The sequence below is a fragment of the Cellvibrio chitinivorans genome (assembly GCF_035117775.1).
GTDB classification, from domain to species: domain Bacteria; phylum Pseudomonadota; class Gammaproteobacteria; order Pseudomonadales; family Cellvibrionaceae; genus Cellvibrio; species Cellvibrio chitinivorans.
The window spans coordinates 692,058-922,743 of record NZ_JAYKKN010000001.1 but is presented as its reverse complement, the minus strand read 5'-3'; the positions used below and the strand labels follow the sequence as shown (position 1 = coordinate 922,743).

The window sequence follows — 230,686 nt, the reverse complement described above, 5'->3', positions numbered from 1 at the left end:
AACAAAGCCCCATGAAATCCCTGCAAGTGATCGAACTTTTTGCCGGTCTCGGCGCCGATGGCAAGCCAATTGTCGAGCAACTCCATGTGCGCGAACTGGAGGACGGCAACTTCCAACTGGTGCAATCGCCCGCCTTTGCCAAGGGCTTGGCGAGCGGCGATATCGTCAAGATGCTGCCGCAAACCCGTGAGTTTGAACTGGTGCAACGCAGCGGCAACCTTAGCCTGCGTGTGTACAGCCGCGGCGATATTCAATCCCTGTCCGATACGCTTACCGCCGAACTGGAAAAACTGGGCGGTGAGCTGGATCGCGAAACCCCGCGCATGCTGGTCTACTCGATTCACGTCAGCTGCGGCTTCACCGCAATTGAAAACATCCTCAACGAGTTTGTCGGCCGCGATGGCCAAAGCGCCTGGATGTACGGCAATGTCTACGATCCAGCCGACGGCGAAACCCCGCTCAACTGGTGGCAAGACCTGCTCAAGCCCGAATAACACCCGCTTCTTTTATTGGTATCGTTTTACTTATGCTACATCTGATTTCGCCCGCCAAAACATTGGATTTTGAAACGCCATCCATCACCCCGGAATTTACCCAGCCGCGCTTTCTGGAGCACTCGCAAGAGTTGATTGACGACCTGCGCCAGCTCACGCCGCCGCAGGTATCCAAGTTGATGAGTATCAGCGAAAAGCTGGGCGAGCTGAATGCGCAGCGCTTCCTCGAATGGCAATTGCCCTTTGCTCCGGAAAACGCCAAGCAAGCGGTATTTGCATTCAAGGGCGATGTTTACACGGGCATGGAAGCGGAGCGTTTCTCCAAGGCGGATATCAAGTTTGCGCAGAATCATCTGCGTATTCTGTCCGGCCTTTATGGATTGCTGCGCCCACTCGATTTGATCCAACCCTACCGCTTGGAAATGGGCACCGGCTTTGCCAATGCGCGCGGCAAAAATCTCTATCACTTCTGGGGCGATATCATCACCGATCAGCTCAATCAGGAGCTGGATGCGCAACAGGAGCGAGTCGTCGTCAACCTCGCCTCTAACGAGTACTGGAGTGCGGTCAACACCAAAAAGCTGCACGCGGAAGTGATTACGCCGGTATTTAAAGACAGCAAAAACGGCCAGTACAAAATCATCAGCTTCTTCGCCAAAAAAGCGCGCGGCATGATGAGCGCCTACATCATCCAAAATCAGCTGAACAATGTTGAAGACATCAAAGGCTTTGACACTGCTGGTTATCGCTACGACGAGCGCAGCTCATCGCCCAAAGAATGGGTGTTTTTAAGAGAAGAGCAGGCATAGAGGCGCCTTGAATAGGTAGTTTTACCTGCCTAACCCATGCGGCAACTTATCCAGACTGGGCTAAGCTGAATGGATAATTGTTAGAGGTAGAGCCGATGGGCATTCGTATTCTGGTGGTAGACGACGCCACCTTTATTCGCGACATGATCAAAAAACAGCTGCGCGACAAAATTCCCGGCGTGGAAATTTTCGATGCGCCCGACGGCGCACGCGCGCTGGCGCAACTCAAAGGTCAGGCGATTGATTTGATCCTCTCCGACTGGGAAATGCCCAATCTCAGCGGCGCAGAATTATTAACTGCGGTGCGCGCCATGCCCGATTGCAGCAAGGTGCCCTTCATCATGATTTCCAGCCGGGGCGACCGCAATCACATCATCAAAGCCATTGAGCTGGGCGTATCCGACTACCTAACCAAACCCTTCTCTGCCGATGAGCTGCTGAAAAAAGTCTTCAAGCAATTAAAAGTAATCGGCAAAACCCCCAGCCAACGCGCCAGCGGCGCAGCTACCCAAGGCATCGCCTTTGCCTCGGTGGATGTGTTGACCGGCGGCGCGGCGGCGGCCGGCACAGCCAAACCGACGACCCCGGCCAATCCTTTTGCAAACGCCAGTGCCAGTGCATTGGGCGCCAAACCCGCGATCAAAGCGGTAGAAACACCCAAGGCTGCCAAGGGCAAGGCGCAGCTGCGTTTTGCCAACAATCGCGTATTTGGCTGTGTGATCCGCGAGATGTCGCTTCAATTGATGAGCTGCTTAATGCAGCGCTCCGATGATCTGCCCGGTTTGTTTGAGCAGGCGGTAGTCGATATAGAAACCGGCGATGGCAGCAGTCTGGCGCGCGTCAATGGCTATGTTCACAGCCTGCAAGCAGGCGAAAGCCGCCCCGATACCAATGTAGTGAAAATTGTGATTCGCTTTGTCGATAACGACGCCGACAAGTTTGAAACCCTCTCCAAATACATCGCCCAGATGTAATCCCCAGCAGCCTTCTCCGCCCACAGAGCCATACGCTCTGAAGGGCACTATTTATCATAAAAATGTAAACGATTACATTTTTTATAAGAGGAAAAATGAAACGTTTACACATGGTTTTCACGATAATTTAGGATTTAATTTCTACAAAAAACCATTTTTAAGCAAAATAATCCCAATCGACTATTGCTCGATTTCATTTCGCTGTGTAGCATTTTCTCTATCAAGGTTATTCCCACTGACGTTAGGGTCGCCCGCACTTAGCGCGACTTTTTTATCTGTTTATTTTTTGAGTCAGCATCATGAAACAACGCAAGCCTATAGTGATCGCCAACTGGAAGCTCAATGGCGGACTGGATTTAATCTGCACCTCGGTGGCCTCGTTTATCGGCAAACACTTTGCCGCGCAAATCGCCATCTGCCCGCCCTATTTGTATATGCGCGACATGATGACGTTTCTGCAGTATTCCGAATTGCAGATTGGCAGCCAGAACGTGAGCCGCTATGAGTCGGGCGCTTACACGGGTGAAACCTCAGCGCAGATGCTCAAGCAAGCTGGCTGTTCGCTGTGTTTGATTGGTCACTCCGAGCGCCGCGCCATGTTTGCGGAAAACAACGAAGGCTGCCAGATCAAAGTGCGCACCACCTTGAATCACGGTTTATTACCGGTGCTCTGCGTCGGTGAGAACCAGCAGCAACGCGAGGCCAATATCACCGAGCAAGTTTTGCGCGAGCAATTACGTGGCGGCCTTACCGATATTGACCTGTCGGGTAAAGACCTGTGTGTGGCCTACGAACCCGTGTGGGCCATTGGCACCGGCCTTGCAGCAACTCCAGCAATTGCCCAACAAGTGCATCAATTTATTCGCGCTGAATTAACCGAAATTTTTGATGCAGAAACCGCCAACCGCGTACGCATTCTTTACGGTGGCAGTGTGACCAAAACCAATGCACGCGATTTGTTACAACAAGCCGATATCGATGGTTTGTTAGTCGGCGGCGCAAGTCTTGACCCGGGTCACTTTGTCGCCATTTGCGAGCAAGCCGCAGAACTTGCCGCACAAAACGATTAAGCATTGCTAAAAAATCCAATACAGAAAAATTACAAAAAAATTTAATCGGCGAATAACACGGTCATCACAACCAATCAACTACAGCTCAGGATTTGATGATGAACAGTCTCGCTAACCTTGTTGCCCCCGGCGTTGCCACCGGCGATGCCGTAAAAACCTTATTCAATGCCGCTAAAGCCGGCGGTTTCGCTTACCCGGCGGTTAATGCGGCTAACACCAACACGATTAACGCTACGCTTGAAGCTGCGCGTAAAGTGAATTCGCCAGTAATTGTGCAGTTGTCACAAGGCGGTTCAGCATTTTTTCTGGGCAAGAGCATCAAGCTGGATGGCCAAGGCAGTTCTGTTTTAGGTTCAATTGCCGCCGCACACTACGTGCACACAGTCGCTGAAGCCTATGGTGTTCCTGTCATTCTGCACACCGACCACGCTGCGAAAAAATTATTGCCCTGGATTGATGGTCTGCTCGATGCCAGCGAAAAACATTTCGCTAAAACCGGCGCGCCTTTGTTCAGTTCGCACATGATCGATTTGTCCGAAGAATCACTGCAGGAAAACATCGAAATTTCTGCCGCCTACTTAACCCGTATGCGCAAACTTGGTATTACGCTGGAGATCGAGCTGGGCTGCACGGGCGGTGAAGAAGATGGCGTAGACAACAGCCATTTGGATAACTCTGCGCTCTACACCCAACCAGAAGACGTTGCCTACGCCTACGAAAAATTGCGCCCGATCAGCGATAAGTTTTCTATCGCCGCGTCTTTCGGCAACGTGCATGGCGTGTACAAACCAGGCAACGTAAAACTCACTCCGGAAATTTTGCGCAACTCACAAACTTATGTGAGCGAAAAATTTGGTGTGCCTTATAACACGCTGGATTTTGTATTCCACGGTGGCTCAGGTTCCGAGCCAGCCGAGATCGCCCAAGCCCTGCAATACGGTGTAGTGAAAATGAACATTGATACCGACACCCAATGGGCATTTTGGGAAGGCACTATGGATTACTACAAAGCTAACGCTGACTACTTGCAGGGTCAGATTGGCAATCCGGAAGGCGACGAAAAACCCAACAAAAAGTTTTACGACCCACGCGTGTGGCTGCGTAAAAGCGAAGAGTATATGGTGAAGCGTCTTGAGCAATCTTTTGCTGATCTAAATTGCCTTAATCGCTACATCTAAACTCAAAAACCAAGCGACCTTGTTAGCCGGGCGATTGTTAATCGTCAACCATGCGTAAACACATAAAATGTGCAAAACACATAAAGAGTTACGGATACTTGCATGAAAAATTTATTCGATGTACTGCGTGATGATGAAGTAGCAACTGATTTAATTCAGGTCATTAGCACTATCATTAATGCCAGCAAAGAAATCGCCTTCCGCGTGCGTCAGGGTGCGCTCGCGGGAGTGCTTGGCTCTACGCAGGATGAAAATATTCAGGGCGAAACGCAAAAACAATTGGATGTAATTTCCAATCAATTGTTAAAAGATTTGCTGCTCGCCTGCGCACCAGTTGCCGCGCTCGCCTCGGAAGAGGAAGACACAGTTGTTGGTGCCAATCCCGATGGTAAATACGTGGTTGCTTTTGACCCACTCGATGGCTCATCCAACATCGATATCAATGGGCAAATCGGCACTATCTTCAGTATTTATCATGTACTGGATTCAGTTCCGCACAACAGTGAATTGCAATTTAACCAGCAGGGTGCGCAACAAGTGTGTGCCGGTTATGTGCTTTACGGCCCATCTACCTTGCTTGCAATCACTATGGGCTCAGCAGTCAGCAATAAAACTATCACGCGCTGTTTTACGCTGGATGCAACCCAAGGCACTTTTTTGCTGACCTCCGACAACATCCAAATCGCAAAAGATACGCAAGAGTTCTCCATCAATATGAGTAACTCGCGCTTCTGGAGCGAAGCCATGCGCAACTACATCGGCGAATTGATTCTCGGTGAAAGTGGCCCGCGCGGTAAGCGCTATAACATGCGCTGGAATGCGGCTATGGTGGGAGATGTGCATCGCGTGATTACCCGCGGCGGAATATTTTTATATCCATCGGATAACCGCAATGCCAAACAGCCTGCGAAATTGCGTTTGTTGTACGAGGCAAATCCTATGGCGCTGCTAATTGAAAATGCCGGCGGCAAAGCGACGAGTGAAACCCAGCGTATTTTGGATATCCAACCGCAACAATTGCACGAACGTGTTGCTGTGATTTTGGGCTCCGCCAATGAAGTAGATGAGTGTTTGAGCTATTTATAACTAGCTTAAATACTACAGATAAAGACAACACCTGCTCTCTATCTGCGTTAGACCAAATGACAAAGCCGCGCATTACCCATGCGCGGCTTTGTCATTTTAATCCCGAATCAATTCAGTAAAACTTTTACTTAAAACGCTGACTGCCAATCGCCCAGAATCTTTTCCTTCGTATAATTTTTTACTTCTGCATTGCTGAGCTGGCGGCGCTTTTCATTTACCGCCGCACCGGCGCCACTACTGTTAAATTCAAAAAAGCGCGAATCTTCCGGTTGAAATGCAATGCGGCTGCCGTCTTTTGCGGTGCCGCTCATGGAAGCCCAGCCATCCAAAGTGATGTGCGCATCCATCCAGCTATTAATAAAAACTGCCTTACCAATTGCGTTGGGATCGGCATAGCGACCATCGGCAAACTGGGTTGTGGGGTGCCAAGGGCGGCCGAGTGGAGTTGAATTATCTGGCACTGAGGCATCGCGCGTTAACCGGCAATCGATAAACGTTAAGCCAAATTCGCTGGTAATTTGTGTTGATGGAGCAACTAAATAGCCGTGAGGATCGCTGGGTTTTCCGCGCCCCAGCGTTTTTATTTCTGAGCTGGTAAAGAGCGCGTTGCCTTTACCAAAAATAAAATCCACATTGCCTGCAATCAAACTCTGATCAAACCAACTGCGCCCGGAATTAACGTAAAGCGTATCCTGATAGCCCAACAAACTAATATTGCGCGCAAAAAATTGATCGCTGCCCGTATCCAAGTGCAATGCAACCGCTTGGGTATTGGCAATGCGCTGCGGGTCATCGCTTGCCAGCGCATCATTGGTTAAAAAATCAAAACTGTTTTCGATGGTGAGTTGGTGCAGCTGAACATTGGCTGCGCGGATGATCAACGTAGCAGACCCCGGAGTGCCCCAGATTTGTCCTTTGGTTGCACCTGCATCGGTAGACTGTTGCCCTGCATAGGCACTGTAAAAAATTCGCGTTGCGTTTTGGTCGGCTCCAATCAACTGAATATGGGGTTTGGCGATAACCAGCTTCTCGTAGTAATCACCCGCTGTAATAAAAATACGATAGGGTTTTGTTGCCGTACTCGGTGCCGCTTCAATTGCAGCTTGTACGCTGACAAAAGCGTTTTTAGCGGAGGAATTTTTATCGACAATTGCATCATATTGCGATTGCTGAACACTCGCACATGCTGATAACAATAATAAAAACATCGCTACAAAACTTAAACGGAATCGCATTTTTAGGCTCCCTTGATTTATTAAGGCTATAAAAAACAACGCCCGCATTAAGCGGGCGCAGTTGATCAATCAGCCGCGATTATTGAGCAAACGCATCTTTAATACTTGCCAGCACACCCTTGGCATAGAAACGCTCAAGCCATTGGGTAGTGGTTTGCACAAAACGCTCTTCGTTAATCAGGTCGTTGCCAAATACTTTTTGGATGCTCACTACAGCGCGCACCATGCCCGCAGGATTGCCTTGATTTGCATCGCAAGCCGCGCGCAATTCTTTTGCCAGTGGGTCAGATACTTCAATCGCTGCACCTTGTTCATCAACACCCGACACATAGCGAATCCAGGCCGCAACACCCAAACACAAAATATCAATATGGCCATTGCCAGATAATTGCTCACGCAAAGTTTCCAACAGACGTTGTGGCAACTTCTGTGAACCGTCCATCGCAATTTGCCAGGTGCGGTGCTTCAGTGCTTTATTGGAGAAGCGGTCGCGCAATTCTTGTTTGTAAGCTTCAATGTCAAAACCAGCTGGAGCCACAACGGTTTCACCCGCTTCACGCGCCATGTAGGTTTTTACCAAATTGACAAACGCAGGTTGCTCCATGACTTCGCTAATGTATTGGAAGCCAGACAAATAACCTGTGTAAGCCATAGTGGAGTGAGCGCCGTTTAATAAGCGCAGTTTGATTTTTTCAAACACGCGCACGTCTTCCACCATAAGTACACCGACTTTTTCCCATTCAGGGCGACCATCGGCAAATTTGTCTTCCACCACCCACTGAGTGAAAGGCTCGCACACCACCATGCCTTCATCGCGCACACTTTCGCCATCAACCGCCAAGCGCGCTTCAATATCGCGGCGGTCATCATCGGTAGTGGCCGGCACAATACGGTCGATCATAGTGCAGGGGAAGGTCGCATTGGTTTTAATCCACTGCGCAAATTCTGCAGAAATTTTCTCGGCAAATTGAGTGACAACTTTTTCCAGTACTTCGCCATTGTTGGGCAGGTTGTCGCAGCTCAATACGGTGAAGGCTTTTTGCTGTTTTTCAAAACGCTGCTTTAACGCGGCAATAATGTAACCGATGGCAGAAACTGGTTTATCCAGATTTTGCAGATCGTGAACAATATCCGGGTGACTGAAATTGAGGTCGCCAGTTGCCGGATCATGGCAATAGCCTTTTTCGGTAATGGTGAGTGAGACAATTTTGATATTTTCTGCGGTCATTTGCGCAACCAACGCAGCTGGATTCTCTGGGCCAACCAATGTATCCAGCACCGCACCAATAATTTGCAGTTTTTCACCTTCACCTGAACGCTCCACCAAAGTGTAGAGGCAATCTTGCGGCACTAACTGATCGCGCACACCTGCTGAACGAAGGCTGCTGCCCACAATTCCCCAATTGCCACCAAACTGATTTAACACTGCCTCGGTATAAAACGCCTGGTGCGCGCGATGAAATGCACCAATTCCCAAATGCACAATACCCGGCTTGAGCGCTGCGCGATCATAGGCTGGAAGCTTAATATCTTTTGGTAAACGGCTTAACAATTTTTGATTTAAACGATTCATTATAAAAATCCAGCAAGTTGATTTTGCAACGCATAAAAAATAGGAGACTTACAATAGCGCTTATTGTAAACCTGTATGTAAATTGATGGCAGCTTATTCACATAAAAAATATAATTTTTACTGTAAATCCAAGAGATTTGCGCCGAGATATTTCTACTTTTACCGCTTCAAGAGTGGTATATTTTGCGATGAATTTATTGGCGTAAAAATTTATGCAATAACTGCAAAAAATACACTGACGAAATAACCAAAAATACCAATTTCTATCACTCCGGAATTATTCAAATGGCACACATAGCAGCGATTGGCGAAGTCATGGTGGAGCTGGCTCCTTTTCCTACCGCCGACAGCAATGGCCGTGAAACCATGGCCTTATCTTTTGCGGGCGACACCTATAACACTTCGGTGTATATGGCGCGCCTCGGTTTACAAACCGATTACGTCACACAATTGGGTGAAGATCCTTACAGTGCGCAAATTATGCAGCGCATGAGCAATGAAAATATCGGCACCGGCATGATCAAACAATTGCCTGGCCGCTCACCCGGTTTATACATTATTCGCAATGCCCCCGATGGCGAACGCGAATTCTTTTACTGGCGCAAAGAAGCTCCAGCACGCGAATTATTTAATTCACAAGAAGCAGCTGATCAACTCTGCCAAAAGCTGGTTCACTGCAATTGCGTGTATCTGAGCGGTATTACCCTTGCCATTATCGGCGAAAAATCGCGCGAATTTTTATACAACTCTCTGCACAAGTTGCGTCAACAAGATGTGATAGTTGCATTTGATAGCAACTATCGCCCACGCTTGTGGCGCGATAAAAACGAAGCACAACAAGCCATGCTCGCGATTATGGAATACACCGATATCGCACTACTCACTCTCGATGACGAACAATTGTTGTGGGGCGATGACAGCGCAGAAGGTTGCAAACAGCGCTACGCAAATTACAACCTCAGCGAGCTTGTTTTAAAGCGTGGCGCTGATGACGCAATCATCATCACTCCCGATGCAGAAATTCGCGTGCCAGTTCCACCGGTTCAAGGTGTAATTGATACCACCGGTGCAGGCGATACCTTTAATGCCGGTTATTTAGCGGGTCGCTTGATGGGCAAATCTTTAGAAGACTCTGCCAAACAAGGCATCCGCTGCGCAGGCATTATCATTCGCCATCGCGGTGCGATTATTGATAAGGCTATTTTTGATAAAGAACTTGGCGCATAGGCCGACTGTTTTTCTTGGCGCATTGTGAGTTTGCTGTTGGCGATTCTGTTTCAAAACCCTAGAGCCATGGATGGCGAACGGGAGCTACATGGACGTATTTATGCGTTTTTGAAACAGAATCGCCAATAGCAAACGTATTCGTAGCGCGCTTTCAAATCCAGCAAGTAAATTATTGCTGACACTTCAGCATTTTATTTCCGCGTTTGCACAACTGAATTGCCAACCCCCAAGGGTCGCGCATCATCACCAAATGCGAACCATCTTTAATGTGAACCTCTTCCGCAAAACTCGCGCCTACCGCTTCTAGTTCAGCACGTTTTTCTTCCGGGTTTTCACACACAAATGCCAAGTGCACCAACAGCGGATTCATATTGGCGTAATCTGGCACCTGATCTGGCGGATTGTTGTAAATCTCCAACATTACATCGCCACTCTCATCACCCAAAAAATGGGTATTCGCGCCGCCGTCTTGCTTGCGCACAATGGTTAAGCCCATATGCGCCGTATACCACGCAGCCATAGCCACAGGGTCTTTTACATTAATTGCAAAGTGTTCGATTTTCATAATGATTACATCCAGCTGGTATGCAGCTCTCTAAATAAAAAAAGAGTGAACTCTTTTAATGGCTTAAAAGAGTCACCCAGTAGGAGCCATGCACACGTACAAGAAAATTATTGAATTAAAAAAAGTTACTCAATATTTTTAACGATGGTTTCCACCATTTTTTTCGCATCGCCAAATAGCATCATGGTGTTATCGCGATGGAACAACTCATTCTCAACACCCGAATAACCTGAAGCCATTGAGCGCTTCACAAATAAAACTGTGCGCGCTCTCTCCACTTCCAAAATCGGCATCCCGAAAATCGGGCTTTGCGGATTTGTTTTTGCCGCAGGGTTAGTAACATCGTTAGCACCAATTACAAAAGCCACATCAGCAGTTTGGAATTCGTTGTTAATGTCTTCCAGTTCAAACACTTCATCGTAAGGCACGTTTGCTTCAGCGAGCAGCACGTTCATATGCCCCGGCATACGCCCCGCAACGGGGTGAATGGCGTAGCTGATTTTTACACCGGCTTTTTTCAACTCTTCACACATTTCACGCAATGCGTGTTGCGCTTGCGCAACTGCCATTCCGTAACCGGGAACAATAATCACCGAACCAGCGTTTTTCATAATAAACGCGGCATCTTCGGCGCTGCCTTGTTTTACCGGGCGATCATCACCACCAGCTGCAGCACCGGCACCTGAAGTATCTGCACCAAAGCCGCCGAGGATTACATTAAAGAAAGAGCGGTTCATGCCCTTACACATAATGTAAGAAAGAATTGCACCGGACGATCCTACCAATGCACCCGTCACAATTAACGCATCGTTATGCAGCGTAAAACCAATACCTGCCGCGGCCCAACCGGAATAGGAGTTGAGCATAGAAACAACAACCGGCATATCTGCACCACCGATAGGAATAATCAGCAGCACACCAATCACAAATGCCAGCGCCGTCATGCCCCAGAATACCCAAGGTGATTGATCGACACAGAAGTAGCCAATCAAACCAAAAATCGCCGCACCGAGAAGCGCATTAATAAAATGCTGACCACCAAACACAATTGGCTTACCAGAAACCAAACCTTGCAATTTAGTAAACGCAATTACCGAACCGGAAAAGGTGATCGCACCAATTACAACCCCCAAGCCCATTTCGATACGACTGGCGATATAAATTTCACCCGCGGCATTTAAAATTCCGAATGCAGCCGGATTGCTAAACGCTGCGCCCGCAACCAATACCGCCGCCATACCAACAAGACTGTGAAATGCGGCAACCAATTGCGGCATGGCAGTCATAGCAATTTTACGTGCGATAAAAATTCCAATTACCGCACCAATCGCCAGCGCAGATAAAATCCAACCGTAAGATGTCACCGCAGGGCTGAGCACAGTTGTCACAACAGCGATCAACATCCCCACCATGCCGAACAAATTACCCTTGCGCGATGATTCCGGTGAAGACAATCCACGCAGTGCCATAATGAACAATACGGCTGCAACCAAATAGGCGAGCGATGTCAGGTTTTCATGTAATGACGACATGATTATTTCTCCCCTGCTTTATTTTTCTTTTTATACATGGCGAGCATGCGATGAGTCACAGTAAAGCCGCCAAAAATATTGATGGCCGCAAGCACCATTGCACAAAAGCCCAATACTTTTGACAAGCTCACACCCTCAGGCCCGACAGCGATCAGCGCGCCGACAATAATCACACTCGAAATTGCGTTGGTTACTGCCATCAAGGGCGTGTGCAATGCGGGCGTTACGCTCCACACAACGTAGTAACCAACAAAAATTGCCAATACAAAAATCGATAATTGCGAAACAAAACTGGTTTCCATGATTTGCTCCCCTTAAGCCACACTGGCAGGTTTAAAGTTTGGATGAACCACAGCGCCATCGCGCGTTAGCACAGTTGCGGCGATGATTTCATCCTGCCAATTCACATTGAATTGTTTTTCGGCATTCATCATGGGGGTTAAAAAATTCAAAATATTTTTAGCGTAGAGGGCGCTGGCATCGGCCGACAAGCGGCTGGGGATATTGAGCAGACCAATAATGCTCACACCATTCACTTCAACAATTTCGCCCGGTTTTGTTAACGTGCAATTGCCGCCTTGTTCGGCAGCAAGGTCAACAATCACCGAGCCAGGGCGCATGCTGTGCACCATCTCATCGTTAATTAGTGTTGGGGCTTTGCGGCCAGGAATTAACGCAGTGCAAATGGCGATATCTTGTTTCTTCAGGGTTTCGGCAACCAACTCTGCCTGACGGCGCTTGTAGTCATCACTCATTTCTTTAGCGTAACCACCGGCGGTTTCAGCGTTTTTCACTTCATCGCTTTCCACCATGACAAATTTTCCGCCGAGACTTTCCACTTGCTCTTTGGATGCAGCGCGCACATCGGTCGCAGATACAATCGCACCCAAACGTTTTGCAGTAGCAATTGCTTGCAAACCGGCAACACCTGCCCCCAAAACCATTACGCGTGCGGGTGCGATAGTGCCAGCAGCGGTCATCATCATCGGCATGGCGCGGTCGTAAACATTAATCGCTTCGAGCACAGCGCGATAACCAGCCAAGTTTGATTGCGAACTCAATACGTCCATTGATTGCGCGCGCGTAATACGCGGCACAAATTCGAGTGTCATCGCAGTGATGCCCGCTTCGGCATATTGTGCAATTGCAGCGGGTTCGCTGTAGGGGGCAAGCATGGCGATCAACAGCGCGCCGCGTTTGATCAAGGCAAGCTCATTGATATCGCTCTCGCCAGCCAGCTTTTCACCTGCAAGAATGGGACGCTGAACTTTTAAAACAATATCCGCTGAACCTAATAGACCTGCGATATCATCGCTGATGCTTGCGCCTGCATCCTGATAGGATTCGTTGCTGATACGGCTGGCGATGCCCGCATCTTTTTCTACTGCAACATCAAAACCCAAACCAATTAATTTTTTAACGGTATCAGGTGTCGCAGCAACGCGGCGCTCATGTTCACGCCGCTCTTTGGTGATTACTATTTTCATTTTATTGTCGCCCTCTGTAGTAGTGGCAAATTTTTTGGCCATAGCTTTTTTTGCTAATAGAAAGCCCCATCAATTTTTCATTAATGTAAATAACGATTTGAATGGAACTTGCCGTAATTTGCTTTCTAGTGATTCCAGCTAACTGCTGGTTATTGTTGTTTTTTGAGTCCCCCTAACCCCTTTTGTGAAGGGGTCGGAGAAAAGCAAGATACTGCTTTTGACTTGCACCCCCTTGGGTAAAGGGGGGAATGGGGGATTAGACTACTGCACCAATTTTCCACGGGATAAATTCATTATCGCCGTAGCCGAGCAATTCACTCTTGGTCTGCTTGCCTGATGCAACCGCCAGAATTTCTTCAAAAATTTCCTGGCCGGATTGCTCCAAGGTAATTTCGCCATCGGACACACGCCCGCAGTTCAAATCCATATCCTCTTTCATGTGGCTATAGATTTTACTGTTGGTCGCCAATTTGATACTCGGTGCAGGCTTACAACCAAACGCTGAACCGCGCCCGGTGGTGAAACACAAAATTTGTGCGCCCGATGCAACCTGACCAGTGGCGGATACAGGGTCGTAACCCGGGCTATCCATAAACACAAAACCTTTAGCGGTAATGTCTTCACCGTAGAGATAAACATCGGTCAAATTAGTTGAACCACTTTTGGCCTGAGCACCCAATGACTTCTCAATAATCGTGGTGAGGCCGCCTGCTTTATTACCAGGCGATGGATTATTGTTTAATTCGAAATCATTACGCGCGGTGTAGTCTTCCCACCAGGTGATGCGATCCAATAATTTCTGTGCGATCTCTGGCGATTGTGCGCGGCGAGTCAATAAATGCTCCGCACCGAAAATTTCTGGCGTCTCGGACAAGATCACAGTGCCGCCGTGACGTACCAGAATATCGCCAGCAATACCCAGTGCCGGGTTGGCTGTAATACCGGAAAGCGCATCGGAACCACCGCATTGCAAGCCGATCACCAACTCACTGGCCGGAACCGTTTCGCGCTCGCACTGATTTACCAGCGGCAGCATAGCGCGCAGGGTTTCTATACCTTTTTCAATCGCGATGCGGGTACCACCCACATCTTGAATGGTGTAAGCAGTGAAGGTTTTGGAATCGGCAAGGCCACACTCTTCCATCACACGCTGGATTTGCATGGTTTCGCAACCCAAGCCAACCATCATTACGCCGCCAAAGTTGGGGTGACGCGCATAGCCATTAAAGGTGCGACGCAGAGTTTCGTAGCCATCGCCATCAGAGCGCATACCGCAGCCGCTGTCGTGGGTCATGGCGACTACGCCATCGATATGCGGGTATTTTTCCAATTCGCCGGAGTAGGTGAAGTGCTGGGCAATCGCTTTGGCTACTGTCGCAGAGCAATTCACCGTGGTGAGGATGCCCACATAGTTGCGGGTACCGACCTTGCCATTGATACGCTTATAACCCTGAAAGGTGGCGCGCTGCTCAACTGGAACATATTCAGTGGGTTTGGCCTCTTCACAAAAGCCGTAATCTTTTTCCAGTTCGCCCATAACACAGTTGTGCACATGGACATGCTCGCCCGCCGGAATATCCTGACTGGCAAAACCAATTGTCTGGCCGTATTTAAGAATGGCTTCGCCCTTGGCGATGTTGCGCAAGGCGACCTTGTGCATGGCAGGAATGTCACGCTGCAGGGTGACATCTTTTTCTGCAAACAAAACACCAGCGGGAAGTGACACCTTACAAATACCGACATTATCACCGTCATGTAAAACAATAATACTGCTCACGCTGATCTCTCTTTTTGATTCGTTAACCGAAGGAAGGGTCGTGCCGCTGCTACAGCGTCATCTTCTATGAGTGTAGCTCGCTGCGCCAATAACTCTATTGAAGGATCAATATAGGCGCATTTTCTCGCACTGATTTCGTCTTATGAAATCGCACCGAAAAAAAAGGCGCCTTGCGGCGCCTCAAAATCGGCAATGGTATTCGGTCAATACCGGGATCAAATTTACCCCCGAAAATATTGCCCTGCAACAGCGCAAAAAGAGCAAAAACAGTGCATGTAACCCGTTACATAAATTCCTTCGGGCTGTTTAGCCCGTTACACCAAATTCAACCTTGCCCTAAAATGATTATTTATACACAAATTTACACAATTTTAGGATAAATATACTTTTCGATAATTTTATTATTTTTAAAATTATTTCTATCGACCAACAAGTGTAAACGTTTACAAACCAATGATTCATTAAATGTAAACGTTTACATTCACCAATGTGGGAAAAAAATACTCAAAAATCTTTTTTTGGTGCGTTTTTTGGGTGTTACGGTTGATTTTATCGAACATGACATACAGAATATTTTTGATCACATATGAGGATATATATCTCTCTGGATATTTCGGGCGTGTGAACCAGACAGCAATCTATATACTCACATCTGCCTTCTACTATTACGCAATAAAAAGCTACTGCAGTAGCAGACAACACGAGAGCGAGTACCGGTGACAGATTCTTCCTTATTCCAGTCAGGCCGTCGCGCCTTTATTACCCGCACCCTTGGCGGCGTTGTAAGCTACAGTGCGCTGGGCGCATTAACAGGCTGCGCCTCATCTACCAATACTGCGCAAGATTCCGCACCATCTGCTGAAGATGCCTGGGCAATGGCCGAACAAATTCGCGCCAACGTCAAGGCGCCACAATTTCCTGATCGCACCTTTGATATTCGCGACTTCGGCGCCAAAGCAGATGGCAAAACCGATAACTCTGCTGCATTTACTGCCTCTATCGCCGCTTGCCATAAAGCCGGTGGCGGAAAAGTACTGGTCACCCAAGGCCGCTACTTGTCTGGCCCGATCCACCTTCTCTCTAACGTAAACCTTCACATCACTAAAGATGCCACTATCGCCTTTAGTACCGATCCCAAAGCCTATTTGCCCGCCGTTCTAACCCGCTGGGAAGGCATGGAGATCATGGGTTATTCGCCCCTCATCTATGCCTATGAGCAAACCAATATTGCGATTACCGGCGCAGGCACTCTGGATGGGCAAGCCAATCGCACCACTTGGTGGCCTTGGAAAGGCAGCAACTTCAGCAGTGTGGACTGGGGCGTTCCCGGTGTTCCAACGCAGACCGAAGCGCGCAACAAACTCATGCAGGATATGGAAAACAACGTACCTGTCGCCCAGCGCCAGTACGCTGAAGGCTCCTATTTACGCCCGGTATTTTTGCAGCCCTACCTCTGCACCAATGTGTTGATTGAAGGCATCACTATTAATAACGCGCCTTTCTGGCTGCTTAATCCAGTGCGTTGCGACAATGTGACTATCGATGGCGTGACCTTCGCGAGCATGGGGCCGAACTCCGATGGCTGCGACCCTGAATCCTGCAAAAACGTTGTCATCAAAAATTGCTTTTTTGAAACCGGAGACGATTGCATCGCAATTAAATCTGGCCGTAATGCCGATGGTCGTCGCATCAATATTCCGTCAGAAAATATTTTGATCAGCAATTGCAAAATGCGTCACGGTCACGGCGGCGTAGTAATTGGCAGTGAAATTTCTGGCGGCGTGCGCAATGTATTTGTTGAAAATTGCGAGATGAGCAGCCCGGAATTGGAACGCGGCATTCGCATTAAAACCAATTCCGTGCGCGGTGGATTAATCGAAAATTTCTATCTGCGCGATATCACCATTGGCGAAGTGCAAACCGCCATCGTTATCGACTTTGATTACGAAGAAGGCGACGCTGGTAAATTTACACCGACTGTGCGCAATATCGATATTCGCAATTTGGTGTGCCAACAAGCGCAACAAGTTTTTCAAGTGCGCGGCTACGAGCGTTCACCAATTCAAAATTTACATCTCAATAATTGTCACTTCAAAGAAGCAACCAAAATTGGCATTTTGGAAAAGCTTGATAACTTTGTTGCCGACAAAGTCACAATCAAAGGTGTTGAATTTAAAGTCTGATGAAGGCTCACGCTTTACATCAAAATTAGTCGTATCTTTTTATTGATACAGCAAATTGAAATAAAGATGAATTAAAACAAAACGGCGCAGCAATTAAATCATGTGACCACCATGACAGCTGCGTTAAATCGACTAGGCTCAATAAAGTCGATTGCAACAGAATACAAATAACAATGGATTATCCGCTGCGGCGCATGAAAATCCGTCGTGTTTGTTAAGACGTGCTGATAGTCATCGCAATATTATTTAGACCAACAGCACCAGCTCCGCTAGCTCAATGATTTAATCACAATAAAAGATGGGGAATAGCTATGAGAAGTTTCAAACTCAATCCACTCGTGTTAGCCATGGCAGTTACTGCACTGCCAATCGGTGCTTTTGCACAAGAAGCACCAAATGCAGGAGATGATACTGTCGAAGAAGTTCTGGTTACCGGAAGCTTCCGTGAAAGTATTGCCTCTGCACAAATGATCAAAAAAAATAACAGCGGCTTTGTTGATGCCATCGTTGCATCTGACATCGCTGAATTTCCAGACAACAACCTTGCAGAATCCATGCAGCGTATTCCTGGTGTAGCCATTTCCCGCTCTGGCGGTGAAGGTCGCAACATCACCGTTCGTGGTCTTGGCCCAGGCTTTACCACCGTGCGCTTAAATGGCATGGAAACTATTTCTACCACTGGCGGTACGGATGCGGTAGGCGGAAACAACCGCGGCCGCGGTTTTGACTTCAACACCTTTTCATCTGATCTCTTCCAGTCAATTACTGTACGCAAAACCAACTCTGCAGAAGTGCAAGAGGGTTCATTGGGTGCCACTGTTGATTTGAAAGCGGCGCAACCGTTTGATTACGATGAATTTGTATTCACTGCATCTGGCCAAGTGGGTTACAACGATCTGTCAGAAGAAACCGATCCTTCAGCAGCATTTTTAGTGAGCAACACCTTCGCTGATGGCATGTTCGGTGCTCTGTTCTCGTTCTCTTACTCTGAGCGCAATGTACAAGACGAAGGTTCAAGTACTGTACGCTGGGACAATGTTGCATCACAAGATTTTGGTCAGGTTGGCGGCGTAGATGCTGATGCGACTCATCCTGCCAATGCTGCTTTCCGCCCTCGCATTCCACGCTATGACTCCTATCAGCATGAAATGGAGCGTATGGGTTCAAGCTTGTCATTGCAGTTCCGTCCTACTGACTCTACTGAAATCAGTCTCGATGGTTTGTGGGCAAAATTTGATGCCAGCCGTCAAGAAACATTCCTTCAAGGTTCATTGAACCCTGGCGCCAACTCAACCAGTAACCTGGTCGACTACGCAATTCAAGGTGACACACTGGTTTATGCTGATATCGCCGGTGCACGCCTGCTGTCTGAACAACGCTACGACGACATGTCAACTGACTTCTCGCAAGTCACTCTCTCGCTGGAGCAAGATTTCACCGATAGCTTCCGCATGAACGCGATGATTGGTACCACCAAGTCAGATTACGATAACCCAATTCAAAACACCTTGTTGATGCAAGCGAATAACCAACGCTTCAGCTATGACTATCGCGATTACGACAACGCGAAACTGTCATTTGGCGATGCGGCATACGACAAAGCTTCGTGGACTGCTACCGGTGTTCGTCAGCGCCCACAAAGTACACTCAATGAAAACGACGCGGCGAATGTCAGCTTCGAATTCGATTTTAATGAGAATATGACCTTAAAAGTAGGCGGAGATTGGAAAGACTTCAGTTTCTCTACTGACCAATATCTGTATGCAAGTGGTGAGGGCGCCAACGGCGTTAACATCCAGTCTAATCCTGAGTTCATTATTGAATATGATTCAGGCTTGGGAGATGGTAAGCCATGGTTGGTACCAAACCGCGCGTTGATTATGGATTCCTACAACCTGTTTGATTTACCACTGACACCAAACTACGGCAGTACCTATGAAGTAGGTGAAGAAACCCTAGGTTTCTTTGCACAGTTGGATTTCAACTTCGATCTGGGTTCAATGCCAGTTCGCGGTGACATTGGTGTACGTCGCTTTGAAACTGACCAAACTTCTAGCGGTTGGGTCAACGGTAGCAGTGCTAACAGATCTTTCGTAACGGTTGATCACGATTACTCAGACACTCTGCCAGCTCTGAATATCAGCATCGAGCCAATGGAAGACTTCCTGATTCGCGCTGCTTATTCTGAAGGTATTTCACGTGCCGGTCTTGGCCAAATCGTTCCTGCGGTAAACGTATCAGTAGCGGGTACCAACCTTGCTGTGACTGGTGCAAATCCATTGCTTGAACCAACCAAAGCCAAAAGCTATGACTTGGGTGCTGAGTGGTACTTCGCAGAAGGTGGTTTGCTTGCACTGACACTCTTCAAGAAAGAGATTGGCAGCCATATCCAAACCCTGAGATCAACACCAATTTACGCTGATACTGGCTTGCCAACTCAAGCAGTTATCGATACCTGTAATCTCCAAGGTGCATCTTTAGGCGGTTACGGTCCTAACTGTAACGAAAATCTGCAGTGGAACTTCTCTGTACCAGCCAATGGCCCAGGCGGTGATTTGGATGGTTATGAGCTGAGCTACCAACAAGCCTTTACCTTCCTGCCAGGTTTCTTCAGCAACTTCGGTTTCATGGGAGCTTACACCAGCGTAGATTCCGACATGGACTACCTAAATACCGCTGGCGAAGTGGAAGCTACTAAGCCATTGGTTAACTTGTCTGATGAAACCATCAGTGCAACGCTTTACTGGGAAAACGATACCTTCAGTGCACGTGTTTCCATGGCAAACCGCAGCGGCTATCTGACTACGCCAATTGGCCGTAACAACAACGAAGAAGAAGGCACTAACGAAACCACTAACGTTGATGCATCTCTCAGCTATCAGGCGACAGACAACCTCAAGTTCACCTTCGAGGCGCTTAACCTGACTGACGAAGTAGATGATCAATGGGTAGGTAGCGCGAGTGAAAAACGCTCTTCTTACTATCACAGCACCGGCATTCAGTACAACCTCGGTGTTTCCTACAAATACTAAGTTTCACTCAATGGTATTTGTGTAAGACCAAAAGGGATGCCAGCTTGCTGGCATCCCTGTTTGATTATTAAGTGCGTGAATTTTATTTAGCGACAAGAGGTGAGAAGCGTGAGTCTATTGTTAAAAAGTAGAGTAATTTATGGCGGTATTTTTCTGGCAGCATTAACAGGTTGCTCACCGGAAAAAGCTGACGAACAACAAACCACCGCGACTACAACACCTGTTGCACAACCTGCACCCGTTAATTACCAATTGGCAACGGCAGAAATTACCAATGCCAATAATTTTGCATTGCAACAAGAGCCAATTTATTTTTCTTTTTATGATTTAGGCATAGCGGCTGATGACAGCGCCGTAAAGAATCTTAATGTATTATCCGGCGCTGCCGCACAAGCATCACAAACTGTCGATACCGATGGCGATGGCACTCTCGATGGTTTGTTGTTAGCTGCCGATTTTAATCCAGCCGAAATTAAATCTTTCACAATTTCCAGCGATCCTGCCATTGCAAAACCTGCATTGAAAAAACAAACCCAAGCAGAAATTTCCATCAAAGAAGGTGGGGAATGGAATGGTAAAGAATATGTAGGCGGCACTTTTAAAACCGTAGATCGTGTAACGCCGCCGCCACAATATACTGATCACTCCTACTGGATTCGCTACGAAGGCCCGGGCATTGAGTCAGACAAAGTGGCTTATCGCGTCTACCTCGACTGGCGCAACGGTTTTGATATTTTTGGTAAAAAAACCAGCGATGTTGTTCTGCAAAATGTCGGCCTCGATGGCTATGAATCCTACCATGAAAACGCTGATTGGGGTGTTGATGTTTTGAAAGTAGGAAAATCACTCGGCATGGGTGGTTTTGGTTTCTGGAACGGCAAAACGGTTGATCTGGTATCGAAAGTGGATACCCGCGATGCGATCATCACCAATAATGGCGATCTCTATTCCGGTTTTAAAATTAATTACAACGGCTGGGAAATTAACAATCAAAAAGTGGATCTCGCTGCGCATTTTTCCATGAATGCAGGCAGCCGCTTGGTGAATGTAAAACTCAAGGCCAGCGAGCAATTGCCCAACATGGCGATTGGCTTGGTTAAACACAAAGGCACCACTCTTATTGAAGGCAACCAAAACACCAGCGGTTACGCCTGGACCTATGTTGCTAGCTGGGGCAAACAAAGTTTAAGTGGTGAAAATGATCATTTGGGCATGGCAGTTATTTTCCGCCGCGATGATCGCAAAGAACAAACTACCGACGAAAATTCTTATGTGTCGGTGATGAAAGATAAAGGCGGCGAGCTGGAATATTATTTCCTTGCTGCGTGGGAACATGAACTGGATGGCATTAAAACCGAAGCAGATTTCAAAGCTTATCTTGACCGTGAAGTTGAACGTCTGACTAAAACACCACGCGTGCGTTTTGAATCTACACTCAGCGCTGAAGCCAAAAAAAATCCGGTTGATGCAGAAGCTGCATTGAAATGGGCAAAAGCCTTGGCTGATTCCGAATTGGACCGCAAAACACTGGACTATCACTACAAAGGGTGGGATGCCTATCGCAAGCGCCCGGGCAAATTTGAATACGATGTAGTGGGCATGCAAATCGCTGCACTGCAAGAGTTGGATGCAGTCAGCCCTAACCCTGCGTATCGCAATGCACTGGAAAGCGTAACCGGAAGTTATATCGCTGACGATGGCCACATTCACACCTTTGAACCAGATTTGTTCAGTATCGATTTAACCAAGCCGGGTGAAATGGTGATTGTGCTGGAGCAGCGCACTGGCGAAGAAAAATATCGCAAAGCGGTGGATTTTTTACGTGAAAACTTAAAGCGTCACCCACGCACCAGCGGCGGCGCTTTTTGGCATCGTGCAACCTATCCAAATCAACTCTGGCTCGACGGCGTTTACATGGGTATTCCGTTCCTGGTTGAGTATGCAGCCGCTTATGAAACTGGTGAACAACAACACGAAAGCTTTAAAGAAGCCGTACATGAATTTGTAATCGCACGCGAACAATTGCGCGACCCAGAAACCGGTTTGTATTACCACGCATGGGATGAATCAAAACAAGCTGACTGGGCCGATAAAGAGCACGGACGCGCCTCACAATTTTGGGGCCGTGGTGTAGGCTGGTACGCAATGGCGCTGGTAGATGTGTTGGACTACATTCCTGAATCAGAAGCCGAGCTGCGCAAAACCCTGCTCGATATCACCGCAGAATTGGCAGCAGATATTGCGCGCTACCAGGATGCAGAAACCGGCACCTGGTGGCAAATCATGAATAAGCCGGGCGAGATCGCTAACTATCGTGAATCTACCGCCAGCGCTATGTTTACTTACTTCTATACCAAAGGTGTGAATAAAGGTTATCTGCCAGAAAGCTATCGCAAGATGGCAATTAAAAGCTATCAAGGCATGATCAATGAATTTGTCACCGTTCATGCCGATGGAAAAATCAGCGTTAACGATCAATGCCTTGTTGCCGGTTTAGGTTTTGGCCGCGACGGCAGCTACAATTACTACATGACCGAACGCATTGTTTCCAACGATCCTAAAGGTAATACCCCGTTTATTTTGGCGGGCGTAGAAATGTATAAATTACTCAAAAAATAATAATGCTCCGCATAGCCAGCATTAATTTTTCAATCGATTAATGCTGGCTTACTATTAAGTTAAGCCATGAGATTTGCCTTAACTCACAACCGGTTAGTTTCCATTACTATAGCCAGCGGTCATAACGCGGCTAGCTGAAAGACAAAAGGTTTTATTATGAAAGTTCTTGAAGAGCGTTTTGCCGTCCACGTTGACGACTACAAACACTACGACACTGAAAAACTGCGCAAACATTTTTTAGTCGAAACCATTTTTGTTGCCGATGAAGTGCAATTCACCTACACCCACTACGAGCGTTTGATGGTGGGCGGTGTTATGCCTGTAAGCAAAGCGGTAAAACTGGAAAGCTACTATCAACTCAAGATGGATAACTTTTTGGATCGTCGCGAACTGGGCGCTATCAATATCGGCGGCAGCGGTAAAGTTTCTGTGGATGGCGAAGTTTATGAAATCGGCACCAAAGAAGCGCTCTACATTGGCCGCGGCGCCAAAGAAGTTTTGTTCAGCAGCGATGATGCAGCAAATCCAGCCAAGTTTTATTTGAACTCCACACCGGCGCACACTACGCATCCAACCAAAAAAGTAAATAAAGACAACAGCAAAGTGCTGCACATGGGTGCAGGCGATACCTGTAACGAGCGCGATATTTATCAGCTGATGATCAGCACTGTGCTCGATACCTGCCAATTGCAAATGGGTATGACCGAATTAAAACCGGGCAGCATTTGGAACACCATGCCAATGCACACCCACAGCCGTCGTATGGAAGCCTATTTTTATTTCAACATTCCAGACACTCACGCTGTGTGTCACTTTATGGGGCCAGCAGAAGAAACTCGCCACATTTGGGTTGGCAATGAACAAGCGGTAGTTTCTCCCCCTTGGTCAATGCACTCAGGCGTAGGCACAGCCAACTACACCTTTATTTGGGGTATGGCGGGCGAGAATATGGATTACACCGATATGGACTTCCATAAGCCTAGCGATTTGAAATAATTTTTTGCTCAATAACCCGTATGTGATCTGCATACGGGTTTTATCCAGTTAAAAAATCCCTCCGAGCGAGACAAGAATATGACTCATCCACTGTTTGATTTAACCGGAAAAGTTGCAGTAGTAACCGGCGCTACCCACGGTTTAGGCATGGCAATGGCTTCTGGTTTGGCCAGCGCTGGTGCAACGCTAATTATTAACGGCAACTCATCACAAGAAAAAATCGACAACGCGGTAAATTACTATCGTGAACAAGGCTTCAAAGCCTTTGGTTACAAATTTAACGTAACCGATGAAGACCAAGTTACTGCTGCCGTTGAGCAAATCGAAAAAGATCACGGCGCAATTGATATTTTGATCAACAACGCCGGCATTATTAAACGTACCCCGCTGCTGGAAATGTCACTGGAAGATTTTGAAGAAGTCATCAAAATCGATTTGACCGGTGTATTTACTATGACTCGTCCGGTTGCACGCAAAATGGTTGAGCGCCGCCAAGGTAAAATCATCAATATCTGTTCAATGATGAGCGAACTCGGCCGCAATTCTGTTGGTGCTTATGCTGCTGCAAAAGGCGGCTTGAAAATGCTCACCAAAAATATGGCGACCGAATGGGCGAAATATAACGTGCAAGTAAATGGTATTGGCCCAGGTTATTTTGCTACCAGCCAAACCGAACCTATTCGTGTTGATGGCCATCCGTTTAACGATTTCATCATCAACCGCACTCCCGCCGCTAAGTGGGGTGACCCGGATGACCTGCAAGGCACAACCATTTTCCTCGCCTCAAAAGCGAGCGATTTTGTGACCGGTCAGATCGTGTATGTTGATGGCGGTATTCTCGCCACCATCGGCAAGCCGAGTAATGAGGCTTAATAGTACGAAACTCAAAAGTACGAAGCTTAATTACCAAGTTTGATAACCTTCAAAGCCCGGCCAAGCGCCGGGCTTTTTATTGCGCCTTGGTTATTCGCCGCCAAAGCCCTTTTTATTGCTCTGCTATACTCCCCCGCACCTCACACCTGTCCATATTTACCTGATCAATGGGAGAAGCAAGATGAAGCTCGGAGAGACGCTAAAGGCGCAGCTAACCCAATGGCTGAATGCCTACAACCTGGAATACAGCGAGTGGATTTATGTCGCGGTGGCGACAGGCATTTTTATCCTGACCGGGCTTTTGCTTCATTTCCTGCTGCACTCGGTGATTCTGCGCGCGTTCAAAAAAAGCGCAAACAAATCGCAACTCCCTTGGGGGCTGGCACTTTTTAAACATAAATTGCTTAATCGTATCGCGCTGGTGTTTCAGGGCGTGGTGCTATTGGTTCAGGTGCGCATTTGGTTGCCGCAAGAAGGCGAAATTACCGACGTTTTACAAACGCTAGCGTATTTGTGGATTTTGTTTTACCTACTTTTATCGCTCTACGCGCTGCTGAATTTTATTGAAGATATTCTCAGACCCGCTAGCCGCAAACGTAATATTCCCATTCGCGGTATTTTTCAAAGTATCAAACTGATCGCTGCGTTAATTACAATAATTTTAATTATTTCGGTTTTGATTGATAAATCGCCGCTGATTTTATTTAGCGGTTTAGGTGCTATGACGGCGGTACTGTCATTGGTATTTAAAGATACGATTCTCGGTTTTGTCGCGGGCATTCAATTGTCTGCCAACGATATGCTCGCGGTGGGCGATTGGCTGGAAATGCCAAAATTCGGCGCGGATGGCGATGTGATCGATATCAGCCTGACCACCGTAAAAGTGCGCAACTGGGACAACACCATCACCACCATTCCCGCATATTCACTGATCGCCGATTCATTTAAAAACTGGCGCGGCATGACTGAATCGGGCGGGCGACGAATCAAACGCGCAGTTTATATCGATGCAACCAGTGTAAAGTTTTTGCAGCAAGACGATATTGTGCGCTTACGTCGCGCTGCTTTATTGAGCGATTACATCGAAAAAACCATTGCTGAAATTGAAACAGAAAATAAACAAGCAGGCGTGGATTTAACCTCACCAGTGAATGGCCGCCGCTTGACCAATTTGGGCACCTTTCGCGCATACCTGCGCATGTATTTGAAGCAACACAAATCCATTCACAACAATATGACGCAAATCGTGCGTCAGCTCGCGCCTGAAGCACAGGGGATTCCGCTGGAAATTTATGCGTTCTCCAGTGACACCGGCTGGGTTAATTACGAGGCAATACAATCGGATATTTTTGACCATATTTTTGCGGTGGTGCCCGAATTTGGATTGCGTATTTATCAAGCACCCTCGGGTTATGACATGCAACAAATCAGCAGTTATCGCCCGGAAAAACCTGCTGAAGAGACGGGCACTGAAGCCTAGAGTGATTCGTTGGCGCGCCCTTGAAGTTGCGCGCCATCAACCCCACATTCGCGCCTAGACTATAGTAGGCAATATGTTAGGTAATCAGGACTGGTCGGGTTATGAGCGAACTTTTTATTCTGCAAAATCAAGACAAACTCTTTCTCGGTCGCCAAAACAACTGGCTCGATGGGCGCGACCTGGCCGCGCTGTTCAAAACAGTCCATAAGGATGAGGCCATCAACCAAATGTTTGAGGCCAGCTCCAAAGACTATCGCCAGCGTATCAAGGTGCTCAGTTGTAGCCCCAATGAAAAAGGCTTGCCTGTGATCGACCCGGAATTGCTGCCTGAACCCTTACCCAAAGTCGGTAAGGATCTGCTTGAAAACCTTGAACCTCAAGCTGCTGGCGAGCAGGGCGAATTACCTGAAGGAATCTAACGTGTCTGCATCCCCAAATCTTGCGCGCGAGCTGCTCGCCGCCTTTGCTGAACCCGCTAACAACGCCAGCCTGAATGGCATTTTGCGCGGACTGGAAAAAGAAAGTTTACGTGTAACCCCGGCGGGAACTCTGGCGCAAACCGACCACCCGCAGGCACTGGGTTCAGCACTTACGCATCCGCATATCACGACCGATTACAGTGAAGCCCTGCTCGAATTTATCACCGAGCCGTTTGCCGATATCAAACCCTTGCTCGCCCAGTTGGACAATATCCATCGCTTCACCTACCAGCAGCTTGCCAAAAATCAAGAGCGCCTCTGGCCCGCCAGTATGCCCTGTACACTGGGGAGCGATGCCGAAATTCCGGTGGCGCGTTACGGCAACTCTAATAGCGGCAAGATGAAGACTGTCTATCGTGTTGGGCTAGGGCATCGCTATGGCCGCTCCATGCAAACCATCGCGGGGATTCACTACAACTTCAGCCTGCCCGATGATTTCTGGCGCGCACTGCAAGCCCAAACGGGCAACGCCCAAAGCCTGCAAGAATTTAAAACCGAGCGCTATTTTGGCCTGATCCGCAATTTCCGCCGCAATTTCTGGCTACTGATTTATCTGTTCGGCGCCTCACCTGCGGTAAGTTCCTGCTTTGTACAGAATCGTCCGCACAAATTGCAGCCCTTTCCCGCCGCCGAGCAGACCATGTATTTGCCCTATGCAACCTCATTGCGTATGGGCGATTTGGGCTACCAGAGCGATGCCCAGCAATCACTGGTGGTGAATTACAACAACCTCAGCGATTACTTGAAAACTCTGTGCGGGGCGATTACCCAAAGTCATCCGGCTTACGAGCAAATCGGCGTAAAAGATGATGACGAAAATTACCAGCAGCTCAACACCAGCTTGCTGCAAATCGAAAACGAGTTTTACTCCAGCATCCGCCCCAAACGCACCACCGGGCGCGGCGAAACTGCGCTGCAAGCTTTGCGTTTACGCGGCGTGGAATATGTAGAAGTGCGCTGCGTGGATTTAAACCCCTACGAGCCGCTCGGTATTAGCAGCGAGCAGATGCAGGTGATGGATGCGTTTTTACTTTACTGCCTGCTGAGCGATAGCCCGGCGACTGATGAGCGCGAGTTTTATCAGGGGCAGGAAAACCAAAAACGCATCGTCAACCAAGGGCGCGATCCGGCTTTGACTCTGTTGCGTGGCGACCATGAAATTGCCATGCAGTCTTGGGCAAAAGAAATTCTGGAGGGCAGCAGCGCCTGCGCTGAATTGCTCGATCAAGCCAAAGGCGGGCAATCCTACCAGCAAGCGGTTGCGCAGCAATTTGCCAAAATCGACAACGCCGAGTTGACACCATCGGCGCGCGTATTGCGCGATATGACCAGCGCCCAGCAAAGCTTTTACGCACACACCTTGGCGCTGGCCGAACAACAGCGCGCCTATTTTGCCGCACGCCCATTAACTGAAAATGATTGGGCTGCATTTGCGCAGATGAGCGAGCAATCGCTGCAAGCACAAACCAATCTGGAAAATCAGCAGCAGCTGAATTTTGATGAGTATCTGGATCACTACTACGCGCAGTATCGCGGCTGTAGTTGTGAAAAGTGATGCGAAAAATGATGTGATAAGAGATGTGAATCAGCCGCGAATCGCGGCTGATAAATAACTATTTCTACGCTACTTCTGTACTATTTTTGAACCACAAAATTATTGAAGTACAAATCTGACGCAGGCCCTTTGACCGGTTTGACATCGGCAACTGAAGGAATAGTTGGAGCTGAATTTGTTTCAGATGAAGTCTCAGGTTTTGCATGATCATCCGCATCAGCCTTTTTCGCAGGCATGGCTTTTGCGACTGGGTGTTCATCATGAGCAACATCATGGCCTTCCACTTTCAGCAGCGCCTTATTAATTTCCGCCAGCGCAAATACGCGCAAATACTCTCTGCCATCGACTGAGCTGACAATCTCTTCTGGCTGCGCGCTCAAAATACTCACCAAGCGATCGCGGATTAGCGGTAGGTGATGCATGATTTCGGTCGCATCTTCAGCGTTTTCAGCGCGTAGCGATAAGTCGGCTTTAACGTAGCGCGGCTTGCCACCCGGCCCGCCGTAATTCACCACCAGCGCAGGTTCCAACGGAATGTAATTCACTCCCTCTGCCATCTTGGCACCACCACCACCGCTGGCCATCACCTGCACAGCCAAGACTGCACCAATTGCGGTTACTAAACACTTATTTACCCACGTCATAACTGCTCCGAATCTGAACTTGCTCCGCCTTTTGCGCTCCAATCAGCGCAACATCTGGCGGTATTAAGGATGCAATAATCGCACTCGCACCAAGCATAGCCTATTGCGTCTGGGCGAGGCCGAAAATACTGGCTCTAATTGCGCTGAATTGCTTACCATAACCCTTGGATCATAACCCTTGGATCATAACCCCTAGACCATAGACTCCGGCCAGACTCAAAATAACACCAACCCACACGATAAGAAGCATCCCATTTTAAGGATTTACTATGCTCCCCAGCGTTCGCAACACCAACTTTCTGATCTTTGTTGTCTGTACTCTCATGATGCTCGCCGCCGCTTACATGGAACACGTGATGAAAATGATCCCCTGTTCCTTGTGCATCACCCAGCGCGGTTTTGTGGTACTTACCGGTCTGCTCGCATTAGCAGCCGCTATCCATAACCCCCAACCTACAGGCCGCCGTGTTTACGCTTCTTTGGGCATCATCAGTGCGATATTAGGTGCCTGTTTTGCCGGCCGCCAACTCTGGCTGCAAAGCCTACCCGCCGATCAAGTGCCTGCCTGCGGGCCCGGCCTTGCGTATATGTTTGAAGTTTTCCCGTTTATGGACGCGCTCAAGCTGTTATTACAGGGTGATGGCAACTGCGCCCATGTCGATAAAATCCTCGGCCTCAGCCTCGCCGCATGGACGTTTATGGCCTTTATCGGCTTGGCTGTCGTCAATTTATACCAACTGATTCGCAAGCAGGACAAACTGGCCTAGGCGTCTTGCCCTTGCAGATAAGATGGCCTATTGTGGCGAACTCAACACCATTAGCGGCGGTTGAGTTCTCTTGAGGCCAGGTGCGGCCTCATTAACAACACGCTGCACTGAATACGCATAGGACTATCTGATGTTAGAAAATTGCAAAACTGCCAAAGAGCGCTGGGGTGGCGTAAGCGAAATTATTGATCGCTGGCTGGAAGAACGTCAGGAAATGCTGGTGCAATACTGCGCACTCAGCGGCCTGGATCAAAACTTGAGCGAACTGCAACGCGGCGACAAATTGCGCAGCTTTTGCCAGATTCTGGTGGACTATGTATCCGCTGGTCACTTTGAAGTTTACGACCAATTGATCAAAGAAGGACGCGAGTTTGACGATGCCGACGCACTGCAAGAAGCCGGCAAACTCTACGATACCATTGATGCAACTACCGAACGCCTGCTCGACTTCAACGACAAGTATCTGGAAACCGATGACATCAGCTCACTCAGCGAAGACTTATCGCAACTCGGCGAAGCACTTGAAGTTCGCTTCAGCGCTGAAGATCGTTTGATTTCCGTTCTGCACACATCGCACAAGGACTTGGTCAGCTAATCCAACCAATCCTGCAGCATAAAAAAACCCGCTCAAGAGCGGGTTTTTTTATCGGCCAAGTTTATGAAAAACTTAGTTCGACTCAGGAGCAGCTTCTGGCGCTTTGATTTCCAACAATTCAACTTCGAAAATCAAAGTAGATGAAGGAGGGATTGGACCTTGCCCGCCAGCACCGTAAGCCAATTCTGATGGGATAACGATTTCCCACTTGGAGCCTTGTGGCATCAATTGCAGAGCTTCAGTCCAACCTGGAATTACACCGTCCAGAGGGAAGGTAGCTGGTTGGCCGTTTTTGATAGAGCTATCAAACTCGGTACCGTTGATCAACTTGCCAACATAGTTAACAGTAACAATGTCAGTCGCTTTTGGCTTGGCGCCTTTACCTTCGGTGATTACTTTGTATTGCAGGCCGCTTTCGGTGGTAGTTACACCTTCTTTAGCCTTGTTTTCTTCAAGGAATTTTTTGCCTTCAGCAATGTTGGCTTCGCTCAGCTTCTTTTGCTCTTCTTCTTGTTTCGCCATGGCTTTTTGCTGAACTTCTTGCATGATTTTTTGCATGTCTTCTTCGCTGATACGCGAATCTTTGCCATCACGCACGTCAGTCAATGCCAACGCCAGTGATTCTGGCTCGATTGCCAAACCACCGTTTTGCAGATTTTTGCCCAGGTTTTGACCAATGATGTAGTTGGCTTTTTGTTCCAGAGTCGCCAGCTTCGCGCTGTCATCAACTGGTTTTGCTTCTTCTTTGTTACAGCCAATCATGCCTGCGGTAGCAGCCATCAGGCCAACAACCAATAAACGTTTGTTAAACATAATTCACCTTATTCGTAATCATTGATTTGTAATCGTTGTCTGTAAGCAGCGTACCGCCCACTGGGTCTTAACCGACACCCTGTACTGCAGCGCCAGAGCAGGCGGCAATGGTATACCAACTACACGCAAATGTGCGCGTTTTTAGCGCCAGCAGGAATGAAACGGCCGGTCAAACTGTGTGCTGCTCCCCATTTATACCTGCGCGAACAAATCAGCCGTCAGCAGGACGAATTCAGACTATCTGAGCCCCGCAAAGTTCATTGCATAAAAATCGGCGCAATTGCGATGCACAATAACGGATGTTGCGCTTACCAAGGCGATACACTTTTTATTGGCGCCCAGCTACAATTCGCCCGAATTCCCATGGCAGATTGCCGATCCGTTTTGCTCGCATTTTTAACACTTTTTGCACATTCAACGCTTTTTTCACACAGGTATTTTTTATGGCCGCCTCCAAATCCAAAAAGAAATCAATTGCTGCCCCTAAGCCTGCAATTGCTGAACTGGAACTCGAAATCGCCAAACTCAGTACTGCGCTGGATAAAGCGCGTGCACAAGAACTCGCAGCCGCAGAAAAAGCTGTAACAGCAGCAACTAAAGCACTGCTAAGCAGCAAGAAAAAAGTCGCCGACCTTTCTGCTAAAGACAGTAAAACTGTCGCCGCCAAAGCGCGCCTGAATCAAGCCAAAAAAGATCTGACTGCCCAAACCAAAGTAGTTGCCACTGCTCAAGCAGCGCTGAACTCATTAAAAAGCGCGCAAGCAACAAGCAAAGAAATCGCCAAGGAAATTGCAGCGCAACTGAAGGGAAAAATTAAAAAAGCAGCCAAAGCGGAAAAGTCAGTAAAAAAACACGCAAAAAAAACCAAAGCAGCAAGCACTGAGCAAATTGCAACAGCAGTAGAAAAAAATGCTGCGGCTAAACCTGTGAAAAGCACCGTGCCTAAAAATACAGCAGCGCCAAAAAGTACAGCAGTGAAAAAAACTACCGCAAAAACAGCCAAAACCAAATCTGCAGTAGTTGCTCCAGCGATTGAAAATGCTCAACCGCTCGCCAAAGCAACAACTGGAAAGGTAGCAGCACCCAAAAAACCAGTTAGAAAACCAACGCCAAAAAAAGTGGCAGAGAAAAAAGCTCCCGCCAAATCAAAACCAACTGATACACAATCTGCTGAAGTAAAACCTGCTGATATAAAAGATGTAGCGAGCCTTAACGAAACTCAGGCAATTTCTCCGCCGGAAACGCCTGCGGTTATCAACCCTGCACCTGTAGCAGCGCCTGAACTGCCCGCCACCGAGACTCCCGCGGCCGATACATCAGTTACTGAAAGCACTGTTGCAGATGCACCTGCCACCACTAATACAACAACTGACTCAACAACCGAAATTGAAAAGTCATCACCATTTGATGATGACCAAGGCGCACTGAGCTAACGAGCAGCAGCGTTTTCACAACAAAAGGCACCTAGCGTGCCTTTTTTTATAACAACAAAATCAGTTGTGAACTTAATACTTCGCTCATATCTAATAAAGACAGATACAATGAAATAGTTATTCATTCAAAAGGAGGAGTACATCATGCAAACCACAAATGGTTACGCTGATTTTTTTGATCTGTTTTCGCAATTGGGATTAGAAACAAATGATCAGGCGATTGAGGAATTTATTAAAAATCATCACTTGCCGGAGGGAACACCACTGGATCAAGCGGATTTTTGGAGCCCGGCTCAGCGCCAATTAATTCATCAAAGCTTGAAAGAGGATGCCGACTGGAGCCAAGCCGTCGATCAACTTTCAGCGTTATTGCGCCACTGATCCTTCATTCAGGAATCGAGCGCATCGAAAAGATTTTTTGAATAGGCGTTTTCAACAACGCCTATTAGGGATAAATAAAGCAAAATATTTGCACGCACAATTTTTCCTGCATCAACACAGTTTTTCTCACCATCAGTTATTACCTGCTCAAGCCAAAATTGCAGCTGCCGCTCAGCATGTAGCTCAGCTTGCTTAATGCTGTTGCGAACGGACTCAATATTCGCATCGCCAACACCAAACTCTGATTTCATTTTCCGCCGCAATGCGCGGAGTGGCTTCACATAATTTTCGTCCCAGGATGCAATCACTCGCTGCGCTTGCAGTAGCTGCTCCTGTTCAAGGGAATATCCCTTTGCCCCAAGCCACGCACACCAAAGCAGCAGATTGACGTTAGCACCATGCTCATCTTGTAAACGCAGACAGGCATCGGCAACGCCTGCGCGCGCGTAGACATCCAGGGAGAAATTCCACAGGCCTGATAAGTCATCAGAAAGGGCAGAAGGCATCGCAAAATCCGCTAGCAGGGGTTTGGGGCAAGTCTGCTAGAATGCGCGCCATGATTCAATTACAAAACATCTCCGTACAACGCGGCGCTAAATTCTTATTGGATAGCGCCGATCTCACCATTTATCCGGGCCAAAAAGTCGGTTTAATCGGCGCCAATGGCACTGGCAAATCCACTTTATTCCAATTACTGCTCGGCCAGCTGCAGAGCGATACCGGCACGCTGGACATTCCCAAAGTCTGGCGCATCGCACACATGGCGCAAGAGGTCGGCCACACCAGCCGTAGCGCGCTTGATTATGTGCTTGATGGCGATAGCGAACTGCGCAGACTGGAACAGGAAATTGCACAGGCCAACCTCGACGCGGAACACAACGGCGACAAACTCGCGCATCTGTATAGCGATATGGAAAATATCCACGCCTACACTGCTCCGTCGCGCGCGCAGCAATTATTAAACGGCTTGGGCTTTGCAGCGGGCGATGATAAACGTCCTGTTTCGGATTTTTCCGGCGGCTGGCGCATTCGTTTGAACCTCGCACAAGCACTCATGTGCCCGTCGGATTTATTGCTGCTCGATGAACCGACCAACCACTTGGATTTGGATGCAACCCTGTGGCTGGAAGAGTGGCTGAAACGCTACCCCGGCACTTTGATTATTATTTCGCACGACCGCGATTTTCTCGACAACATTGTTGATCGCATTGTGTGCATCGAGCGCCAGAAACTCGATCTATACAGCGGCAACTATTCTGCTTACGAGCGCCAGCGCGCAGAAAAACTTGCACAACAACAAGTGAGTTATGAGAAACAACAAGCGCGTATCGCGCACGTTGAAAATTACATTCGCCGCTTCCGCGCACAGGCGACCAAAGCACGTCAGGCGCAGAGTCGCATTAAAGAATTGGAGCGCATGGAAAAAATTGCGCCCGCGCATATCGACTCGCCTTTTACGTTCACCTTTAAATGTCACGATAAAATGTCGGTGCCCTTGGTGCATATCGCACGCGCCAACATTGGTTACAAAACCGATGCTAATACCAGCAAAGTAATTCTCAATAGTGTCGAGCTGGCGATTCGCGCGGAAACTCGTGTCGGCCTGCTTGGCCCCAACGGTGCTGGTAAATCCAGTTTGGTAAAAACCCTCGCCGGTTCGCTGCCGCTACTGGCGGGTGATCGCACCAACGGCGAACATTTCAAGCTTGGTTATTTTGCTCAGCATCAATTGGAAGCCTTGGATATCAACGCCTCGGCTGCGCTGCATATCCAACGTTTATCGCCCAGTGCACGCGAACAGGAAATTCGCGACTTCCTCGGCAGTTTTGATTTCCACGGCGACCGCGCCTTTGAACCTATCACCCATTTTTCCGGTGGTGAAAAAGCGCGCTTGGCTTTGGCGATTATTGCTTGGGAAAAACCCAACGTATTGCTGCTCGATGAACCTACCAACCACTTGGATTTGGAAATGCGCCACGCTCTCACTATGGCGCTGCAAGAATTTGAAGGTGCAGTGATTGTGGTGTCGCATGACCGCCATTTGTTGCGCAATACAGTGAATGAATTTTTATTGGTTGCCGATGGTAAAGTCGAAGAATTTGATGGCGACCTGGAAGACTATTACAAATGGATGCAACAACAAAAAACCACCGCCGTTAATACTGAAAAAGAAGCCGTTGCGGCTAGCGAAAGCGATAACAAAGTAGATAAAAAAGTGCAGCGCCAACAATCTGCTGCTGCACGTGCGCAATTAAAACCGCTCACCAATAAATTGAAATCGCTCGAAACCCAAATGGAAAAACTCCAAAAGCGTATGAGCGAAATAGAAGCCCAATTAAGCAATCCGGAAATTTACGAAGACAAAAATAAAGCGACCTTGCAGCCTTTGTTACAAGAGCAGGCAAAACTGCAAACACAGCTGGAAGAAACGGAAGAAAATTGGCTGATGGTAAGTGAAGAGTTGGAAGCGGCAAGCCAGTGACCGATTATTAATTTAAATTCATCAATAAAAAAACCGGCACAGGCCGGTTTTTTTATTTGCTCACATGAATCTTTCTAATGAAATTAGAAGTTCATGCGCACGCCCAAGGCGATTTCAGATGTTTCTGAGCCAAGGCCAGCATCGGCAGTTGCAGAGAAGTTTGGCGCAAACCAGTAAGCCACACCGCCGCTCAATACGGTATTGCCGTCAAATGCAGTGTGATGCGCTAATTGCACTTTAAGCTCTACATTGTTCTCAACAAAACCACGCAAACCTACTGCAGCAACTAAACCTGAATCATCATTGCCATAGTCTACTGATGTATTTTCAAAACTCAGTGCGCCGTACAAACTGGAATCTGCACCAAAGAGCGTGCGGTAACCAAGGCCGATGTTTAAATTCTCGGAACCACAACGGCCGCCGCTAACATCACTATAAGAACCCAGCGCGAAGAAATCCTGATTCAATTCCAGGCTACCGCCAATGCGCAAGCCGTCTTGATTGCAATCGTAATCATCTACATCTTGATCAATATATTGAAGGCTAGCGTAGTTATAGCTAACACTGCGCGCCATTACACTAGCACTGCAACACAAGCTAACGGCTGCAATTGCGAAGGTCATTTTTTTGATTGAGTTTTTCATAATATGGTCTCTCCGGTATGGTCACTTGCTACGATTTTTTCTTCCTAAAAAACGGACGTAAAAACAGTAAGATAAAAAATAAATTTTCGGACAGTACAGTTCACCGACGATACTAAGCTCATTAGCGATAGTATGTTGTGAGGATGAATGAATCCTGAATGCAATACTTAATTCAATTTGGGTAGTATTTTTGCGCGCGCATTATCTGACGAAGCTAGCGAAGATGAAGTGCGGCAGTTCTCGAATTGATTGCTGCACAAGAATACGAGCCATTAATTTTCGGTGATAAATTTCTCATAAAGAAAAATAAAAAGATGTGCGATATCACACTTACAAATTACATCACTAATGATGTTTTTTTATTCAGCAAAAAATTAATAACCTATTTGATCAATTCCAGAGTCTTCCGCTATTGCGGTCGCTCGCACACGTAAAATTCGGCGCCCTTCCATCATTTCAATTATGAATTGATGATGCGCGAGCGTAATTTCTTCACCTGCGATGGGAACGTGTTGCAATTGATCAAGAAGCAAACCGGCAAGGGTGAAATATTCACCATCACCGCGCGGTAATTTGATATTCAATAACTCATCGACCTGTTCCAGCGGGATACTACCGTCAAGCAACCAGCCATCATTTGCTTGGGTCACGAGCGGCTCGTCGTAAGTGTCGGCTAATTCGCCGGCAATTGCGGCAAGCAAATCACCCGTGGTGACCAACCCGCGAATGCTGCCGTATTCATCGATCACTATCGCGAGCGGCAGCGATTCTTGCCGCAACATTTCCAACACTTTGAGCGCGCTGGTACCTTCGGGTACGGCAAGCGGCGAAAGCGCGAGCTTCGCAAGATCCAGCGGTTGGTTCGCAAGCGCAGCAGTGAGCAGATCGCGGCTTTGCACTACGCCGAGCAGATTATCCAACTCATCGCGCGCGACTAGCAGACGGGTTTGCGGTGTGGATTGCAAAACCTCCAGCAATTCGGCGGGCGTTGCATTGGCATCAACCCAAACAATATCCGGGCGCGGTGTCATTAGCGATTGCACCGGGCGCTCCGACAGCTGCAGCACGCTGCGAATCATGGTGCGTTCACTGTGCTCAAAGGCAAGCTCTTCATCTGCTGGCGCAGCGGTCATACCGGCGATGTCAGCACCCACTTCATCGGCATCGCTGCGGCCACCGAGTAATTTTAGAACCGCTTCTGCGGTGCGATCACGCAGCGGCCGCTCGCCGATCAAATGACGCGTACGGTTGGAGCGCGCCAATTGGTTAAAGACTTCGATTAATACCGAGAAGGCAATCGCGCCGTAGAGATAGCCTTTGGGTATGCCAAAGCCAGCGCCTTCGGCGATCAAACTCAGACCAATCATCAACAGGAAGCCAAGGCAGAGCATGACAACGGTGGGGTGGCGATTCACGAAATCGGTAAGCGCTTTACTGGCGACAATCATAATGATCATGGCGATCACTACTGCGATCATCATGACTTCCAGATGCTCCACCATGCCTACAGCAGTGATTACCGCATCGAGCGAGAAGACGGCATCCAGCACCACAATTTGGGCGATAACCGCCCCAAATGCGGCGTGAGCTTTGGTATTGCGCGGCAAATGCAGCTTGCCTTCAAGGCGCTCGTGCACCTCAACTGTGGCTTTAAAGAGGAGAAAAATACCGCCGAGCAACAGGATCAGATCGCGCCCGGAGAAGGTTTTATCCCAGACACTGAAGAGTGGTTCAGTGAGGGTTACCAGCCATGAGATGGCGGTGAGCAACAGCAAGCGCATCAACAGCGCGAGGCTCAAACCTATCACCCGCGCCTTGTCGCGCTGGTGCGGCGGTAGCTTGTTGGCGAGAATCGCAATGAAGATCAGGTTGTCGATCCCCAGCACAATTTCCAGAACTATCAGGGTTAACAACCCCAGCCATGCACTGGGATCAGCTATCCATTCCACGCGCCATTCCTCTCAATCATCCTCGCTATACCATCTTGTCCAGCATTGTCAGCACCGTCTGCACCGCGACCCAGATCAGGCCACTTAACAGCATCCAGGCAGCAATACCTATAGCGATGCCCAGCAGAACACAAACACCATCGCGCTCGATCAACCCCAGCGCGATAAACAGAATCCCCAATGCCGGCAATAAATTGCCAAACGGGATTGGCAATGCCAGTAAAAACGCCAGCAATACGCAAAAAGCACCCAACCAACGCTCGGCATTGGTGTGAGTAAGAAAGGCAATGCGGGGGCGCATCAGTTTTTCGATGCGCATCAACCAGGGCGCCACTTTGTTGATGAGTTTTTGAAAGTCGGTGGTGGCCAGCGAACTATCGGCAATCCAACGTGGCAGGTATACGCGGTCATGGCCCAGCGCCATTTGCACAGCGACAAATAACATTGGCAGTCCGGTAATAGTCGAGACACCGGGAATACCAATAATCGGCAGAGAGTTGGGCAGGGCGAAAATCAGCAGGATAAATCCAAATGAACGCTGCCCGAGGGATTCGGTAATATCCCGTACCCGCACCCGTTCGGCGCTGAAGTTGGAGGCAAAAGCCAACAGAAGGGAGGATAAGCTAACACTGGAGTGACCCAGGGTAGGTGCCCCTGAATCAGGTTCGGACGATGGCATTTAGCAACCAGACGTAATCAAGATGGCCGGATTCTACTGTAGTCCACGTGACCATGACTAGCGCGACACCTTATAGTTGCCAAACTTTACGTTAATAAAACACCAAAGGGGATGCCTGTGTACGCGCGCTTTATCGAGTCAATCCATGAGCTGGATGCGGCCAGTTGGAATCGCCTCTGCCCGCCCGATTATCCGTTTGTCCGCCATGAATTTCTTGCCGCACTCGAAAACAGCCAATGCACTTCGGCAAATAACGGCTGGCAGGTGCAGCATCTATTAATTTACTCACAGGATGATTTGGTCAACGCGCAATTGCTGGCGATCGTGCCCGGCTATATAAAAACCCACTCCTACGGCGAATATGTGTTTGATTGGAGCTGGGCCGATGCCTATCGCCGCTACGGCTACGCTTACTATCCAAAATGGATTAATGCGATCCCATTTACTCCCTGCGTCGGCCCGCGTGTGTTATGCCACACAGACATAGCGCAAACACAATTACTAGATTTTGTAGTGCAAACGCTGCACGCGAAATGCAGTGCGGAAAATCTTTCCGGCTGGCACAGTTTATTTCCCGACAATAATACCAGTGCAGGCTTCACGTCAGGGTTAGCTTCGATCACTCGACGTTTAGGTTGCCAGTTTCACTGGTTTAATCGCGACTACCGAAACTTTGATGATTTTGTCGCAACCATGAGTTCGCGCAAGCGCAAAAATATTCTCAAAGAACGGCGACAAGTACTACAACAGGGCTTTGAATTTGAGGTAAAAACTGCCGATCAATTAACTGCTCAGGATTGGGACGTTTTTTACGCGCTCTATCGCAATACCTATTTAAAACGCAGCGGTCACACTGGTTATTTAAACGCTGAATTTTTTCAGCAACTGGGCGCAACCATGAGTAGCAATTTGGTGCTAATTAACGCATCAGTTGATCAGGAAAATGGTGCGCGCAATGTCATTGCCGCATCACTTTTTGTGCGCGACCAGAACACACTTTACGGTCGCTACTGGGGCTGTTTTGAAGAGTATCAATTTCTCCATTTTGAGACCTGCTATTATCAAGGAATAGATTACGCCATCGCCAATGGTTTAACGCGCTTTGATGGCGGCGCCCAAGGTGAGCATAAAATTGCACGCGGTTTTGAGCCAGTAATTACCTATTCACACCACTGGCTCAAAGCGCCGCAATTTCGTAACGCCATCGATCAGTTTATTGCCGAGGAAGCACTGGCGATTCAACACTATGCCGATGAAGTGCGCGATGCACTGCCATTCAAACAGAGGGAAGAACAATGAAGCTGTTCAAACAGGCAAAAGATATAGCATTTATTTTTCGCGATACATTTATCAAGTGGCTGGAGCGCGAGCCTTTCAGAAGCACAGCTGTCATCTCGTTTTACACTATTTTTTCCCTGCCCGGTTTATTAGTCATCATCATTAATCTGGCAGGCTATTTTTATGGCGATGAAGCAGTTACTCGCCGCATCAGCACCGAAATAGAAGGCATGATCGGCAGCAATACCGCCAAAGATATTGAGGCCATCATCGCCAATGCCAGTGTAAATCGCGACTTTACTTTTGCATCCTTACTCGGCATAGGCACATTAATATTTGGTGCTACAGGTGTTTTTTATCAGCTGCAGCAAACACTAAACCAGATTTGGGAAGTTAAACCCGAGCCAAAACGCAAAATAGTTAAAATGGCGATGGACAGGTTGTTTTCGTTCGGGCTGATACTGGCGGTAGGATTTTTATTATTGGTATCGCTGGTGCTATCAACTTTGCTCAGTATTTTGAGTGGCTGGGTGTCGGTTTATTTTTCCGATATGTTTAATATTTTGTTCCGCATGATTGATTTTTCGATTTCCCTCGGCGTGATTACCCTATTGTTTGCAGCGATTTTTAAATTCTTACCCGATGCCAATGTTCCCTGGCGCTACGTATGGATAGGGGCATTGGTCACTGCACTTATGTTTGTGCTTGCAAAATTTGCATTGGGATTTTATTTCAGCCACAGCGAACCCGCCTCTGCCTATGGCGCAGCAGGGACAGTCATTTTAATTATGCTGTGGGTTTCCTATGCGGGATTAATTTTGTTATTCGGCGCTGAATTTACGCGTATCTACGCTGACCGCTGTGGTGAAAAGATTCAGCCCCTCGAATTTGCAGTTTCTACTGCAAATGACAGCAAAACAAACGCAACATAAAAATAAAAGCATAAAAAAAGCGAGCAGAAATTCGGCTCGCTTTTTCATTCGCTGGAAATAACTGAACTACAAAAAACTACACTTTAAACGTATCGATTTGTTTTTTCAGTTCACTGGTTTCATTAATCAACTGACTACCACTGTGATTCACTACCTGCGCGTTCTCCACCACATTTTCCGACAAGCCGTGAATGGCGGTGATATTTTTACTCACTTCATTTGCCACTGAACTTTGCTGATGCGATGCCGTAGCAATTTGGTGGTTCATGTCATTAATCACACCGATATTCGCGCGGATTTTATCCAATGCGCCGCCGACCTTTGATGCCGTTTCAATAGTTTCCCGTGCAGAGGCTGTGCTGGTGTTCATCGCCTGATGCGCCTCATCAGCAGCGCGTTGCAGCTGCACAATAATCGACTCAATTTCTTCGGTAGATGAACGGGTTTTTTGCGCAAGTGAACGAACCTCATCGGCCACTACCGCAAAACCACGCCCCTGCTCGCCAGCACGCGCCGCTTCAATCGCCGCATTCAGCGCGAGCAAGTTGGTTTGTTCGGCGATGGTACGAATCACTTCCATCACTGATCCGATATTCACCGAATTATCTTTTAACACCTGAATTTTTTTCGCGGTTGCCTCTATCTGCCCGGTAAGGCGATTCACATTGTCCAGCGAGAGATTGACGATGGTATTACCTTCTTCGGCAAGCACGCTGGTCGCGGTAGTGCGCTCGGCGGTATCACCAGCGTGGCGAGCAATTTCAGTCGCCGATGCCGATAATTCTTCCACCGCTGTCGCTACCAGTTCAATTTCACGCAACTGCTGGGAGGTTGAATCAACCGTGCTTTCGGTGGCGCCACTCATTTTGTTGACGTTGACACGCACCTTGTCGTTAACCTGCACAACATTGCGAATAATGTCGGCGATATGCTCCATCACCAGATTAAAATTGTGCGCCAAAGCCGCGATTTCATTTTGGCTGCCAGTTGGCAAACGGCGGGTTAAGTCACCACCACCACCTGCGATGGTTGCCAGTGAACGAGTCACTTCATCTACCGGCGCCAATACCAGACTGCGAATTAATATGTAGATGGTGATCAAACTGGCGGCGAGAAGTGCCAATACAGTCCAGATACTGGTCCAAATCTGCCCAGCCAAAGTGTCTTGCAGCTCCTGAGTGGAAAAGCTGATGTCGTAACTGCCAATGGTGCTGCCGTTGTATTCGATGGGAATGGCGGTGCGGGTAATCTGGTGTTCACTGCGGTCATCATCACTCGCCTGCGCCAAGGATTTGCCGCGATGATCAACTACGTTAACCGAGGTCACCAAAGAGGTGTTCACAAGGGATTTGGCAATCGCCTCCACTTGCTGAAAATCATAGGCAAACACCGCTTCCAGAATGGAGCTATTGGTCAATTCGATCATTGCCGCTGTTTCTGCTTCCATCTCGGATTCGAGGCTTGTTGAAGCGATTTTGTAGTTGGTAAAGGTCACGACAATGGCAATTGCCACCATGGCGACGATCAAGACCATCATCAATTTGGTCAGTAAGGATTTTTGAACCATGTTTCCCCCGAATCGAGTCGGCTATTAGAGTTATTAAGTTAACCAGTAATAATGACGGCCAAGTAACACCAATCTTGAGCAAAAATGCGTTAGCAAGATTGAGTTATTTTGAGCGGGAACACCTGCAGGAACTTTTATCGAAACTTCTATAGAGAATTTTATAAATATTTCTATGCAGGCTAAACCGAGGCCACCGCTGTTGTATACCAGTTAGCAGAGTATAGACGCCTGATCAGGCTAGCGCCGCTAAGTGTGAAGAAGATCTAAAAAGAAGTTTTTAATGCCAGGAGACAGCAGAAAGGAGGGATATTTGGCGACTGCAGGATAATCACCCACAACCGCCAACAACTCAGCTAGCGATTAATCATCGCCGTCGCCATCGGGATCATTGCCACCAGCCATGCCCAATTCTTTGAGTTTGCGCGTAAGGGTATTGCGCCCCCAGCCCAGCAAATTCGCGGCATCGCGCTTGCGGCCAGCAGTGTATTTCAAGGCGGTTTCGATCAATGCACGCTCAAAAGTCGGCACAGCTTCGCTTAACAATTGATGCTGACCGCGAGTCAGCGCTTGGTCGGCCCAGTGGCGCAGGGCTTTTTCCCAGTCGTCAGCAGGGGTGCTGGATTCTTTGTTTTCCAGCAGCTCCGGCGGCAAGTCTTCGATGTGCACTTCGCGCCCGGACGCCATTACGGTGATCCAGCGGCAGGTGTTCTCCAGCTGGCGCACGTTGCCCGGCCACTGCAGGGTGCTGAAATACTCTTCCGTTTCCGGCAGCAGTACTTTTGGATCGACATTTAATTCAGTCGCGGCTTTATGCAGGAAGAAACGCGCCAGTTTAGGTATGTCTTCACGGCGATTAGCCAGTTTCGGGATATGGATGCGGATTACGTTCAGGCGATGAAACAAGTCTTCGCGGAAACGATTGTCCGCCACCAGCGTTTCAAGGTTTTGGTGAGTCGCGGCGATGATACGTACATCCACCTTAACTGGCGTATGGCCACCTACACGATAAAACTCACCGTCGGCCAATACACGCAATAAGCGGGTTTGGGTTTCGGCGGGCATATCGCCGATTTCATCGAGAAACAGCGAACCGCCATTGGCCTGCTCAAAACGCCCCTGACGCTGTGCAGCAGCACCGGTAAAGGCGCCTTTCTCGTGACCAAAGAGTTCAGACTCCATCAAATCTTTCGGAATCGCGGCCATGTTCAGGGCGATAAACGGCTCGTTGCGGCGCGGGCTGTGGCGATGCAGGGCGCGCGCTACCAGCTCTTTACCGGTTCCCGACTGCCCATTGATCAACACAGTAATATTGGATTGCGACAAGCGACCAATCGCCCGAAACACTTCTTGCATCGCCGGCGCTTCGCCGATGATTTCAGTATTGGTTTCCAGCTCTGTCTCAACACCGTGTTCGCTCTTCTGCTCCTGCGCATGGGCAAGAGCGCGCTGGGTAACAGCAACAGCATCGTCCACATCAAAGGGTTTGGGCAGATATTCAAAAGCGCCGCCTTGATAAGCCGCCACCGCGCTGTCCAGGTCGGAATGCGCAGTCATGATGATGATCGGAATCTGCGGATGGGTATTGTGCAGATTGCCGAGCAGCGTCAAACCATCGGTGCCGGGCATCCGAATATCGCTGATGATCGCATCGGGCGTATCGCGGTTGAGCTGACTCATGGCGCTGTCGCCCGAATCAAACACGCGCGTTTCAATGTTCGCGCCCTGCAGTGCCTTTTCCAGCACCCAGCGGATCGAGCGATCATCATCAATAATCCAGACTTTATTAGACTTCTGCATGTTGCGCTTCCATTGGTAAGTAGAGCGAGAAGCGGGTTTTGCCCGGCTCGCTTTGGCACTCGATGAGGCCATGGTGTTGATGGATAAGGTGTTGCGAAATGGTGAGCCCCAAGCCAGTGCCTTCAGCGCGGCCGGAGATCATCGGATAGAAAATGTTTTCGATCATATCGGCGGGAATACCCGGGCCGTTGTCGATAATGTCGATGCGGCACACCAGCGAGTGATGTTTGCGACCAATGGTGTACTGGCGCTGGATACGCGAGCGCAGTTGAATCACACCGTTCAACACATTCGCCTCCACCAGCGACTGCATAGCATTGCGCACTATGTTGAGCAGCGCCTGAATCAGCATCTCTTTATCACCTTGCATCGGCGGAATACTTGGGTCGTAGTCGCGCACGATTTTGATCGCATCGCTGCTTTCGGCTTTGATGATATTGGCGACTCGCTCAATCGCCTCGTGGATATTGATCGATTGCCAATTGGGCAGCTGATTCGGGCCGAGCATACGATCGACCAGATTGCGCAGGCGATCCGCCTCATCAATGATGATGCTGGTGTATTCGGTCAGCCCGGAATGGGGCAGCTCACGCGCCAACAACTGTGCGGCACCGCGAATCCCGCCCAGCGGGTTTTTGATCTCATGCGCCATACCGCGCACCAGATTGCGTGTGGTTTCGTGCGAGGTGGTCAGCATCTCTTCGCGGCTGATGCGCAATAAACGGTCAATTGGCTGGATCTCAATGATCAAACCTTCGTGGTCGCCAAAGGGGGTTACCGTGTAATCGACGGTGATAGAACCGCCGCTAAGCAGGCGCCACTCGGCATGACGCTTGGTGTAATGATTAGCCTGCGCCGCCGCCAGCTTCAGTTGACGATCGGTTTCATCGGATTCGTAAAAAAAATAGGTGATAGGTTCACCGGTATTGCTCTCACAACTCATCGCGAGCAGAGCTTCGGCGGCGGGGTTCATGTGGCACAGCAGAAGATCGGTATCCACCAAGACAATGGCGGTACTCAAGCTATCTAATATGGGTTTGTAAATATCGCGCGGACTCACCAGCTACTGCTCTCCTGAACGCCTCGACAATGGGCATGGGCAGTACTGCAAAAACCAAACCAAGTAGTAAAAAGGCCGATTTCTGCGGTTTTAACTGCCGAGACTACCCATAATGGTGATTTTCAGGAAAATCATAGCACTAATTTGGTGCAACTATTTCGGCGTGGGCTTCGGAAGGGCATTATTATTAATATTTGGTCGAATAACGTTCACAATTACCGGATCTGACGTGCCCAATGATTGACCATTGGTATCTATCGCCTCCACCACCAGCGTGTGGGAGCCGCGCGGAACATCCTTAACGACTATATTGGTCATTGTCGTCTCTTCCAACAACTCACCATTCATAAAATACACCAGCAAATGCCCCTCTTGCAGGCCGGGATTGAGACTAACTGCAATCGCCAGATCGCGCTGCCCAACAGGAATGGTGACATCCGCACGCGGACTGATAATGCCAATCCTATAGCCAATTGCCGCCTGTTGCGGCTCGTAGGAGCTCACTGGCGTGGACTGTGGCAAAGGCTCCGCGCCGGGCACAGTATTAACCTCGCGCAGCTTAATCTTTTCCGCATTTTCAGTGCTGGGCTTATCGGTGTACCTGACAGTCCCGTCCTTATCGACAACCTTATACACATCGGCACCGGCAACCTGCGCCAGCAACAGCATCAACACCAACAATTTGCGCATCGCATTTCCCTCATCAGTCAGCTTTACCCTAGATTACTCCCGCCACCCCCAAAGAAAAAGCCCGCACCGTTTCCGGTGCGGGCCTTCTCACAGATTGATCGGCCGCAGCCAACCATCTAGCAGGACTTACACGCTGCTCTTATACAGAGTAGTAGAGTTCAAATTCTACTGGGTGTGGAGTCATGTTAACGCGTTGGATGTCAGCTTTCTTCAGGTCGATGTAAGCATCGATGAAGTCTTTAGTGAATACACCACCAGCCAACAGGAACTCGTGGTCTGCTTCCAAAGAGTTCAGAGCCTCTTCCAAAGACGCACAAACTTGTGGAATCAGCGCTTCTTCTTCTGGCTCCAGATCGTACAGGTCTTTAGTTGCTGGCTCGCCCGGATGAATCTTGTTCTGAACACCGTCGATACCTGCCATCAACAGTGCTGCGAAGCACAGGTATGGGTTAGCAGTTGGGTCAGGGAAACGGGTTTCGATACGCTTGGCTTTTTCACCAACAGTGTAAGGAATACGGATAGAAGCAGAACGGTTACGTGCAGAGTAAGCCAGCATTACTGGAGCTTCGAAGCCCGGAACCAAACGCTTGTAAGAGTTGGTAGACGCGTTACAGAAAGCGTTCAATGCTTTAGCGTGCTTGATGATACCGCCAACGTAGTACAGAGCAGTTTCAGACAGACCAGCGTATGCGTCACCAGCGAATTGGTTTTTGCCATTCTTGGTGAAAGACTGGTGAACGTGCATACCTGAACCGTTATCACCGATCAGAGGCTTCGGCATAAAGGTTGCGGTTTTACCGTATTGGTGAGCAACGTTGTGTACGCAGTACTTGAGGATTTGTACTTCGTCCGCTTTCTTAACCAGAGTGTTAGCGCCTACGCCGATTTCACATTGGCCAGCGTTAGCAACTTCGTGGTGGTGAATTTCGATTTCCAGACCCATAGCTTCCATCGCATTACACATAGCGCCACGGATGTCGTGCAGAGAGTCGATTGGAGCAACTGGGAAGTAACCACCTTTTACGCGTGGAGCGTGGCCGTGTTTACCTTCAATGTCATCACCTGACTGCCAGGAAGCCTCTTCAGATTTGATCTTGTAGAAAGAACCGCCCATGCCACTGTGGAAATGAACGCTATCGAAAATGAAGAATTCTGGCTCTGGACCAAACAGGGCGATATCACCCAGACCGGTAGACTTCAGGTACTCTTCAGCGCGCAGACCGATAGAACGTGGGTCGCGGTCGTAACCTTGCATGGTTGCTGGCTCAACGATGTTGCAGCGAACGATGATGGTAGCTTCGTCGTAGAAAGGATCCAGAACAGCAGTTGAATCGTCCGGCATCAGGATCATGTCGGAGTCGTTAATGCCTTTCCAACCAGCGATAGAAGAACCGTCGAACATTTTACCGTCAACGAAGAAACTGTCGTTTACAACGCTTGATGGGAAAGTTACGTGTTGCTCTTTACCTTTGGTGTCGGTGAAACGCAGGTCAATCCAGCGAGCTTCGTGTTCTTTGATCAGGTCTAAAGTCTTAGACATTGAATGCCTCCAAGTTGTAATAGCCCGAAGGCTACGGATTGTGAAAGTTATTACTCTTGGCAAATAACCCGGAACCGGGCGCTTTGCCGAAATTTTTCCCACTTCATCCGGGCGCGACTCATTTCGGTGAGCGGGGCAAGACTAGGGTGTCAGAAAAAGGGCAAAATATATGCCATCTAGGGAAAATAGCAATAAGCCTTTAAAAATAAGGTTTTCAAGCGATAAGGCAAGCTCGCGCAAACAGCAAAAGCACCAATAAAACGCACAAATTTTTATTAATGCACCAAAAACAAGCATTAATTATTTGTTTGCGGCCTCCCTTTTTGTTTCCCTATAAAGCGAGCGCTAGTGTGCCAGTTGCATGCTCCAAATTGCATCACTTTTATCGTCAATTTCCCCTAAAAACCATTAAAGCTGTTTCGCTCATCAAAGGTTATTAGCTTTTATCTAAACACCCTATAGCAACTACCTATAGCTTTGATATCGAATGGCGCGGAAAATCACTGTAGTTTGCGCTGCTCGTGCGTAAACCGCGCGGCCAGGCCATATCAATAAGAACACGAGTTATTCACATGCACATGACAACGACCGAAATTTTCCTGATCGCAATGGTGATCATTTTTACCATTCCCTATTTGATTTGGCGCCTTGGCCGAACGGATTATTGGGCGCCGCTGGTTGTCGTCCAGATCATTATGGGCATAGTGCTCGGCCCGGGCGTGCTGGGCAAAGCCTTCCCCGAGTACTACACATTTGTGTTCAACGCTGATGTGATTAAGTCACTCAACGGTATTGCTTGGTGGGCGGTGATGATTTTTGTGTGGATCGCCGGTATCGAGCTGGATCTGAAAAAAGCCTGGCAATACAAGCGCGAAAGCGGCATCACCGCTGGCTTGGCACTGGGTACACCCCTGTTATTCGGCTGTGGCGCCGCAGTGCTAATGATGGGTGTTAGCGATGGCTGGATGGGGCCAAATGGCATGACTTGGCAGTTCGTGCTGGGCGTGGGTATGGCCTGTGCGGTAACGGCGCTGCCGATTCTGATTTTATTTATGGAAAAGATGGCAATTCTGCGCCAGCCCATTGGCCAGCGTATTTTGCGCTACGCCAGCCTCGATGACATCGCCATCTGGGGTGTATTGGCCTTGATTCTGCTGGATTGGGAGCGCGTTGGGCGCCAGGGAATGTTTCTGGTGGGCTTTACCATCGCCGCTTACGGATTCCGCAAGCTGATGATCGCCATTCAGGAAAAAGACCGCTGGTACTCCGGTTTTATCTGGCTGGCGATCTGCGGCCTCGCGGCCGACTGGGCTGGTTTGCACTTTATGGTCGGCGCCTTCCTCGCTGGGGCAGTGATGGATGCTGACTGGTTTAATCAGGAGGATATGGACAAGCTGCGCCACTTTGTCCTGATGATCATCATGCCCGTATTCTTCCTCAGTACCGGCTTGCGCACTAACTGGGATGTGGGCGGCACTGCGGTGTTTGTCGCCGCCGGCATACTGCTAGTCGCGTCCGTTGCGGGCAAGCTGGCCGGGGTTCACGCCGCGGGTAAGATCCTCAAGTGGGAAAAAGGTGAAGCGTCGATTATCGGCTGGCTGCTGCAAACCAAGGCGCTGATTATGATCATCTTCGCCAATGTGCTGCTCGATAAACAAATCATTACCAGCGAAACCTTTACCGCACTGCTGATTATGGCCGTCGCCAGTACCATGCTGACAGTGCCAGCCGTGGCGCCCAAGCTAGAGCGCATGAAAGAGATTATCTTTCGCGCCAAGTAAATCGCCAAGCCACAGAACAAAAGGGTGAGCCGACATATCGGCTCACCCTTTTTTATTGTGCGAACATCGTTGCGTTAAACCACGAACCGCGCCACCAAACCATTCAAATCCACCGCCAAGCGCGCCAACTCCTGCGCCGAGGCGCTGGTTTGATTGGCACCGGCGGCCGATTGCGTCGATAAATCGCTGATATTCACAATGCTTTTATCTATCTCACGTGCCACCACGGCCTGCTGTTCAGCCGCGCTGGCGATAACCAGATTGCGCTCGCTGATTTTGCCCGCCTGAGCGTAGATCTGATCCAGTGCCACTCCCGATTGCTCCGCCGCTGCCAGCACAGCGCGCGCATAGTCCACGCTCTCGCGCATAGCGCTGACTCCAGTTTGAGTGCCCGCTTGCACGCGCGCCACCATCTGCTCAATCTCTTTGGTTGATGCCTGAGTGCGATGCGCCAGCGCGCGCACCTCGTCGGCCACCACCGCAAAACCGCGCCCTGCCTCGCCGGCACGCGCCGCTTCAATCGCAGCATTGAGCGCGAGCAGATTAGTCTGCTCAGCGATGGCGCGAATCACCTCAAGAATTTGGCCGATAGCACGGGATTCTGTCGCCAGCTCATCAATCTGTACTGATGTTCGGGTCACCCCGGATGACAGGGTTTCGATGGCCTTAATCGTCTCCAACACTTGGTCGTGCCCCTGCTGGGCTAGTTGCGCAGAGGTGCTGGACTCTTCTGCCGTGTTAGTTGCATTGTGTGCCACTTCATCCACCGCGGCGCTCATTTCGGTCACGGCAGACGCTGCCTGTTGGATTTCATCATTCTGGCGTTGCAGGGTGCGCGAGGAATCCTCTGCCACCGCGTGCAATTCCTCCGTCGCCGTTGCCAATTGCACTGCTGAATCGGCGATCTGGCTGATAGCGCTGCGCAAACTGTCTTGCATCGCTCCCAAGGCGACCAGCAAGTGCGCTACTTCATCCTTACCCTGAGCTTGAATCGAGTGGGTTAGATTTCCCTGCGCCACCCGTTCAGTTGCCAACAGGGCGCTGGCGAGCGGGCGCGTAATGCTGCGGGTGGCGGTAACGGCAAGTAAAATCATTGCCACGACTAGCACTGCCAAGCTGCCAAGCAAGGCGGTGCGGCTATTGCTGTAGGTTGAATCCGAGCGCTGTGCGGCGCCTGTTGCGCCCTCATGGCTCACTTGGTTTAGCGCCAACACCACCTTGGTCATAGCATCGGCGAGGGGGTTCAAGCGCCCATCGATAAGATCTTTCGCTGCGGCAAAATTGTTGCCTCGCATCAAGCTGACAACTTCCGCTGAACCGGCAAAGTAGGCGTCGATATTCACCGATAGCTCATCAAACAGGCGTCGTTCTTGCTCCCCTGCCACGCTTTTACCCTTGCTGAGTGCCGTTAAAACATCACTTTTGATGCCATCCAAACGAGTAGCCGTCTGGTTTAATTCATCGGGCGAGTCGCTCAGCGCCGTTCTGATAGTAAAAATGCGAAAGCGCATCAGCGATAGATTCAGCTCTGCAATTCGCTCCTCCAATGGCAGCCAATGCTCCGTTATTTCATTCTCCGCCTCATGCATTTTTTCGGTGCCATTGAGTGCAATACCCCCCAGCACAAATACCCCCAAGACTAACAAGCCAAATGCCAGCGCCAACCGCTGGCCGATCGTCATATTGCGCATCATCATGATTTCTTATTTTCTCCGCATGGGTTAGATCAAACTGTTGTGGCACCAGCACACTAGTGCTCTGGCGCCAAAATCAACATGCGAATTCTGCGCCAACAGCTGCCCCAGCTCAACGGGATATTCAGAAATCTTTTCTTTTCAAATCAGATGCTTATTTAAACGACAGTTAAATCACAAAACGCGCCACCAGCCCATTCAAATCTACCGCTAAGCGCGCCAATTCCTGCGCCGAGGCGCTGGTTTGATTGGCACCGGCGGCCGATTGAGTGGAGAAATCACTGATATTGACGATATTGCGATCCACCTCGCGTGCCACTGCTGCTTGCTCTTCGGAAGCGCTGGCAATCAGCAGATTGCGCTCACTGATTTTGCCCACCTGACGATAAATTTCCTCCAGTGCAGAACCAGCCTGTTCGGCAATACCAAGAGTCTGGCGCGCATAGTCGACACTGCCACGCATGGAATCAACTGTCGCCTGGGTTCCACTTTGTACCTTGGATACCATCTGCTCAATTTCGCGTGTAGACACTTGGGTACGATGCGCCAGCGCACGCACCTCATCCGCTACCACTGCAAAACCGCGCCCGGCTTCACCTGCGCGCGCCGCTTCAATCGCTGCGTTTAGCGCCAGTAAGTTAGTCTGCTCGGCAATGCCACGAATCACATCCAGCACTTTACCAATATCTTTGGATTCCTCGGCCAAGCCTTCTATTTGATGTGAGGTCTTGGTGAATTCACTAGTCATGCTTTCAATGGAAGAGATGGTTTCCTGAACCTTATCGCGCCCCTCATGCGCCAAGCGGGCGGATTGATTAGACTCTTCGGCAGTGCCTGATGCATTGCGCGCCACCTCATCCACCGCTGCACTCATTTCCGTAATCGCCGAGGCCGCCTGTTGAATCTCGCTATTCTGATTTTGCAGATTGCGCGAAGCGTCCTCTGCAACTGCGTGCAACTCCTCAGTCGCCGCTGCCAACTGGGCTGCAGAATCGGAAATGTGGCTGATTGCGCCGCGTAAATTGGCTTGCATCCGTGCGAGCGCCGTCAGCAATTGAGCAGGCTCATCCTTACCAGTAGTGTCGATACGCTGGGTTAAAACCCCTTCAGCTACCGTTTCAGCCGCCTTAACGGCATTAGCGATGGGGAGCGTGATGCTACGTGTAACCACTAGAGCCAATACCAGCGTTAACACCAAGGCTATAGCTATGCTGGTGAGAATCGCAGTGCGGCTACTGTCGTGCGCAGCATCCGATTGCGCGGTCGCGTTGACCGCACCTTCGCTATTGATCTGGTTGAGGTTGAGCAACAACTGGGTCATTTGATCCGCAAGCACATTAAGACGGGTTTCAATCAGGCTCCGAGCTGTGGCGGTGTCACCGATTTGCATAGCGCTAACGACCTCGGCAGAACCTGCGATATAGGCTTGCTTCACCTCCAGTAATTTCCCATAGACTTGCCGCTCGCCGGCTTCGCTGATCAGGCTTTCATAACGCTTGCCAGCCTTGTCCAAATCCTGCCGGATGCTATCGAGCCGCGCACTGGTCTGCGCCAACTCCTCTGGAGTGTCATCCAGCGCGGCGCGCAAAGTGAAAATGCGAAAGCGCATCAACGACAAATTTACATCCGCAATTGCGGCTAAGGACGGCATCCAGTTTTCGGTAATTTGATGCCCCGCGGCACTCATCCGATTAATGTTGTGCAAGGACGAACCACCTAACAACACCACCAGCAATGCCAGCAAACCAAAAGCAAGCGCCAAGCGCAGTCCGATCTTGATATCTCTTAATGACATGTTCCAGCACCTTTATTTTTGATATAGCACCCCATGTTTCAGCCCATTACCGCTTAACCGGGCACTCCATTGACTTAATCAGTATTGCCTATAATTTCCAAAGCTGCTCAAAGATTAACCGCGCCATCTGGCATCCTCTTGGGTATAATTCGCTGCTTTTTCCACGGGTCAGAGCACCAACCTCACTGGGCCAACCCTAGCCGGTAATCTCGTTATGCATTTTGTTATCAAAGTTTTCTCCGAAATCATCATCAAAAGCCCGCCCGTGCGTAAGCGCTTTATTAAGCAATTGCGCGATAACCTGCGCGTTCTGCTGGGCAATATCGGGGTGGATATCGATGTGCAGCGCGATTGGGAAAAGATTGAAATTCGCTGCCCAGAAGCGACTCCCGAGGTGATCGCACAAGTATCGGATGTGCTGGCGCGCACGCCGGGTATCGCCAACTTTGCGCTGCTGAATGATTATCCACTGGGCGATTTGGAGTCGATCTTCCAACACACCTTGCGCCACTGGCGCGATGGCATCGCCGGCAAGACCTTTTGTGTGCGCGCCAAACGCGTGGGCAAACACGAGTTCACTTCGGTACAGGTGGAGCAGTATGTCGGCGGCGGATTGTTACAGCATTCGGAAGCCAAAGGCGTAAGCCTGCATAAGCCAGAGGTGATAGTACCGCTGGAGATCAAAGGCGACCGCGTGTGGGTGCTGACCAGCAAAACCCAAGGTTTGGGCGGCTTCCCATTGGGCGCGCAAGATCCAGTGCTCTCGCTTATCTCCGGCGGATTTGATTCAACCGTATCGACCTATTTGTGTATCAAACGCGGGCTGCGCGCACACTACTGCTTCTTTAATCTCGGCGGTCGCGCCCATGAAATCGGCGTAAAAGAAGTCGCCTATTACCTGTGGAACAAATACGGCGCATCGCATCGAGTGAAATTCGTTACCGTTCCTTTTGAAGATGTAGTGCGCGAGATTCTGGAAAAGGTCGACAACCCTTACATGGGCGTGACACTCAAACGCATGATGCTGCGCGCCGCCGAAAAGGTCGCCGAGTCGCTGGAGATTCCCGCGCTGGTGACCGGTGAAAGTGTGGCGCAGGTATCCAGCCAAACGCTGGTGAATTTGAATGTGATCGACCGCGCAACCGATATGGTTGTACTGCGCCCGCTCGCCACTATGGATAAAGGCGACATCATCAATATCTCCCGCAAAATCGGCACCGAAAGTTTTGCCGCCAGCATGCCGGAATACTGCGGCGTGATTTCGGTCAACCCGACTACGCGCGCCAAATTGCACAAGGTCGAGTTTGAAGAAGCGCGTTTTGATATGGCAATCCTTGAACGTGCAATCGAAGAGCGTCGCGCGCAGAACATTGACGAGATTGTCGATGAACTGGATGCGGACCTGTCGGTACCTATGGTGGGCGATGTAAGCGCACCCGATGTGGTGATCGATATTCGCCATCCCGATGAGCAGGAAAAAACGCCGCTCTCTGTGGATGGTGTAGATGTGCAGGTAATTCCCTTCTACTCACTCAACAACCGCTTCGCGCTGCTGGATCAGACCAAGCAGTATTACCTCTATTGCCAAAAAGGGGTGATGAGCCAGTTGCATGCTGCCAACTTGAAAGATGCCGGCCATTTGAATGTTGGCGTCTATCGCCCTGAACCCAAGAGTGCTTGCGCCATTTCATGACTGGCGCCCCCACACCAGCGCAGAAGGAACAAGCAGCTAAAAAGGAACGAATAGCCGAATTTGATTACCTGCGCGGAATATCAATCGCGCTGATTGTGCTCGGCCATTCGATTGTTTTTGCGCAACCGCTGTTTCCACCACTGCTGGAAAATCTGCTGCGCGGCGGGACAGGGCTCTTTGTCTTTATCTCCGGGTTTTTCTTCCATCGCGTTTTTTACGCGCGCTTTAACTACTCGCAATTTATCGCCAAAAAAGCCAGCAGCTTGCTGATTCCCTTTGCGGTGATTTCACTCTTTGCATTGCTGCTGCGCATGATCGGCTGGTGGCTGGACGGCGTGAGCTGGCAGGATATGGTGCTCTACAGCTGGTACACGCTGCGCAACGGTTATGTGCTTTATCCGCACTGGTATATCCCGTTTATCTTCCTCACATTTTTGTGCTCGCCGCTGCATTGGTTTTACATACGCGCGCGGCTGTCGGTGCAGCTGGTTATTTTGGTGGCGTTTTTCCTGATTGCGATGTTTTTACATCGCCCGCAATCCAACTCCAACTTTGTGCAGTCGCTGGTGTATTTCACACCTTATTATCTGCTCGGGATGCTGGTATCGCTCTATCACAGCCAACTGCGTAAACACCACTGGCCACTGATGCTATTAAGCTTCGCGCTGATTGCCATCACTGCGCTGGCACAGACTTATATATGGGTGCGCTTGGGCAACTATCACAAAACCGCCTTCACCTACGACGGCATTGATCTGCAATTTATCCAAACGTTTTTCGCCTGTATCGCCTTGCTCGCGCTCTGCCGTCATATCCACTGGCCCTGGCTGCAACGCCACCTGTGCTGGTTGGCAGAACTAAGCTTCCCGATCTTTTTTATCCACCCGTTGCTGACACTGGCTCTGGAAAATCTGATCAAGCTAGATGGCATTGCCCCGCTTTTCCCCGTCACGACACTGAGCCAAAGCCTGCTGGTTTTTGCGTTCGCCTTTGTGGTGCAGTTTTATGGTTCGGTGGGGATTGCGGTATTTATTAAAGCGATATTCAACAAGCGCAGCCGCTATCTGGTCGGATAATTCAAACTGCTACACCCAATTCTCCACACGCAAACCATCAACCCGATCAAACTCTTTCTCGTTGTTAGTGACCAGCGTCCAATCTTGGGCACGGGCATGGGCGGCGATCCAGAGATCATTGTTGCCAATGGGTTGACCGGATTTTTGCAGCTGCGCGCGAATGTCGCCGTAATGAGTGGCAACCTCTTCTGACAATTCCGCAATGGTAATCAGGCTGGCAAGCTCATCGATAACCGCCAAGGCGCGCGTTTTGGAATGGCTTTTTTCTGCGCCAAAACGCAGCTCGCCAAGAGTGATAACCGACATCGCTAATTGATTGGCAGGGTGCAGCTGAAAACGTTCACGCACACTGGGTGGGTTGTATTTGGCGATATAAATACAGATGTTGGTATCCAGCAAAAAACGTGTACTCATCGAGCATTCCTTTTAAAAATCGTCCCTATTAAAAATCGTCTCTTTCCTGCGGCGCCTCGTCTTCCCGCCCTTGCTCCATAAAATCGGATGGCAATTGCGCCAGAGCGTCAAAAATCGCTGTCGCGTTGGGCACCAGAGGGCGCAACACTATTTCATCACCGCGACGAAAAATCTCAAGCTGCTCAACATCAACGCGAAACTCTTTCGGTAGCCGAACGGCTTGGCTGTTGCCCGATTGAAAAACCCGTGCAAAAGTCATGGGAACCTCCTGAATAAATTTTGATGTAGGCACTTCTTTGCGCTCATTAGCGCTCACATCAAGCGCACACCAAGTAGACACATTAAGTAGATACGTTAAGTATATACAGCAACAAACCATCAGACCAGATTAAAAAATCACCAATCAGCGCCTTCTAGTCATATCCGTGCAACCTCTACATAGGTATAATGCGCGCCTTTTTATGCGTCCCCACTTGCCTGCACAGGCATTCACCCAAGAGAAATCCCACAGTGACAGATCAATCAGCTATCGAAAAACTGCGCAATATTGCGATTATCGCCCACGTTGACCACGGTAAAACCTCTATGGTTGACCAGTTGTTGCGTCAATCTGGCACCCTCGACCGTCGCGATGACACCGGCGACCTGATCATGGACAGCAACGATCAGGAACGCGAGCGCGGCATTACCATTCTGGCGAAAAACACCGCCATCAAGTGGAACGACTACCGCATTAACATCGTGGACACCCCCGGACACGCCGACTTCGGCGGCGAAGTAGAGCGCGTTCTGTCGATGGTTGACTCGGTATTGCTGATCGTTGACGCCGTTGGCGGCCCAATGCCACAAACCCGTTTCGTAACCTCCAAAGCGTTCGAACAGGGTCTGAATCCAATCGTGGTAATCAACAAGATCGACCGCCCGGGCGCTCGTCCTGAGTGGGTTATGGATCAGGTATTCGACCTGTTTGACCGTTTGGGTGCAACTGAAGAGCAACTCGATTTCCCAATCGTTTACGCCTCTGCGCTGAATGGTGTTGCCGGTCTGGATCCAGAAGACATCAAAGAAGATATGACCCCGCTGTTCCAAATGATCGTGGACAAGGTTCAACCACCTAAAGTTGACCTCGACGGTCCTTTCCAGATGCAAATTTCTGCGTTGGACTACAGCAGCTACGTAGGTGTAATCGGGATTGGCCGTATCACGCGCGGCAGCTTGGCGCCGAACCAACAAGTGGTTGTAGTTGACCACGAAGGCAACCAGCGCAAAGCCAAAGTATTGCAAGTGATGGGTTATCACGGTCTGCAACGCGTTGAAACCGACAAAGCCTACGCCGGCGATATCGTGTGTATCACTGGTGTAGACAAGCTCGGCATTTCCGACACCTTGTGCAGCCCGGATGCAATCGAAGCTCTGCCAGCTCTGTCAATCGACGAGCCAACCGTAAGCATGACCTTCCAGGTAAACGACTCACCGTTTGCCGGTAAAGAAGGCAAGTACGTGACCAGCCGTAACATCAAAGACCGTCTGGATCAGGAATTGATTGCTAACGTTGCATTGCGCGTACAACAAGGCGACTCACCGGACAAATTTATCGTATCTGGCCGCGGTGAATTGCACCTGTCAGTATTGATCGAAAATATGCGCCGCGAAGGCTACGAGTTGGGCGTATCCCGTCCAGAAGTAGTTAAGAAGATCGTTGATGGCGAAGTGCACGAGCCGTTTGAGCAAGTGGTAATCGACGTTGAAGAAGAACACCAAGGTAAAGTGATGGAAGAACTCGGCCTGCGCAAAGGCGAGTTGACCAACATGGAGCCGGATGGCAAAGGCCGTATCAAGTTGGAATTCCTCTGCCCATCGCGCGGGCTGATCGGTTTCCGCGGCCAGTTCCTGACCATGACTTCAGGTTCAGGCATCATGACCAGTATTTTCGATCACTATGGTCCAGTGAAAGAAGGTGAAGTAGCCAAGCGTCAAAACGGTGTACTGGTTTCTATGGTGAAAGGTAAAACCCTCGCCTACGGTTTGCACCCACTGCAAGACCGCGGCCGCTTGTTCCTCGGCGCCGGTGTAGAAGTTTACGAAGGTCAGATCGTGGGTATTCACTCGCGTTCAAATGACCTGGTAGTAAACCCAACCAAAGCCAAGCAATTAACCAACGTTCGTGCTTCCGGTACTGACGATGCGCTGACCCTGTCACCGCCAATCCGTCACACTCTGGAACAAGCACTGGAATTTATTGAAGACGACGAACTGGTTGAAGTAACACCACAATCGATCCGTCTGCGCAAAAAACTGCTCACCGAAAACGAGCGTAAGCGCGCCAATAAATAATTCGCGTTTGTTCACGCAATAAAAAATCCCGGTCAGTGTGAGCTGACCGGGATTTTTATTTACGCGTGTAAAAATACGTGTGTAAAAAGCTACTTAGGGGCAAGCTACATCTTTACCCGCGCCTTTTACTACGCTCACTTTGGCGAAGGTGATATCCAAAGTACCGCTGGTGATCAGCGAGAAAGGTTGCAGGATTTGCGTCCAGTACTCTTCTGGCGGTTGGGTTACGCCGAAGTTTGCGCCCGAGTTAGGATAGCACTTGAAGGGTACAGTAACGGTTTGCCAATCCTGACCGGCGAAGCCTTTGAGTTTTTCACTCAGGTCGATATCGGAGGCACAGTAAGAGCCGCAACCCAGACGCAAGTAAGTGGTTGCACTCGGCGCTGCGTTGACTTTGATATCAAATACCAGCGCGGAATCGCTGCTGTAGTAGTTGATAAAGTCTTGGCGATTAGCCACCGACAAGGCCACTTGGCCGCTGCCTGAACCATTCCACTGCACGCGGCGCGCATCTTCCTGCACATCGCGGTCAACCGCTTGGATCATCAGCGATGAGGCTTTTACGGTGTTGCTGTTCATCGGCACTACATCATTTTGGAAGCCGATGATTTCCAACTGCCAAGGATCCATTGGGCGACGGTTGAAGATCTCCAACACGTCCAAGGCTTCCGCTGGTTTTAAACCGTCTTCCGGCAGGTCATCACCCAAGGTGTTTTGCTCGCCGTAGCTCATGCCATAGCCGTAGGCAAAGAGTGGATCGTAGTTAGCGTCGCCTTTGTTGAGTGGCGTTTGGTCGGGATTTTTCGGCCAAGAGAAGCTCAGGCGGCCTTTCATGTTGTAGTTCACGCCGCCTTCGGCTTTTTGGAAAATCACGTCGGCCACGCCTGCACCTTCAGTGCCCGGTTGCCAGATGGCGACAAAAGCGTCAGAGCTGTTGAGTTCGCGATTGACCCAGAGCGGGCGGCCAGTGATAAACAGCGACACCACCGGAATACCTTGGCTGCGCAATTTTTTCAGCAATTCCAGATCGCTCGGGTTGCGCGGTTTGTAAGCGAGCATGCCCACATCACCCTGCATTTCGGCGTAGGGATCTTCACCAAAAATCACAATCGCAACATCGGGTTTTTCGCTGAAAGAACCATCGACGCTCAGTGTCGCTTTACCGCCAGCCGCACTCACAACCTCATTGATACCAGCATAAATCGAGGTGGCGCCGGGGAAGTCGGAGTTGACGTTACCGGTACCCTGCCAGGTCACTGACCAGCCGCCAGATTGTTTGCCAATATTGTCCGCGCCATCGCCCGCAACGAGGATATTTTGCTTGCGTGCCAGTGGCAGCAAATTGCCTTTGTTTTTCAACATCACCAGCGATTCACGCACTGCCTGACGCGCAACAGCGCGATGCTCTGGTGCACCCAGCAATTCTTTTTTACCAGCCAGTGGGCGGGTAGATGGCGCACCTTTCTCAAACAGACCGGCGCGGATTTTCACGCGCAGAATGCGGCGCACGGCATCGTCCAAACGCTCGGCAGTCACTTCGCCGGATTTGGCTTGTGCGAGCAGGTTGTTGTACAGCTCTTTCCAGTTGGGCTCGGGCACCATGTAGATGTCCAGACCCGCCATCAGCGATTCCGGGCAGTCCACCGCAGTACAACCGGGGATAAAACTGTGGCCGCTCCAGTCACCCACAACCAAACCATCAAAACCCATTTGGCCTTTGAGTACATCGGTCAGCAGGTATTTGTGGCCGTGCATGCGGGTGCCATCGTAACTGGTGAAGGAGGCCATCACCGCCTGCACACCTGATTCGATTGCACTGAAATAACCAGCGCCGTGAATATCGCGCAGATGGGTTTCATCGCCTTGAGTCGGCCCGCGGTCAACACCATTCAAGGTGCCGCCATCGCCAATAAAGTGTTTGGCAGTGGCGATTACGTGCTCATTGGAAAAGAGGGTTTCCGAGCTGCCTTTACCTTGCAGGCCTTCAACCATCTTGCCCGCAAAATCGCCGACGATCTGTGGATCTTCCGACCAACTTTCATAGGCGCGACCCCAGCGGTCATCGCGCGCGACAGCAACAGTCGGGGAGAAATCCCAATCCAAACCGGTCACGGCGATTTCACGCGCAGTCGCCCAACCGATTTGTTGTAACAATTCAGGGTTATGAGTAGCACCAAGGGCGATGTTGTGTGGGAACAGGGTGGCGCCCACTACGTTGCCCAAACCGTGTACGGCATCTGTACCCCACATGATCGGGATACCAATACGGCCGTTGGAGGTATCGATAGACGCATTATAGAAGCTATCGGCCAGTTTGACCCAGTCTTCCAGTGGCGCGTATTTGTTCGCGCCCGGAGTGCTGCCGCCGCCGTTAAGCACCGAACCTACGTGGTACTGCTTGATGTCTTCGGGGGTGAGGAATTTGATCTCCGGCTGAATCAGCTGGCCGATTTTTTCTTCCAGCGTCATGCGCCCGATCAAATCATCGATGCGTGCTTCAACCGCTGGATCTTGTTTAATTGCACTCTTGATTGCCGGCCATTCCACTTTCGCGGGGGCTGTAGCAACAGGGGCAGGAGTTGTCGTAGTCGTGGATGGTGCGTCAGTGGTTTTTGAATCGCAGCCGATTAAAAGGCTGGCCAAAACCACACCTGACACCAGTGAGCCTAGTGGTAGTTTGTTATTCATGAGGGAACCTGTTGACCAAAAAAGCAACGGATCTGACGCCCTAGAGCGAGGCGATTCCAGTCAGTTGAGTGTTATATAAGTGCCGAAAACGAATACATAGGTATGCGCTGGCAAAAGGTACCAGCTAGCCGCGCAGATACGAACAACATTTACGTTTTATGATGCAATCGGTGACAGGAGCCCCTTCTTAAACATGATGCCAGTGCGAATTTGATGGCGAGATAAAAAGCATATCAGGCTGTTTTCTGATTACATTTTTGCGTTGATCATGCACACAAAAAGTGGTTTTTGTGGCGCAGAAAGACAAAAGAATATCGGCGTTTATCCATATGTAAAAATGTTGTTATCCCGCCATGCGTGAGCCAGATCACAGAGTTAAATATCCTCTACACTGAAAAACAGCGTAATTCACGCCAAGGTAAAGGTCACTCAATTCGCAATACTTTTCCGGTGTCGTTTGGGAGGAATCATGTTCAAGAAAATAGAACAAACCCGGCTAGGGGATATTTTAATCAGCAAGGGATTAATCACTCAGGAACAACTTGCGAGCGCAATTGAAGAACAATCCCGCAGAAAGCGCCTGTTAAATCCCGCTGACCCCAATGCTCAAGTCACGCCCTTAGGTGAAATTCTAATTGAGATGGGTTGTATCGATCGCTTGCAATTAAAACGCGGACTGAATTGGCAGCACCGCTTGCGTCATGCATCTATCGCAATGGCGCTCTGCGCTCCATTCATGATCTTTATGCCCAGTGTTGCGCGCGCGGCACCAGCGCCAATTACTATCCAGTCTGAAAACTATACAACCATGGGCGGCATTCAAACCGAAAACACCTCGGATGTCGGCGGCGGCAAGAATGTCACAAGCATTGATGCTGCCGATTGGATGACATACAAGAAAATCGATGTTCCAGTTACCGGTACTTACGACATTACCTTCCGGGTAGCGAGCGCCAATGGAGGAACCTTCCAACTTAAAGCGCGCAACGGCAAGGTGATTGACACAGTTACCGTACCTGCGACCGGTGGAGCACAATCCTGGGTTGATGTTGTGCGCAAGGTACCGCTTACTGCGGGCAGTAATGATCTGAACATAAGGTCAGTGACGGGCGGATTTAATATCAATTGGATGAAAGTAGAACTGTCCAGCGAGACCATTACAGCTCCAGCTCCAGCTCCAGCTCCAGAAACTAATGATCCGGTTGTTGAGTCAACTGCTCCTGTCGTTGAGCCAAGTACTCCTATCGTAGAACCAACTACTCCGATTATTGAAACAACGACTCCCGTTATTGAATCTAGTACTTCGACTTCGGGGGCTACCCTCATCGTCGAAGCAGAAAACTATACAACTATGAGTGGGGTGCAGAAGGAGAGCACTACGGATGTAGGTGGCGGCACAAATCTTAGCTATATCGATGCTGGCGACTGGATGACATATAAAGGTATTAATGTCGCTGTTGCAGGTAAGTATAAAGTCACTTTTAGGGTAGCAAGCCAAAGCGGTGGAGGTTCTTTCCAGGTGAAATCCGCTGATGGCAAGATACTAGATACTGTCTATGTGCCATCTACAAGTGGGTGGCAGAACTGGGTTGATATTGAGCGCACCATATCGCTTGAAGCTGGCAGCAATGATTTGACCCTATTGGTTTCTGCGGGCGGATTTAATCTGAATTGGATGAAATTAGATCTGACAGGTGAAACTAGCTCTAGCACTAGCTCTAGCACTAGCTCTAGCTCTAGCTCTGCCACTAGCTCTACCGCTCCAGCAACAACCTCTAGCATTACCATCCAAGCTGAAAACTATACAACTATGAGTGGTGTGAAACATGAAACCACTACGGATGTAGGTGGCGGCACAAGTCTTGGCTATATCGATGCCGGCGATTGGATGACATATAAAGGTATTAGTATTGCTGTTGCAGGTACTTATAAAGTCACTTACCGGGTAGCAAGTCAAAGTGGCGGGGGTTCATTCCAGGTGAAATCCGCTGATGGCAAGGTACTGGATACTGTCTCTGTGCCATCTACCAGTGGGTGGCAAAACTGGGTTGATATTGAGCGCACCATATCGCTTGAAGCTGGCAGCCATGATTTGACCTTATTGGTTTCGTCCGGCGGATTTAATCTCAACTGGATAAAATTAGATCTGGTCAGTGCCGCTGCTGCTCCTGTAACAGCACCTACCGTCACTATCCAATCAGAAGACTATTCCACGATGAGCGGTATTCAAACGGAAACAACTTCAGATGTCGGCGGAGGGAAAAGCGTAGGTTATCTCGATGCCGGCGACTGGATGGAATATAAAAATACAGAAGTAAATATCCCTGTCACTGCCAGTTATAAAGTGTCCTATCGCGTGGCAGGTCAAAGTTCTGCCGGTCGCTTTAGCCTCCATGAAGCGGGTGGTTCAGCGGTGTTTGATACGGTTTCAGTGCCAGCTACCGGTGGCTGGCAACAGTGGTCCACGGTTGAACACATAGTTACCTTACCCGCCGGCAAACATTACTTTGGCGTTAAAATTCTGGAGGCTGGCTTTAATCTAAACTGGATTAAAATTGAGCCCGCCGATCAAACTTCAACCGCGGTTACCCCACCAGTCATCAGCGCAGTAAGCTCCTCCAGTTCATCTTCTGCGCCTGCTACCACGGTCAGCTCATCCAGTTCCTCAAACCCCTCGACCGCAGTGTCATCCAGCTGGTCATCGTCATCGGCAGCTAGTCATGCAGAGCATGTCGCGGGCCCGGTGGGCATTACCTGGACGCCCCCCAACGCGCGCGAAAATGGTACCTATCTGGATATCACTGAATTGGGTGGCTATGAGATTCGCTACAAAAAATCGACTGATAACACCTACACCTATATCAGCATCAACGATGCCTGGACGACCAGCTATCAATTTGCCTGGCTCGATGAAGGCGACTATGTATTCCAGATAGCCGCATTTGATAAAAACGGTGTCTACAGTCCCTTTGTAGATATCCAGCGGCAGTAGGTCTAGCCGCAGGATTTTTGGTTGCGCGACGGGATGAACGACTGCCCCTGATTGTTAATCAGCTCAAACGGAATTGAGGTTTTGGCAAAGCCTTTACTTTTCTGGATCACAAAGTGCAAGTGAGGGCCGGATGAAAACCCCGACGAGCCGGATTTGGCAAGCAGGGTTCCGGCGCTCACCTTGTCGCCGGGCTTGACTGCGGCGGTGCCAAGCAAAATGTGCCCGTAAAAGGCGAAGGTGCCATCGGCGTGGATCACCGATACGTAGTTAGCCTTATCCAAAAAGTATTCATTCACGCCGCCCATGTGGTAATCGTCTTTCACTGCGACCACTGTGCCTTCACGCGCCGCCAAAATTGCCGAACCTACCGGCAGAGCGATATCAATTGCAAAGCGCGATTGTTCCGATGTATGCGAAAAGCTGCCATTAAAACCTTGAGAAATGCGCGCGCAGATTTGAGTATCAATCGGCCAGTGATAGAGCTGATCGCTAGGTTGTGCGCTAGGGTCGCCTATATGCCAGCGGTAGCGAAACTTGGCGATGCTATCTGTGGTTTTAATTAGATTGAGTTTTTGGCGGGCGCCGACAATACGCGTCTGTTTGCCATTTTTCACTTGCGGTGACGTCAGCTGCACCTGAATAGGCGCATAGAATGGATTCTCCACTACCAGATAATTAAATCCATCGCGGCTAATACTGTCGAACTTCGGCTGGATTTTGGCCTTTTCCGTGCTTTTGTAGTTCACGACTTCTGCGTCGGGATCTTTTGGCTTTTTATCGGTGAACTGCCATTTTCCGTTCTTATCCTGATACTTATAAATCTCTGCCTGTGCCGAAGCGGCAAACGTGATGATGGCAAAACAACAATAAACCAGCGCTTTCATTGCGAATCCTTTTCCCTGCTAACGGAAGATCAACCAATACTGAAAAGATAATTAAAAAGCCGCCGCACTTGCATGCGACGGCTTTCAAATCTAACCCATCTTGAACAATGGCGTTATTGTTTTACGCAGTCCACGTAATAATCTTTTTTGCCATTTACTTCGCGTTTCACCAAGCCGTGAACGTCGGTTTCGAAGCCGGGGAACTTCTCGTTGAAGTCGCGCGCGAATTTCAAATAATCGACGATAGTTTTGTTGAAGCGCTCGCCCGGAATCAACAGCGGAATGCCCGGCGGATATGGCGTCAGCAAAATCGAGGTGATGCGGCCTTCGAGTTGATCGATAGGTACACGCTCGATTTCGCGGTGCGCCATTTTCGCAAAGGCATCCGAGGGCTTCATCGCCGGTTGCATGTCCGACAAGTACATTTCGGTAGTCAAGCGCGCTACGTCGTAAGCCTTGTAGAAATCGTGAATTTGCTGGCACAAGTCGCGCAAGCCCATGCGTTCATAGCGCGGGTTGGCTTGCGCAAACTCGGGCATGATGCGCCACATCGGCTGATTTCTGTCGTAGTCATCTTTGAATTGTTGCAGTGCCGCTACCAAGGTATTCCAGCGGCCTTTGGTAATGCCGATGGTGAACATGATGAAGAATGAATAGAGACCGCATTTCTCGATAATTACGCCGTTTTCGGCCAAGTATTTGGTCACAATCGATGCCGGAATACCGGTTTCGTCGAACTGGCCATTTACACGCAAACCCGGGTTGACGATGGTTGCCTTGATTGGGTCGAGCATATTGAAGTTCGGCGCAAGTTTGCCGAAGCCATGCCAGTTGTCGTCGCTGCGCAGTATCCAGTCGTCGCGGGTGCCTATGCCTTCTTCTGCGAATTCATCCGGACCCCAGACCTGGAACCACCAATCCTGACCCCATTCTTCATCGACTTTTTTCATCGCACGGCGGAAGTCCAGCGCTTCAAAAATCGACTCTTCTACCAGCGCGTGGCCACCGGGCGCTTCCATCATGGCCGCGGCAATATCGCAAGAGGCGATGATCGAGTACTGCGGCGAGGTGGAGGTGTGCATCAAGTAGGCTTCGTTAAACGCATCCTGATCGAGTTTCACTTTCTCGGATTCACGCACCAGCACTTGTGATGCTTGCGATAAACCGGCGAGCAGTTTGTGCGTCGATTGGGTGGAGAAAATCATCGACTCTTTAGCGCGCGGGCGATCTTTGCCAATCGCGTGCATGTCTTTGTAGAACTGGTGGAAAGTCGCGTGTGGCAACCAGGCTTCATCGAAATGGAGCGTATCGATTTTGCCATCGAGCATGTTCTTCAAGGTCTCAACGTTGTAGACCACACCATCGTAAGTGGATTGAGTGATGGTGAGAATGCGCGGCTTTTTATTGGCAGCTTCGCGTGCGAAGGGGTTAGCTTCGATTTTGCGCGCGATGCTTTCGGGGGTGAATTCTTCCAGCGGAATCGGGCCGATGATGCCGAGGTTGTTGCGCGTCGGCATCAGGAATACCGGAATCGCACCGCACATAATGATCGAGTGCAGAATCGATTTATGGCAGTTGCGGTCAACCACAACGATATCGCCCGGCGCAACGGTTGAGTGCCACACCATCTTGTTGGAGGTGGAGGTACCGTTGGTCACAAAGTAGCAGTGGTCGGCATTGAAAATACGCGCGGCATTGCGTTCAGACGCGGCGATAGGACCGGTGTGGTCGAGCAATTGGCCGAGCTCTTCCACTGCGTTACACACGTCGGCGCGCAGCATGTTTTCACCAAAGAACTGGTGGAACATCTGGCCGATGGGCGACTTTAAAAACGCCACGCCACCTGAGTGACCGGGGCAGTGCCAGGAATAGGAACCATCTTGCGCGTAGTGCACCAATGCGCGAAAAAACGGCGGTGCGAGACCATCGAGATAGGATTTTGCTTCGCGGATAATATGGCGCGCCACGAACTCGGGCGTGTCTTCAAACATGTGGATGAAACCGTGCAGCTCGCGCAGGATATCGTTGGGGATATGGCGCGAGGTGCGGGTTTCACCGTACAAATAAATCGGGATATCTTTGTTTTTGTAGCGAATTTCTTCGACAAAGGCGCGCAGGGATTTGAGTGCGTGATCGGTTTCTTCGAGCGAGCCAGCACCAAATTCTTCATCGTCAATCGACAAAATAAACGCCGAGGCGCGCGATTGTTGCTGCGCGAATTGCGACAGGTCACCGTAGCTGGTAACACCAACTACCTCCCAGCTTTCATTCTGAATGGCCTCCGCGAGTGCGCGTATGCCTAAACCCGAGGTGTTCTCGGAGCGAAAGTCTTCGTCAATGATGACAATGGGAAAACGAAATTTCATGGGGTCTCCAATATAGAGTTGGCTGGAGTTAACACTTGCCGACGTGACCGCCTCTGGGTGGTGTGAATCGTCTGGCCGGAGTACCTGAAGGGTAGACCAAGAATAGCCAGGCGCTGTTACAAATAACCGCTCCCGGCCAAACGACCGGGAGCGCGATTGTAATCTAGTTGGCGGATTTCAAACATATTTTTATCGTGTGGGGCTTCTGTCGCGGCGGCGGCACCAGAGCAATGTCGCCAAGCCGCTGAAGAACAGCCCAGCCAAACCCGGCTCAGGTACGTCGATGCGTTCTATCGTCCAGTTGCTGAGGCTAGTCTCATCAGCGTAGTTGAACTCCAACAAAGCGAGTTGTATTAACGTTTCACGTCGGCTGGTTAGTGGGTGAAATCGTTCGACAAGTTGATCGCCGCTCGTGCTATAGGAACGAACATTAACCCATCTATCCGTTAACCTGTGAGCCTCCAGATTCGTTTCCGGTGTGATTAGCTCTCGCGCAAATGCGACCAGATTCCAACTAGCGATTTGACCGGTTTGGTCAAGCAATACTTGAGCATAGGACGATGGACTGAGGTCAATAGGGAAATCCAAGTACCCTGCCGAGTCGGAGCTCAAACTCAGGTTGAGCTCGCGAGTGAAAAAGGAGGTAGTTGGCTGTAGGGATAAGTCTTTTTCCGGTAGGGTAAAAGAGAGTGCAAAGGCCGGTATGAGCGGTACAAACCCCATGCCATCCTCAATTTCAGTGGGAACTCCATTCACCTTGTGCGAACTGAAAAATAAATCAGGGTTAGCGTAAGTGAACTTGAGGTAAGCGGCAGAACAAGGCAATGCTAGAAACGCAAACAAGGCTGCTGCTAAATAGCCAACAGCATTACGCGGAAGCTTATACATAGTGAACTCCTTGGGGGGAAACCCCGCTATGCACACAAAATGAAAAACAGGGAGGACGCCAATAGGATCTCGGCGCAAGCCTATTCAAGCATTTCAGCAGGGGAATATTGGTGCGTTAGCACACGCACATTTATGGAGTGTTAGATATGTGAAGGCAACCCTGCTTATGGATACTTACTGCTTGACCGGATAACGCTGGGCATCTTCCTCAATCAACTGGCGCGCAGCGGGCATTGCCTGTTCGATTAATTGTTGCTCATCGAATGTTGGCGTTTTATAGCCGCGCACCCAGAGCCCATCGAAATAATCCCAGCCATAACCCCAACGGTAGGTGGACATCCAATAAGGGCTGCCGCCCCAGCGCACGTTGCTATACATATAGTCGGCCATGCGCGGCCCCAAGGCGAGTTGCACGCAGGTTTGAATGCGCGCATCTGAAGCTTCGCGTTCGGCTTCGGTGCCGCCAATCCAGTAATCCAGATCATGTGCCACGCAGCAGTGACGCCAGAGATTGGGCTGATCGAGAGTACCGTCGATCCACATAGAGCAGCCGTCGGTGGAAAAGGGTTTGAGGTCGTTCGCTTGAGTAGAGAAAGTCACCAGCGAAATGCCGGCAGTTAGCAGAACGATGACGAATCCGAACGCGCGCATATAAAAGAGGTGACTCTCCAGTTGGGGATGATCCAAGGGCGAATTTTACGCCATCACACTTGAAACACTACCAAAAGTTTCCGGCTGCCGCCCAATGCCAGTACAATGCCGCCACTCTGCCCGCACGGGCTGCCTGCCTTTGGACTCTGTTATGAACGATAAAAAAACCACTCACTTTGGTTTCCAACAAGTTCCGGTTGAAGAAAAAGCCGAACGTGTCGCCGAGGTCTTTCACTCAGTTGCCGCCAAATACGATGTGATGAATGACTTGATGTCGGGCGGCATTCATCGCCTGTGGAAGCGTTTCACCATCGAGGCTTCAGGCGTGCGCGCCGGGCACAAGGTATTGGATATCGCCGGCGGCACCGGCGATTTGAGTTATCAATTCGCCAAGTTAGTGGGCGCCAGTGGACAGGTGGTACTGGCTGACATCAACGCCTCCATGCTCGGTGTAGGTCGCGACCGCCTGACTGATCGCGGCATTGCCGGGAATATCAACTTCGCCCAGTGCGATGCGCAATTCCTGCCGTTTCCCGATAACACTTTCGATTGCATCACCATCGCCTTCGGTTTGCGCAATGTGACCGATAAAGATCTCGCCCTGCGCTCCATGCAACGTGTGCTTAAACCAGGCGGCCGCTTGCTGGTGCTGGAATTCTCCAAACCGCAGAGCGACATCCTCAGCAAAATTTACGATACCTACTCATTCAAAGTGCTGCCCTTTATGGGCAAGCTGGTGACTAACGATGCCGAGAGCTATCGCTACCTCGCCGAATCGATTCGCATGCACCCGGATCAGCAAACGCTGAAAGACATGATGGACAACGCCGGTTTTGTGCGTACCGAATTCCACAATATGACTGGCGGCATAGTTGCGCTGCACAAAGGCATCAAACCTTAATGAGCAATACTTTCACCTTGGCCGCCCTCGCCAGCGCGGAAAAAATGCTCAATGCCGCGCTGCGCTACGACCCTGCCACACGAATTGGTCTTGCGCGTTTGGAAGGCAAAATCCTCGCCGTACAAATCACCGCGCCAGCCATCAATCTATTTGTAATGCCGATGGACGATGAGCTGCGTTTGATGGGCAACTGGGATGGCGATGTAGATACGCGTATCACCGGATCAGCACTTGCACTCGCGCAGCTATCGCAAACCGAAATCCACAATTTAAAAGACAGCGGCGTAACGGTGATGGGCGACTTGCAGCTGCTCGCCGATTTTCAGCGGCTGGTGAAAAACCTCGATATCGATTGGGAAGAAATGCTTAGCCAGTTCACTGGCGATATTATCGGCCATCAAACTGCGCAGGTTATTCGCGCCAAATTCGGTTGGGCTAAAGACCGCGCGGCATCGGCGCAGCGGTTGACCAGCGAATTTCTTACCGAAGAATTAAAGACATTGCCGAGCAAACCTGAGTTAAATGATTTTTATCAGCAGGTGGATGAGCTGCGTTTGGCGGTAGATCGCGCGGCGGCGCGTGTTGAAAAACTCATCGCAGAGCGAAAACTGTAGGTTGGGGTGAGGAACGAACCCCAACAAAGCAACGCGAATAAATCGCTAAAAAATCCAATCCCATTCGCCATCACAAAAGGAGCTTGTCGTGTTGCGCGAGTAAGTCATGTTGGGGTTCGTTCCTCACCACCAACCTACGTTAGAACAAAAAAGAGAATTGAGTTTTAATGGTCTTCTTTCGTTTATTAAAAATCCTGCGCGTATTTGCGCGTTATCGTCTGGATCAATTACTGCCCGCAAATATTCCTTTTGCTGCACGTGTGTTGCTGTTTTTCTTTACGTTATTTCCCAAACCCAAATTGTCACGCGGCGAGTGTCTGCGTCACGCCTGCGAAGACCTCGGCCCTATCTTTGTAAAATTCGGCCAGCTGCTTTCTACCCGCCCGGACTTGGTGCCTGACGATATAGTTCAAGAGCTGAATCATCTGCAAGACAATGTCACACCTTTTGCCAATGAAGAATTTCTGCGCATAGTGGAAGCATCGCTGGGGGCGAAAGTTGCAGATGTTTTTGCAAGCTATGAACATTCACCGCTCGCATCGGCATCGGTCGCGCAAGTGCATACCGCGGTGTTGAAAGACGGCCGCGATGTAGTGATCAAAGTCATCCGCCCCGGCATTGAAAAAGTGATCGCGCAGGATGTGGAATTACTGCTGCTAGTCGCGCGCTGGGTAGAAAAAAATACTATCGATGGCAAACGCCTGCATCCAGTTGAAGTTGTCGAAGACTACCGCACCACGATTTTTGATGAGCTGGATTTACAACGCGAAGCCGCCAACGCATCACAACTGCGCCGCAACTTTTTAAATTCGCCACTGTTGTATGTGCCGGAAATCTACTGGGATTACACGCGCAGCAATGTGCTGGTGATGGAGCGCATCTACGGCATTCCCGTGACCGATATGACCGCGCTCAATGCACAGCAAACCGATCTGAAAAAACTCGCCGAGCGCGGGGTAGAGATCTTTTTCACCCAAGTGTTCGAACACAATTTCTTTCATGCCGATATGCACCCCGGCAATATTTTTGTCTCCAGCAAAAATCCACAGTTGCCGCAGTACATTGCTGTGGACATGGCGATAGTGGGATCACTTACACGCGAAGACCAATATTATTTAGCGCGCAACCTGCTCGCCATGTTCCGCCGCGATTATCGCCAAGTGGCCGAACTGCATGTGCAGAGTGGCTGGGTGCCAAGCACAGTGCGTGTAGAAGAGTTGGAAGCGGCGATCCGCACCGTCTGTGAACCTATCTTTGAAAAACCGCTGAAAGAAATTTCCTTCGCCAATGTATTGCTAAGTTTGTTCCGCACCGCGCGCCGCTTTGATATGGAAGTGCAACCGCAGTTGGTATTGCTGCAAAAGACACTGTTGAATATTGAAGGGCTGGGTCGCCAGTTGTATCCAGACTTGGATTTATGGGCGACCGCGCATCCGTTTTTGGAGCGCTGGCTGAAAAATCGCTTCCATCCAAAATCCTTGTGGGGCGAATTAAAACGCTATGCGCCTGAGTGGATGGAAAAATTCCCGCAGGTACCGGATTTGATCTTCAACGGTTTGCAGCAATTGCCGCAAATCACCCAAAAGTTGGATGCGTTAGAAAATGACATTGCCCAGCGCAATCTGCAGCAGCATCGCGGCCGCCGTAAACTAATCGCCCTGATTGCTTTTGGTGCAGCGGGATATTTTTTCTATCGCGACATGCAGGGCTCAGCCGTATTGCGCGACTGGATTGTCACCGATGTCTCCCCATCAACCATTGTGCTGGCCGCAATTGGCTTGCTGGCGGTCTGGTTTAGAAAATAGATCCTGCGTGTTTTCCTTCCTTAATGTATCCATCAACAAGGCTATGTGAATGAGTGATGCTGGCGTTCCTCGCAGACAATTAGGCTCCACTGGGTTAAGTGTTTCACAAATAGGATTGGGGTGTTCGGGCTTTTGGGGAAACCGCAATTTTTCTGAAGTGGCCGCTGAAAAAATTGTACGCAGAGCCTTGGAGCGCGGCGTTAATTTATTTGATACCGGTATTAATTACTCCAACTACAATGCAGAGCCGCGCTTGGGGCGCATACTGCAACGCGCATACTCCCAATGGCCGCGTGAACAATTAGTCCTATCCAGTAAAGCCGGTACAGTTACCGGGCAAGCCGGTATTAAGGGCGAGGTACAAGATTACTCTCCTGGTCACATACAGCGCTGCTGTGAACAATCGCTGCGTAATTTGCATTGTGAATATCTTGATATTTTTTACCTGCATGGAATTGGTGTGCATCAAATCAATGATGATTTATTAGCTGCACTGGACAAAATGCGGCACGCAGGTAAGTTTCGGTTGCTGGGGATTAACACTCACTCAAGTGCAACAATGCAATATCTGGGTCAGAACCCTGGATTATTTGATGTTGCCCTGATTGATTACAACGCCCTGCAACAGGATCGTGAGCCTCTCATTACTGCCATGCACAAAGCAGGCACTGCCATTTTAGCTGGCACCGTTTTGGCTCAGGGGCATCTGTCAAATAACCGCTTTTTCCATTTTGCTCGCGCCGCCGACGTTTGGTATATGGCCCGATCACTTATTAAGCCAGCCAGCCGCCGCCTAATGCTTGGCGCAACGACTATGCGTAAAACCATCGCCAGTATTCAATCGCAACAACCCGCGCAGACTGCGTTTGCCTATGTACTACAGAATCCGGCGATTTCAAGCTGCATCTTGGGGACTACACAAGTTAAAAATCTTGAACTAGTACTTGATACAAAGGTAGATGCATTAAATGGGGAAGAGCGAGAGACAATAATGAAAACATTTTATGATGGGGTCTGGTCGCCCAGCGATTGATAAAAATATCTCAGCTTCGATATCTTAGAACAACATTTTTGACAGCGATGAGTTGCCCAAACAAAACTTCATAAACGGCGCGTAGCTATTCTTTTTTCATCTGCTATTATCCGATGACAACAATAGTTATGGATCTTCATCTCATGTCAAGCTCGACGCGTATTTTGTTGGTTGATGATACCCCCGAAAATCTGGATGTCCTCAGCGGAATACTGGAGGATTTGGATTGCCAACTTATAGTGGCGACCTCGGGTGAGCGAGCACTGGAGCTGGCAACGAGGCAATTGCCCGACCTCATTTTGCTTGATGTGATGATGCCGGACATAAACGGCTTTGATGTATGTACCCGCCTTAAGGCCGATCTGGCCACCACCGAAATCCCGATTATTTTTGTCACCGCCCGCACCGAAGATATCAGCCAAGGCTTTCGCGTCGGCGGCGCCGACTACATCACCAAGCCGATTAATGCCGATGAAGTGCGCTCGCGAGTGCGCCATCAACTAGAGCGGCAAACTCTGCTCGCGGAATTAAAGTCTTTTAACCGCGAACTGGAAGGCAAGGTGCGTGAGCGCACTGCTGAACTGACTATCGCCAACCGGCAATTGCGCGAAGAAATTAACGAGCGGCGCTACATGCAAGACCGCCTCAATTACCTCGCCACCCACGACTTTGTCACCCGCCTGCACAACCGCAACGCCCTTGAAGCCCATGTATCCGAACTGCTCGCCCGCATTCAAATGCAGGATATAGACGCCTCGTTTTTATTGATCGATATTGATCGCTTCCGTTTGATTAACGAAAGCTGTGGCTGCATCGCGGGCGATGAACTGCTGCGCCAATTCTCCGATAGCATTGCCGGACTGTTAACGCGCGATGATTTTGTCGCGCGCCTGGGCGGCGACCGTTTTGCGGTAGTCACTTACTGCGATGAAGGCGATAAAGGTGAAGCTCTGGCGCGCAATATTTTGACGCATCTGGAACAATTTAATTTTCTGTGGGAGGAGCGCCAATTTAAGCTCGCCGCCTCCATCGCCACTGTGCCACTCACGCGCGCAATGGTGAGCTACGATCAGGTGATGCTCGCGGCCGATGAAGTTATTTTCGTCGCCAAACGCGAAGCGCGCGGTGGTATTTTCAGTTACGAAGATGCTGCCAAACGCAGCAACCTGCACAAAGACAATATCAATTGGGCATCGCGTTTAGTGGATGCAGTACACAGCCAATTATTCCGCGCTTTTTTCCAAATGATTGAATACTTGCCAGCTTATGCTGGTGACGCTGCACCAGTGTATCGTTTGGAAGTATTGATGCGTTTGTGGGATGAACCCCATCAACGCATGATATCGCCGGGAGAATTTATCGGCCCAGCCGAGCGTTTGCATTTAATCCCGGAGTTGGATCGATGGATGATTGGCTACACATTGGAGTTGTTTGCCCGTCATCCACAGTTATTGGATCGTTTGGATTTGGTATCAATTAACCTCTCCGCAATTTCCATTCGCGAGCCGCTATTTGCCCAATTTATTATCAACACCTTTAATCGCCTTGAATTACCCGCACATAAATTCTGTTTTGAAATTACCGAGACTCAAGCCATTGTGAATGTCGAATCGGCGCGCGTTTTTATGCAAGCGCTACGCGAGTTGGGCTGCCATTTTGCGCTGGATGATTTCGGCAGCGGTTTTGCCTCTTATGCGTATTTGCATCAACTGGCGTTCGACAAAATTAAAATCGACGGCATTTTTGTGCGCGATATGGATACCGATCCTGCACACTATGCGATGGTGAAATCTATTGCCGAAATGGCAACCTCACTCGGCAAAGAAGTGATCGCCGAATTTGTTGAGACTGCAGAGGTCGCAGCCCAGTTACATAACCTGGGCGTAACCTGGGGGCAAGGCTATTACCATCACCGCCCGGAAGAAATGAATTTTCAGGCGCTGGAAAAATGTCTGGGTTAAACCTCTCGCGTAAATCCACCTATCTTTTTATTAAACTGCCACTGCTGAATGTAGGTTTTGCAGTGGCGTATTTTTTGTTTGTGCAATTTGGTATGGCCTGGAGTTCGTTGACCTCACAGGTTTCACTGGTGTGGCCAGCGGCGGGCTTATCTTTATTTGGTTTACTACTTTTTGGTGTGCGCATATTGCCGGGTTTATTTATCGGTGCGCTGCTCGCGACTCAGCTTTTACATTTTGATCCGCACATCGGCCGCAGTTATATCAGCTGGGGAGCCGCAGCACTGAATAGCAGTGCGGATGTATTTCAAGCGCTGCTGATCGCACGCATTAATCGCGGCCTATTCACCAGCAATCTATTGGTTAATTTGCGCCGCACACTAATTTTTATCGCCAGCGTTTTTCTCTGCTCAGTTATTTCTGCCAGCATCGGCAGCTTCACATTAAACGCATTAGGTATGGTGCCCTCAGGCGAACTGGGAAAAACCTGGGCATTTTGGTGGCTGGGCGACAGCATCGGAATGTTGATTGTCACCGCCGTATTTGCATGGGCGTTAATTCCACGCATTCGTGAAAACACTCACGCGCAAGCATTTTTATTGCTGTGCGCTGGTGTAGGGCTGGTGTTCTTTTTAGTTTCGGCATTGGGTTACATCGAACACAGTGAAGCACAGCGTCTGGCCGCTGCCGCGCGAGAAATGACGCTTGCAGCGAAATTGGACCCGCGCCCCTGGTATCAGCCCAGTTGGCTGCAATTATCGGTTATGGCGATTGGTTTGACGCTGATTGGTTTGCTGACTGCATACATTCGCACACGGCAAGCACATGATGAATTGCTGCGCGAAAATCAAACTCGCCTTGAGGCTGAAGTTTTATCTCACACTCAAGCACTGCGCAAAGCCAATGACTGGTTGCTCAATGAAGTCGTGCAGCGGCAGCAAGCGCAGGAGCAACTGCAGGAGTCGCAATCAGCATTGCGCGCGCGCGAGCAACACTTGCGCAGCTTGCTCGATAACATTCCCGACCCGGTTTGGTTTAAAAATCTCGATGGTATTTACATCAGCTGTAATAAAGCCTTCGCCAAAATGTTGGGGCAAGACGAGAGCAATATTATTGGTAATACGGAAGATCAATTGGTCGAGCGCGAACTGGCAGAGTTGTTTCGCCACAATGATCAGCAAGCATTAATAAGTACCGAACTACACCGCTACGAACAAACAATTCCGTTAAATGAAAACGAACAATTGTTGCTGGATACCCTAAAAGTCGCCGTGCGCGATGAACAGGGAAATGCCGTGGGAATTTTGGGAATAGGGCGCGACATTTCTGCACAAAAAAATGCAGAGAATCAAATGTCGCTTGCCAAAGAGGCGGCGGAGCAAGCAACTCGTGCAAAAAGCCGTTTCCTTGCCAATATGAGCCATGAAATTCGCACGCCGCTCAATGCCGTCTTGGGCTACACCCAGTTACTGATGCGCGACGAACAATTCACTGGCAACCAACGCGAGCGCTTGCAATTAATTTTAGTGGCGAGTCAACGCTTGCTGGGGTTGATCAACGATGTACTCGATCTCTCCAAAATTGAATCGGGCGTATTGAATTTGCGCAAAGAATATTTTGATTTGCATCAGGAAGTAGCCGACACCCAAACTATTATGGCGGAGCGCGCGCACAATAAAGGTTTGAATTTAATTACCCAAGTCGATTTGCCTGATCCTTATGTTGTAAAAGGGGATCGCCAAAAAATCGGTCAGATTTTATTAAACCTGTTAGGCAATGCAATTAAGTTTACCCCGCAAGGCAGTGTGAGTTTGTACGTTGCTCACCTCGCGGATGAAGTTGAATTTGTGATTGGCGATACCGGCCCCGGAATTTCCGAACAGGAGTTAGCAGAATTATTTGCCGCATTTAAGCAGGGGCAAGCAGGTGAAGATGCAGGCGGTACAGGTTTAGGGCTAACGCTTTCTCGTCACCTTGCCGAAGGTATGGGCGGCAGTTTAAAACTCTCCAGCATTCTCGGTCAGGGAACGCTCGCGCATTTACGCTTGCCATTGGTGAGTGAAAATATTGTGCTGGACACACGCAATACCCAACACAACGCCCGCTTGGAATTAGGCTCTCAATGCAAAGTGTTGGTAGTAGAAGATGATTTAGCCAGCTGCGAAATTCTGGTTGATCTGTTGCAGCAAATCGGTTGCGAAACCTACGCTGCTCACGATGGCCGCGAAGCGCTGGCGCTGTGTTTGGCGCAGTCGTTCGATATTATTTTTACCGACATCCGCATGCCCAATGTTAATGGGCTGGAAATGTTGCGCCGCCTGCGTACATTATCGTCTTATAAAGACACACCAATTGTCGCGGTTTCAGCATCCAGTTTAGAGCACGAGCGCGCCTATTATTTGGCGCAGGGCTTTCAAGAGTTTATCGGTAAACCCTATGCGTTTGATGATGTGTTTAATGCCCTTCATCATTTTGCTCAGGTTAAATTTGATGATATTGCATGCGCTCTTGGTGATGAAGTCATCCAGGATGACAGAATCGAAGATGAAGCAAACATAGACTTACAAAAAATAAAACCGCAGTTGCAGGTGCTCGCCAACTTTGCTGAAAGCGGCGATATGAGTGCGTGCAAAAAACAAATCAACGAACTCACTATTGAGCAGCTCGGAAAAAAACGCCATCAACAATTGCTGAGTGCGTTGCGCCAGTACGATCTGGAAAAAATCGAATCCCTTTGCCGCACATGGCTTGCTTAATTTATCAGAAGCTCCCTAATCCATCTCCAGCATAAACGTAACCGGCCCATCATTCACCAAACTGACTTGCATATCAGCTGCAAAAATACCTGTCGCCACCTGCGCGTGTTTAGCGCGCATCTGCAGCACAAAATAATCGTAAAGTGCTTCTGCTTGCGCCGGTGGCGCGGCAGATGAAAAGCTCGGGCGTGTGCCTTTTTTGGTATCGGCAGCGAGTGTAAATTGCGAGACGATTAAGATTCCACCATTTACCTGCTGTAGATTGCAATTCATCTTGTTTTCGCTATCTGAAAAAATACGATAGCCGAGAATTTTATCGATCAGCTTATTGGCAGTTTCTTCTGTATCGGTTTTCTGAATGCCGAGTAACAATAGAATACCTTGCTGAATTTCGCCGACGGTTTCATTGTTTACATCTACCGATGCTTTTTTTACGCGCTGGATTAAACCTAACATGGTGCGGCTCGCGGTCTTAATAATTAAAAAATAAAAGTGATAATAAAAACGGAGCCAATTGGCTCCGTTCAGCATGGGATAAATCGCTAAAAAATTACGCGAGTTGATCGCCAGTATTCAACAGCGTTTTTGCCATTTCATCGGTTGCGCGAATCAGTGCATCGACAATGCCCGGCTCGCGCGAGGCGTGACCAGCTTCGCGGATAATAATCAGCTCAGAATCCGGCCATGCCTGATGCAAAGAGTGGGCATTATCCAGCGGGCAGATAACATCGTAGCGGCCATGCACTATCACACCGGGAATGCCCGCGAGCTTATGGGCATCGCGCAAAATTTGGTTGGGCTCGAGGAAAGAATTGTTCATAAAATAATGGGCTTCGATGCGCGCAAGCGATAAAGCACGGTGCGGCTCGGTGAAGGAATCCACTACATCCTGACAAGGCTTCAGCGTCGCTGTGCGTCCTTCCCAGCCCGACCAAGCTTTAGCGGCTGACATTTGCTGGATCTGGTTTTCGCCAATCAGGCGGCGATAGTAAGCCTCTAATAAATTGCCGCGCTCGGCCTCAGGGATTTGGTCGATAAAATCTTCCCAGTAATCGGGGAAAATACGGCTGGCACCTTCCTGATAAAACCAGTTGATGTCTTCCGGGCGGCACAGAAAAATGCCGCGCAAAATTAATCCCAATACGCGCTCAGGGTAGGTTTGGGCGTACACAAGGCTAAGGGTTGAACCCCAAGAGCCGCCGAACAGTACCCACTTATCGATGCCAAGCGTGGTGCGAATAACTTCAATATCTTCAACCAGCTTTTGGGTGCTGTTGTTTTGCAGCTCAGCATGCGGGCGCGAACGGCCAGCGCCGCGCTGATCAAACAGGACGATGCGATAGACTTCCGGGTCAAAAAAGCGGCGGTCGTATTTGCCGCAACCAGCGCCAGGGCCGCCATGAACGAAGAGTACGGGGATACCGTCCGGGTTGCCGGATTCATCGACATACAATTCATGGGGGGCTTCTACGGCAATTTGGTGACGTTGGTAGGGTTTTATCTCGGGATAAAAAATCTGCATAAACTCGCCTTGTTCAGATCAATCACTGGAGGGATGCTGCGGGTTAGCGCCCACTAAAGGTAGCACAGCGGCTCCCGGAAGCGGCGACTTTTCGAGCCTGATCGCCTAATATCATGCCTGCTGACACGAATTGTCAGTAAGCCTTGGCTAGGATAGCGCATCCACCTTGCCACCAGAACCTGCCCCGAGCCTTCTATGCATCGCGCTGAACGTCTTTTTCAATTGACCACCCTGCTGCGCAACCGCCGCACAGTGCTGACTGCCAAGCAGATGAGCGAGCATTTGCGCGTTTCCGAGCGCACTATATACCGCGATATTCAATCGCTCAGTTTATCGGGCGTGCCAATTGAAGGCGAAGCGGGCGTTGGTTATCGCCTCTCGCACCGCTATCAATTGCCACCGCTGATGTTTGACCGCGAAGAAGTTGAAGCACTGTTGCTAGGCGCACGCATGGTGAGCGCTTGGGGTGATACCGATATGGCGCAACATGCCAATCAGGCGATTCAAAAAATCCTCGCGGTACTCCCCGATCATTTGCGCCACAGCGACGAAAGCCTGCCGCTGCTGGTGCCCAACATGGAAGAAGTGCAAAAGTTTTATACCGCCCACAGCCAGCCCATGCGTGAGGCGATCCGTTTGCATTTGTGTGTGGTGATTGATTATGTGCGCGCCGATGAACAACACAGCTCGCGCACCATCGAACCTTTGGGGCTGATTTTTTGGGGCAAAGTCTGGACGCTGGTAGCCTGGTGCCAGTTGCGCAATGACTATCGCACCTTCCGCTTGGATCGCATTCAATCCGTCATCATTACCGATGAAAAATTCGCAACCAGCGACAAAAAAAGCCTCAAACATTTTTTGCAATTGATGAAAGAAAAATGTGAGCAAGAACCAAATGGCAACGCACCAGCGTAAGCGCCGATTCGCTTAACAAACCTTGAATTGCCCTCCTACAACCGCCTTGTTACCCTGAATTATCAACTCAGGAGAACAACATGAAACTTCGCACACTTAGCCTTGCATTCTGCCTGGCTACTATCGCTCCGGTGATTAGCGCTAAAGCTCTCACCGTAAAAACCGATGCAGGTAAAATTCAGATCAACACCATCGCCGAAGGTTTGGAAAACGCCTGGGGCATGGCGTTTTTGCCCGATGGCAGCATGTTAGTAACTGAGCGTCCGGGGCGGATGCGTATTGTCAGTACCGATGGAAAATTGGGTGAGCCTTTAAGTGGTTTGCCGGAAATCGTAGCGCGCGGTCAGGGCGGTTTGTTGGATGTGGTACTTGCACCGGATTTTGCCACCAGCAAAAAAATCTATTTCAGTTATTCCGAGCCGGGGAAAGGCGGAAACAGTACCGCAGTGAGTTTCGCCACGCTCAATGGCAATAAGTTGGACAATGTAACGCGCGTATTCAGCCAACAACCGAAAGTGGATAGCAATAATCACTTTGGTTCGCGTTTGGTGTGGGCACCAGACGGCACTTTATTTATTACTCTGGGCGAACGGTACAGCGAAAAAGATAAATCCCAAACGCTTGATAATCACCAAGGCAAAGTTGTGCGCATCAACGCCGATGGCTCTGTGCCAAAGGATAATCCTTTCGTAAATAAAACGGGCGCTCTGCCAGAGATTTGGTCATATGGTCATCGCAATATGCAGGGCGCGGCGATTAATCCGCTCACCAAAGAACTCTGGACGGGCGAACATGGCCCACAAGGCGGCGATGAAATAAATATTGATCGCGCCGCAAAAAATTACGGCTGGCCGGTAATCACTTACGGTGAAAATTACGGCGGCGGAAAAATCGGCGAAGGCACTCATAAAGACGGCATGGAGCAGCCAATTTATAAATGGGTTCCCTCCATCGCTACCGCCGGATTTATTTTTTATACCGGCGATAAATTTCCGCAATGGAAAAACAATATATTATTAGCCAGCTTGCGCGAGCAGACACTTGTGCGTTTGGTCGTTGATGGTGAACAAATTACCAAAGAAGAGCGATTGCTAAAAGAAGATGTTGGGCAACGTTTGCGCACAGTAGTACAGGGGCCGGATGGTTTGGTGTATTTGGTTACCGATGAATCCAAGAGTAAAATTTATCAATTATCACCCACTAACTAATGCGTGCTGATTAATTGCTAGATGAAGCTCCCGCAGATGCGGGAGTTTTTCTTTGTGAGGTCTGTTTATGCAGGGCGAATTGTTATTTGTGTATGGCACTTTACGCCGCGATTGTACGAGCGGTGCCCATGCCACTTATCTGGCCAATGCACAATTTATTGCCCGCGCTACACTTAACGGAAAACTATTTCGCGTGAGTTATTACCCGGCCTTGGTGTTGGATGAAAATGCAGGCAGAGTAACGGGCGAAGTTTATCAGTTAGCCTCCGCAGAACAGCTTGCACAGTTGGATGCTTATGAGGAATGCACTTACCCGGCATTGCCGCAACAGGAATATCAACGCATACAAGTACAAGTGCTGACTGATACGGGCGAATACTTGTCGGTCTGGGTTTATGCCTATCAACATGATTACGATCAGTTGGAGTTGATCGCCAGCGGTGATTTTCTCAACCCTTAATCTCTGCAGCTGGATTTTCGCAGAGTCTGCAGGTATGTTGTGCGCGTTTTTCAATCACCAATGCAATAGTGTGTGGAGTTAGCATGAATAAGTTCAGCGCCCTGAATTACGATATAGATCCAGTCTTTCATTCCGCTGGTAAGCCTGTAGCAAAAGTCGGTGTACTCTTGGTTAATCTAGGAACTCCCGATGCTCCCACTACACCTGCATTGCGTCGCTACTTGCGTGAGTTTTTATCTGATCCGCGCGTTATTGAAATTCCTCGCTTTATTTGGCTATGTATATTGCATGGCATTATTTTGCGTGTGCGCCCGAAAAAATCCGCAGCACTTTATAAAGATGTGTGGATGAGTGAGGGTTCGCCCTTATTAGTAATCAGCAAACAGCAACAGAGTGCGATTCAAAACCAACTGGGCGATGGCTACAGCGTTAAATTGGGCATGCGTTATGGCAACCCATCCATTGCCAGCGCATTGCGCGAATTGCAAAAAGAGGGCGTGCGCAAAATTATTGTGCTGCCACTTTACCCGCAGTATGCCGCGCCAACTACCGGCTCCAGTTTTGATGCGGTAAGCAAAGAACTGTCGCGTTGGCGCTGGGTTCCTGAATTGCATTTTATTAATGATTATTGTGATGACGCTCTGTATATTGAAGCCTTGGCAAATTCAGTACGCGAGCATATTGAGCAAAATGGAAAGCCGCAAAAAATTATTTTTTCCTATCATGGAACACCAAAGCGCAATCTGGAGCTTGGAGATCCCTATTATTGTTTTTGTGTGAAAACAACTCGCTTGGTTAGCGAAAAATTAGGATTGGATAAAAACGATTGCATCACCAGCTTTCAATCGCGCTTTGGTTATGCGGAGTGGTTAAAACCTTACACAGATGAAACCCTGAAAAATTTACCTGCGGAGGGCGTAAAGGATGTCGCAATTTTATCCCCCGCATTCAGTGCCGACTGTTTGGAAACATTGGAAGAATTGGCCGTCGAAAACCGCCATACGTTTATGAATGCTGGCGGCGAAAAATACGCCTATATTCCTGCATTAAATGATCGTCCGGATCACATCCAAGCGTTATCCGCCTTAATCCGCCAGCGGTAGTTTGGTTGAAATTGATAACTCTGTGCTATTGGCTGTCATCATTATCTGCTAATACTGATTTCCACGCCGAAAGCGTTAATGACAAACTCAAATTAACCGATTAGGCTATTGTTGCACTGGTAATCGGTGCGCGATTTTTGTCGTTTATTATTCTATATACAAGTGTTTTTACCTGTTGTTTTCAGCTGTGTTATCTATTGTTGTTAACAACAGGTGTTATTAATCGGGTTTAAAGGAGTGGTTTATGAAAAAGTTAATTGCAACGTCCTTATTGTTGGCTCTGGGTGGCGCGCCTATGGTTAGCTGGGCTGGTAGTGACACTGGTTTGTACGTTGGTGGCAGCATCGGTCAGACATCTGTTGAATCAGATGATATTGGTGGTTTCAATCTGAAAGATGATGACAATGGTTACAAGCTGTTTTTTGGTTATAACTTTGGTGTGCTACCACTGCTTGATTTGGCGGTTGAAGCGGATTACCGCGAATACGGTAAATTTGGTGGCAATGGTGTAAATACTGAAGTCACCTCTTCCGAGCTGTTTGGACTGGTTGGTTTGAATTTTGGCCTAATTGGTGTGTTCGGCAAGATAGGTTACTCAGATACTGATCTGGACAGTGTTTTAGATACCTCTGTAGGAGATATCAAAGGTAATGATTCAGAAAATGCAACTGCTTGGGGTGTTGGTGCCAAACTCAAATTCACCTCTTTTGCATTGCGCGCAGAATATGAAGCTCTGGAACTTGATAACGTTGATGACTTGTATATGATTTCAGTAGGCGCTAGCTATACTTTTTAATTAATTGCGCAGTTGTTTTTTGCGAAATAAAATTCCCGATACCGAACGTATCGGGAATTGATTACTTAAACCTCGTCACCTTGAGCTGCACCTGAACTGTATTTCGGTTTTTTTGATTTGTACAGTTAGTCCTATCGCTTCACATTCAAGCACAATATTTATTTACAAACTCTTGATGAGAAAAAAGTGTAGCGATATTTTTATCGACATCGGCAGCGATATTATTGAGGAATAAATTCAAATCACGCTCTGACATCAAATCGATCATAGGGTGATATGACTCCGGCATTAGCCCCTGACCAAGCATGACTTGGGTCCAGGAATCCAAGCGAAATAGCTCGCCCTCAACCTGAAATGATTTTCCAACTTCTTTAAATAGCCTTATGCGATGCTCAAGCTCTTCAGGCACATCCATTTCTTTGCAGTAGCGCCAAAAAGAGCTATCGTCACGCTCGGTTGCCTTGTAGTGCAAAATAATAAAATCGCGAATACGCGCAATTTCACTTTCAGCTTGCAAATTAAATTCGTTCACAATCGATGGGCGAATTTCGCCATGTGGAAATAACTGCAACAAACGCGTAATCGCCGTCATGATCATGTGAATGCTGGTTGATTCCAACGGCTCCAAAAAACCCGAAGCCAAACCTACCGCAACACAGTTTTTATTCCAGGATTTTTTGCGTTTGCCTGTTCTAAATTTAATCGGTTTTGATTCGGTAAGCACTTTGCCATCAACATTCGATAACAACATACTTGTCGCTTCATCTTGCGACATGTGCTGACTGGAAAAGACCAAACCATTTCCAACTCGGTGCTGTAATGGAATTTGCCAGCGCCAACCGGCGTGATGCGCAATCGAGCGAGTGTAAGGTAATGCAGCACTTGTCGATTCTGTTTGCACAGCAATAGCACTGTCGCACGGCAGCCAGTGCGACCAATCCTCATATCCAGTCTGCAAGGTCTGTTCAATTAACAAACCTCTCATACCCGTGCAATCGATAAATAAATCGCCCGGAATTTCCAAACCTGAATCCATTGTCAGAGAAGTGATAAAACCCGATTCAGGATTTTGCTGCACACTGGCAATTTTTCCTTCAACACGAGTAACACCGCGCGCCTCTGCACGTGCACGTAGAAAGCTGGCATAGCGGCCAGCATCTAAATGAAACGCATAATTTAATCTTGCTTGCTCATTAATACCAAAACGCTCCTTTAGAGCAGCTTTGTATTCGAGGCAATAGTTGCCAAAATCATCTGCAATACCGAGGTTGCGGCCTCTGAGCCAAAAGTGGATAAAATCGGCAACAACCGTTTGTTTGCCAGTGACACCAAAAGAATGGAAATATTTTTCGCCAACTTGCTTCCAATTTTCAAATTGGATTCCTAGCTTAAACGTGGCATTGGTTGCACGCATAAACTCTTGTTCATTAATGCCTAAAAGCCGATGAAAAGTTCGCATAGGTGGAATAGTGGCTTCACCCACACCAATAGTGCCAATTTCTAGCGATTCCACCAAAGTAATATCGAGGATTTCTCCCATTTGATGTGACAGAGCTGCTGCACTTATCCAACCGGCGGTGCCGCCGCCGGCAATAACGACTTTCATTTTTTTATGGTGTTTATTGTTATCGTCCACGTTTTTATCCATTGTTAAATTCTTTAACGATTTAATTTATTCAGTAGCATGGCTCTCAGCTTTCTTCCCAACAGCCGATCTAATGTTTGCAAAAATCCTCTGCCCTCGATGGGAATATGTGCATTGGCTTTTTCTGGACCATTAAAAATGTAGTAGTCAAACAAATGCCGCCAAGCTGCGCGTTCGTGTGCAGATTTATCGCGAATGCCGAGCATCGCCAAATACATTGCATTCATGCCCGAGCTTAAAAATGCCGGCGAATCTTCCCACCAATAATTCACCAAAATATTGTAGGACTTTAAACTTTCTACGTGATGCCACCACATGCTGGGAATATAGAGCGCATCCCCCGGTTCCAATTCAGCAACCTGTGCATTATTCAATGCAGTTTGAAAGTGCGGAAATTTTTCAAAGTCGGGATTTTTAAAATCCACCATGCTGATCACTTGCCCACCCGGCGTTGGTTCTAATGGCCCCGGATATAAATTGCCAACTTGATCAGGCGCAAAGAGCGTAAAACGGCGCTTACCTGCAACACAGCAGGCAATATTATCCAGTGCATCAAAATGACAAGTTGCTGTTGTTGCCCCTCCAATCCATACGCTAACTCTATCGGCCAGCGCATCCATATGAGGTTCACGCGGAACAATTAACGAGTTGGTTTCGTTAAAACCAGGCAGGTGGGTCGCAATAATATTGGAGGCGATGTAATAAGTCGGACTGTTCGGCTGTTGCGCTGATTGCAGAATCAAATCGAGTGTTTCGTCGATTCGCCCTCTGAAACTTTCGTAATCGAGACGAGTGCAATCGCTGTTGTAAAACATTCTGCCATTATTTTCCGCAGGAATTTTACACACAATGGTCGGGTTGCCATTGTAAAAGGATTTCAAATAATCCACTGATGCTTGATCAGAAACCTGACCGGCATGCACCATCGGCCAGTCACTTACCAAACCCTTGAATATAATTGGCTCAGCTGCAGTGATAATTTCTCTGGGGATAGCGTTTGGACTAACGCCATGAATCACTTTTACTTTTTGCAAATTCAATGCGAATCACCTGTAGCTATTTTTTTGATTTTTCCAATCAATTAATTTCTTGATATTTGACATAGAAGCTAACGAAAAATAAGCCAGCTGTAAAAAGCCGGAACGATTCAATTCTTCAAGAGTAGCACCATCAAGAGCTACCAACTTATTTGCATTGATAGTTTCAAAACCAGTTATTTTTAGTTTCTGCTGATTGTGAAACTCTATATCCAATACCACATTTTCCAGTAATTGAAATTTATTAAAGGCATCAAACATTAATTTTGTCTGCACAATGCCATTGTTGATGGTATCTAATACACGAGAGATATGATTCAGGTAAGCGCTATTTCCACCATTTTCCAAAAATAGATTCTGCCCAACACTATTCTGCACTTTAGGGTGATTCACATCCACATGCACCACCGGATTATGAACTTCAGAACCATTCATTATTTCCCGTTGGATACCGATTGAAAAAGGTCCGCGCGCTATTACAGCAGGCACATACTGGGCGCGCCAGCCCGGACACGGATAAGCACTCAGATTCTGTTCATGCATTTGATTTGCATCAATCAGAAACAGGTTTTCATCTTTTTGAAAACCAAAAAAAACTATGGCTTGATACTCACTAGAGCCTGCATTTTTGCGAAATAAAATAGGATATTCTTTTTGAATTTCTGCGAACTCAGTTGCGTACGCGAGCGTACTCGCTAGATTATCACCCAATTCTGTTGAGAATTGATGGTTCACACGCAAGTGTTCATGAGCAATGTTATTTAATACTTCTATTTTTTGCATAGTCTGCTCCAACTGCAAAACTTTTATAATTTTTCAATACGAGATAAAAAAAGAGCCGCCGAAGCGACTCTTTTTTATCAGCAGGATTAACGCAACACTTAGAAGGTGTAACGAGTACCTATTTGATAACGAGCGCCTAAGTCATCGTAACCCCACAACATGTTTTTGTTGCGTGCGTGCTCGCGACGATCTTCACCGGTCAGGTTGATACCTTCAAGCGATACTTGCCAGTTGTCATTGATATGGTAAGTCACGTTAGCATCGATTTGTGAGTATTCCTCAATATAACCAGGGTTGCCAGCACCAGCGTTGGTTCTATTCAGGAATTCGTCGCGCCAGTTGTAAGCGAGACGAGCTTCAATGCCGTAGTTTTCATACATCAATACCAGGTTGGCAGTGTCACTCAAACCTAACAAGGCAAATTGGTTGGCAGTGATGTCCATGTTATCGAAACTGATATCGCCTTTTACGATGGTGTAGTTTGCCATCACACCAAATCCGGTATCACCGAAGAAGTGTTGTGCAGCAAATTCAGCACCGTAGATTTTCGCTTCCTGATTGTTAACCGGGCTGCGCATAGTGAACAGCATTAGTGGATCATTCGCATCAGGCACAAAGTCACAGCTGATATCAGTACAGTTTTCACCTAACTCCTGCACCAGACTTTCTTCGAAATCAGCCGCACCGCCCGGGTAAGTCACTGGATCGCGCAATACCGCCATCATCGCATAGATGTGACCGTCATCAGTCGATAAGCCTTCCGCTTCGAGTGCAGCCAATGCAGCTTGTGCTCTTGGGCCTGCAGTTTGGTCGCGAATATCACCAATAGTGCGCTCAACTTGCTCGGTGCCTACAAAGTTGAGTACACGTTTTTCCCACAACCCGGCTGACACATAACTCGCGTCATCAAAATACCATTCAACTGACAGGTCAAAGTTGCTGGATTCCAGTGGAACCAGATTAGGGTTGTTACCTGTAGCTTGCACAGTAGTGCCGTCGTTCAGACTGGAGCCGTTGATGCCATAACCGGAAATCGCAGCGCCCAATGAGGTCAAACCGGGGCGAGCAATGGTTTTGCTGTAGGAGAAACGGCTGATCAGGTCATCGGTCAGATGAACAGCCAAATCCAGGTTGGGCAACAAGGCGTCGTAACTGTTTTTGGAAACCGTCATTTCACCTGCGGGCAAATAAACCTGCTGGAAATCGTTGTCAGATTGCCAAACAAAATGCGATAGCAGTGGCGTGTCTGATGATGAAGTTTGCTTGGTGGACTCATAACGCAAACCAGCAAGGATATCTACATCGCGCCCTGCCAATTGGCCGGTAGTGCCCAACTGGGCATAAACAGCATCAGTATTTTCCTGAATATCGTTGTTGCTTTTACTGTTGCGAGTACTCGCCAATTGATTGTCTTCAACACCAATATAAGCGGCCTGTGCAGTGTACTTGCTGACCAGAAACTCGCCCAACTCACGTGCGTCACCACGGTAACCAATATGCGGAGAATTGCCTGTGCTTACATCATTAAATTCGCCCGCCACATCGAATGGCTCGAATGAACCTTCGGGGAATTCGCCCGGTGCAGATGCACCCCAACCACCCAATACCTGGTTGTTGTTACCGTTGTAGTTGATGGTGTTGGAACCCATTTCACGGCGCTCGATACCAAAGTCGAAACGGCCATCTTCAAATTCCCATTGCGCATCGATTTTCGCTTGCGTCACTTCGGAGATTTGCTCCGCCGACCAGATACGCATTACCGACGAACTAAGATCTTCTTCACCTAAAGTTCCATTAATCGTGTGCGTCCAGCTTGGAATTTCCTGACCGCTAAATACCCAGCTGGCGCCAGTTTTGATAGGTGCGCCCACGCCGATATCCAATTCACCGGAGTGACCGGGGCCGGTAGGCAAACTTTCCAGTGTTGAGTCATGCACATCGAGGCTCAGAGTGAACTGGTCGTTCACCTCCCAATCCAGATTTAAACCAACGGATTCCAGAGTATCTTCCTGCGAGCGGTACTGCTGTGAAAAGCCGATATCGCGGGTTTCAGGGCTGTAGGTTTCCGTGATGATTCGTGGCGTTGCAATCGCAGAATCATCAAACTCGACGTAATCGAGGAAAGAACCGTTTTGCACCCAGGTGGTGACTTCGCCGCGATGCTCGGATTGGCTCTTTTGCGCGAAGGTGTAGTCCAAGGTACCGGTCAGGTTTTCAACCGGACGGAATTGCAAGGTCAATTGTGCGTTAGTACGTTCGCGCTCTTGGTCTGCAAAGGTGTAGCGAACATCATTAGGGCGCGAATAAAGTTGGCCAACCTCTGGTGCGTTCGCAAATATCGCACTGGACGCAGGATTGTTATAGAGCGTACTGCTGTCACCGCCACCCCATTCGGCAACCGACCAGTCGTTAACGGTAGCGCCGGTGTAACCTGAATCGCGCTCTTGAAAACTTGCGCTCAATGACACACCAAAGACTTCATTATCATCGCTCCAACTCACCAGACCGGAAATTTCCGGAGTGATGTCATCGCCAGTGCGGTTGGTGGTATCCGCAACGGCTTTAGCGCCAAAAGTCGCTTTAAGGCCAGGGTTATCCAGCGGGCGAGCGGTGTTGATATCGATAGTTGCACCTATACCACCCGCAGCGATATTGGCTTTACCGGTTTTGTACACCTCTACACCTGAAACAGATTCAGACGCGAGATTGGCAAAATCAAACGCTCTTGAGTTACCGCCGCGAGTAGAAGCGTCCGCCCCCGAGCTGCCACCATAGGCGCTACCAGTTGGCAGGGTTCTGCCGTTCAGGGTCACCATGTTGTAGTCAGGGCCAAAGCCGCGCACAGTGACGCGCGAGCCTTCGCCGTTGGTGCGATCAATCGACACACCGGTAATACGTTGCAGGGATTCAGCAAGGTTGGTATCCGGGAATTTACCGATATCTTCTGCGCTAATCGCATCAACCACACCCGATGAATTGCGTTTTACATCCATCGCGCGCTCCATAGACGCACGAATACCGGTAACCATAACTTCTTCGACTACCTCACCGCCCTGTGCCATCGCAAAACCACTCAGCCCGGTAACAGCGGTGGATGCGATAACTGTCGCGATGAGTTTTTTATTGAATTTCGCCCTTGTGTTCATGAAGTACTCCTATTTGACTAATTATGTTCAGGATTTTTATTGGTACTGCTTTTATTGGTACTACGCCGGATTAGTCACCCCAGGGGATGGGCAATCAACCCGGATTCATCTCGCGAACAAGATGCTCTGGCCACACCGAGCACTGCGGCTCGTTTCCCTTTTTATTCACCATTGCCGTGTTGTACTTATGAGTCGCACAGGGTGTGTGCTTTTGCATGGTTGAATACAAGTATCATATGTTCATATTGACTACAACAAAATGTATTGTCATGAGGCGCAGAAAGTTAAGAACTGTTACGGCAGGCCACACATTGGCGCATAAATCTATACGCGAGTAGCACTAAAAAAAGGATTTTGATTGATGAAATGATCGGTTTTAAAAAAGCTCGAAAAATACGAGAGGGAAAATAAAACAGGCGATACCGTTTTATTAGTAAAAACAATATCGCCCGTAATTTTTTAGAAGATAAATGCGTCAGTTCTGAGGCAAGGATAGAAAATACTCAAGCCGATCAGTGGTTCGGCTTGTCAAAAGGCAGGATATTAATCACCTGTACGGCGTCTTTTTTATCTTCTTCGGTTTGATTAACACGGGTTTCCAACTCGCGCGCGACCGGCTTAAAGCGCATCTCCTCTTTGTAGCCACAGGCGACACACTCGCGGTAATCCTTACCCTCTTCGTTGTAGACAACTAATTTGTCCATCTCTGAACAGCGCGGGCAAACCGCGCCCGCGACAAATCGACGTGTAGTGCTGTAAGCCATTTATGCTGCCTCGCCTGAAAAATCAGAAACCGCAATGCCAGAATGACGCAGAAGCGCGTCGATTTGCGGCTCGCGCCCGCGGAAGTTTTTAAACAATTCCATCGGCGCTTTACTGCCGCCTTGCTGCAGAATTTCTTGCAGGAAGCTCTCACCGGTTTGCTGGTTAAAAATACCTTCCTCTTCAAAGCGCGAGTAGGCATCGGCCGATAACACCTCTGCCCATTTGTAGCTGTAATAACCCGCCGCATAGCCGCCCGCAAAAATATGGCTGAAACTATTTTCAAAACGGTTAAATGCCGGTGGGCGAATCACCGCGACCAAATCGCGCACTTCGTTTAATACTTGCTGCACGGATTTTGGCGCGACCGGATCGTACTCCGCATGCAAACGGAAATCGAACAATGAAAATTCCAGCTGGCGAATCATTTGCAAACCGGATTGGAAATTTTTTGCGGCGAGCATTTTATCCAGCAGAGTTTGTGGCAACGGCTCACCGGTTTGATAGTGGCCGGAGATTAACGGAATCGCCTCCGGCTCCCAGCACCAGTTCTCCATAAACTGACTCGGCAATTCAACAGCATCCCATGCCACGCCGTTAATTCCACTCACCGCTGCCACATCAATTTGCGTGAGCATATGGTGCAAGCCGTGACCAAACTCATGGAATAAAGTAGTCACTTCATCGTGCGTTAACAGCGACGGAGTTTCGCCCACCGGTGGAGTGAAGTTGCAGGTTAGAAACGCTACTGGCAATTGCACGCCCTTATCGGTTTGGCGACGCACGCGGCAATCGGCCATCCAGGCACCGCCTCTTTTTTTATCGCGCGCAAACAAATCCAGGTAAAAACTCGCGATCTGTTCGCCGTTTTTATCGATATGGTAAAAACGCACATCCGGATGGTAGGTATCAAACTCGTTGATTTGTTTTACCTGAATGCCAAACAAACGCTGCACCACCTCAAACATGCCGGCGATGACTTTTTCTGCCGGAAAATAAGGGCGCAATTCTTCTTGCGATACTGCATATTTCTCTACGCGCAATTTTTCGCTGTAGTAAGTGGTGTCCCAAGCTTGCAAATCCGCACAGCCATTGGCGGCGGCAAATGCGCGCAGCTCGGCGTAATCTTGTTCAGCATAGGGTTTGGATTTTTGTGCAAGTTCATTTAAGAAATTCAGCACTTGCTCTGGCGATTCCGCCATCTTGCTCGCCAGTGAACGTTCAGCGTAATTGTTAAAGCCGAGCAACTTCGCCAACTCGTGACGCAGCGAAAGTGTTTCTGCAATTAATTCAGAGTTATCAAATTCTGCCGCTGAACTGCCATCCGATTTTTTACCTTGCGCCGATGCGCGGGTGACATACGCGGTGTAAATTTCTTCACGCAGTGCGCGATTTTCTGCATACATAATCACCGCGTAGTAAGACGGAAAATCCAAAGTGATTACATAGCCCGGAAGACTTTTTTGCGCTGCTGTTTGTGCAGCCTGCGCGAGTGCGGATTCCGGTAAGCCGGCTAAAGCTTCCGCATTATCAAATTGTTTGAACCAAGCTTGGGTTGCATCCAATACGTTATTGGAAAATTGTGTAGAGAGTTCTGATAAACGTTTTTGAATTTCGCCAAAACGTTTTTTATCGCTTTCATTTAAGGCAACACCGCCCAAACGGAAATCGCGCAAAGCGTTGTTGATAGTTTGCTGCTGTGCTTGAGTGAGTTTTGCAAACTCTTCGCTATCCGCCAACTGCTGATAGGCTTTGTATAAATTTTCGTTCTGACTGAATTCAGTCGAATAATCAGTCAGCAGGGCGATACTTTCGGTATAGGCTTTGCGCAATTCATCGCTATTAGCGACGGAATTTAAATGGCTCACCGGCGCCCAGGCTTGATCCAACTTATCGCCTTGCGCTTCCAAAGGCGCGGCCAAATTACTCCAGCTCGGCGTCGATAATCCATCCAACAAGGACTGCAATTGTGCGCGGCCATCATCAATCAATTGGCGTATGGCAGGCTCAACATGCTCAGCGCGAATCGCGGAAAAAGGCGGCAGTTTGTGACTGGCTAATAGAGGATTGCTCATTCAAGGCTCCGTGTGGCGAAAATCTAGCGGGGATTGGCGTATCATACACCCACAATTACGTTTGGTTTCGAGGAGTATATCTATGGGCGCGATTAGAAATTACCAAGGCCACACGCCCGAATTAGGTGCGCGGGTATTTGTTGATGAGTCCGCGGTGGTGATTGGTGATGTAGTACTCGGAGATGACTCCTCGGTCTGGCCCTGCGTAGTCATTCGCGGCGATATGCACCGCATTCGCATAGGCGCGCGCACCAGTGTGCAGGACGGCTCGGTGCTGCACATCACCCACGCCAGCGATTACAACCCCGCCGGTCACCCACTGATTATTGGCGAGGATGTCACCGTCGGTCACTCAGTCTGCTTGCACGGCTGTACGATTGGCAACCGCGTGTTAGTCGGCATAGGCACAACCATTCTCGATGGCGCGGTGATTGAAGATGAAGTTGTGATTGGTGCAGGTTCATTAGTGCCACCGGGAAAACGCCTCGAATCCGGCTTTATGTATATGGGCTCACCGGTAAAACAAATCCGCCCGCTGAAAGATACCGAGCGCAGTTTTTTCAAATACTCTGCCAATAATTACGTAAAACTGAAAGATACTTACATTCAGGAAAATCAGTAATTTTTATTCAGGAATTCTCCATGAAATATGCATTGCCTATTGCCCAAAGCAACACTGAATTTCCGGTAAATAAAATCATTTGCATCGGCCGCAACTACGCAGAACACGCGCGCGAAATGGGGCACGACCCAGAGCGCGAACCGCCGTTTTTCTTTTTTAAACCGCAGAGCGCACTCGCGCAAAATGGCGATGATTTTATCTACCCACATTTTTCCCAACAGGTCGAACACGAAATTGAATTGGTGGTGGCGATCGGCAAATCCGGCGCACATATTTCTCCCGCAGACGCAGCAGATTATGTATATGGTTTTGCGATAGGTTTGGATATGACCTGCCGCGATTTACAAAAAGAAGCCAAACAACAAGGCCGCCCCTGGGAACTGGCAAAAGGTTTTGATGGTTCAGCACCTTGTACTGCAATCAAACAAGAATCACTTGCTGATTTGGAAAAATACGGCGATTTAGTATTGACGCGCAATGGCGAAGAAGTACAGCGCGGCAACTGGCGCGATATGGTGTGGTCGATTCCTGATTTGATTGCCGAAGTATCGCGTTATATAAAACTAGAAGCGGGCGATTTGATTTTTACTGGCACTCCGGCAGGTGTTGGGCCAGTACAAAAAGGTGATGAATTGATTGCACAACTGGAAGGGTTTTCGCAAGCACTGAAATTGAAAGTGACTGAATAACACTAAAAAATCAGGTGATTTACTCACCTGATTTTTTATCTCTAATCACGGCAAATCAAATACAAGGGCTTTTACTGCTTGCGCTGTGGCCGTTAACTCCAGCACATCAATATCCGCTAATTTCGCTCCATCACCGGGTTTTACAATTTCACCGGCAATTTCCAATTCGCCATCAATCACATGAACATAATAGTGACGCGATTTTTGGGTTGGTAAAGTCGATTGCGCTTTTGGCTCCAACAACAATTGATAAATGCGCGCATCCTGTTTGATCACCAAACTACCTGCTTCACCATCCGGGCTTACCGCAAGAGTTAAGCCTTTGTTGTTGCCAAAATCTTTTTGCTGATATCCCGGCGCTTCGCCGTATACATTGGGTTGAATCCAGATTTGCAAAAAGTGTAAGCCTTTTGTGCGCGATGGATTAAATTCACTGTGACGAATTCCGCTGCCCGCAGACATCAACTGAAACTCACCCCGCGGCAGGGTTGCCACATTGCCTTCGCTGTCTTTGTGAGCGATTTCGCCGTCAAGTACGTAACTGATAATCTCCATATCGCGGTGGCCGTGAGTATCAAAACCGGCACCGGGCGTTACGCGGTCATCGTTAATTACGCGCAGCGCAGAAAACCCCATGTGACGCTCATCGTAATAACTGCCAAATGAAAAAGTATGTTTGCTATCCAGCCAACCGAAGTTGGCGCCGCCGCGTTCTTCACTACGTCTGATGCTGATCATGATTCACCTCCGTTTTTGTGCGCGGATATATTTCCGCGCACAACTTCAATTCACTGTTAAAAAATTTGCTCTGGCTACTGCGATTATTGTTTGGCAATCAAACTATCCACACTCGCGCGGCCACCACCAGAAATCAGCAGAGATACTGCACCTGCAAGCAACGCCAAACCAAACTCATATCCGTTGTTGCTCATAAACAGGCCGTTGTTGATATGCACCGAGAAGATCGCCACCAACATGGTCACCGCAAGCACCAATGCGGTAGGACGAGTCAGCAGGCCGAGGATCAAAAACAGGCCACCGAAAAATTCTGCGGAACCGGCCAATGCCGCCATGACTACACCTGGGCCAAGGCCGATGGAATCCATCCACTGACCAGTTCCTTGTAGGCCGTAACCGCCAAACCAGCCAAACAGTTTTTGTGCGCCGTGGGCGGCGAAGATGATCCCCAAAGGCAGACGCAGCGCCAATTGGGAGAAAGAGTTGTTGGTCGCCAGTACTTTAGTGATTGCGCTCATGGTATTACTCCGAAAAATTTGATTGGGGATTAAGGGGTTTGGCGCATCGCTAACTGCTTGTTCGCCTCACTTGTTGCCAGAATAGGCTTGTCACTTGGGATAAAAAAGCGGAACATTTTGAGTTATTAGTTCAAATTTTTTGAACACATCAATAAAGGTGAACCCATGCATCACGCTATCACTCTGGAAGCCTTGCGCGTACTGGATGCGATTGATCGTAAAGGCAGCTTTGGCGCCGCGGCTGAAGCCTTATTTAAGGTGCCATCGGCGCTTTCCTATACCGTACAGAAACTGGAATCCGATCTCGGCATCAGTTTGTTTGATCGCAGCAAACAGAAAGCCCAGCTAACCGCTGCCGGGCGCTTGTTGCTGGAACAGGGGCGGCAACTATTACAAGCCGCCAACGCGATTGAGGAAGCGGTGCAGCAGCTGGAATCCGGTTGGGAAACTCAGTTGCGTATCGCCATAGATACGGTGCTGCCACTCGCACCACTACTGCAGCAAATCAATGCATTTAATCAATTGGATAAACGTGTCGCCATCACCATCAGCGAAGAAGTGTTAGGCGGAACCTGGGATGCATTGATCGCCGAGCGCTGCGATCTCGCGTTGGGCGCAAGTGGCGATTTGCCAAAAGGCATTTTTGAATATCGATTAATGGGTGAAGTGGAATTTGTATTTGTCGTCGCAAAAGATCATCCGCTGCGATTCCATAAAGGCGCAATCGACGCTGCCGCCATCGCCGCTTTTCCAACTATCGTGATTGCCGATTCATCACTCAGCGCACCGGCACGCTCATCGGGTTTATTAGAGAGTCGACAAATTATTCGTGTACCTAACGCGATTGCAAAAATCCAAGCGCAAATTGCCGGTGTAGGTGTAGGCTTTTTACCAAAGCATTTAATTCAAAATGAGATCGCAAGCGAAGAATTAATTATTTTAGATTGCTCAGTACCGCGCCCGAACATTCCACTTTACATCGCATGGCGAAAAAATAATTCGGGTAAGGCGTTGCAGTGGTTTGTAAATGCCTGCGAGCAACCAAACTGGCTTACACACCAAAACTAATTCAGAAACCCAAGCGCAATAGCGATCACCACGGCATAGCGCAGCCCTTTGCCCAGGGAGACCAACACAACGAACTTCCAAAACGGAATGCGCATAATGCCCGCAATAAAGGTGAGTGGATCGCCAATGATTGGCAGCCATGAAAATAGCAATGAATAAACGCCGTAGCGCTCAAATTGTTGTTGGGCTTTTGCCAGTTGATTTGCGTTTACCGGAAACCATTTTTCATCCCGCCAATGCAAACAAGCTTTTCCCAAATACCAATTAATGCAAGAGCCCAGCGTGTTGCCGCTGGTTGCAACTATCCACAATAGTATTGGCGAATATTTCTGGTACAGCAGTGTGGCGAGCAGCGCTTCGGAGGAAAGAGGAAATAATGTGGCGGCAATCAATGCACTAAAAAACAGCGAGAGATAAGCCATAGCGTGAAGGTCATTTGAAAAAAGAAAAGCTGCTTTTAATAGATAAAAGCAGCTAGATGACGGTTATTTTTTCTCTGCCATTTGGCGACGCATGGCGGTGATAACCGGAATAACTTCCGGGCGAATTTGTCGCCATAAATAAAAAGCTTCTGCCGCTTGGCCGATTAACATCCCCAAACCATCGGCAATTTGTGCAGCACCAAAATCTTTTGCCCAGCGCAAAAAAATAGTCGGTTCTGCGCCGTACATCATGTCGTAACAGCAGGCATTTTCGGCGAGCAGAGTATCCGGCAGTGGAGGCAATTCGCCGTGCAAACTTGCGGATGTGCCGTTGATAACAATATCAAAACGCTCGTCACTTAATTGTTCAAAGGTTTTTGCCTGCACATCGCCCATATCATGAAAGTGCATGGCGAGTTCTTCCGCTTTGCTATAGGTGCGATTGGCGATTACTACACGCGCAGGTTGCTCCTCCAGCAACGGCTGCAAAATGCCACGCACCGCGCCGCCTGCACCGAGAATTAATACGCGCTTGTCTTTTATCTCCCAACCGAGATTGTGCATGTCGTGAATCATGCCAATGCCGTCGGTGTTATCGCCCAGAATGGTGCCATCACTTAATAACGCGAGTGTATTTACCGCACCGGCACGCTCAGCGCGCGCAGTGCGTTTTTGCGCAAATTCAAATGCATTTAATTTAAATGGCACAGTGATATTTAAACCTTTGCCGCCCTGCGCAAAAAACGCTTGAGCGGCTTGCTCAAATTCATCGATAGCAACCAACTGTTTGGTGTAGTGCATATCCTGCCCGGTCTGCTCGGCAAACTGGCGATGAATTCCTGGCGATTTACTTTGATTAATCGGGTTGCCAAAAACGGCGTATAAATCTGTCATGAGTCTTCCAAAACATAAATCAAAAACGAGAGAGAAATCCTACTCAATATTTATTTCAGCCATTCACGGTGCGGCAAAAATTTCGTGTAAAGCTCCGCTTCTGCACTGCCTGCTTCCGGCTGCCAATTGTATTCCCAGCGCACCAGCGGCGGCAGCGACATTAATATCGATTCAGTGCGGCCGCCGGTTTGCAATCCAAACAGGGTTCCACGATCATAAACGAGATTAAACTCAACATAACGACCACGACGATAGAGCTGGAAATCCCGCTCGCGTTCCGTAAAGGGCGTATCTTTACGCGCATTTACAATGGGCTGATACGCTGGCACGTAACTGTCGCCAACCGCGCGCATTACCTCAAAGCTATGCGCAAAACTCTCAGCATTGTAGTCGTCAAAAAATAATCCGCCCACGCCGCGCGCTTCGTTGCGATGTTTTAAATAAAAATACTCATCGCACCATTTTTTAAATTTGGGATATAGATGCTCGCCGTGGGGATCGCAGGCATCTTTGGCAGTCTGATGCCAATGAACCACATCGGCCTCATTGCCGTAGTAGGGCGTTAAGTCGTAACCGCCGCCAAACCACCACACAGGCGCCGCACCTTCCTTCTCAGCGATAAAAAAACGCACATTGGCGTGACTGGTCGGCACATAAGGGTTGCGTGGATGAATCACTAGCGACACCCCCATCGCCTCAAACGCGCGCCCCGCTAACTCCGGTCGATGCGCCGTTGCCGAGGCGGGCATTTGGGTGCCGTGTACATGAGAGAAGTTGACGCCACCCTTTTCGATCACTGCGCCATCGGTCAGTACACGCGAGCGGCCACCGCCACCTTCAGCGCGCGTCCAGTTGTCCTCTACGAATTGCGCGCCGCCATCTTCGGCTGCCAAGGCATTGCAGATGCGGTCTTGTAAATCGAGCAGATAGGCTTTAACGGCGGATTTATCCGGCCCATGCGAAGTCGTCATAGGGAATCCTTAGCTGTGCGAGAAGTTGGCAGGGAATCAAAACGGCCGCTATTTTACGCGGCCAGCAGCAGAAAGGGGAAACTCATTGGCGGGACTATAGCTCTGGTTGATTTTGATCAACCAGAGCAGGGATTTATCAACCCGGACGGATAATCGCACCTGTCAGTAAATCACGGATTTCCGAGGGCGACGCGCGTTTGCCGACTTGGCCGGTGGTCACCGCATCCAACTGATAACCAAAGTAGCGATAGACTTGATGGATACTTGTTGCCGGAGGCAGCCCTTGCGGATTACAGGAAGTAGACACCAGTGGCCCACCAAAGGCGCGCGATAAACCCGCCGCTACCGGATGATCAGTCACACGCATCGCAACACTGGAAAAGCGGCCACTGATCCACTCGGGAATCAAGCCATTATTCGGCACCAACCAGGTATGGGGACCGGGCCAGGAATTTTTCAGCCGCTGACGCTGCAGATCATCAAGATGGTAGATAAAAGGCTCAAACATGCGGATGTCAGCGGCGATCAGGATCAATCCCTTCTCAACCGGACGACTTTTAAGCGCGAGTAAATGCAGCACCGCCTGCTCATCAAAAGGGTTACAACCCAAGCCCCAAACAGCTTCGGTAGGGTAGGCAACGACACCGCCCAACTTCATTTGTTTGGCGGCAAAGTGTACGCGGGGGTTTAGCGACCAATCGATCATGGGCATTACCTATTATCAAGTTATAGCCAATCTACCCCAGCTATTGCCCAAGCTCAACTGTTCATCCAGTAGTTACAGCCGCTGATAACAGGCGCCAATTTGCTGGATAAGCCCTTTGATTTCCAACCCGATTAGCTGCGCCGATAAACTCCCCACATCCAACCCGGTACGCTCAGCCAAGATATCCACGGGCAGCGGATCGTAACCCAGCGCTTGCAGCAGACTTTGTTCATCAGCATTGAGCGATGGCTCGTTAAGTGAGGGATTGTTTAGAAGCGGCATATTATCTGGCTCGACAGAATCCTCGAACAATTCCGTCTGCTGTGTCTTAGCCGATCTCACTTCCTGCCGCTTGTAACTGAGCAGCCCAGCGAGCTGATCGACAATATCTTGGGCCGTTTCTACTAAGGTCGCCCCCTGACGAATCAGCTGATGGCAGCCACGCGCCAAAGGATTGTGAATGGAACCGGGAATCGCAAAGACTTCACGGTCATGTTGTAGCGCATAGGATGCCGTGATCAGCGAGCCGCTCTGCACCGCTGCTTCCACCACCAAAGTGCCACCACTCAAACCGCTGATAATGCGATTGCGCTGAGGAAAGTTGCTGGCATGGGATGAGGTACCCAGCGGAAACTCGCTCACCAGCGCACCGCCGCTATCGATGATCTCCTGCGCCAAGGTTCTGTGACGCGCGGGATAAATAAGGTCGATCCCAGTCCCCATCACCGCGATGGTTCTGCCACCAGCACGTAGGGCACCGCGATGTGCTGCCGCATCTATCCCCAAGGCCAGGCCACTTGTAATCGCAAAACCCCTCTCTGCCATATAGTGCGCAAAACGCTCGGCGTTTTCGCTGCCGCCACCGCTGGGGTTGCGACTGCCAACAATCGCCAGTTGCGGCAAACTGAGACAAGTAGGATCACCGCGCACAAACAGCAAGGGTGGTGGACGCGGAATTTCGCGCAGCAAACGCGGGTAGAGCGGATCATCTTGCGTCAGGCAATGAAGATTTGTTTGGGACTCGATGTAGGTCAGATCGGCCGCCAGTTTGTGGCCAATATCGCTGGATTCAGAGTCAGCATAAAACTGACTAAGCATATCAGCAGCAGCCGGATTGAGGAGCGAGCGTAGCGAGTGAACTGGTTGATCAAAAAATTGTGTAGGGCTGTCGAATAGCTCCATCAATTGCCAGTAACCAGCAACACCAATATTAGGGAGACGTAACAGCAGCAGAGTAGCCGCGAGAGGGGAAAGCATAGCATCATCCTTGAGGCTGGCTGCCCGAGCGGGCAGCCGATAAGACCGAAATTACAATAAATTAGGGATTGCGCACTTTGTCGTTAACCGCCAAGGCGCGATCTGCTTCAAGCACCAGCGCGAAACTCATTTTTTCAAAGGTGCGGAACACCATCAGCAAACCAGCACGCTCATCCGGCAGCGCAACCTTACCGCCTCTCACGCGATCCGCCACTACTTCACCGGTTTTATAAATCGCCATCACATTGCCGATTTGCAAACCTTCGCGCTCGCCGCGGTTGATCATCACTACATTGTACTTACCAACCTGAGTCACACCGCCCTCAACTGCAATGATTTGCGCTTCAATATCCACATCAGGCGCGCTGGGGAAAAATACTGAATCTACAGAGCGATCTTCACTTGGCAACAACTGATCACCCGGGCGAACTTCTTCGTAGGTGCGGATTACATCGAGTGTGGCAACATCGCCTTCAGTATTGGTAACGGCTACCGTACCTACACCTTTTGCATACACACCCAACAACTCTTTAGTGACCGGATCTTTAAAGGTGTCACCCTTGCGATAGACGCCATAGTTGGAGTATGCCGAATCAAAATCCCCACGCGCATAAGCGCGATCACCCGCACCTACAATCACGTGCTGTTGCTGGCCAGCAAGAATATAAGGGCTGGCCTCTAACTCACCCGGCTCAACAATGCGGCTGCGCGACAGGAAGACTTCAATTTTATCGAGCGGAATAGAACTGATGGCATCCTCAGTGTGTTGCACACGAATACTCGGGCTCAACTTGGTGGTGCCGGGCACCATTTTCAGCGTGCGCTCAAGCGTCAGGCGTGGCTGGCCATCCAAATAAATTAGCTTGATCAGATCGCCGGGGAAAATCAGATGCGGGTTTTCGATTTGGGGGTTTACATGCCAAATCTCTGGCCACAACCAAGGGCTATTCAAAAAGGTGCCAGAAATATCCCAAAGGGTATCGCCTTTTTTGACGGTGTATTCATCGGGGTGACCCGTTTTCAGAAGAGCATCATCAGCCCATGAGAAGAAGCTGATGAGAGATGCAGCCGCAACGGCCAGTAATATTTTTTTCATAGAAACCGATCCTGTTTTATTCGGTCCTGAGGCAGATAGACGTATAATAGTTAATTAAAAGCCCACGCTGTTTCCGTTTGCACTGCATAAATCCTGTGCGATCATCATGTTAGCAGCGGTTATTACCTTTTTACTAGAAGTTTGTCACAAAGACTATGGCCTTATTATCTATCCTTGAATTTCCCGACCCACGGCTGCGCACTGTCGCCAAATCCGTCACAGAAGTGGACGATAATATTCGTCAACTGATCGACGATATGTTCGAGACAATGTACGACGCACCCGGGATTGGCCTCGCCGCAACCCAGATCAATGTGCACAAGCGCGTAGTAGTTATAGACGTCAGCGAGGATAAATCCCAGCCGCTGGTGTTTATTAACCCCGAAATTGAGGTTTTGGATGCCGAGCTGAGCCAATACGATGAAGGCTGCCTCTCGGTTCCAGGCTTTTATGAAACGGTAGAGCGCCCCGGTCACATTCGCGTCAAGGCACTGGATCGCAACGGCAATGCTTTCGAGCTGGAACCGCAAGGGCTGTTGGCGGTGTGTATTCAGCACGAGCTGGATCATCTGAACGGCAAGCTGTTTGTGGATCATATCTCGCCCTTCAAACGCACCCGTATTCGCTCCAAGCTGGAGAAGAAACACAAGGCTGCCGCGCGCTAAGTTTGCGCAGCAGATACAAAGGCGCCTTGGCGCCTTTTTTATTGATTAAAAAAGGTTTTTTATGAGCCAAGGTTTACGCGTTATTTTTGCCGGCACCCCTGATTTTGCCGCCGAGCATTTAAAAGCCCTGCTGGGTAGCAGACATGAGGTGGTTGCCGTCTACTCACAGCCGGATCGCCCCGCTGGGCGCGGTAAAAAGCTGACCGCCAGCCCGGTAAAAGAAGTCGCGCTGGCGCACAATATTCCTGTCTATCAGCCGCTCAATTTCAAAAACCCTGAAGCCGTAGCCGAACTGGCATCACTGGATGCGGATTTGATGATTGTCGTCGCCTATGGATTAATTCTGCCCAAGGTGGTGCTGGATACCCCGCGCCTTGGCTGCATTAACGTTCACGCCTCGATTCTGCCGCGCTGGCGCGGTGCTGCGCCGATTCAACGTGCTATTGAAGCGGGCGATACCGAAACCGGCGTGACTATTATGCAGATGGATGTTGGACTGGATACTGGCGATATGCTGATCAAAGCATTTTGCCCGATTTTGAGCGAGGATACCGGCGGAAGCCTGCACGATAAGCTCATCACTATCGGTACGCCGGCACTGATCGAAGCCTTGGATTTGATTCAATCCGGCAGCATCCAGCCAGAAAAACAGGATGACAGCCTGAGCAATTATGCCCCGAAGCTCAGCAAAGAAGAGGCGGCGCTGAATTGGCAGCTTTCTGCCGATGAATTGGCGTTAAAAGTTCGCGCGTTTAATCCATTCCCTATCGCACACACCAAACCTGCAGGCGCCAGCGACGACCAGCGCATTCGCGTCTGGGCGGCCAAAACAGCCGATAAAACGGCAAACGCCGCACTTGGCAGCATCACCCAAATTAACGCCGAGGGTTTATGGATCGCCTGCAAACAGGGGCAACTTATCCTCGAACAACTGCAATTACCGGGTAAAAAGCCAATGAGCGTTGGCGAAATCCTGCGCGGCCATCCCGACCTGTTTAAAGTGGGCGATCAACTGGAGCAGCCCGCATGTTAAGCGTGCGCGCGGCAGCCGCGCAGGTCATCAGCCAGATACTGGTAGCCAAAGGCTCGCTTTCCAGCCTGTTGCCGCCAACCTTAGCGAAGATTGCCGATAATGATCGCGCATTATTGCAAGAACTCTGCTTCGGCACCTGCCGCTACTATCCGCAGCTGCAAGCCTATACCGAATGTTTGCTGGACAAGCCCTTGCGCGCCAAAGATGCCGATGTGCAGGCTTTACTGCTGCTCGGCCTCTACCAGCTGCTGCACACACGCATCCCCGACCACGCCGCCATCGGCGAAACCGTTGAGGTGACACGTGCGATTAACAAGCCTTGGGCGACTAAACTGGTCAACGGCGTTTTGCGCAGCTTTCAGCGCGACAAAAGCAAGATCGACGAATTACTGGCTGAAAATCGCGCTTTTCAAAGCAATCATCCTGCATGGATGGAAGCGATGATCAGCAAATGCTGGCCAGATCAATTTGACTCATTGATCGCCGCTAACAACCAGCATCCACCTTTTAGTCTGCGCTTGAATGCACATAAAATTAGCCGCGAAAACTACTTGAAATTGCTCGAAGCAGAGGCGATTAGCGCAAAACCTACCTACTACAGCCCTTACGGCATCACGCTTGAGAATGCCTGCGACCCACGCAAGCTGCCGCACTTTGCCGAAGGCTGGCTGAGCGTGCAGGATGAAGCAGCGCAATTGAGTGCCGACTTGCTGGAATTGTCGCCCAACATGCGAGTATTGGACGCCTGTAGCGCACCCGGCGGTAAAACCGGACATCTGCTGGAATTGGAACCAAGTCTGGAAGTTACAGCACTGGATGCCGACGAGCGCCGCCTCGGCCGTGTGCGCGAAAATCTCGCGCGTTTGGGGGTCAATGCCAATGTTATCTGCGGCGATGGCACCCAGCCTGCCGCTTGGTGGGATGGCGAACTGTTCGACCGCATCCTACTGGATGCCCCCTGCTCTGCGACTGGCATTATCCGCCGCCACCCGGACATTAAAGCCCTGCGCACCCCCGAAGAATTGGACAAGCTCGGCGAGCTGCAACAACAGCTGCTGAAAAACCTCTGGCCGCTACTCAAACCGGGCGGTGTTTTGCTCTATGCCACCTGCTCGATTATGCCCAAGGAAAATACCCGCGTTGTGGAAGCGTTTGTAGCGCGCCAGCAAGATGCCAGCTGCGATCAACTCGATGCCGACTGGGGTATTAGCCAGCCTTGCGGCCGCCAATTACTGCCGCAAACGGATGGCCACGACGGTTTTTACTATGCGCGTTTGCGCAAGGCGATATAAACCAAAAGCACTCAATTTTGGCGATGATAGAGGCAGATTGACGCAACACAACTAGACTTGGCAGTACTTCTGAACAATTAAGTCAGCGATGCTACAAAACAACCAAGACAACCGAGACGACCGGTTAACGAAAGGCAATCTATGAAAATCATCATCCTCGGGGCAGGACAAGTCGGCGGCAGCCTTGCTGAACATCTGGCGAGCGAATCCAACGACATCACTGTAATCGACACTAATGAAGGCCGCTTGCGCGAATTGCGCGACCGGCTGGATATCAGCGTAGTCACCGGTGAAGCCTCGCACCCCGACGTGCTCGCCCAAGCGGGCATGGACGATGCTGATATGTTGGTGGCGGTGACCAGCAACGACGAAATCAATATGATCGCCTGTACCGTCGCCGAAAATCTGTTTCACACCCCCACCAAGATCGCGCGCGTGCGCGCCACTTCTTATTTAACTCACCAACAGCTGTTTGAAAGCGGCGCCATTCCGATTGATGTGTTGATCAGCCCGGAGCAACTGGTATCGGAATATGTATTCCGCCTGATCGAACAGCCCGGTGCTTTGCAGGTAGTGGATTTTGCCGGCGGCAAGGTGCAGCTGGTGGCGGTGCGCGCCTATCACGGCGGGCCATTGGTGGGACAAGAACTGCGCTTTTTGCGCGAACATATGCCCTCGGTTGATACCCGTGTGGCTGCGATTTATCGCCGCAACCGCGCCATAGTTCCGACTGGCACCACGGTGATCGAAGCCGATGACGAAGTGTTTTTTATCGCCGCCAAGGCCGATATTCGCGCGGTTATGAGCGAGCTGCGCCGGCTGGAGATAGCTTACAAACGCATCACCATCGCCGGCGGCGGCAATATCGGCCTGCGCCTCGCCAAAATGCTCGAAGGCCGCTTCAACGTGCGCATCATTGAATACAACAAAACCCGCGCCATCCGCCTGTCGGAGCAATTGGAGCGGGCGATAGTGATTCAGGGCAGCGCGTCCGACAAAGACCTGTTAATGGAAGAGAGCATCGAAGATACCGATGTATTCCTCGCGCTCACCAATGACGACGAGGCCAACATCATGTCCTCCATGCTCGCCAAGCGCCTCGGCGCGCGCAAAGTGATGACGCTGATCAACAACCCCGCCTATGTGGATGTAGTGCAGGGCGGCGACATCGATATCGCCATCTCGCCGCAAACCACCACTATCGGCAGCCTGCTTACCCACGTGCGCCGCGGCGACATAGTGAACGTTCACTCACTGCGCCGCGGTGCGGCTGAGACGATTGAAATCATCGCGCATGGTGACGCCAAATCCTCCAAAGTTGTCGGCAAAGCGCTGGAGGACATAGACCTGCCCGAAGGTGCGAGCATTGGCGCCATCGTCCGCCAAGGGCCCGACGGCGACGAAGTTATCATCGCCCATGACGACGTTGTCGTTGAGTCCGGTGACCATGTGATTGTGTTTTTGCTGCAGAAAAAACATATTCGCGATGTGGAAAAACTTTTCCAAGTCGGCTTCAGTTTCTTTTAACAAACACGCATTGCTGATACAAAAAAGCCTCAACGGTGTCGCTGAGGCTTTGGGCTGATCCCGGCTAACGAATCACTTGTGCTTTAACACAATCCTGTAGTGCGCCTTGCCTTCGCGCAACTTATCCATCGCTTCATTCACCTGATCGAACGCAAAATACTCGGTGACGGGTTTGATTCCATGCAGCGCCACAAAGTCCAGCATAGTTTTGATGGTAGCGGGGCTACCCACGGGTGAGCCGGAAATAGAGCGCTGCCCCATGATTAACGGGAATACCGCCGCATCTACCGGCTGCAAAGTGGCGCCGACAAAATGCAAACGGCCTTTTGGTGCCAAGGTGGCGATGTAGGCATTCCAATCGAGCTTTACGTTCACGGTCGAGATAATAAAGTCGAACGAACCAGCCGCAGCGGCCAGCGCGTCGGCACTACTGCTATCCAACACCTTGTGTGCCCCCAACTTGAGTGCTTCCGCTTTTTTGCTTTCGCTGGACGTAAACGCGGTCACCTCACAACCCCATGAGCGCAAAAACTGCAGTGCGATATGGCCTAAACCGCCAATGCCGATTACCCCCACCTTGGCGGTCGGCTTCACATCAAATTGCACCAGCGGGTTAAATACAGTGACGCCACCACAAAACAAGGGGCCAGCAGAGTCTGCATCGACACCCTCTGGCAAGGCCACAACCGATACCGCTTGTGCGCGCACCTTGTCGGCAAAGCCGCCATGACGTCCGGCAATCGTTGGCTGCGCACCCGCACATAAATTATGGTCACCCGCCAAACAGGTTTGGCAGCTATTACAGTAAGCAGAGTGCCAACCAAGACCAACCCGCTGGCCGACCTTGACACTGGTAACGTCTGCACCAACGGCGCCAACGATACCGATCACTTCATGCCCTGGCACGAACGGGTATTGGGTAAAGCCCCACTCGTTGTCGAGCATGCTCAGGTCGCTATGGCAGATACCGCAGGATTCAACATCCAGCTCCACCTCATCTTTTGCCAGCGGCCCTGGGTCATATTCAAAGGGTTCAAATTTGGCACCGGGTGCCATGGCTGCATAGGCTTTGATCATAGATAACTCCTTGATTGACAGAACAGGGGGATGTGCAACAAACCGAATGTTGATTGCTGGCTGCATTGGTAAAAGTATCGATTTCGGCCAAAATAAAAACAATAACCTCAAATGAAACGAATCGTTATGAAAAAAGAAACAATAGATCTGAAGTTGTTACAGTATTTTGTGGTGACTGCAGAGACGTTGAACTTCACTACCGCCAGCATTGCGCTGGGCATTGCCAAATCTGCCCTAAGTAAAAGCATTGTCCGGCTTGAGGATGAACTGGGAACCAAAGTATTTGATCGCTCCTCGCGCGTGGTGCGCCTGACGGAAAGCGGGCAAATTCTCTACCGCCGCGCGATTACCTTGCTCGATGAGGCTGATCATTTGGTAAATGATTTAAAAACCATGCGCCATAGCGTATCTGGCAGGCTCAGGTTAGCCGCACCACCGGCACTGGGACGATTGCTAGCAAAAGAGATTATTCCGCCGTTTCTCGCTCGCTGGCCGGAGGTATCTATCTCACTAAAACTGTCACTGGAGTTTGAAAACCTGTTTACCGAAGGGCTGGATTTGGCCTTCCGCATGGGCAAAAACCGCGATGACCGCCTGATCGAGCGCCCATTGGGCAGGGCTAACCGGATTGTTGTGGCCTCACCCGCTTATCTCGCCAGTCATGCGGCTATATATGCACCTCAAGACCTTGCGTCGCACAAAAGCCTGCAAATCCTTGAGCAACAGCCACACCTTTGGACCTTACAAAAGAACGCGCAGATCGAACAAGTGGCACTACCGGTTGCCTTTCAATGCAGCGATCTGGCAGCCTTGGTGAATGCAGCGATTGAGGGGCTCGGTGTTGCGCAATTGCCTTGGTTATTGGTTCGCGACGAGATTCGAATGGGCAAGTTACTACACGTGCTGCCCGAATGGATTAGTGCGGAACTACCGATTTCACTGGTGTATCGGGAGGGACACAACAAATCTGCCCGTTTAGCGGAGTTTTTAGCGTGGATTGAGCAACACAGAGATCTGTTCGATTTACGCTTTCGGGAGGCGCATTAAAAGTTAACGACTAGTCTCCCAAGCAAGGATGAATCGCTTATGATGTTGCTCCTTTTATGGTCAAACTGGCAAACCCGCATAGGAGCACCTCATGGCAAATGTAAAAACCCAGGTAGTAGTACTCGGCAGTGGCCCCGGCGGTTATTCAGCCGCGTTTCGCGCGGCTGACCTCGGCCTTGAAGTGACGCTGGTAGAGCGCTATTCCAGTCTCGGCGGCGTCTGTTTGAACGTCGGCTGCATTCCCTCCAAAGCGCTGCTGCATGTGGCTGAAGTGATCAACGAAACACAACACGCCGATAACCTTGGCCTGAGTATTGGCTCGGTCAGTCACGACCTAGACAAGGTGCGTGCCTACAAAGATTCGGTGGTCAGCAAACTGGTATCCGGCGTTGGCGCTATGGCCAAAGGGCGCAAAGTGAAAGTGGTGGAAGGCCACGGCAGCTTTGTGAGCGATCGCCAACTGCAAGTCGTTAAAGATGGCGAAACCACCCTGATCGACTTTGACAACGCCATTATCGCCGCCGGTTCACGCAGTGTTAAATTGCCGTTTATCCCCGAAGATCCGCGTATTTTCGACTCAACCGGCGCCTTGGAACTGCGCTCGGTTCCCGGCCGTTTGCTGGTTATTGGCGGCGGGATTATCGGCTTGGAAATGGCGACCGTATACGAAGCGCTCGGCAGCAAGGTGACGGTAGTTGAGTTTGCCGACCAGCTGGTGCCTGCGGCAGATAAAGATTTGGTTGCGGTGTACAACAAGTACAACAAAGACCGTTTTGAAGTATTGCTCTCCACCAAAGTGGATTCAGTGACCGCCAAGGCCGATGCTATCGCCGTGGCTTTTAGCGGCGCCCAAGCACCCAGCGTTCCGCGCGAGTTTGATGCGGTACTGGTCGCCGTAGGCCGCACCCCCAACGGCAAAATGATCGGCGCCGATAAGGCGGGCGTAAATGTAGACGAGCGCGGCTTTATCGCCGTCAACCAGTACCTGCAAACCAACGTGCCGCATATCTACGCCATTGGCGATATCGTCGGCCAGCCGATGTTGGCGCACAAAGCTACCCACGAAGGTCACGCGGCGGCAGAAGCTATCGCCGGCCATCCACACGCCTTTGAGCCAGCAGCGATTCCCTCCATCGCCTATACCAGCCCCGAAATCGCCTGGGTTGGCCTGACCGAAAAAGAAGCCCAGCAAAAAGGTCTGGAATTCAAAACCGCTGTATTCCCCTGGAGCGCCAGCGGCCGCGCCATTGCTTCTGACCGCAGTGAAGGCAAGACCAAGCTGATTTACGATCCCAAAACTGATCGCCTGCTGGGTGCAGGATTGGTGGGAGTACACGCAGGTGAGCTGTTGGGTGAACTGACCTTGGCACTGGAATTTGGCGCGAGCGTAGAAGACATCGCCCTTACCATTCACGCCCACCCGACCCTGCATGAGTCGGTAGGCTTGGCGGCGGAATTAGGTGTGGGCACCATCACTGATTTGCCTAACCCCAAGGCGAAGAAGGCGTAAAACCTTCGGCGTTGTCGCCAAAGGTTATTACACCAAACCAACAAAAAGGGCGCCGCGGCGCCCTTTTTGTTTGCTCGATTTTCCGAGCTAATATCCGAACTAATTTCCGAGCTAAGGTTTCTCCTCAACCGCCGGTGCGACCCAGTCTTTGGGGAGCACATCCACATCCGGCTGCTTCTCAAAGTGGGGCGACATAATCTGAACTTTGGCCTCGGCAAAGGCATCCTGAATATGTTGATGCAACTCCGACATGATGCGCACTTTTTCCATAGGCTCATCGAGAAACACAATCAGCCGGTATTCCACATAAAAATCGCTCAGACCCGTTTGGCGCACCATAGGCGCTGGCTCTTTGCGCAGATCAGCAGTACGCGAGGCTGCCGTCAGCAGTAAATGGTGCACCTGTTGCCAAGGTGTGTCGTAACCGATTGTCACTGTCGTGAAGTGATAGACGCCACTCCCTTTGCTCAGCCGGGTGAAGTTGGTGCTGGTAGCGCCAAGCAGGATCGCATTGGGAATAGTCACTTCTTCATTGCGGATGGTCTTTATCTTTATCGATAAAATCCCGATGGATGACACTACGCCTTCAACATCGTTAATTTTGACGTACTCACCCGGCTGGAAGGCGCGCGAATAAACCACAATCAAACCGCCCAACAGCTGCCCGACTATACCCGCCGACCCCAGCGACACCATCAAGCCGAGGAACACGCTCACGCCTTTGAAAGCATCGGTGCCGGAACCGGGGATGTAGGGGTAGGCGATAATGAGCGCGAATATCCACACCAGAATCAGAAACACCCGGCGCGTGGCCTTGGCCGTCTCCTGATCAAACATTTGGGTGCGAATCCGCCCCTGTTCGATCTTGATAAAAATCGTCTTGATGATGTCGGCAATCATCTTGGCGAACCAGAAGATGATCCCCACCATCACCAGCCCCGGAATCTCGGCGACAATTGCACTGCCGATACTGCCCAGCAGGCCAAAAATATAGTCAGTGAGGTTGTGTGCGGCGGCGACCGTGTAGGGGAATTGGTAGAGCACAGATACCAGCCACATGTAGCTGGCAATCGCCAAAAACACGATTAGCAGCAGGCGCAACACACCGGTTAACAGCAGCAGTAGGTAGGGCAACAGATAGATGCCACCTACCTGAATATTGCGCGTTTTGCGGCCGCTTTCGATGAGCGTGAGCAGTTTTTGTTGGCCGAGGCGCAAGCAGTAAACCACTGCGACAAACGCAGCAGTCATCAGCAATGTGTAGAGGATCGATAGCGCAACAGATTTGAAATGGTACTGCTCGGCGCGCCGCTCCAACCACAGATTGAGCCGTTTGCGCACCAGTTCGACATACTCGTTAAAACGGATATTGGACGGAGCATCGCCCGAGAGCACACCAAAAATCCGCTCGCCATTAACCTTGATAAAAGCGCCTTCGTAGCCCTTTTCGGTCTCCTCCTCAACCTCAATAAGATACTCATCGGCCAGCGGTATATTACGGATCTTATTCGCGATATTAGCTACCCGCTCTTCCGGCGTGCGCTCGTGATACTGGGCGCGCACATCCATAATGTGAATGCCCCAAAGAGACACCGTCAACGGGACCTCGTCATCCAGCTCTTTTTGCGCCAGCGATGGATATGACAACAGCGACACCAGTGCCGCAAACATCCAGATAAGCGTTTGACTACGCATGAACTTTTCCCTTCCCCGATAGTGGATAACCTGTAGCGATAATTGCGTGACAAGCACAATCGAATATTAGGAAAGGATCGCCAAAACACCAATCCCCTGCGCGCAAAAGGCAAGCGAAATAAGCGCGAGCGGAATTAAACCGCTTTCACCCCCTGTGGGATATTAAAAAATCCGACCGGATCGTAAGCCGTTTTCACCTGCTGCAAACGCGGGTAATTGGCGCCGTAATAGGCTTGCTCCCAATTTTCGATCAGCGGATCTATGTAGTTCACATAGGCGCCGCCGCTGCTCCAGGGCTGCATGGTCTGGCGGAAGCTGTTGACCCACGCCTGCGCCTTATCCACAGTCGCATTGGCCGTCCCGGTCGGGAAGTAGGTGTAATACTCGATGCTGAATAGTGCGCTACGGTGGATAAATGCCGTCTCGTCAGCGGCGAAGTTATCAATTGCACCGCGCATTAAATCCACAATCATCATGCCGTAATTACCGGCCACCCGACTGTCGAGAATCGCCTGCTTGAGCACCAGCAAACCCGCGTCATCAATTGATTCATGGAAAAAGTCCGAGCTGGCGGCAAAAGCATTGCGCTGGGCGCCGCCCGCTGGGTCATAACCCTGAATATGGCAACTGGCGGTATTGATCGCACAGTTGCCAAGCATAGTGTTGCGGTAGCTGTTGGTGGCTTGATTCATGGACAGCGCACTCACGCCCGCGAGCGCCAGAAACTGCTGCCAGTGGCTGCTCATCTCGGTTTGGGAACCGATGCAAAACGCACGCACATATAGCGAAGGCTTGGTTGAACGCGCACCCCAGCCCGGAATCACCTGCGCCCAAATGTGGTTGGGCAGAGTCTCCGGCCAGGCCTGAAACGCACGCATCACCGCGACGAAATCATCAAAATCAAAATACGCCTCAAGGGTGGTGATGTCGCGGGTAGTGTGGGTTTTAAAGGTGAATTGGGTGACAACACCAAAGTTGCCGCCACCGCCGCCGCGCAGCGCCCAGAAGAGATCGGCATGATTGCTGGCATCGCAAGTGATGATCTGGCCGTCAGCCAGCACTACTTCGGCCGAGAGCAGGTTGTCGCACGTCAGCCCATAAGCGCGGTCGACAATGCCGATACCGCCGCCCTGCGTCAGGCCGCCAATACCCACCGACAGGCAACTGCCCAAAGGAATCGCCACACCATTGACGGTGAGCTGGTCGTAGACATCTACCAGCACTGCCCCCGCGCCTATAGTCGCGGTGCCATCGCCCAGCGTAATGGCGTTCATTTCCTGCAAGTCCAGCACTATGCCCTCGCTGGCGGAATAGCCCGCATAACCGTGGCCGCCGGAGCGTGGCACCAGCGGCAGCTTATTGGCCTGCGAAAAGGCGAGAACTTTTTGCACATCCTGCGCGCTGGTGCAGCGAATCACCGCCGCGGGTTTGATGCTGTCGTAACGGGAGTTGTAGACGGGCGCAAGGCTTGTGTAACGACTGTGGCCGGGGCGAATCACGCTACCGCTGAGCTGGTCATCCAACTGCGACCAATGATCAGCCACCGAGGATGAACTGGAGGAGCTACCTGTTGGGGTACTGCCACCGGAATCGCCACCACCACAAGCCGCTAAGGCTGCAGAGGTGAGCGACACCGCGAGGAATTGTCGACGATCCATAATCACTTCACTCTTTTTATTAAGGTTTTTCCAACCCAGAGCTGTAGTAGTGGTGATTATTGGTTTATCGCTATCAATAAATGTTAGAGCACCATCACGCCATCGGCTTCAATCAACGCAGCGCGTGGCAATTGGCTGATACCCACGGCAGCGCGTGCAGGATAAGGCTGTTGGAAATACTGGCCCATCACCTCGTTCACAACCGGGAAGCTGGCCAAGTCGGTCAGGTAGATGTTGAGTTTGACTATGTCTTTCAAACCGCCGCCCGCTGCTTCGCAAACTGCCGCCAGATTTTTAAATACCTGATGCGCCTGCGCAGCAAAATCGCCCTCGATCATTTGCATGGTTTTTGGATCGAGCGGAATCTGGCCGGACAAGTACACGGTGTGATTTACCTTTACCGCTTGGGAGTAAGTGCCAATGGCGGCGGGCGCGTTGTCGCTGTGAATAATGGCTTTGTTGGTCATGTGATAACCCTTGTTATTGAGTGCAGAACGGGAAGCGGGGGAGTATAAAACAAAATCCCCCTTGATCCTCTTATTTCAAAAATCCCCCTCAATCCCCCTCAATCCCCCTTTGGCAAAGGGGGGAGGATATATTTCACTCCGAAACCACATTTACAGGGAGTCAGGCTCCTCCCTTTGAAAAAGGGAGGCGGGGGAGGGATTAGTTTTTCGAGCGATTTACCCGAATCACAAAACTCAGGTTGCGGATGCGGCGCATGATGTTAGCGAGGTGGATGCGGTTGTGCACGCCAATGCACAGGTGGATCACGCTGTTGTGGGCGTCGCGCTCATGCACGTTGATGTGTTCGATGCTCGCGCCCTGCTCGGTAATGCGGGTGGCGAGAGTGGCGATAATACCGCGGTCGCTTTCCACTTCGACGCGCACATCTACCAAGAACTCGCCGCTGACTGTCGCGGCCCAGTTCACTTGGCTGATCTTGTCGGGATAATTGCGGATTTCTGCGATATTGCGGCAGGTGTCCTGATGGATCACCAAACCTTTGCCGGAGCTGACGTGGCCGATAATCGGGTCACCGGGAATCGGGCGACAACAGCGCGCGAAGCTGATCATCATGCCGTCGGCTGAGTCGATAGTGATCGCCGAGTTGAGCGTACCGGCGCGCGATTTTATATCCGCATCCGGCTGCAACAACTTGACCAGTGAATAGACCACCTTGTTGCCGAGGCCAATCTCTTCGTAGAGTTTATCCATCGACTCCAATTGCGCACCATGCAGCAACTTATGCTGCTGTTCGTCGCTGATGTGTTCAAGATCGACGTGAATTTCCGCCAGTGCGCGGTTCAACATGCGCTTACCAAGCGTGACTGACTGGTGATGGCGCTGGTGTTTGAGATAGTGGCGAATCGCCGAGCGCGCCTTGGCCGAGACCACAAAATTGAGCCAGTTAGGATTCGGCTGGGCGCCCTGCGCGGTGATGATCGCGACTTTCTGACCGCTCAACAGCGGCTGGGACAATGGCGCCATACGCTCATTGATACGACAGGCCACGCAGGTATTGCCCACATCGGTATGCACAGCATAGGCAAAATCCACTGGCGTCGCGCCGGTTGGCAGCTCGACAATCTTGCCCTTGGGTGTAAATACGTAGACCTCATCCGGGAAGAGATCAATCTTCACGTTCTCGATAAATTCGAGGGAGTTACCGGCATTTTTCTGCATTTCCAGCAGCCCTTGCACCCATTGGCGTGCACGGCTGTGGCTGGCGCTGATCGGCTCGTCGCTATTGGACTTGTATAAAAAGTGTGCAGCGATACCGCTATTAGCCATCTCATCCATTTCTTTGGTGCGAATTTGCACCTCAATCGGCACCCCGTGCATGCCCACCAAAACGGTATGCAGCGATTGGTAACCGTTGGCTTTGGGGATGGCGATGTAATCCTTGAATTCGCTCGCGACCGGTTTGTAGAGGTTGTGCACTACGCCCAGCACGCGATAACAGGTGTCCACCGAATCCACCACTATACGGAAGGCGTAGACATCCATAATTTCTTTGAAGAACTTTTTCTTCAGGCGCATCTTTTCGTAGATGCTGAACAAATGCTTCTCCCGCCCGATCACAATGGCGGTGATATTGTCTTTTTGCAGGCGCTTTTCAAACGAGGTCTGGATCTGCTCAACCAGCTCTTTGCGGTTGCCGCGCGCGGTTTTGAGCGCCGCTTGCAAGCGGGTCGCACGCAGCGGATACATGCAGTAGAAGCTGCGATCCTCCAGCTCCAAGCGCACTTCATTCATGCCCAAACGATGGGCAATGGGAGCGTAAATTTCTAGCGTTTCTTTGGCGATACGGCGCTTTTTGTCGGGCGGCATAGCGCCCAGTGTGCGCATGTTGTGCAAGCGGTCGGCGAGTTTGACCAGAATCACGCGCAGGTCATTGGCCATCGCCAGCGCCATCTTCTGGAAGTTCTCAGCCTGCTTTTCCGCGTGGGACTCAAACTCGATCTGAGTCAGTTTGGATACGCCATCGACCAGATCTGCCACCGAATCGCCAAACTGGCCAGCGATGGCTTTTTTGCTGATACCCGTGTCTTCAATCACATCGTGCAGCATGGCCGCCATCAGACTTTGATGGTCCATATGCATGGTGGCAAGAATGTCGGCTACGGCGAGGGGATGGGTGATATAGGCTTCGCCGCTGCGACGTTTTTGGCCGTCGTGGGCTTGTTCGGCGTAGAAGTAGGCGCGCTTCACCAAATTGATTTGGGAAGGTTCGAGATAAGACGAAAGCCGGTGGCTTAGTGCCTCAATGGTTTGCACGCCTTTCTCCAGATCAGATGCCGATTGCTCCCGTTAGGGACACCCGCCATCGAAAACGGCGGGCACTGGCATCAAAAACGACTTAGATTTCGTTGTCGTACACACGCTCAGGTTTAGGTTGTGGCAAGGTATCTTTTTCCAACAGGATGCTGGCATCAACAAAACCTTCTTCGATTTCGCGCAGGGCGATAACGGTTGGTTTGTCGTTTTCTGGCGCTACGTGTGGATCTTTACCACCAATCGCCAATTGACGTGCGCGTTTGCTGCCAACCATAACCAGTTCAAAACGGTTATCAACGTGATCCAAACAATCTTCAACGGTAATACGTGCCATAACTTTCTGTGCTCTATAAAAACAAACGCGTGGGTAAACGCAGCAGTGCTGCAATCCGGTCGGCTATTATGCGTCAGCGGGCATGAGTATGCCAACCGCGCATGGCTAAAATTAAGCCAACAAGTCCTTCAATAACAGGTTATGACGCTCTGCCTGGCGCGCCAAACGCAAATGTTGGCTGGTAATCAGTGCCTGGAACTGCGCCAGTGCGACAGTGAAGTCGTCGTTGACGATCAAATAATCCGCCTCAACATAGTGCGACATCTCGCTGATCGCTTCCGCCATACGCGCATCAATCACACTTGCATCGTCCTGCCCGCGCCCAGTCAAACGCTGACGCAAACAGGCCAGTGACGGCGGCAGGATAAACAGGCTGACGGTCTCTGGCATCAGCTTGCGCACTTGCTGCGCACCTTGCCAATCGATCTCCAAAATCACATCAATCCCTTGCTTCAGAGTATCCATCACCCATTGCTGCGAGGTGCCGTAGAGATTGCTGAACACACGCGCATGCTCAAGGAAAGCGCCTTTTTCCAGCATGGATTCAAAGGTGGCGTGATCGACAAAATGGTAATTCACGCCATCCACTTCACCCGGGCGCATGGCGCGGGTGGTGTGAGAGATGGAAACGCAGACTTCCGGATTGGATTTCACCAGCGCGCTAACCAGACTGGTTTTGCCCGCGCCCGAGGGCGCCGATACAGTAAATAGAGTGCCAAGATTAGCCATAAAGAACCTTAATCAGGAGGAAAGTAGTTCCAGCAAAAATGGAATAGGGGAAATTATGGCACAGCTTGCCTGAACACACCGGCTAAATGTGGCATAGTGATCCACTTCATTGATCTGCCCGCGAGTCTTGTATGTTGCGCCAATTGCTCTCCATCACCCAAACCGCCGAACGTCTGCGCGTGCGCCCCGAGTATGTGCGAGAACTGGTAAAAAAGCAGCGTTTGGAGTTTATTCACGGCGAACAGTTGGATGCTGCTCAGGTTGAGCAGCTAGCCAAACTAATGGAAAAACTGCGCAGCAACGGCATTGCCACACTGGTAGAAATTACCGCTGCGGGCGACAAGCTAAACGATTAGATGTCTAATGCGCAGCGGATTGCTCGCGCACCTCGTAATAGGTCTGCTCAGAAATTTTTTGGTAGGCCGCCGAATCTTTCATAAACGCCGAATAAGAGTCGTAGACCTTTTTGAATTGCGGGTCTTTGGCGGCCTGCTTCTCGTACACCTGCTGCGAAATTTCGTAGAAACGCTGCAACACTGCATCCGGCAATTTGCGAATCTGCACGCCCTGATTTTCCACCAACTCTTTTAGCGCGCGACTGTTATGCGCAGTGTAGCTGTCGAGCATGTCCTGACTCATCGCCCGCGCGGCATAGGTCACAATCGCCTGCAAATCTTTCGGCAAACTTTCAAACGCGGTTTTGTTGATGATCAATTCCATCGATGGCCCTGGCTCGTGCCAGCCAGGGTAGTAATAGTATTTGGCGATCTGCTGGAAACCGAAGGCCAAGTCATTTTCCGGCCCGACCCATTCGGCCGCGTCGATAACGCCAGTTTGCAGCGCCGTATAAAGTTCGCCGCCGGGGATATTCACCGAAGTGCCGCCCGCCAAATTAAACACCTCGCCCGCCAAACCGGGAATACGCATCTTCAAGCCGCGCAAATCTTCAATGGTATTAATCTCACGATTAAACCATCCGGCCATTTGCACACCGGTATTACCGGCCGGAAAAGGGATCAAATTAAACGGGGCGTAAAGCTCGCGCCACAACTCCAGACCGCCGCCGTGGTTGATCCAGCCATACAATTCCTGCGCGTTCATGCCAAAGGGAACCGAGGTAAAAAACTGCGCCGCTGGCACCTTACCGCGCCAGAAGTAGCTGCCTGAGTGCCCCATTTCCACGCTGCCGGATGAGACAGCATCAAACACGCCCATCGCCGGCACCAACTCGTTGGCGCCGTAGACATGAATTTGCAAACGCCCACCCGACATTTCATTAATCACCTTGGCCATATTCTCGGCACCAACACCAAGACCGGGGGTATTTTTCGGCCATGAAGTCACCATCTTCCAGTGATACTGGCGCGCAGGCACAGCGGCGCCGTCTTCCGTAGGCACTACTTGCAATACGGTTGGCTTGGATTTTTCCAGCACCAACGCCGCAAAGGTCGCCGCCAGCGCTGCAATTAACAGGGTGATAACCAGTGGATACCAGTTAATGGATTTATTGCTCATATCGTTATTAGTCTTTTAAGTGATTATTTTTTCTGTCGCAAATTTTGCAACGAGTGCCGCTTGCTTGGCTACACCCGTTGCGTAGGATAAAGCCGTTAATTAAAGCCCCTGCAACTTGGCGTACTGCATTACCAAGCGTTTGGTGCCGATTTTTTCGAACTTCACCTGGATTACTGCATTGGGGCCGGTGCCTTCAAATTGCAGCACCACGCCTTCGCCGAACATGGCGTGGGTGACTCGTTGGCCGAGTTTGAAGCCAGTGCCTTCGCCGGTCTCTTGCAGTGATTCACGCGCAGACGTGCGTTGGAAACTGACCGGGCGGGTGACGGCGGTTTTTAAGCGCACTTCTTCAATGCAATCGACCGGAATTTCCTTCACAAAACGCGATACCACGTTGAAAGTTTCGTTGCCGTAGAGGCGACGGGTTTCGGCGTAGCTGATAAATAATTTTTCCATCGCACGGGTGATGCCCACATAACAAAGGCGGCGCTCTTCTTCCAAACGCTCGGGGTCGTCGGCGGACATCTTGTGCGGGAACAAACCCTCTTCCACACCGGCCAAAAATACCAGCGGGAACTCCAAGCCTTTAGCCGAGTGCAAGGTCATCAACTGCACCGCATCCTCAAATTCATCGGCTTGGGTTTCACCGGCATCGAGCGCGGCGGTATCCAGAAACTGTTGCAGCGGGGTGAGCGCTTCGTCTTCCTCTTCCGCATCAAACGCGCGACAGGCAGTGATCAATTCCTGCAAGTTTTCGCCGCGCGCCTGACCTTTTTCACCCTTTTCGTTTTGATGGAACACTAATAGGCCGGTGTCATCCAACACTTTGCGCGCGATTTCATCGAGCGCGAGGGTTTCGCCGTGATCGTCAAAGGCGTTGGCGTCCTGCGTGAGTTTTTCGATCAGTGTCAAAAAGGATTGCACCGCATTGCCCGCGCGCGCGGCAAAGACGCGCTTGTTGACCATCTGTTCCGCCGCCGTCCAGAGCGAACAGCCCTGGTCGCGCGCAAACAGGCGGATGTCGTCCACGGTTTTGCCGCCAATGCCGCGCGTAGGCGTGTTGATCACCCGTTCAAAACCGGCGTCATCGTGGCGGTTGCTGATCAGGCGCATGTAGGCGATGGCGTTTTTAATTTCGAGCCGATCATAGAAGCGCTGACCGCCGTAGATGCGGTAGGGAATTGCCTCGCGCAGCAGCGCTTCTTCGAGCACCCGCGACTGGGCGTTGGAGCGATAGAGGATGGCGATGGTTTTTTTCGCGTGGCCTTTGCGCGCCCAGTCCTGGATGCGCTCCACGATAAAGCGCGCCTCGTCCTGCTCGTTGTAGGCGGCGTAAAGCGAAATCGGATCGCCCTTGTCGCCTTCGGTCCACAGCTCTTTGCCGAGGCGGCCATAGTTGTGTTTGATCACCGCGTTGGCGGCTTTGAGGATATTGCCGGTGGAGCGGTAATTCTGCTCGAGGCGATAGGTTTTGGTGTCGGCAAAATCGGTCGAAAAGCGCTGGATATTCTCGATTTTCGCACCGCGCCAGCCGTAGATGGATTGGTCGTCATCGCCCACGGCAGATACACAGGAAGTCTTGCCCGCCAGCACCCGCAGCCAGGCGTATTGCACAGCGTTGGTGTCCTGGAACTCATCCACTAGGATGAACGGGAAGCGCTCGCGGTAGTGTTCAAGGATATGCGGCTTGTTGAGCCAGAGTTCGTGGGCGCGCAGCAGGATTTCGGCAAAATCTACCATGCCGCCGCGCTGGCAATCCTCTTCGTAGGCGCGGTAAATCTGCAACATGGTGCGCACAAATGGATCGCCCGTATCCTGAATATGCTGCGGACGCAGGCCCTCATCTTTTTGGCCGTTGATGTACCACTGCGCCTGTTTGTGCGGCCATTTGTCTTCACTGATATTGAGCGCTTGGTAGACGCGCTTGATCAGACGCAGCTGGTCGTCGCTGTCCAAAATCTGGAAGTTTTGCGGCAGACCGGCATCTTGCCAATGGGCTTTGAGCAGGCGATGGGCGAGACCGTGGAAAGTGCCCACCCACATAGCGCGGGTGTTGATGTGCTGACCGTTCTGATGGAATAACTCATCCAACCGCGCACGCATTTCGCGCGCCGCTTTATTGGTAAAAGTCACGGCCATAATCGAGTAGGGCGACACCTGCTCCACTTGGATGAGCCAAGCAATACGATGCACCAGCACGCGGGTTTTGCCGCTGCCCGCTCCCGCCAGAATAAGCTGATTACACGCGGGCGCCGCAACGGCATCACGCTGGGCGTCGTTCAGGGAATCTAACAGGAGGGAAACGTCCATAACCTTGGCCAGTAAAAAGTGAGCGGCAATTTTACTGGCTAGATATACATATGACCACCCTTGTTTTGCGCGTGTTTCACACAGGTGGTTGGGTGCGGGGGATTACTTGCTGTTAAAACGTTTGGTGCGAGCCAAGACCAGAATCAACAGGGCGCCGAGCAATAACAGCAGCGACACAGTTCCAGACAGGGAGTTTGTACTCTGTGGGTGACCAATCTGGAATTCGCTGTGCGCCGTATTATTTAATGCGGGCGCCACAGGCTTGGCGACAGGTGCTTGCACCGGGCGCTCAACGGCCGATATCACCGGAGTACAGGTCGAATCCGTCGATGCCTGAGTGCAGTTAGATAAGGTCGCGTGTGCTGTTGTTGCCAGCAGCAATGCGAAGATTACACAGCAATATTGAATAGTAACGAGCCGATAATCATGTGCCATTTCCCCTTCCCCCAAGGATTGGTGTTTCGAGTATCTGAGACTTTAGCAGCTCAAAAGCGTGATTCAAGTCACACAAATTCAAAGGCAAAGCCAATGCCAGCTTTGCGATTTAGGTATTTTTAAGCGACAAGTTATTGATTTTACAGGCTTGGTGACTGCTTAAAAAATCGCCAATTAACTGGAGGTTATAAGAGGGAATTTAGAAAGGAAAAAATGATTCAGGGATTTGTTGTTTTCGCAGCAGCGCCGCCACATCCATGCTCAAAGCCACACCGGCATGCACCAAAACGCCGCCCCAGATTGAGCGGGATTGCAGTGCCAAAATGCCGAGGAACAGACCAAACAAAATCGCCCCTGTTGCTTCCAGCGCCAGCTTGGGCAAATGAATCATCATGTAGGGAACACACATCACCCAAATGGCATTGGCGCCGATTGCCGGGCGCAGTGCATTGAGCATAAAACCGCGAAAGAAGAATTCGAGAAACACAAACTGGCTCATATAGAGCAGTTCCCACAGCAGCAAATCCAGCCAGCTGCGCCCCGCTTGGCGATAAAAAGGATAGTGATTGACGAAATCCTCGCCCATGCTCACCAACACCACAAACACCAGAATCGGGCTGAGCAGCAATAAGTAGCCGCGCCAATGCACCCCGACCTGATTCCAGCGCCAGCCGAAATCCAGCATCGATTGCTTAAATCCGAAGCGAATCACCAGCAAGGGCAGCAGAATAAAAGTGACCAGATGGCAAAAAGTCCACCACAGATAGCCACACATTTGCAGCCAGCCGCTCGCTTCCAAGCGCTGCCAATAGCTAGTATCGAGCGAGTTGAGTAATAATTGTAAATTGCTGGAAAATTTGGCGTAGTGAAGGATCAACAGGCTCACCGACACACAGGCCAGCACCCAGATCACTCGCCGCAGCGCCGCCGGACGGCTGAGCGTATAGGAGGATGGCGCCGCGTCGATTTCATCGAGCGCGCGCAAAATCTGGCGCGGATGCAGGTGGTTGATCGCTGAGCTAATCGACATAGTTATTTTTTCTTCTTTGCAGCGTCTTGGGCACGCTCATAGCGGTCGATAAATTGGAAGATCACGTCGCGCGCAAGGCGGGTTTCGGAGTTGGATAAAAACACCATGCCGATCTGCAAATCGCGGTTGAATACCATCTCGGTACGGAAGCCTTTTACATGGCCACCGTGGTGGATAAAGTTTTTGTAGCGGCCGTAATCAAACACGCGCCAACCCATACCATAAGCTGTGTTGGTTACACCTTTGCGCACGCCGTAATAATTTTGCGCGGGTGTATTTTTGGTCACGCGCGACTGGATCGGGTTGAGTACCGATAGCGGTAATACATCCTGCCGTTTACCCATCTGCGCGAGCAGAAAGCGCGACATATCCACAATGCTGGCATTCACACCCGCTGCCGGAGCAACACGATACCAATTGGGCGTCACCGCGGTGGGAATCCAGCGTTTACCGGTGGCGATATGGGGCGCAGCGCGATTGGGCGAGGCGTTGTAACTGGCCAAACCGTAGGAGGCGCTGCGCATGCCGAGCGGATCAAACACCTTCTTCTCGACATAATTTTCAAAACTCATGCCCGACTTCTTTTTGATCATATCGCCCGAGAGGCTGTAGATCACATTCTGGTACTCAAAACACTTGCCCGGCGGGCAGACAAAATTCACGTAGCGCAAACGCTGCACCGTGTCGGCATAGCTTCTGCCCTCATCAATGTAATGGCTGTAGGTGTGGCGCGGTAAACCGGACGACTGCCCGAGCGCATGACGCAGGGTGAGCTGTTTGCCATAGCGCGCATTTTTAAATGCGACTTCCGGCAGCACCGACATGATGGTGGTATCCCAACTGATTTTGCCCTCGTTGACCAACACGCTGGCGGCGGTACCCGCAAAGGATTTGGACAGAGACGCAAGGCGGAATACCGTATCCGGTGTAACTTTTTCGCGGGTGCCGGCGCGACGTACACCATAGCCATTGAGCGATTTAATCTGCCCGCCCGACACAATCACCACCGCTACTCCCGGTACAAAGGGCGCAACTTTTTTGGCGATGTAATCTTCAAAATTCGGGACAAACTCCTCCGGGTGACCAACGGGATAACGCGGCGCTTTGATCGGCGCTGTTGTCACTACCGGAATCGTAATTGCGGCAGGCTCAGCCGATTTTGTAGGTGCAGGCTTGGCTGCAACAGGTTTTGCAGGCGCCGGTTTAGGCTGTACCGCTGATTTTGCAGCAGGCGCTGAACTGACGGCTTGCGCTACGGGTTTCGGAGCCGGCTGGGGTAGGGATTGCTGTACTGGTTGCGCAGTTTGTAGTGCACTGGTTTGCAATGCAGAGGTTTGTAGCGCAGCGGTTTGTGCTGGCGCGGCTTCAGCAGCATTCACAATCGGAATACTGACGGTTACTGGCTGTGCGGCTACCGAGGAAACCGCCGCCGAGGATGCATAAAGCGCTTTAACTTCGGCAGTTGGTGGCGTTTGGTACGCCATCGGCTTGAGTTTAGGCTGGTAAGTATTTTGCTCCGGCGCGGCCGAACTGGCCGTGGCACTACTGGCGTGTTGGAATGGCAGGGCGATGGGCACAGTGACCCGCTTTTCGCCCGAGGCCTGCGCCAGTGGCGCCATGATAATCAGACCAAGTGCAATACCCGCCGTGCGCACCGCCAAGGGTCGCAAACGGTTAAAGCAAAGACGATTTATTCTTAGTTTCAGAACAGTTGATCGCATAACAGTTGAGCACATAACTACAGCATTAACTCGTGAAAGGTCAGTTTAGTGTGACCGTAGTTTTATGAACGTCGCCTTAGGCACGTTGCTTCTGATAAATATTTTTTCGCTAACAAATGCCCAGAAAGACAAATGCCTAGAAAGACAAACGCCACTTTGGTTGCATCCAGCAAGAGAATACAACCAAGAGTGGCGCTGTCTTTCCTTCGATAATGTTGCCGCCGCTGATTGCGGCCGCGCGCTATTTACAGCGTCTTGATGTACTCCACCAAGTCCCAGCGCTGTTCATCGGTAAGCGGTTCCGGTTTCTGGCCATTCACTGCCGGAGCATGAACCGTACCGTATTCGTGCCCCTCATTAGAGTCGCCGCGTCTGGGTTTGCCTTTTTCATTTAATGCATTAAAGGTAAAACCTTCGTAACCCTCGGTGCGCAGGCCGATTTTGATCGGATCAAACTCGCGGCTGCCGACTTCAAATGTCATGGGGCGATATTTGCCATCCTCAGGATCACCTGCACGCTTCACCGGCAGCAGCAAGTCATAAATACTGGGCACTGAACCATTGTGCAGATAGGGCGCTGTGGCCCAGATACCATTGAGCGAGCGCGCTTTGTAGGATAGCAGCGATTGATAGGGCGACGCAGTAGTATCCGGTTGATAGTCGCCAGATTTTACGCTCGACTGAATTTTATTATCAAAGAACGACTTGGCGATCATGTACAACCAATCCAACGCGCGGCGCGGCGGCCATTTGTCCGGGTCGGGGCTGGTCACCACTTCGCCCATAGTCGCAGCGGTAAGGATTTGCACCACCGGCGCGCGATCTTTAATCACCAACGCCCCCACACTTTCGGTTTGATAGGTATTTTTGAAGTTGCCTGCGTAGCCTTTGTAGTTGACGCTGTTTTCCGCCATAGCGCGGTCAGTACCCACCACATCCAGGCTCGACATATTAGCCACCACAATCCGGTCGCGGTCGGTGCGGTCGATCACCTCATGGCAAGATTCACAGTGCTGCGCATAGAGCGTGCGGCCTCGGCGTACCTTGGCGCCATCGATCTGCCATTCCGGCAACTTGTCAAAAATCGCCTTGGCCGCGGCCTGTTGCGGGTTATCCGCTTTTTGGGTCGGCCAGATGGGTGAGGTCAGACTCGCGAGGTGGGTTTCCAAACGCGACAAATTCACCAGATCGATAGAAGAGCTGAAATCGATTTTGTAGCTCTTGCTGTTTTGGCCAGTCAGGAGCGAGGAAAGACTCCAGCCGCGTTTGTGCGCAGTCCAATCCAGAATGCCAAATACGCCGATTACCTCGCCGGTATTGCGCCCGAGCGGGCCGACGCCACCGTTGCTCGCCAAACCGTTCCACTGCACATAGTCCGACTGCACTATGTCCCACAAAAACGGATAGCTCACCGGTGCGTTAGGCTCGTTGAAAATCAGCGGCTTGATGCGGTTCATCTGCGCCATGGTTAGATCGGGATAGCCGGGTTTATCCGACATCAAACGGTCGATGATTTTGGCAAATTGCAAATCGCCAATAATGGTTTCACTAACGCCTTCCAGTGCCAGATCGACCTGATCCGGCGTTAGCAAATCGCTGTCATCGGTCGCGGATTTGGTCACACCCAAAAGCACATCGCGCAACTGATTGCGGCTTATCACATGCTCCAGCACGCGGTTGTAAATGCGCCCGAAGGCGTCCAGCCGCGCATAGCCGTACTCCACGCTCGACAAGTTGACGTTGTTGTACAGGCGGATTTTGCGCTCCCAACGCTGAAGGTCAGCGGCGACCGTATCGGCATCACTGTAGGTATTTTTCAGCTCCAGCACCTTGGCGATAAAACGCTGCTTTTTCGCCTCGTCGCTCATTGTTGTCGCCATGCTGTTTTGCAAATCGGTAAGGAAGCCGACCATATCCGCCATTGACGGGCCGCCATCAATGCGCAGCGCATGGCCTTTGTAATTCACCTGCCCGGTATGACAGGCGGCGCAGGTAAAACCGACATAGTCATTACCCTTGTAGGATTCTTTTACAAAGCCAACCGGTAGACCATCGGGGTTAAAAAAAGTCGGTTTTTGCGGCAGATAGCGATATTTATCAATCAGGCTATTGGCGCGAAACGGGGTAGTGGAATCACTCTGTTCCAGTGCGATAAAAAAATCGTAGGGCATCAAGGCCGAGCCTTGGGTGGTGTTGTAGTACCAGAGGCTGTCGTTAGCGCTCCAACCCTGGTCGAGATAAATCGGCGTGGAGTAGTTTTCGCCAAAGGCGCCGTTTTCAATAGCGATGGCGCCGCGCTCCGGGTCATCGTCCCAACCCTGATAAATCTTGCCGATGGCCAAGCCAATCGCCATGGGAATAAGGACAAAAAAGATCGCCAGTTTCAATAAAAGGCGCAGGGTCTTGCGCGAAAAAACACGGGAAAACAGATGACGCAGGCCGGTTATTATTGTGCCCATCCGGGTTAACTCCTCTTTAACGGTTGTCCTATAGCGGTTTTGTGATCGGTGCGGGGTCAGTGATCGCTCACTCTTGTTATGTGCCCCAGCGCACATTACCAAAATTTGCTAGTGAGTCACATTCTTAACGAGGTGTAATCGGGATAAGACGGCATTCTGGATGGCGCGTAAATCAGAGCCGCTTGCAAGTCATCGGTCATGCGATTAGTGTAGCCGCGAGATTTTTCCCCTGCTTATTGATTGATCACTGCGAGGATTTACCTATGAAAAAAACCACTCTCCTGTTGGCCGCCATCGTCAGCCTGACCAGCGCCTGTAGCTGGGTAAAAGTGAGCGACCAAGGCGCCAGCGTGGCCGTTGCCAATGCCGCCAACGTGCGCAGCTGCGACAAAGTTCGCACCGTAAACGTAAAAGTGAAAGATAACTTTGTTGGCTCCATGAAACGCTCACCGGAGAAAGTCGCCACCGAACTGACCAATATGGCGCGCAACGAAGCCAGCCAATTTGGCGGCGATACCGTAGTGCCAGTGTCGCTGGTACAAGACGGCCGTCAGAGCTTTGATGTGTACAAGTGCAACTAAACAGCCCTTGATTACGCAGCCTTGGGCGCTCGCCCAAGGCTGCCCCCTCCCTTACCAAACCTCCTATTTTTTAGCCTTTGTTGTTGCCCGCACCATCGCCCTGCGTAAATCTTTGCTAGTGTTAGTGATAAACATGCCTGTCATATTTTTGTCACACAACTGACATAATCTGGCGCGAGTTTTTACAGCATAATCCTTGCTGACAATTAGCAAATATCACCACCACAAGACCACTACTACAATTTGCTCAACTAGCGCTCAACAGTCCAAGGGATGAGGTACAAGGTGTCTAACGCCTATTTCAACCGCGAATTAAGTCTGCTCGAATTTAACAAACGCGTTTTGCATCAAGCCTACAACCGCAGTTTGCCGCTGCTGGAACGGCTGCGTTTTTTAGGGATTTTTTCTACCAACCTCGATGAGTTTTTTGAAGTGCGCGTCGGCGGGCTGGTTGAAATTCTAGAGCGCAACGCGCCGCCCACCCAAGGGCCAGACGGCCTGACTCAAGTCCAGACGCTGAACGAAATATCGCTGCGCGCCCATGCGCTGGTGGCCGAGCAGTACAGCATTCTCAACACTGAAATTCTGCCCGAGCTGCACGCCCACGGCATTCACATCATGCGCCGCGAAGAGTGGACGCCCGAGCAGATCCACTATCTCAAACAAATATTTTTAACCGATGTACTGCCAGTGCTCAGCCCGATTGGGCTCGACCCAGCGCACCCCTTTCCGCGTATCCTTAACAAGAGTTTGAATTTCATCGTCAAACTCGACGGCAAAGACGCCTTCGGGCGCAATTCCGGCCGCGCGATTGTGCAGGTGCCGCGCTCACTGCCGCACATCATTGAATTGCCGCGCCGGGTAGATGATGACGGACGCTATTTTGTATTTATCTCTTCGATCATCCACTTCTTTATGGCCGAGATTTTTGTCGGCATGACAGTGATCGAAAGTTACCAATTCCGCCTCACGCGCAACTCGGATATTTTCCTCGACGAAGAAGAGACCGACGACCTGCTGCGCGCAGTGCAAGGTGAACTCGCCTATCGCCAATACGGCGATGAAGTGCGTTTGGAATTAACCGATTTTTGCCCGCCGGATTTGGAACAATTTTTATTGCAGCGCTGCGAAATTAAAGAGCGCGATTTGTATCGCATCAGCGGCCCGATCAACCTCAATCGCTACAGCGATTTGTTCGATCTGATCAAAGACCCGCAGTATTACTTCAAACCCTTTGTGCAGGCCATGCCCAAACTGCCCAAGCGCACCAACTCCTATTTTGAAGTGCTGCAAAAACAAGACATTTTGCTCCATCACCCGTTTGATTCATTTCAAGGCGTGGTGGATTTTTTGCGCGAAGCCGCCGCCGATCCGAACGTACTTGCGATCAAACAAACCCTCTACCGCACCGGCACCAACTCGCCGATTGTGGATGCACTGGTCGCCGCTGCCAAAGCCGGTAAAGAAGTCACCGCAATTGTGGAATTGCGTGCGCGTTTTGATGAAGAACAAAACGTCGCACTTGCTGAACGTTTACAGCGTTACGGTATTCACGTGATTTACGGCGTAGTGGGCTTTAAAACCCACGCCAAGATGATTTTAGTCGCGCGCCGCGAAGCAGAAAAATTGCGTTACTACGTGCACCTCGGCACCGGCAACTATCACCCGCGCACCAGTAAACTCTACACCGACTACGGTTTGCTCACATCCGACAAAGAAATCGGCGAAGATGTTTATCGCATCTTTTTGCAATTATCGAGCATGGGCAAAGCTTCCAAAATGGATGCACTTTTGTACGCACCTTTCACCCTGCACAAAGGCATGGTGAAACGCATCCGCACCGAAAAAGAAAATGCCGAAAAAGGTTTACCTGCGCGCATCATTGCCAAAATGAATTCGCTCTACGATGAAGAATTGGTGAATGAACTTTACGCAGCATCCCAAGCGGGCGTGCAAATCGATTTGATCGTGCGCGGCGTGTGCCAATTGCGCCCGGGCGTTCCCGGCATGTCAGAAAATATTCGCGTGCGCTCCATCATCGGCCGCTTCCTCGAACATCACCGCGTATTTTATTTTGAAAACAACGGCAACCCCGAACTCTACTGCTCCAGCGCCGACTGGATGCTACGCAACATGCACCACCGCGTAGAAACCTGCTTCCCGATCAAACACAAAAAAATCCGCGACCGCATGATGGAAGACCTCCATCTCTACCTCACCGACAACACCCACGCATGGCTGCTGCAAGAAAACGGCAACTACCTCCCCACCCATCCCAAATCCGGCGAAGAAGCCATAGACGCGCAAGCGATTTTGTTAGAGCGCTGGTCTGCGCATATGTTGTGATTGTTAATTGTGTATTAAAAAGTCAGTGTAGGGCATTAATGCGCTACACTGATCACTACTCACTAATTACTTTAAGTACAATAGATATTATTAAGCACCCAGCAGAAATACAAAGAATGCTCAAGATAATCTTTCTGAACTGAAGAAATATTTTTAAACGATCACCTTCATAGACAAGTAGAGATTTATCAAACGGGGAAACATCCATCATTAGCGTATTTAGATATTTATTAAATCCCATGCTGTTCTTTTCCGGAGCATCTTTATAGAGACGCCAAGCAAAAATGATATTGGATATCATTCCAATAACGATGGATATAGTTAAAATGCCTGCTATTAATTCATGAATCATTTTCTTATTTCATCCAAATTTTTCATAATCAATTTTTTTGTCCGTATTTTTGGCATTACTGTCCAATTTACTCATAGAATCTTGTCGAATTTTTAATCCTGCTCCAGCTGAGCACGACCGCTCATAAAATCATTTGAAACAACTTCACCATCAAACCAGCCATCTCAAGTTTCGCCAGTGAGAGTAATAATTCGTGTGCGTTCTTGAAGAGCTATATCCACTTGTTTTACTGTGTCCTATGTTGTTAGCCTGCCTGTGTTGGGTTGAATTGATAAGATTAGCTAAAATCTACTTACTATAAAAATAAAATTTCTCGCAACTTAATGAAAGGAAACTAACAATGAACACTACCGTTAAAGGTACTGATGGAAAATTGCGTTGTAGTTGGTGTTCGGCAACTCCTGATTACATTGATTACCATGATAATGAATGGGGCTTTCCGGTTGATGATGATATCCGGCTGTTTGAAAAATTATGCTTGGAAGGTTTTCAATCCGGTTTAAGTTGGCGCACCATTCTTGCCAAGCGCGATAACTTTCGCGCTGCCTTTGCCAGTTTTGATTACAACAAAGTGGCGAAATTTACTGATGCAGATGTTGAACGCTTGCTACAAGATGCAGGCATTGTTCGTCACCGTGGCAAGATTGAAGCTGTTATTAACAATGCCAAAAGAGCACAAGAGCTTGTTAAACAAACAGGTTCGCTCGCCGCCTATTTTTGGAGCTTTGAACCAGATGCAAGCAGGCTTGCAACTCCGCAAACCGCGTCAACTTCTGAAGCTTCCATTGCACTCTCAAAGTCGCTGAAAAAAATAGGCTGGAAATTTGTTGGTCCAACAACTGTTTTCGCATTTATGCAAGCGATGGGACTTATCAATGATCACGCCGATGAATGCCTATTCAGAAAAAAAGCAGCGCAAGCGCGCAAGCAATTTAAGCGCCCGAAACAAATATAACGCACAGAGAAGGGCGAAAAACTTCAATTTGAAATTGTGTCGGACAGTGGCGCAGTTGCAAAGTACGAGTTGGTTGCAGAATAGCGTTTGTTAAGCGATAGCTAAAATTACTTTAATTTCGCAGTCAAAATACCATTTCAAAAGGAACAACTATGGCAATTCAATTTCTTCCCCTTTTGCAAGCAATCGCACCTTACGTAGCGCAAGTAGCAACTGCGGCGATTCCCGCATTTACACGCAAACCAAAACCTACCGAAGATTCCAAGAGCGATCCGGTGGTAACCAAGCAGATTGAGGAGTTGCAAGAGGCGGCAACCAAGAATGCAGAGTCTATTCATCTGCTGGCTGAAAATATCCAACAGGCGATGCTCGGCCTTGAAACCGCCGCTGCCGATGCAAAAAAACAAATCGCGGCCTATAAGACCATGCTGTTTATTTCACTTGGATTTTCCGGTTTATCGACGCTGTTGTGTATTTTTTTATTGGTTAGATGAGGCTACGGCCGTAGGCTCATCAATTCGAAGACAGATGCCTTTTAATTGCGACGGACGCGCAGCGAATTGCCCAGGCTGGCATACCGAGAATTGGTTCATCGATAAAATCATTTCCCGACAAGGCAAACAACTTAACAGGTGAGGGCTTGCCATTGACTAACTCCGCGGAGTTATCAAACACGGCGACACTTGCGCAGTTGGGGATAAGCTGTTCGAGATTTTTAATCGAGCTTTCCCAGCGCTCCCGAATTTTTTCTTCCGCAATATGGTGCCCGCCTTTAGCTACTCTGGCAGCCACACGCTGAATATGAAGTTCAGGCGAGTTTAAACCGCAGTAAAGAATTGATACTTCTACACCAAGATTGATCGCTCTAATTAACTCATTACAAATTGAATTACCACCCAAGGTAGTTTCAAACGCATAATCCAAATTGTTATCGATGGATTTTTTTAACTGTTCATAGCCCAGCGTCCAGGCAAGACTATTTGCTTCATCAAGCGACATTTTTGGATGTGTATCCCGCAACCATTTTGTCGCTTCATCCGGGTTAAAATACACACCGCCATCACTGCGTAAATATTCACCGAGCACGCTGCTTTTTCCCGCGCCATTTACACCGGCTATCGCAAGAATCATTTAGTCTCTGTCCTTCCTGGCTTGTAAGACTCTGCTAATTTATCTGCTGTAACATTTACCATGTTGCGCATCGCTGCCGCAGACTTTTTACTTTGCATTTGCATGAACAAATCATCAAATTCGCGCTGTGCTGATTGGACGGATTTTTTAGTTTGTTCGTCGATTATGGCTTCGTACTTTTCGCGGATTGAAACAAGCTCTTCAAATTTATCTGTGGACAGTACTACGGCTGCTGGTTTGTTTCTCAAGGTGATCCAGTAACCATTGACCCCGGATTCCATTTTTCCTAATAAAGCTTCGATATTGCGGCCAAATTTTGCGCCGCCAACATAGACAAGCCCTGATGAATTGGTTAAATCCGATTGAGCGAGAGCGGGTATGTTTTGTTTACCTGAATCAGGCGTGGCCGCTTTTGAAGCTTTCATGAAGTGCCTCTCTTTGTGCTACATGAATAAACTGAACTTGAGTGAGCTATCAGACCTGAATTAGATACTAGCACAAATGCCACTTTAAAAATAAAGTGGCATTTATATAAAGGTATGCCACTTTCCATCAAATTTCCCACCAGATCGCAAAACTGACAAAAACTTCGCCGATCTGGCGCTTAAAATATCGCCAGTGATGTTTCATTTGTCATACCTATTATATTCTCGCTCGCACCCGCTTCCGGCAACGTACCGGTTCTCTCCAGCAGGCTAACAATCACAATAATTCCAATAAATCAGTTGTAGCTAAACACCAACGGCATTCGGTAAGACCTAAATAAACGCAGTGCCTCTGCACACATGATTAGCAGTATCAACGCTCGCCAATTTGGTGTGCTGCGGCCTGTCTTACGCATCGAATAACGAGATAACCACTATGAACAGATTCTCTTTGCAGCCACGGCTGCGCAAAACCCTATTGGCGTGCCTATGCACCGGACTCGGCCTCGCCAGCATCAATACGTTTGCCGCGCGCCAGGCGGAATACCTCGACCGAGGTGTGGTCGCACTGCCATCCGGCAGCGGTATTCTGATCAGCTGGCGGATGCTGGGCGATGACCCATCCAATATCAGCTTTAACGTTTATCGCAATGGCACCAAGATCACATCATCACCCATTACCAATAGCACCAACTTTCTGGATGCCAGCGGCACTACCAGCGCGGCCTATACCGTGCGTGCTGTGGTGAACGGCACTGAGCTGGCGGCCAACCCCGCTAACGCAACCTGGGCGAACCCTTATTTGACCGTCAACCTCAACCGCCCCGCAGGTGGCACCACCCCCAGCGGCGAGGCTTATACCTACTCGCCCAACGACCTGAGCGTGGGCGATCTGGATGGCGATGGCGAGTATGAAATCGTGGTGAAATGGGACCCGTCCAACGCCAAGGACAACTCCCAATCCGGCTATACCGGCAATGTGTTTATCGATGCCTATGAGATGAACGGCACCCGTTTGTGGCGCATCGATTTGGGCAAAAACATCCGCGCTGGCGCTCACTACACCCAGTTTATGGTCTATGACCTCGACGGTGATGGCAAAGCCGAAGTGGCGATGAAAACGGCACCGGGCACCAAAGACGCCGCCGGCACAGTGCAGGGCGGCAGCAATGCCAATACCGATTACCGCAATTCCGGCGGCTACATTCTAAGTGGCCCGGAATATATGACGGTGTTTAACGGCCAGACGGGTACGATTTTGGCGAGCACCGATTATCTGCCCGCGCGCGACACCGTGAGCAGCTGGGGCGATAGCTACGGCAACCGCGTGGATCGCTTCCTCGCTGGCGTCGCTTACCTTGATGGCACTCGCCCCAGTTTGGTGATGACGCGCGGTTACTACACCCGCGCGGTACTGGTGGCGTGGGATTATCGCAATGGCAGCCTGAGCCGCCGCTGGACCTTTGATAGCAACACTAGCGGCAATGGCGCCGCTGCCGGTCAGGGCGCGCACTCGCTAACCATCGGCGATGTAGATCAGGACGGCAAAGACGAGATCGTCTATGGCGCCGCCACCATCAATGACAACGGCACCTTGTTGTATTCCACCGGATTAGGGCATGGCGATGCGCTGCATCTATCCGACTTCCTGCCCAATCGCCCCGGCCTTGAGGTGTTTATGGTGCATGAGTCGCCCTCCAGTTACGGCAACCACGGCGTAGAAATGCACGATGCTAAAACCGGCCAGATTATCTGGAGTGTTCAGGGCGGCGGCGATATTGGCCGTGGCGTGATTATGGATATTGACCCGCGCACCCCCGGCGCTGAAAGCTGGAGCAGCGTAACCGGAGTCACCTCGGCAACCGGCAGCTCCATCACCACCAACAAACCGGCCTCAGTCAACTTTGCGGCCTGGTGGGACGGCGACCTGCTGCGCGAACAGCTGAACAACACCATGATCGATAAGTGGAATTACAGTTCGAGCAATAGCAGCCGTTTGCTTACCGCCTATAACTACGGCGCGGCGTCCAACAACGGCACCAAAGCGACGCCTGGGCTATCGGCCGACATTCTGGGCGATTGGCGCGAAGAGGTGATCTGGCGCCATGAGAACAACAGTCAGCTGTTGATCTTCTCTACACCGTTAGTGACCACTCACAAACTGCGCACGCTGATGCACGATACCCAATATCGCACCGCTATCGCCTGGCAAAACGTGGGCTACAACCAACCGCCGCACACCAGCTTTTTCCTTGGCGATGGCATGGCGACACCCGCCGCGCCGGATCTGTACTTTGTAGGCACCAACCCCAATGCGACAGCGCCGAGCAGCTCTTCCAGCAGCTCTAGCTCATCGGCTCCGGCAGCGAGCGTGAACCTTGGCGGCACCGCCGGTAACGGGCAGGTTGCGCTTAACTGGACGGTGAACGGGACTATCAACGGGATCGAAATCTATCGCGACACCGATGCTGACCCCGCCGGACGCACACGTATCGCCTCACTCAGCGCCGCCACCCGCAGCTACACCGCCACCGGCCTGACCAACGGCACGCCCTATTGGTTCTGGGTGAAATACACCACCGCCGATGGATCGCTCAACTCCAATGCCTTCAGTGCAACACCGAGTAATGGCACAAGCTCAGTCGCATCGAGCAGTTCATCTTCACGCAGCAGTGCCAGCTCGACGCCAGCCAGCTCTGCTCCCGCAAGTTCAATCGCCAGCAGCTCCTCCAGCACAGCGGCGACTGGCGGCAACTGCAGCTATGTGATCAGCAGTAACTGGGGCTCAGGTTTTACCGGCGCAATCCGCATCACCAACAAAGGCACCAGTACCATCAACAATTGGAATGTGAATTGGACTTACGCGGGCAGCACGCGCATCACCGGCACTTGGAATGCGACCCTCAGCGGCAGCAACCCCTACTCGGCAGCAGGCGCAGGCTGGAACAACAGCATCGCCCCCGGCCAGACGGTGGAGTTCGGTTTCCAAGGCACTCATACCAGCGCCGAAATTCCGGTAGTCACTGGTTCTGTGTGTAACTGATGCGTGTTTGACCAAGGCTGATTTTTAGCCAATAAAAAAGCCGATGGTAGTGAATTTCCATCGGCTTTTTTATATCGATCAGATTGGGTTTATTTTGCAGCTATTTCGCGGCTATTTTGCGCCAAGCCAAGCGCCCGTACTGGTGATCAATAGCCCCGCCACCAGCCATGCATTTAGCTGTTCGCCCAAAATCAGCGAGGCGCTAATACCCGCCACCGCTGGCACCAAGGCCATACAGGCGCCCAAGCGGGTCGGCCCGAGGCGCGTCATGGCGGCCATAAAAAACAGCATGGCAATTACCGCTACCACCACGCCCTGATAAAACGCTTGCAGGATGATGTCTTGCATGGGCGCAAGCATTATCGCCTTGGGCAAAAACAGCAGGTACACCGGCAGGTAGATCAAGGCCGCCAAGAGTGCGCTGCCAATCGCCGTTTCCCATGCGCCCAAACCCGAGCGTTTGGCGAGGATGGTGTAGAGCGCCCAAATCAGCGATGAGGCGATCAAGAGCAGATCGCCGGGCAGGGTGTTATCGCTGCGCGAGAAGATATCCACCCCCAAACAGAGCATGCCCAAGGCAATCACCGGCAGGGCGATACGCAGGCTGCGGCGCAGGGGTTCACGCAAAATCAGCAGCGCCATGAGCGGTACAAAAAACGGCAACAGGCCGGAGATAAGCACTGCGCCGTGGGCGGCAGGTGCGTGTTTAAAGGCGAAATACACAGTTACCGAGTAGGCGATGCCACCACTCAGAGCGAGCGACAGCACCTTGGTATTAAATAACGGCACCCGCTTCCAGAACCACCACGCCGGCAAAAGCACCAAGGCCGCAGCGCCAAAACGCAGGGCGGCTATATCAAATGCATTAAGCACACTGGTGCCGCCAATGCGCGATACCAATACAAAACCAGACCAGATAAGTACCGCACCGGCGGCAAACAGATAACCACTTTTGGGAACAGACTCTTGCATAGCTAACTCGATAACACGACCACTACAACGATAAAAAGCAACGATAAAAACAACGTCATTCACTATCGCCCAATTAGCGGGCATCGGCTATCAATTCTGCGCAATAAAAAAGCCGATGCCCTTTCTATAAACACCAGGGCATCGGCTTTCATAACGGAATAGACGCTATGCGTCAGCGAACAATCAACTCATAACCTATATCGCCCAGATAGCGCTGCTCGGTTTCCAGATCGGCTTGGGTGAGCGGGTGCGTATCTAGCCACTGCGCGGGCAATTCGAGTTTGAGCTTTTTGCCATCAGCTTTAACCATCACAGCAGGCAAACCGTTTTTGATGCGCCCGCGATGGAAGATGACCGCCAGCCGCAGCAGAATCGCCAAGCGCACCAGATCGGTATTATCGAGCGGGAAACTTTTGGCGGGGAAACGTTTGCGATGCGCCAGCACCAGCGCCGACAATTGGGTTTGCTCGACGCGCGAACAGCCCGCCAGATCGACGTTTTGCACTATATAGGCCGAGTGTTTGTGGTAATCGTTGTGGGCGATATCCAGCCCCACCTGATACAAGCGCGCTGCCCAGCCGAGCATTTTGCCCGCATCTTCAGCGGTCAGTTGCCAGCTTTGCGCCACTTGGCTTAACAAACCGAGCGCGGTTTTTTCCACCGCTTTGGCCTTATCCACATTGACATGAAAACGCTCGGCGAGGGCATCCACACTCGCTTGGCGAATATCGTGATTCTCCAAACGGCCTTTCTGATCAAACAGCAAACCCTCGCGCAGCGCCCATTCCGCGGCGACCATACGCTTGAGTTCCAGCCCGTCAAAGAGCGCGGCAAGCACTATCACACCGCCTAGAAATACCGGCTGGCGGTCATCCGACAAACCATCGATTTGCGCATCCAACTTGCCGTGTTTGAGGTAAATGGCGAGGATTTTCTCCAGCGACGCCATAGTGATAGTGCCATCGCTCCAGCCATTGGCCTCACACACTTTGGCGACTGCCTTGATGCTGCCCGAGGCACCCAACACCTGCTGCCAACCCGACTGAATAAATTCGTCTTTCACCGGCTCCAATTCCTGCAAGCAGGCAATCAGCGCCTTGGTCACCAGCTTTTCAGTGACCTTGCCTTCCATAAAAAACTTTTTGGTGATGGCGATACAACCCATGTTGAGGCTCTCTTTGAGTTTGGGCTGCATGCCCTTGCCGATAATCACCTCGGTGCTGCCGCCGCCGATATCCATGACGATGCGGTTTTCGCTGTCGGGCGCTATGTCGTGGGCGACGCCGATATAAATCAGCCGCGCCTCTTCATCGCCGGAAATGATCTCCACCGGATGGCCGAGGCGCTTTTCTGCCTCGATCAAAAATTCGCGCGAATCGCTAATGCTGCGCAGGGTTTTGGTGCCCACTATGCGCACACTGCGCGAGGGATAACCGCGCAAACACTCGCCAAAACGCTCAAGGCAGGCCAGCGCCCGCTCGCGCGCATCGTCGCTCAGGCTGCCATCTTCCTGCAAACCAAAACCCATGCGTACCGGCTCACGCAAACGGTCGAGCAGGGTGAGCTGGCCGTTGTCCCAGCGGGCGACAATCATATGGAAACTGTTGGAGCCGAGGTCAATCGCGGCTATGTGGCTGGTTTGGCGAGTGTTATTAGAAGAGAGATTGAACATGCACAGGGTTCCCAAGCGGTGGCAGGTTTGATTATGCGAGACTTTGCTGATATTTCAATGAAAAACCTGTACCAGCAAAAATCAGGCTGATCTTATTTGCGCGCGCATAAAAAAAGGCAATCACCTTGCGATGATTGCCTTTCGGGCGAACTTAAGATCGGAACAGCGCGCGGATTAGTTAACGGTTTCCGGCTTTTCCGCTTGCGCTTGTGCTGCTTGTTGTTGCGCCGCGCTGATCGCTTGCACAAATACCGCATCAAAATTGATTGGTGCGAGCATTAATGGAGGGAAGCTACCGCGACCGAGAATGCTATCAACCGCTTCACGCGCGTAGGGGAACAGGATTTGCGGACAAGCAGTGTTAATCAGTTGCGTTACCGCAGGGCCTTCAACACCGGAGATCGCAAACAGGCCAGCTTGTTTTACTTCCACCAAAAATACTGCGCGGTCTTCAATGCGTGCAGTGATGGTGAGCAGCAATACCACTTCAAACAGACCTTCTTCAACCTGATTAGCCTGAATGTTCAGATCCTGTTGGATGTTTGGCTTGTACGCCTTGGTGAACGCCTCTGGCCCCATTGGGGTTTCAAAGGAGATATCTTTCAAATAGATACGTTGGATAGCAAAAACGGGGCCTTGTGCGCCTTCTGCCGCTTGTTGGTTATTTTCTTCAGACATAATGAAACTCGACTTTTTGGGATTAAACGAAAAACGCTGGCCGATCAGGGTTGAGCCAGCAATGAATCTAATTTGCCCGCTTTATCCAGCGCCCAGAGATCGGTAAAACCGCCGACATGAGTGTCGCCGATCCAGATCTGCGGAACTGTGCGCTGACCGCTTTTGTCCATCATTACCTGACGCAATTGCGGTTGGCTATCCACGCGGATTTCTTCAATATTCACCACGCCTTTTTGCGCCAGCAATTTCTTGGCGTTAACACAAAAAGGACAAACTGCGGTGGTGTACATCAACACGTGTGCCATACAAAACTCCAAAACTAACGCGATTAGTGATTACTAATTACTTACCTTTAACTAACGGCAAATTCTGTGATTGCCACTCGGCAATGCCGCCGCCCAAACGGCGCACATTAAAGCCTTCTTTGCCGAGGAAACGCCCTACAGCACCGGCGTGTTGGCCGAGTTTATCGACCAGAATGATGGTCTTGTCTTTGTAGCTCGCGACTTCAGTCGATTCTTTGCTGAGCTTGGCGTAGGGGATATTGATCGCACCCACGATATGACCCGCTTTAAATTCCGCACCTTCGCGCACATCCACCAATACCGCATTGCCTTCGTTTACCAATTTGGTCACTTCATGCGGTGATACCGGGCGGCCACTTTTAATTCGATCGCGCCATACGTAGAGGTAAATCAACACAATCAGGGTGGTGACCAGAATCCACTCTTGAGAAACAAATGCAAAAAAATCCACGATACATGCCTTCTAATAGTTTGCGGTAAGGAGGTTTTGACCACCCAGAGGCGCTTGTAAGACAAAAGTGGGGACTGGCACAGGGATTTCAATGCAAGTGATCCAAACTTTTGCGGCCGGGCGATATGGCGGCGGAGTATACACGATTCAGTTTGCACCACTGTCGATTGCACATCTGCCATCAAAAACACCGTGATTTATCAGACCAATAGCCACAATTGCCGGTAGAGCGGGTGGTTTACGCATAGAGTTGCGAGGCTCAACCCGCTAGAATACCCGCCAAGTGTGCGGGCTTTGCCTGCCTTTACCTATCCGGGGTTGCGTACACCGGCGACCACAAGCCGCCATAGTCACCAACCACTTCAAGTTCATCCGACACTGGAAGCGATTTATGAGCGCCAAAAAACCTGTAGTTTTGCTGATCCTCGACGGTTACGGCTATTCGGAAAAAACCAAATACAACGCAATCTACGCCGCCAACACCCCGGTGTATGACAATCTGTGGAAAACCTGCCCCAACACCCTGATCGCCACCTCCGGTATGGATGTAGGCTTACCCGACGGCCAGATGGGTAACTCGGAAGTAGGCCACACCACTATCGGCGCTGGCCGCGTGGTTTACCAAAACTTCACCCGCATCAATAAATCCATCACCGATGGCGATTTCTTTACCAACGCCGAATACGTAAAAGCGATTGATAGCGCCATCGCCAACGACAAATCCGTACACATCCTCGGCCTGCTTTCTGAAGGCGGCGTACACGCGCATCAGGATCATATGTACGCGATGATCAAAATGGCGGTGCAACGTGGAGCCAAAAACGTTTATCTGCACGCCTTCCTCGACGGCCGCGACACTCCACCGCGCAGCGCTGAATCATCGCTGCAACAAGCCGAAGATCTGTTCAAAGAGTTGGGTACTGGCCGCGTTGCTTCTATCATCGGCCGCTACTTTGCTCTCGACCGCGACAACCGCTGGGATCGCGTAAAAGCGGCTTACGAAGTGATGGTGACTGGCGATGCTGAGTTCGATGCACTGACCGCGGTTGATGGTCTGAAAGCCGCTTACGAGCGCGGTGAAAACGACGAGTTCGTAAAAGCCACCGTCATCTGCGGTGAAGACGAAGAAGTAGCCACCATCAACGATGGCGACTCAGTGATCTTTATGAACTTCCGCCCCGACCGCGCGCGTGAAATTACCCGCGCACTGATCGACGAATCCTTTGACGGTTTTGATCGCGGCGAGACTCATCCAAAAATCGCGCACTTTGTGCAAACCACCGAATACGCTTCCAGCATCAAAGCGCCTATCGCCTTCCCGCCGGAAGATTTGAGCAACTCCTTTGGCGAATACATTTCCGGCTTGGGCAAAACCCAATTGCGTATCGCCGAAACTGAAAAGTACGCGCACGTGACCTTCTTCTTTAACGGCGGCAATGAAGTGGTTTATCCGGGTGAAGACCGTATTCTGGTGCCATCGCCACAAGTAGCCACTTACGATTTGAAACCGGAAATGAGCGCGCCGGAAGTGACCGAGAAACTGGTGGAAGCGATTGAATCCGGCAAGTACGACGCGATCATCTGCAACTACGCCAACTGCGATATGGTTGGCCACTCAGGCTTGATGGATGCGGCCATGAAAGCGGTAGAAGCGGTTGATGTATGCCTCGGCAAAGTCTTGGCCGCGGTAGAAAAAGTTGGCGGCGATGCGCTGGTAACAGCGGACCACGGCAACGTGGAAGAAATGTTCGACGAAGAAACCGGCCAGCCACACACCCAGCACTCGACCCTGCCGGTGCCGTTTATTTTTGTCAGCGGCCGCAAGGCGACTATGGCAAACGGCGGTTCATTGGCCGATGTTGCACCCACCATTTTGGCGCTGATGGGCGTACCCCAGCCAGCAGAAATGACCGGCCGCAACCTGATCACACTCGGTTAATGCACCTGACAAAACGGCTGATTTCTGTCAGCCGTTTTGTTTTTATTGAGACAGATAATAAATCCATGCATCGTTTTCCCCTTCTGATCAAAATCCTCACTTTAGGCGCTCTGCTAACGCTGTCGGGCACCTATGTATTGGCCGATGAAAAAGCGGAGATGGCCAAGCTGCAAAAAGAAATCGAAGCGCTGCAAAAAGAGTTGAAAGATGTGCAGGGAACCCGCTCGGATTTGCAAAAAGATTTGGAAAAGTCCGAAAAACAAATCAACGAGTTGCAGAAAAAAGCCAGCGACATCAACAAACAGCTCAATGAACAAAACAAAGAGCTGAACCAATTAAAAAACGAGCGCAGTCAGCTGGAACAAGCGCGCAAAAACCAGCAGGCACAGATCGCAGAGCAGATGCGCGCCGCACACAAACTGGGCGAGCAGAGCGAAGTGAAAGTGCTGCTCAATCAAGAGTCGCCCGACCAACTCTCGCGCATCATGAAATACCACAGCTATTTTATGGAAGCGCATACCGCCAAGATGCAGGCTTACCTGGAAACAATCACCCGCATTGATGCGCTCACGCCTGAAATAGAAAAAAAAACACTTGAATTAGGCATTATGCAGGGCGAATTGGATGCCCAGCGCGCGCAGTTAAAAGACATCCACGGCGAGCGCCAAAAAGCATTGGCCAAGGTGAATAGTGAACTTAAAAATAAAAATCAGGAGCTAAAACAGCTCAATAGAGATCGCCAACAGTTGCAAGCGCTGCTTGAGCGCGTCACCAAACGTGTCGCCACCACCGGTGCCATCAATTCCCCCAGCTATGTTCCCCTGCCTGCCGGTGGCGAAAAGTTCTCGCTGCGCAAAGGCCGTTTGCCTTGGCCAACCCAAGGCAGCATGATCCATCGCTTTGGCAGCGCCCGCATCAGCGGCCAAATGAACTGGAGTGGCGCGTATATTGCTGCACCTATGGGTAACTCGGTGGTTGCAGTGCATCACGGCCGCGTGGTGTTTGCCGACTATTTTGGCGGCCACGGTCTGCTGGTGATTGTCGACCACGGCGAAGGCTATTTGAGCCTCTACGCGCACAACCAAAATCTGCTCAAAAAAGCCGGAGAGCCAGTTAAGGCAGGTGAGACTATAGCCACTGTCGGCAACTCCGGCGGCCAAGCCAGCACCGGTTTGTATTTTGAGATTCGCCACAACGGTAAACCGATTGATCCGGGTGGCTGGTTAGCGCGTGGATAGCGTTTTTTGCTGCGCAAAAGCGCGGCTGCCCGCACTGGCGGAATTATTTTTGTAGACGGCTGTCATTTTTTAACGGTTTGGCTTAGTGTGCGCCCGCTAAGCGACTAGATTTAAAGCCTTGGCAGCAAGTTTCTTGTTATCAATTTCTTCCGTTATTGATTCATCATCTTTGTGGTCGCGCTCATCGGAGACATTATGTTTCGCGCTGTTTGTAGTTTTCGGTTTAACACGCCTGCCGTCACCAAGCTGGTCGCGCCCTGCGCCCTGCTCAGCCTGTTAATTACCCCCGCGCTTGCCGATGACAAAACCACCGCTGCCGATGGCGGTTTATTGCCACTCGAAGAACTGCGCACATTTACCCGCGTTTACGACCATGTACGCAACGGCTATGTCGATGAAATCGACGACGCCCAGCTGCTCGAATACGCCATCAAAGGCATGATTGCCGAGCTGGATCCACACTCCGCCTATCTCGACAAAGAAGCCTTCGCAGACTTGCAAGCCAGCACCTCGGGCGAGTTTGGCGGTGTCGGGCTGGAAGTCAGCATCGACGACGGTTTTGTCAAAGTCGTCACCCCTATTGATGACAGCCCTTCGGCGCGCGCGGGCATTTTGTCGGGCGATGTGGTAATCCGCATCGACGACAAGCCGGTCAAAGGCATGGATTTGAACAAAGCCGTCAATTTGATGCGCGGCCCCAAGAACACCCCGATCAAAATTACCGTGATGCGCGACGGTGTTGATCAGCCCATCGATTTTGAATTGATGCGCGACATCATCAAAGTGCAAAGCGTGCGCACGCGTGTACTGGAAGACGATTATTTCTATATTCGTCTCGCCCAATTCCAACTGGATACAGGCAAAGAAGTCGCCAAAAAACTGCGTACCCAATTGAAGAAAAACCCGAATACCAAGGGTGTAATTCTCGATTTGCGCAACAACCCCGGCGGCGTTTTGCAATCGTCAGTAGAAGTGGTTGATGCCTTCCTCGATGGCGGGCAGGTGGTCTACACCCAAGGCCGTCTCGATAACAGCAATATCGGCTACAACGCCGAAGCGGGCGATATCACCAACAATTTGCCATTGGTAGTGTTGATTAACGATGGCTCGGCCTCGGCGTCAGAAATCGTCGCCGGCGCCCTGCAAGATCACAAACGTGCGGTGATTATGGGCACGCGCAGCTTCGGCAAAGGCTCGGTGCAGTCGGTAATCCCGATCAGCAACGACCGCGCCATCAAACTCACCACCGCGCTCTATTACACCCCCAATGGTCGCTCGATTCAGGCTCAGGGCATTGCGCCTGATGTGGATGTCGAGCGAGTGCAAGTCACCAGCATTCAGGAAGGCGTAAACACCACCGAGGCCGACCTTGCTGGCCATTTGGGCAATAGCAAAGGTGGCAAAGAGAGCACCGGCAAAGAGCGCGCGAGCAAGCGCATCAGCAGCGCCGAGTTGCTGCAAGAAGACAACCAGCTCCACGAGGCGCTAAACCTGCTCAAAGGCCTGCACATTTTCATCCAAAGCTCGCCACTGGCCGGCACACGGGCAGAAACTGCACCTATCGCCGCGGATATTGTCGTCCAACCAGAACTACCCATCGACGCCGGTAGCGAATAAGCCCGCGTGTCTAACCTTGCGCCAGAGCTGATCGCCAATTTCCTCGTTTGTGCCAAGCGTCTCTTGTTTGGCGCTTTGGTACTGATCGTCTCTCTGGTGTTCAGCCCGTCAGTTTTTGCTGCCGGCCGCTTGGCAATCATCATCGATGACATAGGCTACAACCTGTCACTCGGCCGCCGCACCACCGATTTGCAAGGCGATTTCACCCTCGCGGTTTTACCTTTCACACCCCACGGCGTTGAGTTGGCTGAGCGCGCCCATCAGCGCGGCAAAGAGATAATGCTCCACGCGCCCATGAGCAACCGCCACAACTATCCTCTCGGCCGCGGAGGTTTGGTAAGCGGCATGCAGCAGGCCGAGTTTCTTGCGGTATTGCGCCAGAATCTGGCCAATATTCCCCACATCAAAGGCGTCAATAACCACATGGGCAGCGCGCTCACCGAACAGGCCGAGCCAATGCGCTGGCTGATGGCAGAGTTGCAGCAGCGTCAGCTGTATTTTGTCGATAGCCGCACCAGCGCCCAAACCCAGGCGCTTAACATGGCCGAGACGATCCGACTGCCCAGCCGCAAACGCGATGTATTTCTTGACGACGAACGCACACGCAGCAATATCCAATATCAGCTAAAACGCGCGCTCAAATTGGCACAAGAGAATGGCTCTGCCATCGCCATCGGCCACCCCTATCCAGAAACCCTCACCGAACTTGAGCAGTTGCAGCCGCTGTTGGCGCAATACCAAATCCAGCTGGTGAAAGCATCGCAACTTATGCCCGCCAGCCACATCCACCACTCAATCCAGAAGCAACAATCAGGGTTCTGCATGGCTCCGCCCATCAGTCTTTGGCCAGAGGTTTGGGCACCCGTTGACCCTTTTGCAATAGATTTCATCTATATCCCTGGAGATTTGGCGCATAAATTTTAAACACGCCCATCTCTGGTTATAAAAAAATCATAATAAAAGACCAACTAAATCTAGCGGGCATTTTGCTTTGATGACTATAATCAGCGAGAGTAATTTTTGATCAACGCTGAAGGACTCGATTTCAGGACACTAGCAAAGGGGAGATTTATATGGCTACATCAAATAGAGCAGGCGAACAAGGTTCAGTGCCAGCGCGCCACGGACGATATCTGCAAAAAGACGGTTACTGGTACTACGCCACCCGCGAAGGTGTGGATATAGGCCCATTTGACAGCCGCGAAGATGCCGAAACCGGCGTTGGCGAATTTGTCGATTTTATTCAAGCCTCTGAACCCAAGGCATCAGATGTGCTAAAACAGTATCGCGCGGCTTAAACGGTGTTTAAGCCGCGCAGCAAAAAGGGCGCTCACTGAGCGCCCTTTTTTTGTCTGGAATTTGCTCTTTTACAGCCGAACCTCAATACCCTGAGCACGCATAAACTCTTTCGCTTGGGGGACCGTGTATTCGCGGAAGTGGAAAATACTCGCGGCAAGAACCGCATCGGCGCGCCCCTCGGTTACGCCGTCACACAAATGCTGCAAATTGCCCACACCGCCAGAGGCGATAACGGGAATTGGCACTGCATCGCTGATCGCGCGGGTTACTGCCAAGTCATAGCCTTTTTTAGTGCCATCGCCATCCATACTGGTGAGCAGGATTTCGCCGGCGCCAAACTCTGCCATCTTAATCGCCCACTCCACCGCATTAATACCTGTTGGTTTGCGCCCGCCGTGAGTGAAAATCTCCCAGCGCGGCTCTTCGTCTTCACCGCTCACTTTCTTCGCATCAATCGCCACCACAATACATTGCGCGCCGAAACGGTCAGAGGCCACTTTTACAAACTCCGGGTTGTAAATAGCCGCCGAGTTAATACCCACCTTATCCGCACCGGCATTCAACATGGTGCGAATGTCTTCCACCGTGCGAATACCACCGCCGACAGTCAGCGGGATAAACACTTCGCTGGCGATCTTCTCCACCGTGTGTACAGTGGTGTCGCGGCCTTCGTGAGTCGCAGTGATATCGAGGAAGGTGATCTCATCCGCGCCATCGTCGTTGTAACGCTTGGCGATCTCGACCGGATCACCCGCATCGCGGATACCGACGAAATTGACGCCTTTGACCACACGGCCGTTATCGACATCAAGACAGGGAATAATGCGTTTTGCGAGTGCCATAAAAATTCAAACCGATGATAAAACAGGCGCGCATTTTAGCCTGTATGGCAACCAAGTGACAGCTACAGCAACTTCAATCAGATTTACTTATATTCAATTTGAAAATTATAAAAGGATTTACTTTCATAACTATTTATGTCGATTTTTTTACAATTCACACCAACAATAGAACCTAATCACCTGATTTAAAAGAGAAAATTTATTGGCGCATAAGTTGCTGAACAGGCGCGGGGTTTCCATGACGGAAATTCTCCTAATCTCTTATCCTAAAGGAAAATACATGAAAGCAATTACCTCGCTTGTCGCTGCTGCACTGCTCTCAGTTGCCAGCTATGCCAACGCCGGCCTGTTTCACTTCACCGGCGAGATCGAAAACCACAACGATGTTATCTACACCTACTTCACCGTAGAAAACGATGCCACTAACGTGCGCGTTTGGACTGACTCATTCCAAAACGGCATTAATTTCGATCCTATCACTGCACTGTGGAAAGCTGACGGCACTCGCATCGATCAAAACGATGACAACGCCAGCATCAACCCATTGACTCAAACCATCTACGATTCAGGCTTTTTGGTTCCCTTCCTTGCCGCCGGTGATTACATTTTTACTGTTGCCACCTATAACAACTGGTCAATCAGCACCCAGTTAGCCGATGGTTTTACCTTTGACAACCAGGCACCTATTGCCCTGAGCCAATGGAACCAACCGGCCAACAGCACCAACATGGGACCTCACTGGAGCCTGTGGCTGGATGGTGTTGATAGAGCAAGCAATCCGACTGCTGTACCTGAGCCAACATTGCTGGTACTACTGGGATTGGGTCTGCTCGCACTCGGCTTTAAAAGAGCGCGCCAAGCCTAAGTACTATACCTAAGAAAAAGCCCCGGTATGTTGTGCATACCGGGGCTTTTTTGTGGCACTTAAAGGCGCATTAGTTAGCGTCGCAATAGGCTTGCGCTTCCGCCATGGTCAGCGTGCCTTCATAAATTGCGCGGCCGGTGATGGCTCCGCAAATACCTTTATGAGCTTCCGCTTTCAGCGCGCGAATGTCATCCATATTGGTCACACCGCCGGAGGCGATCACTGGAATGCTTGATGCCTGCGCCATAGCCACAGTCGCCTGCACGTTTACGCCTTGCATCATGCCGTCGCGCGCGATATCGGTGTAGACAATACTGCTTACGCCATCTTGCTCAAAGCGCTTGGCCAGTTCAGACGCCTGGATATTGGACACTTCTGCCCAACCATCGGTAGCAACCCAACCGTCTTTGGCATCAAGGCCAACAATGATATGGCCGGGGAACTGTTTGCACATATCGGTCACGAATTGCGGCTCTTTTACCGCTTTGGTACCGATAATCACGTACTGCACACCCGCGTTCAGGTAATACTCGATGGTTTCCGCGCTGCGAATGCCACCGCCGATTTGAATCGGCAGATTTGGATAGGCTTTGGCGATAGCAGTTACTACCCCACCATTGACCGGCTTGCCTTCAAAGGCGCCGTTCAAGTCCACCAAGTGCAAACGGCGGCAGCCCTGTTGCACCCATTGTGCTGCCATCGCGACGGGATCGTCGGAGAATACAGTGGAATCGTCCATCAAACCCTGGCGCAAACGCACGCATTGGCCATCTTTTAAATCAATTGCGGGGATAATTAACATGTAAAAATCTCATTCTTTCAGATTATGTAGGTTGGGCAGCCATGCCCAACAAAGGTGGCGAAAAGACAATGTTGGGCATGGCTGCCCAACCTACGCTTTTCCATCCCAATGTAAAAAATTCTTTAACAGCTGCAAGCCAACGGTGTGGCTCTTTTCCGGGTGGAACTGGGCGACGAACAAATTGCCCCGCGTCAGCGCCGCGTGAAATTGGAAGCCGTAGTCACAAGTACCGGCGATCAAGCTAGCATCTTCGGCAATCACGCAGTAACTGTGTACAAAGTAGAAGCGACTGTCTTGCGCAATATCGGCCCAGAGCGGGTGATCATTGTGATGGACCTGATTCCAGCCCATGTGCGGCACTTTTAAATGTGCACCTGTGCTGTCAGTGTGATTTTCACCGAAGAAGCGCACTTTTCCCGGCAAGATGCCAATGCAATCGACGCCGCCATTTTCTTCGCTGAAATCCATTAATGCCTGCATACCAACACAAATCCCCAAAACCGGTTTACCGGTGGCGATTTGCTCGCGCAGCAGTTGGTCAAAGCCGAGGCGTTTGATTTCCGCCATACAGTCGCGGATTGCACCCACACCGGGGAAGACCACGCGATCTGCCGCTGCAACGACCGCAGGATCAGAGGTCACAACAACATTTTGTTCCGGCGCCACATGTTCCAGCGCACTTTTGACTGAGTGTAAATTGCCCATGCCGTAGTCGATTACAGCAACGGTTTGTTTCCCATTCGCCTGTTTATTTACCGCGTCTGTCATCGCTTACAAAGTTCCTTTAGTGGAAGGAGTGATGCCTTCCATACGCGGATCTTTTTCCAGCGCCATACGCAGCGCGCGACCAAAAGCTTTAAATACGGTTTCGATCTGGTGGTGCGCGTTGTGGCCACGCAGGTTATCAACATGCAGGGTTACGCCCGCGTGATTCACAAAGCCCTGGAAGAACTCCCAAAACAATTCCACATCAAACTGGCCGACGCGTTTTTGGGTGAAGGGAATATCCATTACCAGACCGGGGCGGCCGGAGAAGTCGATCACTACGCGCGACAGGGCTTCATCGAGGGGCACATAGGCGTGGCCATAGCGGCGAATGCCTTTTTTATCGCCCACTGCTTTGGCGATGGCCTGGCCGATGGTGATACCTATGTCTTCCACCGAGTGGTGGTCGTCGATATGGGTGTCGCCGTCGCAGGTCACGTCCAGATCGATCATGCCGTGGCGGGCGATCTGGTCCATCATGTGTTCAAGAAAAGGGACACCAGTGTTGAACACGCCTTTACCGGCGCCATCCAGATTCAGGCTGACGCTGATTTTGGTCTCAAGAGTATTACGAGTGACCTGTGCAATGCGGTCTGACATAACTAAGTCTCGCAGGAACGAAAGATGCGCGAATTATATAGACTCGGGGCGCCAAATTCACGGAAAGCTGCGCTATCAGGCTGATTGTTAAGTTGGCATACAGATTTATCCACTCAAAATCGCTGCAAAACCCTTCTCCATCGCCAACCCTTATGGATTTCTACTATGGCCAAGACCCTGTTTACCCGCTGCCTGCTGAGCGCTTGCTTACTTGCCTCTGCCAGTGCTTTTGCCAGTTCCAGCAATAACCCTAACAATCAGGAATACACCGGTTGGAGCTGGTCAGGCCATGTGGATCACGTGACCTTTGATCAGGAAACCGCAGCCGAGCAGGGCATCAAAGAAAGCGCTACTGCCGTCGGCGGTGCTGCTGAGTACTATTCAAGCGCAACAGAAAATACTCTGTCGCTAGGCATCAACTTTTTGTTTTATCGCGACAACGCTGCTTTTGCGCAATATATTGAGGACTACTGGGGCGATATCGACTACTCCGAATCCGACGCCAATGCCTTTATGGTGTTTGCCGAGTACGGCCCCAAGTATCGTTTTGGTCAGGACAACATGACCTTTGTGACTGTGCGCGGCGGGGTGAGCGGCATGCTTTACTCCGAGCGCGCGATTAGCGGCTGCCGCAATTGCTACTCGGAAGATATAGACATAGATGGCGGCCTTTACGGCGTGTTGGGCATTGGCCAAACCCTCGGCAGCCTCGATCTGAGCCTGCAGTTTCAGCAGTATTTCACCGGAGATATCGACAATAGTGTGCGTTTGAAGCTGTCTGGTGCCTTCTGATTTTTATTCCTACTTAACCCATCCTGATGGCACAGAAAATGCCATCAGGCCGATTTCATCGCTCATCCGTTTTTTTATAAAAAGTCGTTATTAGGCGTCGCTTGCGTTTGTGAGGTCATGGATTACCTTTAAATCGCACCCGATTGAATTCAGCAGCATCAGCAGGATTGCCATGTGATTACCTATAACTACTATCCGAGAAATAGATTGACCGATCCCCTAAACCCCATTCGCCAGCTGATCCGGCAGGCGCAGGAGCAGGACGCTGCCACCAACAAGCTGCTGGAGTTTGTGGAGTGCCGCAAGCAGCGTTTGCACGCCGCCATCAAGCTGCCGGAACAACAAGCTGCCACGCAACTGGCCGACTTTGTGGTGCGCTACATCAAACACGTGCCGGATTTTATCGACGCCATTCGCAGCATGGCGCAGGAGGCGGGCATTGCCAGTGAAGTGGAGCCGCTACTGAAAATTGCGAGCGATTATTTTATGTCGCCGCCGTCGATTGTCGGCCCGCACAGCCAGCTGGAGGCGCTGCTCGATGAAGCCTATCTCGCCCATCGCCTGCTGGAAGAAGTGAATGATCGATTTATGGCGATGAGCGGCATTCCGCTTGCGCCTATGGATATGACCGTCGCCAATGTGATCGCCCATGAGTTGATTGGCGAACCTTTCGCCAATGAGCTGGATCAGGCAGTGCTGTTTTCTGCGGAGTTGCTGCTCAACGAGCATCAGTTTGATGGCGCCAACTTTACCGATTACGTCAACGCCCATCGCGACAACGGCTGGACCGAGGAGCTGGAGCGCTGGCCCTGCCTGACGGATGATTTATCGATCAGCGTCGATTTCGACCCCAACCACACCACCCGTCATTGATGGCCGCTATTGATCACAACTATTGATCGCAACTTATTGCTCGAATCTATAGCTGCTTAATTTCGGTATTGAGGGTTTTATCCTCGTAGCGGCTCACATCCAGCATGTTTTCGCTTTTGGCGACTATCACCGACACAGTCGCATCGCCGGTCACGTTGACGGCGGTGCGCACCATATCCAACAGACGATCCACGCCGATAATCAGCGCTATACCCTCGACCGGCAGACCCACCGACTGCAGCACCATCGCCAGCATCACCAAGCCGACACTGGGTACACCGGCAGTGCCGATGGAAGCGAGAGTCGCGGTGAGGATAACCATCAAATAGCCAGATGCGCCTATGTCGATGTTGTACACCTGCGCGATAAACACAGTGGCAACACCCTGCATAATCGCCGTGCCGTCCATATTGATAGTGGCACCAAGCGGCACCGAGAAGCTGCTGACTTTGTTGTCAACGCCCAAATCATGCTCCACCGTGCGCATGGTCACTGGCAGGGTGGCGTTGCTGGACGCGGTACTGAACGCAAACACTTCCACTTTCCACATTTTGCGGAAAAAGGTGATGGGGTTTAAACCGGCGAGGGTTTTTAACAAGCTGCCGTAAACCACAAACCCGTGCAGCAAGAGTACAAAAAGCACGGTGAAAAAATACTGCGCCAGATCGGCGATAGCACTGAAACCTATAGAGGCAAAGAGTTTGGCGATCAGACAGAACACGCCGTAGGGCGCCAATTCCATTAGCAACATCATCATTTTCAACACAACTTCATTGAGCTGCTCGAAGAGGGTTTTCATGCTGTTGCCAACTTCGCCGCCGGTGCGGGAAATAGCAATGCCAAATAAAATCGAAAATACGATCACCTGCAACATATTGCCCTGCGCCATAGCCTGCACCGGGTTGCTGGGGAAGATGTTGATGAACGTTTCTTTAATAGAGGGAGCCGGTGGAGCCGCGTAGTTACTGGCCACTGCCATATCCACACCCGCGCCAGGCTGGAACAACATCGCCACGCCCATCGCCAAGGCAATGGCAATGGCTGTAGTTAGGGTATAGAGCACTACCGTTTTGGTCGCCAGCGCACCCATGCGGTTGTGGCCACCGAGCGAAGCGGCGCCGCACACCAGCGACACAAATACCAGCGGCACTACCAGCAACTTCAGCGAGGCCACAAACACCTGACCTACGGCATCCAAAACCCCGTTGACGACCACATCTTGAATCCACTTACCGTAGGCTGTGGTCGCCGAGGCATGGGCTTCATCCAACCCGAGCAGCAGGTTGAGTATCACCCCCACCAGCAGCCCTGAAAGCATACCAAGCAGGATTTTATTGGTCAGGGACATGTCGCCTCGCGTAATAGTTATTGATAGTGAGAGCTGATAGGAATGTTAGGGAGTTACTCGTTAACCGCGTCTTTCAGCGCCTTGCCCGGCTTAAAGGTCACGGTTTTGCTGGCGGCGATTTGAATGGTCGCGCCGGTTTGCGGATTGCGGCCTTCGCGCGCGGCGCGTGAGCTTACATTGAAGGTGCCAAAACCCAACAGGGCGACAGATTCGTCGCGGCTCAGGGCATTGGTAATTTGTTCGATAAAGGCAGAGACCACCAAATCAGCCTTGTTTACACCCAGATCAGTATTGTTCGCCAGTGCGACCACGATATCGGTTTTATGCATCATCTTGCTCCTTAGTTTGTTTTGTATGTGTTGTATAGCATCGTATTTTCTGTAAAAAGCTGCGTCGATTTCATCGAGTGACCTTGGAGTTTACCCGCAATACTGGCGTTGCGGCAGACCCGCGCCGGTTTTTTCCCCATGCTAACGCGATTTCTGTTCAGGGATGTCAGCGCGCAATTCATCCTCAAGTAAACACAAGCTGCTACACTCCCGCCCCGTTTACTGCCCTCATTTATCCAGCAAGAAGGAGATAGCCTTTGCCCAAGGCTGCACGCAATTCTGTATTTCCTCTGTTAAAGCGACCCCTGTTATGGCAACCCCTTAGTCGCATCGCTCGCCAGCAGCGGCCGAGTCTTGCGTTGCAGGATTGGCTGAGCCATAGCGGCTCGCTCACGGCGCGTTTGATTGATGCGAGCCAAGGGCAGTTCAGGGTGAAAGTGGTGCGCCAGATTATTGCAGTGCCACGGTTGGATGAGCAGCAGGTATTGGGCATGAAACGCCCGGCGCTGGCGCTGATCCGCGAAGTGATTCTGTGCGGCTGCGACGAACCTTGGGTATTTGCGCGCAGCATTTTGCCGCTCACCAGCCTGACCGGTCGCTTGCGCCATTTACGCAAGCAGGGCACCCGCCCGCTGGGCGCGTTTTTGTTTAGTCAGCCACAGATAACACGCAGCGCCATTGCGGTAGCGCGCATTAGCCGCGATCATGCCTATGTTCCCGCCGCTCTGGCTGGCACCTCAATTCTCTGGGGGCGACGCTCGGTATTTAGCCTGCGCGAACAACAGCTGCCACAAAAACCACTGCTGGTGAGCGAAGTATTTCTACCAGCGTTCACCGACCGGCTTGCACGGCAGGCACTTAATCCGAACGGTTGAATCACACATACACACTATCTATAAATAGAAGCGACTTTTGGCCATGAGCAAAGATGTAAAACCCAAAAACCCCAAAGCGCCGCAATCATCCAATAAGCAAAAGGGCAACCCTAAGCCTAAGGCGCAGCCTGCGGCTACCGCTGCTAATCCATCAACAACTCCATCTACACCCCCTTCAGTAAGCACAGCCACAAGCCAGCCGCAAAATCAGCCACACAACCAAACCCAACCCCCAGTTAAAACGGCGTTAAAAAAACCTTCAAAAGTGGCGAAAATCATTAAATCAGCCGATAAAAATGCCAAAGCCAGTGCATCGCCCAGCCAACTGCAACAAAAAGCCGCCATCTATTGGCGCCTGATGCGTATGGATCGCCCGATTGGCACCTTGCTATTGCTCTGGCCAACCCTGTGGAGCCTGTGGATTGCCGCTAAAGGTGTGCCCAGCATCAAAAATCTGGTGATTTTTACTCTGGGCGTGATCGTGATGCGCGCCGCTGGCTGTGTGATCAACGACTTTGCCGACCGTAAAATCGACGGCAAGGTCAAACGCACTCAAAACCGACCGCTCGCCACTGGCGCGGTATCCAGCAAAGAGGCGCTCGGCCTGTTTGTCGCCCTCTGCCTGATCGCCTTCGGGCTGGTACTGATGACCGATCCGCTCACCATCAAACTCTCGGTCGGCGGGCTGATTCTGGCTTTCTGCTACCCTTTTATGAAACGCCACACCCATCTACCTCAAGTGTTTTTAGGCGCAGCCTTCGCCTGGGGAATTCCCATGGCCTACGCCGCCGAAGCGGGCGAATTACAGCAGGGAATTTGGCTGATCTATTTGGCAACAGTGCTCTGGACAGTCGCCTACGACACCTTTTATGCGATGGTTGACCGCGATGACGACCTGAAAATTGGCGTCAAATCCACCGCGATTTTGTTTGGCGAGCAGGATCGTCTGATGACCGGTGTGCTCCAGCTAATGACGATTTATGCGCTGGTGTTGGTCGGCAACCGCTTTGAATTAGGCGGCTTGTATTATTTGGGATTGGTAGTCGCAGCCGCACTCTTTGCCTATCAACAATGGCTGATCCGCTTCCGCAAACGCGAGGACTGCTTTAAAGCCTTCCTCAATAACAACTGGGTCGGCGTAGCGGTATTTGTCGGTCTGGTCGCAGATTACGCGCTCCGTCAAACGCCTGCGGCGGCTTGAGTAGCCGCCTGAATTCACCCCAACCCCATCATCACCACAGAGGACGAACTATGAAGTTCTGGTTATGTCTTTCGCTGCTGATCACTAGCACTACCGCCGCCTTGGCCAAAGCTGCCGAACCCGCCGTTTATGGTCCGCGCTTGGAAGGGTTTGAATACCCTTATCCCACCAAAACCTTCGCGTTTGAATCCCAGCAGCAAGCGCTGGAAATGGTGTACATGGATATCAAACCCGCGCAGCCAAATGGCCGTACGCTGGTGTTGATGCACGGCAAAAACTTCTGCGCCGCGACCTGGGTAGGGACGATCAAGGCGCTGGTAGATGCAGGCTATCGCGTAGTGACGGCCGACCAGATCGGCTTTTGCAAATCCAGCAAACCTGCGCATTATCAATTCAGTTTCCAGCAGTTAGCGGCAAATACCCGCGCGTTGCTCGACTCTATCGGCGTCAATCAAGTCACGGTGATGGGGCACTCCATGGGCGGCATGCTCGCCACCCGCTTTGCGCTTATGTACCCGCAGCAAACCGAACAACTGGTGATGGTAAACCCCATCGGCCTTGAGGATTGGAAAGCACTGGGCGTGCCTTATCGCAGTGTGGATGACTGGTACAAACGCGATCTGAATACCAGCGCCGAGGGCATCCGCAAGTATCAGTTATCGACTTATTACGCTGGCAAGTGGCGCCCGGAGTTTGACCAATGGGTGGAGATGCAGGCGGGCATGTATCGCGGCAAAGGCAAGGAGCTGGTGGCGTGGAATTCGGCGCTGACCGCCGACATGATTATGAGCCAGCCGGTGGTTTACGAATTCCCGCAACTGAAAATGCCGACATTGCTCTTGATTGGTGAGCTAGACAATACCGCCTTAGGCAAAGACGCCGCACCCCCTGAGCTGCAAAAAACCTTGGGCAACTATAAAAAACTCGGGCGTTTAACAGCGCAAGCCATTCCACGTGCGACACTGGTTAACTTCGCGGATTTAGGCCACTCGCCACAAATCCAAGCGCCAGAGCGTTTTCATCAGGCTTTATTAAAAGAACTAGCGCGATAACACTTTTTTGCGAAATGTTTACACTGTCATAAATTTGTAACACTGAAATTATTTAATACTCTGCAACATTAGCTTCACAAAACTGTGCGGCATTCAGCTGTTATTTCAGGTAGAACTTATATGACCGGTCGTAAAATCCTTATCGTTGATGATGAATCTGCAATCCGCGATATGCTGCGCGTGGCCTTGGAAATGGCCGAATATCATGTCATGGAAGCGAGCAATGCCCAGGATGCTCACGGCCTGATTATCGATGAAAAACCCGATTTGATTCTGCTCGACTGGATGATGCCCGGCACCAGCGGGATCGAATTGGCGCGCCGCTTAAAGCGCGATGAAGTGACCGTGAATATCCCGATCATCATGCTTACCGCCAAAGGCGAGGAAGACAACAAGATTCAAGGTCTGGAAGTGGGCGCGGATGATTACATCACCAAGCCTTTCTCGCCGCGCGAACTGGTTGCCCGCCTGAAAGCGGTATTGCGCCGCGCCGATCCACAAATCACCTCCGCACCGATTACCGTGCAAGGTCTCTGCCTCGACCCCGCCAGCCACCGCGTCACTATTAATGACCAGTCGGTGGATATGGGCCCGACCGAATATCGTTTACTGGAATTTTTCCTGACCCATCAGGAAAGAGCCTATACTCGCAGCCAGTTACTGGATCACGTCTGGGGCGGCAATGTGTATGTGGAAGAGCGCACGGTTGATGTGCATATCCGCCGCCTGCGCAAAGCCCTGACTGTGGATGGCCACGAAGACCTGATCCAGACAGTGCGCGGTACCGGTTATCGTTTCTCTACCCGTATCGAAGCCTGATTCACTGAATTCGTCGCAAAGTCGGGACACCACTGCAAGACACGCCGTGAATACATCCCTGTAGGCTCATCTTCGACATCCATGTCTCAGACGGTCTTACAGCGGTGCCCCGACCTTGCTACCGCTATGTGCCACGAGGTTGTCGGTCTTGTTAAAAGGTTTCAGCGCTGAACTCCAGCGCATTCTCATTATCCTCGCCATTTGCAGCCTGATCGGCTTTGTTACCGGCAATATTGCTGTTTGGTTGCTGATCGGCTGCGTCATTTTCATCCTGCTGATGTTGCGCCAGATGCGCCGCCTCAACCAATGGATTGTGTCCCAGCAGACTGAATACCCGCCCGAAGCCAGCGGCATTTGGGGGCAGATTTTCGACAATATCTACAAGCTGCAAAAACAACAGCGCGATGAAAAAGAAAACCTGCAAGCGGTGATCAAACGGATTCAGGAGATCAGCTCGGCACTCAAAGACGGTCTACTGATTCTGGATGCGCGCGGCCATTTGGACTTTTGGAACCCGGCGGCGCACCGCATGCTCGCGCTGCACGCCAAAGATCAGGGGCAGTCGGTAATCAACTTTATCCGCCACCCCAGATTTGTCGCCTATTTTGAAGAGGGCAATTTCAGCGAACCGCTGGAGCTGCCATCGCCGCGCTTTAACTCCCGCCACCTGCAATTCCAGATCACCCAATTTGGCAAAGGCGAGCGCTTGATTGTGGTACGCGATGTGACGCAACTACATAACCTCGAACAGATGCGACAGGACTTTATCGCCAACGTCTCCCACGAACTGCGCACCCCGCTGACGGTGATCAACGGCTATGTGGAAACCCTCGCCGATAACAACACCACCCCCAGCTGGGATAAACCCCTGCAACAAATGATGCAGCAGGCCAAGCGCATGTCGCTACTGATCAACGACCTGCTGGTGCTCTCCAAGCTTGAGACGACAGAAGCAGGGCACAATCACAAGCCGATCAATATTGAACAGCTGCTCACCATCGTCAAAAGCGAGGCGGATGTGCTGAGCAAAGACAAATCCCAGCAGCTGACGCTGATCTGCAACAACACCACTAAACCGCTGATGCTGTCGGGCAATGAAAAGGAGCTGCACAGCGCCTTCTCCAATCTGGTCACCAACGCCATCAAATACACCCCCAATGAAGGCAAGGTGAGCATTCTGCTATGGCAGGATCAAAAACACTTTTACATTTCCGTCAGCGATAACGGCCCGGGCATTGAAGCCCAGCACATCCCACGCCTGACCGAACGCTTCTACCGCGTTGATGCCAGCCGCAACAGCGGCACCGGCGGCACGGGGTTAGGCTTGGCGATTGTAAAACACGTATTGATGCGCCACGAAGCCGAGCTGAAAATCACCAGTGAAGTAGGCAAAGGCAGCGTATTTATCTGTGTTTTTCCGCTGCAGGAATAGAAACCAATAGACAGCCAATTCAGGTTTGGCGCTAAAACCATTAGCTATAGATATCCCCAAAAGTACCTTTTTTGATCTAACAAGCGCTTATTTCTGGGCTAAGTTATAGAACTGTGTCGCATAAAATATGTGTAAAATGCACGGTTCCTACTATCAAAACAGGAGTTTTTATGACTAATAAATTTAAATTTGGGCTAATTTCTGTATCTGTAATGACCTTGGTCGCCTGTGGTGGAGGCGGTAGCGGCGGTGGTAATAAGTCATCTGCGCCAACCAGCAGCGTGGCTCCCATCAGCTCTAGTTCCAGCTCTATATCTTCAGTAACTTCCAGCGCCCCAGCTACCTCCTCATCTTCCAGCGTAGTAGAAGCCAGCTCCAGCTCAGTAGAGAACAGCTCTGTTGAGGCCAGCAGTTCCAGTTCAAGCGATGCTAACAGTTCCAGCATGGAGAGCAGCTCCAGCCAGACCGGTGGCACTATCAGCTCTACCCCGACGACGTCTTCATCTTCCAGCCCGGTAGCCACCAGCTCCAGCTCAGTCGCAAGCAGTTCTGTTGTGTCCAGCAGCTCGATCAATAGCAGCAGTTCAAGCATGGACAGCAGCTCCAGCCTGAACAACAGCAGTTCCAATTCCAGCAGCTCTGCCGCTGCAGGGACTACCACCTTCACGGTAACAATCAGCTCACCCGAGCTGGATGATGTTGCAGCACTCGCTAAAACCGGCCGCAGTGCCAAAGCACATAAAACTGAAGAGATTCTGCCGCTCAATCAACTGGCTGTAGTCGTTGTTGATCTTGCGGGCAATGTGCTTGAAACCATCCCACTGGATGAAAATAACTCCTCCCAAAACGCAGACGGTTCCTGGTCTATCAACGTACCCGGCTACCCACAGCTTGACTGTATCGTAGTTGCCGACCTGAACGGTCCTATCACGGTCTTCCAACCAGGCGAGAATGTGTTTGAAAGCAGCGATCTACTGTTAACCCCTACCACCAGCGAAGACTTGGAAGTTAGCCTTGCTTCAACTGCGGCATATCAAAACTTTTTGGATAGTCTCGGCGGTGAAGGCACCTTTGACGATCTCGGACTGGATGTGAATGATCCTACCCAGCTCACCGTATTGCAAAACCTGATCGAAACCGTTGCCGATGTATTGGAAGATCAAGTTTTTGTAGGCGCAACCAGCATCACTCAGGCATTGGCGCAAGTGCAGCAACAAGTTGCCGGAATCGTTCAGGTTGAAGCGACCAACGTCACCAATTCACTACCTCTAGCAACCAACACTCTGGCTACCGGCCTGAGTGCTGGCGGCGGCATCTACTGGATTGAGGGCTATGAGCCAAGTGAAATTTATTACGGCGGTTTTCCTGCGCTGAATACCCCAGAGCAAGAGCAGTATTACGATGGCGAAACATTCCAGCTACTGCCCGAGTACGAGCTGGATGGTCAGGTGGTATTAACTGAGTCAGGCTGGGTTATCTCTAATGACATTTTCCAAGCCACTGCCCTAAATGAAGACGGTTCTGTCACTTTGGGCGCTGCCGATGCACCAACCAACAGTGTGAACGCCAAGGCAACGCAAGTGATCAATTTGAGCGGCCGCTCAATCTCTACCTTCTTCAATGCCTACGGTGATACCCGCGGTCTGGTGTCGCAGATCAATCCTGCCAACAACTTTGCTCAAGGTGCACTGGGCTACCGCATTACCATCCAAAGCACCAATGAGCTTTACACCCTCTGGTATAACGCGGGTTACGACTATGGCAATGGCCTTATCTGCCCTTGGGATAAGAATGGTGATGGCGAGTTAAACGACTCACCGAGCAGCTTTGGCGGCAACTGTGAAACCGTCAACTATGTCGGTTGGACAGCTGAGGGTTGGGCACAAACCAGCAGCGTGCTTGAGACTTTGGCTGAGCTCATTTCGCCCGACGTAGAACCCGGCACTCAAGGCGCCAAACTGGTGACTATCGACTGGCCTAACGGCGAGGTTATTGGCGTGCAATTGCTGGACAACGACGACAAAACTGTCCACTTCTATTTGCACAACTGGAACGAGAGCAGCCCAACCTTGTTGGCAACCACTACCTGGTCACAATTGACCCTTCCCTACCTGGAAGGCGATGAGGCCAATGCCATTGGTTTTGCCATTCCGGAAAGTGTGCTGGCTGTAGGTGATTTTGATTCAGACGAGCACTATGTTGTCTTTACGGTACATGATGGCTTGGTTCGCCGCGGCGACAAAGCTGACGAAGGCGAAACGCTGGAAACCGGCACATTGGTACTCAATGGCGCAGCTAAAAATAATCTGCTGGCGGCGTTTGACTATCAACCGGCCATCGCTGGCACTTGGGTTATCGGCGGTGACTACCTGATGTTCCGCAAAGACGGCACTTTCGCGCAGGTAAAAGTCAGCAATGAAGACCCTAATTGCCAACCCGGAGTGGCCTATGGCAGCTATAGCTGGAATGCCACTACTGGCGCCTTCTCGGTAGATTTGGACACTGATACTACCGCAGTTGACCCACAAGATAGCTGCAGCGCCTCAGGTGTTGAAACTGCAACTATTTCTGGTAGTTCCATGACTATGACCGAAGGTGAGGATACTTTCGCCCTGACTAAAGTTACCCCGAGCGAATCTGCCCCTCTGGCAGGCGCTTGGGCAGTATCGGGTTCTGGCGATTGGTTTACCTTTACCGCTGACAATGGCTTCATCCACGCCAAAATCGAAAATGATGATCCTGAATGTCAAATCGGCTGGGCGAATGGCAGCTTTACCTGGAATGCAGAAACCGGCCTGTTAAGCGCAACAGTAGATCAGGACTATACCGATGATTATCCAGATGACACCTGTACCCTGGAAGGCGATATCACCGCGACTTTGGATGGCAACACTCTATCCTTCAGCGCGGATGATGATAATTTCACTATGAAGCGCTTCGGCAATCCGCTGAACTAATCCTTCAGTCTTGCTGCTAAAACAACAAACCCGCCAATTGGCGGGTTTGTTGTTTATGGGCAATACCTTTGGTCAAGGCTGATCGATTAACGCTGGGTGCTGCTACCGGTAAAAAACTGCTCTGCAAAGTCCACTGCCTGCACCCCAATCACTTCCCCCATCAAGCGCCCGGGCATATCGTCCATCGGCGGATGTATACCACCCCAAATTCGCGACAAGCTGCACTGATCAGCCGCATCGCGATAGGTCGCCCACTGCAGGGTTAAATCCACACTGGGGCCTTCTTCAAATACCAGATATTGATTCTGCTGCAAGGGAAATTCGCCCATGCCACCGGGGAAGTATTCATCGCCAGTGAATGCGGTTAACACTTCCGCCGCCGCGCGTGAAAAGGTGGAGTGGCCGGACACATAACCGCCAAAAGGCGGCGATACAAAACTGGGGCGCTGATAGGGCTGCCAGTTTTCAGCGAGTATCCAATCCACACCAGCGGTATCGGTTGCGGGGTTTTGAATCGCACTAGGACCGCGCCAGGCGCGCAGTTTAATTTTGCCGACATGCTGATTGTGACTGCCCGATAACAGGTCGCCAAACTCCACTATCTCCACAAAGCCCGGATCCAGCGGTATGCCCTGCGGGTGATAATTGCGGCGGCTCGGATCGCTGCTCTGCCCCAAATCAGCCATAGTGCGTATGGCAGAAATAGGCCGCACATAGTCATACCAGCCTTTTACTCCCCAAGCAGCGATGGCGGCATCGTGCATGGCACCGCCAAGGGCAAAGTAGCCTTTGACATCCCACTCCAAACTGCCCAACAACTCACCCTGACCGCGAAAACGCTTTACCAAACGTGCATCGCGCGTAACGCCATTAAAAATGCTGAACCAGTGCCCGGGCGGGGTTTCGGAATTAGGCCCGTCTGCCCAAAACTCGGCCAGTACCCGGGTGTAATCCCCTCTCGGTACCCATTGCGGCGTGTAAGCGGCGCCGGTTTTAGGGTTGAGTCTATGGCCTTGCTCGGAGGCTCCACCATTGCGATCGTCATAGAAGAAGCGGTGATCATCAAATAAACGCGGAAGCGCGGACGCATTGCCGAGGCTGGCCGGCGATATATCGATCATCACCCCGTCGGTCGGATCCAGATGGGCTGACCATTTCGCGACCAAAGTGAAACTCCATTGGTAGTTGGCAGGGTTCACTTTCAAACTGGGCGGTTGGCCGGGGTCGAGATAGACAGGATAGGGGTTGCCCTCGCGTTCATAGCGGTGCAGATCAGTATCCTTCAATGCAAACGGCAGGGTATTGCCCCACTCGGCGCCAACAAAACTGGCCGCGCCGTTGCTAATTACATTGCCACCCTGATCAACAAATACGTCCAGCGTTATCGGCTGCCAGCGGTCAGGGTCAACAACGCTGGGGTTGCCGGGCAGGGAGGGCGCAATCGGCGGGTTGCTCGGCTGATAATAACGATTGGCGTGGGAGCCAGCCTCATTGGAGCCATCCTGCAAACCGTAATCGATATAACACTGGGCGATATAGTTGCCCAAAGACGCAGGCGTTGACGCGCTGATATCGACCGATTCATTGGCTGGGTCATAACCCAAGTCCCGCATTAACTGCTCCGCCAGTGCCAGCGTATGGGCATAACCGGGCGATTCCTGGTAGCGATGCCTGATCAAGCGGTAATTGGCATAGCTCAATGCCTCTTCGCGCGCAGGTTGGGCATCGGTGGGTGCTGGGCGCTGCGGCAGTGGACAGTTGAAACCTGCGCGGGTTTTGCCCAGCAGATAAGTCTCGGGCAGCGCAGTTGCGATGTCAGCTTGGGCGTAAACCGCCCAGGCATCATAACCCGCAGCAGAGATATGAAATAAATTGCGCGCCTGTACCGGCGGGCGTACCCGATCGCGGCGGATCGACTCCAGCACTACCTCATTCCAGCGCTGCGCCACCGATACCGGGCGATTGTCCGGCGTTTGGGATATAGCCTTTGGTTTATCCGAGGAGCCACCACCACAGCCAACCAATAAACTCATCAGGCATATCGCCCCCCAATTTTTAGCCCTCGGCAGGGCATAAAGCGAAACACCTCGAAACATAACTACCACTCTTGCTTATTAAATTAATGTGCGCGGGAAATTATAGATTGATACGCCAAGTCGCTGTGCGGGATTCGACTAAAAACCACCCATTACACATTTGGTCTGTTCAGATTCATCGATATTTTTTATTTCAGAATTAATTTTTTATTCCATTTAAAAACTGTTTAGCTCGTCACATTATTTTTTAGGAATAACAAAAACATCCCTAATCGCGCTGCAAATTTTCCAGAAATCGTACTTTCGTCGCAAAAAACTACCTCAAAAACCAAAACTCGAACTCGCTAATACAACGTTGTCATTTTAGACTCCCAGCCATGCAATGATCCTGACGCCACGGATGCGACCTGATTCATGCATGGTTAATTCAGTCGTAGTCCCGAGTGCCTTCTCAAAAGCACCTCTAATCAACAATAAGTTCGGAGATTGAAAGTGAAAAATACAATGAAAACTTGCGGTATTGCCGCTGTAGTAATGGGTTCGCTGTTGGTTGCAAGCCAAGCGTTTGCACACGGTTATGTATCTAGCCCGAAAAGTCGTGCGTTTTGGTGTACTAGCTCGCAAGGTGGTAATACCACCGCAGCTTGTATGGCTGCAGCAGCTGGAGGCAACGCCAGCCAATATGAACCACAATCTATCGGTATCGGTGGCGCTAACGACAACCACCAAAACCTGATTCCAGATGGCAAGCTGTGTGGCGCCAACATGACCAGCAACAACGGTCTGAACCTGGCTCGCAATGACTGGAACGCAACCACCGTGACTGCAGGCCCACTGGCTTTCACCTGGACTAACCCAGCGGCACACAAAACCTCTTACTTCCGTTACTACATCACCAAAGAAGGTTTTAACCCTGGCGCTGCTCCGTTGAAATGGTCTGATTTGGAACAAATCCACCAATCACTGCCAGCCGACCGCGAATCTGTTGCTACTCACATTGTGAACCTGCCACCGCGCACTGGCCGTCACATTGTGTACAGCATCTGGCAGCGCGATCCTGTAGCTGATGCGCCAGAAGCTTTCTACCAATGTATTGACGTTGTTTACGGCACTCCAAGCAGCAGCTCGTCTTCAGTTGCTTCATCTGTTCCGTCTTCATCTTCTGTAGCTTCTAGCGTGGTGTCTTCTGTTGTTTCATCTTCAGTAGCTTCATCAGTCGGCTCTGACAATACCTGTGCTGGCTTGCCAACCTGGAATGCCACCACTATCTATACCCAACCACAACAAGTGCAGCACAACAGCAGACGTTACTCTGCTAACTACTGGACTCAAGGTAATGACCCAGCACTGACTTCAGGTCAATACAACTACTGGTTGGATCTGGGCGCATGTAGCGAAGGCACTACTTCCAGCACCTCCAGCGCTGTTTCATCTGTTGTAGTTTCAAGCTCAAGCAGTGTTGCTAGCAGCGTGGTAAGCAGCTCGTCTTCTTCAGTAGCAACTGGCAGCTGTACTTCTCCTGCTTACGTGAACGGTGCAAGCTACGCAGCTGGCGCTAAAGTAGTAAACGCTGGTAGTGAGTACAGCTGTACTGTTGCAGGCTGGTGTTCACAAGGCGGCGCTTATGCTCCAGGCACTGGCTGGGCTTGGACCAACGCTTGGTCTCTGGTTCGCAGCTGTAACTAATTAGCAGTCATCACCGGGTTCACCTGCAAGTTAAGCCCGGTTGTAACACTGACGTTAGTGATAAAAAAACGGCAATCCCGCGGGATTGCCGTTTTTTATTGTGTTGCCATCTGCCCTAAAAGGATTAACCATCCACCTGAAATTGCAGCCGCGCGAGCTGCTGATATAACTCGCTACTCGCCAGCAATTGCGCGTGAGTTCCGCTCGCAACTACTTTGCCCTGTTGCAGCACCAGAATCCGGTCGGCATTGACCACAGTCGATAAGCGATGCGCGATCATCAGCGTGGTGCGGTTTTTCATCAGCACTTCCAACGCCTGTTGCACCACCTGCTCACTATTGGAGTCGAGCGCGCTGGTGGCTTCATCCAATAATAAGATCGGGCGATCCGCAAGAATCGCACGCGCAATGGCGATGCGCTGTTTTTGCCCGCCCGATAAACGCACCCCGCGCTCACCGAGATAAGCATCCAAGCCATCGGGCAATTGCTCAATAAACTCCAGCGCAAAAGCGGCTTTGCAGGCGGCAATCACCTCGGCATCGCTGGCATCCGGGCGCGCGTAGCGCACGTTGTCGCGCACGCTGGCGGCAAAGATCACCGGATCTTGCGGTACTAGGGCGATACGCTCGCGCACCTGCTGCAGATCAGCATCTTTTAGCTCGACGCCATCCAACAAAATCTCGCCCGCTAGAGGATCATAAAAGCGCTGTAACAGCTGGAATACAGTGGTTTTCCCCGCACCGGAAGGGCCGACCAAGGCGATTTTCTCACCGGGATTTACGCGCAGGTTAAAGCCATCAAATACCGGCGCGTCCACGCGGGTGGGGTAGGCAAAACGCAGATTGCGCATCTCCACCAAACCTTGCGCGGGCATAGGCAGAGGTGTTGGGTTAGCGCTAATCGGCAGCGCCGATGGTGTCGCCAATAATTCCACCAAGCGCTCGGTTGCCCCTGCGGCGCGCTGTACATCGCCAATCACTTCGGAAATAGTGCCCATGGCACTGGCGACTATCACCGCGTAGAAAATAAAAGCCGAGAGCTCGCCCGCACTAATCGCACCGTTTAATACATCGTGCCCACCAACCCACAAAATCAACGCAACCGCACTGAAGACCAAGGTGATGACCGCAACAACCAAGAGCGCGCGCTGGCGAATTCGATTAACACCCGTAGCGAAAGTCGCTTCCACCCGCTGATTAAATTCGCGCGCCGATTCCGCCTCATGCCCATAGGCCTGCACTGTGCGAATTTCGTGGACGACTTCATCGGTATAGGCGCCGACATCGGCCACAGAATCTTGCGTTGCGCGCGCCAATTTGCGTACGCGGCGGCCAAACATAATGATCGGCACCAGCACAAAGGGGATCGCCAGCAACACCAAAAGGGTCAGCTTCAAACTGGTAATCGCCAACATCACCAGACCACCGAGCAGCAAGAGTGCATTGCGCAGCGCCATAGACACACTCGAACCTATCACCGTCTCCAGCTGGGTGGTGTCATTGGTCAGACGCGAAAGCACATCGCCGGTGCGATTCTGCTCAAAAAATGCGGGCGATAATTTTAAAAGATGGGCAAACACCCGTCGGCGCAAATCTGCGGTAATCCGCTCCCCCAGCCAGGAGACCAGATAAAAGCGCGCATAGGTAGCACCTGACATCACCAATATCACCGCCAAAGTACCCAAGAGCGCATAGTTGAGCCACTGCGCACTGCCGGCCACAAATCCTTTATCGATGACCTGTCGCAAGCCCTGACCAATCAACAACACCGAAGCGGCTGCCACTACCAGAGCCACAAAAGCAAACAGAATGCGCAGGCGATAGGGGCGCAGTAAATCCAGCAAAATCTGGCGGCGCGATAGAGCAGAAGAGGAGTTAGAAGGCAGCGACATAAATATTCCCGCGAGCGTAAAGAGACTCAGGGAACAATAGGGGATGGATAATCAAATACAAGGAGGGGCGATTGAGTCGTGACCTTTGTCAATTCTGGCTCGATCAACCAATCTACGGACAATAAAAAAGGCGAAACCCGTAGATTTCGCCTTTTCTAGCTTACTCGCTAGCTGAACATCAGCGGCCTTGGCCGCTAAAGTCTATCTAAAATTAGATAGCTTGGATGTTTTCAGCTTGTGGGCCTTTTTGACCTTGAGTAACGGTGAAGCTAACTTTTTGACCTTCAGCCAAGGTTTTGAAACCTGAACCAACGATAGCGCTGAAGTGAGCAAATACATCTGGACCAGATTCTTGTTCGATGAAACCGAAACCTTTAGCTTCGTTGAACCATTTAACAGTGCCAGTGGTAGTTTTAGACATAGTATTACCTATTAATACAAAAGTAAGTGTACCCCGAAGGGCGGTTTGTGCTGGAAATGAATTACTTATGTAACAGGACGAAATACTATGAAGGAATTCGAAATGTGGTGCATAAATATTAGACGTACTTTCAAGCTGCAAGCCAGTTTACACGCCTTTGCCTCAATGTCAATCCAAGGGAATTACCCTATAAATCCAGCCTTGGGCGTATAATTCCACATTGTGTAAATCCCTCCGTTAATATCGAGATCGCTATGCTGTTTCTGCGCTTGCCTCTGCTGCTCTTATCTTTGCTCTTCACCAGTTTCAGCTGGGCTCAAATTGGCGACTTTACACTGGCCGATTGGCCAAAAACCCAAGCATCACTCAAACCGATTTACGTTAAGGCGATTATGGAGCAAGCAGGCGTACATAAAGTCAGTTTTAAGCGAGACGCCGATTTTTACGTAGCCGAGTTGGATAGATTTTCCGCCTTTGTACAAGAACAGAATTATCGCCCTTATTTAAAAACCTCAGTCGCGCAAAACTTGGCAACTATCGCCGTGATTCATTGCGATTGGGGCAATGGTGTTCCTCCGCTGGAATTTGCACAGGGTTATCTCGGAGAAAAACAGTTAGAACTGTTAAAGCCGCTTTATGGCGATGCTATAACCAAATTGGAAAATAATTGCAGCGATGTCAGTGCATCGCTCGAATGATCTAATTTTTGGTTGTATTCAATAACCCCAAGCCCGTCGTTTAATTCGCGTAAGGCGCATAAGATACTTATCTCAATGAAACCTCCCTCCGGTGATGAGACTGCATTTGCACTCATCGCTGCAGCTCTATTACTGCATTTATCATGACCAAAGAATCACATCCCTATTTAATTGTTCTATTAGCGGCGGTTATTGCTACAACGCCTTTGGCGATAGATATGTATCTACCCGCTATGCCCGATATCGCGCGCGATCTGGACGCACACATCGGCAGTGTGCAGCAATCGCTCAGTATTTTTCTCGCGGCTTATGGTGCGGGTATGCTGCTGTTTGGCCCACTTGCCGATTTACTCGGGCGCAGACCTTTGGCGATTTTCGGTCTTACCGGATTTACCCTGAGCAGCATCGCACTGGCGTTTGTCGATAACATCGAATTCTTTTTAGGGCTGCGCGCGCTGCAAGCGTTTTGCGGCGCTGCGGCGACGGTTGTGGTGCCGGGATTAGTGCGGCACTTGTATCAGGAACACACCGCCAAAGGCATGTCCTATTTATCCATGATTATGATGCTCGCGCCTTTGCTCGCGCCCAGTATTGGCAGCGCCATTTTGTGGGTCAGTGAATGGCACAGTATTTTTATAGTGATGGCAATTTACAGTGCGTTGATTTTTGCGTTGGTGTGGAAATGGTTGCCGGAAATCAGCAAACCGGTTAATGCCCAGCCACAGGCGACCAGTAATTTTTTTAGCGGCTACAAGATTGTATTTTCCAATCCACTGGCGCGCCCCTTAATTGCCAGCATGATGTTTGGCTCATTTGCGTTCTTTTGTTTTATCACTGCCGTTTCATTTATCTACATCAATTATTTCGGTGTCAGCGAACAATTATTCAGCGTGTTGTTCGGTGCAAATGTTGTCTGTTTGATTCTGGCCAATTTTATCAATAGTCGTTTGGTAACTCGCCTCGGGCCTTTGACCATGTTGCGCGCGGGCTTGGGTATATCCTTTATCAGCGTTGTTTTGCTCTGCGTATTTAATTATTTTTCACTTAACATTTGGTTCACAGTATTTAGCATTGCACCGCTGATGTCGGGGCTTTCGTTAATATCGACCAATACCGATGCACTGGTGTTAATGAAATTCCCGCACAATTCCGGCACTGCAACTGCGGTGATGGGAACCTTGCGTTTTGGTAGCGGTGCGTTCGCAGGGCCATTGCTCGCATTTTTCTATACCGGCACTGCCATACCGTTTTCGCTGTTGATGTTCGCAGGTGTTGTCGGCGTGCTTATTTGTCAGGTCTGGTATGCTTATCACAACAAAGCGTCTGCGAGCTAAAAATCATGAGTGAACAAAAAAATAACCCATTACACGGTCTGACATTGGAAACTATTGTCACGCGCCTGGTTGAATACTACGGCTGGGACGAATTGGGCGAGCGAATTAATATCCGCTGCTTTCAATCAGATCCCAGCATTAAATCCAGTTTAAAATTTCTACGCAAAACGCCTTGGGCGCGTGAAAAAGTCGAACAACTTTATTTAAATACATCATTTTCAAAATAATCATTCTATTCCATCACCAGCTTATTCCCATTTAGCTTTTCTACTTCGGCTTTGCACTTTAATCATTTTCCTTATGGGTATAGACTTCACGTGAGCTGTCGCCGTAATTGTATTCATTACCTATCAATTGGCAGCTTATTCACACACTAACCATAAGGATTTCATCATGAAGACAATTAACACCATCGCCACCTTATTGATCGCCGCCGGCTTGTTGAGCGCTTGCGCCAAAGAAGAACAACAAGATGCACAAGACAAAGTGAAAGATGCGGTAGCAGAAATGAAAAAAGATGCAGCAGCAGCTATGGATGAAGCCAGCGAAGTGGTGGATGAAGCAGTTGATGCAACCGGCGAAGCTGCAACTGAAATAAAAGAAGACACTGCGCAAGCAATTAATGAGGCTGGTGAAGCTGCAACTGAAATGAAAAATGATGCAGCAGACGCAGCGGCCGAAATGAAAGCCGATGCAACTGAAGCATTAAACGATGCTGGTGAAGCTATTGATGAAGCCGCCGATAACACTGCCGATGCTGTGAAAGATGCAGCACAAGCAACTGAAGAAAAAGCTAAGGAATTGACTAATTAATATCCTTGCAGGACTTTTATTAAAAACCCGGAGTCAGCACAACTGACCCCCGGGTTTTAACTAGCAGATATTGGCCTAAAAAATCAGACGCATCGAATTAGATAGCGGTACTTAGATAATAGAACCTAGATAACGCCACTTAGATAGCTGCACGATGATCATCGGATTCATCCTCAGTCAAACTTAACCACTGCTGCTCCAACTCTCTCAAAGTAGTAATCACATAATTAGCGGGGTCACACATCAGTTCCAGCATCAGTAGATGGTGCAACGAATGATCCGCACCTCGACCAATAAAATGCCCCATCACCGGTGCATCAGCAAGCACCATGTCACCCAATAAATCAACTGCCTTGTGGCGCAAAATTTCATCGCGATAGCGCAATTTGCCTTTATTGAGCACATCATCCTGCTCAACCAAAATCAAATTGTTCTGACTTGCACCTTGAAAGTAGCCCAGCTCTTTATAGGCCTCCAAATATTCAGCATCCATATAGCCACGAGCACCAGCCAATTTTTTGATAAACAGGTATTCAGTGACCGGCGTTGATATACGCTTGCTACCCAATGTTTCCGGCAGGGATTCATTTTCCAAATCCAACCAGAGCATAGGTGAAGGGCGAACACTCAAACTGCGGTTGGCTTCGCGCGCCTCGACCGGTTTTTTCACCATCAATACTTTGCGCTCTGCATTCTGCTGTACGCGGCCTACACTGAGAATCAAATCAGAAAAAGTGCGCGTGCTACCATCCATTGCAGGCACTTCCGGGCCATCAATTAAAATACGCGCGTTATCAATTCCCTGCATACTTAATGCAGCAAGCAAATGCTCAACCGAACGAATTTTTACACCCTGCTCATTGCGCAGATTAGTGCCCAGTTTTGCATCGTATACATTGTGCCAATGCGCTTTGACCTGATTGCGATCATCTTCAACATCGCGACGAACAAACGTATAGCCCGTGTCAGGTTCTGCCGGCGTTACGATCATAGTCACTACATAACCGCTGTGCAGCCCCACACCCAAACAACTAAATGATGTGGCCAGTGTATGTTGCATATAATAAGATTCATCGACACTCATACCGTCACCTCTTGGATTGGTGTGTTTATTTCACCTATCCAGAATAGGGCGCGACGCCAGAGTGGATTTATCCAAAACCGACAACAACCACTGATCGCTTTATCCCTCTGCGCCAATCGCTTGTCATCAGGCGACAATGCAATTGAAGATGCCAAACCTTGCTAACAGGATGTCGCCATGAGTTCAAAAACGCTTACCAGTTGGGCTTTACTGATTTGGAAATTATTACAACAAGAAAAATTGGACGCGGCTGCGATTTTTAAACAAGCGGGACTCAACCCTGCATTTTTAGGCGAGAGCAATGCCCGCTATCCGGTTGAAGGCATGTATAAGCTTTGGTGCGCTGCAGTCGAGGCAACTGGCGACCATGCTTTTGGATTTCGTGTTGGAAAGGAGTGGAATAGCACCAGCTTTAATGCGCTGGGCTTTTCCTGGTTGGCAAGCAATTCGCTCAAAGAAGCTTTCTATCGCTTACAGCGCTACAGCAAGCTGGTTAACAATGCGCTGATCACGCAATATTATCGCCAGGATTCTGCCTACCATTTTAAATTCGATACCGATGAAAACCTTGCACTGATTCACCCCTGCGCGCGCGATGCCTGGTTGATTGCCATTATTAAAATGGCGCGCATGCTCTATGGTGATAACTTCACACCAGTAGAAATTTTACTGCGCAACGATTGTTACGATGAATCCGGTGCGATGGAAAATTATTTAGACTGCCCGCTGGTTTATCAGCAAGATATCAATTTGATCGTCATGGATACTTCTGTTTGCGAAACACAATTACCAACCGGTGACCCTGAGCTTGCGCTCTTGTCTGACCAGTTATTAATGACACGTTTGCAGCAAGTTGATAAAAGCATCACCAATCAAGTGCGCAACCTGATTCACAAAGAGCTACCGAATGGAAACTTGTCGGAAGAAATAGTTGCGGAAAAACTGCATATGAGCAGCCGTAGCCTGCAGCGAAAACTAAACGAAGAAAAAACCAGTTATCAGTTACTGCTCACCGAAGTACGCAAAGAGTTAGCCTTGGGTTATATCCGCTCATCGCAACTATCACTCAATGAAATCAGTTATTTACTTGGCTTTAATAATCAAGCCAATTTTACTCGCGCGTTTAAAAACTGGTTTGAATCATCACCCACACACTATCGCCAGCAGCATTAAACTCATCGAAAAAAACCAAATCAATTATCGTCCTGCAGTTGCATTGCCCACATTTGTGCGTACTTGCCTTGTTTCACTAATAACTCTGCATGAGTGCCTTGCTCAACAACTACGCCAGAATCCATTACGATAATTTGATCGGCGTTAATCACAGTCGATAGACGATGAGCGATTATCAGTGTGGTGTGACCACTGGAAACCTCGTTCATTGCCTCCACAATTGCGGCTTCTGAATTTGAATCCAGTGCGCTGGTCGCTTCATCAAAAATTAAAATAGGCGAGCCTTTAAGTAATACTCGGGCGATGGCAATACGCTGTTTTTCTCCGCCCGACACTTTTAAACCGCGTTCGCCCACCAGTGTTTTATCACCTTGCGGCAGGCTGTTAATAAAACGATTCAGGTGTGCCATTTTAATCGCGCGATCAATTTGTTCATCACTCGCTTGCGGATTTCCATAAGCGATATTAGCGCGAATGCTGGTGTTAAATAACACAGTATCCTGCGGCACTATAGCAATAGCACGGCGCAAACTTTCCTGGCTCACACTGCGAATATCCTGACCATCAATCTGAATACTGCCGGACTGAATATCGTAGAAGCGATACAGTAAGCGCGACAAAGTACTTTTGCCCGCACCGGATGAACCAACAATCGCCACCTTGGAACCTGCGTTAATATGCAAATTAAATTCGTTGAGTATTGCGCGCTCCGGGTGATAACCAAAATTCACTTGCTGAAAATCAATCGCTCCACCGGTGACTTTGAGTGAGGGTGCGCCTTCTGCATCAGTAATCGCGGGTTTACGTTTTAATAGCGCCAGCATATTTTCCAAATCAGTCAGCGAGCGACGAATTTCGCGGTAGACAAAGCCGAGGAAATTCAGTGGTATAAATAACTGGATCATATAGGCGTTGATCATTGCCAAATCACCCAAGGTCATTTCTTTATCCAGTACACTTTGCGCCGCCATCCACATCATGGCGGTCATCGCCAATGCAATAATTAATGCTTGCCCTGAGTTAAGGGCCAGCAGTGACATACGGTTTTTTAATTTTGCCGACTCCCAATTGGCGAGAAATTCATCGTAAGTTTTTGCTTCATGCTGCTCGTTATTAAAGTATTTAACGGTTTCGTAGTTGAGCAGCGAATCAATTGCACGTGTACTGGTGGATGAATCCGCCTGATTAGCTTCACGCACAAATTTATTGCGCCACTCTGTGGTGTAAATGGTAAACACTACATAGATAGCAACGGCAACAAGCGTAATCACCGCATACCAAATCGAAAAGGCCGCGGCAAAAATAATCGCCACCATGAGAATTTCAAACAGCGTGGGAACAATATTGAACATTAAAAAGCGCATCAAAAAACTGATGCCATTGGTACCGCGCTCTATATCGCGGCTGATACCGCCGGTTGCGCGGTCGAGATGAAACGCAAGCTCAAGCGAGTGCAAATGGTTAAACACACGCAAACCAATTTTGCGCATAGCATGTTCAGTGACACGGCTGAATAATGCATCGCGCACTTCACCAAAAAATACGCTACCAAAACGCAGAGCACCGTAAAACAAAATAAAAAATGCAGGCAACACCAATTCAGGCGCGAGGCTGTAATCCACGCCATCAATAATATGTTTTAGCGCCCAAGGCATTACCAGGGTTGCGCCCTTGGCAGCAAGCAATGCCAGAATTGCCAATATCACCCGGCCTTTAAACTCCCACAAATAAGGCCACAAATAATTTATGCACTGGCGTAAATTCACGCGCGTATTTGCTGTGCGTGTTTCATTATTGGGATGAACTGATAAGCCGGATGAATGCATGCCGCGCATAATGTGTCTTCTATAAGGAGATAAAACGGAAAGGAGAGATAGCCGACAGGCGCAAAAAATATCTAGCGATTAGCTGCCGGCAAACTAATGATAACCTGTAAACCGCCCAGTTCGCTCTCAAGCAACAGCATTTTGCCTTTGCAGTGCTCAACAATATCGCGCACGATTCCCAAACCCAGTCCGTGCCCTTGCACTTGTTCATCAATGCGAATGCCGCGATTGAGCACTTGCGAGCGCAACTCTGGCGCTATGCCCGGTCCATCATCATCAATGGCAATAATAAATTGATCACCATCTTGCCGCAGTTTAAGCGTGACTTTGCTCTTGCTCCACTTGCAGGCGTTATCGAGCAAATTGCCCAACAACTCCAGCATGTCTTGCCTGTCCCAGGGCAAACGCAAATCATCACTCGCCGACCAGCTAATTGTTAGATGACGGCCATGAATCTGATTCAGTGTATCAACCAAATCCGGCAACTCTGTTGCGCAAACAAAATAAGCGCTGGGCAACACATCGCCCGCAAGACGCGCTCGCCCCAGTTCACGGCTAATGCGCTGTTGCATATTGCCGAGCTGATCGCGCAACTGATTGCGCAATTCAGTGTGATCATTAAGTTCGTTGCGATTGGCTAAACTAAATAACACAGCTAGAGGTGTTTTTAGCGCGTGCCCCAAATTACCCAAGGCATTGCGCGAGCGTGCGAGGGTATCTTCGGTGTGCTGTAACAGATGATTTACTTGCTGCACTAAGGGTTGTAATTCTTGCGGCACATCGGCATCGAGTGTGGCTCTATGGCCCTGTTGCAATTGCGCTATTTGCGCGCGGGTTTTTTCCAAAGGTCGCAGTGCGCGCGCTACAAAATAGCGCTGCAATAACACCACTAAAATTAATGCACCCAAGCCAAAGCCACCGCCAATCCAACGTACACGCTGGAAGCTATCGAGCATAGGTGTGTAGTCTTGCGCAACAACGATGAGAATATTTTTTCCGTAGCGACGATAATCCGCGCGCACAATTAACAATTGCTGTTGTTGTGGGCCATCAATTAAATCCTCAACCATGCCGGGCTGATTTGGCTCAGGCAAATCGTAATCCCATGACGAGCGCGAACGCCATTGTTGTTCATCCAAGTGGATACAAAAGTAATGGCCGGAGAAAGGGCGATGATAAGCGGCAGAAACATGCTGTTGATCAAGCTCAATACCATTGGCACCGCGTGCAAGTGCGGCAACCAATAATTCAGCTTCATCGTGCAGATGATTTTCAAGATAGCGACGCAGCCCTTGATCAAATAACCACAGGCTGGTTTGTGCAAATATCAAACCCACAACAATGAGCACACTGATCAAACTGATGCTCAGCCGCTGTTGAATTGAGTTGAACACGCGCTTCATAAATTGGCAGCATCCGAATCAATACCCACAAAGCGATAGCCTTGACCGCGTTTGGTTTCGATTGCGGTTTTACCCAGCTTGCTGCGCAGATGATTCACATGTACTTCGATGACATTGGAGTCGCGTTCACTTTCACCGTCATAAAGATGATCATTCAATTGGCTTTTGGAAATAATTTTCCCGCAATGCAACATAAAATAACGCAGCAAACTGAATTCGGCGGCAGTTAATTCAATTGCATTGCCATCTTTAATGGCAGTTTGATGTGCTTCATCCAATTGCAAACCAGCAACATCCAATTGTGGTTGATTCGCTTGCCCGTGCGCACGGCGCAGCAGCGCTTGAATACGCAATTGCAATTCTTCCGGGTGAAATGGTTTGGTGAGGTAATCATCCGCACCGGCTTTTAAACCATCGATACGCTCGGCCCAGTGATCGCGCGCGGTCAAAATTAATACCGGGCGATTCATTCCTGTTGCACGCCATTCGCGCAGCACATCCAAACCGGATTTTCCGGGCAAACCCAAATCCAGCAGAATTAAATCGTAAGGCTCATGCGCGCCCTGGTGCAGTGCATCGCGGCCATCGGCCAACCAATCCACGGCGTAACCGGCGCGCTGTAAATCGGCGGTGAGTTCATCGGCCAGCGCAACATTATCTTCTACGATTAATATTCGCATTAATCGTCTTCCTCATCTTTTAAAATGGTTCCGGTGTGCGCATCAAATTCCAACTCGCGAATCACACCATCCTTTGTGGCCAATTCAACTTCATAGATATAAATATCGTCATCCTCTTCCAATTCCACTTCTAACAAACTCGCTTGAGGATGACGTTGCGCAACCAATTCCAATAATTTTTCCAATGGAATAATGCGCCCCTGCTCGCGCAGGCGTAGGGCTTCATCTTGCGAAAGGTCGCGCGCGCTGACCCCAAGAGTGAGCGCGGCGAGAAAAAAATAAATCAGTAAACGCGTTATGGTGTGCATTGCTCTCATAAATATATGTTAGCGATTAATCATCTTGATGGTTTTTCAATACTTCGCCGCTGGTTGCATCCAATTCCAGATCCCACTCGACACCTTTAGCATCAACCACTTCCAGTTGATAAATGTAGCGGCCGTATTCGTTCTCCAATTCGGTTTCGCGAATCACTCCACCCGGATGTTGCACAAGTGCGATTTCATTGAGCTTTTCAAAGGATTGGATTTTACCAGAGTCGCGCAGCTTGAGTGCTTCATCCGGCCCCAGGTCACGCGCAAAAGTCGCACCGCTAAGGCCAATTGAGCCAACAAATAATCCAGTCAACAATCCACGTAGCAATCCACGTAACAACGCAAGTTTAGTAAAGGTTTTCATAATGTGATTCCTCAGTAGTAGCTGAATAGTGTCTTTACGTTGGGCAGATTAATTCACTTCACTTAAACCAAACTTAATTTAGTAATTTGACCTTTTTTGCCAAAAATTAGGTATTTGACGCCGATTTTGCATTTGTAGATACTGCGCGCGGGGCGGGATTTTGCCCCGTTTGCACTGATGGATTTGGGAGTATTTGCCCGACCTGCAGCGTAAAACCAATAACAGAGAAATTTCAGGGCGAAACCAGTATGAATCTATCCTTTTTGTTCCGCACAGCGGCGGCGAGCTTATTTGCCATAACCTGCATAGCACCTGCCGTGTTGGCTGCCAAACCTGTCAACCATCAATTGCCGCTGGAAACCTTTTATAAAGGTGAATTGGTTGAAGATATCGAGCTATCACCCGATGGCACTCATTTGTTAGCGCTAAAAAATGTTGGCCCCGATACAGTCGTAATGGTGCTGAATATTGAAACTGGTGAAACGTTTTATCCCACCAAAACCGATAACAAACAATTCAAATTTAACTGGGTAAGCTGGGCCAATAACGAACGTCTGATCATGAGCTTGCGCTTTGATAGCCGCCAAACGAACGGCGTTAAATATATGCAGACGCGCCTGCTCGCGGTGGATGCGAAAAAGCCCAGTAAAATGATTACGCTGGTAAAGCCAGATGATGATGCAGATTTTGTTAGTCAATTTCAGGATAACGTTATCAGCTACTTACCAGATGACCCGGAGCATATTTTGCTGAGTGTTGATCGCGAAGTATGGGATCACCAAACGGTTTATAAAGCCAATGTTTACACCGGCAAATTAAAACGAGTAAAAAAACACTCAAACACGGTTCGCTCCTGGTATGCCGATCGCGCGGGTAATGTGCGCATTGGCGAGCACTACAACGATAGAACCCGCACAGTCACTTACAAAATTTTGGATGCCGCTACTGATAAATGGGTGACGGCTTGGGAATATGTTGTGTTTGATCAACCGGATATAGATATCGCTGGTTTTGGCCATAACCCTAATGATCTTTATATTTTTGCTGATCACAGTGGCCGCAGAGCACTTTATAAAGTGGATTTATCCAAGCCCGATCTGCCAAAAGAATTAATTCTTAGCGATGAAAATTACGATGTAGGTGGACGTTTAATTTACTCGCGTGCTCTGAAAGAAGTGGTGGGTCTGTATTACAACGATGGCTCATCTCGCAGCGTATTTTGGAATCCTGAATACCAAGCATTTCAGGCTGGTCTGGACAAAGCCCTGAAAGATACACGCAACTACTTGATTAGCATGAGCGACAACGACCGCCGCTACATCGTCTATACCACCAATGCCACCCGCCCCGGCACCTATATGTACGGTGACCGCGATCAAAAGTCGATTACGCAAATTGCCGATGTCTACCCGGAACTTACTCCCGAGGTTTTGGTAGAGAAACAGCTGCACAAATATAAAACTCGCGATGGCTTGGAGCTGGAAGGTTTCTTATCTCTGCCTAAAACATTTGCCAATAAACCCACCGCTACCATTATCCTGCCCCACGGCGGGCCAATGAGCGAAGATGGCAAAGAGTTTGATATGTTTTCTACATTTATGGCGAATCGCGGTTACGCTGTTTTCCAACCAAACTTCCGCGGTTCATCGGGTTACGGCCATGATTTTATGATGCAAGCCGTTGGCGGTTATGGTTTGGAAATGCAAGATGATCTCGAAGATGCCGTGCATTATTTGGTAAAAGAAAAAATTGCGGATCCGAAGAAAGTTTGCATCGTCGGCGCCAGCTACGGTGGTTATGCCGCGCTTATGGGCGCGACCAAAACACCGGACTTGTTCCAATGTGCGATCAGTTTTGCAGGTATGTCTGACTTGGTCAGGATGCGCGATAGTTATCGCAACTTCACCAACAAAAATATCGCGCGCAAACAATTTGGTGAAGACAAAGCACAATTAAAAGAAACCTCGCCAGTGCGCATGGCCGAGAAAGTCAAAATCCCGATTCTGTTAATCCACGGCAAAGACGACACCACTGTGCCAGTGGTGCAAAGCCGCATCATGGCGGATGCACTCAAAGACGAGAAAAAGGTCTACGAATACATCGAGCTGCCCGATGGTACTCACTATCTGGATTACTACCCTGATCGCAAGCAAACCTTTGAGGCGATGGATGCGTTTTTGAAAAAGTATCTGCCAATCTAGCCGGCCATTTAATCGCCATACACATGGTCGATAAAAAAACAGCGCAGCCGAAAGCCTGCGCTGTTTTTTTATCCTACGTTGTTTTTTATATTGGTCGCCTATGAATGTTATTATGCGCAGCCTGTTTAGCCTTAACCCCAGACTCACATGAAAATACCCAATCGCCTTGCCGCCTTGGTCAATGATGGCCTGATCGACGAAGTCTACTATGCCCTGATGAGCGGCAAAGAAGCGCAAGTCTTTGTGGTCAGCGCCAACAACGAAGTGCGCTGCGCCAAGGTCTACAAAGAAGCCAATAAACGCAGCTTCAAGCAGGCCGTGCAATATCAGGAAGGGCGCACAGTGCGCAATTCGCGCCGCGCCCGCGCCATGGCCAAAGGCACTCGCTACGGTCAAAAAGAGGCCGAAGAAGCCTGGCTCAACGCCGAAGTAGAAGCGCTCTATCGCCTGGCCGATGCCGGTGTACGCGTACCCAAACCCTATTGGTTTGTGGATGGTGTACTGGTGATGGAGTTGGTGGTTGATGAAGAGGGCGAACCAGCACCGCGCTTGGATAACGTCGCCTTTGACCCGGAAACCGCACGCGAATATCACGCGCAGATGATGACTGAAATTGTGCGTATGCTCTGTGCCGGTTTAGTCCACGGCGACCTGTCGGAATTTAATGTACTGGTAGATTACGCAGGCCCGGTGGTTATCGACTTACCCCAAGCCGTGAATGCCGCTGGCAACAACAGCGCGAAAATGATGCTTACGCGCGATGTAAACAACATGCGCGATTACTTCGGCCAATACGCACCGGATTTACTCGTCACTCACTACGCAGAAGAAATCTGGAACTTGTACGAACACGGTAATCTCCACCCCGACACAAAACTCACCGGCGAATTCGCCGAGAGCAATGTGGAAGCTGATCTCGCCACCATGATGCGCATCATCGAACACGCCAAAGAAGAAGAGGAAGACCGTAAAGAGCGCGAGCGCATGGCGCGGGACGGGGAGTTTTAATTCTTACATATCAAAACAACACGAGCGATAAAGTTATCGCTCGTGTTTATCCGTTTTTACACCATCATCCCGCCCGAAACTTCAATACGCTGCGCGGTAATCCAGCGGTTACTTTCGGATACCAGCGACGCAATCATCGGCCCTATATCGTCTGGCACACCTACGCGTCCCAGCGCAGTAATAGACGCGAGTTGCTGATTGAGTTCAGCGTTGTCGCGCACACGGCCGCCGCCAAAATCGGTTTCGATTGCGCCCGGCGCCACCGCATTTACTGCTATCCCCCGCGCGCCTAATTCTTTGGCCATATAGCGGCTCAACACTTCAATTGCACCTTTCATCGAGGCGTAAGCGGAATAGCCGGGATGGGTGAAGCGGGTGAGGCCGGTGGAGATATTCACAATGCGGCCGCCGTCTTTCAGCAGGGGCAGTAATTTTTGCGTGAGAAAAAATGTGCCCTTGAGATGAATATTCATCAGTAGATCAAACTGCTCTTCGGTAGTTTCCGCAAAAGGCGCATTGGCACCTATGCCCGCGTTATTGATCAGAAAATCAAAATCTTTGCGCTGCCATTGCGATTCCAAAACACTCGCTAATTGCTGCGCAAACTCGCTAAAACTTTTGCTGTTGCCCACATCCAGTTGTAGCGCCGTGGCTTTCACACCCAAGGCTTTGGCCTCTGCAATTGTCGCGTCTGCATCTGCCTGTTTGCTTTGGTAGGTGAGCACAATGTCTACACCTTGTTTGGCCAGGGCCAATACGGTGTTTTTGCCCAAACCGCGGCTGCCGCCAGTGACTAATGCAATCTTGTTCATATCCATTTCTCCATTGAGGTCGAGGTGAAGGTTTAAAAACGACTTGGTGTCAGTGGAGCCAGTCTATTGCTCAGATATTTTTAGATAAATCGCCAATTCGCGATTAGACTGTTCGCAATAACTGAACAATGGTGACTTGTATGAACCGTTTGGATGCGATGAATATTTTTGTGCGGGTGGCTGAACTCGCCAGCTTTACCAAGGCGGCCGATAGCCTCGGCCTGCCCAAAGCCAGTATCTCTACCAGCGTGCAGCAACTGGAAAGCCTGCTCGGTACACGCTTGTTACACCGCACTACAAGACGCGTACAGCTCACGCTGGATGGCCAGATTTTTTATGAGCGCAGCAAGGATTTGCTCGCCGATATGGATGATATGGAGGGACTATTTCAGCAGGGCGCGAGCAATCTGAGCGGGCGCTTGCGCATCGATATGCCCAGCGCTATGGCCAAAAATCAACTGCTGCCGCGCCTGCCGGAATTTCTCGCGCAGCATCCGCAGTTACAAATTGAAATCAGCAGCACCGACCGGCGCGTCGATTTGGTACAAGAAGGTTTTGATTGTGTGATTCGCGTAGGCAAGTTGAGCGACTCATCATTAATCGCGCGACCGATTGGGCGATTGGAATTAATCAATTGCGCCAGTCCGGACTATCTCGCGCGCTGCGGAACACCGCAAACGCTCGACGATTTAGCGCAGCACCAATTAATTCACTATGTCGTTACACTTGGCAGCAAATCGGCTGGTTTTGAATACACTCAAAATGGTGATGTGAAATTTTTACCTATGGCCGGCAATATCACGGTGAATAATTCCGATGCTTATACTGCCGCTTGCCTCGCAGGATTTGGCATAGCGCAAATCCCGCGGGTGGGCGCGCAAGAAAATTTACAGCAGGGGAAATTAATCGCGTTATTGCCAGAATATCGCGCGCGCTCCATGCCGGTATCGCTGCTTTACGCCAATCGCCGCAACCTGTCGCGCCGCGTGCAGGTATTTATGGATTGGGCATGCAAAGTATTAACTGAATATGTGGATGATAACCAATGAATATTTGTCCTAAATGCCATTACCAGCGGCAGCCAATTGATCAGCATATTCATGCGGATATTTGCCCCAGCTGCGGTATCGTCTACAGCAAATTTATTGCCAAGCAAACTCCGCAGCCAGATACAGAAACGGAAGATATCGCATCAACTGAATTTGAATATGAAGCCAGTGAAAGCCTTCGCCAAAAAATTAGCGCTGCATTTTTATATGTGCCAGAACGAATTGATCCGGGTGCTTTTTGGACGCGTGTTGCGCTCTTAATTGGATTTATCATTTGGGGCGGTTATTTCATCACGGCGGGCGTCGATTGGGAAAAAATTGGTGGCTCCTTTATGCACAATATCAACTTGCCCTTTCATGAATTTGGCCATTTATTATTTATGCCGTTTGGAACCTTTATGATGTTTCTCGGCGGCAGTTTATTTCAGATTTTTCTGCCGCTGATATGCCTGTGTGTATTCGTGTTTAAACAGCGCGATACGTTTGCCGGCAGTATTATGCTCTGGTGGTGCGGACAGAGTTTTATCGATTTAGCGCCCTATATTGCCGATGCCGAATACCGCGCACTGCCGCTGGTGGGCGGCGGTGGCGAAGAATCCCACGACTGGGGAAATTTATTAACCATGATGAATGCGCTTGAGCACACTCATGCTATTGCCAATGGCTGTTTTACGATGGGATCAGTAATTATTGTCGCGACGCTGTTATGGGCAGGATGGATTCTTAAACTGCAAAAACAAAAGCTAGTTTCGTTTTATGACTCAGTTTAATAAATAGCATGGGCACTCAAGGTATCAGGCGCTTATATTGATGACTGATTATTTGTAGCGTCGCGGTACAAGTGCACACGGTTGCGTCCCGCCGCTTTGGCTTGATAAAGCGCGCTATCGGCTCCCTCTATCAAGGTATCAAGACTGTCGCCATCAGCAGGCCAGAGTGCAAGCCCCGCACTAAACGTCAAAAGCAATTCACCGTTTCGATGGTGCATGGCGGTAGTGGCAAAATCACTGCACATTTTTTGCAGCCTATTCAGCGCATCCTCTGCAACAACTCCGGGAAGCACCAGCAGAAATTCCTCACCGCCAATGCGGAACACGGCATCGGATATGCGCAAATTATCGAGCAAAAATTTGGCGACGGCTTTTAAGATATCGTCGCCCACCAAATGGCCGTGGGTATCATTGAGTTGTTTAAAATGATCCAGATCGATCAAGGCCACCGCGATAGGGTTTTGATGGCGATGCGCACGCGCTATTTCATGCGCAAAAAATTCATTCAGATAACGACGATTGTACAAACCAGTAAGTGGATCGCGCAGCGCTTGCTCGCGCAGTAATTCATGCAGACTGCTAATTGTTTTCAACCGCTCTTCACTGAGCGCCAAAGCCTCGGATAATTTTCGCTCACTTAAATGGCGTTGGGTGACATCACGCAAATACAGAATACTCCCCAGCAGCAAAGGCTCGCCACTGCGTTTACGAATAATTGGGCTCAGGGTTAATTCATAATAGTGGCCATCATTCAAGGTAAATAATTCGAGCGTATCGCCCGCAATTTCGCTCGCGAGAAGTTTGCTCAAGGCAGCGCCCAGTAGTGGCAACTCTGTCAGCGCTTGCCCCTGCCATTTTGCCGGTGATCCCGCCAAAGCCAGTGCAGCGGGGTTGGCATCTATCACTCGCTGCTGACGATCAACGACTACTACCGGATCGGGCAGCGCTTCTAACAGTAAATGGCGTGCAATAGGCAAAATATCAAACAAGCGTACGCCCATAATTAACCAGGCAAACGCCACCAGAGTAAATGCAAAACTAAAGGGTGTTGGATCAAAACCAAAAATAGTTTTTCCGAACACCACGTAGCTGATATTGGCCGCCCAAGGCAAAGTCGTTACCGCGACAAAGGCTAAATAATGGCGACGATATAATCCCCTATGCCCAAGCGCTGCACGAATCACCAGCGCTAACGCAAACAGCATACAGATATAAACGTAAACCGCCGCGGCATAGAACAAGGGGCCATGCAGGTAGCGTATAGGAGCACCCACTTCATCACTCAGCGGTGCAGTACCCGGGCTATAAAATAATTGGTGCGATGGATTGGTTAGCGCGGCAAACCAAAATAATAATGGCGCCAGCGTTAGCGCGACTAATATAGGTTTAGCCGGAGAGCGATCCGAACTATTAACGTACTGCCATAAAAACAACATCCAGATTGTCGGAGTAGCGACTATGCCTGGCCAGGCCATGGATGCCCAAAATATTTTTCGCTCGGGCACAATGCTTGCCAATTCCAACGCAGCAGCGAGCATCCACCAAAGACTGGCCAAGTGAATAAACACAAAGGTCATTCTTCCGGGAAATTGCGGTTGGCGGCTTACCCAGTGCGCCAATCCACTAACACCCACACAGACCAATAAAGTAATGGCTACCGGCAGATTAAATTGCAACGCCAAAATCGCAGATAAATTCATATTACTCGCCGTATTCCGCACCGCGGATTACCGCGAGAAATTCATCGCCAAAGCGTTTTAATTTGCTTTCGCCCACACCGGTAATGGTGCGTAGCTGTTCCGCTGTAAGTGGGCGGAATTCCAGCATTTCGCGCAATGTAGCATCGTGAAAAATAACGTAAGGAGGAACGCCTTGTTCTTCCGCTAAGCGTTTGCGACATGAGCGCAATGCATTCCACAGTGATTGATCTTCGCTGGCGATGGATTGGGATAAGTTCGCCCGGCGCGGTGTATTGCCTGTAGGTTTGGTATCGCGGCGTAAATAAACAGCTTCTTCACCACGCAAATAAGCGCGACAGCTTTCATTTAATAGCAAACCACCAAAACCATCGCTATTTACATCCAGCATACCGCGCGCGACTAATTGGCGAAAAATGGATTTCCATTCGTCTGCACTTAAATGTTTGCCAATACCGTAGGTAGTTAATTGCTGATGACCGAAGGACAGAATTTTTTCATTGTTGCTACCGCGCAGTACATCGATCACATGGCTGGCGCCAAAGCGCTGACCAGTGCGATACACACAGGAGAGCGCCATTTGCACTGCCTCTGTCGCATTCCAGGTTTGCGGCGGCGTTAAACAGCAATCGCAATTGCCGCAAGCTTGCGCGAGTGTATCGCCAAAATAGCGCAATAAACTTTGGCGGCGGCAGGAAGTAATTTCACATAAACCCAGCATCGCATTTAAGCGCTGTTGTTCGTTGCGTTTAAATTCTTCGCTGCCTTCGCTCTGCGCCATCATCTGCCGCAGCTTTACCACATCTTCCAATCCGTACAACAACAAAGTCGTTGCCGCTTCACCATCGCGACCGGCGCGACCGGTTTCCTGATAATAGGCTTCAATACTTTTGGGCAAATCCAGATGCGCGACAAAACGCACATCGGGTTTATCTATGCCCATGCCAAAGGCGATAGTCGCCACCATAATGATGTTGTCTTCGCGTAAAAATCGCTCCTGATTTTTTTGGCGAATATTGGCGGCGAGTCCAGCGTGATAGGGCAAAGCAGTAAAACCTTCCGCCGCTAACCAGTCCGCAATCTGTTCGACTTTATTGCGCGACAGACAATACACAATGCCCGAATTTCCGGCTTGTTCATCGCGTAAAAAACGCATGAGTTGAATTTTGGGATTATTTTTTTGCGCGATGCGATATTGAATATTGGGGCGATCAAAGCCGCTGATAAATTGCTGCGCATTTTGTAACTGCAACCGCGCGACAATTTCATCGCGCGTGCGTAAATCTGCCGTAGCCGTTAAAGCAATGCGCGGCACCTGCGGAAATTCGCGCTGCAGCAATTCCAGCTTTAAATAATCGGAACGGAAATCATGCCCCCATTGGGATACGCAGTGAGCTTCATCGATTGCAAAGAGCGAAATTTTTATCTGGTGAAATAATTCCAAGGTACGCGGCTGAATTAGTCGCTCGGGCGCAACATAGAGCAGATCCAATTCACCGCGCTGCAAAGCCAATTCGGTTTGCCACATTTCCTGCGCGCTGAGCGATGAATTTAAAAAACCGGCGCGCACGCCCAATTCGCGCAGAGCGCTGACCTGATCCTGCATCAATGCAATTAATGGCGATACCACTATGCCCACGCCTTCGCGCACCAGTGCCGGAATCTGGTAGCAGAGTGATTTGCCGCCGCCGGTAGGCATAAGTACCAATACATCTTCACCGGCGACCAAGGCATCAATCACCGCTGCCTGCGGGCCGCGAAATTCGTGGTATCCAAAAGTGGAATGTAGAACTGAGAGAGGGGTTTTCATGGGCGCAAGGTTAAATCCTGACCGGCAGCTATCCGCATTTCGATGCTGTAAAGGGCTGCGAGTATACCTAGCTCCAAGGGTCTGTGCTCAGCCTATCCTTTGTGTCGGAATATTTTACACTTTTCGAAATTTATGAGACGCAGATCACTTAAATATCAGTCACTTACAACTTTGGCGTCAAAATTGCCTTATTTTTATAGCAAGTTAACCTTACGGAATAAATTTAATATGCGTAAAACATCTATTAAAGGTTTGATCGTTGCGGCCTTGTTGGGCGCAATGAGCTTTGGCGCTCAAGCTGGCGTGATCTTTCAAGACAACTTTGAAAGCGAACTTGCCGGTTCAACCCTGGGCTACACCGGCTTTGCCAAGTGGAGTGTGAGTAACGGTAGTGTCGATTTAATTAACACTCCTAACGGATGGGGTCTCACCTGTGCAGGCGGCAGCGGCAAGTGTGTGGATCTGGACGGTTCTAGCGGTGATGCAGGTGTACTGACCAGCAACCTGTTGCTGTTGGGCGCAGGCAACTACACCCTGAGCTTCGATATTTCTGGCAACCAACGCAACAACAGCACTGACTCCATGCTGGTATCTCTGGGTGGTTTTTTCACCGAGACGTTCAACTTGGTCGGCTCAGCTCCATGGACTACCATTACCCGTAGCTTCACCCTGACTGCTGAGCAATCCAACTCCATCGTGTTCAACCACGCTGGCGGCGATAACATCGGCATTCTGCTCGACAACATTTCGCTCGTGAAAGAAGTACCAGAGCCTGGCTCTTTGGTACTGCTGGGCTTGGGCTTGTTAGGTTTAGGTTTGGCTCGTCGTCAAGCTAAGCGCGCCTGATTTATTTTTTCATGCGGCTATAGCTGTATGTAAAATGAAAAACGCTTTACATAAAAACGGCTCCCATCGGAGCCGTTTTTATTTAGGGTAAAAGCAATTTATTTTTACTGCGCGAGTGTTTTCTGTAAAAAGCTGATGATGTCATTCACTGGCTCAACCGCATCTTTATCAAAACAGCTATTCGCCCAGTTGCAACCGTTATCCAAGTAGGCATGATTTTTATCAGCGTACAACTTGTATTCCACCGGTTGATTTCCTACTTTTAATAAATCGACATAAGCTTGTGCGGCTTCTGGCGGTGTTGTTTTATCCAAGCTGCCAACATGCACAAATTGCGGCGGCAATTTATATTCTTTTGCGTTGGGCACCCAATAGATTGGCGATACGGCTTTGTAATAATCCGCATTGTCTTTTACGTTGATGTCATCCCCAAACAAACCGCGCGGTTCGGCATTACCGAATTTCCAAAACATATTGCCGGGCGATTCAAAACCATTTTGCGCCGCTTTATATAAATCAAACGCCGCATAACTCACTACCGCTGCCTGCACTTTTAAACCATCCTCTTTTGCAATCTGCTCAGCGGTTTTACCTTTGGGCAAATAGCTCGGTTTAAAACCCAAACTATCACCTGCATAACCATCGCTCTCCAACTGACGACCGCGCGTTAGAATCATGGTTGTCAGATGACCACCCGCACTATCGCCGGTAATGGCAACACGTGTTGGGTCACCACCGTATTGCGCGATATTTTCTTTTACCCAGAGCAAACCACCAAATACATCTTCAATTATTTGGTTCATCTTTACCGTGTTGTTTTGGTCAACCAGCAAACGATAATTCATATTCGCCACCACCATATCCGCATCGCGCGCGATCTTGGCAGAGAAGTCATTCATGATTGAATTGTTATTCACCAACCAACCGCCACCGTGATAAACCACCAATACCGGATAAGACTTCTTTCCAGTTTGCGGAACATAAATATCCAGCGTAAGCGGAAAATTATCCGGCTTGGCAAACTCAATCGCCTTATGCACAGTCACTTCTTTGCCATCGGCAAACGCAACAACCGAACACAAGCTCAAAAGCAATATGGATGTCAGTTTGAAAATCTGGAGCATAAAAACCTCGTATAAGTGATTATTGTAGGATTCTTCGTTTTATCCCGAAAAGAATAGAAGCCATCGCCCAAAAGCAAAAGTGATAAGCGTCAGTAATCGAGTTGTTTTTTGTTTTGCCGATGTAAGTAAGTGTAATGGCGTGAATTCCCCGCATTCTGGACTATAGTGGAGAATTCACAGAAAAACGAACACTTACTGTAGGTTGGTGGTGAGCTTGCGAACCCCAACTATTCTGAAAACAGAAATGTGCGCGGATATATAGTTGGTGCAATTTAATAAACTGTTATAACAAAAAGGAAATCGCAAGTTGATATATTGTCCTTATAGCGATAAAGATATTCCGAACGAAGAATCAAGCAGCGAACATATACTTCCGCTCTCTTTAGGTGGAATTAACACTTTTGAAATACTGGTATCAAAAAGAGAAAATTCTGCTGTAGGTTCAACGTTAGACGGCCTTCTTGCAGAAGATTATCTAATCAAAAAATGCAGAAACAAATATGACATTCGAGGGCATAGCAACAAAAAGCCATTTGTAGAATTCAGAAGAGCAAGGTGCGCTATAACTCAAAAACCATTAAATGTAACATTCGACGCAATGAAGGGAGTAAAAGTATGGTCTCATCAAGAAAAAAAGGAATTAACTGGGGGAAATACACTTGAATTGCAGCTTAAGATGGATATTGATCTTGATCTTATGTTTGTTGCTAAGGTAGCACTTTCTGCAGGCTATTTTGCTTATGGTGAATTATTTAGAAATCACGTGAACCATCATGAGTTTCGCATAATCATGAATAATAGGCCAAATGAACTTGACCCAATAAAAACACCATTGTCGGCTTGCGTTGACTCAAGATTTTCAATAACAGATGAAGAACCTCTGCAACTATTTCGCCTTTTGTGTGAAAAAACAGCGCAGCCTTGCTCAATAGTTGGTTTGGTGCCGAGCGCTTCTAGGTTTACTGTTTTCGTTGGCATTCTAGGCAACTACATAGGCACAATTAACGTGCCTGCTGACGGCACATTGTTCCCCAACAGCGGCAGCTATGAAAAGGGACATGTCATTTGCATTCAGAACGGAAAGTTGAATAGGGTTTCATTTAAGAGGGTTCTTGAAAAATTTTTCGTACAATAAAATACCAAGTCAAAACAGGAATTTATTTCGCAAACTGATGCAGATTTAAACGTATGGAAATTGGACTGGGGAATAACATGCGTACGATTACGCTGCGCTAATCGAACCTACATAAATTTATTTATAAATATCAGCTCCTGACTGAAAACAGCCATTCAATAAAAACCCGACGTGAGAGTCGGGTTTTTATTTTTGCAATTAGTTTACAACTTTTCCTTCACTGCCATTTCTACAAAGCTTGGATCAAAGCGGAGTTTGATATTTTCTTTATCGCCTAATACTGAGCCGTCGGCGAAGGTCATGCCGATGGTATCGGGTGATTGTGCCTGGTCGCCGAGCAAGCCTTTGTCAAAAGAGAAGAGGCGGACTTTATCCATTGTGGTTTTTAGTGCTTTGTCGGTTGCAAATGCCAGTGCAGATTCCGGTGTATAAAACATTTCGGTGAGTTTTAATTGCGCGTCGTAACTTGCTAAATCAGTGCCGGAATTTTTTGCCATTGAGGTGCGTGCAGCTACGGCTTGTTCATTATTGGCAGACATAATTTTCATTGTCTCAAACCATGCGCCGACTAAAGCTTTACCTAATTCAGGGTTGGCAGCGAGCACGTCAGTTTTTACCGCCATCATATCGATAATTTCACCGGGAATTTCTTTGGAGGTGAATACCTGCGTAGGAGCTGGAGCTTGGTCGAGAATAATGCTGAGCTGGGGATTCCACACAGCCGCTGCGGTGACATCTTTAGTTGCGAAGGAGGCAACTGCATCGGCATCGGATGTATTTACCACGGTGACATCGCGTTCAGACATGCCGTGAATATCCAGCGCGCGCGCTAATAAATAATGGGATACCGATAGCTCAACCAAGTTGACGTTGCGGCCTTTAATATCTGCAAAGTTTTTTCCATTTTTTAGCAGAATGGAATCATTGCCGTTGGAGTAATCACCCAAAATTAATCCGGTTGTGTCTACACCATTGGCAGCCGGAATTGTCAGCGCATCCATATTGGTCATACCGCAGGCATCAAATTCGCCTGCGGTATATTGGTTGATGGATTCGATGTAATCGTTCATTTGTACGACTTCAATTTCAATGCCGTATTTTTTTGCCCATTTATCGATAATGCCTTTTTCGGTCGCGTAGCCCCAGGGCATCCAACCGGAATAAATAGACCAGACGACCTTAAATGAATCTTTCTTTTCAGCAGCAACTGCGTTGTTGCCAAGCAAACAGACCGACATTAATAGCAGTGCAAATTTACATAACAGTGTTTTGTAGATTTTCATACTGACCTCTAGTTTTTAATTAACAGACGATTAATACAATTCGTGATTAATACAATGGTTTCGTATAACGCGTAAGTGTTTGTGATTCGCGCTCATACCATTGCTGCGCGTGGGGAGTAAAATCGGTGGTTTGCGGGAAACTGATATTGGGCTCAAGGGTGTCTATGGTGAAAATTCGCTCGTGGGCAACACCATCGCACATTAGGGTTTGATAAATTCGCTGTTGGCTTTCATCAAACTCAAAACCATCGAATGAATATAAACTTTCACCGATACGCGCTGCCTTGGTTGAAAGCTGAATACGATAACCGTCTTGCAACGAGCCCTGTGCAACTGATGTTTCAAAATTAAATAGCGCCGCTAATTTTTCTGGCTGCCCCTGAGCAGCAACAGCAAGCTCACGCAATGCGTTGTAAGTTGTGGGTGCTTCAATTTCTTGTGCGCGCCCCAACACCAATGCGGCATAGTCGCCGCAAATAATTAAGCCTCCGCCTTTGTGGGTGATAGCACCACTGGCAAGATTGCGCTCTTCAAGCAAACGCAAACCTACCAGCGGCCCGGGTGCAGATGGCTGCAAGCGCCAGTCTTCTACGTAAGCGCCGCTGGGCGCCAATTCGATCATGCAATTGCCGAAACGTTTTAAAATTCCCGGTTCAGTCCAGCGATTATGTAATTGCAGCGATGCCTGGGTATCGCGCCAACTTAGTGTTTCATTTTGCCAATCGCACAGCGCCTCCCAACCTTCATAATTACCGAGCACACATAATTCATCGGCAGAATAATCTTGCCATTTTTTTGCGCGTACCTGCTGGGTAGTAATAGGTAAACGTAAATCTATAGTGAAATTCCGGCTCTGCAGCCAGCACACATGTGTGTGTAAATCGGTTGTGCCATCGGCAAAACTAATTGAGTAACGCTTGAAATAACCGAGCATCCAATCGGGCACTGAGGTGGTTGGGCGCTGTGCATGCTCTGTTAATAATTGTTGTAAATTCATGGCTACACCGCCTGCTCATATTTATGGCCAAATGAGGACAAATCTTTTGCGCCTTTCGGCAATTTCAATTCACCGGCAGCTAAACGTTTTTTGAGATAGCCAAAGGTCTGCATGGTTTGCGCGTAAAGATGATCACCACAAGCGAGTGGTTCATAACGGCTGGGAATGTCGCGATCAATTAATTGCGGTAGAGGAGCGATTACTGTGTCGTAATCACAGGCGCAGAAAAAAGGAAATGAATAGCGCTCTTCAGCAACTTTGCGCACGCGATGTGAAGTTGCGACAAAATGACCGTTGCTGAGCACTTCCAACATGTCGCCAATGTTAATGACAAATGCACCATCGATAAGCGGAATATCAATCCACTCACCGGCACCATTTAATACTTCAAGCCCCGGCGCAGTGGGCAATAAAATAGTGAAACATTCGTAATCGGTATGCGCGCCTATGCCCGGGCGATTTTCTGGCGCTACAGCATTGTAAGGATAATGAATTAACCGTAATTGGCTGGGCGGTGTGGTCACTAAACGGGTGAGCGTATCTTCTGGCAGCCCCAAAGCGAGCGCAAAGCCCTGAAATAATTTCTGGCTCAATGCAGTTACTGCATCGTAATATTTTTTGATGTCCTCTTTAAAACCGGGCAGCTGCGACCATTGATTTGGCCCGAGCATAGGCTTGCGTCCGCTGCTATCGAGATAATCAAAATTTACATCGTAAGCTTCTTTATTATCCACCGTTGCCGATGAAAACTGCTCTTCACCTTCCGGCACATAACCACTGTGATTAGTAGAATTGCCGATGTAATCCTGCATCTTTTTTTCAAATGGCTGCGCAAAATATTCGCGCGTTTTTGTTTTTAGCCGCTCGATAATCTCGGGCGCAATGCCGTGGCCAGTAACATATAAAAAGCCGACTTCACGCGCCGCTTTTCCCAATTGTTGCGCAACCTGCTCGCGCTCGCGTAAATCAGTGGAAAATAATTGACTGACATCGACTATTGGCAGTTGCGTAAATGCGGTATGAGTGGTTTTTGCGTTTTGCGATGACACCACGACAACCTCCTGATTTGAAATCAAAATGTTATCTGGTCGTCCAGAGAAGTTAGTAGCTGGCGCTACCCCGAGTCGTCCCGGATGTTAATTTTTGCGGTTACTATAGGTAGAATAGCAATCTATGTGCCACATAAATTCATCACGCCTAACGCATTGTAATCAGGCGGTTTTTACCATCAGCTATGATTATGAGTAATTAGTTTGCGCACCAACAAGCGGCAATGATTTGTTTTCGTCAAACGATATTGCACTTATTTTTAGCAGCGCTTAATAACTTTTTAACTGAATTTTTCCATTTTTTAGCGAGTTTAATTAATGAATTTAGCATTACGCGATACCAACACTTTCATCTTCGATATGGACGGAACTCTGCTGAATGACGAGCATGAGCTTTCACCGCGCACGGTTAGTGCGCTGCAGGAATTGCGCGCGCGCGGAAAGACGGTGGTGATTGCGACCGGGCGCCACTATCAGGATATTCGCGCGTATTTACAGCAATTGGGTGGCGGGACTGCAGCGATTACTTGTAACGGCGCGACCATTCACAGCGCTGAAGGTGAATTGCTCTATCGCGATCTTTTACCGCTGCAAATTAATGAAACCATTTTGCCATTGGGTGAGGCGGCAGGTGTGCATTTGAATATGTATACCGAATCTGAGTGGTTGGTAAACGCACCCTGCGAATCTATGCTGGATGCTCACGCGCAATCGCAATTTTTTTATCGCGAAATATCCTTGCAAGAAATGTTGACGACGCCCGCGCTAAAAATTTTGTTTTACGGCGAACATGAAAAATTACAGCAGTTAAAAACGCAGATTACCGCTGCTCTGCCACAACCGTTGCCGATTCATTTAACTTTTTCCGATGATTATTATTTGGAAGCTATGCCCAATAATATTTCCAAAGGCCATTCACTCAAATGGTTGATGAACAAACTCTCGCTGCCACTGACCAATACTATGGCATTTGGCGATGGTTTTAATGATGTGGAAATGTTCAATACTGTTGCTCACCCGGTGGTGATGAGCAATGCAAGCGAAAAATTGCAGCAGTTATTTCCTAATGCACTGCGCGCACAGTCCAACCATGTCGATGGTGTTGCGCAGTTTTTATATGAACAAATTTTGTAATTCTCACTTCAACAGTGAATTACCAGCGGCGTGGTGGTTTTCTTGATGTGTGAAATATTCTTAAAATTTGAATTTGTTGAAGTTCAATTTTGACTCGATAGGGAATGAGGTAACGTGTATCGGGAACTACCAGTTCCCGTGTACCGTGAATGCGGCCGGGATGGCCGAGCGCCGGGTTTTCACGCAAAGCACTAACGGCTTCATAAATACGTTGCATGACTTGTGCTGCGGCTTGAGGATTATTTTGTGCGATGTAGCTGGCTTCCTCGTCCAGATTTTGCAGGGCTTTTTCCAGCCACTTAATTTGCATTTACACCCCACTTTTTAAACACACTCGCCACTGCATCCTCAGTTGCGAAATCACCTTTATCGGCCTCTGTAACAGCAGCCTTAATTTCTTGTACCTGCCACTCGTTTAGCTCGACAAAATCGCGGATTGCCTCAGTCGCTAAAAATGATTTGGAGCGATTGGTCGTATCTGCCAACTTCTCCAAGCGCAGTTTCAAGTCATCATCCAAGCGGATAGTCATAGTGGTAGACATGATCAAACCTCATGTATTCGGATGTATACAACATAACACAGGACAATAAATAAGCAATTATCCATCACTAGGTGGCACATAGAAACACCATTATTGATAATAATTCCCATTAGCTCTAGAATTCGCGCTCACTTTTCATCACCCTTTTTGAGCGCCTCCGCTAACAGGATTATCTATGTCCCGTTTTATCCGCCCCGCCAGTTTGTTGTTGACCTATGGTGCACTGCTGCCCAGTTTGGCTTATGCCGCTGAGCCTGCGGTTGAAGAAGTATTTGTGAGCGCCAGCCGCACCGAGCGCCCGCTGAGCACTATTCCCAACACCGTTACTGTGATTAACCCGGCGGAGCTGGAGCAGCAGTTATCGATTCAGGACGATCTATCTACAGTGCTGGGCAACCTGATCCCGGGTTTCTCCCCCAGTCGCCAGAAGATGACCAATGCCGGTGAAACCCTGCGTGGGCGCAAGCCACTGTATATGATCGATGGCGTGCCGCAATCCAACCCGCTGCGCGATGGCGGGCGCGAGGGCAATACCATCGACCCGAGTGTGATTGAGCGCGTCGAAGTGCTGCATGGTGCCAATGCGATTCACGGCATGGGCGCATCGGGCGGGGTGATCAACCTGATCACCAAAAAGCCGGCGGCCAAGCTGGAGCAAAACATCCGCCTGAGCACCGGTTTCCAAACCGAAGATGTCAGTGAGAGCGCGGATTACGGCCTGAGTTACAACGTCTCCAACCGCGTTGGCAATGCCGACTTTATCGCCGGTATCAGCTTGCGCGACAGCGGCGTCGCCTATGACGGTCACGGCGATATCATCGGTGCCGACAATACCCAAGGCGATACCATGGATTCTGAATCCTGGAACGGCTTTGTGAAGGGCGGTTACGACTGGGACGACCAACGCGTCGAGCTGATGGTCAACCGCTATAAGGTCGAGAACAAAAACCGCTGGATTTCGGTGCCGGGTAATGTTGCAGCAGGTATTCCAAGTAGTGCTGTGCGCGGCGAGATTTTTGGTGAGGGCGCGCGCAACGAAGTGACCGCGATCAGCCTGAACTACACCAATGACGACTTTCTCGGCCACAAGCTGCGCATTCAGGGCTTCAGTCAGGATTTCGCCGGAACCTACGGCGCCGAAGCTGTGCCGTTGGCGACCTTTCAAGACCCGGCTTACGGCCCTGACCTGATTGACCAATCGCAAAACAATTCAGAAAAACTCGGTGCAAAAATCACGCTGGTTAAAGACCAAATCGCCGGTTTGCCCCTCAATTTGGTTTATGGTGTTGACCTGATTGAAGATGAAACCTGGCAGGAATTGATCCTGACTGGCCGCGCCTGGGTGCCGCCAACGCAATACGAAAACACCGCACCTTATATGCAGGCCGAGTTTACCGGCGTCGATAAACTGACCCTGACCGCGGGCGTGCGCCACGAAGAATCCAAGCTGGTGGTAGATGATTTCACCACGCTCGCATCCTATAACGGCGGCCAATTTGTGGAGGGTGGTTCACCGGAATTTTCTGAAACCCTGTACAACTACGGCGGCACCTATCAATTCACTGACGCCTTGCGCGTGTTCGCCAATTACGCCGAAGCTTTCTCTATGCCCGATGTGGGGCGCGTGCTGCGCGGCATTAATCAACCTAACCAAAGCGTAGAAAGTTTTCTGGATTTAAAACCTATCCTCACCGAGAGCACCGAGTTTGGTGTGGAATTTAAAACTGGCGATGTGACTGCACAAATCAGTTACTACGCATCTGAATCCAATTTTGGTGAGCGTCTGGAACGCGATGCGGATGGCATTTATACCGTGTCACGTGAACGCACGGAAATCGATGGCATTGAGTTGAGCACATCATGGGCGGCAACTGATGTCGATTTATTTGGCCTGCGCTACGCACAAGCAACCGGTCGCTACGACTCAAATAAAGATGGCAAAGTCGATTCCGATTTGGGCGGCACTAATATTTCGCCCGACCGCGCTAACCTGAGCTGGGACCGCAGCTGGTCAAATCGCATTGATACACGCATTCAAATGAATTATTTATTTGATCGCGATGTGAAAAACGCCAGCGGTGCCGTAACCAATTCATTTGATGGCTACACCACTTACGATTTCAACGCGACCTTGGCGGCATTGGATGGTGTATTTAGTTTCTCGGTGCAAAACCTGACCGACGAATACTATTTCACTTACTATTCGCAAAGTAGCCCAAATAATATTCGCAACTTCACTGCTATCGGCCGCAGCTTTAATTTTGGCTACAACCGTAGCTTTTAATTAACTGCCGTTTTGAATTAATCGCACTTGAACAAAAAACGCCGCCATTCAGCCCGCCCCAATCTGTTGCTCAGCTTGCACAGATGGTGCGGATTGATTGCGTTGGTGTTTTTGCTCGTCGCCGCACTGAGCGGTTGTTTATTGGTTTACAAACAGGCGCTGATTAAATTAATTATTACGCCTGACGCACAATTTCCAGCGCAATATTCTGCGCAAGACTTTACCCAAAAAATCGCACCGCAACTGGATTTAATTGCACAGCGAATCGAACAGGATTCAAGTGGATACCTGATCAAAGCGCCGAATAGTGAAGAGCCTTATTGGACACTAACGCGCGATGCAGATCGCAGTGTGCAATTGCTTGCGCTGGATTCATTGGAGCCTTATCAACAAAATCTTTGGCTGTTGGATGCGCTGATTTTTTTTCGCCATCTGCATACCGAATTGTTTATCGGCATTGCGGGCGAAATTATTTTATTGATCTGCGGCATCGCCGGATTATTGTTATCCATTACTGGCGTGATTTTATGGTGGCCTACCAAACGCAGTTTTCGCTGGCACTGGGTATTTCCGCGTAATTTTAAATCCGCGTATTTGATGCACTACCATCGTCACTTGGGAACGCTCGCGGTTCCGGCGCTAATGATTATTTTACTAACCGGCAGCATTATGCTCTGGCAAAAATTGACCAAGCCGATACTCGCGCCGCTGCCAACTACCACCATCGCCAACACATTATCTGCACCAGTTAATGCCTCTCCCGCACAATTATTCATACAAGCACAACAACAATTTTCCGATGCTTGGCCGACTTATATTCGTTTGGCGACTGTAGAAAATCCCGCTGCCAATTTTCGCTTCCGTTTGCCCAATGAATGGCATAGCAATGGCCGTACCTCGGTAAAAATTGATTTCATTTCGGGCGATATGAGTCTGAGTGTACGCTCCGATCAAGCACCGTGGCAGCACCAACTGATCAACCAAAATTATCCACTCCACTCTGGCTACGGCATGAATCCGGTCTATCGCTTTTTTGTGCTCTGCGGTGGATTCGCACTTTTGTGGTTGAGTATTACTGGCGGCTGGAGCTATTTGCGTCGCCATACCAAGTAATCATTTTTGAGTTGGTAATGTATTCGCGAGTAAACGGAAGGACGATTGAATTGGGAGGAAAGTGATTGCCCGTATCAGTTGCAGACAATCACTTTTTATATCGATTAAAACTTTCTAAGTTTAGTTTTTAGGCGCGGTATAAATCAACTCCAAATGCTTTGGGTCTGGTGTGCGCAGTTGCTGTGCCAGCGGATGCTGAATACGTTTCAGTTCGGCCAACACCAATTGCGCGACTTCACGTGCGCCCAATTCATTCAAGTGCGTATTATCGCTCACACCTTTTGGATAATTCGGATGAGTATTTGGCGGAATGTGCATAAAACGCAAACGTGAACCTGCATCGCCTTCCGCTTGAAAATGCGCGCGGGTGATTGTATCCAAATCGATAAATACAACCTTCTCTGCTTGCGCCACTGCTTGGCTCAGCGGACTGTACTCTTTATGGGTTTCCTGAATATTGCCCGCTGCATCAAAATTGCGGCGGGTAATCGGGCTAAGCAAAATTGGCTCGGCTTTTTTAGCGCGCACTTCACGCACAAAGCGCGTTAAATTCGCTTTGTATTGTTCAGGTGTGGTGTAGCGATCCACCTTAGCCGCCGATTCATCGTTGTGGCCAAATTGGATAAACACATAATCGCCCGCTTTAAGTTGATCGACGATTGCCTGCCAGCGGCCTTCGCTAATGAAGGTGCGTGTGCTGCGGCCATTCATCGCGTGATTATCGACTGCATAGTCACTGTTAAAAAAGATTGCAAAAGGCACGCCCCAACCAGTTTCCGGCCAATCACTTATTTCTTTTTTTGCCATAGTCGAATCGCCAGCCATAAAAATAGTATGAGCGGCTTTGTTAGTGGCTTCCGGTGTGACAGTGGATGTGGTTGCGGGAATTTTATTGCTACAACCAATAACGGCAAGCAGGGCTAAACTGCCTAAAAATAAATGGCGCATAGTAGTGTCTCTGGTCAATATAAACCTATTATTGTTAAAAAATAAACAGATCAAAAATCTGTTTGCGTGGAGAATTTTTAGTATAACGCGAATAAGCGCCAAGACCACATTGGGTATTGAAATCAACAATAATTGAATTAATTACCACTGATGAGCCAATTTTTTAGTGGTTTATCAATTTTTTAATTCGGATATAAAAATAAAAAACCCCGAGGGTTAGTCGGGGTTATTGTTCACGCGTTAATTAAAAATTATTTTTTGTATGAGCACTTGTTAGGGTTGCCTTGCGGATCAGATCCAAATGCGGCAACGGTACAAGCAATCGAGCTACCTACTGATACTTTCTTTAATACCCAGTTGCCTTTGCGGCCAAACGCAACCCAACCATCGCCAGAAGTTACTGAGCAAGTACCACCCAGATCAGCACATTTGGAGAAACCGCTTGGGTAGTCGCCGGTACCACTCAACACAGGTGCACCGCTCGCACTTGATGATGCTGCGCTGCTTGATGATGAAGTAGTTGAACCAGAAGCAGGTTTTGCACTGAATACATTGGAGTTGTGCCATACACCATCAGTAGTGCGATATTTCACCCAGAAATAATAGGTGGTGCCATTGCTCAAACCTGTCGCTGTGTAAGCGGTGTTAGTAATTGGCAGTGATGCAATACGCACGCGGCCAGCAGGATCTGAATCTGTATCCTGATAAATTTCCAGCGCATTGATACTGGTATTGCTCACTGACCAGTACAGTGAAACCGCTGCATTACCAGCGCTGCCACTCAAGTTCACATTACCTGCTGCAACAGAACTATTTGCTGCAGATGACTGCACAGATGAAGATGAACTGGTAGTGGTGCCACCACAAGCAGAAGACGTCAGAGTTGCGCCGTTTTTACCCACACCGGCATAACTGGCCAATTTATCTTTCACACACTGTGGTGTTACCGGTGAGTAGCTGTAAGGAATGCTAATCGGGAAGGTTGCGGTGGTTGTCCAGTTGGTCGCATCGATAGTACCGCCACTAGTCCAGGTGATGTTGTAGGTAGAAAAGTCACCCGGGTTACGCACGTTGTTATTGCGCAAATCCCAGTAACCACAGTTGCTGCTATCAAAACGGCAAGTCACCGGGTTTACTGCATTCTGGAACCAGTTACTTTCAATTAACGCATAACCTTTTTGACGCACGTTAATACCGGAACTGGTAATTCCGTCGTAGAGGTTGTTGTACATATGCGTCCAGCCGCCACGCTGCAACGGCAAGCGCGCGGATACATTGCGATAAATATTGTGGTGGAAAGTAATTTTACGGCCACCAGCAATATCGCTGCTGGATGAGCCATCAAGCCCTACTTTTTTGCTATCGCGAATCACGTTGTAAGACACAGTGACATTCTGCGATTCCTTTTTAATATCGATCGCACTTTCAAAGGTCAAATCGCCATCCGGTGAGCCTTTACACTCGTTGTTTACCGCAAACAATTCGTTGTGATCAACCCACACGTTAACGCCGCTATCGATACGAATCATATCGGCATCGTTATTCGCACCGCCCAGCGCGCCGATTTTCATATTGCGGATAATTACGTTACTGGATTTATTCACCACAATACCGAAATTTGCAGAAGAGCCATTGGCACCTTGAATGGTGACGCCTTTGGTCATTTCTTTAATTTCGACTTTGCGATAGGTATCGTTCCAGTGCGCTTTGGGGCAGTTGCCGGAAGAATCTACGGTGTGATCTTTAACGATTTGGTTGATCAATGAATCTTCATTTCCGGTGTAGGTAATTACCACCGGATAATTGCCATCTTTTGCATCTTCAAGAATTTGCTGAATTTGGGTATAGCTAGAGGCACTAAACGATTTTGAACCTGAAGCGCTGCCGCCATCGGTTGTGGAAAAACCACCGGTCGATGCAGCGAAAGCAGAACCAGTTGCACAAAATGCAATGGCTGCCGCCAATGCAACGGGAGCAAAGCGCGCGGGGTTACGCGCAGCAGTAGGAGCTGATGTAGTAGTAAACATAATGACAATCTCGTCGGGGTTATAAAAAATTATTGGTATTAGACGGATTGACCGAACCCATGCCGCGGGAGTTTGTGGGTTAATAATTTGCGCGATGAAGGTACAACTTTTATTGTTATTTTTTCATGTAAGAGACAAGGTTTCAGACTGCTGATAGCGCTGTCATGTCTGGTGCGCATATTTGCATTGCTGTGATTAAAAAACCAGCAAATAAATGTCGATCTGATCACAGTGTTTTTAATCGATATATAACGAATCTTAATAACTGGAACTTTGTGCGCCAATCTAGCGGAGCATATTTTTACTGCTAAAAAACCTCTTAAAAAATTATCCACATACAAAAATTATTTTTATTATTTTTCTTGTGACAATCGATATTGTTCGCTCATCTCAGCAACAAATTTTTGCGCCGCTAAACCCAGCGGCCGCTCGCGCGACCAGACCAAGTCCACCCACAATTCCTCCCCATTAGTGAAGTTAGCGATGGGCAGTTCAACCAATAATTGGCCATTGAGATAGGGCTGTACAAAGGCGCGCGGCAGCCATGCCCAGCCCAATCCCGCCAATACGATTTGCACCGCCAGCTCCGGATGATCCACCCGCCAATAGTGTTCCGAGGTGATACAGAAAGGGCCGCCGGGGCGATTGCTGCCATCCTCGCTGCGACTGCCGACCATCACCTGCCGGACGGGGCGCAATTGACTGTCGCTCAACTGGCCACTGGCGGACAGGGTTTGCAGCAGCGGATGCTGACGCGCGATCACCGCGACCAGTGTTTCGCGCCCGACTTCCTGAAAGCTTTCGCGGCCATCAGCAGCGGGGCGTTGAAACACCAGCGCCAGTTGCGCGCCGCCAGCGTGAAGCAGTTGCAAGGCGTCGGTTTGCGGGGCGGTGATGACCTGGATATCGAGCGAGGGATATTCCTGCGCCAAGGTTTGCAGCGGTTCAATCCAGCGCGTGGATTGCAACTCAGGCGCAATCACCAGTGTCAGGCGCGTCTCCAAACCCTGACTCAACTCCAGCGCTTGAGTATTGAGCTGCTGTAACTGTGCCAGCAACAAGCGCGCTTGCGGCTCCAATGCCTGCGCCTGCGCCGTGGGTTTTGGTTCACGCCCACTGCGGTCAAATAACTCCAGCGCCAGCTCCGCCTCCAAATTGCCAATCGCCATGCTCACCGCCGAGGGCACGCGCCCTAACTGGCGCGCGGCGGCGGAGAAGGAGCCGGTATCCAACACTGCCAAAAACACCGCAACCGTCTCTGAGTTAAATACGCCGTTCATGGATTTATCTCTTTACCTATCAACTGAACTGATAATAGCTAACTTTTTCTATCAATGAAAACACAGGAAACTGCCTACAGGTTAAACAAAAGCCTGTTCGCAGGCAGGTATAGAGGCAACAATGAAAACGGGTATGCAAGGCGCTTATTCACAAGGTTCTCTTTTACAGGGAGCTAAACGCCGAGTGGTGTATGTGGGTTTGTACGAGTTCTTTGCGATCATCCTGTCAGCCATTTTGCTGCAGCAGATGAGTAATGGCGGCACAGCAGAATCATTAGGCTTGGCAACACTAGCATCGGCCGCAGCGGTTATCTGGAACCTGATCTTTAACAGTCTGTTTGAGCGCTGGGAAGCCAGCCGCAAACGACCGGGCCGCAGCCTAGGCGTGCGTGTACTTCACGCCATAGGTTTTGAAGGTGGTTTGTTGGTGATGCTAATCCCACTGGTAGCCTGGTGGTACGGCGTGAGCTTCTGGCAGGCGCTGTTGATGGACATGGGCTTACTGGTGTTCTTCCTTGTCTACACCTTCGTCTTTACTTGGCTATTCGACCGGGTGTTTGGTTTGCCAGCAGCGGCGCAAACTCGCTGCGCCTGATGCTTGGCGCGCATCTGATATGGTTTTTTTGAAACCCTCTGAATCTGTTTTCAGTACAGATGGGCGCGCATAGTGGCCGGGTCAGCAGCTAACTGCGCCCGAGGCCACCATGAGCGAACCCCAATCCCCCTTGTTAATTCCCGTCCAACAACTGCCCGCCAACAAACCCCTGCAGGAAGGCAAAATTTTTACCCGCAGCTTCACCGGTCGCTTCCGCAATTTTCGTCTGCTCGGCGCAGGTTTTTTGGCACTGCTGTTTTTCGGCACGTCATGGATCAACTGGAACGGGCATCAGGCAGTGCTCTGGGATTTGGACACTCGCCAGTTTCATGTGTTTGGCACCACCTTTTGGCCGCAGGATTTTTTACTGTTGTCGTTCGCGATGATTATCGGCGCACTCTTATTGCTGGCGGTGACTGTCTATGCCGGGCGCGTCTGGTGCGGTTATACCTGCCCGCAAAGTGTGTGGACCTGGGCGTTTATCTGGGCGGAAAGCATCACCGAGGGCGATCGCAACCAGCGCATCAAATTGCAAAACGCGCCTTTCTCTTGGTCAAAACTGCGCAAGCGTGTGAGCAAACATCTGCTCTGGACGCTGATGAGCCTCGCCACCGGTATCGCCTTTGTCGGTTACTTTGTGCCGGTGCGCGAGCTGGTGCTCAGCCTCGCGCAGTTTGAATGGCTGAGCGATAGCGCCGTTTGGGTGGGCATTATCGCCGCGCTCACCTATACCAACGCGGGTTTTGTGCGCGAAAAAGTCTGCCTGCACATGTGCCCCTACGCGCGCTTTCAAAGCGTAATGTTTGATCGCAATACCCTCGTAATTGCCTACGATACCGCACGTGGCGATGCGCGCGGCTCACGCAAAAAATCCGACGACCACAAAGCGCTCGGCCTCGGCGATTGCATCGACTGTTATATGTGTGTGCAAGTTTGCCCGACCGGAATCGATATTCGCGATGGGTTGCAAATGGATTGCATCGGCTGCGCGGCTTGTATCGACGCCTGCGACGATGTAATGGACAAAATGGGCTACGCGCGCGGTCTGGTCAGTTACACTTCAGAGGCAGCACTCGCCGGTGAACCGGAAAAATTATTGCGCCCGCGCTTGCTCGGTTATCTCAGCGTATTGGTGTTGATGATTTTTGGCTTAATCATGGCGCTCAACGCGCGCGAACTGGTGGACATGAGTGTAGTAAAAGATCGCAGCGTACTTTATCGCTACACCAGCGAAGGCGAGGTGATGAATGTGTACCGCTTAAAAATCACCAACAAAACCCAAGCGTCCGCCAGCTACACTTTGCACATAGCGGAAGAGAGCGGATTGCGTTTGATGAAAGCACATCAATTCACGCTGAAGGCGGGAGAAATTGTTGAATTTCCTGTGCGCGTGATAAGTGCAGAAAATCCTATTCACCGCGCCGGTATGAGCGAGTTTGAATTTGAATTGATCAACACCTCCGCCAAAGAATTTACTATTCGCGAAGAAGCGCACTTTATGTATCCGGCGCGATAATGTTTATCAACACTTGATAAAACTCTATGAAGCTATATGAAAAGCTAGCCGACGAAATCGCCGAATTAATTCGCAGCGGCGTACTCGCAGCCAATGAAAAAGTGCCTTCGGTGCGCACCGCCAGCCGCACCCACAATGTCAGCGCGGCCACAGTGTTTGAAGCCTATTATTTGCTGGAACGCCGCGGCCTGATTCAAGCGCGGCCGCGCTCTGGTTATTTTGTTTGCGCGCAGGCAAAAAACGCACTGGCCGAACCGGAAATGAGCCCGCGTGTTTCAGAAACAACGCCGGTCGATGTGAGCGAATTAGTTTTTTCTGTTTTAGGTTCGATCAAAGACCCGGACACCATTCCGCTCGGCTCTGCCTTTCCCAGCCCCGATTTATTTCCGCTCGCACGCCTCGCGCGCTCCATGAGTAAAAGCGTGCAGCAGATGCCTGCCAAATCGATTCTGACTGACATCACCAGCGGCAATCCGCAACTGCGCCGACAAATCGCGCTGCGCTACAGCATCACCGGCGTTATGCGCTCGCCGGACGAATTGGTCATCACCAATGGCGCACTGGAAGCCTTGAATTTATGTTTACAAGTCGTGACCAAACCGGGCGATTTAGTGGCGATAGAAACACCGACGTTTTATGCCGCGCTACAAATTTTAGAGCGACTGCAATTAAAAGCGGTGGAAATTCCGGTGCACCCGCGCGATGGCATTCACTTGCAAACGCTGGCAGAAAGTTTGCAGCGTTTGCCGATTAAAGCCTGCTGGTTGATGAGCAGTTTTCACAATCCACTCGGCGCGTCTTTGAGCAATGAAAAGAAACAACAGCTCTGCGACTTATTGCATCAACACCAAGTGCCGCTGATTGAAGATGATGTCTATTCCGAATTGTATTTTGGAATTCATCCACCCAAACCGATCAAACATTTTGATCGCGCGGGTTTGGTTATGCACTGCGGATCTTTTTCCAAAAATCTTGCGCCGGGTTATCGCGTAGGTTGGGTTTCTGCCGGTCGCTACGCCGAACAAATTCATCGCTTGAAATTGATGACCACTATTTCGCCGTCCATTCCCGCGCAGGCGGCACTGGCCGATTATTTACAGCAGGGCGGTTACGATCGTCATCTACGAAAATTGCGCGAGACGCTCGAACACCAGCAGCAAATTATGCTCAATGCCATCGCCCAATATTTCCCCAAAGACACGCGCGTCACCCGCCCCAACGGCGGCTATTTTTTATGGGTGGAACTGCCCGAGCAGGTGGATAGCTTGCAATTATTTTCAATGGCGCTCGCGCAAGGCATCAGCATCGCCCCCGGCCCAATCTTTTCCGCCACGCGCCGGTTCCGCAATTGCATTCGCTTGAACTATGGCTATCCGTGGAGCACAGAAATGGATCAGGCAATGGCAACGCTGGGGAAATTAATTAGCAATTTTTGATTTTCTCCCTCACACAGAGCGCGGCAATTATTCAAAGATTGTGCAATCGCACGCGCGCAGGGAATCTCTTTCATCGCTATAAGTCATACTCGCATCGTTTATTTTTTGATGGAGTTTTTCTGTGCGTATGTCCCGCTTGTTATTGATCCCCATTAGTCTTGGTTTGTTTGCCTGTGCGAGCAATGAACCCAAGCCGCCAAAAATTACCGATAGCTTTTCCACACTGATTTTGGCCGACGACACCAAACAATTCAGTTACACCCTGATGATGGAAATGCCTGAACGCAGCGGAGGAAAACGCCCACCGCGTGGCGGTAAAGGCATGGGTGGTGGCGGAATGGACGGAGGCCCCGGCGGTCCGCCACCGGATGGTGGTCGCGGTAAAGGCCCGCGCCCCGATCGCGGTGAAGGCGGCGATGAAATGATGGAGGGCCTGAAACACACTACTGAAGAAGGCCTGCTCGCCAAGCTGGAAGACACCGGCTACTGCACTAATGGCTATCATCAATTGGAAAGCCAAGCGCGTCGCGGTGCGATGAATATTGTCGGCGAGTGTTACGACAAAGCCACCGCCGCTGATCGCAACAAATTCCCTAACCCCGAACCGAAAAAAATTGTCGAGGAGCGCTTGGATTAATACACGAAAAATTCAACGTTTGGGATTGGGTTGCTGATAAAGATACTCGTCGTGATCGACCAGCCACAGCTCGCGGTCGCGACAAGTCTCTACCAGATAATCGATAAACCGGCGCACATAGCCGGGCATGTATTTATCTTTTTGAAACACCAGACTGAGCGATTTCGTCTCCATACATTCTGCGAGCGGTAGCGTCGCCAGCTCGCCTGATTGCAATTCATCGCTACACATAAACAGCGGCAAATGCACCAAACCAAAACCCTGACCAGCAAATTGTTTGGCGAGCATAAATTCATTTACCACCAATTGTCGGCACTGTTGCAGCGGCCAATCGCGCCCGCTATTTGCCGAACTTTTACTGACCATAATGTAAGTGTGGCGCGCCAAGTCATTCGCATTCTGCGGCGGGCTGATTTTTTTCAGATAGCAAGGGCTGGCCACCAAACCGTAATTAATCTCACCTAACCTGCGCGCCACCAGCGATGAATCTTCCAGCTCGCCCAAGCGAATCGCCAAATCAAAACCATCGCCCAGTGCAAAACTGTTGTGATCACAGAGGCTGATATCCAATTTGATCGCCGGATGCAGCTCCATAAACTCCATAAAATAATTACACAGCGCGCGGCTGTTACAGTCGTGTGGCAGGCTGATTTTGATATGGCCTTCCATCACCGTTTGATGCTCTTGCACCTGCGCATTGGCCTGTTCAATTTGCTGGATAATCTGGCGGCAATTTTGAAAATAGCTTTGTCCGGCGCTGGTCAATTGAAAATGGCGGCTATTGCGCGTTATCAGCGTCACGCCCAAGGCGGCTTCCAGCTGCGCTAATTTGCGGCTGATGGTTTGTTTGCTGCTGTTTAATTGTTTGCTCGCCGCAGTGATGCTGTTCAATTCAGACACCGCGTGAAAAATATAAATGTCGTTTAAATTAACATTGGATACCATAGTGCCCTCAACAAAACGTTGACGCAGAAAATAAAAGTACTGCTCTACTGAGTTCTGTAGAAGGCTCTGCTTGCTGAGGCAAATTCAGGATAAGGAATTACCCTGTAGATGGTGCATTGGTCTTAGTGGTGGCCGGGTTCCATCGGACGGCTGGGTGATTGAATTCCGTTTTTTGTTTTCATTTTGCATTTATCTGTATATCGTATTTTTTACTGCGTGTGATTGCCAGTCTATTTTTTCTCCCCCTGTTTTTTCCGCGCTTATGTATCACAGCTGCTCGCTAATTGACAGCAAAGCAATCACACCAAAGCTGCAACTTAATGTCCCGATAATTTTACTCATCAAATTTTGCACCAGCGCCTAGTATCTGCTCCCTGTCATTAAATAACCAATCACCAGGAGCCAGTGATGCAATATCAACGCATTTTATTGCTTATCCTCGCTATTTTTCCCTCGCTCTGCCATGCCCACGTTAAGTGGTTTGTTGAAGAGCATCACGCTTTTACCAGCGCGCGCTATGTCTTTGATAGTCTTTTTGCATTTATCTTACTTGGGGCGTTTTTATTTTTAGCCGCTGCCGGAATCATGCAGCGACAGGCAAAATACAGTGCGCGTACTCATGGATTTTTAAATGCGCCCATCAGCCGTTATTGGATGAAAAATCCCACACAACACATCAATACACTGCTGAAGTTTTCACTGGGTATTTTGTTGTTGGCTAATTTGGTGCAAGGCCATTTTATCGCACCCAATTTTGTAGCAGACGGCAGCGCTGTTAAATATGCAATTACCCAAGCGCTGTTAATTTTATTGTTGATTGTGAATGTCAGTTGGTTTGCAATCGCCTTATTTATTTTTGCGCTATCACTGTTTGTCTTTTTTCCTATCGCCAACGCAATTGACTATGCGCCGGAATTAATCGCGCTGAGTATCGCATTATTTTTTACCAGCCCTGCTTATGCGCAAGGTGAAGTGCAACTGGGATTTTTTGGAAAAAACTATCGCTGGCAGCGATATGCCTTTTCCACCGCGATTGTGCAATTGGGGTTGGGCATTCAGTTAATTATCCTCACCTTTCACGACAAACTTTTGCACCCGGGATTTGGCTTGGCTTTTTTGCACGACTATCCAATTTTTAATTTTCTCAATTATTTTGGCTGGCACAGTTTTACCAACGCTCACTTTGTATTTGGCGCAGGCTTGGCAGAATTGTGTTTTGGTTTGTTGCTGGTGACCAACATCGCACCGCGTATTTCATCGCTGCTGATTGTCAGTATTTTCACCTTGACCGGATTTGTATTAGGGCCAGAAGAATTACTCGGCCATGTCCCCATTATCGCTATGGCCTTGGTGCTATTGCTCACCCCCATCGCCAGTACAGTTGCACCAGAGGAAAAATTGGATTCAGAGTTGTTGGTGGATTGATGGCCTAATGCGATTCAGGTGTGTACCTAAACGCATCAACAAACGCCGCAAACGCGGGCGATGTATTGCGGCGATTGGGGTAGTAGAGATGATAGCCCTGAAAGTAGGGGCTCCAATCGGTGAGTAGCGAGACCAAGCGGCCGTCGGCCAGATAGGGCGCGGCCAATTCCTCTGGAACATAAGCCAAACCCAAACCTTCCACCGCCGCGTTCAACACATGCATGATGCTGTTGAATACCAGTTGGCCATCGACTTTTATGGTGAATGCGCGCCCGTCTTTTTCAAACTCCCACGCGTAAATGGAGCCGTTCGGGCGATGGCGAATATTGACGCAGCGATGCTCCGCCAGCTGCTGCGGTGTTTCCGGTTGGGCATGGCGCGCGAGATAGCTTGGTGACCCCACCACAATCAAACGCCAATCCGGCCCGATCCGCACTGCGATCATGTCTTTACTGATGGCTTCGCCCAAGCGGATGCCAGCATCAAAACGTGCTTCCACCACATTGGTAAAACCGTAATCCACATAGAGTTCGAGGGTGATATCGGGAAACTCCTGCAAAAACGCGCTGAGTTTGGGGCGCAGGCAGAGTTCGATTTGGTCATCGGTGCAGGTGATGCGAATATTGCCTTTGGGTTTATCGCGCAGTTCACCCAGCGCTTCCACCTCTTCCTGAATCTGCTCAAACAGCGGCGCGATTGACTGCATCAACCGCTGCCCTGCCTCGGTGGGCGACACATTGCGCGTGGTGCGTGCCAGCAGACGAATCCCCAACCGTTCCTCCAAGCCGCGAATGGTGTGGCTCAGTGCGGAGGGCGTGACCCGCAGTTTGGCTGCCGCCTTGGTAAAACTCTGCTCCTGCGCCACCGCCAGAAACGCCTGTAAATCGTCCACCTTGCCTGCCACTGCCTAGCCCTCGTATTTGTGAATTTTTTTCACAACTGCATCAACATTATATCGGCTAATCAAATTATCAAGTCTGGGTCACTATGGAAATCTGTTCCAGCTATCTGAAATTCCCTGCTTATGAGTTCACTCGACAATAGCCTCAACACCACCATCGACAGCAACTTCGACCCAGCCGAAACCCAGCCTGCGAATTGGAGCGGTGTGTTTGCGATGAGCCTGTGTGTATTTGCGCTAATCGCCTCGGAGTTTATGCCGGTGAGTTTGCTCACCCCGCTCGCGGCGGATTTGCAGGTGAGCGAGGGGATGGTCGGGCAGGGTATTGCTATCTCAGGGGCATTTGCCGTTCTTACCAGTCTGTTGATCACCCGTCTGGCAGGCAATCTGGATCGCAAAACGCTATTGCTCGGTATGACCGCATTGATGGGTGTGTCTGGCGCGGTGATCGCCTTGGCGCCTACCTACGCGGTGTACATGATCGGGCGCGCCCTGATCGGCGTGGTTGTAGGCGGTTTCTGGTCGATGTCAGCGGCGACCGCCATGCGCCTTGTGCCCAGTGAAGATGTGCCGCGCGCGCTGACGATCTTCAACAGCGGTAATGCGCTGGCCACCGTGATCGCCGCACCTTTGGGCGCTTGGCTGGGCGCGGTCGTCGGCTGGCGCGGCGCGTTTTTTTGTTTGGTGCCAATCGCACTCGTCGCCTTTATCTGGCAATCGATCAGCCTGCCATCCATGCCCGCAACTACCTCCAACCCTGCGTCGCGCAGCCTGTTTAATCTACTGCGCAAACGAGTCGTTACCCTCGGCATGTTAGGCCTGGGCGTGTTTTTTATGGGGCAATTTGCGCTCTTTACCTATCTGCGCCCTTTTCTGGAAACCATCACGCACATGGATGTCGCCCAGATCACGCTGGTGTTATTGGTGATCGGCGGCGCCGGGTTTGTCGGCACACTGATGATCAGCAGCGCCATCAAACGAAATCTCTATCTCACCTTAATCATCATTCCCCTGCTGATGGCAGCCATCGCCCTCACGCTGATTGTGTTTGGTCATTGGCCTGCGGCAGTGATCGCACTGTTAGGCGGATGGGGATTTATCAGCACCGCCGCGCCCGTGGCTTGGTGGGCATGGCTCGCACGCACCCTGCCTGACAACGCCGAAGCTGGCGGCGGATTGATGGTCGCCGTCATCCAGTTATCTATCGCCTTTGGCTCAACCTTGGGCGGCTTGTTATTTGACTGGCAGGGCTACCAAAGCACCTTTAGCGCCAGCACCGGCTTATTGCTGATTGCGACGGTACTCATCTACGCCACCGCACGCGTAGAACCCTCTTCCCTAACTCATTAACGATGTGATCTATCCACAACAGGAGCATTCCCATGAGCGATTACCCACTCGATCAAACAACCACCGATAACCACGACGCAGCGCGTCGTCAGCTGCTCAAAATGACCGGTACTGGCATTGCGGCTGTTTGCGTGGCATCTGCAATAGCGGCTCCCGCGTCGGCAGAAACCACCTTAAAACTCGGCGATAGCTGGGACAAAACCTTTGCCAAGAGCGACAAGGTAAATCACCAAAAAGTGACTTTCAGTAACCGCTACGGCATCACCCTCGCGGCGGATTTGTACACGCCGAAAAATGCCAGCGGCAAGTTGGCGGCATTGGCTATCAGCGGCCCGTTTGGTGCAATCAAAGAACAATCATCCGGTTTGTATGCGCAGACGATGGCGGAGCGCGGGTTTATCGCCCTCGCATTTGACCCCTCCTACACCGGCGAAAGCGGCGGCGAACCGCGCAATGTGGCATCGCCCGATATCAACACTGAAGACTTTAGCGCGGCAGTGGATTTCCTCGGCCTGTTGCCCAATGTTGAACGCGAGCGTATCGGCATTATTGGAATTTGCGGCTGGGGTGGTATGGCACTCAACGCGGCGGCAATCGATAAACGCATCAAAGCCGTAGTCGCCAGCACCATGTACGACATGTCGCGCGTGATGTCCAAGGGCTACAACGACAGCACTACCAAAGCACAGCGCAGCGACGCACTCACACAACTCGGGCAACAGCGCTGGAAGGATGCAGAAGCAGGCACACCCGCACTCGGCCCGGTATCGCTCGAATTAAAAGGCGGCGAGCCGCAATTTGTGCAGGAATACGCGGGTTACTACAAATCCACAGAGCGAGGCTTTCATCCGCGCGCGATCAACTCCAACAGCGCCTGGACGCTCACCACACCGCTATCATTTATGAACATGCCGCTGCTGAGTTACATCGACGAAATATCACCGCGCCCGCTGTTGTTAATCCACGGCGAAAAAGCCCACTCGCGCTACTTCAGTGAAACCGCGTACAAAGCTGCTGCCGAACCGAAGGAATTGATGATCATCAAAGGCGCAAACCACGTCGATCTTTACGATCAAATGGACGTAATTCCGTTTGATAAGTTGGAGAAATTTTTTGGTGAGAATTTGAAAGCGGCGGTTTAAAAATTGGCGTGATTATTTTTCGATTTTTATTTGTAGGTTGGGCAGCAATGCCCAACAGTTTGGGAGAAACATAATATTGTTGGGCATGACTGCCCAACCTACTTTCCATCATTCTTCCATGAGCTTTTCCCATCTATATTGGCAATAACCACACTTACCCTCATTGTATTGATCGTCAATACCTAAAGGCGCATCACACATTTCACAGTTTGTATATTCCATTTCATATTCACATGCCACACAGCAACCTTCTTCGATAATGAATGTACTTTTTCCACACCCACGGCATGAACCATAAATAGGATCACCACCGTCCTTTACATTTCTAGCAGCCTGCCAAGCCAATGAATCCTCAATACATTGCTCAAGAACGTCATAAAAACTAAAATCGTTCCCACATGATTTACAGTGTAGATCAATGAAAGGATAGGTATTTTCTGGAGATACAGCTTGTATTAGGGATGAGCGACACTGATTACATCGAAGGTGTTTTAGCGATTCCTCAACTGAAGAATATATCCAATTCACGGCATCAATAGTCGCTTTACATTCTCGTTCTTCTGTCGAATACACTTCGCTTACATTAAGCAAAGTCGCCCAACAATCGTTACCAAGAGCTTCTTGAGGATTTAGATCTAAATGCTCCAATAAAAAATCTCTGATTAATAGGAAAGACTTGGCAACTACTTCTCGCACAGTATCAGGCGACTCAGATGTGAAATAATGTTCTAGGTCATTTCTCAATTTATTAATTTCATCGAATCGGCTCCAATCTACTGAAACATTCAAACTGCTAAACCTTTCCTTTATCGTTTGAACATCAACCGTTTTATGTCCTTTTCCCTCAAAAACAATGTCCCCATTTTGATTTTTTACCGGACGAATATTTTGCTTTATAAGCAATTCTTTATTTCCATCTGGAGACAACTGGCAGAGTTTTTCTTTATAAAGCAATAAAATACCAGCGCCAATATTTCTTACCGCAGATACACTCCGCCTATCATCGTCGCTTTCAAAATCTTCAACCCCAACTTGAATTGAATCTATAGCATTTTTGATGATACTCATTTGCTCTCCTGAGTTAACATTTTATTAAAAATATGAAACGCATAATTTTCTAATTAATCACATTAAAATCTGCTTTCTACTCCAAAGATAATTTTCCTTTATCTCAAAAAGATAATTAAAGATCATAGCAACATTTCACGCCACCCACATTACAACGAATTACTGCAATTAAGCTCAATATGAGAAATCCGATTCCCACAACAGGAATCGGCTTTCTATTAAATGCCTTCAAAGAGAGCTGCGTAAAAATTTGTTTTATTTTTTGCAGTCTTGGGGATGAAAGCCCAACCTAGGGGCTGCCTGACTGGCGAGGTTTCTGGCAACGGGATTTTGAGGAATAGCTGCTAACACAATGCAGGCTTTCCTAACGGTAAATAAAAAAATAAGAGCGATTAATGATGAGATCACCCATAGCGATTCTATGCATTCCCTTGTTTTGTTTTTTTGGCTGCGCGGCCACCGGAACCGGTTCTTCAGAGGATTCCACATTGAACCGCGTCGGCTCTGCACCACAATTGCAAGTCAGTGCTGATCAACGCCACTTGCAGTCCTCACGTCAGGAACCCTTTTTCTGGTTGGCGGATACCGCGTGGGAAATGTTGCATCGACTCGATTACGAACAAACCGACCACTACTTGATGACCCGGCAGAGTCAGGGTTTCAACGTTGTGCAAACTGTGATTCTTGCCGAGCAGGATGGCTTGCGTGTTCCCAATCGCAACGGCGATTTGCCGCTTCATAACCTCGACCCGACACAACCCAATGAGGCTTATTTTCAGCATGTGGATCGCGTGATCAAACGCGCTAATGAATTGGGATTTGTCGTTGCTTTGCTGCCCACCTGGGGCGACAAATTTAATCGCAAATGGGGTGCAGGGCCTGAAATTTTTGATGCAGACAATGCCTATGCCTTTGGCAAATTTTTGGGTGATCGTTATGCCAATGCAGCCATCGTTTGGGTGCTGGGCGGCGATCGCATACCTGAAGAGCCGCAGGACTTTGCCATCATCAATGCGATGGCTAAAGGGCTGCAGGAGGGCGATGGCGGCCGCCACCTCATCAGCTATCACCCGCAGGGGCGCCAATCATCCGCAAACTTTTTCCACGGGGAATCATGGCTCGCCTTCAATATGCATCAAAGCGGACATGGCGAGCGCGATTACACCAACTTTAGCGACACGCTCAGAGACGCCAGCCGCACACCCATCAAGCCTGCCTTGGATTCCGAGCCGCTCTATGAGGATATTCCCATCGGCTTTAAACCCGAGAATGGTTGGTTTGGCGCATTTGAGGTTCGCCGCGCCGCTTATTGGTCGGTATTGGCAGGGGCACTTGGCCATAGCTACGGCCATCACAGCATCTGGCAAATGTGGGAGCCAGGCATGAACGGCATACTCGATGCCCGCACCCCTTGGCAGGAGGCGCTGTATTATCCCGGCGCCTACCAAATGGGCTATATGAAAACATTGTTTACCAATCTGCCCTGGACCATGCTGCGCCCGGCTCAATCCCAACTGATAGATGGGCCACAGCAAGGTGCCGATGCCATCCGCGTTGCGGCCACTGCCAGTGGAGAGCTGGTCGTGGTCTATACCCCTTTCGGGATCCGTTTCTCGCTCGACTTACCAACGGTGCCAACAGCGGGCTACTGGTTCAACCCGCGCGATGCGACCCGAATTCCGCTTTCTGCCATCCCCCACACCACAGGTACTACTCAATTCGATCCACCCGCCGATGCGGAGCGCGGTAACGATTGGGTGTTAGTGCTTGAGCGACACTAGGATTTCTGGAGCAGACGGTTCGGACTCAGCCAAAAATATCCAACTGCCCATCGGTTTTTTTAGCGGCGGGGATGCTCAGGGGTTTGCGGAATTGGCTGCAATCCAGTTGCGCGAAACGGCCGCTTTTATCCAGCCCATAGCGTTTGAGTGCTTTGGCGAAGCGCTGGCGGATCATGTCGGCCCAGAGGCCTTCGCCGCGCATACGGGTGGCGAAGTTGGAATCGTAATCTTTGCCGCCGCGCATATCGCGGATGCGATTCATCACCCGCTCGGCTCGCTCGGGGAAGTGGGTTTGCAACCATTGCTGGAACAGCGGATTTACTTCCCAAGGTAGGCGCAACACCGTGTAGCCAGCGGCGACTGCACCGGCATTGGCGGCAGCTTGCATCACCTTTTCCAACTCCTGTTCGGTCACAAACGGAATCACTGGCGCTACGCTCACCAGCACCGGAATGCCCGCGCGAGTGAGTTTTTCTATGGTCTGCAAACGGCGGCTGGGCGATGCGGCGCGCGGTTCCAAGGTACGGGAGATGTTGTGATCGAGCGTGGTGATGGTGATCGCGACCGTGACCAGATTTTTGGCGGTCATATCCTGCAGCACATCTATATCCCGCTCGATCAATGCTGACTTGGTGATCATGCCCAATGGGTGATTGCATTCGTGCAGCACTTCCAAACAGCGACGGGTGATTTTTAACTCGCGTTCGCAGGGCTGGTAGGCATCGGTATTCATGCCAAACGCAATCGGACTCACTTGGTAATGCGGATGGGCAAGCTCGCGCCGCAGCAGTTCCGGCGCATTGGTTTTGGCGTAGAGGCGGGTTTCAAAATCCAGCCCCGGCGACAGCCCAAGATAAGCGTGAGTCGGGCGCGCAAAGCAGTAAATGCAGCCGTGCTCGCAGCCGCGATAAGAGTTGAGCGTGACGCTAAACGGCAGATCGGGCGATTCGTTGCGGGTGAGAATGCTCTTGGCTAACTCGGGAGTGACTGTTGATTTAAGAGAATGGGTCTTGAGCGCAGGGTTGATGTCGGTGTCATCGCGAAACGGCAGCCAACCATCATCGACCACTTCGATCAACTGGGTCTCATAGCGGCCGGCGATATTGCTGACCGCACCACGCCCTTTTATCGCCTCAGGTTTGGCGGCGATCCAGGGATCGGGGTTTTCAAGATATTCATCATCAACCATTAACCACGCCCCCATGTCTTCAAAAACAACTGTATATAAAAACAGTATTTTGGGCTTGTTGAGTTAGCTTGGCAATAGCTGTTCAATACGATGTAAATGTCTCGGCCAGCTTACAAACTAATCGAAATACCTCGATGTAGATTAGATTATCCTGACACAAATATACTTGTAAGTATTGAAAATACTGAATTAAAATGAATTCACTATACAAAATCAATGTCAGGATTATCACCATGTCAGTCGCCCAAAAGGTACTAGCCCGGCTAAATCGTATGCAGCGCGGCACACCTTTTCCCATCGACAGTTTTTATGAGCTGGGTAGCGAGACGTCCGTACAAAAAGCCTTTAGCCGCTTGGTTAAAGAGGGAGTTGTTGCACGCGTATCCAAAGGCTTCTATGCCCGCCCCAAACCTTTACCGAGCCTGCCGAGTATCAAAACTACTGCCAGCGCTAATGAGGTTGCCCGTGCCTGGGCTAAAAAACATGGTTACAAGCTGGTCAGCCAAGGGCTGGAGTCTGCCTATCGATTGGGCTTTCAAACGCAAGCGCCAATGAAATCTGTTTACTGGAGCGATGGCCCCTCTCGAGAATTTAAGATTGGCAATCAAATTGTTGAAGTAAAGCATCGCTCTCCCACTCAGTTGCGTTGGGAGGGAAAACCAGAAGGTACTTTGTTACGCGGGCTTTCAGTGACACCGGCAGACGCAGTGGAAATGAATGCCTTAACAACTGCGTTTAAGCGTTTGTCATTGACTGGCTCAAATGCAAGATCAGTTATTCATAAACTACTTGAATCGCCATTGCCAAAACCGTGGCAAACGAAGCTGGAATCTTTTGAACGGACTCTATCTCAGTGAATATTTTTGATTTTTATAAGGACTCCGCTAAACACAATGAGCTGGGCGAAATTTTCACGCTGGGTGCACAACGTCACCAATATGGACTTGCCAGTAATTTTTTAGAGAAGGACATTTGGGTAACTGAAGTCTTACGTTTGCTGTTTGATGAAGGTTTATTAGGAAATTACAGCACCGCATTCAAAGGTGGGACGGCGTTGAGCAAATGCTGGAATGCAATTCAGCGCTTCTCTGAAGATATTGATCTATCCATTCATTGGGCGGATCTGGCAGAAGCCGAAGATGAGGCACAAGCATGGGAGAAATCCAATAGCACACCAAGCCAGCAGAAAAAATTTCGCGATAAACAAAGTAAATTATTAGCGCAATGGTCGGAATTTTTCGTTAACCGCTTAAATAATCGATTTGCCACCTATGGCATAGAGGGATTGGTCGCAGAATTAGATCTGGACTCCAAGGGCGAGAAAATTAACATTCGTTACCCACGACTTGCGAAGGATATAAACAATTACCAATTGGATTACATCCTGCTCGAATTCGGCGGAAGAAATCGTGGCCGCCCCACAATTACCAAACAAGTGGATACATACCTCAGTGAAGTTTCTGAGTTTGCGGCATTGAACTTACCAACTGCAAAAGTTCAAGCTTATGATCCAGCCTACATTCTCTGGGAAAAGCTAACAGCGCTACATCAATTCTGCACGCAAACTGCCGAACCCAATCCAACCCGATTGTCGCGTCACTGGTACGACGTTGATTGCTTGTTGCAGCAGAATTTTGCTGATCCTATTCAAAGTAGGCAGGCAATGCAGGATGTTATCGAAATGAAATCTAACCGGTGGGCAGTTGCCGGTGTTGATTATGGACAAATCGCGGAGGGGAAATTAGTTTTGGTTCCAGCTGAAGATCGCCTTGCTGCAATTGCAGAAGATCACAAAGAGGCTGCGGATGGAGGAATGTTTTTTTATCCTCAAAGCGATTTCAATTCGATTATTGCTAGATTAGAAAATGCACAAAACACTATTAATAGATCAATAATTTCATAGTTCTAAAACGAAAATTCTAAAGGATGCTATTTGTGGAAAGTATAAAATTAAATTTTCTCCCGGTAGTCGAGCAGTCCTATAAATTTTTAATCTATAGGAAGGCTGTTGAAAATGGATCAACTCAGAAAGAAGAAGGTTTCTATCGTACCAAGTTGCCAGTATCTGAGGATTGTGAAGCATGGGCTCTCTATGATGTTTCGTTTGAGCCCGCACAGAATTGTGAAGAAATGGAATGCAGGTATAGCCTTAATGGAACATTGTCAGAAGAATACCTTTATAGAAAAGTGAGGAATTTTCTAAAAGAGGCTGATTCGATTTATAATTATAAAATTCCTGAAAATTCAAAGTATAAAGAATTTATATTTACCATTGAAAATAAAAAAACTGGTAGCGTAGAAGTCATTGTACATCCATATTTCCTTCCAACATCAAAAAAAATTGGTTTTTTATTTCAGCATCAATTTAATCTAAATCAGGACTCCAGATTTGATCGAAATGTTCAAATTGATAGCTTGTCCCTTGATTCAAATGGCAAGCCCAATGTGTTCATGTATAGAGATAAAGAATCCATAATTCATAAATTTGTTAACGATTTTTTTATGCGATTTTGCTCTGAAAATGGATTTGAAATTGAAAGTGAATTTCATAAATTAACAGCGAAAGAATTAGATAAAAAAATGTATATGGTAGGTGGTGGTCAAATAAGTCAATCCCAGTTCATGGGAATTAAAAACCACGGCCCATACAGACGGATATATGAAAAGGTAGGCTATCTTTTTCTGTTTTCAGAAAGAACCAGATCTTTGGGTAGAGATGTTTATTTGGGGCTCATCGGAAAATTGTTCCCTGGTCAATTTTCTGGCTTGCAAGCAATGTTTGGCTTGGAAATTAATAAAGACATAGTTGATCACTATCCAATACATTCCTTTGAAGCAAGTCAATTAGAAGAGTTTTCCGATTTTCTAGATGCGTATAAGAAAAGAAACATAGGACAAAAAACCATACTAATTGTTATTTTGCCGAAAGGATATAAAGGAAAACCTGATTCTTACGATGCCTATGGTTTTTTGAAGTTTTTATCACTGAAAAGCGAAATATATTGCCAATTCGTAACTGAAGATACTTTTTATAAAAAAGATTTGTTGAAGTGGTCTATTTCAAATATAGCCCTTCAAATTTTCGGAAAGCTTGGTGGTGCGCCTTGGTTGGTAAAGCCAGCAAAAAGCGACTGCTTGATTATGGGGTTGGGGAGCGCTCATGCGAAGGTCGATGGAAGAATAGTAAAATGGTTTGCGTACACTGTTTGTCTGGATTCGAGTGGTGATTTCAAGTTTGTTAAGCCTTTATCCTCATCGAATGATATATCTGATTACTTGAACGAATTTAAGAAAAATCTAAGGGAAATATTTTTTTCAGAGGCTAGCTCAAGTTATAAAACATTTGTACTTCATATTCCTTTTAAAATCAAAAGAGATGAAATTGATGCAATTAAAGAAACCCTAGCGTCATTAGGTGCTGAAAGAGAGATTGACGTAGTTGTAATAAGAATAAATACCATGCATAAGTTTCTAGGCTTTAGCGATCATAATACTAGAGTTCCCTATGAGGGATCAGTGATAAAGTTGTCCTCAAGTATGTATTTGGTGTGGCCAGAAGGACTTGAGCATGGCAAAGAAGTGTTGCATAAAAGAATATCGGAACCTTTATTAATTGATTTCATTGAACAGCCAAAAAATCACGACGATAAAGACAAGTATATTCAAGATATTTTTAATCTGGCAGGTGCAAATTGGCGCGGATTTAATTCAAAAGCAAGGCCAATCTCTATTTTATATTCTAAGTTAATTGCCGATTTTATGAAGGATTTCTCTCATTTGAATGAGGTTAAAGACTTACAAATAGTTAAAGCTGAATCTTCAGCCCCTTGGTTTTTGTAGGAGGATGTATGGCAATCAGGGAAAATTCAATAATTTTTCTACTTGGTGCCGGGGCTAGCGTCGATGCAGGAATTATGCATGCGAAGGCAATGACCGAGGACATTGAGAGGAAAATAAAAAATGATAAAGATTTTTTAAAGTTTGAGGATTTATATAATTATTTGAAAAGTTCAATAATTTACCAGCGAGGACTTGAAGGAAATTTCAGAGATCGTGACGTCAATGTGGAAGAGCTTCTGAATGTTCTATCAGAGATTAAGTTGAAGGATAAAAACAAACTTTATCCATTTATTGGTAGTTGGAATGTTCATCTTCAAAAAGTCGCAGGTGAAGATTTTGAAAAAGCTACGGAGCTTGATGAATTAATAAGAAAGCAGTTGTTCAAATGGATAAATATAAGAGATTACGACAAATCAGATTATTTTTTTGGTCTTTCCTCATTGGCTCATGAAATTGGTGCCCCAATACGCGTATTTACACTCAACTACGATCTTTGTGTTGAAAAAGCATTAGCAAAAATAAATGTTCCTCTGGAGCTGGGGTTTAATGACGTCAAAACTTGGGAGGCATCAAAATTCGATGGCTCCCCTCTAACTGAGCCACAAATATATCTTTATAAACTTCATGGGTCTATTGATTGGGTTCGGGATGATACGCAAGAGCATGTACTCCGGAAGTGTGACTCGCCTCAGGATAATCCTGAGCTTATTTTTGGCACTACGGCAAAATTAAGCTCAATTGACCCATATTTATTTTATGTTCATGAATTTAGAAAATACTCTTTGCAAGAGCCACTGAGGTTTATCGTAACTGTTGGGTATAGCTTCAGTGATGATTATGTGAATAGGCTTATTAGCCAGTCAATAAAGCGCAATGAGTATGTGAAATTGCTGACAGTTTTCCCGACTTTTTGTGCAAATACTGAGGAGGCTGCGGGGAAAATGCAATTGGAAAAAGATCGAATAGCCACTCTTTTAAAAATAAGTACAAATAAAATTGTTATTTCTGATGTTTTGGCAAAAGATTTTTTTAAAGATCAGGCTAATCTTGAGTACTTTGAGAAAAACTCTGAACCAGGAGATGATTCTCCTTTTTGAAATATGAATATTTTGAGCGGGGTGTGCTTACAAGATAAGTTTACTAGCACTCACAAAATGATGACCCAAACCTTTATTCAATAAATTTAAAAAATCTCAACAAAATCCTTCCCACTTTGCTGATCAGTAATGGTCAGCAAGCTGGCCATTAAAACCAGCTCACTCCATTTATTACTACATCAAAGTTGCGGCTTTTTGCTCCGCTTTTTCTTGGGTGGATACACACTCGGCTCGCCCGGTGGACGGGTTTTGAAACGGCGGTGTACCCAGAGATATTGGTCGGGGGCTTGGCGGATGGCGGCTTCCAGAATCTGGTTGATGCGCGTTGCGTCTGCTTCGTCGTCATCGGTGGGGAAGTTGTCCAGCGGGGGTTGGATTTCGATCCGATAGTGACCGTGAGGTTCGCGGAAGCAGAAGAAGGGAATCACATCACAACCCGAGAGTTTGGCGATGCGCGAGGTGGCAACTATGGTGGCCGCTTTTACACCAAAAAAGGGAACAAATACGTTTTGGTTGTGGCTGTAGTCCTGATCCGCTGCGTACCAAACGATATGCCCTTTACGCAGGTTGCGGATCAGCTGGCGGGTATCTTTGCGATGAATAGCGCCATCATTCACGCGGCTGCGCGCTTTCATAATTGCGTAATCCATCAGCGGGTTGGCGTTGGGGCGATAGAGCACATCGGCCTCTACGTGATAGGCCATCATGCGGCCGCTGATATCAATCGTGGTCAAGTGGCTACCGCACAGCAAAACGCCCTTGCCTTCGGCTTGAGCACGCTCTAAATGCTCCATTCCGGTAACTGTGTAGCGGCCGCGCATTTTGTTGTCCTGCCCCCAGAGCGCCATCGCCGTTTCGGCTATGCTCAAGCCGCATGACCGCATGACTCCACGCACCATTTTCGCCTGTGCAGCAGCATCCAACTCGGGGAAGCAGAGGCTGATATTGACCTCTGCATAGCGCTTGCGCGAACCGGCAAACCAATCGAATAACTGGCCAATGCCGCGCCCTATGGCTTGGTTAAGTGCCACCGGCAATTGCGCGATCAACCAGAAAAAACCCAAAACCAACCAGGTTGGCCAGAAGCGCGGCAGTAAAAAGCGGCGGTGGAATGTGGGGCGGAGGGAGTTATCCAATGGAAGTCCTCTTTCTACAGAGTATGGAAATGATGGGAGTGGCGGGATTATAGCAACTTGCCTGCCACCAATTTAGCTTTGCTATATCCCGATTTAGGTTTGCGAGGCACCATTTTAGGTTTTCTGCCTAAACTGGTGCGACAGGACATAGCCATCCGCGCAGGATAGGCCTGTGATAATCACTGGTTGATATCCGGTTGTTGCCACATCACTACTAACCCAAGCGCTGTCTAATAAAGATAAAAGGTACTCGCTATGTTTAGATTCAATCGCATTACCGGTGCGCTCTTTGCGCTCGCCAGTCTGATCTGTGTTACCACTCCCGCCATGGCCAAGCCCTACAAAGCGGCCGAAATCGTCTCCAGCCAAACCTACAAATACGGCCGCTATGAAATGCGTATGCAGGTCGCCAAGGGCAGTGGAGTGCTGTCTACTTTCTTCACTTACAAAAACGGTTCGGAGCAGGCAGGTACATTTTGGGAAGAAATCGATATCGAAATCTTCGGCAAGAACAACGCGACCCAGTGGCAGAGCAATGTCATTATTGGGACTAATCCCAACCTTAGCCGTACCGAGGGTGTACACACCATGCCCTATTCATTGGGCGATGGTTATCACACCTATGTGCTGGAGTGGACGCCCAATTACATCGCCTGGTTTGTCGATGGCGCTGAAGTGCGCCGGATTACCGGTGGCCAGTTTGTCACCAGTCTGACCAATCCGCAGGACCTGCGCTTTAATCTTTGGGCAGCCAATATCGCCGAATGGGTAGGCCCTTGGAGCGATGCGATCCTGCCGGTGTACCAGTTTGTCAATTACATCGAGTACAAACCCTGGGTCGCCGCGACCAACAGTTTTGGCACCGGTTGGCGCGATGACTTCAACAGCTTCGATACCGCTCGATGGAGCAAAGCCAACTGGACTTTTGGCGACAACCTCGCCGATTTTGACCCCAACAATGTGACGGTGAAAAACGGCACGCTCGTACTCGCGCTCACTAAAGAAGGTCAAAACGGTTACAGCGGTACTCCACCGGTGGATAGCGGCTCCACACCTGCACCGAGTGTATTTATCGAAGCCGAAACCTTTAATGAAGTCGGCGGCGGTGTCACTGTCGCCAACGGAGTTGTGGGTTATATAGATGCAGGTGAGTGGTTCAAATATAACAATGTGAACATCCCGCAAGCCGGTACTTATCGCGTGGAGTACAAAGTCGCCTCAGCACTGACTACGGCGCAATTTACGCTGGATAAAAATGGTGTAGGCCTTGGCACCATCAACGTTCCCAATACTGGCGATTGGGGCACTTACTGGGTGATTTATCACGATATTTATTTGCCTGCTGGCGCGCAGAATTTGGCGATCTACGCCAACAGCGGTGGCTTTAATATCGATTGGTTAAAGCTCACTAAAATTAATTAATTGCAGTTCTTGTTTGGAGCCGATTGACTACCGGCTCCATTTTTTATCCTGTTTTATTTGATTGATGAGGTAATTGTTATGTGCCGTTTGTTGTACCTGTTGTTAGCGATTAGTGCCGCATTACTGGCACAACTCTCCCACGCCAAACCTTACAAAGGCGCAGAGGTTTTTTCCAATCAGGCTTATCTTTATGGCCGCTACGAGATGCGTATGCAGGCGGCAAACGCGAGCGGAGTTTTATCGACTTTCTTCACTTATAAAGACGGCTCACAGGTCGCGGGTACTTTTTGGGAAGAGATAGATATTGAAATCTTCGGCAAAAATAACGCCACCCAATGGCAGAGCAATATCATTTACGGCACTGGTCCGACTCACACCGAAGAGACACACACTGAAAGCGCATCGCTCGCCGAGGGTTATCACACCTATGTGCTGGAATGGACGCCGGAATACGTCGCCTGGTTTGTCGATGGTGTTGAAAAACGCCGCATTACTGCAACCAGCACAGTCGCCAGTCTGACCAGCCCGCAGACACTGCGCTTTAATATTTGGTCATCGGAATCTGTGCCTTGGGTGGGCGAGTGGGATGACAGTGTTTTGCCGGTATATCAATTTATTAATTACATTGAATACAAAACCTACAACACTACAACCAAAACCTTTGAAGGCGGCTGGCGCGAAGATTTTGATAATTTCGATAGCTCGCGCTGGGGCAAAGCCAGTTGGACATTTGATACCAATCGCGTCGATTTTGCGCCGGAAAACGTAGTGGTAAAAAATGGCATTTTGGTACTCGCACTCACCAAAGAAAATGCAACTGGCTATAGCGGTACACCACCCGCAGATGAATCCGGCAGTTCAAGCAGTGCTGCGATTAGCTCGTCTGTTGCAAGTTCAGCTGCTGTTTCCAGTTCATCGATCAGCTCTGTTGCAGCAAGTGTGGAAGCAAGCTCAAGCGCTGCGGCTGTTTCATCCACTGCGGTTTCATCAACCGCTGCTTCAAAAGCATCGGGTGGATCAGGTGGAGGCGGTGGTGCACTGCATTGGTTGAGTATTATATTTTTGGGCGGATTAGTAATTTTGCATCGCAATAAATAATAGCAATCCCCCTAACCCCCTTTTTCAAAGGGGGGAGTTAGGGGGGATTCAAATTCTGTTTTCTAAACTCCGCCGCCGACATGCCCGCGTAGCGTTTAAAAAAGCGGTGAAATGAGGATTTACTGTTAAATCCGGATTCCAGCAAAATATCCAGAATAGTCATCTGTGCATATTGAGGGTCAAGCAGCATTTGCTTGGCTCGATTAACACGATACTCATTCACAAACTCAAAAAAGTTGGTATTAAATTCTTTGTTGATAATGCTCGATACTTCGCGGTAGTGAATACCAACCTGCCGCGCAAACTCCTCAATATTCAAATTTTGTTTTAAATATAACTGCTGCTCTTCCATGATGTTGCGAATACGTGCAACAGCATCGGGTGATATTTCTACTGGTGTAGCGGCTTCTTTTTCTTTCGGTTTATCTTTGGTTTCCAGCAATTGATGCGCGTACAGCAGGCTGTACACAAAGAGTGCATTGACCAATAAAAATGTTATGTAGTTATCGAGAATGCCAAAACTATCCGCCAGATTAATACCAACTGTTTGCCCCAATAAATGTACGATCAGCGACCACAGCCAATTAAACGCAAACCCCAGCGTAAGCAATAACAACCAATAAGGCCCCTGCAAACTTAAGCTGGAATAAAATTCTTTGAGTTGTTGTTTGTAGCGATAAATTTCAAAAGCCGCCGCAAAGGCATACACCACCGGTAGAACTTTCAGGTAGTGCCATAAATAATTAGCGAGTTGGATGGATTGTTCGGTATGAACCGTGTCTTGAAAGCGCAATTTGTCACTATCCAAACCATGCCATAAAACCCATCCCACCACTAAAATAAAATTAAACAAATGCAGCGAGTCTTTTTTCCTCAGCGAATAATTAGCGCGCGTAATCGACACCACATATAAATACAAACAGACACTTTTGCCGACGATGCTGGTAACCAAGCCGAGCGACAGCAACATCTTTGCCGCATCACTGTGTAAACCGATGTAATCATTCCACAGCCACAAATTGCACAGTGCACTTGCACCAACACAAACAAAAAATCCCGCTAACAACTGCGAGGCAATCGCTTTTTGTTTAGAGAGCAGCCACTGGAAAATCACCAGCAGCACGCAGACTGCTATAGTAAGCACCAGAATCAAGTCGTGGATATTAAAGATGGGTGTTTTCATAAACCGAAAATTTTTTAATTATGATTGAATCAGCTCAAGTCTAACAGGTGTAATTACGCGCGAGTAATTACACCTATAAATGATACTTAATGCCCCATCACCTGAGTAACTTCTTCAGGTTTATGGTGTACCCCAAAATCATCGACGATAGTTTTGGTCGCTTCGTTCATGCCGATCACACTCACGTCTACACCTTCCTTGCGGAATTTCAGCACCACTTTGTCCAAAGCTGCGACCGAGGTGATATCCCAAAAGTGCGCGTGGGTTAAATCGATTACTACTGATTGCAGTTTTTCTTTCATATCAAAACTGTTGACGAATTTATCGGCCGAGCGAAAAAACACTTCGCCATAAACTTGATAAGTGCGCGAATTATTTTGCTCGTCCAACTCCGAAGTAACCGCCATGTAGTGGCCAATTTTGTTGGCAAAAAACATCGCCGCCATAAGCACGCCAATAAATACCCCGTAGGCGAGATTGTGCGTGGCAACTACCACACCCACAGTCGTCAACATAACCAAATTGGATGAGAGCGGATTTTTTTTAAGGTTAATAATTGATGCCCAACTAAAGGTGCCGATGGACACCATAATCATAACCGCTACTAATGCGGCCATAGGGATGACTGAAATCCAATCGCTTAAAAATACCACCATGATTAATAAAAACCCGCCCGCTAAAAATGTAGATAAGCGCGTGCGGCCGCCGGATTTTACGTTAATCACTGATTGCCCGATCATCGCACAGCCTGCCATACCGCCGAGCAAACCGGTTGCGAGATTGGCCACACCCTGACCTTTGCACTCGCGATTTTTATCGCTGGTGGTATCGGTCATTTCATCGACGATAGTCGCCGTCATCATCGATTCCAACAAACCCACAGCAGCAAGCGGAATTGAGTAGGGCAAAATAATCAGCAGAGTTTCAAGGTTGAGCGGTACATCCGGCCATAAAAAAATCGGCAAAGTATCGGGCAGCTCACCCATATCGCCCACAGTGCGAATATCGATTTTAAAAATAAGCGCAATTGCAGTGAGCACCAGAATGCACACTAGCGGCGAGGGAATTAATTGGCCGATTTTAGGAATATAGGGAAACAAATAAATAATGCCCAAGCCCGCAGCGGTCATGGCATACACATGCCAGGTTACATCGGTAAGCTCCGGCAATTGCGCCATAAAAATTAATATTGCGAGTGCGTTTACAAAACCTGTTACCACCGAGCGCGAGACAAACCCCATTAAATCACCAAGGCGCAAATAGCCCGCCACAATTTGAATTGCACCGGTTAATAGGGTCGCGGCCAACAAATATTGCAGACCATGTTCTTTTACCAGCGTGATCATCAACAGCGACATAGCTCCCGTCGCCGCAGAGATCATCGCCGGGCGACCACCAGCAAAGGCGATCACCACTGCCATCGAAAATGATGCATACAAACCGATTTTGGGATCGACCCCAGCGATAATCGAGAAAGCGATAGCTTCCGGGATTAACGCCAGTGCAACCACGAGCCCCGATAGGACATCACCGCGAATATTGGAAAACCACTGATCTTTAATCGATTGGCCGTTTAGTGAGGTAAGCATAAGTCAGATCCACAACTGCAAAAAAAATGGGCGCCATTATAGCCTGTATTATCGGCTCACTTGCTCAAACATATGGAATTCCATATATTTGCTTTTCCGTATATGAGCAAAGTATCCGACACCCAATGGCCGAATTTACCCCCGACTCCCTCTGTAAAGCCCTTGCTGACTCGACTCGTGCACGCATTGCTCTGCTAATCGCGCGCGAAAAGGAGCTGTGCGTATGCGAACTCACCTGCGCGCTCGATGAAATTCAACCCAAAATTTCCCGCCATTTGGCGCTGCTGCGTGAATCAGGTCTGCTGGCGGATAGACGCAAAGGTCAGTGGGTGTATTACCGCTTACACCCTGAATTGCCAGCATGGGTGAATAAAATTCTAAAAACTCTGCTCGATGCCAATAAAGAATGGCTGGAAGAAAATCACCTGCGCTTGTGTGAAATGGAAGATCGCCCCAACCGCTGCTGTTAAACACTATTAACTCTACGAGAACGACAATGAAAAAAATCAAAATTGGCATTAACGGATTCGGTCGCATCGGCCGCTTGGCGCTGCGCGCAAGCTGGCACTGGCCGGAATTTGAATTTGTGCAGATTAATGATCCCGCCGGCGATGCCGCGACTTTTGCACATTTATTAAAATTTGATTCAGTGCAAGGCCAGTGGGCGCCAGAAACCAATGCTGACGAGAGCACTATTTATATCGATGGCAAAGCCATTGCCTTTACGCGCAATAAAACTATTGGCGAAACCGATTGGAGCCAATGTGATTTGGTGATTGAAGCCAGCGGAAAAATGCGCGAAGTAAAATTACTGCAAGCCTATTTGGATCAGGGTGTAAAACGTGTGGTGGTGAGCGCGCCCGTGAAAGAGCCAGAAGTACTGAATATTGTAGTGGGTGTGAATCATCATTTATTTGATCCCGCTGTGCATCGCATTGTCACTGCTGCTTCCTGCACCACCAATTGCCTTGCACCGGTAGTGAAAGTGATTCACGAAAAACTCGGCATTAAACACGGTGCCATCACCACCATTCACGATTTAACCAATACCCAATCGATTCTCGATCAACCTCACAAAGATTTGCGCCGCGCACGTGCATCTCACTCCAATTTAATTCCGACCAGTACCGGTTCAGCTACAGCGATTGCCGAAATTTTTCCTGAGCTGCGCGGAAAATTAAATGGCCATGCGGTACGTGTTCCGCTGGCGACTGGTTCGCTTACAGATTGTGTATTTGAAGTTGAGCGCAATACGACTGTTGAAGAAGTAAATGCGCTGTTGAAAACGGCGAGCGAAACTTATCTCAAAGATATTCTCGGCTATGAAACTCGCCCACTGGTATCGAGCGATTTTTGCGGCAATCCGCTTTCGTCGATTGTGGATGCGCTATCCACTATGGTGGTGAATGACACCTTGGTAAAAATTTATGCTTGGTACGACAACGAGTGGGGTTATGCAAATCGCACGGCGGAGTTGGCGAGGATTGTGGGATTAAATTAAATAAGTACACAAAAAAGGAACAGAGCATGTTGCATGAAGAGTTTGATTGGAAAGTTTTTGAAACAAGATTAGAAGCAGCCAAATCTGATATGGTACTTCACAACATGCTTCATACATGGGGAGACTGGGAAAAGTATTATCAACAATATCCTATTTCTCCTGCAGGCTGGAATTTTATCGAGCTTCTACGCAGTCCTGTATTTTCTCGATTTCAAAATAAAGTTTTTTGCTTATTTCCGAACCATACAACGGTAAACATTGGCACTTTAGCCACCTGGTTAGTTAAAAGAGCTAACGAAACAAATTCGAATAACACCACCCAAGAGCTAATCAGGTATCTGCAATTGGATAGTCATAATTTGAATATTACCTCTGTTATTCCAGCTTTAAGAATTGAACAGGATATTCAGTTAGATCACGATCTTTTACTTACTAGCAAAATTCCTCCGTATTTAAACTTTGAGCATCTAAACAATTTAATACGGAAAACAGGAAATAATTCCTTTCCATACTCCTTTCTAATTGAAAGAAAAACTGTTAGTTCTCATCATGAAGCAAGTGATGATGAACTCAATGCTGCACAACAAGTTGAAAATTACAAATGGAACGTATTATCTATTCTTGGACTATTTACAGAAAGGGAATCACCTGCATTTTTAGGAATGTGGACATTACTTGAAAGTGGAGCCCCGTTCTCCGGGTGGCTAGATGTTCATCGAAATTACTATCCAGAGTTAAAGCTGCCAAACATGATGGAAGAACTTGGTTCAGATAAAATTGAACATTTTCAAAACACGCTAAATACTTTTTTAAATATTCCTCCAAAATTGAGAAAGCCTATTGAAATTGGACTTTTTAGGCTAGGGCAAGCAATGAATACGATGAATACAACTCAAAAAGCAATTGATTTAGGAATAGCTCTAGAGTGCATACTGACCGCTCCTAGTACTAAAGATCAGCTGTCCTTTCAGTTTAGAACTATCGGATCGTTATTAGTTGGTGGCGACTTTGAGGAGCGAAAAAGAAATTTTTGGTTGTTTAAAGCAATTTATAATCTTCGTTCTCAGGCTGTACATAATGGTGAAATATCTGCCGAAGAAAAAATTCCGGATAGAGGAAAGACTTCAACATCGTTAATTATTCATGAGGGCATTGCTTTGGCTCAAAAAGCATATTTGGCAATTATCCAGAAGGGCGGGCTCGATGAAGCTGGTTACACTGATTTGATGCTTGCAAAATATGATTAGTTCATCAATAAAACAATACGCAATCGTCACGGGTAATTATTGGGCGTTTACGCTTACCGACGGTGCACTGCGCATGTTGGTAGTGTTGCACTTTCATCAGCTGGGTTATTCGCCGCTCGCGATTGCCAGTCTGTTTTTGTTTTACGAATTT

198 protein-coding genes (1 of these 198 running past the window's edge) are annotated in these 230,686 nt (G+C 49.7%); 100 read left to right on the top strand and 98 right to left on the bottom strand.

From position 1 onward, the window contains the following. The first annotated feature begins 11 nt into the window (after positions 1-11). The 6 genes from SPL68_RS03915 (at position 12) to SPL68_RS03890 (ending at position 5,611) form a co-directional block, all read left to right on the top strand. Positions 12-494 carry a DUF4265 domain-containing protein gene (locus SPL68_RS03915; RefSeq protein WP_323813763.1) on the top strand — a complete coding sequence of 161 codons (483 nt, stop codon included), beginning with the start codon at positions 12-14 and terminating at the stop codon, positions 492-494. Between the two features lie 32 nt (positions 495-526). Then, positions 527-1,303 (top strand): peroxide stress protein YaaA, encoded by a 777-nt coding sequence (gene yaaA / locus SPL68_RS03910; RefSeq protein WP_323813762.1) that lies wholly within the window; start codon positions 527-529, stop codon positions 1,301-1,303. 95 nt (positions 1,304-1,398) lie between these two features. Further along, a complete protein-coding gene (locus SPL68_RS03905) occupies positions 1,399-2,277 on the top strand; it encodes a response regulator (protein WP_323813761.1) in 879 nt (292 codons plus the stop codon). 299 nt (positions 2,278-2,576) lie between these two features. Further along, a complete protein-coding gene (tpiA, locus tag SPL68_RS03900; RefSeq protein ID WP_323813760.1) occupies positions 2,577-3,347 on the top strand; it encodes a triose-phosphate isomerase in 771 nt (256 codons plus the stop codon). 98 nt (positions 3,348-3,445) lie between these two features. After that, the gene (fbaA, locus tag SPL68_RS03895) at positions 3,446-4,525 is read left to right on the top strand and encodes a class II fructose-bisphosphate aldolase (protein WP_323813759.1); all 1,080 of its coding nucleotides are present in this window, start codon (positions 3,446-3,448) and stop codon (positions 4,523-4,525) included. A gap of 102 nt (positions 4,526-4,627) precedes the next feature. After that, positions 4,628-5,611, top strand: a complete 984-nt coding sequence (locus SPL68_RS03890) for a class 1 fructose-bisphosphatase (protein WP_323813758.1) — start codon at positions 4,628-4,630, stop codon at positions 5,609-5,611. A gap of 128 nt (positions 5,612-5,739) precedes the next feature. Here the strand turns inward: SPL68_RS03890 and SPL68_RS03885 are convergent, their stop codons facing one another. Together SPL68_RS03885 and SPL68_RS03880 are read right to left on the bottom strand one after the other, a co-directional pair. Then, entirely contained in the window at positions 5,740-6,846 is a 1,107-nt protein-coding gene (locus SPL68_RS03885) for a pectinesterase family protein (RefSeq protein ID WP_323813757.1), read from the bottom strand. Positions 6,847-6,925: 79 nt separating this feature from the next. Further along, positions 6,926-8,419: a mannitol dehydrogenase family protein gene (locus SPL68_RS03880; protein ID WP_323813756.1), complete on the bottom strand. Its 1,494-nt coding sequence runs from the start codon at positions 8,417-8,419 to the stop codon at positions 6,926-6,928. A 285-nt stretch (positions 8,420-8,704) separates the two neighbouring features. Between SPL68_RS03880 and SPL68_RS03875 the strand changes: the two genes are divergently transcribed. After that, positions 8,705-9,646 carry a sugar kinase gene (locus SPL68_RS03875; RefSeq protein WP_323813755.1) on the top strand — a complete coding sequence of 314 codons (942 nt, stop codon included), beginning with the start codon at positions 8,705-8,707 and terminating at the stop codon, positions 9,644-9,646. Positions 9,647-9,815: 169 nt separating this feature from the next. Here the strand turns inward: SPL68_RS03875 and SPL68_RS03870 are convergent, their stop codons facing one another. The 5 genes from SPL68_RS03870 to SPL68_RS03850 form a co-directional block, all read right to left on the bottom strand. Continuing rightward, positions 9,816-10,211, bottom strand: coding sequence for a VOC family protein (locus SPL68_RS03870; RefSeq protein WP_323813754.1), 396 nt, complete (start codon positions 10,209-10,211; stop codon positions 9,816-9,818). 125 nt (positions 10,212-10,336) lie between these two features. Beyond that, positions 10,337-11,743: an NAD(P)(+) transhydrogenase (Re/Si-specific) subunit beta gene (locus SPL68_RS03865; RefSeq protein WP_323813753.1), complete on the bottom strand. Its 1,407-nt coding sequence runs from the start codon at positions 11,741-11,743 to the stop codon at positions 10,337-10,339. 2 nt (positions 11,744-11,745) lie between these two features. Then, on the bottom strand, positions 11,746-12,045 hold the full coding sequence (locus SPL68_RS03860; RefSeq protein ID WP_323813752.1) for a proton-translocating transhydrogenase family protein: 300 nt from the start codon (positions 12,043-12,045) through the stop codon (positions 11,746-11,748). 12 nt (positions 12,046-12,057) lie between these two features. Further along, on the bottom strand, positions 12,058-13,230 hold the full coding sequence (locus SPL68_RS03855; protein ID WP_323813751.1) for a Re/Si-specific NAD(P)(+) transhydrogenase subunit alpha: 1,173 nt from the start codon (positions 13,228-13,230) through the stop codon (positions 12,058-12,060). Positions 13,231-13,486: 256 nt separating this feature from the next. Beyond that, on the bottom strand, positions 13,487-15,007 hold the full coding sequence (locus SPL68_RS03850; protein ID WP_323813750.1) for a UxaA family hydrolase: 1,521 nt from the start codon (positions 15,005-15,007) through the stop codon (positions 13,487-13,489). Positions 15,008-15,723: 716 nt separating this feature from the next. Here SPL68_RS03850 and SPL68_RS03845 point away from each other — a divergent pair. From SPL68_RS03845 to gshA, 8 genes are all read left to right on the top strand, one after another. Then, positions 15,724-17,190 carry a glycoside hydrolase family 28 protein gene (locus tag SPL68_RS03845; RefSeq protein ID WP_323813749.1) on the top strand — a complete coding sequence of 489 codons (1,467 nt, stop codon included), beginning with the start codon at positions 15,724-15,726 and terminating at the stop codon, positions 17,188-17,190. Positions 17,191-17,501: 311 nt separating this feature from the next. Continuing rightward, the gene (locus SPL68_RS03840) at positions 17,502-20,222 is read left to right on the top strand and encodes a TonB-dependent receptor (RefSeq protein ID WP_323813748.1); all 2,721 of its coding nucleotides are present in this window, start codon (positions 17,502-17,504) and stop codon (positions 20,220-20,222) included. A 108-nt stretch (positions 20,223-20,330) separates the two neighbouring features. After that, positions 20,331-22,841, top strand: a complete 2,511-nt coding sequence (locus SPL68_RS03835; protein WP_323813747.1) for a glycoside hydrolase family 88 protein — start codon at positions 20,331-20,333, stop codon at positions 22,839-22,841. Positions 22,842-22,997: 156 nt separating this feature from the next. Then, complete coding sequence (gene kduI, locus SPL68_RS03830; protein ID WP_323813746.1) at positions 22,998-23,837, top strand: 5-dehydro-4-deoxy-D-glucuronate isomerase; 840 nt, start codon at positions 22,998-23,000, stop codon at positions 23,835-23,837. Between the two features lie 78 nt (positions 23,838-23,915). Then, positions 23,916-24,710 carry a gluconate 5-dehydrogenase gene (locus tag SPL68_RS03825; RefSeq protein WP_323813745.1) on the top strand — a complete coding sequence of 265 codons (795 nt, stop codon included), beginning with the start codon at positions 23,916-23,918 and terminating at the stop codon, positions 24,708-24,710. Positions 24,711-24,891: 181 nt separating this feature from the next. Continuing rightward, on the top strand, positions 24,892-26,190 hold the full coding sequence (locus tag SPL68_RS03820) for a mechanosensitive ion channel family protein (RefSeq protein ID WP_323813744.1): 1,299 nt from the start codon (positions 24,892-24,894) through the stop codon (positions 26,188-26,190). A gap of 101 nt (positions 26,191-26,291) precedes the next feature. Further along, positions 26,292-26,609, top strand: coding sequence for a hypothetical protein (locus tag SPL68_RS03815; protein ID WP_323813743.1), 318 nt, complete (start codon positions 26,292-26,294; stop codon positions 26,607-26,609). A gap of 1 nt (position 26,610) precedes the next feature. Continuing rightward, on the top strand, positions 26,611-28,224 hold the full coding sequence (gene gshA / locus SPL68_RS03810) for a glutamate--cysteine ligase (RefSeq protein ID WP_323813742.1): 1,614 nt from the start codon (positions 26,611-26,613) through the stop codon (positions 28,222-28,224). 80 nt (positions 28,225-28,304) lie between these two features. Here the strand turns inward: gshA and SPL68_RS03805 are convergent, their stop codons facing one another. Further along, positions 28,305-28,868 carry a flagellar basal body-associated FliL family protein gene (locus SPL68_RS03805; protein ID WP_323813741.1) on the bottom strand — a complete coding sequence of 188 codons (564 nt, stop codon included), beginning with the start codon at positions 28,866-28,868 and terminating at the stop codon, positions 28,305-28,307. A gap of 269 nt (positions 28,869-29,137) precedes the next feature. Between SPL68_RS03805 and SPL68_RS03800 the strand changes: the two genes are divergently transcribed. Next, positions 29,138-29,635 (top strand): disulfide bond formation protein B, encoded by a 498-nt coding sequence (locus tag SPL68_RS03800; RefSeq protein ID WP_323813740.1) that lies wholly within the window; start codon positions 29,138-29,140, stop codon positions 29,633-29,635. 130 nt (positions 29,636-29,765) lie between these two features. Further along, positions 29,766-30,230, top strand: a complete 465-nt coding sequence (rsd, locus tag SPL68_RS03795; RefSeq protein ID WP_323813739.1) for a sigma D regulator — start codon at positions 29,766-29,768, stop codon at positions 30,228-30,230. A gap of 72 nt (positions 30,231-30,302) precedes the next feature. Here the strand turns inward: rsd and SPL68_RS03790 are convergent, their stop codons facing one another. Next, positions 30,303-31,043 (bottom strand): FKBP-type peptidyl-prolyl cis-trans isomerase, encoded by a 741-nt coding sequence (locus SPL68_RS03790; protein WP_323813738.1) that lies wholly within the window; start codon positions 31,041-31,043, stop codon positions 30,303-30,305. 443 nt (positions 31,044-31,486) lie between these two features. Here SPL68_RS03790 and SPL68_RS03785 point away from each other — a divergent pair, with 443 nt between their 5' ends. Together SPL68_RS03785 and SPL68_RS03780 are read left to right on the top strand one after the other, a co-directional pair. Further along, positions 31,487-32,476: a hypothetical protein gene (locus SPL68_RS03785; RefSeq protein ID WP_323813737.1), complete on the top strand. Its 990-nt coding sequence runs from the start codon at positions 31,487-31,489 to the stop codon at positions 32,474-32,476. Positions 32,477-32,620: 144 nt separating this feature from the next. After that, a complete protein-coding gene (locus SPL68_RS03780; protein ID WP_323813736.1) occupies positions 32,621-32,857 on the top strand; it encodes a DUF2789 family protein in 237 nt (78 codons plus the stop codon). Positions 32,858-32,865: 8 nt separating this feature from the next. On the opposite strand, the gene SPL68_RS03775 is transcribed toward SPL68_RS03780, so the two are convergent. Beyond that, on the bottom strand, positions 32,866-33,363 hold the full coding sequence (locus SPL68_RS03775) for a TIGR02444 family protein (RefSeq protein ID WP_323813735.1): 498 nt from the start codon (positions 33,361-33,363) through the stop codon (positions 32,866-32,868). 50 nt (positions 33,364-33,413) lie between these two features. Between SPL68_RS03775 and abc-f the strand changes: the two genes are divergently transcribed. Then, positions 33,414-35,339, top strand: coding sequence for a ribosomal protection-like ABC-F family protein (gene abc-f, locus SPL68_RS03770; protein WP_323813734.1), 1,926 nt, complete (start codon positions 33,414-33,416; stop codon positions 35,337-35,339). Between the two features lie 83 nt (positions 35,340-35,422). Here abc-f and SPL68_RS03765 read toward each other — a convergent pair whose 3' ends face one another. The 3 genes from SPL68_RS03765 to SPL68_RS03755 form a co-directional block, all read right to left on the bottom strand. Further along, entirely contained in the window at positions 35,423-35,983 is a 561-nt protein-coding gene (locus SPL68_RS03765) for a hypothetical protein (protein ID WP_323813733.1), read from the bottom strand. A gap of 374 nt (positions 35,984-36,357) precedes the next feature. After that, entirely contained in the window at positions 36,358-37,932 is a 1,575-nt protein-coding gene (locus tag SPL68_RS03760; RefSeq protein WP_323813732.1) for a TerC family protein, read from the bottom strand. 25 nt (positions 37,933-37,957) lie between these two features. Next, on the bottom strand, positions 37,958-38,611 hold the full coding sequence (locus SPL68_RS03755; RefSeq protein WP_323813731.1) for an exopolysaccharide biosynthesis protein: 654 nt from the start codon (positions 38,609-38,611) through the stop codon (positions 37,958-37,960). 117 nt (positions 38,612-38,728) lie between these two features. Between SPL68_RS03755 and SPL68_RS03750 the strand changes: the two genes are divergently transcribed. Beyond that, positions 38,729-39,910, top strand: a complete 1,182-nt coding sequence (locus SPL68_RS03750; protein WP_416377405.1) for a GNAT family N-acetyltransferase — start codon at positions 38,729-38,731, stop codon at positions 39,908-39,910. After that, positions 39,907-40,821 carry a YihY/virulence factor BrkB family protein gene (locus tag SPL68_RS03745; RefSeq protein ID WP_323813729.1) on the top strand — a complete coding sequence of 305 codons (915 nt, stop codon included), beginning with the start codon at positions 39,907-39,909 and terminating at the stop codon, positions 40,819-40,821. The genes SPL68_RS03750 and SPL68_RS03745 overlap by 4 nt, the downstream gene beginning before the upstream one ends. A 76-nt stretch (positions 40,822-40,897) precedes the next feature. Here the strand turns inward: SPL68_RS03745 and SPL68_RS03740 are convergent, their stop codons facing one another. The 5 genes from SPL68_RS03740 to glnA form a co-directional block, all read right to left on the bottom strand. Then, the gene (locus tag SPL68_RS03740) at positions 40,898-42,388 is read right to left on the bottom strand and encodes a methyl-accepting chemotaxis protein (protein WP_323813728.1); all 1,491 of its coding nucleotides are present in this window, start codon (positions 42,386-42,388) and stop codon (positions 40,898-40,900) included. Between the two features lie 360 nt (positions 42,389-42,748). Further along, positions 42,749-44,185 carry a nitrogen regulation protein NR(I) gene (gene glnG, locus SPL68_RS03735; protein WP_323813727.1) on the bottom strand — a complete coding sequence of 479 codons (1,437 nt, stop codon included), beginning with the start codon at positions 44,183-44,185 and terminating at the stop codon, positions 42,749-42,751. Further along, a complete protein-coding gene (gene glnL, locus SPL68_RS03730; RefSeq protein ID WP_323813726.1) occupies positions 44,172-45,245 on the bottom strand; it encodes a nitrogen regulation protein NR(II) in 1,074 nt (357 codons plus the stop codon). The genes glnG and glnL overlap by 14 nt, the downstream gene beginning before the upstream one ends. Before the next feature lie 153 nt (positions 45,246-45,398). Further along, positions 45,399-45,935, bottom strand: coding sequence for a DUF4124 domain-containing protein (locus SPL68_RS03725; protein WP_323813725.1), 537 nt, complete (start codon positions 45,933-45,935; stop codon positions 45,399-45,401). 139 nt (positions 45,936-46,074) lie between these two features. Continuing rightward, the gene (gene glnA, locus SPL68_RS03720) at positions 46,075-47,475 is read right to left on the bottom strand and encodes a type I glutamate--ammonia ligase (RefSeq protein ID WP_323813724.1); all 1,401 of its coding nucleotides are present in this window, start codon (positions 47,473-47,475) and stop codon (positions 46,075-46,077) included. Between the two features lie 572 nt (positions 47,476-48,047). Here glnA and SPL68_RS03715 point away from each other — a divergent pair. After that, the gene (locus SPL68_RS03715; protein ID WP_323813723.1) at positions 48,048-49,256 is read left to right on the top strand and encodes a cation:proton antiporter; all 1,209 of its coding nucleotides are present in this window, start codon (positions 48,048-48,050) and stop codon (positions 49,254-49,256) included. Positions 49,257-49,330: 74 nt separating this feature from the next. On the opposite strand, the gene SPL68_RS03710 is transcribed toward SPL68_RS03715, so the two are convergent. Both SPL68_RS03710 and SPL68_RS03705 read right to left on the bottom strand, forming a co-directional pair. After that, positions 49,331-50,953 carry a methyl-accepting chemotaxis protein gene (locus SPL68_RS03710; protein ID WP_323813722.1) on the bottom strand — a complete coding sequence of 541 codons (1,623 nt, stop codon included), beginning with the start codon at positions 50,951-50,953 and terminating at the stop codon, positions 49,331-49,333. Positions 50,954-51,119: 166 nt separating this feature from the next. Continuing rightward, positions 51,120-52,745, bottom strand: coding sequence for a methyl-accepting chemotaxis protein (locus SPL68_RS03705; protein WP_323813721.1), 1,626 nt, complete (start codon positions 52,743-52,745; stop codon positions 51,120-51,122). Between the two features lie 214 nt (positions 52,746-52,959). Between SPL68_RS03705 and thiI the strand changes: the two genes are divergently transcribed. Then, entirely contained in the window at positions 52,960-54,438 is a 1,479-nt protein-coding gene (gene thiI, locus SPL68_RS03700) for a tRNA uracil 4-sulfurtransferase ThiI (protein ID WP_323813720.1), read from the top strand. Then, positions 54,435-55,514, top strand: a complete 1,080-nt coding sequence (locus tag SPL68_RS03695; RefSeq protein ID WP_323813719.1) for an acyltransferase — start codon at positions 54,435-54,437, stop codon at positions 55,512-55,514. Before thiI ends, SPL68_RS03695 begins: the two co-directional genes overlap by 4 nt. Before the next feature lie 9 nt (positions 55,515-55,523). Here the strand turns inward: SPL68_RS03695 and vapC are convergent, their stop codons facing one another. Both vapC and SPL68_RS03685 read right to left on the bottom strand, forming a co-directional pair. Beyond that, a complete protein-coding gene (vapC, locus tag SPL68_RS03690; RefSeq protein WP_323813718.1) occupies positions 55,524-55,928 on the bottom strand; it encodes a type II toxin-antitoxin system tRNA(fMet)-specific endonuclease VapC in 405 nt (134 codons plus the stop codon). 28 nt (positions 55,929-55,956) lie between these two features. Then, positions 55,957-56,187: an antitoxin gene (locus SPL68_RS03685; protein WP_323813717.1), complete on the bottom strand. Its 231-nt coding sequence runs from the start codon at positions 56,185-56,187 to the stop codon at positions 55,957-55,959. 251 nt (positions 56,188-56,438) lie between these two features. Between SPL68_RS03685 and typA the strand changes: the two genes are divergently transcribed. Further along, positions 56,439-58,262 (top strand): translational GTPase TypA, encoded by a 1,824-nt coding sequence (typA, locus tag SPL68_RS03680; protein WP_323813716.1) that lies wholly within the window; start codon positions 56,439-56,441, stop codon positions 58,260-58,262. A gap of 93 nt (positions 58,263-58,355) precedes the next feature. On the opposite strand, the gene SPL68_RS03675 is transcribed toward typA, so the two are convergent. After that, positions 58,356-60,950, bottom strand: coding sequence for a glycoside hydrolase family 3 protein (locus SPL68_RS03675; RefSeq protein ID WP_323813715.1), 2,595 nt, complete (start codon positions 60,948-60,950; stop codon positions 58,356-58,358). 469 nt (positions 60,951-61,419) lie between these two features. Here SPL68_RS03675 and SPL68_RS03670 point away from each other — a divergent pair, with 469 nt between their 5' ends. After that, positions 61,420-63,942 (top strand): carbohydrate-binding protein, encoded by a 2,523-nt coding sequence (locus SPL68_RS03670; protein WP_323813714.1) that lies wholly within the window; start codon positions 61,420-61,422, stop codon positions 63,940-63,942. A 2-nt stretch (positions 63,943-63,944) separates the two neighbouring features. Here SPL68_RS03670 and SPL68_RS03665 read toward each other — a convergent pair whose 3' ends face one another. From SPL68_RS03665 to SPL68_RS03650, 4 genes are all read right to left on the bottom strand, one after another. Next, positions 63,945-64,826: a M23 family metallopeptidase gene (locus SPL68_RS03665; RefSeq protein ID WP_323813713.1), complete on the bottom strand. Its 882-nt coding sequence runs from the start codon at positions 64,824-64,826 to the stop codon at positions 63,945-63,947. Between the two features lie 113 nt (positions 64,827-64,939). Next, positions 64,940-67,192 carry an arginine/lysine/ornithine decarboxylase gene (locus SPL68_RS03660; RefSeq protein ID WP_323813712.1) on the bottom strand — a complete coding sequence of 751 codons (2,253 nt, stop codon included), beginning with the start codon at positions 67,190-67,192 and terminating at the stop codon, positions 64,940-64,942. A 189-nt stretch (positions 67,193-67,381) separates the two neighbouring features. Continuing rightward, positions 67,382-68,080: a PEP-CTERM sorting domain-containing protein gene (locus tag SPL68_RS03655; RefSeq protein WP_323813711.1), complete on the bottom strand. Its 699-nt coding sequence runs from the start codon at positions 68,078-68,080 to the stop codon at positions 67,382-67,384. A 174-nt stretch (positions 68,081-68,254) separates the two neighbouring features. Beyond that, positions 68,255-68,731: a helicase gene (locus SPL68_RS03650; protein ID WP_323813710.1), complete on the bottom strand. Its 477-nt coding sequence runs from the start codon at positions 68,729-68,731 to the stop codon at positions 68,255-68,257. A gap of 151 nt (positions 68,732-68,882) precedes the next feature. Between SPL68_RS03650 and ubiE the strand changes: the two genes are divergently transcribed. The 6 genes from ubiE (at position 68,883) to SPL68_RS03620 (ending at position 77,798) form a co-directional block, all read left to right on the top strand. Then, a complete protein-coding gene (gene ubiE / locus SPL68_RS03645) occupies positions 68,883-69,632 on the top strand; it encodes a bifunctional demethylmenaquinone methyltransferase/2-methoxy-6-polyprenyl-1,4-benzoquinol methylase UbiE (RefSeq protein ID WP_323813709.1) in 750 nt (249 codons plus the stop codon). Next, a complete protein-coding gene (locus SPL68_RS03640) occupies positions 69,632-70,246 on the top strand; it encodes a ubiquinone biosynthesis accessory factor UbiJ (RefSeq protein ID WP_323813708.1) in 615 nt (204 codons plus the stop codon). Before ubiE ends, SPL68_RS03640 begins: the two co-directional genes overlap by 1 nt. Positions 70,247-70,413: 167 nt before the next feature. After that, positions 70,414-72,051 carry a ubiquinone biosynthesis regulatory protein kinase UbiB gene (gene ubiB, locus SPL68_RS03635; protein WP_323813707.1) on the top strand — a complete coding sequence of 546 codons (1,638 nt, stop codon included), beginning with the start codon at positions 70,414-70,416 and terminating at the stop codon, positions 72,049-72,051. Positions 72,052-72,100: 49 nt separating this feature from the next. After that, positions 72,101-73,084 carry an aldo/keto reductase gene (locus tag SPL68_RS03630; RefSeq protein ID WP_323813706.1) on the top strand — a complete coding sequence of 328 codons (984 nt, stop codon included), beginning with the start codon at positions 72,101-72,103 and terminating at the stop codon, positions 73,082-73,084. Positions 73,085-73,227: 143 nt separating this feature from the next. Then, positions 73,228-75,045 (top strand): putative bifunctional diguanylate cyclase/phosphodiesterase, encoded by a 1,818-nt coding sequence (locus tag SPL68_RS03625; protein ID WP_323813705.1) that lies wholly within the window; start codon positions 73,228-73,230, stop codon positions 75,043-75,045. Further along, positions 75,033-77,798: an ATP-binding protein gene (locus SPL68_RS03620; RefSeq protein ID WP_323813704.1), complete on the top strand. Its 2,766-nt coding sequence runs from the start codon at positions 75,033-75,035 to the stop codon at positions 77,796-77,798. Before SPL68_RS03625 ends, SPL68_RS03620 begins: the two co-directional genes overlap by 13 nt. A 15-nt stretch (positions 77,799-77,813) precedes the next feature. On the opposite strand, the gene dtd is transcribed toward SPL68_RS03620, so the two are convergent. Both dtd and pip read right to left on the bottom strand, forming a co-directional pair. Beyond that, on the bottom strand, positions 77,814-78,254 hold the full coding sequence (gene dtd, locus SPL68_RS03615; RefSeq protein WP_323813703.1) for a D-aminoacyl-tRNA deacylase: 441 nt from the start codon (positions 78,252-78,254) through the stop codon (positions 77,814-77,816). Positions 78,255-78,348: 94 nt separating this feature from the next. Beyond that, positions 78,349-79,320, bottom strand: a complete 972-nt coding sequence (pip, locus tag SPL68_RS03610) for a prolyl aminopeptidase (RefSeq protein ID WP_323813702.1) — start codon at positions 79,318-79,320, stop codon at positions 78,349-78,351. Between the two features lie 195 nt (positions 79,321-79,515). Between pip and SPL68_RS03605 the strand changes: the two genes are divergently transcribed. From SPL68_RS03605 to SPL68_RS03585, 5 genes are all read left to right on the top strand, one after another. Next, on the top strand, positions 79,516-80,235 hold the full coding sequence (locus SPL68_RS03605; protein WP_323813701.1) for a helix-turn-helix transcriptional regulator: 720 nt from the start codon (positions 79,516-79,518) through the stop codon (positions 80,233-80,235). Between the two features lie 80 nt (positions 80,236-80,315). Next, positions 80,316-81,443: a PQQ-dependent sugar dehydrogenase gene (locus SPL68_RS03600; RefSeq protein ID WP_323813700.1), complete on the top strand. Its 1,128-nt coding sequence runs from the start codon at positions 80,316-80,318 to the stop codon at positions 81,441-81,443. 67 nt (positions 81,444-81,510) lie between these two features. Next, positions 81,511-81,903: a gamma-glutamylcyclotransferase family protein gene (locus SPL68_RS03595; RefSeq protein ID WP_323813699.1), complete on the top strand. Its 393-nt coding sequence runs from the start codon at positions 81,511-81,513 to the stop codon at positions 81,901-81,903. An 83-nt stretch (positions 81,904-81,986) separates the two neighbouring features. Next, positions 81,987-83,006, top strand: coding sequence for a ferrochelatase (gene hemH, locus SPL68_RS03590; RefSeq protein ID WP_323813698.1), 1,020 nt, complete (start codon positions 81,987-81,989; stop codon positions 83,004-83,006). A gap of 244 nt (positions 83,007-83,250) precedes the next feature. Beyond that, a complete protein-coding gene (locus tag SPL68_RS03585) occupies positions 83,251-83,802 on the top strand; it encodes an outer membrane beta-barrel protein (RefSeq protein WP_323813697.1) in 552 nt (183 codons plus the stop codon). A gap of 145 nt (positions 83,803-83,947) precedes the next feature. Here the strand turns inward: SPL68_RS03585 and SPL68_RS03580 are convergent, their stop codons facing one another. The 6 genes from SPL68_RS03580 to prlC all read right to left on the bottom strand — a co-directional run bounded on the left by SPL68_RS03580 (position 83,948) and on the right by prlC (position 93,250). Then, positions 83,948-85,450, bottom strand: coding sequence for a tryptophan halogenase family protein (locus SPL68_RS03580; RefSeq protein WP_323813696.1), 1,503 nt, complete (start codon positions 85,448-85,450; stop codon positions 83,948-83,950). Positions 85,451-85,461: 11 nt separating this feature from the next. Next, the gene (locus SPL68_RS03575; protein ID WP_323813695.1) at positions 85,462-86,487 is read right to left on the bottom strand and encodes a cupin-like domain-containing protein; all 1,026 of its coding nucleotides are present in this window, start codon (positions 86,485-86,487) and stop codon (positions 85,462-85,464) included. A gap of 6 nt (positions 86,488-86,493) precedes the next feature. Next, positions 86,494-87,267, bottom strand: coding sequence for a SapC family protein (locus tag SPL68_RS03570; RefSeq protein ID WP_323813694.1), 774 nt, complete (start codon positions 87,265-87,267; stop codon positions 86,494-86,496). 98 nt (positions 87,268-87,365) lie between these two features. Beyond that, a complete protein-coding gene (locus SPL68_RS03565; RefSeq protein ID WP_323813693.1) occupies positions 87,366-90,413 on the bottom strand; it encodes a TonB-dependent receptor in 3,048 nt (1,015 codons plus the stop codon). Positions 90,414-90,925: 512 nt separating this feature from the next. Continuing rightward, positions 90,926-91,177: a YheV family putative zinc ribbon protein gene (locus SPL68_RS03560; RefSeq protein WP_323813692.1), complete on the bottom strand. Its 252-nt coding sequence runs from the start codon at positions 91,175-91,177 to the stop codon at positions 90,926-90,928. After that, positions 91,178-93,250 carry an oligopeptidase A gene (prlC, locus tag SPL68_RS03555; protein WP_323813691.1) on the bottom strand — a complete coding sequence of 691 codons (2,073 nt, stop codon included), beginning with the start codon at positions 93,248-93,250 and terminating at the stop codon, positions 91,178-91,180. Between the two features lie 82 nt (positions 93,251-93,332). Here prlC and SPL68_RS03550 point away from each other — a divergent pair, with 82 nt between their 5' ends. Then, positions 93,333-93,872, top strand: a complete 540-nt coding sequence (locus SPL68_RS03550; protein WP_323813690.1) for a gamma carbonic anhydrase family protein — start codon at positions 93,333-93,335, stop codon at positions 93,870-93,872. 20 nt (positions 93,873-93,892) lie between these two features. Next, positions 93,893-94,561, top strand: coding sequence for a fumarylacetoacetate hydrolase family protein (locus SPL68_RS03545; protein WP_323813689.1), 669 nt, complete (start codon positions 93,893-93,895; stop codon positions 94,559-94,561). 45 nt (positions 94,562-94,606) lie between these two features. Here the strand turns inward: SPL68_RS03545 and SPL68_RS03540 are convergent, their stop codons facing one another. After that, positions 94,607-95,299, bottom strand: coding sequence for a pirin family protein (locus SPL68_RS03540; RefSeq protein ID WP_323813688.1), 693 nt, complete (start codon positions 95,297-95,299; stop codon positions 94,607-94,609). A gap of 83 nt (positions 95,300-95,382) precedes the next feature. After that, positions 95,383-95,817: a DoxX family protein gene (locus SPL68_RS03535; protein WP_323813687.1), complete on the bottom strand. Its 435-nt coding sequence runs from the start codon at positions 95,815-95,817 to the stop codon at positions 95,383-95,385. A 165-nt stretch (positions 95,818-95,982) separates the two neighbouring features. On the opposite strand from SPL68_RS03535, the gene SPL68_RS03530 reads away from it, so the two are divergent. Further along, the gene (locus tag SPL68_RS03530) at positions 95,983-96,885 is read left to right on the top strand and encodes a LysR family transcriptional regulator (protein WP_323813686.1); all 903 of its coding nucleotides are present in this window, start codon (positions 95,983-95,985) and stop codon (positions 96,883-96,885) included. Here the strand turns inward: SPL68_RS03530 and SPL68_RS03525 are convergent. The 6 genes from SPL68_RS03525 to SPL68_RS03500 all read right to left on the bottom strand — a co-directional run bounded on the left by SPL68_RS03525 (position 96,882) and on the right by SPL68_RS03500 (position 102,231). Further along, complete coding sequence (locus tag SPL68_RS03525; protein ID WP_323813685.1) at positions 96,882-97,307, bottom strand: YqaA family protein; 426 nt, start codon at positions 97,305-97,307, stop codon at positions 96,882-96,884. The genes SPL68_RS03530 and SPL68_RS03525 overlap by 4 nt on opposite strands. 63 nt (positions 97,308-97,370) lie before the next feature. Then, on the bottom strand, positions 97,371-98,201 hold the full coding sequence (gene aroE, locus SPL68_RS03520) for a shikimate dehydrogenase (protein WP_323813684.1): 831 nt from the start codon (positions 98,199-98,201) through the stop codon (positions 97,371-97,373). Positions 98,202-98,251: 50 nt separating this feature from the next. Continuing rightward, on the bottom strand, positions 98,252-99,172 hold the full coding sequence (gene hemF / locus SPL68_RS03515) for an oxygen-dependent coproporphyrinogen oxidase (protein WP_323813683.1): 921 nt from the start codon (positions 99,170-99,172) through the stop codon (positions 98,252-98,254). Positions 99,173-99,308: 136 nt separating this feature from the next. Continuing rightward, positions 99,309-99,878, bottom strand: coding sequence for an L-threonylcarbamoyladenylate synthase type 1 TsaC (gene tsaC / locus SPL68_RS03510; RefSeq protein WP_323813682.1), 570 nt, complete (start codon positions 99,876-99,878; stop codon positions 99,309-99,311). Between the two features lie 72 nt (positions 99,879-99,950). After that, a complete protein-coding gene (dprA, locus tag SPL68_RS03505; protein WP_323813681.1) occupies positions 99,951-101,135 on the bottom strand; it encodes a DNA-processing protein DprA in 1,185 nt (394 codons plus the stop codon). A 61-nt stretch (positions 101,136-101,196) separates the two neighbouring features. After that, positions 101,197-102,231 carry a LysM peptidoglycan-binding domain-containing protein gene (locus tag SPL68_RS03500; protein ID WP_323813680.1) on the bottom strand — a complete coding sequence of 345 codons (1,035 nt, stop codon included), beginning with the start codon at positions 102,229-102,231 and terminating at the stop codon, positions 101,197-101,199. Positions 102,232-102,386: 155 nt separating this feature from the next. On the opposite strand from SPL68_RS03500, the gene def reads away from it, so the two are divergent. The 4 genes from def (at position 102,387) to trkA (ending at position 106,748) form a co-directional block, all read left to right on the top strand. Further along, positions 102,387-102,896: a peptide deformylase gene (gene def, locus SPL68_RS03495; protein WP_323813679.1), complete on the top strand. Its 510-nt coding sequence runs from the start codon at positions 102,387-102,389 to the stop codon at positions 102,894-102,896. Between the two features lie 61 nt (positions 102,897-102,957). Next, entirely contained in the window at positions 102,958-103,929 is a 972-nt protein-coding gene (fmt, locus tag SPL68_RS03490) for a methionyl-tRNA formyltransferase (RefSeq protein ID WP_323813678.1), read from the top strand. Then, the gene (gene rsmB / locus SPL68_RS03485; RefSeq protein WP_323813677.1) at positions 103,923-105,221 is read left to right on the top strand and encodes a 16S rRNA (cytosine(967)-C(5))-methyltransferase RsmB; all 1,299 of its coding nucleotides are present in this window, start codon (positions 103,923-103,925) and stop codon (positions 105,219-105,221) included. Before fmt ends, rsmB begins: the two co-directional genes overlap by 7 nt. 141 nt (positions 105,222-105,362) lie before the next feature. Continuing rightward, positions 105,363-106,748, top strand: a complete 1,386-nt coding sequence (gene trkA, locus SPL68_RS03480; protein WP_323813676.1) for a Trk system potassium transporter TrkA — start codon at positions 105,363-105,365, stop codon at positions 106,746-106,748. A gap of 72 nt (positions 106,749-106,820) precedes the next feature. On the opposite strand, the gene ahr is transcribed toward trkA, so the two are convergent. Further along, positions 106,821-107,825 carry an NADPH-dependent aldehyde reductase Ahr gene (gene ahr, locus SPL68_RS03475; RefSeq protein WP_323813675.1) on the bottom strand — a complete coding sequence of 335 codons (1,005 nt, stop codon included), beginning with the start codon at positions 107,823-107,825 and terminating at the stop codon, positions 106,821-106,823. 126 nt (positions 107,826-107,951) lie between these two features. Between ahr and SPL68_RS03470 the strand changes: the two genes are divergently transcribed. After that, complete coding sequence (locus tag SPL68_RS03470; RefSeq protein WP_323813674.1) at positions 107,952-108,872, top strand: LysR family transcriptional regulator; 921 nt, start codon at positions 107,952-107,954, stop codon at positions 108,870-108,872. Between the two features lie 91 nt (positions 108,873-108,963). Beyond that, positions 108,964-110,382: a dihydrolipoyl dehydrogenase gene (lpdA, locus tag SPL68_RS03465; protein WP_323813673.1), complete on the top strand. Its 1,419-nt coding sequence runs from the start codon at positions 108,964-108,966 to the stop codon at positions 110,380-110,382. A gap of 111 nt (positions 110,383-110,493) precedes the next feature. On the opposite strand, the gene SPL68_RS03460 is transcribed toward lpdA, so the two are convergent. From SPL68_RS03460 to gmk, 6 genes are all read right to left on the bottom strand, one after another. Continuing rightward, positions 110,494-112,077, bottom strand: coding sequence for a mechanosensitive ion channel domain-containing protein (locus SPL68_RS03460; protein WP_323813672.1), 1,584 nt, complete (start codon positions 112,075-112,077; stop codon positions 110,494-110,496). 134 nt (positions 112,078-112,211) lie between these two features. Continuing rightward, positions 112,212-113,735 (bottom strand): FAD-binding oxidoreductase, encoded by a 1,524-nt coding sequence (locus SPL68_RS03455; protein ID WP_323813671.1) that lies wholly within the window; start codon positions 113,733-113,735, stop codon positions 112,212-112,214. 83 nt (positions 113,736-113,818) lie between these two features. Next, positions 113,819-114,202, bottom strand: a complete 384-nt coding sequence (locus SPL68_RS03450) for a RidA family protein (RefSeq protein WP_323813670.1) — start codon at positions 114,200-114,202, stop codon at positions 113,819-113,821. Positions 114,203-114,401: 199 nt separating this feature from the next. Continuing rightward, positions 114,402-116,516, bottom strand: a complete 2,115-nt coding sequence (spoT, locus tag SPL68_RS03445) for a bifunctional GTP diphosphokinase/guanosine-3',5'-bis pyrophosphate 3'-pyrophosphohydrolase (RefSeq protein WP_323813669.1) — start codon at positions 116,514-116,516, stop codon at positions 114,402-114,404. A gap of 82 nt (positions 116,517-116,598) precedes the next feature. After that, positions 116,599-116,850 carry a DNA-directed RNA polymerase subunit omega gene (gene rpoZ, locus SPL68_RS03440; RefSeq protein WP_323813668.1) on the bottom strand — a complete coding sequence of 84 codons (252 nt, stop codon included), beginning with the start codon at positions 116,848-116,850 and terminating at the stop codon, positions 116,599-116,601. Positions 116,851-116,961: 111 nt separating this feature from the next. Then, positions 116,962-117,579, bottom strand: a complete 618-nt coding sequence (gmk, locus tag SPL68_RS03435; RefSeq protein WP_323813667.1) for a guanylate kinase — start codon at positions 117,577-117,579, stop codon at positions 116,962-116,964. Between the two features lie 131 nt (positions 117,580-117,710). Here gmk and SPL68_RS03430 point away from each other — a divergent pair, with 131 nt between their 5' ends. Continuing rightward, on the top strand, positions 117,711-117,935 hold the full coding sequence (locus SPL68_RS03430) for a hypothetical protein (RefSeq protein ID WP_323813666.1): 225 nt from the start codon (positions 117,711-117,713) through the stop codon (positions 117,933-117,935). Positions 117,936-117,939: 4 nt separating this feature from the next. Here the strand turns inward: SPL68_RS03430 and SPL68_RS03425 are convergent, their stop codons facing one another. The 6 genes from SPL68_RS03425 to SPL68_RS03400 all read right to left on the bottom strand — a co-directional run bounded on the left by SPL68_RS03425 (position 117,940) and on the right by SPL68_RS03400 (position 127,049). Then, positions 117,940-119,094: a TRAP transporter substrate-binding protein gene (locus SPL68_RS03425; protein WP_323813665.1), complete on the bottom strand. Its 1,155-nt coding sequence runs from the start codon at positions 119,092-119,094 to the stop codon at positions 117,940-117,942. A 99-nt stretch (positions 119,095-119,193) separates the two neighbouring features. Next, positions 119,194-121,404, bottom strand: a complete 2,211-nt coding sequence (uvrD, locus tag SPL68_RS03420) for a DNA helicase II (protein WP_323813664.1) — start codon at positions 121,402-121,404, stop codon at positions 119,194-119,196. Between the two features lie 102 nt (positions 121,405-121,506). After that, positions 121,507-121,839 (bottom strand): hypothetical protein, encoded by a 333-nt coding sequence (locus SPL68_RS03415; protein WP_323813663.1) that lies wholly within the window; start codon positions 121,837-121,839, stop codon positions 121,507-121,509. A 199-nt stretch (positions 121,840-122,038) separates the two neighbouring features. Continuing rightward, positions 122,039-122,869 carry a CPBP family intramembrane glutamic endopeptidase gene (locus SPL68_RS03410; protein ID WP_323813662.1) on the bottom strand — a complete coding sequence of 277 codons (831 nt, stop codon included), beginning with the start codon at positions 122,867-122,869 and terminating at the stop codon, positions 122,039-122,041. 2 nt (positions 122,870-122,871) lie between these two features. Beyond that, positions 122,872-124,590 (bottom strand): serine hydrolase domain-containing protein, encoded by a 1,719-nt coding sequence (locus tag SPL68_RS03405; protein WP_323813661.1) that lies wholly within the window; start codon positions 124,588-124,590, stop codon positions 122,872-122,874. 245 nt (positions 124,591-124,835) lie between these two features. Continuing rightward, a complete protein-coding gene (locus SPL68_RS03400) occupies positions 124,836-127,049 on the bottom strand; it encodes a di-heme-cytochrome C peroxidase (protein WP_323813660.1) in 2,214 nt (737 codons plus the stop codon). A gap of 263 nt (positions 127,050-127,312) precedes the next feature. On the opposite strand from SPL68_RS03400, the gene SPL68_RS03395 reads away from it, so the two are divergent. Both SPL68_RS03395 and ppk1 read left to right on the top strand, forming a co-directional pair. After that, positions 127,313-127,630 (top strand): DUF4156 domain-containing protein, encoded by a 318-nt coding sequence (locus SPL68_RS03395; protein WP_323813659.1) that lies wholly within the window; start codon positions 127,313-127,315, stop codon positions 127,628-127,630. Positions 127,631-127,915: 285 nt separating this feature from the next. Further along, a complete protein-coding gene (gene ppk1, locus SPL68_RS03390; RefSeq protein ID WP_323813658.1) occupies positions 127,916-129,976 on the top strand; it encodes a polyphosphate kinase 1 in 2,061 nt (686 codons plus the stop codon). Between the two features lie 55 nt (positions 129,977-130,031). On the opposite strand, the gene SPL68_RS03385 is transcribed toward ppk1, so the two are convergent. Beyond that, positions 130,032-130,328, bottom strand: a complete 297-nt coding sequence (locus SPL68_RS03385; protein ID WP_323813657.1) for a hypothetical protein — start codon at positions 130,326-130,328, stop codon at positions 130,032-130,034. 340 nt (positions 130,329-130,668) lie between these two features. Here SPL68_RS03385 and SPL68_RS03380 point away from each other — a divergent pair, with 340 nt between their 5' ends. Further along, complete coding sequence (locus tag SPL68_RS03380; RefSeq protein WP_323813656.1) at positions 130,669-131,283, top strand: DNA-3-methyladenine glycosylase I; 615 nt, start codon at positions 130,669-130,671, stop codon at positions 131,281-131,283. A gap of 152 nt (positions 131,284-131,435) precedes the next feature. Then, positions 131,436-131,777 carry a hypothetical protein gene (locus tag SPL68_RS03375; RefSeq protein ID WP_323813655.1) on the top strand — a complete coding sequence of 114 codons (342 nt, stop codon included), beginning with the start codon at positions 131,436-131,438 and terminating at the stop codon, positions 131,775-131,777. A 19-nt stretch (positions 131,778-131,796) separates the two neighbouring features. Here the strand turns inward: SPL68_RS03375 and SPL68_RS03370 are convergent, their stop codons facing one another. Further along, positions 131,797-132,414, bottom strand: a complete 618-nt coding sequence (locus SPL68_RS03370; RefSeq protein WP_323813654.1) for an AAA family ATPase — start codon at positions 132,412-132,414, stop codon at positions 131,797-131,799. Then, the gene (locus SPL68_RS03365) at positions 132,411-132,839 is read right to left on the bottom strand and encodes a hypothetical protein (protein WP_323813653.1); all 429 of its coding nucleotides are present in this window, start codon (positions 132,837-132,839) and stop codon (positions 132,411-132,413) included. The genes SPL68_RS03370 and SPL68_RS03365 overlap by 4 nt, the downstream gene beginning before the upstream one ends. 436 nt (positions 132,840-133,275) lie before the next feature. On the opposite strand from SPL68_RS03365, the gene SPL68_RS03360 reads away from it, so the two are divergent. After that, the gene (locus SPL68_RS03360; RefSeq protein ID WP_323813652.1) at positions 133,276-135,882 is read left to right on the top strand and encodes a rhamnogalacturonan lyase family protein; all 2,607 of its coding nucleotides are present in this window, start codon (positions 133,276-133,278) and stop codon (positions 135,880-135,882) included. Positions 135,883-135,993: 111 nt separating this feature from the next. On the opposite strand, the gene SPL68_RS03355 is transcribed toward SPL68_RS03360, so the two are convergent. From SPL68_RS03355 to SPL68_RS03335, 5 genes are all read right to left on the bottom strand, one after another. Next, positions 135,994-136,938, bottom strand: coding sequence for a DMT family transporter (locus SPL68_RS03355; RefSeq protein ID WP_323813651.1), 945 nt, complete (start codon positions 136,936-136,938; stop codon positions 135,994-135,996). Positions 136,939-137,026: 88 nt separating this feature from the next. Further along, a complete protein-coding gene (locus tag SPL68_RS03350; protein ID WP_323813650.1) occupies positions 137,027-138,526 on the bottom strand; it encodes a Ppx/GppA phosphatase family protein in 1,500 nt (499 codons plus the stop codon). 174 nt (positions 138,527-138,700) lie between these two features. After that, positions 138,701-139,204 (bottom strand): protein-export chaperone SecB, encoded by a 504-nt coding sequence (gene secB, locus SPL68_RS03345; protein WP_323813649.1) that lies wholly within the window; start codon positions 139,202-139,204, stop codon positions 138,701-138,703. A gap of 44 nt (positions 139,205-139,248) precedes the next feature. Further along, positions 139,249-139,509 (bottom strand): glutaredoxin 3, encoded by a 261-nt coding sequence (grxC, locus tag SPL68_RS03340; protein ID WP_323813648.1) that lies wholly within the window; start codon positions 139,507-139,509, stop codon positions 139,249-139,251. A gap of 37 nt (positions 139,510-139,546) precedes the next feature. Continuing rightward, positions 139,547-139,960 (bottom strand): rhodanese-like domain-containing protein, encoded by a 414-nt coding sequence (locus SPL68_RS03335; RefSeq protein WP_323813647.1) that lies wholly within the window; start codon positions 139,958-139,960, stop codon positions 139,547-139,549. A 391-nt stretch (positions 139,961-140,351) separates the two neighbouring features. On the opposite strand from SPL68_RS03335, the gene gpmI reads away from it, so the two are divergent. The 5 genes from gpmI to SPL68_RS03310 all read left to right on the top strand — a co-directional run bounded on the left by gpmI (position 140,352) and on the right by SPL68_RS03310 (position 146,052). Continuing rightward, positions 140,352-141,899 (top strand): 2,3-bisphosphoglycerate-independent phosphoglycerate mutase, encoded by a 1,548-nt coding sequence (gene gpmI, locus SPL68_RS03330; RefSeq protein WP_323813646.1) that lies wholly within the window; start codon positions 140,352-140,354, stop codon positions 141,897-141,899. 65 nt (positions 141,900-141,964) lie between these two features. Then, positions 141,965-143,137: a murein hydrolase activator EnvC family protein gene (locus SPL68_RS03325; RefSeq protein ID WP_323813645.1), complete on the top strand. Its 1,173-nt coding sequence runs from the start codon at positions 141,965-141,967 to the stop codon at positions 143,135-143,137. Between the two features lie 195 nt (positions 143,138-143,332). Then, entirely contained in the window at positions 143,333-144,754 is a 1,422-nt protein-coding gene (locus tag SPL68_RS03320) for a S41 family peptidase (protein WP_323813644.1), read from the top strand. A 6-nt stretch (positions 144,755-144,760) separates the two neighbouring features. After that, entirely contained in the window at positions 144,761-145,678 is a 918-nt protein-coding gene (locus SPL68_RS03315) for a divergent polysaccharide deacetylase family protein (RefSeq protein ID WP_323813643.1), read from the top strand. A gap of 149 nt (positions 145,679-145,827) precedes the next feature. Continuing rightward, positions 145,828-146,052, top strand: coding sequence for a DUF6316 family protein (locus SPL68_RS03310; protein WP_323813642.1), 225 nt, complete (start codon positions 145,828-145,830; stop codon positions 146,050-146,052). A 69-nt stretch (positions 146,053-146,121) separates the two neighbouring features. On the opposite strand, the gene hisF is transcribed toward SPL68_RS03310, so the two are convergent. Next, a complete protein-coding gene (gene hisF / locus SPL68_RS03305) occupies positions 146,122-146,895 on the bottom strand; it encodes an imidazole glycerol phosphate synthase subunit HisF (RefSeq protein WP_323813641.1) in 774 nt (257 codons plus the stop codon). A gap of 280 nt (positions 146,896-147,175) precedes the next feature. Here hisF and SPL68_RS03300 point away from each other — a divergent pair, with 280 nt between their 5' ends. Further along, positions 147,176-147,760 carry a DVUA0089 family protein gene (locus SPL68_RS03300; RefSeq protein ID WP_323813640.1) on the top strand — a complete coding sequence of 195 codons (585 nt, stop codon included), beginning with the start codon at positions 147,176-147,178 and terminating at the stop codon, positions 147,758-147,760. A 70-nt stretch (positions 147,761-147,830) separates the two neighbouring features. Here the strand turns inward: SPL68_RS03300 and hisA are convergent, their stop codons facing one another. The 3 genes from hisA to hisB all read right to left on the bottom strand — a co-directional run bounded on the left by hisA (position 147,831) and on the right by hisB (position 149,927). Then, positions 147,831-148,562, bottom strand: coding sequence for a 1-(5-phosphoribosyl)-5-[(5-phosphoribosylamino)methylideneamino]imidazole-4-carboxamide isomerase (gene hisA / locus SPL68_RS03295; protein WP_323813639.1), 732 nt, complete (start codon positions 148,560-148,562; stop codon positions 147,831-147,833). Between the two features lie 90 nt (positions 148,563-148,652). After that, on the bottom strand, positions 148,653-149,330 hold the full coding sequence (hisH, locus tag SPL68_RS03290) for an imidazole glycerol phosphate synthase subunit HisH (protein ID WP_323813638.1): 678 nt from the start codon (positions 149,328-149,330) through the stop codon (positions 148,653-148,655). Positions 149,331-149,333: 3 nt separating this feature from the next. After that, on the bottom strand, positions 149,334-149,927 hold the full coding sequence (hisB, locus tag SPL68_RS03285; protein ID WP_323813637.1) for an imidazoleglycerol-phosphate dehydratase HisB: 594 nt from the start codon (positions 149,925-149,927) through the stop codon (positions 149,334-149,336). Between the two features lie 165 nt (positions 149,928-150,092). Between hisB and SPL68_RS03280 the strand changes: the two genes are divergently transcribed. Then, a complete protein-coding gene (locus tag SPL68_RS03280) occupies positions 150,093-150,719 on the top strand; it encodes a hypothetical protein (RefSeq protein WP_323813636.1) in 627 nt (208 codons plus the stop codon). Positions 150,720-150,926: 207 nt separating this feature from the next. Further along, entirely contained in the window at positions 150,927-151,592 is a 666-nt protein-coding gene (locus SPL68_RS03275) for a hypothetical protein (protein ID WP_323813635.1), read from the top strand. A gap of 46 nt (positions 151,593-151,638) precedes the next feature. Here the strand turns inward: SPL68_RS03275 and SPL68_RS03270 are convergent, their stop codons facing one another. Together SPL68_RS03270 and SPL68_RS03265 are read right to left on the bottom strand one after the other, a co-directional pair. Beyond that, complete coding sequence (locus SPL68_RS03270; RefSeq protein WP_323813634.1) at positions 151,639-152,940, bottom strand: dicarboxylate/amino acid:cation symporter; 1,302 nt, start codon at positions 152,938-152,940, stop codon at positions 151,639-151,641. A gap of 53 nt (positions 152,941-152,993) precedes the next feature. Continuing rightward, complete coding sequence (locus SPL68_RS03265) at positions 152,994-153,269, bottom strand: HU family DNA-binding protein (protein ID WP_323814304.1); 276 nt, start codon at positions 153,267-153,269, stop codon at positions 152,994-152,996. Between the two features lie 257 nt (positions 153,270-153,526). Here SPL68_RS03265 and SPL68_RS03260 point away from each other — a divergent pair, with 257 nt between their 5' ends. The 6 genes from SPL68_RS03260 (at position 153,527) to SPL68_RS03235 (ending at position 161,605) form a co-directional block, all read left to right on the top strand. Further along, positions 153,527-154,144, top strand: coding sequence for a chorismate--pyruvate lyase family protein (locus SPL68_RS03260; protein ID WP_323813633.1), 618 nt, complete (start codon positions 153,527-153,529; stop codon positions 154,142-154,144). A gap of 325 nt (positions 154,145-154,469) precedes the next feature. Continuing rightward, entirely contained in the window at positions 154,470-155,345 is an 876-nt protein-coding gene (ubiA, locus tag SPL68_RS03255) for a 4-hydroxybenzoate octaprenyltransferase (protein WP_323814303.1), read from the top strand. Between the two features lie 50 nt (positions 155,346-155,395). After that, on the top strand, positions 155,396-156,397 hold the full coding sequence (locus tag SPL68_RS03250) for an alpha/beta fold hydrolase (protein WP_323813632.1): 1,002 nt from the start codon (positions 155,396-155,398) through the stop codon (positions 156,395-156,397). 120 nt (positions 156,398-156,517) lie between these two features. Further along, complete coding sequence (gene phoB / locus SPL68_RS03245; RefSeq protein WP_323813631.1) at positions 156,518-157,216, top strand: phosphate regulon transcriptional regulator PhoB; 699 nt, start codon at positions 156,518-156,520, stop codon at positions 157,214-157,216. 148 nt (positions 157,217-157,364) lie between these two features. Next, entirely contained in the window at positions 157,365-158,648 is a 1,284-nt protein-coding gene (gene phoR / locus SPL68_RS03240) for a phosphate regulon sensor histidine kinase PhoR (RefSeq protein ID WP_323813630.1), read from the top strand. Positions 158,649-158,818: 170 nt separating this feature from the next. Further along, positions 158,819-161,605, top strand: a complete 2,787-nt coding sequence (locus SPL68_RS03235) for a hypothetical protein (RefSeq protein WP_323813629.1) — start codon at positions 158,819-158,821, stop codon at positions 161,603-161,605. An 86-nt stretch (positions 161,606-161,691) separates the two neighbouring features. On the opposite strand, the gene SPL68_RS03230 is transcribed toward SPL68_RS03235, so the two are convergent. Further along, positions 161,692-163,638: a vanadium-dependent haloperoxidase gene (locus SPL68_RS03230; protein WP_323813628.1), complete on the bottom strand. Its 1,947-nt coding sequence runs from the start codon at positions 163,636-163,638 to the stop codon at positions 161,692-161,694. 495 nt (positions 163,639-164,133) lie between these two features. Here SPL68_RS03230 and SPL68_RS03225 point away from each other — a divergent pair, with 495 nt between their 5' ends. After that, positions 164,134-165,327: a lytic polysaccharide monooxygenase gene (locus SPL68_RS03225; protein WP_323813627.1), complete on the top strand. Its 1,194-nt coding sequence runs from the start codon at positions 164,134-164,136 to the stop codon at positions 165,325-165,327. Between the two features lie 124 nt (positions 165,328-165,451). Here SPL68_RS03225 and SPL68_RS03220 read toward each other — a convergent pair whose 3' ends face one another. Further along, a complete protein-coding gene (locus SPL68_RS03220) occupies positions 165,452-167,218 on the bottom strand; it encodes an ABC transporter transmembrane domain-containing protein (protein WP_323813626.1) in 1,767 nt (588 codons plus the stop codon). A 211-nt stretch (positions 167,219-167,429) separates the two neighbouring features. Further along, positions 167,430-167,639, bottom strand: coding sequence for a cold-shock protein (locus SPL68_RS03215; RefSeq protein ID WP_323813625.1), 210 nt, complete (start codon positions 167,637-167,639; stop codon positions 167,430-167,432). Positions 167,640-167,893: 254 nt separating this feature from the next. Here SPL68_RS03215 and SPL68_RS03210 point away from each other — a divergent pair, with 254 nt between their 5' ends. The 4 genes from SPL68_RS03210 (at position 167,894) to SPL68_RS03195 (ending at position 170,484) form a co-directional block, all read left to right on the top strand. Then, entirely contained in the window at positions 167,894-168,337 is a 444-nt protein-coding gene (locus SPL68_RS03210) for a hypothetical protein (protein ID WP_323813624.1), read from the top strand. A gap of 143 nt (positions 168,338-168,480) precedes the next feature. After that, positions 168,481-169,671, top strand: a complete 1,191-nt coding sequence (locus SPL68_RS03205) for a Bcr/CflA family multidrug efflux MFS transporter (RefSeq protein ID WP_323813623.1) — start codon at positions 168,481-168,483, stop codon at positions 169,669-169,671. 5 nt (positions 169,672-169,676) lie between these two features. Next, a complete protein-coding gene (locus SPL68_RS03200) occupies positions 169,677-169,898 on the top strand; it encodes a VF530 family protein (protein ID WP_323813622.1) in 222 nt (73 codons plus the stop codon). Between the two features lie 166 nt (positions 169,899-170,064). After that, positions 170,065-170,484: a hypothetical protein gene (locus SPL68_RS03195; protein ID WP_323813621.1), complete on the top strand. Its 420-nt coding sequence runs from the start codon at positions 170,065-170,067 to the stop codon at positions 170,482-170,484. 139 nt (positions 170,485-170,623) lie between these two features. Here SPL68_RS03195 and lpxC read toward each other — a convergent pair whose 3' ends face one another. Continuing rightward, a complete protein-coding gene (lpxC, locus tag SPL68_RS03190) occupies positions 170,624-171,568 on the bottom strand; it encodes a UDP-3-O-acyl-N-acetylglucosamine deacetylase (RefSeq protein WP_323813620.1) in 945 nt (314 codons plus the stop codon). Positions 171,569-171,745: 177 nt separating this feature from the next. Here lpxC and SPL68_RS03185 point away from each other — a divergent pair, with 177 nt between their 5' ends. Continuing rightward, complete coding sequence (locus SPL68_RS03185) at positions 171,746-172,741, top strand: AraC family transcriptional regulator (RefSeq protein ID WP_323813619.1); 996 nt, start codon at positions 171,746-171,748, stop codon at positions 172,739-172,741. Positions 172,742-172,761: 20 nt separating this feature from the next. Here SPL68_RS03185 and SPL68_RS03180 read toward each other — a convergent pair whose 3' ends face one another. From SPL68_RS03180 to SPL68_RS03160, 5 genes are all read right to left on the bottom strand, one after another. Further along, on the bottom strand, positions 172,762-174,576 hold the full coding sequence (locus tag SPL68_RS03180; protein ID WP_323813618.1) for an ABCB family ABC transporter ATP-binding protein/permease: 1,815 nt from the start codon (positions 174,574-174,576) through the stop codon (positions 172,762-172,764). A gap of 62 nt (positions 174,577-174,638) precedes the next feature. Then, positions 174,639-175,970, bottom strand: a complete 1,332-nt coding sequence (locus SPL68_RS03175) for an ATP-binding protein (RefSeq protein WP_323813617.1) — start codon at positions 175,968-175,970, stop codon at positions 174,639-174,641. After that, entirely contained in the window at positions 175,967-176,650 is a 684-nt protein-coding gene (locus tag SPL68_RS03170; RefSeq protein ID WP_323813616.1) for a response regulator transcription factor, read from the bottom strand. Before SPL68_RS03170 ends, SPL68_RS03175 begins: the two co-directional genes overlap by 4 nt. Continuing rightward, on the bottom strand, positions 176,650-176,958 hold the full coding sequence (locus tag SPL68_RS03165) for a PepSY domain-containing protein (RefSeq protein WP_323813615.1): 309 nt from the start codon (positions 176,956-176,958) through the stop codon (positions 176,650-176,652). The genes SPL68_RS03170 and SPL68_RS03165 overlap by 1 nt, the downstream gene beginning before the upstream one ends. Positions 176,959-176,983: 25 nt before the next feature. Next, positions 176,984-177,328, bottom strand: coding sequence for a PepSY domain-containing protein (locus SPL68_RS03160; RefSeq protein WP_323813614.1), 345 nt, complete (start codon positions 177,326-177,328; stop codon positions 176,984-176,986). 248 nt (positions 177,329-177,576) lie between these two features. Here SPL68_RS03160 and SPL68_RS03155 point away from each other — a divergent pair, with 248 nt between their 5' ends. Both SPL68_RS03155 and SPL68_RS03150 read left to right on the top strand, forming a co-directional pair. Further along, positions 177,577-179,529 (top strand): alpha/beta hydrolase family protein, encoded by a 1,953-nt coding sequence (locus tag SPL68_RS03155; protein ID WP_323813613.1) that lies wholly within the window; start codon positions 177,577-177,579, stop codon positions 179,527-179,529. Between the two features lie 147 nt (positions 179,530-179,676). Next, positions 179,677-180,537, top strand: a complete 861-nt coding sequence (locus tag SPL68_RS03150; RefSeq protein WP_323813612.1) for a PA4780 family RIO1-like protein kinase — start codon at positions 179,677-179,679, stop codon at positions 180,535-180,537. A 56-nt stretch (positions 180,538-180,593) separates the two neighbouring features. On the opposite strand, the gene SPL68_RS03145 is transcribed toward SPL68_RS03150, so the two are convergent. Further along, on the bottom strand, positions 180,594-181,349 hold the full coding sequence (locus SPL68_RS03145) for an SDR family NAD(P)-dependent oxidoreductase (RefSeq protein ID WP_323813611.1): 756 nt from the start codon (positions 181,347-181,349) through the stop codon (positions 180,594-180,596). A gap of 140 nt (positions 181,350-181,489) precedes the next feature. Between SPL68_RS03145 and SPL68_RS03140 the strand changes: the two genes are divergently transcribed. Both SPL68_RS03140 and SPL68_RS03135 read left to right on the top strand, forming a co-directional pair. Then, positions 181,490-182,398: a LysR family transcriptional regulator gene (locus tag SPL68_RS03140; RefSeq protein ID WP_323813610.1), complete on the top strand. Its 909-nt coding sequence runs from the start codon at positions 181,490-181,492 to the stop codon at positions 182,396-182,398. Then, positions 182,395-183,168, top strand: coding sequence for a hypothetical protein (locus SPL68_RS03135; protein WP_323813609.1), 774 nt, complete (start codon positions 182,395-182,397; stop codon positions 183,166-183,168). The genes SPL68_RS03140 and SPL68_RS03135 overlap by 4 nt, the downstream gene beginning before the upstream one ends. Before the next feature lie 32 nt (positions 183,169-183,200). Here SPL68_RS03135 and SPL68_RS03130 read toward each other — a convergent pair whose 3' ends face one another. Next, positions 183,201-184,868: a histidine kinase N-terminal 7TM domain-containing diguanylate cyclase gene (locus SPL68_RS03130; protein WP_323813608.1), complete on the bottom strand. Its 1,668-nt coding sequence runs from the start codon at positions 184,866-184,868 to the stop codon at positions 183,201-183,203. Between the two features lies 1 nt (position 184,869). Then, positions 184,870-186,675: a DNA helicase RecQ gene (gene recQ / locus SPL68_RS03125; RefSeq protein ID WP_323813607.1), complete on the bottom strand. Its 1,806-nt coding sequence runs from the start codon at positions 186,673-186,675 to the stop codon at positions 184,870-184,872. 228 nt (positions 186,676-186,903) lie between these two features. On the opposite strand from recQ, the gene SPL68_RS03120 reads away from it, so the two are divergent. Beyond that, entirely contained in the window at positions 186,904-187,521 is a 618-nt protein-coding gene (locus SPL68_RS03120; RefSeq protein ID WP_323813606.1) for a PEP-CTERM sorting domain-containing protein, read from the top strand. A 104-nt stretch (positions 187,522-187,625) separates the two neighbouring features. Here the strand turns inward: SPL68_RS03120 and SPL68_RS03115 are convergent, their stop codons facing one another. Next, positions 187,626-188,645 (bottom strand): alpha/beta hydrolase, encoded by a 1,020-nt coding sequence (locus tag SPL68_RS03115; RefSeq protein WP_323813605.1) that lies wholly within the window; start codon positions 188,643-188,645, stop codon positions 187,626-187,628. Positions 188,646-188,952: 307 nt separating this feature from the next. Here SPL68_RS03115 and SPL68_RS03110 point away from each other — a divergent pair, with 307 nt between their 5' ends. Then, positions 188,953-189,780, top strand: coding sequence for a hypothetical protein (locus SPL68_RS03110; RefSeq protein WP_323813604.1), 828 nt, complete (start codon positions 188,953-188,955; stop codon positions 189,778-189,780). Between the two features lie 203 nt (positions 189,781-189,983). On the opposite strand, the gene SPL68_RS03105 is transcribed toward SPL68_RS03110, so the two are convergent. The 3 genes from SPL68_RS03105 to SPL68_RS03095 form a co-directional block, all read right to left on the bottom strand. After that, positions 189,984-191,018 (bottom strand): putative urea ABC transporter substrate-binding protein, encoded by a 1,035-nt coding sequence (locus tag SPL68_RS03105; protein WP_323814302.1) that lies wholly within the window; start codon positions 191,016-191,018, stop codon positions 189,984-189,986. 91 nt (positions 191,019-191,109) lie between these two features. Beyond that, entirely contained in the window at positions 191,110-192,060 is a 951-nt protein-coding gene (locus SPL68_RS03100) for a hypothetical protein (protein WP_323813603.1), read from the bottom strand. 2 nt (positions 192,061-192,062) lie between these two features. Next, on the bottom strand, positions 192,063-193,112 hold the full coding sequence (locus SPL68_RS03095) for an isopenicillin N synthase family dioxygenase (RefSeq protein WP_323813602.1): 1,050 nt from the start codon (positions 193,110-193,112) through the stop codon (positions 192,063-192,065). Between the two features lie 315 nt (positions 193,113-193,427). Between SPL68_RS03095 and SPL68_RS03090 the strand changes: the two genes are divergently transcribed. Further along, entirely contained in the window at positions 193,428-194,243 is an 816-nt protein-coding gene (locus tag SPL68_RS03090) for a Cof-type HAD-IIB family hydrolase (RefSeq protein WP_323813601.1), read from the top strand. 19 nt (positions 194,244-194,262) lie between these two features. Here the strand turns inward: SPL68_RS03090 and SPL68_RS03085 are convergent, their stop codons facing one another. Next, the gene (locus SPL68_RS03085) at positions 194,263-194,553 is read right to left on the bottom strand and encodes a type II toxin-antitoxin system RelE/ParE family toxin (RefSeq protein ID WP_323813600.1); all 291 of its coding nucleotides are present in this window, start codon (positions 194,551-194,553) and stop codon (positions 194,263-194,265) included. After that, positions 194,543-194,785 carry a CopG family ribbon-helix-helix protein gene (locus SPL68_RS03080; protein ID WP_323813599.1) on the bottom strand — a complete coding sequence of 81 codons (243 nt, stop codon included), beginning with the start codon at positions 194,783-194,785 and terminating at the stop codon, positions 194,543-194,545. Before SPL68_RS03080 ends, SPL68_RS03085 begins: the two co-directional genes overlap by 11 nt. Positions 194,786-194,960: 175 nt before the next feature. On the opposite strand from SPL68_RS03080, the gene SPL68_RS03075 reads away from it, so the two are divergent. Then, on the top strand, positions 194,961-197,069 hold the full coding sequence (locus SPL68_RS03075; RefSeq protein ID WP_323813598.1) for a TonB-dependent receptor: 2,109 nt from the start codon (positions 194,961-194,963) through the stop codon (positions 197,067-197,069). A 27-nt stretch (positions 197,070-197,096) separates the two neighbouring features. Beyond that, the gene (locus SPL68_RS03070; RefSeq protein WP_323813597.1) at positions 197,097-198,182 is read left to right on the top strand and encodes a PepSY-associated TM helix domain-containing protein; all 1,086 of its coding nucleotides are present in this window, start codon (positions 197,097-197,099) and stop codon (positions 198,180-198,182) included. Positions 198,183-198,302: 120 nt separating this feature from the next. Here SPL68_RS03070 and SPL68_RS03065 read toward each other — a convergent pair whose 3' ends face one another. The 3 genes from SPL68_RS03065 to SPL68_RS03055 form a co-directional block, all read right to left on the bottom strand. Next, positions 198,303-199,130, bottom strand: coding sequence for a rhamnogalacturonan acetylesterase (locus SPL68_RS03065; RefSeq protein WP_323813596.1), 828 nt, complete (start codon positions 199,128-199,130; stop codon positions 198,303-198,305). Between the two features lie 251 nt (positions 199,131-199,381). Continuing rightward, a complete protein-coding gene (locus SPL68_RS03060) occupies positions 199,382-201,157 on the bottom strand; it encodes a pectate lyase family protein (RefSeq protein ID WP_323813595.1) in 1,776 nt (591 codons plus the stop codon). A gap of 353 nt (positions 201,158-201,510) precedes the next feature. Further along, positions 201,511-202,437, bottom strand: a complete 927-nt coding sequence (locus SPL68_RS03055; protein WP_323813594.1) for a LysR family transcriptional regulator — start codon at positions 202,435-202,437, stop codon at positions 201,511-201,513. Positions 202,438-202,558: 121 nt separating this feature from the next. Here SPL68_RS03055 and SPL68_RS03050 point away from each other — a divergent pair, with 121 nt between their 5' ends. The 4 genes from SPL68_RS03050 to SPL68_RS03035 all read left to right on the top strand — a co-directional run bounded on the left by SPL68_RS03050 (position 202,559) and on the right by SPL68_RS03035 (position 206,621). Then, positions 202,559-203,032: a PACE efflux transporter gene (locus tag SPL68_RS03050; protein WP_323813593.1), complete on the top strand. Its 474-nt coding sequence runs from the start codon at positions 202,559-202,561 to the stop codon at positions 203,030-203,032. A 109-nt stretch (positions 203,033-203,141) separates the two neighbouring features. Then, positions 203,142-204,548, top strand: coding sequence for a cytochrome c oxidase accessory protein CcoG (ccoG, locus tag SPL68_RS03045; protein WP_323813592.1), 1,407 nt, complete (start codon positions 203,142-203,144; stop codon positions 204,546-204,548). Positions 204,549-204,574: 26 nt separating this feature from the next. Continuing rightward, on the top strand, positions 204,575-205,984 hold the full coding sequence (gene mapR, locus SPL68_RS03040; RefSeq protein ID WP_323813591.1) for a GntR family transcriptional regulator MpaR: 1,410 nt from the start codon (positions 204,575-204,577) through the stop codon (positions 205,982-205,984). 121 nt (positions 205,985-206,105) lie between these two features. After that, entirely contained in the window at positions 206,106-206,621 is a 516-nt protein-coding gene (locus SPL68_RS03035) for a hypothetical protein (RefSeq protein ID WP_323813590.1), read from the top strand. Positions 206,622-206,633: 12 nt separating this feature from the next. Here SPL68_RS03035 and SPL68_RS03030 read toward each other — a convergent pair whose 3' ends face one another. After that, positions 206,634-207,566 carry a LysR family transcriptional regulator gene (locus tag SPL68_RS03030; protein ID WP_323813589.1) on the bottom strand — a complete coding sequence of 311 codons (933 nt, stop codon included), beginning with the start codon at positions 207,564-207,566 and terminating at the stop codon, positions 206,634-206,636. A gap of 408 nt (positions 207,567-207,974) precedes the next feature. Here SPL68_RS03030 and SPL68_RS03025 point away from each other — a divergent pair, with 408 nt between their 5' ends. Continuing rightward, positions 207,975-208,991, top strand: a complete 1,017-nt coding sequence (locus tag SPL68_RS03025) for a hypothetical protein (RefSeq protein WP_323813588.1) — start codon at positions 207,975-207,977, stop codon at positions 208,989-208,991. Between the two features lie 4 nt (positions 208,992-208,995). Here the strand turns inward: SPL68_RS03025 and SPL68_RS03020 are convergent, their stop codons facing one another. Further along, positions 208,996-209,883, bottom strand: coding sequence for a LysR family transcriptional regulator (locus SPL68_RS03020; protein ID WP_323813587.1), 888 nt, complete (start codon positions 209,881-209,883; stop codon positions 208,996-208,998). Between the two features lie 132 nt (positions 209,884-210,015). Here SPL68_RS03020 and SPL68_RS03015 point away from each other — a divergent pair, with 132 nt between their 5' ends. Together SPL68_RS03015 and SPL68_RS03010 are read left to right on the top strand one after the other, a co-directional pair. After that, entirely contained in the window at positions 210,016-211,242 is a 1,227-nt protein-coding gene (locus SPL68_RS03015; protein WP_323813586.1) for an MFS transporter, read from the top strand. A gap of 32 nt (positions 211,243-211,274) precedes the next feature. Next, entirely contained in the window at positions 211,275-212,384 is a 1,110-nt protein-coding gene (locus SPL68_RS03010; RefSeq protein ID WP_323813585.1) for an alpha/beta hydrolase, read from the top strand. A 108-nt stretch (positions 212,385-212,492) separates the two neighbouring features. Here the strand turns inward: SPL68_RS03010 and SPL68_RS03005 are convergent, their stop codons facing one another. Then, positions 212,493-213,452, bottom strand: a complete 960-nt coding sequence (locus tag SPL68_RS03005) for a hypothetical protein (RefSeq protein WP_323813584.1) — start codon at positions 213,450-213,452, stop codon at positions 212,493-212,495. Positions 213,453-213,847: 395 nt separating this feature from the next. Here SPL68_RS03005 and SPL68_RS03000 point away from each other — a divergent pair, with 395 nt between their 5' ends. Continuing rightward, entirely contained in the window at positions 213,848-215,233 is a 1,386-nt protein-coding gene (locus tag SPL68_RS03000) for a glycoside hydrolase family 140 protein (protein WP_323813583.1), read from the top strand. Between the two features lie 25 nt (positions 215,234-215,258). Here SPL68_RS03000 and SPL68_RS02995 read toward each other — a convergent pair whose 3' ends face one another. Then, a complete protein-coding gene (locus tag SPL68_RS02995) occupies positions 215,259-216,422 on the bottom strand; it encodes a PA0069 family radical SAM protein (RefSeq protein ID WP_323813582.1) in 1,164 nt (387 codons plus the stop codon). A gap of 233 nt (positions 216,423-216,655) precedes the next feature. Here SPL68_RS02995 and SPL68_RS02990 point away from each other — a divergent pair, with 233 nt between their 5' ends. The 4 genes from SPL68_RS02990 to SPL68_RS02975 are packed head-to-tail and all read left to right on the top strand — an operon-like array spanning position 216,656 to position 221,359. Further along, positions 216,656-217,279 carry a DUF6088 family protein gene (locus SPL68_RS02990; RefSeq protein WP_323813581.1) on the top strand — a complete coding sequence of 208 codons (624 nt, stop codon included), beginning with the start codon at positions 216,656-216,658 and terminating at the stop codon, positions 217,277-217,279. After that, on the top strand, positions 217,276-218,325 hold the full coding sequence (locus SPL68_RS02985; RefSeq protein WP_323813580.1) for a nucleotidyl transferase AbiEii/AbiGii toxin family protein: 1,050 nt from the start codon (positions 217,276-217,278) through the stop codon (positions 218,323-218,325). The genes SPL68_RS02990 and SPL68_RS02985 overlap by 4 nt, the downstream gene beginning before the upstream one ends. 32 nt (positions 218,326-218,357) lie before the next feature. Continuing rightward, positions 218,358-220,262 carry a Piwi domain-containing protein gene (locus SPL68_RS02980; protein ID WP_323813579.1) on the top strand — a complete coding sequence of 635 codons (1,905 nt, stop codon included), beginning with the start codon at positions 218,358-218,360 and terminating at the stop codon, positions 220,260-220,262. A gap of 8 nt (positions 220,263-220,270) precedes the next feature. After that, positions 220,271-221,359 (top strand): SIR2 family protein, encoded by a 1,089-nt coding sequence (locus tag SPL68_RS02975; RefSeq protein ID WP_323813578.1) that lies wholly within the window; start codon positions 220,271-220,273, stop codon positions 221,357-221,359. A 179-nt stretch (positions 221,360-221,538) separates the two neighbouring features. Here the strand turns inward: SPL68_RS02975 and lpxL are convergent, their stop codons facing one another. Next, the gene (gene lpxL, locus SPL68_RS02970) at positions 221,539-222,495 is read right to left on the bottom strand and encodes an LpxL/LpxP family Kdo(2)-lipid IV(A) lauroyl/palmitoleoyl acyltransferase (RefSeq protein ID WP_323813577.1); all 957 of its coding nucleotides are present in this window, start codon (positions 222,493-222,495) and stop codon (positions 221,539-221,541) included. A 255-nt stretch (positions 222,496-222,750) separates the two neighbouring features. Here lpxL and SPL68_RS02965 point away from each other — a divergent pair, with 255 nt between their 5' ends. Together SPL68_RS02965 and SPL68_RS02960 are read left to right on the top strand one after the other, a co-directional pair. After that, positions 222,751-223,917, top strand: coding sequence for a family 16 glycosylhydrolase (locus SPL68_RS02965; RefSeq protein WP_323813576.1), 1,167 nt, complete (start codon positions 222,751-222,753; stop codon positions 223,915-223,917). A 78-nt stretch (positions 223,918-223,995) separates the two neighbouring features. Continuing rightward, positions 223,996-225,015: a family 16 glycosylhydrolase gene (locus SPL68_RS02960; protein WP_323813575.1), complete on the top strand. Its 1,020-nt coding sequence runs from the start codon at positions 223,996-223,998 to the stop codon at positions 225,013-225,015. A 37-nt stretch (positions 225,016-225,052) separates the two neighbouring features. On the opposite strand, the gene SPL68_RS02955 is transcribed toward SPL68_RS02960, so the two are convergent. Both SPL68_RS02955 and SPL68_RS02950 read right to left on the bottom strand, forming a co-directional pair. Beyond that, a complete protein-coding gene (locus SPL68_RS02955) occupies positions 225,053-226,198 on the bottom strand; it encodes a helix-turn-helix domain-containing protein (RefSeq protein WP_323813574.1) in 1,146 nt (381 codons plus the stop codon). Positions 226,199-226,284: 86 nt separating this feature from the next. Then, positions 226,285-227,787 (bottom strand): SulP family inorganic anion transporter, encoded by a 1,503-nt coding sequence (locus SPL68_RS02950; protein ID WP_323813573.1) that lies wholly within the window; start codon positions 227,785-227,787, stop codon positions 226,285-226,287. A gap of 125 nt (positions 227,788-227,912) precedes the next feature. Between SPL68_RS02950 and SPL68_RS02945 the strand changes: the two genes are divergently transcribed. The 4 genes in view from SPL68_RS02945 to arsJ are tightly spaced (at most 26 nt apart) and all read left to right on the top strand, a layout consistent with a single transcriptional unit that may run on beyond the window. Continuing rightward, on the top strand, positions 227,913-228,257 hold the full coding sequence (locus SPL68_RS02945) for a metalloregulator ArsR/SmtB family transcription factor (protein WP_323813572.1): 345 nt from the start codon (positions 227,913-227,915) through the stop codon (positions 228,255-228,257). Between the two features lie 26 nt (positions 228,258-228,283). Further along, the gene (locus SPL68_RS02940; protein ID WP_323813571.1) at positions 228,284-229,288 is read left to right on the top strand and encodes an ArsJ-associated glyceraldehyde-3-phosphate dehydrogenase; all 1,005 of its coding nucleotides are present in this window, start codon (positions 228,284-228,286) and stop codon (positions 229,286-229,288) included. Between the two features lie 26 nt (positions 229,289-229,314). Beyond that, positions 229,315-230,535: a hypothetical protein gene (locus tag SPL68_RS02935; protein WP_323813570.1), complete on the top strand. Its 1,221-nt coding sequence runs from the start codon at positions 229,315-229,317 to the stop codon at positions 230,533-230,535. Beyond that, positions 230,528-230,686, top strand: the 5' end (the start) of a protein-coding gene (arsJ, locus tag SPL68_RS02930) for an organoarsenical effux MFS transporter ArsJ (protein WP_323813569.1). 1,053 nt of this gene lie beyond the right edge of the window; 159 of the gene's 1,212 nt are visible here — the first part of the coding sequence; it begins with the start codon at positions 230,528-230,530; its stop codon lies beyond the right edge, outside the window. Before SPL68_RS02935 ends, arsJ begins: the two co-directional genes overlap by 8 nt.

Bases quoted from the DNA above. Each gene is read 5' to 3' on its own strand.
- SPL68_RS03915 (WP_323813763.1), top strand. From the start codon at position 12: ATGAAATCCCTGCAAGTGATCGAACTTTTTGCCGGTCTCGGCGCCGAT.
- yaaA (WP_323813762.1), top strand. From the start codon at position 527: ATGCTACATCTGATTTCGCCCGCCAAAACATTGGATTTTGAAACGCCA.
- SPL68_RS03905 (WP_323813761.1), top strand. From the start codon at position 1,399: ATGGGCATTCGTATTCTGGTGGTAGACGACGCCACCTTTATTCGCGAC.
- tpiA (WP_323813760.1), top strand. From the start codon at position 2,577: ATGAAACAACGCAAGCCTATAGTGATCGCCAACTGGAAGCTCAATGGC.
- fbaA (WP_323813759.1), top strand. From the start codon at position 3,446: ATGAACAGTCTCGCTAACCTTGTTGCCCCCGGCGTTGCCACCGGCGAT.
- SPL68_RS03890 (WP_323813758.1), top strand. From the start codon at position 4,628: ATGAAAAATTTATTCGATGTACTGCGTGATGATGAAGTAGCAACTGAT.
- SPL68_RS03885 (WP_323813757.1), bottom strand. From the start codon at position 6,846: ATGCGATTCCGTTTAAGTTTTGTAGCGATGTTTTTATTATTGTTATCA.
- SPL68_RS03880 (WP_323813756.1), bottom strand. From the start codon at position 8,419: ATGAATCGTTTAAATCAAAAATTGTTAAGCCGTTTACCAAAAGATATT.
- SPL68_RS03875 (WP_323813755.1), top strand. From the start codon at position 8,705: ATGGCACACATAGCAGCGATTGGCGAAGTCATGGTGGAGCTGGCTCCT.
- SPL68_RS03870 (WP_323813754.1), bottom strand. From the start codon at position 10,211: ATGAAAATCGAACACTTTGCAATTAATGTAAAAGACCCTGTGGCTATG.
- SPL68_RS03865 (WP_323813753.1), bottom strand. From the start codon at position 11,743: ATGTCGTCATTACATGAAAACCTGACATCGCTCGCCTATTTGGTTGCA.
- SPL68_RS03860 (WP_323813752.1), bottom strand. From the start codon at position 12,045: ATGGAAACCAGTTTTGTTTCGCAATTATCGATTTTTGTATTGGCAATT.
- SPL68_RS03855 (WP_323813751.1), bottom strand. From the start codon at position 13,230: ATGAAAATAGTAATCACCAAAGAGCGGCGTGAACATGAGCGCCGCGTT.
- SPL68_RS03840 (WP_323813748.1), top strand. From the start codon at position 17,502: ATGAGAAGTTTCAAACTCAATCCACTCGTGTTAGCCATGGCAGTTACT.
- kduI (WP_323813746.1), top strand. From the start codon at position 22,998: ATGAAAGTTCTTGAAGAGCGTTTTGCCGTCCACGTTGACGACTACAAA.
- SPL68_RS03825 (WP_323813745.1), top strand. From the start codon at position 23,916: ATGACTCATCCACTGTTTGATTTAACCGGAAAAGTTGCAGTAGTAACC.
- SPL68_RS03820 (WP_323813744.1), top strand. From the start codon at position 24,892: ATGAAGCTCGGAGAGACGCTAAAGGCGCAGCTAACCCAATGGCTGAAT.
- SPL68_RS03815 (WP_323813743.1), top strand. From the start codon at position 26,292: ATGAGCGAACTTTTTATTCTGCAAAATCAAGACAAACTCTTTCTCGGT.
- SPL68_RS03805 (WP_323813741.1), bottom strand. From the start codon at position 28,868: ATGACGTGGGTAAATAAGTGTTTAGTAACCGCAATTGGTGCAGTCTTG.
- SPL68_RS03800 (WP_323813740.1), top strand. From the start codon at position 29,138: ATGCTCCCCAGCGTTCGCAACACCAACTTTCTGATCTTTGTTGTCTGT.
- rsd (WP_323813739.1), top strand. From the start codon at position 29,766: ATGTTAGAAAATTGCAAAACTGCCAAAGAGCGCTGGGGTGGCGTAAGC.
- SPL68_RS03790 (WP_323813738.1), bottom strand. From the start codon at position 31,043: ATGTTTAACAAACGTTTATTGGTTGTTGGCCTGATGGCTGCTACCGCA.
- SPL68_RS03785 (WP_323813737.1), top strand. From the start codon at position 31,487: ATGGCCGCCTCCAAATCCAAAAAGAAATCAATTGCTGCCCCTAAGCCT.
- SPL68_RS03780 (WP_323813736.1), top strand. From the start codon at position 32,621: ATGCAAACCACAAATGGTTACGCTGATTTTTTTGATCTGTTTTCGCAA.
- SPL68_RS03775 (WP_323813735.1), bottom strand. From the start codon at position 33,363: ATGCCTTCTGCCCTTTCTGATGACTTATCAGGCCTGTGGAATTTCTCC.
- abc-f (WP_323813734.1), top strand. From the start codon at position 33,414: ATGATTCAATTACAAAACATCTCCGTACAACGCGGCGCTAAATTCTTA.
- SPL68_RS03765 (WP_323813733.1), bottom strand. From the start codon at position 35,983: ATGAAAAACTCAATCAAAAAAATGACCTTCGCAATTGCAGCCGTTAGC.
- SPL68_RS03755 (WP_323813731.1), bottom strand. From the start codon at position 38,611: ATGCCATCGTCCGAACCTGATTCAGGGGCACCTACCCTGGGTCACTCC.
- SPL68_RS03745 (WP_323813729.1), top strand. From the start codon at position 39,907: ATGAAGCTGTTCAAACAGGCAAAAGATATAGCATTTATTTTTCGCGAT.
- SPL68_RS03740 (WP_323813728.1), bottom strand. From the start codon at position 42,388: ATGGTTCAAAAATCCTTACTGACCAAATTGATGATGGTCTTGATCGTC.
- glnG (WP_323813727.1), bottom strand. From the start codon at position 44,185: ATGCAGAAGTCTAATAAAGTCTGGATTATTGATGATGATCGCTCGATC.
- SPL68_RS03725 (WP_323813725.1), bottom strand. From the start codon at position 45,935: ATGCGCAAATTGTTGGTGTTGATGCTGTTGCTGGCGCAGGTTGCCGGT.
- glnA (WP_323813724.1), bottom strand. From the start codon at position 47,475: ATGTCTAAGACTTTAGACCTGATCAAAGAACACGAAGCTCGCTGGATT.
- SPL68_RS03715 (WP_323813723.1), top strand. From the start codon at position 48,048: ATGCACATGACAACGACCGAAATTTTCCTGATCGCAATGGTGATCATT.
- SPL68_RS03710 (WP_323813722.1), bottom strand. From the start codon at position 50,953: ATGATGATGCGCAATATGACGATCGGCCAGCGGTTGGCGCTGGCATTT.
- SPL68_RS03705 (WP_323813721.1), bottom strand. From the start codon at position 52,745: ATGTCATTAAGAGATATCAAGATCGGACTGCGCTTGGCGCTTGCTTTT.
- thiI (WP_323813720.1), top strand. From the start codon at position 52,960: ATGCATTTTGTTATCAAAGTTTTCTCCGAAATCATCATCAAAAGCCCG.
- SPL68_RS03695 (WP_323813719.1), top strand. From the start codon at position 54,435: ATGACTGGCGCCCCCACACCAGCGCAGAAGGAACAAGCAGCTAAAAAG.
- vapC (WP_323813718.1), bottom strand. From the start codon at position 55,928: ATGAGTACACGTTTTTTGCTGGATACCAACATCTGTATTTATATCGCC.
- SPL68_RS03685 (WP_323813717.1), bottom strand. From the start codon at position 56,187: ATGACTTTTGCACGGGTTTTTCAATCGGGCAACAGCCAAGCCGTTCGG.
- SPL68_RS03675 (WP_323813715.1), bottom strand. From the start codon at position 60,950: ATGAATAACAAACTACCACTAGGCTCACTGGTGTCAGGTGTGGTTTTG.
- SPL68_RS03670 (WP_323813714.1), top strand. From the start codon at position 61,420: ATGTTCAAGAAAATAGAACAAACCCGGCTAGGGGATATTTTAATCAGC.
- SPL68_RS03665 (WP_323813713.1), bottom strand. From the start codon at position 64,826: ATGAAAGCGCTGGTTTATTGTTGTTTTGCCATCATCACGTTTGCCGCT.
- SPL68_RS03660 (WP_323813712.1), bottom strand. From the start codon at position 67,192: ATGAAATTTCGTTTTCCCATTGTCATCATTGACGAAGACTTTCGCTCC.
- SPL68_RS03655 (WP_323813711.1), bottom strand. From the start codon at position 68,080: ATGTATAAGCTTCCGCGTAATGCTGTTGGCTATTTAGCAGCAGCCTTG.
- SPL68_RS03650 (WP_323813710.1), bottom strand. From the start codon at position 68,731: ATGCGCGCGTTCGGATTCGTCATCGTTCTGCTAACTGCCGGCATTTCG.
- ubiE (WP_323813709.1), top strand. From the start codon at position 68,883: ATGAACGATAAAAAAACCACTCACTTTGGTTTCCAACAAGTTCCGGTT.
- SPL68_RS03640 (WP_323813708.1), top strand. From the start codon at position 69,632: ATGAGCAATACTTTCACCTTGGCCGCCCTCGCCAGCGCGGAAAAAATG.
- ubiB (WP_323813707.1), top strand. From the start codon at position 70,414: ATGGTCTTCTTTCGTTTATTAAAAATCCTGCGCGTATTTGCGCGTTAT.
- SPL68_RS03630 (WP_323813706.1), top strand. From the start codon at position 72,101: ATGAGTGATGCTGGCGTTCCTCGCAGACAATTAGGCTCCACTGGGTTA.
- SPL68_RS03625 (WP_323813705.1), top strand. From the start codon at position 73,228: ATGTCAAGCTCGACGCGTATTTTGTTGGTTGATGATACCCCCGAAAAT.
- SPL68_RS03620 (WP_323813704.1), top strand. From the start codon at position 75,033: ATGTCTGGGTTAAACCTCTCGCGTAAATCCACCTATCTTTTTATTAAA.
- dtd (WP_323813703.1), bottom strand. From the start codon at position 78,254: ATGTTAGGTTTAATCCAGCGCGTAAAAAAAGCATCGGTAGATGTAAAC.
- pip (WP_323813702.1), bottom strand. From the start codon at position 79,320: ATGCAGATTTTTTATCCCGAGATAAAACCCTACCAACGTCACCAAATT.
- SPL68_RS03605 (WP_323813701.1), top strand. From the start codon at position 79,516: ATGCATCGCGCTGAACGTCTTTTTCAATTGACCACCCTGCTGCGCAAC.
- SPL68_RS03600 (WP_323813700.1), top strand. From the start codon at position 80,316: ATGAAACTTCGCACACTTAGCCTTGCATTCTGCCTGGCTACTATCGCT.
- SPL68_RS03595 (WP_323813699.1), top strand. From the start codon at position 81,511: ATGCAGGGCGAATTGTTATTTGTGTATGGCACTTTACGCCGCGATTGT.
- hemH (WP_323813698.1), top strand. From the start codon at position 81,987: ATGAATAAGTTCAGCGCCCTGAATTACGATATAGATCCAGTCTTTCAT.
- SPL68_RS03585 (WP_323813697.1), top strand. From the start codon at position 83,251: ATGAAAAAGTTAATTGCAACGTCCTTATTGTTGGCTCTGGGTGGCGCG.
- SPL68_RS03580 (WP_323813696.1), bottom strand. From the start codon at position 85,450: ATGGATAAAAACGTGGACGATAACAATAAACACCATAAAAAAATGAAA.
- SPL68_RS03570 (WP_323813694.1), bottom strand. From the start codon at position 87,267: ATGCAAAAAATAGAAGTATTAAATAACATTGCTCATGAACACTTGCGT.
- SPL68_RS03565 (WP_323813693.1), bottom strand. From the start codon at position 90,413: ATGAACACAAGGGCGAAATTCAATAAAAAACTCATCGCGACAGTTATC.
- SPL68_RS03560 (WP_323813692.1), bottom strand. From the start codon at position 91,177: ATGGCTTACAGCACTACACGTCGATTTGTCGCGGGCGCGGTTTGCCCG.
- prlC (WP_323813691.1), bottom strand. From the start codon at position 93,250: ATGAGCAATCCTCTATTAGCCAGTCACAAACTGCCGCCTTTTTCCGCG.
- SPL68_RS03550 (WP_323813690.1), top strand. From the start codon at position 93,333: ATGGGCGCGATTAGAAATTACCAAGGCCACACGCCCGAATTAGGTGCG.
- SPL68_RS03545 (WP_323813689.1), top strand. From the start codon at position 93,893: ATGAAATATGCATTGCCTATTGCCCAAAGCAACACTGAATTTCCGGTA.
- SPL68_RS03540 (WP_323813688.1), bottom strand. From the start codon at position 95,299: ATGATCAGCATCAGACGTAGTGAAGAACGCGGCGGCGCCAACTTCGGT.
- SPL68_RS03535 (WP_323813687.1), bottom strand. From the start codon at position 95,817: ATGAGCGCAATCACTAAAGTACTGGCGACCAACAACTCTTTCTCCCAA.
- SPL68_RS03530 (WP_323813686.1), top strand. From the start codon at position 95,983: ATGCATCACGCTATCACTCTGGAAGCCTTGCGCGTACTGGATGCGATT.
- SPL68_RS03525 (WP_323813685.1), bottom strand. From the start codon at position 97,307: ATGGCTTATCTCTCGCTGTTTTTTAGTGCATTGATTGCCGCCACATTA.
- aroE (WP_323813684.1), bottom strand. From the start codon at position 98,201: ATGACAGATTTATACGCCGTTTTTGGCAACCCGATTAATCAAAGTAAA.
- hemF (WP_323813683.1), bottom strand. From the start codon at position 99,172: ATGACGACTTCGCATGGGCCGGATAAATCCGCCGTTAAAGCCTATCTG.
- tsaC (WP_323813682.1), bottom strand. From the start codon at position 99,878: ATGATCGATTGGTCGCTAAACCCCCGCGTACACTTTGCCGCCAAACAA.
- dprA (WP_323813681.1), bottom strand. From the start codon at position 101,135: ATGCTTTCCCCTCTCGCGGCTACTCTGCTGCTGTTACGTCTCCCTAAT.
- SPL68_RS03500 (WP_323813680.1), bottom strand. From the start codon at position 102,231: ATGAAAAAAATATTACTGGCCGTTGCGGCTGCATCTCTCATCAGCTTC.
- def (WP_323813679.1), top strand. From the start codon at position 102,387: ATGGCCTTATTATCTATCCTTGAATTTCCCGACCCACGGCTGCGCACT.
- fmt (WP_323813678.1), top strand. From the start codon at position 102,958: ATGAGCCAAGGTTTACGCGTTATTTTTGCCGGCACCCCTGATTTTGCC.
- rsmB (WP_323813677.1), top strand. From the start codon at position 103,923: ATGTTAAGCGTGCGCGCGGCAGCCGCGCAGGTCATCAGCCAGATACTG.
- trkA (WP_323813676.1), top strand. From the start codon at position 105,363: ATGAAAATCATCATCCTCGGGGCAGGACAAGTCGGCGGCAGCCTTGCT.
- ahr (WP_323813675.1), bottom strand. From the start codon at position 107,825: ATGATCAAAGCCTATGCAGCCATGGCACCCGGTGCCAAATTTGAACCC.
- SPL68_RS03470 (WP_323813674.1), top strand. From the start codon at position 107,952: ATGAAAAAAGAAACAATAGATCTGAAGTTGTTACAGTATTTTGTGGTG.
- lpdA (WP_323813673.1), top strand. From the start codon at position 108,964: ATGGCAAATGTAAAAACCCAGGTAGTAGTACTCGGCAGTGGCCCCGGC.
- SPL68_RS03460 (WP_323813672.1), bottom strand. From the start codon at position 112,077: ATGCGTAGTCAAACGCTTATCTGGATGTTTGCGGCACTGGTGTCGCTG.
- SPL68_RS03455 (WP_323813671.1), bottom strand. From the start codon at position 113,735: ATGGATCGTCGACAATTCCTCGCGGTGTCGCTCACCTCTGCAGCCTTA.
- SPL68_RS03450 (WP_323813670.1), bottom strand. From the start codon at position 114,202: ATGACCAACAAAGCCATTATTCACAGCGACAACGCGCCCGCCGCCATT.
- rpoZ (WP_323813668.1), bottom strand. From the start codon at position 116,850: ATGGCACGTATTACCGTTGAAGATTGTTTGGATCACGTTGATAACCGT.
- gmk (WP_323813667.1), bottom strand. From the start codon at position 117,579: ATGGCTAATCTTGGCACTCTATTTACTGTATCGGCGCCCTCGGGCGCG.
- SPL68_RS03430 (WP_323813666.1), top strand. From the start codon at position 117,711: ATGTTGCGCCAATTGCTCTCCATCACCCAAACCGCCGAACGTCTGCGC.
- SPL68_RS03425 (WP_323813665.1), bottom strand. From the start codon at position 119,094: ATGAGCAATAAATCCATTAACTGGTATCCACTGGTTATCACCCTGTTA.
- uvrD (WP_323813664.1), bottom strand. From the start codon at position 121,404: ATGGACGTTTCCCTCCTGTTAGATTCCCTGAACGACGCCCAGCGTGAT.
- SPL68_RS03415 (WP_323813663.1), bottom strand. From the start codon at position 121,839: ATGGCACATGATTATCGGCTCGTTACTATTCAATATTGCTGTGTAATC.
- SPL68_RS03410 (WP_323813662.1), bottom strand. From the start codon at position 122,869: ATGTCGATTAGCTCAGCGATCAACCACCTGCATCCGCGCCAGATTTTG.
- SPL68_RS03405 (WP_323813661.1), bottom strand. From the start codon at position 124,590: ATGCGATCAACTGTTCTGAAACTAAGAATAAATCGTCTTTGCTTTAAC.
- SPL68_RS03400 (WP_323813660.1), bottom strand. From the start codon at position 127,049: ATGGGCACAATAATAACCGGCCTGCGTCATCTGTTTTCCCGTGTTTTT.
- SPL68_RS03395 (WP_323813659.1), top strand. From the start codon at position 127,313: ATGAAAAAAACCACTCTCCTGTTGGCCGCCATCGTCAGCCTGACCAGC.
- SPL68_RS03385 (WP_323813657.1), bottom strand. From the start codon at position 130,328: ATGATTCATGAATTAATAGCAGGCATTTTAACTATATCCATCGTTATT.
- SPL68_RS03380 (WP_323813656.1), top strand. From the start codon at position 130,669: ATGAACACTACCGTTAAAGGTACTGATGGAAAATTGCGTTGTAGTTGG.
- SPL68_RS03375 (WP_323813655.1), top strand. From the start codon at position 131,436: ATGGCAATTCAATTTCTTCCCCTTTTGCAAGCAATCGCACCTTACGTA.
- SPL68_RS03370 (WP_323813654.1), bottom strand. From the start codon at position 132,414: ATGATTCTTGCGATAGCCGGTGTAAATGGCGCGGGAAAAAGCAGCGTG.
- SPL68_RS03365 (WP_323813653.1), bottom strand. From the start codon at position 132,839: ATGAAAGCTTCAAAAGCGGCCACGCCTGATTCAGGTAAACAAAACATA.
- SPL68_RS03360 (WP_323813652.1), top strand. From the start codon at position 133,276: ATGAACAGATTCTCTTTGCAGCCACGGCTGCGCAAAACCCTATTGGCG.
- SPL68_RS03355 (WP_323813651.1), bottom strand. From the start codon at position 136,938: ATGCCCGCTAATTGGGCGATAGTGAATGACGTTGTTTTTATCGTTGCT.
- SPL68_RS03350 (WP_323813650.1), bottom strand. From the start codon at position 138,526: ATGTTCAATCTCTCTTCTAATAACACTCGCCAAACCAGCCACATAGCC.
- secB (WP_323813649.1), bottom strand. From the start codon at position 139,204: ATGTCTGAAGAAAATAACCAACAAGCGGCAGAAGGCGCACAAGGCCCC.
- grxC (WP_323813648.1), bottom strand. From the start codon at position 139,509: ATGGCACACGTGTTGATGTACACCACCGCAGTTTGTCCTTTTTGTGTT.
- gpmI (WP_323813646.1), top strand. From the start codon at position 140,352: ATGAGCGCCAAAAAACCTGTAGTTTTGCTGATCCTCGACGGTTACGGC.
- SPL68_RS03325 (WP_323813645.1), top strand. From the start codon at position 141,965: ATGCATCGTTTTCCCCTTCTGATCAAAATCCTCACTTTAGGCGCTCTG.
- SPL68_RS03320 (WP_323813644.1), top strand. From the start codon at position 143,333: ATGTTTCGCGCTGTTTGTAGTTTTCGGTTTAACACGCCTGCCGTCACC.
- SPL68_RS03310 (WP_323813642.1), top strand. From the start codon at position 145,828: ATGGCTACATCAAATAGAGCAGGCGAACAAGGTTCAGTGCCAGCGCGC.
- hisF (WP_323813641.1), bottom strand. From the start codon at position 146,895: ATGGCACTCGCAAAACGCATTATTCCCTGTCTTGATGTCGATAACGGC.
- SPL68_RS03300 (WP_323813640.1), top strand. From the start codon at position 147,176: ATGAAAGCAATTACCTCGCTTGTCGCTGCTGCACTGCTCTCAGTTGCC.
- hisA (WP_323813639.1), bottom strand. From the start codon at position 148,562: ATGTTAATTATCCCCGCAATTGATTTAAAAGATGGCCAATGCGTGCGT.
- hisH (WP_323813638.1), bottom strand. From the start codon at position 149,330: ATGACAGACGCGGTAAATAAACAGGCGAATGGGAAACAAACCGTTGCT.
- hisB (WP_323813637.1), bottom strand. From the start codon at position 149,927: ATGTCAGACCGCATTGCACAGGTCACTCGTAATACTCTTGAGACCAAA.
- SPL68_RS03280 (WP_323813636.1), top strand. From the start codon at position 150,093: ATGGCCAAGACCCTGTTTACCCGCTGCCTGCTGAGCGCTTGCTTACTT.
- SPL68_RS03270 (WP_323813634.1), bottom strand. From the start codon at position 152,940: ATGTCCCTGACCAATAAAATCCTGCTTGGTATGCTTTCAGGGCTGCTG.
- SPL68_RS03265 (WP_323814304.1), bottom strand. From the start codon at position 153,269: ATGCATAAAACCGATATCGTGGTCGCACTGGCGAACAATACTGATCTG.
- SPL68_RS03250 (WP_323813632.1), top strand. From the start codon at position 155,396: ATGAAGTTCTGGTTATGTCTTTCGCTGCTGATCACTAGCACTACCGCC.
- phoB (WP_323813631.1), top strand. From the start codon at position 156,518: ATGACCGGTCGTAAAATCCTTATCGTTGATGATGAATCTGCAATCCGC.
- SPL68_RS03235 (WP_323813629.1), top strand. From the start codon at position 158,819: ATGACTAATAAATTTAAATTTGGGCTAATTTCTGTATCTGTAATGACC.
- SPL68_RS03230 (WP_323813628.1), bottom strand. From the start codon at position 163,638: ATGAGTTTATTGGTTGGCTGTGGTGGTGGCTCCTCGGATAAACCAAAG.
- SPL68_RS03220 (WP_323813626.1), bottom strand. From the start codon at position 167,218: ATGTCGCTGCCTTCTAACTCCTCTTCTGCTCTATCGCGCCGCCAGATT.
- SPL68_RS03215 (WP_323813625.1), bottom strand. From the start codon at position 167,639: ATGTCTAAAACTACCACTGGCACTGTTAAATGGTTCAACGAAGCTAAA.
- SPL68_RS03210 (WP_323813624.1), top strand. From the start codon at position 167,894: ATGCTGTTTCTGCGCTTGCCTCTGCTGCTCTTATCTTTGCTCTTCACC.
- SPL68_RS03205 (WP_323813623.1), top strand. From the start codon at position 168,481: ATGACCAAAGAATCACATCCCTATTTAATTGTTCTATTAGCGGCGGTT.
- SPL68_RS03200 (WP_323813622.1), top strand. From the start codon at position 169,677: ATGAGTGAACAAAAAAATAACCCATTACACGGTCTGACATTGGAAACT.
- SPL68_RS03195 (WP_323813621.1), top strand. From the start codon at position 170,065: ATGAAGACAATTAACACCATCGCCACCTTATTGATCGCCGCCGGCTTG.
- lpxC (WP_323813620.1), bottom strand. From the start codon at position 171,568: ATGAGTGTCGATGAATCTTATTATATGCAACATACACTGGCCACATCA.
- SPL68_RS03185 (WP_323813619.1), top strand. From the start codon at position 171,746: ATGAGTTCAAAAACGCTTACCAGTTGGGCTTTACTGATTTGGAAATTA.
- SPL68_RS03180 (WP_323813618.1), bottom strand. From the start codon at position 174,576: ATGCGCGGCATGCATTCATCCGGCTTATCAGTTCATCCCAATAATGAA.
- SPL68_RS03175 (WP_323813617.1), bottom strand. From the start codon at position 175,970: ATGAAGCGCGTGTTCAACTCAATTCAACAGCGGCTGAGCATCAGTTTG.
- SPL68_RS03170 (WP_323813616.1), bottom strand. From the start codon at position 176,650: ATGCGAATATTAATCGTAGAAGATAATGTTGCGCTGGCCGATGAACTC.
- SPL68_RS03165 (WP_323813615.1), bottom strand. From the start codon at position 176,958: ATGCACACCATAACGCGTTTACTGATTTATTTTTTTCTCGCCGCGCTC.
- SPL68_RS03160 (WP_323813614.1), bottom strand. From the start codon at position 177,328: ATGAAAACCTTTACTAAACTTGCGTTGTTACGTGGATTGCTACGTGGA.
- SPL68_RS03155 (WP_323813613.1), top strand. From the start codon at position 177,577: ATGAATCTATCCTTTTTGTTCCGCACAGCGGCGGCGAGCTTATTTGCC.
- SPL68_RS03150 (WP_323813612.1), top strand. From the start codon at position 179,677: ATGAAAATACCCAATCGCCTTGCCGCCTTGGTCAATGATGGCCTGATC.
- SPL68_RS03145 (WP_323813611.1), bottom strand. From the start codon at position 181,349: ATGAACAAGATTGCATTAGTCACTGGCGGCAGCCGCGGTTTGGGCAAA.
- SPL68_RS03140 (WP_323813610.1), top strand. From the start codon at position 181,490: ATGAACCGTTTGGATGCGATGAATATTTTTGTGCGGGTGGCTGAACTC.
- SPL68_RS03135 (WP_323813609.1), top strand. From the start codon at position 182,395: ATGAATATTTGTCCTAAATGCCATTACCAGCGGCAGCCAATTGATCAG.
- SPL68_RS03130 (WP_323813608.1), bottom strand. From the start codon at position 184,868: ATGAATTTATCTGCGATTTTGGCGTTGCAATTTAATCTGCCGGTAGCC.
- recQ (WP_323813607.1), bottom strand. From the start codon at position 186,675: ATGAAAACCCCTCTCTCAGTTCTACATTCCACTTTTGGATACCACGAA.
- SPL68_RS03120 (WP_323813606.1), top strand. From the start codon at position 186,904: ATGCGTAAAACATCTATTAAAGGTTTGATCGTTGCGGCCTTGTTGGGC.
- SPL68_RS03115 (WP_323813605.1), bottom strand. From the start codon at position 188,645: ATGCTCCAGATTTTCAAACTGACATCCATATTGCTTTTGAGCTTGTGT.
- SPL68_RS03105 (WP_323814302.1), bottom strand. From the start codon at position 191,018: ATGTCGGTCTGTTTGCTTGGCAACAACGCAGTTGCTGCTGAAAAGAAA.
- SPL68_RS03100 (WP_323813603.1), bottom strand. From the start codon at position 192,060: ATGAATTTACAACAATTATTAACAGAGCATGCACAGCGCCCAACCACC.
- SPL68_RS03090 (WP_323813601.1), top strand. From the start codon at position 193,428: ATGAATTTAGCATTACGCGATACCAACACTTTCATCTTCGATATGGAC.
- SPL68_RS03085 (WP_323813600.1), bottom strand. From the start codon at position 194,553: ATGCAAATTAAGTGGCTGGAAAAAGCCCTGCAAAATCTGGACGAGGAA.
- SPL68_RS03080 (WP_323813599.1), bottom strand. From the start codon at position 194,785: ATGTCTACCACTATGACTATCCGCTTGGATGATGACTTGAAACTGCGC.
- SPL68_RS03075 (WP_323813598.1), top strand. From the start codon at position 194,961: ATGTCCCGTTTTATCCGCCCCGCCAGTTTGTTGTTGACCTATGGTGCA.
- SPL68_RS03065 (WP_323813596.1), bottom strand. From the start codon at position 199,130: ATGCGCCATTTATTTTTAGGCAGTTTAGCCCTGCTTGCCGTTATTGGT.
- SPL68_RS03060 (WP_323813595.1), bottom strand. From the start codon at position 201,157: ATGTTTACTACTACATCAGCTCCTACTGCTGCGCGTAACCCCGCGCGC.
- SPL68_RS03055 (WP_323813594.1), bottom strand. From the start codon at position 202,437: ATGAACGGCGTATTTAACTCAGAGACGGTTGCGGTGTTTTTGGCAGTG.
- SPL68_RS03050 (WP_323813593.1), top strand. From the start codon at position 202,559: ATGAAAACGGGTATGCAAGGCGCTTATTCACAAGGTTCTCTTTTACAG.
- ccoG (WP_323813592.1), top strand. From the start codon at position 203,142: ATGAGCGAACCCCAATCCCCCTTGTTAATTCCCGTCCAACAACTGCCC.
- mapR (WP_323813591.1), top strand. From the start codon at position 204,575: ATGAAGCTATATGAAAAGCTAGCCGACGAAATCGCCGAATTAATTCGC.
- SPL68_RS03030 (WP_323813589.1), bottom strand. From the start codon at position 207,566: ATGGTATCCAATGTTAATTTAAACGACATTTATATTTTTCACGCGGTG.
- SPL68_RS03025 (WP_323813588.1), top strand. From the start codon at position 207,975: ATGCAATATCAACGCATTTTATTGCTTATCCTCGCTATTTTTCCCTCG.
- SPL68_RS03015 (WP_323813586.1), top strand. From the start codon at position 210,016: ATGAGTTCACTCGACAATAGCCTCAACACCACCATCGACAGCAACTTC.
- SPL68_RS03010 (WP_323813585.1), top strand. From the start codon at position 211,275: ATGAGCGATTACCCACTCGATCAAACAACCACCGATAACCACGACGCA.
- SPL68_RS03005 (WP_323813584.1), bottom strand. From the start codon at position 213,452: ATGAGTATCATCAAAAATGCTATAGATTCAATTCAAGTTGGGGTTGAA.
- SPL68_RS03000 (WP_323813583.1), top strand. From the start codon at position 213,848: ATGATGAGATCACCCATAGCGATTCTATGCATTCCCTTGTTTTGTTTT.
- SPL68_RS02995 (WP_323813582.1), bottom strand. From the start codon at position 216,422: ATGGTTGATGATGAATATCTTGAAAACCCCGATCCCTGGATCGCCGCC.
- SPL68_RS02990 (WP_323813581.1), top strand. From the start codon at position 216,656: ATGTCAGTCGCCCAAAAGGTACTAGCCCGGCTAAATCGTATGCAGCGC.
- SPL68_RS02975 (WP_323813578.1), top strand. From the start codon at position 220,271: ATGGCAATCAGGGAAAATTCAATAATTTTTCTACTTGGTGCCGGGGCT.
- SPL68_RS02965 (WP_323813576.1), top strand. From the start codon at position 222,751: ATGTTTAGATTCAATCGCATTACCGGTGCGCTCTTTGCGCTCGCCAGT.
- SPL68_RS02960 (WP_323813575.1), top strand. From the start codon at position 223,996: ATGTGCCGTTTGTTGTACCTGTTGTTAGCGATTAGTGCCGCATTACTG.
- SPL68_RS02955 (WP_323813574.1), bottom strand. From the start codon at position 226,198: ATGAAAACACCCATCTTTAATATCCACGACTTGATTCTGGTGCTTACT.
- SPL68_RS02950 (WP_323813573.1), bottom strand. From the start codon at position 227,787: ATGCTTACCTCACTAAACGGCCAATCGATTAAAGATCAGTGGTTTTCC.
- SPL68_RS02945 (WP_323813572.1), top strand. From the start codon at position 227,913: ATGGCCGAATTTACCCCCGACTCCCTCTGTAAAGCCCTTGCTGACTCG.
- SPL68_RS02940 (WP_323813571.1), top strand. From the start codon at position 228,284: ATGAAAAAAATCAAAATTGGCATTAACGGATTCGGTCGCATCGGCCGC.
- SPL68_RS02935 (WP_323813570.1), top strand. From the start codon at position 229,315: ATGTTGCATGAAGAGTTTGATTGGAAAGTTTTTGAAACAAGATTAGAA.